Source organism: Roseivirga spongicola (assembly GCF_034376045.1).
Lineage (GTDB): Bacteria > Bacteroidota > Bacteroidia > Cytophagales > Cyclobacteriaceae > Roseivirga > Roseivirga spongicola.
The window spans coordinates 4,119,805-4,350,490 of sequence record NZ_CP139724.1 but is presented as its reverse complement, the minus strand read 5'-3'; the positions used below and the strand labels follow the sequence as shown (position 1 = coordinate 4,350,490).

General features: G+C 39.4%; 202 protein-coding genes, 3 tRNA genes and 1 other RNA gene (2 of these 206 running past the window's edge). 98 read left to right on the top strand and 108 right to left on the bottom strand.

Annotation, left to right across the window (positions count from 1 at the left end; translation table 11 throughout):
- The 8 genes from cyoE to T7867_RS19045 all read left to right on the top strand — a co-directional run.
- Positions 1-746, top strand: partial view of a heme o synthase gene (cyoE, locus tag T7867_RS19080; protein WP_068220836.1) — the 3' portion only. 121 nt of this gene lie to the left of the window's left edge; 746 of the gene's 867 nt are visible here — the last part of the coding sequence; the start codon falls outside the window, past its left edge; its stop codon occupies positions 744-746.
- Positions 747-748: 2 nt separating this feature from the next.
- The gene (locus tag T7867_RS19075; RefSeq protein ID WP_068220842.1) at positions 749-1,333 is read left to right on the top strand and encodes a cytochrome c oxidase subunit 3; all 585 of its coding nucleotides are present in this window, start codon (positions 749-751) and stop codon (positions 1,331-1,333) included.
- Positions 1,334-1,348: 15 nt separating this feature from the next.
- Positions 1,349-2,116, top strand: a complete 768-nt coding sequence (locus T7867_RS19070) for a cytochrome c oxidase subunit 3 (RefSeq protein ID WP_068220459.1) — start codon at positions 1,349-1,351, stop codon at positions 2,114-2,116.
- A 13-nt stretch (positions 2,117-2,129) separates the two neighbouring features.
- Positions 2,130-2,504 carry a cytochrome C oxidase subunit IV family protein gene (locus tag T7867_RS19065; RefSeq protein WP_068220462.1) on the top strand — a complete coding sequence of 125 codons (375 nt, stop codon included), beginning with the start codon at positions 2,130-2,132 and terminating at the stop codon, positions 2,502-2,504.
- Positions 2,505-2,574: 70 nt separating this feature from the next.
- Positions 2,575-3,180, top strand: coding sequence for a hypothetical protein (locus T7867_RS19060; RefSeq protein ID WP_068220465.1), 606 nt, complete (start codon positions 2,575-2,577; stop codon positions 3,178-3,180).
- Complete coding sequence (locus T7867_RS19055) at positions 3,158-3,694, top strand: DUF420 domain-containing protein (protein WP_089082287.1); 537 nt, start codon at positions 3,158-3,160, stop codon at positions 3,692-3,694. Before T7867_RS19060 ends, T7867_RS19055 begins: the two co-directional genes overlap by 23 nt.
- 35 nt (positions 3,695-3,729) lie before the next feature.
- Positions 3,730-3,999, top strand: a complete 270-nt coding sequence (locus T7867_RS19050) for a hypothetical protein (RefSeq protein ID WP_084375653.1) — start codon at positions 3,730-3,732, stop codon at positions 3,997-3,999.
- Complete coding sequence (locus T7867_RS19045) at positions 3,959-4,339, top strand: DUF983 domain-containing protein (protein ID WP_068220471.1); 381 nt, start codon at positions 3,959-3,961, stop codon at positions 4,337-4,339. The genes T7867_RS19050 and T7867_RS19045 overlap by 41 nt, the downstream gene beginning before the upstream one ends.
- Positions 4,340-4,540: 201 nt before the next feature.
- Here T7867_RS19045 and T7867_RS19720 read toward each other — a convergent pair whose 3' ends face one another.
- Together T7867_RS19720 and T7867_RS19040 are read right to left on the bottom strand one after the other, a co-directional pair.
- The gene (locus T7867_RS19720) at positions 4,541-5,035 is read right to left on the bottom strand and encodes a CPBP family intramembrane glutamic endopeptidase (protein WP_068220474.1); all 495 of its coding nucleotides are present in this window, start codon (positions 5,033-5,035) and stop codon (positions 4,541-4,543) included.
- A gap of 561 nt (positions 5,036-5,596) precedes the next feature.
- Complete coding sequence (locus T7867_RS19040) at positions 5,597-5,740, bottom strand: hypothetical protein (protein ID WP_157717609.1); 144 nt, start codon at positions 5,738-5,740, stop codon at positions 5,597-5,599.
- A gap of 235 nt (positions 5,741-5,975) precedes the next feature.
- On the opposite strand from T7867_RS19040, the gene T7867_RS19035 reads away from it, so the two are divergent.
- The gene (locus tag T7867_RS19035; RefSeq protein ID WP_322299663.1) at positions 5,976-9,671 is read left to right on the top strand and encodes an ATP-binding protein; all 3,696 of its coding nucleotides are present in this window, start codon (positions 5,976-5,978) and stop codon (positions 9,669-9,671) included.
- Positions 9,672-9,673: 2 nt separating this feature from the next.
- On the top strand, positions 9,674-13,123 hold the full coding sequence (locus tag T7867_RS19030; RefSeq protein WP_068220487.1) for a hypothetical protein: 3,450 nt from the start codon (positions 9,674-9,676) through the stop codon (positions 13,121-13,123).
- A 34-nt stretch (positions 13,124-13,157) separates the two neighbouring features.
- Here T7867_RS19030 and T7867_RS19025 read toward each other — a convergent pair whose 3' ends face one another.
- The 7 genes from T7867_RS19025 to T7867_RS18995 form a co-directional block, all read right to left on the bottom strand.
- On the bottom strand, positions 13,158-13,913 hold the full coding sequence (locus T7867_RS19025) for an ABC transporter ATP-binding protein (RefSeq protein ID WP_068220489.1): 756 nt from the start codon (positions 13,911-13,913) through the stop codon (positions 13,158-13,160).
- The gene (locus T7867_RS19020; protein WP_068220491.1) at positions 13,910-14,644 is read right to left on the bottom strand and encodes an MlaE family ABC transporter permease; all 735 of its coding nucleotides are present in this window, start codon (positions 14,642-14,644) and stop codon (positions 13,910-13,912) included. The genes T7867_RS19025 and T7867_RS19020 overlap by 4 nt, the downstream gene beginning before the upstream one ends.
- 117 nt (positions 14,645-14,761) lie before the next feature.
- The gene (gene ppgK / locus T7867_RS19015; protein WP_068220493.1) at positions 14,762-15,508 is read right to left on the bottom strand and encodes a polyphosphate--glucose phosphotransferase; all 747 of its coding nucleotides are present in this window, start codon (positions 15,506-15,508) and stop codon (positions 14,762-14,764) included.
- Positions 15,509-15,573: 65 nt separating this feature from the next.
- Positions 15,574-16,065: a VOC family protein gene (locus tag T7867_RS19010; protein ID WP_068220498.1), complete on the bottom strand. Its 492-nt coding sequence runs from the start codon at positions 16,063-16,065 to the stop codon at positions 15,574-15,576.
- Entirely contained in the window at positions 16,062-16,769 is a 708-nt protein-coding gene (locus T7867_RS19005; RefSeq protein ID WP_068220500.1) for a tRNA1(Val) (adenine(37)-N6)-methyltransferase, read from the bottom strand. Before T7867_RS19005 ends, T7867_RS19010 begins: the two co-directional genes overlap by 4 nt.
- Positions 16,770-16,840: 71 nt before the next feature.
- Complete coding sequence (gene rnhA, locus T7867_RS19000) at positions 16,841-17,299, bottom strand: ribonuclease HI (protein WP_068220503.1); 459 nt, start codon at positions 17,297-17,299, stop codon at positions 16,841-16,843.
- Entirely contained in the window at positions 17,296-17,868 is a 573-nt protein-coding gene (locus T7867_RS18995; protein WP_068220507.1) for a MarC family protein, read from the bottom strand. The genes rnhA and T7867_RS18995 overlap by 4 nt, the downstream gene beginning before the upstream one ends.
- A gap of 117 nt (positions 17,869-17,985) precedes the next feature.
- Between T7867_RS18995 and T7867_RS18990 the strand changes: the two genes are divergently transcribed.
- Positions 17,986-18,399, top strand: coding sequence for a hypothetical protein (locus T7867_RS18990; protein ID WP_068220511.1), 414 nt, complete (start codon positions 17,986-17,988; stop codon positions 18,397-18,399).
- Between the two features lie 55 nt (positions 18,400-18,454).
- Here T7867_RS18990 and T7867_RS18985 read toward each other — a convergent pair whose 3' ends face one another.
- Positions 18,455-18,853 (bottom strand): DUF3592 domain-containing protein, encoded by a 399-nt coding sequence (locus tag T7867_RS18985; protein ID WP_068220514.1) that lies wholly within the window; start codon positions 18,851-18,853, stop codon positions 18,455-18,457.
- Complete coding sequence (gene aroQ, locus T7867_RS18980; protein ID WP_068220519.1) at positions 18,850-19,269, bottom strand: type II 3-dehydroquinate dehydratase; 420 nt, start codon at positions 19,267-19,269, stop codon at positions 18,850-18,852. Before aroQ ends, T7867_RS18985 begins: the two co-directional genes overlap by 4 nt.
- A gap of 298 nt (positions 19,270-19,567) precedes the next feature.
- On the opposite strand from aroQ, the gene xerD reads away from it, so the two are divergent.
- On the top strand, positions 19,568-20,467 hold the full coding sequence (gene xerD / locus T7867_RS18975; protein WP_068220522.1) for a site-specific tyrosine recombinase XerD: 900 nt from the start codon (positions 19,568-19,570) through the stop codon (positions 20,465-20,467).
- A 234-nt stretch (positions 20,468-20,701) separates the two neighbouring features.
- Here the strand turns inward: xerD and T7867_RS18970 are convergent, their stop codons facing one another.
- The 4 genes from T7867_RS18970 to T7867_RS18955 form a co-directional block, all read right to left on the bottom strand.
- The gene (locus T7867_RS18970; protein WP_068220526.1) at positions 20,702-21,208 is read right to left on the bottom strand and encodes a hypothetical protein; all 507 of its coding nucleotides are present in this window, start codon (positions 21,206-21,208) and stop codon (positions 20,702-20,704) included.
- A 206-nt stretch (positions 21,209-21,414) separates the two neighbouring features.
- Entirely contained in the window at positions 21,415-22,428 is a 1,014-nt protein-coding gene (gene corA, locus T7867_RS18965; RefSeq protein ID WP_157717611.1) for a magnesium/cobalt transporter CorA, read from the bottom strand.
- Positions 22,429-22,459: 31 nt separating this feature from the next.
- Positions 22,460-23,347, bottom strand: coding sequence for a mechanosensitive ion channel family protein (locus T7867_RS18960; RefSeq protein ID WP_068220532.1), 888 nt, complete (start codon positions 23,345-23,347; stop codon positions 22,460-22,462).
- The gene (locus T7867_RS18955) at positions 23,347-24,201 is read right to left on the bottom strand and encodes a universal stress protein (protein ID WP_068220535.1); all 855 of its coding nucleotides are present in this window, start codon (positions 24,199-24,201) and stop codon (positions 23,347-23,349) included. The genes T7867_RS18960 and T7867_RS18955 overlap by 1 nt, the downstream gene beginning before the upstream one ends.
- Positions 24,202-24,332: 131 nt before the next feature.
- Between T7867_RS18955 and T7867_RS18950 the strand changes: the two genes are divergently transcribed.
- The 8 genes from T7867_RS18950 (at position 24,333) to T7867_RS18915 (ending at position 33,411) form a co-directional block, all read left to right on the top strand.
- A complete protein-coding gene (locus T7867_RS18950) occupies positions 24,333-25,385 on the top strand; it encodes a quinone-dependent dihydroorotate dehydrogenase (RefSeq protein WP_068220539.1) in 1,053 nt (350 codons plus the stop codon).
- 60 nt (positions 25,386-25,445) lie between these two features.
- Positions 25,446-28,001, top strand: coding sequence for an FtsK/SpoIIIE family DNA translocase (locus tag T7867_RS18945; RefSeq protein ID WP_068220542.1), 2,556 nt, complete (start codon positions 25,446-25,448; stop codon positions 27,999-28,001).
- Positions 28,002-28,021: 20 nt separating this feature from the next.
- Positions 28,022-28,660, top strand: coding sequence for a LolA family protein (locus T7867_RS18940; RefSeq protein ID WP_084375654.1), 639 nt, complete (start codon positions 28,022-28,024; stop codon positions 28,658-28,660).
- Entirely contained in the window at positions 28,660-29,475 is an 816-nt protein-coding gene (gene pyrF / locus T7867_RS18935; RefSeq protein ID WP_068220548.1) for an orotidine-5'-phosphate decarboxylase, read from the top strand. The genes T7867_RS18940 and pyrF overlap by 1 nt, the downstream gene beginning before the upstream one ends.
- A 25-nt stretch (positions 29,476-29,500) precedes the next feature.
- A complete protein-coding gene (locus T7867_RS18930; RefSeq protein ID WP_068220551.1) occupies positions 29,501-30,775 on the top strand; it encodes a DUF2851 family protein in 1,275 nt (424 codons plus the stop codon).
- 52 nt (positions 30,776-30,827) lie between these two features.
- Positions 30,828-31,460, top strand: coding sequence for an acetyltransferase (locus T7867_RS18925; RefSeq protein WP_068220554.1), 633 nt, complete (start codon positions 30,828-30,830; stop codon positions 31,458-31,460).
- Positions 31,461-31,573: 113 nt separating this feature from the next.
- Entirely contained in the window at positions 31,574-32,539 is a 966-nt protein-coding gene (gene trhO / locus T7867_RS18920) for an oxygen-dependent tRNA uridine(34) hydroxylase TrhO (protein WP_068220557.1), read from the top strand.
- The gene (locus tag T7867_RS18915; RefSeq protein WP_068220560.1) at positions 32,539-33,411 is read left to right on the top strand and encodes a nucleoside phosphorylase; all 873 of its coding nucleotides are present in this window, start codon (positions 32,539-32,541) and stop codon (positions 33,409-33,411) included. Before trhO ends, T7867_RS18915 begins: the two co-directional genes overlap by 1 nt.
- Here the strand turns inward: T7867_RS18915 and T7867_RS18910 are convergent.
- Positions 33,398-33,979 carry a hypothetical protein gene (locus tag T7867_RS18910; RefSeq protein WP_068220565.1) on the bottom strand — a complete coding sequence of 194 codons (582 nt, stop codon included), beginning with the start codon at positions 33,977-33,979 and terminating at the stop codon, positions 33,398-33,400. The two genes, T7867_RS18915 and T7867_RS18910, sit on opposite strands and share 14 nt — an antisense overlap.
- A 440-nt stretch (positions 33,980-34,419) precedes the next feature.
- Between T7867_RS18910 and T7867_RS18905 the strand changes: the two genes are divergently transcribed.
- Positions 34,420-35,796 (top strand): M28 family peptidase, encoded by a 1,377-nt coding sequence (locus tag T7867_RS18905; protein ID WP_084375655.1) that lies wholly within the window; start codon positions 34,420-34,422, stop codon positions 35,794-35,796.
- 32 nt (positions 35,797-35,828) lie between these two features.
- Here the strand turns inward: T7867_RS18905 and T7867_RS18900 are convergent, their stop codons facing one another.
- Together T7867_RS18900 and T7867_RS18895 are read right to left on the bottom strand one after the other, a co-directional pair.
- Positions 35,829-36,719 carry an SDR family oxidoreductase gene (locus tag T7867_RS18900; protein WP_068220572.1) on the bottom strand — a complete coding sequence of 297 codons (891 nt, stop codon included), beginning with the start codon at positions 36,717-36,719 and terminating at the stop codon, positions 35,829-35,831.
- A gap of 96 nt (positions 36,720-36,815) precedes the next feature.
- Positions 36,816-38,582 (bottom strand): helix-turn-helix domain-containing protein, encoded by a 1,767-nt coding sequence (locus tag T7867_RS18895; RefSeq protein WP_068220575.1) that lies wholly within the window; start codon positions 38,580-38,582, stop codon positions 36,816-36,818.
- Between the two features lie 62 nt (positions 38,583-38,644).
- Here T7867_RS18895 and T7867_RS18890 point away from each other — a divergent pair, with 62 nt between their 5' ends.
- Entirely contained in the window at positions 38,645-39,778 is a 1,134-nt protein-coding gene (locus T7867_RS18890) for an FIST signal transduction protein (RefSeq protein ID WP_068220578.1), read from the top strand.
- Here T7867_RS18890 and T7867_RS18885 read toward each other — a convergent pair.
- The 4 genes from T7867_RS18885 to T7867_RS18870 form a co-directional block, all read right to left on the bottom strand.
- Positions 39,775-41,943, bottom strand: coding sequence for a prolyl oligopeptidase family serine peptidase (locus T7867_RS18885; RefSeq protein WP_068220581.1), 2,169 nt, complete (start codon positions 41,941-41,943; stop codon positions 39,775-39,777). The genes T7867_RS18890 and T7867_RS18885 overlap by 4 nt on opposite strands.
- 154 nt (positions 41,944-42,097) lie before the next feature.
- Complete coding sequence (locus tag T7867_RS18880) at positions 42,098-42,802, bottom strand: carboxypeptidase-like regulatory domain-containing protein (protein WP_068220583.1); 705 nt, start codon at positions 42,800-42,802, stop codon at positions 42,098-42,100.
- Between the two features lie 69 nt (positions 42,803-42,871).
- Positions 42,872-43,900, bottom strand: coding sequence for an MBL fold metallo-hydrolase (locus tag T7867_RS18875; protein ID WP_068220586.1), 1,029 nt, complete (start codon positions 43,898-43,900; stop codon positions 42,872-42,874).
- 58 nt (positions 43,901-43,958) lie between these two features.
- A complete protein-coding gene (locus T7867_RS18870) occupies positions 43,959-45,353 on the bottom strand; it encodes an aldehyde dehydrogenase (protein ID WP_262501403.1) in 1,395 nt (464 codons plus the stop codon).
- 92 nt (positions 45,354-45,445) lie between these two features.
- Here T7867_RS18870 and T7867_RS18865 point away from each other — a divergent pair, with 92 nt between their 5' ends.
- The 3 genes from T7867_RS18865 to T7867_RS18855 all read left to right on the top strand — a co-directional run bounded on the left by T7867_RS18865 (position 45,446) and on the right by T7867_RS18855 (position 48,926).
- Positions 45,446-45,886 (top strand): hypothetical protein, encoded by a 441-nt coding sequence (locus T7867_RS18865; protein ID WP_068220587.1) that lies wholly within the window; start codon positions 45,446-45,448, stop codon positions 45,884-45,886.
- 107 nt (positions 45,887-45,993) lie between these two features.
- Complete coding sequence (locus tag T7867_RS18860; RefSeq protein WP_068220590.1) at positions 45,994-46,338, top strand: PadR family transcriptional regulator; 345 nt, start codon at positions 45,994-45,996, stop codon at positions 46,336-46,338.
- Positions 46,335-48,926: an ABC transporter permease gene (locus T7867_RS18855; protein WP_068220593.1), complete on the top strand. Its 2,592-nt coding sequence runs from the start codon at positions 46,335-46,337 to the stop codon at positions 48,924-48,926. Before T7867_RS18860 ends, T7867_RS18855 begins: the two co-directional genes overlap by 4 nt.
- Positions 48,927-48,960: 34 nt before the next feature.
- Here the strand turns inward: T7867_RS18855 and T7867_RS18850 are convergent, their stop codons facing one another.
- On the bottom strand, positions 48,961-49,872 hold the full coding sequence (locus tag T7867_RS18850) for a DNA-3-methyladenine glycosylase family protein (protein WP_084375656.1): 912 nt from the start codon (positions 49,870-49,872) through the stop codon (positions 48,961-48,963).
- Positions 49,873-49,993: 121 nt separating this feature from the next.
- Between T7867_RS18850 and T7867_RS18845 the strand changes: the two genes are divergently transcribed.
- Positions 49,994-51,862 carry a flavin monoamine oxidase family protein gene (locus tag T7867_RS18845; RefSeq protein ID WP_068220596.1) on the top strand — a complete coding sequence of 623 codons (1,869 nt, stop codon included), beginning with the start codon at positions 49,994-49,996 and terminating at the stop codon, positions 51,860-51,862.
- 60 nt (positions 51,863-51,922) lie between these two features.
- Here T7867_RS18845 and T7867_RS18840 read toward each other — a convergent pair whose 3' ends face one another.
- Positions 51,923-53,269: a DNA recombination protein RmuC gene (locus T7867_RS18840; RefSeq protein ID WP_068220600.1), complete on the bottom strand. Its 1,347-nt coding sequence runs from the start codon at positions 53,267-53,269 to the stop codon at positions 51,923-51,925.
- Positions 53,270-53,433: 164 nt separating this feature from the next.
- Positions 53,434-54,348 (bottom strand): hypothetical protein, encoded by a 915-nt coding sequence (locus tag T7867_RS18835; RefSeq protein WP_068220602.1) that lies wholly within the window; start codon positions 54,346-54,348, stop codon positions 53,434-53,436.
- 94 nt (positions 54,349-54,442) lie between these two features.
- On the opposite strand from T7867_RS18835, the gene T7867_RS18830 reads away from it, so the two are divergent.
- Positions 54,443-55,036: a methyltransferase domain-containing protein gene (locus T7867_RS18830; RefSeq protein ID WP_068220606.1), complete on the top strand. Its 594-nt coding sequence runs from the start codon at positions 54,443-54,445 to the stop codon at positions 55,034-55,036.
- 136 nt (positions 55,037-55,172) lie between these two features.
- Here T7867_RS18830 and T7867_RS18825 read toward each other — a convergent pair whose 3' ends face one another.
- A complete protein-coding gene (locus tag T7867_RS18825; RefSeq protein WP_157717612.1) occupies positions 55,173-55,943 on the bottom strand; it encodes an O-methyltransferase in 771 nt (256 codons plus the stop codon).
- Positions 55,944-56,136: 193 nt separating this feature from the next.
- The gene (gene apaG, locus T7867_RS18820) at positions 56,137-56,526 is read right to left on the bottom strand and encodes a Co2+/Mg2+ efflux protein ApaG (RefSeq protein WP_394364968.1); all 390 of its coding nucleotides are present in this window, start codon (positions 56,524-56,526) and stop codon (positions 56,137-56,139) included.
- Between the two features lie 213 nt (positions 56,527-56,739).
- Between apaG and ung the strand changes: the two genes are divergently transcribed.
- Complete coding sequence (gene ung / locus T7867_RS18815; RefSeq protein ID WP_068220612.1) at positions 56,740-57,402, top strand: uracil-DNA glycosylase; 663 nt, start codon at positions 56,740-56,742, stop codon at positions 57,400-57,402.
- Between the two features lies 1 nt (position 57,403).
- Here the strand turns inward: ung and T7867_RS18810 are convergent, their stop codons facing one another.
- From T7867_RS18810 to T7867_RS18770, 9 genes are all read right to left on the bottom strand, one after another.
- A complete protein-coding gene (locus tag T7867_RS18810) occupies positions 57,404-58,558 on the bottom strand; it encodes a 6-bladed beta-propeller (protein ID WP_068220616.1) in 1,155 nt (384 codons plus the stop codon).
- A 1-nt stretch (position 58,559) separates the two neighbouring features.
- Positions 58,560-59,681, bottom strand: a complete 1,122-nt coding sequence (locus T7867_RS18805) for a 6-bladed beta-propeller (RefSeq protein ID WP_068220625.1) — start codon at positions 59,679-59,681, stop codon at positions 58,560-58,562.
- Between the two features lie 108 nt (positions 59,682-59,789).
- Positions 59,790-60,509, bottom strand: coding sequence for a 4-hydroxy-tetrahydrodipicolinate reductase (gene dapB, locus T7867_RS18800; protein WP_068220628.1), 720 nt, complete (start codon positions 60,507-60,509; stop codon positions 59,790-59,792).
- On the bottom strand, positions 60,506-61,081 hold the full coding sequence (locus T7867_RS18795) for a DUF5683 domain-containing protein (RefSeq protein ID WP_068220632.1): 576 nt from the start codon (positions 61,079-61,081) through the stop codon (positions 60,506-60,508). Before T7867_RS18795 ends, dapB begins: the two co-directional genes overlap by 4 nt.
- On the bottom strand, positions 61,081-61,986 hold the full coding sequence (locus tag T7867_RS18790) for a ParB/RepB/Spo0J family partition protein (RefSeq protein ID WP_068220635.1): 906 nt from the start codon (positions 61,984-61,986) through the stop codon (positions 61,081-61,083). Before T7867_RS18790 ends, T7867_RS18795 begins: the two co-directional genes overlap by 1 nt.
- 2 nt (positions 61,987-61,988) lie before the next feature.
- Positions 61,989-62,756 (bottom strand): ParA family protein, encoded by a 768-nt coding sequence (locus T7867_RS18785; RefSeq protein ID WP_068220641.1) that lies wholly within the window; start codon positions 62,754-62,756, stop codon positions 61,989-61,991.
- Positions 62,757-62,764: 8 nt separating this feature from the next.
- Positions 62,765-63,445 carry a metal-dependent hydrolase gene (locus T7867_RS18780; protein WP_068220644.1) on the bottom strand — a complete coding sequence of 227 codons (681 nt, stop codon included), beginning with the start codon at positions 63,443-63,445 and terminating at the stop codon, positions 62,765-62,767.
- Positions 63,446-63,624: 179 nt separating this feature from the next.
- Positions 63,625-65,460 carry a membrane protein insertase YidC gene (gene yidC / locus T7867_RS18775; protein WP_068220646.1) on the bottom strand — a complete coding sequence of 612 codons (1,836 nt, stop codon included), beginning with the start codon at positions 65,458-65,460 and terminating at the stop codon, positions 63,625-63,627.
- A 4-nt stretch (positions 65,461-65,464) separates the two neighbouring features.
- Positions 65,465-67,087 (bottom strand): CTP synthase, encoded by a 1,623-nt coding sequence (locus T7867_RS18770; RefSeq protein ID WP_068220649.1) that lies wholly within the window; start codon positions 67,085-67,087, stop codon positions 65,465-65,467.
- Between the two features lie 158 nt (positions 67,088-67,245).
- Between T7867_RS18770 and T7867_RS18765 the strand changes: the two genes are divergently transcribed.
- From T7867_RS18765 to T7867_RS18750, 4 genes are all read left to right on the top strand, one after another.
- On the top strand, positions 67,246-68,670 hold the full coding sequence (locus T7867_RS18765) for a CCA tRNA nucleotidyltransferase (RefSeq protein WP_322299662.1): 1,425 nt from the start codon (positions 67,246-67,248) through the stop codon (positions 68,668-68,670).
- A 10-nt stretch (positions 68,671-68,680) separates the two neighbouring features.
- The gene (locus T7867_RS18760) at positions 68,681-69,370 is read left to right on the top strand and encodes a tetratricopeptide repeat protein (protein ID WP_322299661.1); all 690 of its coding nucleotides are present in this window, start codon (positions 68,681-68,683) and stop codon (positions 69,368-69,370) included.
- A 249-nt stretch (positions 69,371-69,619) separates the two neighbouring features.
- Positions 69,620-70,078, top strand: a complete 459-nt coding sequence (locus T7867_RS18755; RefSeq protein WP_407691165.1) for an RNA polymerase sigma factor — start codon at positions 69,620-69,622, stop codon at positions 70,076-70,078.
- The gene (locus tag T7867_RS18750) at positions 70,068-70,622 is read left to right on the top strand and encodes a hypothetical protein (RefSeq protein WP_322299659.1); all 555 of its coding nucleotides are present in this window, start codon (positions 70,068-70,070) and stop codon (positions 70,620-70,622) included. Before T7867_RS18755 ends, T7867_RS18750 begins: the two co-directional genes overlap by 11 nt.
- Here T7867_RS18750 and T7867_RS18745 read toward each other — a convergent pair.
- The 4 genes from T7867_RS18745 to T7867_RS18730 form a co-directional block, all read right to left on the bottom strand.
- Positions 70,615-71,319, bottom strand: coding sequence for a cell division ATP-binding protein FtsE (locus T7867_RS18745; RefSeq protein WP_273272484.1), 705 nt, complete (start codon positions 71,317-71,319; stop codon positions 70,615-70,617). The genes T7867_RS18750 and T7867_RS18745 overlap by 8 nt on opposite strands.
- Positions 71,320-71,523, bottom strand: coding sequence for a fructose-6-phosphate aldolase (locus T7867_RS18740; RefSeq protein WP_068220854.1), 204 nt, complete (start codon positions 71,521-71,523; stop codon positions 71,320-71,322).
- 52 nt (positions 71,524-71,575) lie between these two features.
- Positions 71,576-72,232, bottom strand: coding sequence for a fructose-6-phosphate aldolase (fsa, locus tag T7867_RS18735; protein WP_068220666.1), 657 nt, complete (start codon positions 72,230-72,232; stop codon positions 71,576-71,578).
- A 142-nt stretch (positions 72,233-72,374) separates the two neighbouring features.
- Positions 72,375-72,737, bottom strand: coding sequence for a hypothetical protein (locus T7867_RS18730; protein ID WP_322299658.1), 363 nt, complete (start codon positions 72,735-72,737; stop codon positions 72,375-72,377).
- A gap of 182 nt (positions 72,738-72,919) precedes the next feature.
- On the opposite strand from T7867_RS18730, the gene T7867_RS18725 reads away from it, so the two are divergent.
- Entirely contained in the window at positions 72,920-73,261 is a 342-nt protein-coding gene (locus T7867_RS18725) for a single-stranded DNA-binding protein (protein WP_068220671.1), read from the top strand.
- A 285-nt stretch (positions 73,262-73,546) separates the two neighbouring features.
- Here T7867_RS18725 and T7867_RS18720 read toward each other — a convergent pair whose 3' ends face one another.
- Both T7867_RS18720 and ffs read right to left on the bottom strand, forming a co-directional pair.
- On the bottom strand, positions 73,547-74,353 hold the full coding sequence (locus T7867_RS18720) for an MIP/aquaporin family protein (RefSeq protein WP_322299657.1): 807 nt from the start codon (positions 74,351-74,353) through the stop codon (positions 73,547-73,549).
- Positions 74,354-74,400: 47 nt separating this feature from the next.
- An RNA gene (ffs, locus tag T7867_RS18715) (signal recognition particle sRNA small type) lies at positions 74,401-74,488 on the bottom strand.
- A 210-nt stretch (positions 74,489-74,698) separates the two neighbouring features.
- On the opposite strand from ffs, the gene T7867_RS18710 reads away from it, so the two are divergent.
- Genes T7867_RS18710 through T7867_RS18700 form a run of 3 tightly spaced genes read left to right on the top strand, consistent with a single transcriptional unit; the run spans position 74,699 to position 77,309 of the window.
- Positions 74,699-74,875 carry a hypothetical protein gene (locus T7867_RS18710; RefSeq protein ID WP_157717613.1) on the top strand — a complete coding sequence of 59 codons (177 nt, stop codon included), beginning with the start codon at positions 74,699-74,701 and terminating at the stop codon, positions 74,873-74,875.
- Between the two features lie 18 nt (positions 74,876-74,893).
- On the top strand, positions 74,894-76,687 hold the full coding sequence (locus T7867_RS18705; RefSeq protein ID WP_322299656.1) for a sensor histidine kinase: 1,794 nt from the start codon (positions 74,894-74,896) through the stop codon (positions 76,685-76,687).
- The gene (locus T7867_RS18700; RefSeq protein ID WP_273272485.1) at positions 76,680-77,309 is read left to right on the top strand and encodes a response regulator; all 630 of its coding nucleotides are present in this window, start codon (positions 76,680-76,682) and stop codon (positions 77,307-77,309) included. Before T7867_RS18705 ends, T7867_RS18700 begins: the two co-directional genes overlap by 8 nt.
- Before the next feature lie 47 nt (positions 77,310-77,356).
- Here T7867_RS18700 and T7867_RS18695 read toward each other — a convergent pair whose 3' ends face one another.
- Genes T7867_RS18695 through hemF form a run of 4 tightly spaced genes read right to left on the bottom strand, consistent with a single transcriptional unit; the run spans position 77,357 to position 79,582 of the window.
- Positions 77,357-77,611, bottom strand: coding sequence for a hypothetical protein (locus T7867_RS18695; protein ID WP_322299655.1), 255 nt, complete (start codon positions 77,609-77,611; stop codon positions 77,357-77,359).
- On the bottom strand, positions 77,611-78,135 hold the full coding sequence (locus T7867_RS18690; RefSeq protein WP_322299654.1) for a hypothetical protein: 525 nt from the start codon (positions 78,133-78,135) through the stop codon (positions 77,611-77,613). Before T7867_RS18690 ends, T7867_RS18695 begins: the two co-directional genes overlap by 1 nt.
- Positions 78,132-78,683: a phosphatase PAP2 family protein gene (locus T7867_RS18685; RefSeq protein ID WP_322299653.1), complete on the bottom strand. Its 552-nt coding sequence runs from the start codon at positions 78,681-78,683 to the stop codon at positions 78,132-78,134. The genes T7867_RS18690 and T7867_RS18685 overlap by 4 nt, the downstream gene beginning before the upstream one ends.
- Positions 78,680-79,582 carry an oxygen-dependent coproporphyrinogen oxidase gene (gene hemF, locus T7867_RS18680; RefSeq protein WP_068220695.1) on the bottom strand — a complete coding sequence of 301 codons (903 nt, stop codon included), beginning with the start codon at positions 79,580-79,582 and terminating at the stop codon, positions 78,680-78,682. Before hemF ends, T7867_RS18685 begins: the two co-directional genes overlap by 4 nt.
- A 163-nt stretch (positions 79,583-79,745) precedes the next feature.
- On the opposite strand from hemF, the gene T7867_RS18675 reads away from it, so the two are divergent.
- The gene (locus T7867_RS18675) at positions 79,746-81,851 is read left to right on the top strand and encodes an alpha-ketoacid dehydrogenase subunit alpha/beta (protein ID WP_322299652.1); all 2,106 of its coding nucleotides are present in this window, start codon (positions 79,746-79,748) and stop codon (positions 81,849-81,851) included.
- On the opposite strand, the gene tamL is transcribed toward T7867_RS18675, so the two are convergent.
- Positions 81,848-84,307, bottom strand: coding sequence for a translocation and assembly module lipoprotein TamL (gene tamL / locus T7867_RS18670; RefSeq protein ID WP_456115149.1), 2,460 nt, complete (start codon positions 84,305-84,307; stop codon positions 81,848-81,850). The genes T7867_RS18675 and tamL overlap by 4 nt on opposite strands.
- A 14-nt stretch (positions 84,308-84,321) precedes the next feature.
- Between tamL and T7867_RS18665 the strand changes: the two genes are divergently transcribed.
- Positions 84,322-85,059, top strand: a complete 738-nt coding sequence (locus T7867_RS18665) for a TrmH family RNA methyltransferase (protein ID WP_322299650.1) — start codon at positions 84,322-84,324, stop codon at positions 85,057-85,059.
- Here the strand turns inward: T7867_RS18665 and T7867_RS18660 are convergent.
- The 8 genes from T7867_RS18660 to T7867_RS18625 all read right to left on the bottom strand — a co-directional run bounded on the left by T7867_RS18660 (position 85,056) and on the right by T7867_RS18625 (position 92,773).
- On the bottom strand, positions 85,056-85,844 hold the full coding sequence (locus T7867_RS18660; protein WP_322299649.1) for a queuosine precursor transporter: 789 nt from the start codon (positions 85,842-85,844) through the stop codon (positions 85,056-85,058). The genes T7867_RS18665 and T7867_RS18660 overlap by 4 nt on opposite strands.
- A gap of 5 nt (positions 85,845-85,849) precedes the next feature.
- Complete coding sequence (locus tag T7867_RS18655; protein WP_273272492.1) at positions 85,850-86,767, bottom strand: ribonuclease Z; 918 nt, start codon at positions 86,765-86,767, stop codon at positions 85,850-85,852.
- Positions 86,768-86,777: 10 nt separating this feature from the next.
- Positions 86,778-87,143 carry an STAS domain-containing protein gene (locus T7867_RS18650; protein WP_068220715.1) on the bottom strand — a complete coding sequence of 122 codons (366 nt, stop codon included), beginning with the start codon at positions 87,141-87,143 and terminating at the stop codon, positions 86,778-86,780.
- 1 nt (position 87,144) lies between these two features.
- A complete protein-coding gene (locus tag T7867_RS18645; protein ID WP_322300143.1) occupies positions 87,145-88,086 on the bottom strand; it encodes a phosphoribosylaminoimidazolesuccinocarboxamide synthase in 942 nt (313 codons plus the stop codon).
- 45 nt (positions 88,087-88,131) lie between these two features.
- Positions 88,132-89,451: a toxin-antitoxin system YwqK family antitoxin gene (locus T7867_RS18640; protein ID WP_322299648.1), complete on the bottom strand. Its 1,320-nt coding sequence runs from the start codon at positions 89,449-89,451 to the stop codon at positions 88,132-88,134.
- A gap of 53 nt (positions 89,452-89,504) precedes the next feature.
- On the bottom strand, positions 89,505-90,683 hold the full coding sequence (locus T7867_RS18635; protein ID WP_288343124.1) for an acetyl-CoA C-acyltransferase: 1,179 nt from the start codon (positions 90,681-90,683) through the stop codon (positions 89,505-89,507).
- Positions 90,684-90,854: 171 nt separating this feature from the next.
- A complete protein-coding gene (locus tag T7867_RS18630) occupies positions 90,855-91,808 on the bottom strand; it encodes a tetratricopeptide repeat protein (RefSeq protein WP_322299647.1) in 954 nt (317 codons plus the stop codon).
- Entirely contained in the window at positions 91,805-92,773 is a 969-nt protein-coding gene (locus tag T7867_RS18625) for a vWA domain-containing protein (protein ID WP_068220730.1), read from the bottom strand. Before T7867_RS18625 ends, T7867_RS18630 begins: the two co-directional genes overlap by 4 nt.
- A 202-nt stretch (positions 92,774-92,975) precedes the next feature.
- Here T7867_RS18625 and T7867_RS18620 point away from each other — a divergent pair, with 202 nt between their 5' ends.
- From T7867_RS18620 to T7867_RS18540, 17 genes are all read left to right on the top strand, one after another.
- A complete protein-coding gene (locus T7867_RS18620) occupies positions 92,976-93,497 on the top strand; it encodes a fibrobacter succinogenes major paralogous domain-containing protein (RefSeq protein ID WP_068220731.1) in 522 nt (173 codons plus the stop codon).
- Positions 93,498-93,615: 118 nt separating this feature from the next.
- Complete coding sequence (locus T7867_RS18615; protein ID WP_322299646.1) at positions 93,616-95,988, top strand: PAS domain S-box protein; 2,373 nt, start codon at positions 93,616-93,618, stop codon at positions 95,986-95,988.
- A complete protein-coding gene (locus T7867_RS18610) occupies positions 95,981-96,634 on the top strand; it encodes a response regulator (protein ID WP_273276779.1) in 654 nt (217 codons plus the stop codon). Before T7867_RS18615 ends, T7867_RS18610 begins: the two co-directional genes overlap by 8 nt.
- 79 nt (positions 96,635-96,713) lie before the next feature.
- Positions 96,714-96,971: a hypothetical protein gene (locus tag T7867_RS18605; protein ID WP_322299645.1), complete on the top strand. Its 258-nt coding sequence runs from the start codon at positions 96,714-96,716 to the stop codon at positions 96,969-96,971.
- Between the two features lie 307 nt (positions 96,972-97,278).
- Complete coding sequence (locus T7867_RS18600) at positions 97,279-98,418, top strand: PD-(D/E)XK nuclease family protein (protein WP_157717615.1); 1,140 nt, start codon at positions 97,279-97,281, stop codon at positions 98,416-98,418.
- 72 nt (positions 98,419-98,490) lie between these two features.
- On the top strand, positions 98,491-100,152 hold the full coding sequence (locus tag T7867_RS18595; protein WP_068220749.1) for a type I restriction-modification system subunit M: 1,662 nt from the start codon (positions 98,491-98,493) through the stop codon (positions 100,150-100,152).
- Between the two features lie 119 nt (positions 100,153-100,271).
- On the top strand, positions 100,272-100,664 hold the full coding sequence (locus tag T7867_RS18590; RefSeq protein WP_322299644.1) for a GxxExxY protein: 393 nt from the start codon (positions 100,272-100,274) through the stop codon (positions 100,662-100,664).
- 253 nt (positions 100,665-100,917) lie between these two features.
- Complete coding sequence (locus tag T7867_RS18585; RefSeq protein WP_068219022.1) at positions 100,918-101,190, top strand: GxxExxY protein; 273 nt, start codon at positions 100,918-100,920, stop codon at positions 101,188-101,190.
- Between the two features lie 254 nt (positions 101,191-101,444).
- The gene (locus T7867_RS18580) at positions 101,445-102,680 is read left to right on the top strand and encodes a restriction endonuclease subunit S (RefSeq protein ID WP_068224748.1); all 1,236 of its coding nucleotides are present in this window, start codon (positions 101,445-101,447) and stop codon (positions 102,678-102,680) included.
- 374 nt (positions 102,681-103,054) lie between these two features.
- A complete protein-coding gene (locus tag T7867_RS18575; protein ID WP_068224738.1) occupies positions 103,055-103,459 on the top strand; it encodes a GxxExxY protein in 405 nt (134 codons plus the stop codon).
- 405 nt (positions 103,460-103,864) lie between these two features.
- Complete coding sequence (locus tag T7867_RS18570) at positions 103,865-104,764, top strand: Abi family protein (protein WP_068224735.1); 900 nt, start codon at positions 103,865-103,867, stop codon at positions 104,762-104,764.
- A gap of 260 nt (positions 104,765-105,024) precedes the next feature.
- Entirely contained in the window at positions 105,025-107,877 is a 2,853-nt protein-coding gene (locus tag T7867_RS18565; protein WP_068224732.1) for a type I restriction endonuclease subunit R, read from the top strand.
- Positions 107,877-108,665 carry a hypothetical protein gene (locus tag T7867_RS18560; RefSeq protein ID WP_068224728.1) on the top strand — a complete coding sequence of 263 codons (789 nt, stop codon included), beginning with the start codon at positions 107,877-107,879 and terminating at the stop codon, positions 108,663-108,665. Before T7867_RS18565 ends, T7867_RS18560 begins: the two co-directional genes overlap by 1 nt.
- 218 nt (positions 108,666-108,883) lie before the next feature.
- Entirely contained in the window at positions 108,884-110,152 is a 1,269-nt protein-coding gene (locus T7867_RS18555; RefSeq protein WP_068224725.1) for a phage integrase SAM-like domain-containing protein, read from the top strand.
- 2 nt (positions 110,153-110,154) lie between these two features.
- The gene (locus T7867_RS18550) at positions 110,155-110,769 is read left to right on the top strand and encodes a hypothetical protein (protein ID WP_068224721.1); all 615 of its coding nucleotides are present in this window, start codon (positions 110,155-110,157) and stop codon (positions 110,767-110,769) included.
- 90 nt (positions 110,770-110,859) lie between these two features.
- Positions 110,860-111,123 carry a MerR family transcriptional regulator gene (locus tag T7867_RS18545; RefSeq protein ID WP_068224718.1) on the top strand — a complete coding sequence of 88 codons (264 nt, stop codon included), beginning with the start codon at positions 110,860-110,862 and terminating at the stop codon, positions 111,121-111,123.
- Positions 111,089-112,066 (top strand): hypothetical protein, encoded by a 978-nt coding sequence (locus T7867_RS18540; RefSeq protein WP_068224715.1) that lies wholly within the window; start codon positions 111,089-111,091, stop codon positions 112,064-112,066. Before T7867_RS18545 ends, T7867_RS18540 begins: the two co-directional genes overlap by 35 nt.
- 518 nt (positions 112,067-112,584) lie before the next feature.
- Here T7867_RS18540 and T7867_RS18535 read toward each other — a convergent pair.
- The 11 genes from T7867_RS18535 to T7867_RS18485 form a co-directional block, all read right to left on the bottom strand.
- On the bottom strand, positions 112,585-113,703 hold the full coding sequence (locus T7867_RS18535) for a Card1-like endonuclease domain-containing protein (protein WP_068224700.1): 1,119 nt from the start codon (positions 113,701-113,703) through the stop codon (positions 112,585-112,587).
- Positions 113,700-114,278: a hypothetical protein gene (locus T7867_RS18530; RefSeq protein WP_068224697.1), complete on the bottom strand. Its 579-nt coding sequence runs from the start codon at positions 114,276-114,278 to the stop codon at positions 113,700-113,702. Before T7867_RS18530 ends, T7867_RS18535 begins: the two co-directional genes overlap by 4 nt.
- Positions 114,271-115,689: a phospholipase D-like domain-containing protein gene (locus T7867_RS18525; protein WP_068224695.1), complete on the bottom strand. Its 1,419-nt coding sequence runs from the start codon at positions 115,687-115,689 to the stop codon at positions 114,271-114,273. The genes T7867_RS18530 and T7867_RS18525 overlap by 8 nt, the downstream gene beginning before the upstream one ends.
- Positions 115,686-116,987, bottom strand: a complete 1,302-nt coding sequence (locus T7867_RS18520) for a hypothetical protein (RefSeq protein ID WP_322299643.1) — start codon at positions 116,985-116,987, stop codon at positions 115,686-115,688. The genes T7867_RS18525 and T7867_RS18520 overlap by 4 nt, the downstream gene beginning before the upstream one ends.
- Entirely contained in the window at positions 116,980-121,110 is a 4,131-nt protein-coding gene (locus T7867_RS18515; protein WP_068224689.1) for an AAA domain-containing protein, read from the bottom strand. The genes T7867_RS18520 and T7867_RS18515 overlap by 8 nt, the downstream gene beginning before the upstream one ends.
- Positions 121,111-121,112: 2 nt before the next feature.
- The gene (locus tag T7867_RS18510) at positions 121,113-121,538 is read right to left on the bottom strand and encodes a hypothetical protein (RefSeq protein WP_068224687.1); all 426 of its coding nucleotides are present in this window, start codon (positions 121,536-121,538) and stop codon (positions 121,113-121,115) included.
- Positions 121,531-123,294, bottom strand: coding sequence for a restriction endonuclease subunit S (locus T7867_RS18505; RefSeq protein ID WP_068224677.1), 1,764 nt, complete (start codon positions 123,292-123,294; stop codon positions 121,531-121,533). The genes T7867_RS18510 and T7867_RS18505 overlap by 8 nt, the downstream gene beginning before the upstream one ends.
- The gene (locus tag T7867_RS18500) at positions 123,295-124,734 is read right to left on the bottom strand and encodes a type I restriction-modification system subunit M (RefSeq protein WP_322299642.1); all 1,440 of its coding nucleotides are present in this window, start codon (positions 124,732-124,734) and stop codon (positions 123,295-123,297) included. It lies immediately after the preceding gene.
- On the bottom strand, positions 124,727-125,932 hold the full coding sequence (locus T7867_RS18495) for a PDDEXK-like family protein (protein WP_068224672.1): 1,206 nt from the start codon (positions 125,930-125,932) through the stop codon (positions 124,727-124,729). Before T7867_RS18495 ends, T7867_RS18500 begins: the two co-directional genes overlap by 8 nt.
- 2 nt (positions 125,933-125,934) lie before the next feature.
- Positions 125,935-128,316 carry an EcoAI/FtnUII family type I restriction enzme subunit R gene (hsdR, locus tag T7867_RS18490; protein WP_068224769.1) on the bottom strand — a complete coding sequence of 794 codons (2,382 nt, stop codon included), beginning with the start codon at positions 128,314-128,316 and terminating at the stop codon, positions 125,935-125,937.
- A gap of 373 nt (positions 128,317-128,689) precedes the next feature.
- Positions 128,690-128,766 (bottom strand) — tRNA-Arg (locus tag T7867_RS18485).
- Between the two features lie 135 nt (positions 128,767-128,901).
- Here T7867_RS18485 and T7867_RS18480 point away from each other — a divergent pair.
- The 6 genes from T7867_RS18480 (at position 128,902) to T7867_RS18455 (ending at position 133,260) form a co-directional block, all read left to right on the top strand.
- Positions 128,902-129,984 carry an AI-2E family transporter gene (locus T7867_RS18480; protein ID WP_068224669.1) on the top strand — a complete coding sequence of 361 codons (1,083 nt, stop codon included), beginning with the start codon at positions 128,902-128,904 and terminating at the stop codon, positions 129,982-129,984.
- Complete coding sequence (locus tag T7867_RS18475; RefSeq protein ID WP_068224767.1) at positions 129,974-130,870, top strand: aldo/keto reductase; 897 nt, start codon at positions 129,974-129,976, stop codon at positions 130,868-130,870. Before T7867_RS18480 ends, T7867_RS18475 begins: the two co-directional genes overlap by 11 nt.
- Positions 130,871-131,058: 188 nt before the next feature.
- The gene (locus T7867_RS18470; RefSeq protein ID WP_068224667.1) at positions 131,059-131,751 is read left to right on the top strand and encodes a DUF2461 domain-containing protein; all 693 of its coding nucleotides are present in this window, start codon (positions 131,059-131,061) and stop codon (positions 131,749-131,751) included.
- 32 nt (positions 131,752-131,783) lie between these two features.
- A complete protein-coding gene (locus tag T7867_RS18465) occupies positions 131,784-132,437 on the top strand; it encodes a DUF2461 domain-containing protein (protein WP_068224664.1) in 654 nt (217 codons plus the stop codon).
- A 538-nt stretch (positions 132,438-132,975) separates the two neighbouring features.
- Positions 132,976-133,050, top strand: a tRNA-Pro gene (locus tag T7867_RS18460).
- A 121-nt stretch (positions 133,051-133,171) separates the two neighbouring features.
- Positions 133,172-133,260 (top strand) — tRNA-Ser (locus tag T7867_RS18455).
- A 71-nt stretch (positions 133,261-133,331) separates the two neighbouring features.
- On the opposite strand, the gene T7867_RS18450 is transcribed toward T7867_RS18455, so the two are convergent.
- Positions 133,332-135,812: an ABC transporter permease gene (locus T7867_RS18450; protein ID WP_068224661.1), complete on the bottom strand. Its 2,481-nt coding sequence runs from the start codon at positions 135,810-135,812 to the stop codon at positions 133,332-133,334.
- A gap of 310 nt (positions 135,813-136,122) precedes the next feature.
- On the opposite strand from T7867_RS18450, the gene T7867_RS18445 reads away from it, so the two are divergent.
- Positions 136,123-136,605, top strand: a complete 483-nt coding sequence (locus tag T7867_RS18445; RefSeq protein WP_084375756.1) for a GyrI-like domain-containing protein — start codon at positions 136,123-136,125, stop codon at positions 136,603-136,605.
- A gap of 33 nt (positions 136,606-136,638) precedes the next feature.
- Here the strand turns inward: T7867_RS18445 and T7867_RS18440 are convergent, their stop codons facing one another.
- From T7867_RS18440 to T7867_RS18430, 3 genes are all read right to left on the bottom strand, one after another.
- Entirely contained in the window at positions 136,639-138,213 is a 1,575-nt protein-coding gene (locus T7867_RS18440; RefSeq protein ID WP_068224657.1) for an FMN-binding glutamate synthase family protein, read from the bottom strand.
- Between the two features lie 160 nt (positions 138,214-138,373).
- Complete coding sequence (locus tag T7867_RS18435; RefSeq protein WP_068224653.1) at positions 138,374-138,907, bottom strand: paraquat-inducible protein A; 534 nt, start codon at positions 138,905-138,907, stop codon at positions 138,374-138,376.
- A gap of 124 nt (positions 138,908-139,031) precedes the next feature.
- On the bottom strand, positions 139,032-141,479 hold the full coding sequence (locus T7867_RS18430; protein WP_068224652.1) for a zinc-dependent metalloprotease: 2,448 nt from the start codon (positions 141,477-141,479) through the stop codon (positions 139,032-139,034).
- 100 nt (positions 141,480-141,579) lie between these two features.
- Between T7867_RS18430 and T7867_RS18425 the strand changes: the two genes are divergently transcribed.
- Complete coding sequence (locus T7867_RS18425; protein WP_068224648.1) at positions 141,580-144,543, top strand: S9 family peptidase; 2,964 nt, start codon at positions 141,580-141,582, stop codon at positions 144,541-144,543.
- Positions 144,544-144,750: 207 nt separating this feature from the next.
- On the opposite strand, the gene T7867_RS18420 is transcribed toward T7867_RS18425, so the two are convergent.
- From T7867_RS18420 to T7867_RS18410, 3 genes are read right to left on the bottom strand one after another with little or no spacing between them, the layout of a single operon-like run.
- Positions 144,751-146,100, bottom strand: coding sequence for a Gfo/Idh/MocA family oxidoreductase (locus T7867_RS18420; protein WP_068224645.1), 1,350 nt, complete (start codon positions 146,098-146,100; stop codon positions 144,751-144,753).
- 58 nt (positions 146,101-146,158) lie between these two features.
- Positions 146,159-147,061 (bottom strand): FAD:protein FMN transferase, encoded by a 903-nt coding sequence (locus T7867_RS18415; protein WP_068224642.1) that lies wholly within the window; start codon positions 147,059-147,061, stop codon positions 146,159-146,161.
- 49 nt (positions 147,062-147,110) lie between these two features.
- Entirely contained in the window at positions 147,111-147,677 is a 567-nt protein-coding gene (locus T7867_RS18410; RefSeq protein ID WP_068224639.1) for a pentapeptide repeat-containing protein, read from the bottom strand.
- Between the two features lie 459 nt (positions 147,678-148,136).
- On the opposite strand from T7867_RS18410, the gene T7867_RS18405 reads away from it, so the two are divergent.
- Genes T7867_RS18405 through T7867_RS18395 form a run of 3 tightly spaced genes read left to right on the top strand, consistent with a single transcriptional unit; the run spans position 148,137 to position 149,348 of the window.
- A complete protein-coding gene (locus T7867_RS18405; protein ID WP_068224636.1) occupies positions 148,137-148,775 on the top strand; it encodes a peroxiredoxin in 639 nt (212 codons plus the stop codon).
- A gap of 20 nt (positions 148,776-148,795) precedes the next feature.
- Positions 148,796-149,110: a thioredoxin family protein gene (locus T7867_RS18400; protein ID WP_068224633.1), complete on the top strand. Its 315-nt coding sequence runs from the start codon at positions 148,796-148,798 to the stop codon at positions 149,108-149,110.
- On the top strand, positions 149,091-149,348 hold the full coding sequence (locus T7867_RS18395; protein WP_273276814.1) for a DUF6952 family protein: 258 nt from the start codon (positions 149,091-149,093) through the stop codon (positions 149,346-149,348). Before T7867_RS18400 ends, T7867_RS18395 begins: the two co-directional genes overlap by 20 nt.
- Before the next feature lie 484 nt (positions 149,349-149,832).
- Here the strand turns inward: T7867_RS18395 and T7867_RS18390 are convergent, their stop codons facing one another.
- The 7 genes from T7867_RS18390 to T7867_RS18360 form a co-directional block, all read right to left on the bottom strand.
- Complete coding sequence (locus T7867_RS18390; protein ID WP_068224628.1) at positions 149,833-151,584, bottom strand: M56 family metallopeptidase; 1,752 nt, start codon at positions 151,582-151,584, stop codon at positions 149,833-149,835.
- Positions 151,581-151,952 (bottom strand): BlaI/MecI/CopY family transcriptional regulator, encoded by a 372-nt coding sequence (locus T7867_RS18385; RefSeq protein ID WP_068224625.1) that lies wholly within the window; start codon positions 151,950-151,952, stop codon positions 151,581-151,583. The genes T7867_RS18390 and T7867_RS18385 overlap by 4 nt, the downstream gene beginning before the upstream one ends.
- Before the next feature lie 370 nt (positions 151,953-152,322).
- Positions 152,323-152,793: a heme-binding domain-containing protein gene (locus tag T7867_RS18380; RefSeq protein ID WP_068224621.1), complete on the bottom strand. Its 471-nt coding sequence runs from the start codon at positions 152,791-152,793 to the stop codon at positions 152,323-152,325.
- A gap of 287 nt (positions 152,794-153,080) precedes the next feature.
- Complete coding sequence (locus T7867_RS18375) at positions 153,081-154,409, bottom strand: hypothetical protein (protein ID WP_068224618.1); 1,329 nt, start codon at positions 154,407-154,409, stop codon at positions 153,081-153,083.
- Positions 154,410-154,420: 11 nt separating this feature from the next.
- Positions 154,421-155,023 (bottom strand): hypothetical protein, encoded by a 603-nt coding sequence (locus T7867_RS18370; protein WP_157717718.1) that lies wholly within the window; start codon positions 155,021-155,023, stop codon positions 154,421-154,423.
- Position 155,024: 1 nt separating this feature from the next.
- Complete coding sequence (locus T7867_RS18365) at positions 155,025-155,801, bottom strand: anti-sigma factor family protein (protein ID WP_068224612.1); 777 nt, start codon at positions 155,799-155,801, stop codon at positions 155,025-155,027.
- Positions 155,791-156,411, bottom strand: coding sequence for an RNA polymerase sigma factor (locus T7867_RS18360; protein WP_245660269.1), 621 nt, complete (start codon positions 156,409-156,411; stop codon positions 155,791-155,793). Before T7867_RS18360 ends, T7867_RS18365 begins: the two co-directional genes overlap by 11 nt.
- Before the next feature lie 162 nt (positions 156,412-156,573).
- On the opposite strand from T7867_RS18360, the gene T7867_RS18355 reads away from it, so the two are divergent.
- The 5 genes from T7867_RS18355 (at position 156,574) to T7867_RS18335 (ending at position 160,522) form a co-directional block, all read left to right on the top strand.
- On the top strand, positions 156,574-157,134 hold the full coding sequence (locus tag T7867_RS18355) for a YceI family protein (RefSeq protein WP_084375755.1): 561 nt from the start codon (positions 156,574-156,576) through the stop codon (positions 157,132-157,134).
- Between the two features lie 171 nt (positions 157,135-157,305).
- Positions 157,306-157,887: a YceI family protein gene (locus T7867_RS18350; RefSeq protein WP_068224606.1), complete on the top strand. Its 582-nt coding sequence runs from the start codon at positions 157,306-157,308 to the stop codon at positions 157,885-157,887.
- Positions 157,888-158,081: 194 nt separating this feature from the next.
- Entirely contained in the window at positions 158,082-158,660 is a 579-nt protein-coding gene (locus T7867_RS18345) for a YceI family protein (RefSeq protein WP_322299641.1), read from the top strand.
- A 6-nt stretch (positions 158,661-158,666) separates the two neighbouring features.
- Positions 158,667-159,929: a hypothetical protein gene (locus T7867_RS18340; protein ID WP_288343080.1), complete on the top strand. Its 1,263-nt coding sequence runs from the start codon at positions 158,667-158,669 to the stop codon at positions 159,927-159,929.
- Between the two features lie 38 nt (positions 159,930-159,967).
- Positions 159,968-160,522: a hypothetical protein gene (locus tag T7867_RS18335; RefSeq protein WP_288343078.1), complete on the top strand. Its 555-nt coding sequence runs from the start codon at positions 159,968-159,970 to the stop codon at positions 160,520-160,522.
- Position 160,523: 1 nt separating this feature from the next.
- On the opposite strand, the gene T7867_RS18330 is transcribed toward T7867_RS18335, so the two are convergent.
- The 3 genes from T7867_RS18330 to smc are packed head-to-tail and all read right to left on the bottom strand — an operon-like array spanning position 160,524 to position 165,609.
- Positions 160,524-161,363, bottom strand: a complete 840-nt coding sequence (locus tag T7867_RS18330; RefSeq protein WP_322299640.1) for a cyanophycinase — start codon at positions 161,361-161,363, stop codon at positions 160,524-160,526.
- Positions 161,363-162,070 carry an SGNH/GDSL hydrolase family protein gene (locus T7867_RS18325; protein ID WP_322299639.1) on the bottom strand — a complete coding sequence of 236 codons (708 nt, stop codon included), beginning with the start codon at positions 162,068-162,070 and terminating at the stop codon, positions 161,363-161,365. Before T7867_RS18325 ends, T7867_RS18330 begins: the two co-directional genes overlap by 1 nt.
- Positions 162,071-162,078: 8 nt before the next feature.
- Complete coding sequence (smc, locus tag T7867_RS18320) at positions 162,079-165,609, bottom strand: chromosome segregation protein SMC (protein ID WP_322299638.1); 3,531 nt, start codon at positions 165,607-165,609, stop codon at positions 162,079-162,081.
- 188 nt (positions 165,610-165,797) lie between these two features.
- Here smc and T7867_RS18315 point away from each other — a divergent pair, with 188 nt between their 5' ends.
- A complete protein-coding gene (locus tag T7867_RS18315; RefSeq protein WP_322299637.1) occupies positions 165,798-166,280 on the top strand; it encodes a hypothetical protein in 483 nt (160 codons plus the stop codon).
- Here the strand turns inward: T7867_RS18315 and T7867_RS18310 are convergent.
- The 3 genes from T7867_RS18310 to T7867_RS18300 form a co-directional block, all read right to left on the bottom strand.
- Positions 166,277-167,566, bottom strand: coding sequence for a M56 family metallopeptidase (locus T7867_RS18310; RefSeq protein WP_068224582.1), 1,290 nt, complete (start codon positions 167,564-167,566; stop codon positions 166,277-166,279). The genes T7867_RS18315 and T7867_RS18310 overlap by 4 nt on opposite strands.
- Positions 167,567-167,944 carry a BlaI/MecI/CopY family transcriptional regulator gene (locus tag T7867_RS18305; protein WP_068224579.1) on the bottom strand — a complete coding sequence of 126 codons (378 nt, stop codon included), beginning with the start codon at positions 167,942-167,944 and terminating at the stop codon, positions 167,567-167,569. It lies immediately after the preceding gene.
- Between the two features lie 83 nt (positions 167,945-168,027).
- On the bottom strand, positions 168,028-168,687 hold the full coding sequence (locus T7867_RS18300) for a DUF4159 domain-containing protein (protein ID WP_068224577.1): 660 nt from the start codon (positions 168,685-168,687) through the stop codon (positions 168,028-168,030).
- Positions 168,688-168,704: 17 nt separating this feature from the next.
- Between T7867_RS18300 and T7867_RS18295 the strand changes: the two genes are divergently transcribed.
- Positions 168,705-169,430 carry an NUDIX hydrolase gene (locus T7867_RS18295; protein WP_245660268.1) on the top strand — a complete coding sequence of 242 codons (726 nt, stop codon included), beginning with the start codon at positions 168,705-168,707 and terminating at the stop codon, positions 169,428-169,430.
- Here T7867_RS18295 and T7867_RS18290 read toward each other — a convergent pair.
- The 3 genes from T7867_RS18290 to T7867_RS18280 form a co-directional block, all read right to left on the bottom strand.
- The gene (locus tag T7867_RS18290; RefSeq protein ID WP_068224574.1) at positions 169,414-169,806 is read right to left on the bottom strand and encodes a RidA family protein; all 393 of its coding nucleotides are present in this window, start codon (positions 169,804-169,806) and stop codon (positions 169,414-169,416) included. The two genes, T7867_RS18295 and T7867_RS18290, sit on opposite strands and share 17 nt — an antisense overlap.
- Positions 169,803-172,286: a hybrid sensor histidine kinase/response regulator gene (locus T7867_RS18285; protein WP_322299636.1), complete on the bottom strand. Its 2,484-nt coding sequence runs from the start codon at positions 172,284-172,286 to the stop codon at positions 169,803-169,805. Before T7867_RS18285 ends, T7867_RS18290 begins: the two co-directional genes overlap by 4 nt.
- 80 nt (positions 172,287-172,366) lie before the next feature.
- Complete coding sequence (locus T7867_RS18280; protein ID WP_068224568.1) at positions 172,367-172,954, bottom strand: LOG family protein; 588 nt, start codon at positions 172,952-172,954, stop codon at positions 172,367-172,369.
- Positions 172,955-173,204: 250 nt separating this feature from the next.
- Here T7867_RS18280 and T7867_RS18275 point away from each other — a divergent pair, with 250 nt between their 5' ends.
- The 8 genes from T7867_RS18275 (at position 173,205) to T7867_RS18240 (ending at position 179,748) form a co-directional block, all read left to right on the top strand.
- Positions 173,205-173,666: a hypothetical protein gene (locus T7867_RS18275; protein WP_273512751.1), complete on the top strand. Its 462-nt coding sequence runs from the start codon at positions 173,205-173,207 to the stop codon at positions 173,664-173,666.
- 97 nt (positions 173,667-173,763) lie between these two features.
- Complete coding sequence (locus T7867_RS18270; RefSeq protein ID WP_273512753.1) at positions 173,764-174,141, top strand: Dabb family protein; 378 nt, start codon at positions 173,764-173,766, stop codon at positions 174,139-174,141.
- Positions 174,142-174,247: 106 nt separating this feature from the next.
- Complete coding sequence (locus tag T7867_RS18265; RefSeq protein WP_068224559.1) at positions 174,248-174,955, top strand: TIGR00266 family protein; 708 nt, start codon at positions 174,248-174,250, stop codon at positions 174,953-174,955.
- Between the two features lie 252 nt (positions 174,956-175,207).
- Complete coding sequence (locus T7867_RS18260; RefSeq protein WP_273276449.1) at positions 175,208-176,380, top strand: MFS transporter; 1,173 nt, start codon at positions 175,208-175,210, stop codon at positions 176,378-176,380.
- Positions 176,381-176,545: 165 nt separating this feature from the next.
- Entirely contained in the window at positions 176,546-177,145 is a 600-nt protein-coding gene (locus tag T7867_RS18255) for a hypothetical protein (protein ID WP_068224553.1), read from the top strand.
- Positions 177,146-177,214: 69 nt separating this feature from the next.
- Positions 177,215-178,309: a L,D-transpeptidase family protein gene (locus T7867_RS18250; RefSeq protein ID WP_322299635.1), complete on the top strand. Its 1,095-nt coding sequence runs from the start codon at positions 177,215-177,217 to the stop codon at positions 178,307-178,309.
- A 1-nt stretch (position 178,310) separates the two neighbouring features.
- Positions 178,311-178,958: a L,D-transpeptidase gene (locus T7867_RS18245; RefSeq protein WP_322299634.1), complete on the top strand. Its 648-nt coding sequence runs from the start codon at positions 178,311-178,313 to the stop codon at positions 178,956-178,958.
- A gap of 1 nt (position 178,959) precedes the next feature.
- Complete coding sequence (locus T7867_RS18240; protein WP_322299633.1) at positions 178,960-179,748, top strand: hypothetical protein; 789 nt, start codon at positions 178,960-178,962, stop codon at positions 179,746-179,748.
- 623 nt (positions 179,749-180,371) lie between these two features.
- Here T7867_RS18240 and T7867_RS18235 read toward each other — a convergent pair.
- Both T7867_RS18235 and T7867_RS18230 read right to left on the bottom strand, forming a co-directional pair.
- Positions 180,372-181,610, bottom strand: coding sequence for a cation:proton antiporter (locus tag T7867_RS18235; RefSeq protein ID WP_322299632.1), 1,239 nt, complete (start codon positions 181,608-181,610; stop codon positions 180,372-180,374).
- A gap of 75 nt (positions 181,611-181,685) precedes the next feature.
- Entirely contained in the window at positions 181,686-183,317 is a 1,632-nt protein-coding gene (locus T7867_RS18230; RefSeq protein WP_068224534.1) for an AsmA family protein, read from the bottom strand.
- Between the two features lie 125 nt (positions 183,318-183,442).
- Between T7867_RS18230 and T7867_RS18225 the strand changes: the two genes are divergently transcribed.
- Positions 183,443-184,198 carry an HpcH/HpaI aldolase family protein gene (locus tag T7867_RS18225; protein WP_068224531.1) on the top strand — a complete coding sequence of 252 codons (756 nt, stop codon included), beginning with the start codon at positions 183,443-183,445 and terminating at the stop codon, positions 184,196-184,198.
- Between the two features lie 162 nt (positions 184,199-184,360).
- On the opposite strand, the gene T7867_RS18220 is transcribed toward T7867_RS18225, so the two are convergent.
- From T7867_RS18220 to T7867_RS18155, 14 genes are all read right to left on the bottom strand, one after another.
- Positions 184,361-185,785: a hypothetical protein gene (locus T7867_RS18220; protein ID WP_068224528.1), complete on the bottom strand. Its 1,425-nt coding sequence runs from the start codon at positions 185,783-185,785 to the stop codon at positions 184,361-184,363.
- An 88-nt stretch (positions 185,786-185,873) separates the two neighbouring features.
- Positions 185,874-186,887: a DUF262 domain-containing protein gene (locus T7867_RS18215; protein ID WP_068224525.1), complete on the bottom strand. Its 1,014-nt coding sequence runs from the start codon at positions 186,885-186,887 to the stop codon at positions 185,874-185,876.
- The gene (locus tag T7867_RS18210; protein ID WP_068224522.1) at positions 186,880-187,476 is read right to left on the bottom strand and encodes a hypothetical protein; all 597 of its coding nucleotides are present in this window, start codon (positions 187,474-187,476) and stop codon (positions 186,880-186,882) included. The genes T7867_RS18215 and T7867_RS18210 overlap by 8 nt, the downstream gene beginning before the upstream one ends.
- 547 nt (positions 187,477-188,023) lie before the next feature.
- Complete coding sequence (locus T7867_RS18205) at positions 188,024-188,962, bottom strand: hypothetical protein (RefSeq protein ID WP_068224519.1); 939 nt, start codon at positions 188,960-188,962, stop codon at positions 188,024-188,026.
- A 293-nt stretch (positions 188,963-189,255) separates the two neighbouring features.
- Positions 189,256-190,059 carry an SDR family oxidoreductase gene (locus tag T7867_RS18200; RefSeq protein WP_068224517.1) on the bottom strand — a complete coding sequence of 268 codons (804 nt, stop codon included), beginning with the start codon at positions 190,057-190,059 and terminating at the stop codon, positions 189,256-189,258.
- A gap of 256 nt (positions 190,060-190,315) precedes the next feature.
- Positions 190,316-190,516, bottom strand: coding sequence for a hypothetical protein (locus tag T7867_RS18195; RefSeq protein ID WP_068224514.1), 201 nt, complete (start codon positions 190,514-190,516; stop codon positions 190,316-190,318).
- Positions 190,506-191,345, bottom strand: a complete 840-nt coding sequence (locus T7867_RS18190) for a class I SAM-dependent methyltransferase (RefSeq protein ID WP_068224756.1) — start codon at positions 191,343-191,345, stop codon at positions 190,506-190,508. Before T7867_RS18190 ends, T7867_RS18195 begins: the two co-directional genes overlap by 11 nt.
- Before the next feature lie 323 nt (positions 191,346-191,668).
- Entirely contained in the window at positions 191,669-193,459 is a 1,791-nt protein-coding gene (locus T7867_RS18185; RefSeq protein WP_068224507.1) for a T9SS type A sorting domain-containing protein, read from the bottom strand.
- A gap of 31 nt (positions 193,460-193,490) precedes the next feature.
- The gene (locus tag T7867_RS18180) at positions 193,491-194,042 is read right to left on the bottom strand and encodes a TetR/AcrR family transcriptional regulator (protein WP_245660267.1); all 552 of its coding nucleotides are present in this window, start codon (positions 194,040-194,042) and stop codon (positions 193,491-193,493) included.
- A 354-nt stretch (positions 194,043-194,396) separates the two neighbouring features.
- The gene (locus T7867_RS18175) at positions 194,397-194,864 is read right to left on the bottom strand and encodes a DinB family protein (RefSeq protein ID WP_068224504.1); all 468 of its coding nucleotides are present in this window, start codon (positions 194,862-194,864) and stop codon (positions 194,397-194,399) included.
- Between the two features lie 247 nt (positions 194,865-195,111).
- The gene (locus tag T7867_RS18170; protein ID WP_068224500.1) at positions 195,112-196,185 is read right to left on the bottom strand and encodes a family 16 glycoside hydrolase; all 1,074 of its coding nucleotides are present in this window, start codon (positions 196,183-196,185) and stop codon (positions 195,112-195,114) included.
- Between the two features lie 204 nt (positions 196,186-196,389).
- The gene (locus T7867_RS18165) at positions 196,390-197,742 is read right to left on the bottom strand and encodes a sensor histidine kinase (protein WP_084375753.1); all 1,353 of its coding nucleotides are present in this window, start codon (positions 197,740-197,742) and stop codon (positions 196,390-196,392) included.
- A gap of 15 nt (positions 197,743-197,757) precedes the next feature.
- On the bottom strand, positions 197,758-198,642 hold the full coding sequence (locus T7867_RS18160; protein WP_322299631.1) for a TolB family protein: 885 nt from the start codon (positions 198,640-198,642) through the stop codon (positions 197,758-197,760).
- Positions 198,643-199,223: 581 nt separating this feature from the next.
- Positions 199,224-200,600: a sigma-54-dependent transcriptional regulator gene (locus T7867_RS18155; RefSeq protein ID WP_273512786.1), complete on the bottom strand. Its 1,377-nt coding sequence runs from the start codon at positions 200,598-200,600 to the stop codon at positions 199,224-199,226.
- A 149-nt stretch (positions 200,601-200,749) separates the two neighbouring features.
- On the opposite strand from T7867_RS18155, the gene T7867_RS18150 reads away from it, so the two are divergent.
- The 8 genes from T7867_RS18150 (at position 200,750) to T7867_RS18115 (ending at position 219,972) form a co-directional block, all read left to right on the top strand.
- Positions 200,750-203,176 carry an FtsX-like permease family protein gene (locus T7867_RS18150; RefSeq protein ID WP_322299630.1) on the top strand — a complete coding sequence of 809 codons (2,427 nt, stop codon included), beginning with the start codon at positions 200,750-200,752 and terminating at the stop codon, positions 203,174-203,176.
- Between the two features lie 21 nt (positions 203,177-203,197).
- Complete coding sequence (locus T7867_RS18145) at positions 203,198-205,546, top strand: FtsX-like permease family protein (RefSeq protein WP_068224487.1); 2,349 nt, start codon at positions 203,198-203,200, stop codon at positions 205,544-205,546.
- Positions 205,547-205,556: 10 nt separating this feature from the next.
- A complete protein-coding gene (locus T7867_RS18140) occupies positions 205,557-207,947 on the top strand; it encodes an ABC transporter permease (protein WP_068224485.1) in 2,391 nt (796 codons plus the stop codon).
- 20 nt (positions 207,948-207,967) lie between these two features.
- The gene (locus tag T7867_RS18135; RefSeq protein ID WP_068224482.1) at positions 207,968-210,370 is read left to right on the top strand and encodes an ABC transporter permease; all 2,403 of its coding nucleotides are present in this window, start codon (positions 207,968-207,970) and stop codon (positions 210,368-210,370) included.
- Between the two features lie 10 nt (positions 210,371-210,380).
- Positions 210,381-212,765, top strand: coding sequence for an ABC transporter permease (locus T7867_RS18130; protein WP_068224479.1), 2,385 nt, complete (start codon positions 210,381-210,383; stop codon positions 212,763-212,765).
- Positions 212,766-212,773: 8 nt separating this feature from the next.
- On the top strand, positions 212,774-215,143 hold the full coding sequence (locus T7867_RS18125; RefSeq protein ID WP_068224478.1) for an ABC transporter permease: 2,370 nt from the start codon (positions 212,774-212,776) through the stop codon (positions 215,141-215,143).
- A gap of 12 nt (positions 215,144-215,155) precedes the next feature.
- On the top strand, positions 215,156-217,507 hold the full coding sequence (locus T7867_RS18120) for an ABC transporter permease (protein ID WP_068224477.1): 2,352 nt from the start codon (positions 215,156-215,158) through the stop codon (positions 217,505-217,507).
- 71 nt (positions 217,508-217,578) lie between these two features.
- Entirely contained in the window at positions 217,579-219,972 is a 2,394-nt protein-coding gene (locus T7867_RS18115) for an alpha-L-rhamnosidase-related protein (protein ID WP_322299629.1), read from the top strand.
- A gap of 122 nt (positions 219,973-220,094) precedes the next feature.
- Here T7867_RS18115 and T7867_RS18110 read toward each other — a convergent pair whose 3' ends face one another.
- The 3 genes from T7867_RS18110 to ade form a co-directional block, all read right to left on the bottom strand.
- A complete protein-coding gene (locus tag T7867_RS18110) occupies positions 220,095-220,373 on the bottom strand; it encodes a sll1863 family stress response protein (RefSeq protein ID WP_068224476.1) in 279 nt (92 codons plus the stop codon).
- 1 nt (position 220,374) lies between these two features.
- On the bottom strand, positions 220,375-221,688 hold the full coding sequence (locus T7867_RS18105) for a tetratricopeptide repeat protein (protein WP_068224475.1): 1,314 nt from the start codon (positions 221,686-221,688) through the stop codon (positions 220,375-220,377).
- Positions 221,689-221,808: 120 nt separating this feature from the next.
- Positions 221,809-223,434, bottom strand: a complete 1,626-nt coding sequence (gene ade / locus T7867_RS18100; RefSeq protein WP_068224469.1) for an adenine deaminase — start codon at positions 223,432-223,434, stop codon at positions 221,809-221,811.
- A gap of 84 nt (positions 223,435-223,518) precedes the next feature.
- On the opposite strand from ade, the gene cmk reads away from it, so the two are divergent.
- The 8 genes from cmk to T7867_RS18060 all read left to right on the top strand — a co-directional run.
- Positions 223,519-224,202, top strand: a complete 684-nt coding sequence (gene cmk / locus T7867_RS18095) for a (d)CMP kinase (protein ID WP_068224467.1) — start codon at positions 223,519-223,521, stop codon at positions 224,200-224,202.
- A 9-nt stretch (positions 224,203-224,211) separates the two neighbouring features.
- Positions 224,212-225,105: a 4-hydroxy-3-methylbut-2-enyl diphosphate reductase gene (locus tag T7867_RS18090; protein ID WP_068224465.1), complete on the top strand. Its 894-nt coding sequence runs from the start codon at positions 224,212-224,214 to the stop codon at positions 225,103-225,105.
- A gap of 140 nt (positions 225,106-225,245) precedes the next feature.
- On the top strand, positions 225,246-226,613 hold the full coding sequence (locus T7867_RS18085) for a Na(+)-translocating NADH-quinone reductase subunit A (RefSeq protein ID WP_068224462.1): 1,368 nt from the start codon (positions 225,246-225,248) through the stop codon (positions 226,611-226,613).
- A 5-nt stretch (positions 226,614-226,618) separates the two neighbouring features.
- Positions 226,619-227,839 carry an NADH:ubiquinone reductase (Na(+)-transporting) subunit B gene (locus T7867_RS18080; RefSeq protein WP_068224461.1) on the top strand — a complete coding sequence of 407 codons (1,221 nt, stop codon included), beginning with the start codon at positions 226,619-226,621 and terminating at the stop codon, positions 227,837-227,839.
- Complete coding sequence (nqrC, locus tag T7867_RS18075) at positions 227,826-228,605, top strand: NADH:ubiquinone reductase (Na(+)-transporting) subunit C (RefSeq protein WP_068224458.1); 780 nt, start codon at positions 227,826-227,828, stop codon at positions 228,603-228,605. Before T7867_RS18080 ends, nqrC begins: the two co-directional genes overlap by 14 nt.
- A gap of 5 nt (positions 228,606-228,610) precedes the next feature.
- Complete coding sequence (locus T7867_RS18070) at positions 228,611-229,276, top strand: NADH:ubiquinone reductase (Na(+)-transporting) subunit D (RefSeq protein ID WP_068224455.1); 666 nt, start codon at positions 228,611-228,613, stop codon at positions 229,274-229,276.
- 12 nt (positions 229,277-229,288) lie between these two features.
- Positions 229,289-229,900 (top strand): NADH:ubiquinone reductase (Na(+)-transporting) subunit E, encoded by a 612-nt coding sequence (gene nqrE, locus T7867_RS18065; RefSeq protein ID WP_068224453.1) that lies wholly within the window; start codon positions 229,289-229,291, stop codon positions 229,898-229,900.
- A 342-nt stretch (positions 229,901-230,242) separates the two neighbouring features.
- Positions 230,243-230,686, top strand: the 5' end (the start) of a protein-coding gene (locus T7867_RS18060; protein ID WP_068224451.1) for a pyridoxal phosphate-dependent aminotransferase. 738 nt of this gene lie beyond the right edge of the window; the window shows 444 of its 1,182 coding nt (coding positions 1-444); it begins with the start codon at positions 230,243-230,245; its stop codon lies off the right edge, out of view.

The following is a 230,686-nucleotide window of genomic DNA, read 5'->3' as shown; positions in this document are numbered from 1 at the left end:
TGCAGTTAGCAGCACTCTTTGTTGGAGGTTGGCTCATTAGTGGAGCTTCTTGTACTGTAAACCAAGTGCTCGAAAAAGATTACGATAAGCTGATGAAGAGAACTCAAACCCGTCCGTTACCTACGGAAAGGTTGAATAACTCTGAATCGCTTTGGTTTGCATTGTTTACGGCTATTGCTGGAATCTCATTATTATGGGCTTCCACAAACCTACTAACAGTTGGTTTGTCAGTGCTTTCTATGATATTGTATAGCTTTGTTTATACTCCCTTAAAAAGAGTAGGGCCAATAGCTGTTTTTGTCGGTGCTTTTCCTGGTGCACTGCCTCCTTTATTGGGTTGGACAGCTGCCACGGGTACCATTTCTCATGAAGCATTAATCATCTTCGGTATTCAGTTTGTTTGGCAGTTCCCTCATTTCTGGGCTATTGCATGGGTGGCCGATGAAGATTATAAGAAGGCTGGTTTTAAACTTCTTCCTGTAAAAGGTGAGAAAGATATGAAAACCGCTTTCCAAATAATGACCTATACATTATTCCTCATTCCGCTAGGCTTGTTGCCAACGTATTTCGGATTGACAGGAATAAATTCTGCTGTGATAGCCACGGTATGTGGGGTGCTTTTCTTAGCATCCACTATTAAGTTAATGAAAGATCAGTCTCGTAAGTCAGCCCTAAGAATCATGTTTGGTTCTTTCTTGTACTTACCGATTGTTCAGATTGCGTATTTGTTGGATATGGTAAAGTGATGATGGCAGAAAATTACAAATTGGTAGATGCTCCGGTAGAACAACCGCTTTCAATGCACCCTAAGAAGTTTGCATTGTGGCTGTTCATTGTTACCGTAGTGATGATATTTGCGGCATTTACAAGTGCCCATATTGTAAGACAGGCGGATGGAGATTGGTTGATATATGACCTGCCTTCCATGCTTTGGTACACTTCAGGAATTATCATTTTGAGTAGTGTATTTATGCAGTGGGCTTACATTGCAGCTAAAAAAGATAAGTTGGAGCAGGTAAAGCTTGCTTTAGGAATAACCACCATTCTAGGAATTTTATTCCTGTTTGGTCAATTGAAAGCTTGGGAGCAGATGGTAGACGCTAATGTTTACTTTACTGGAAACCCTGCAGGAAGCTTTTTATACATATTCACAGGTATACACGCTTTGCACCTAATTAGCGGTGTGATATATCTGATATATATGCTAATTTCGTCCTTAAGAAATAAAGTGCATTCTGAAAATATGCTCAATATGGAGATGTCTTCTACGTGGTGGCATTTCTTGGGAGGACTTTGGATTTATTTGTTCATATTTTTATTGCTGAATCATTAATAACTAACCCAAACTATGGCAACTACTGCTACAATGAGTAAAAGATCCCTATGGGGTGGTGGAGCTGTCCAGCCGCTGAAGGCGAGTTACGGAAAACTGATGATGTGGTTTTTCCTCGTGTCTGATGCCTTCACCTTCTCTGGATTATTAATTGCTTATGCTTTCTTAAGATGGAGTGCTCCTGCGTATAATGGAGACCCTGAAGCATTTACTTTCTCTACTGAATACTGGCCTATACCTGAAAAAGTATATGAGGCTTTCCCTGGTTTTCATGGGGTTGAACTTCCTCTAGTATTCGTTGGTCTGATGACCTTTATTCTCATTTTATCTTCTGTAACTATGGTATTGGCTGTAGAAGCAGGTCATAGAATGGATAAAAAAGCGGTAGTAAAGTGGATGCTTTGGACAATTATTGGTGGTTTCGCTTTCTTGAGCTGTCAGGCTTGGGAGTGGTCTCACTTTATTTCAGGTACCGATACTGCAACTATCAGTGATGTGATGGTTAATGGTATCTGGAAAGAAAATTATGAGATTTTCGGAGCTAACTTAACTTTCAATCAATACGGACCGCCAGCATTTGCTGCTTTATTCTTCTTCATTACTGGTTTCCACGGTTTCCACGTATTCTCTGGAGTTGTATTGAACGTAATTATTTTCTTCAATGCTGCTACAGGAGTTTATGAAAGAAGAGGCCATTATGAGATGGTTGAAAAAGTAGGCCTTTACTGGCACTTTGTAGACCTCGTTTGGGTATTCGTATTTACTTTCTTCTACTTGATCTAAAAGACTTTTTATAATGGAACAAGCAACAACTAACGTACAAGTTCAACCTGTTGATAAGGCTAAAATCTGGGGTATCTGGAAAGTTGCTCTTATCTTAGCAGTGGTTACTGGTATAGAATATGTCTTCGCCTTTCAAATGGAGGCAGGCGCATTAAGAAACGTTATCTTCATTGGCTTAACAATTGTTAAAGCATTCTACATTGTAGCTGAGTTTATGCACTTGGGTCATGAGGTAAAGGGTCTTGTGTATTCAATCATTCTTCCAATGATTTTCATTCTATGGCTTATCATGGCCTTGGTGAATTTGGAAGGCGCAGCTATTAAAGACGCTCGTGGTATTGTAGACTACGAAGGCGATGGTATTGAGCATGTAGATGAAGAACACTAAGCGAAATATTAGATTTATATAAATCAAAATCAGGCTGAACACATTGGCCTGATTTTTTAGTTTATACAGTATGCGTAAAAAGTCTGTCTTTCTCTTCTTACTTATTGCCTTGCCGGTTATCATCTTTCTTTTTTTAAAGTCATTCGGCAGAAATGAGTTTACAATACCTGTCTATTACGAACAAGGACTTGGAGACTCACTAAGTACCCCTTGTTTAGATAAGGCTAAAGAGCAGTATGTGGTGAACAACCCGTTAGTTCAAAAAGGAGAGATTAACATAATTCATTTTGAAAGATTGGATGGGCCTGTGTTAAAGACTCGGCTGGAGGAATTAGAACGGGTTCAAGATGTGTTCTTTAATGATGACGAAATTAACCTGAGCACATATCTTAATGGTTCCAGTATTGCGTTAAGCGATATCACGGATTATGACCGGAGAATTCAGTTTCAAGATCAATTCTGGAAGATTAATGAAGTAGACTCCACAGCTTGGGCTAACCTTAAATATTGCTCAGTGGCTATGACCAACCTGGATAATAGAGTTGTTTTGGTAGATAAGCAGAACCGAATAAGGGGATATTACAATATTATTGAGCGTGAAGAAACAGACAGGCTCATACTTGAGTTAAGAATTTTAAAAACCGAAGAAGATAATGTCGGAGCAGTTGGAGAGTAAGAAGTCTATGCTATGGATTAGGGTTTTATCTATAGCTATCCCATTGGCTGTAGCAGTATTGCTATCGTTACCCACCAAGTTAGATTTGGGAGACTGGGTATATAATTTGCCACATGCTATTGGAGCCATTAATACACTAACTTCAATTTGTTTAATAGTGGCTTTTGTGGCTATTAAGAAGAAGAATATCGCACTTCATAAAAAGATGAACAGTGCAGCTTTTATTCTAGGAGCAATCTTCTTGGTGTTATACGTAATTTATCACGCAAGTGCTGAATCAACAGCTTTTGGTGGAGATGATACAACCAAGTACATCTATTATTTCTTCTTAATTACTCATATTCTACTTTCGATAGGAGTTGTACCATTGGTGCTTTTGGCTTTCTTCTATGCTTTAAATGGAATGATTGAAAGGCATAAGCGAATTGTGAAATACACCTTTCCTATTTGGCTTTACGTTTCTGTAACTGGAGTTACAGTATACTTAATGATTAGCCCTTATTATGCACATTAATCGGATTTCAGTGGTTTAAAACTTACCTTTGAGCGATGTTAAAACGGATTAAAAGATACTTGTTGACCTTGACTTTGCTAGTATTAGCAGCAAGTCAAAGCTTTGCACAATGTGCAATGTGTAGAGGCTCTGTAGAGTCTTCAGTGAGTGCTGGAGATACCTCTATGGCGGCCAATCTAAATCTTGGTATACTATATCTATTTTTTGCGCCTTATGTTTTAGCTGCGGTAATCGCTTATATCTGGTACAAAGCGAGTAAGAAAAATGTCAAAAAGACCCAAGCTACTGGCAGTTTTGCAGGGTAGATGCCCTCAATGCAGAGAAGGTAAACTTTTTCCGCATGCTGCTTATAACCTTACCAAATTCACAAAGATTAATGAGCATTGCTCCTCTTGTGGAGTTAAGTTCGAAAGAGAGCCTCGTTTCTTTGATGGAGCTATGTATATAAGCTATGGCTTATCGGTAGGTCTTTTTCTTGTATCTGCATTTATCATATATATGTTCTTTCATCCTGTATCGGAAAACGTTTATATGATAGCCATCATTTCAGAGGTGGTTTTGCTGTACCCAATCATGTTTCGCTCTTCACGTGTTTTCTACCTCTATATTTTTGGAGGATTGAAGTACGGAGGAAAGAAGAAGTAAATTTGTTGTTAACGTCTCCTTCCTTCTTGATCGCCTTCCAGAAAGGCTTGTGCATTGTCGACCCAATTCAATACAGCATCAATAATAAAGATTAATACCCCGCTTTCGTTTATTCTTTACTTTACTCGAATGATAGTAGTTTAAAACTGAGCTTATACGGAGTCATCATAATCTTTTGTGATTATTTAAAGAACCTATCGTTCACATTGTTAATTCATCCACTATAAATCCAATCAGATTACTAATAGCATGTATGAGGGTTACACTCCAGAAGGCACTGCTTATGCCTTTCCATTTCGATATAAACCAGTAAACCCAAGCAAAGTAAACCCCAATCACTATCATTACTAGAACATAATAGATATTGTAATTATGAGTTAAACCGAACAGTATACCTGCGACTAAAATGGAGACATGTTTTATGTATTTGGTTTTATTAAGAGTGAATTGAAAAAACTCTATAAGGAAAAATTGAAAAATAAAGGTTTCAACTATTGGAGCTATAATTACACTAAGAATAAAAATATTCACCAGTGATAGGTTCTGTAGAAAATCAACTTCTGTTAAAGAGTTATCTATTGATTCTAGGATGTAAGAGAATAAAAATATAATTCCAATTTGGAATATTGAAAGAATTGATACTACACGGCTTAAACTAAATGACTGCAGTCTATATTCTACCCTATCTATTTTCATTCTTAATAAGAATTAAGGGCCGTCAGTGTATTTTATTATGGATTTTGAAAAATAAGAAAATACAAATACCACCTATGCAAAAATCTATTATAAAATCTTTAGATACGCCTTGGGTGAAAAAAATACTAATTGAATTGATAAGAAGTATTACTCCAATTATCAAAAGTGTTTTTATCCAAACCTTCATTAAAGTAGTTTTTAAATTTTCAAAAAAATACTGTCTGACAGTAAGCTCTTAATTTCTAAATGAACTATGTGCCCCTCAAAAAAACATCTTCAGCAGCCCTAAGTAATCCAGCAGCTATAGCAATTCTACCTGCAATCGTCCAAAAGTCAACATTGCTGTGCTTCAGATCAGATGAGTTCAGTTCCCTGATTTGATAATTTTCGCTCTTCACGTGTTTTCTACCTCTATATTTTTGGAGAATTGAAATACGGAGGAAAGAAGAAGTAATAAGAAAGATGCTATTAGAAAGTAAGGTAGTTCTCACCGTAACTTCAGAGTTCTAATATTGGCCTCCTACGTGATGATTTAGTCTATATGCTTAGAGCTCTAACCTTTTAATTTCCTAGCATCGGCTCACCTTGTAGACCAGCTAAGAAGCTATCCCATTCTACTATTACACTAACAGTAATCAACAAAAATGCAGCTATACCAATGTATAGTAAAACCTTCTTTGTTTTAAGTCTTTTTAACCTGCTCATATTTAATGTTTATTGGTTTTATATGATTCGTTAAATATATAATTTTATTTAAATAGTAATAAAAAAGAGGGTGATTATGTGAGGGACAAAGTATCAACTCTCGTGTTTGTAGTTTCAATCATTCGCTTTTCTCTCTGAGAACTTCATTTAGGTAGTATTTTTGCTATGAATGTGCTAATTCGCATCAAGCGAGAAATTATTAGTAGATTCCCATATCCCTAAAGGCAAAGCAGACTTGAATCAAATCCGTCAGTTCATTTTTAAGCACAAGGCTTTTTTGCTCAGTATTTTACTGGTGGGGCTCACCCTCATTATAGATGAGGCAATATTTTCAGATCAGAAGAGAAGGGTCAACCCCGACCAAACCATAACTGATAATCTTCATCAACAGCTAGATAAGTTAGAGCAACAACTGCAGCAGATCAGTGATGTGGCTGTGGTAGACCTCAGTAGGTTGTTTAATCGTTTCGCTAGTAATGAAGAGTTCCCTTACTTTATTTTCGAGGATGGAGAGGTGATTTATTGGAGTACTAATCGGTTTGTACCGAAGTATGGTACGCTGGATGGTACCTATATTTATAAATTCCTCGACCTCAAAAGTGGACAATATATTGTAAAAAGGAAGGTGATTAATAGCGCCCAAAATAGGGTGGTAGAGATTTATGCCTTGTTGCCACTGAGTTCAGATGTTCCTCTTAATGATTCTTATCGTGATTATGGACTTAACGGGGAAATATTCGGCAGGTCTACTTTTACCTTTACTCAGGTAGAGTCTCCAGATAAGTCAAAGAATATTTATTCACCCGAGGGTATTTTCCTTTTTTCATTTGAGGGTACGCAACGAATGAAGATTGACTACCCCAATTATGCTATTTTCATCGTGCTGTCGTATATGATAGCCATTTACTTTTTCCTGAAGGGAGGGTATCAATATGCAGGAGAATTAGGCAGTAGAAAGCTTGTTCTTCCATCTATACTACTTTGGGGTACCTTTCTTGGAGTAGCTCGCTATTTCATGTTGAAATATGAATATCCATTGAGTGTTGTAGAATGGAAGTTATTCGAGCCAGATTACTTTGCGGCTAGTATATGGCAACCTTCACTTGGAGATTTCCTCTTGAACCAGCTCGCCATATTGAGCTTTGTTATTTATGCTTTCATTAAGCTTACTGCCTATCAGCAGATGAGAGCTTATACTAAATGGTCTAACCTGATAATATCTGTACTGCTGCTAATATTAGGTATGTACTATTTCACTGAGCAGGTACAATCACTTTACGCCAATTCTCAATGGTCTTTCGATGTAGGGTCTGATATTAATTTTTCCTCCTTCAAGCTAATGGCCTATTTAGGGATCTTTTTAATTGGTGTAATCCCTTTCTTAATAGCGCAATACCTGAGCATAGAATTGAGGAAGCTCAAACAGAAGAAGCCTGCAATCATAGTGTTTATTCTCATTGCGCTGGCCTTGGGCGTAACTATTTACTTGATTAGAAGCGAATACCTTATTGTATTACTGGTGCTGACAATATACCTGTTGGTTGTGTTCAGTTTTCGTTTTGCCGAACAGCTTTATCAAGCCAATTATGCCACTTTTCTTTACTTGTTTACTACAGCCTTATTGGTTGCCACTATTTGTAATGTGCTTCTGGGCGAACATATTAGAAAAGAGCAGTTGCAAGATAAGCGCAGCTTGGCAACAAGGCTTTTATCAGAGAATGATTTTGAGGCGGAATATTTACTGTCTCAGGCTAAAACAAGAATTGAATCTGATGTGCTGATTCAAACGAACATTGCCAATCCGTTCTCATCTAAAGACCTTATTAGGCAGAAAATACAGCGGGTTTTCTTGGGCGATTATTTCGATAAATATGAGATTGAAATTCTCATTTTCAACGGTAGCGGCAATCCTGTAAATAGTTCTACTAGCCTGAACTATGATGTGCTGAAGTCGGAGTACGGAAAACCAGAAAATCAGACGGCTATAGAAGGGTTGTTTTTCTATAGATCTAACTATCCGGTGGCCCTAAACCAGTATTATTTATTCAATGAGATTAGAAGATATGATGCCGTAATTGGCTATGTATTGGTTAGGTTGGATAGAAAGGAAATTCTCAATAATAGTATTTTACCCCAGCTTTTGCTTTCAGATTTTGGCCTTTCCACAAACCTTCAGCATTTAGATTATGCGGTATATGATGGAAGGCAACTGACCAATAGTGTAGGAGATTTCAACTACAGGAGAGATTTTGATGTGAGTCAATTAAGTGAAGAACTCATTTATCAACGGCCTGTGCCACTTTCTGGGTATGATCATTTGGCGGTAAGAAATCAGGGCAATGATCAGGTTTATGTAGTCTCTAGCCCGCATTATCCATTACAATATGTAATCACCAATTTCTCTGTCTTTTTCTTATTTACTGTAGCCATGATAATCCTGATTTTTGGGATTTCTACTGGCTATTTCAACTCCAAAAAACAATCTGTTACACTATCCGCAAAGATTCAGATTCTATTGAATTTTGCCTTCTTCCTGCCTCTTATAATTGTCAGTATAGTGGTACTTAGATTGGTAAACACTACGGTAGAAGAAAATATTGAGAATCAATATTTGACTACAGCAGAAAGTGCAGCTGAGAATCTGGCAAATCAGTTGCAGTTATTTTTAGAAGGAAGAAATGAGAATAACGAGGTGCTCGAAAACCGAATTTCGGAGATAAGTCAGTATGCTCGTGCCGATATAAACCTATTCAATAATAGCGGAAGGCTGATAGCAACCAACCAACGACTGATTTTCGACAATGAGTTGTTGGCACCATTTATTAACCCTAAGGCCATGGCCAACATTGTTGAGTCGGGAGTAAAAGAGGAGCTTTTTACAGAGCGTGTCGGGAATTTAGATCTGAGTTACAAGTCTACTTATTACGGTATTCGATCTAACGAGAATAATGAGCTGCTAGGGGTGCTTAGTATGCCATTTTTCGACTCTGAGGAACAATTGAAGTCTGAACAAAGAGATATACTCTCCAATATTCTCAATTCTTTTACCTTTATTTTTGTCATTTTTGTAGTGCTTTCATTCTTGGCTTCAAGAATACTTACTTACCCGTTCAAATTCTTAACTGAAAAGATAAAGACCACCACTTTATCCAACTTAAATGAGCCATTGGCTTGGCCTGCCGATGACGAAATTGGCCTTATGGTAGGGGAGTATAATAAAATGCTTGCCAACCTTGAGAAGAGTAAGAGAGCATTGGCTTTGAGTGAAAAGGAAAGTGCGTGGAGAGAGATGGCTCAACAGGTGGCTCATGAAATAAAGAATCCGCTTACACCAATGAAACTGAAGCTTCAACACTTAAAGCGTGTTTTAGCAGAAGCACCAAATCTTGGAATAGATTTTAACAGACCCATTGATAACTTGTTAACTCAGGTAGAAACTTTGAGTGATATCGCCACTTCTTTCTCGTCATTCGCGAAAATGCCAATGCCTAAGAGTGAGCGGATTAATCTAGTAGAAGTACTTAAGAAGTCGGTGCGTTTGTTCAATGAAGATAGCATCGAAATTAAGACCAATATTCCGAAACAAGCTGTTTGGGTGATGGCAGATGATCAATTATTGGGAAGGATTTTCAATAACCTTATTTTAAATGCTGCACAGGCCATGCCTGATAATGAGATCTGTATGTTAGAAGTTGAACTTTTGGTGACGCATAACAAGGCCAGAATTACCTTTGCAGATAACGGAGAAGGTATACCAGAAGAAATCAGAGAGAAGATTTTTATACCTAAATTTAGCACCAAAGCAGAAGGGTCAGGAATTGGTCTGGCCATAGCCAAACGTGGGGTAGAACACGCAGGAGGGAGTATATGGTTTGAATCTGCCGCTGAGGAAGGCACAACCTTCTTCTTAGAATTTCCGCTAACTGATTAAGTGTGCAACGTTGGTCACTGGTTCTTTTACTCACACTCATAGGCTCGGCTCTGGCTGCTCAGTCTAGTTCAGAAGCCTGTAAATGGGTGAAGACTGATTCACCGCAAATTCTAGATTCTCTAACTGTTTTCCCTGAGTCAATTCGAATAACCGAACCAGATTCCAGTCAAGCATTTCAGTTCGACCTCAATACCAATACCATCAGTTTTCAGAATAGCCCTTTCGATTCGGTCAGGGTTTGTTACAGAACCTTGCCCTTTGATTTGCATTCTACCAAAGCCAATAAGACACTCGATATTTACGATTCTACCGCTTTGTTTAAAGATGTGGTGCTTTATCAGCAGGCTTTGGCAATACCTAAAAGGGAAGAAGTGATTAGTACAGAAAACATTTATAAGACAGGAAGTATCTCTAGAGGCGTTTCTTTCGGAAACAGGCAAGATGTATTTGTCAATTCGACCCTGAACCTTCAAATGGAAGGGCAACTTACAGAGAATGTAAATCTGAGGGCTGTTATTACGGATAGGAATGTTCCTTTTCAGCCTGAAGGAAACACTCAGCAAATTCAGGACTTTGATAATGTGTTTATTGAGTTATTCAACGAGGATAAATGGAGACTGAAAGGTGGAGATGTGGTACTTCAAAATGGGGAGTCGAATTTTCTAAGGTATTATAAGAATGTTCAGGGAGCTCAATTCACTACAAAGTATAAGATGGCTGGCGGGTTTGAAGCGGAAACAACAGTGGCTGGCTCTGTAGCCAAAGGCCGCTTTGCCTCTGTATCCATCGATCCTATTGAAGGAGTTTTAGGGCCGTACCGAGTAAAAGGGCCAAACAACGAAAGGTTTATCATTATTCTGGCTGGTTCGGAAAAGGTGTTTATTGATGGGGAACAGATGACTCGTGGCTTCGATAATGACTATGTGATAGATTATAATCTCGGAGAAATCACGTTTACTAACGAAGTACTGATTACCAAGTTTACCAGGATTAGAGTTGATTATGAGTATTCTGATCAGAATTATTCACGTTCAATTATTCAGGCAAGTCATTATCAGCGAAACGATAAGTTGAATTTTGCTTTCAATTATTACAATGAAAAGGATAATCGAAATCAGCCGCTCTTATTTGATTTATCGGATGAAGAAAAGGTCATTTTGGCGAATGCTGGTGATGATTTGGACAATGCAGTAACCTCTCGTGTCGATAGTGTAGAGTACAATCCTGACCTAATCCTTTATCGTAAAACAGAGGGGCAAGATGCACTAGGAGTCAATTATGATATCTACCAATATTCGACAAACCCGGATAGTGCCTTCTTTGATGTCAGGTTTACTGAGGTTGGTTTTGGTGGTGGTAATTACGTGCTCAGAAACACAACTGCCAATGGTAGAATTTATGATTGGGTTGCTCCTGTCAATGGGCAGGCACAAGGCAATTACGAACCGATTGCTATTTTAAATGCTCCCAATCAGAGGTCTATGGTGACTTTGGCAGGTGGAGTAAAGCTCAATAAAACGGATGAGCTCCAAGCAGAGGTGGCTTTTTCTAAAAACGATGTTAACCTGTACTCAGAACAAGATAGTGAAGATGATGACGGTTTGGCTTACAAAGTATCCCACGAAACAGAAGGACGCTCAGTTAGCTTTCTGCCTAACTATAAGCTTAACTCCACACTTTCTTATGAGTATAACAGTGAGTCATTCTCCTTTATCGATCGTCTGAGGTACATAGAGTTCGATAGAGATTGGAGCTATAATCCGGAAGATTTCAATCAGAGTTTCACAGAGAACATATTCAATGCTGGCTTCGATTTGAGCAAGGATGCCTCTAATAATCTCTCCTATAAATTGGTTAGGAGAAAAAGGGGCGAGGCAGTAGATGGTTTTCAGCAGTACCTGAATCTATCTAAAAGACTAGGGAGGTTTCAGCTAAAGTCAGATGCTTATCTGATGAATAATGATCAGCAGATTTTGAAGTCAGAATGGAACCGATTCAATCTGGACTTTTCTTATCGGAGTAAGTGGTTGATTCCCGGCTACAAGTACCGAATAGATAGAAATTCTGTAGTCAATTCAACTACAAGTGAAGTGGTGCGTTCTGCCATGAACTTTGAAGAGTATTCATTCTATTTGAGGAATTCTGACACGTTGCGAACTACCTACGGAATTGAGTACCAATTGAGAGAAGACCGATTGCCAATTAATGGAGAGTTGGTGGATAATAACCAGTCTAGGACCTTCAATGCATTCTTCAGAACTAACATCGATAATACCAATCAACTCTATATGCTCTTCACTTACCGTAACCTAGAGAACCTCAACGAAGCTGGAGAGGATAGAAATGATGAAACCATTATGGGAAGAATTGATTGGTCAGGTTCATTTTTCGATGGAATCATACGGTCTGATTTAAACTATAACTTGGCTAACAGTAGAGAGTTGAGAAGGGAGTTTATTTTCATTCAAGTACCTACAGGAGAAGGAACTCATACCTGGAGAGACGATAATGGTGATGGTGTTCAAGATTTGAATGAATTCTACCTTGCTGTGAACCCAGATGAAAAGAACTATGCTAAGATTTTTGTGCCTACCGATACTTTTGAGGAGGCTTTCAATACCATCATCACATATCGTTTTAATCTAAATTTCCCACTTCAATGGTCTTCAGAGAAGGGTATTAGGAAAATGCTTTCACACTTTTCAAACACAACGGCATGGGGTTTAAATGCTAAAATTACGGACGATGACCTAGGCCAAAGACTTTTACCTACCAACGTGCCCGATGCTGAAGTGCTGGGGTATAATGAAAACCTACGTTCTACCTTGTTTTTCAATAAATCTAACGCTGTATTTGGTGCCGATGTAGGCATTGCTCGATTGGAGAATAAGCAACTTCTCGTTAATGGTTTTGAGGACAGGCTTAGCGAAGATTTTCGATATCACTTAAGGTGGAACATTAATAGGGGACTAAACCTGGATTTGAACTTTGTAGATGGTCAGCGAGTCAGTCGTTCTGATGTGCTAACACAGAGAAACTATCGGGTGGTTTCAGAAAACTTTAATCCCTCATTAACACTTCAACCTTCTAGAAATTTGAGATTTACAGCTTCTTATGCTTTTAAAGATAAGGGTAATGTATTTACAGAAACTTCTACAGAAAAAGCAGAATTAACAGAGTTAGGCTTGGGGGCTAGATTTTCAAAGGCAGTTCAAACAAGTATTACCGCCAATTTTAAGTATATCGATATCAAATTTGAAGGAACGGAGACCTCGCCTGTTGGCTATGAATTACTGGAAGCTTTAAGGCCGGGTACTAACTTAACCTGGAACCTCAATTGGCAACAAAAACTTGGTAGTGGGCTGCAACTGTTGGTTCGCTACGATGGTAGAAAGTCTGAAGGAAGCCCAGTTGTTCACTTAGGAAGAGTGCAAGTGACGGCACTTTTTTAGAGACAGTTGTTGATTCTAATGAATAGCTTAGGCATTATCCATTCATTGCCTTCACCTTGCGCATTAGCTTATTGGCGAAAACAAATTCATCTAGTTCCTGAACCCCAGAATGTATAATATCAGAAGAGGTGCCTTCCCAAAGTTTTTTAGAGTTGGAGATAAATAGAATATACTCACCAATCTCCATTACAGAGTTCATATCGTGCGTTACAATGACGGTTGTAATCTGATATTCATCGGTAATTTCTGCAAGCAGCTGATCGATCTTAATCGAGGTCATCGGGTCGAGACCAGAGTTAGGCTCATCGCAGAAAAGATATTTGGAGCTATTCACTAGTGCTCTGGCAATACCTACACGCTTCTGCATACCACCACTAATTTCAGATGGCATTCGCTTATTCGTGTTTTCAAGTTTTACCTTCTTAAGCATGGTGTTTACTCTGTCCAGCTTTTCATCTTCTGGCATTTTAGTCAACACATCTAGCGGGAATTTTACGTTCTGTTCAACATTCATGGAATCGAACAAAGCTCCGCCTTGAAACAGCATACCAATCTCCCTTCGGATATCAGTTTTGGTGTCTCTATCTGCATTCACGAAGTTCCTGCCATTGTAAAGAATCTCACCAGAATCTGGCTTGAACAAGCCTACAATGTTCTTCAGCATTACACTCTTACCAGAGCCACTGGCACCAATAATCAAGTTAGTTTTGCCTTGTTCAAAGGTTCCTGAGATATCTTGAAGAACAGTTTTATCTCCAAATGATTTCGTTAAATTCTTTACTTCGATCATCTTACTAATAGGAGTTGAGCTAAAACAAAATCACTTAAAAGAATAGCAATACAGCTTACCGTTACTGCTTTTGTACTCGATTGGCCAACTTCTAATGCACCACCTTTGGTGTAGAAACCCATATAGGCAGATATAGAAGAAACTAGGAAACCAAATACAACGGATTTAATAAGAGCGAAGGTGACACTGAACTGATTGAAGTTCATTTTCAATCCCATTAGATAGTCTGCAGAACCAACTACGCTTGCTAACTCTGCTGCCAGATAACCACCACTAATGGCCAGGGCTCCAGCAAGAATTACCAAGAACGGATACATTACAACCGATGCGAATATTTTAGGAAGTACCAAATAAGATACAGAGTTGATCCCCATTACTTCTAGAGCGTCAATTTGCTCGGTAATTCTCATGGTACCCAAATTGCCAGCTATACTAGATCCTACTTTCCCTGCAAAAATGATAGCGGTAATAGTAGGTGCCAGCTCCAAAATAGTGAGGTCTCTAACTACTAAACCAATAACACTATCAGGGATAAGTGGGCTAATTAAGTTATAGGCAGTTTGCACTGTTGATACTGCACCCATAAAGACCGATACAATAGCTACTAAAACAATACTATTCAGTCCTATGTAAGCACACTCATCGAAAATGAGTTTTACGTAAGTTCTAAATGACTCAGGATTAGTAAAAAGTTTGCCAAGAAATATAATGTACCTTCCCAGGTTGCTCATAAGGCTCTAATGCTGCGTGAATGCCTGTCTAACAACGGCAAAATAACAAAACTTGTACGAATGGCTTTATGTTCCCTCAAATAAAGCTTTTGTTCATTTTCGTTTTAAAGAAAGAACTTACTTATGATGGTCGGCTGCATTTATTGCCGCTCCGATTATACCAGCATTATTAAGCTTTTCAGAAACCACATAGGGTGTTCTAATCTTAATCTGATCGCGGAACTTGTGAATATGCTTGCTTACTCCACCACCTAGAATAATGTAGTCTGGGGTAATAATGCGCTCTACATGCTTGAGAAACTTATTTACGCGTTTGCCCCAAACTTCAAAGCTGAGATCTTCCCTTTTTCTGGCCGAATCTGCCGCAAAGTACTCTATCAGATCACCGGTTTTATAGTATAAACGACCTAATTCAAAGTTGGGAATAATCTGGCCATCATAGAAAACGCCACTGCCCAGCCCTGTGCCAATAGTAATGACTATTACAAGTCCGGCTTTATGGTGTCTGCCAGCTCCAAAACGCATTTCGGCAATTCCTGCAGCATCGGCATCGTTGATAACGGTTACAGTTTCTCCCGAAAATTCACACAGTAGATCATCTATTTGCGTGCCCTTCCAGCTTTTATGTAAGTTGCTGCTATACATAGCTTTGCCATTGACAATTACCGTAGGAAAAGCCACACCAATATTATCTTTCCAATTGAGTTGGTTTTTGATGTCTCGAATTACTTCTGCAACAGCCTCTGGGGTAGAGGGTTGAGGAGTCGCTATTCTAATTCTGTCTGATATAAGTTTCCCTGTTTCGGTTTCTACAATAGCGCCTTTTATACCGCTGCCACCAACATCTATTCCAAGAATCTCCATACAATTGTTTAAATAAAGGGCATCAAGATATTGTAATTCTCATTAGTCTGCAATCATTGATAGCTCTAATGATCTAACTCTTGTAAAAGGCTGCTTAGGTTCAATGCTTTGGTGAACATATCTATTTCGCCATTCGCCTTTAATGGCCAGTCCTCCTTAGGTCTATCCCAATATAGTTCTACTCCGTTGCCATCGGGGTCGTCTAAATAGAGTGCTTCTGAAACCCCATGATCTGCAAATCCGGTAAAAGGATACTCTTCATCCTGAAGCCTTTTGAAAATTGCTGCTAAGTCTTTTCTGGTAGGGTAAAGAATAGCAGTGTGAAATAAACCAGGGTGATGTTTAGGAGCAGGTGGTTGGCCTTGGCTCTCCCAAGTGTTCAAACCTATGTGATGATGGTAGCCTCCGGCCGAAATGAAAGCCGCCTGATTGCCATATTGCTGTGTCAACTCGAAGCCAAGTAAACCGCAGTAAAAGTCGAGTGACCTTTGTAGGTCAGAAACTTTAAGGTGTACATGTCCTATTCGGGTTTGTTCAGGAACTTGATAGTCTTTCATAAATGTAAATAGAAGTCTTTAAGCAGTGCCGAAAAGGCTTGGCTATAACTTCCGTCTGATTCTTTAATAAAGACATCGGTGGTGTTTATTAGGTTCACTTCTGCTTTTCTAAACTGAGCTATTAGTCTAAAAACCGGACCACCTTCTTTATTTCGAAGCACGTGTTTTTCGGATACTTTGAACCCAATGGATTCAGCTTTTGATATGAATTGCTCCATTTCAGCTGCTGGATACATCACCCAAAACTCTCCATCTTCCTTCAATAATCGGGAAGCGTGAAAGGCCAAGTCTTCCATGCTGAGTGTTTCTGCATGAACTGCTTGGTTCTTATTCTTCGATTGTCCGGCCTGTGAGTTCACAAAGAAAGGCGGATTACAAATGATCTGATCGTAGGTGATCGCTGCTTGAAACTCTTGAAGCGATGTATGAAATATGGAAAGTTGTTCCGGCCAAGGTGAACTGTTGAAATTTGCCTTGGCTTGATTATAAGCGTCAGCATTAAGTTCTAAGGTATCAATATTTACTTCAGTCCTTTGTGCAACCATTAAAGAGAGGAGGCCTGTGCCTGCCCCAATGTCAAGAATTCTGCCTGTAGAGTAGGGCCTAAAAACTGCACCAAAATAACAACCATCAGTAGTCACCTTCATGCCCACATTGCCCTGCTCAATCAGAAACTGCTTAAACTGGAAGTAGGTGTTTGCCATTGGAATGTTGAAGGCTTAATTATGAATGTTGAATCAAGTCTAATTCAACATTCAACATTCAAAATTAATCATTAGGAATAGAGCCCCGACTCGAAGCCTTCATCGACCAAAAGGTTGGAGCCTTCGGCAGCATCTACGGCCAACTGGTCGCAACGCTCGTTTTCAGGAATTCCTGCGTGACCCTTTACCCATTGAAATGTAACTCTGTGCTTGTTGTAGATGTCTACAAACCGAAGCCAAAGATCTTTGTTCTTCTTCCCTTTAAAATCTTTTTTAATCCAGCCCCAAAGCCAGCCCTTGGTTACAGAGTCTATAACGTATTTAGAGTCTGAGTAAATCTTTACTGGTGCATTTGGCACCTTAATGGACTCTAGCCCAACAATAATGGCCAAGAGCTCCATTCTGTTGTTGGTGGTTTTGCGATATCCCTGTGAGATTTCTTTTCGGTGTTCTCTGAACTTCATGACCACTCCATAGCCTCCCGGTCCGGGGTTGCCTCTAGAGGAGCCATCTGTGTAGATGGTAATCATAGGTTCGCAATATTGTCTTTAAACAGCTTGATGGCAATGGAAAGCAGAATAATTCCGAATATTTTCTGAATAATGCCAATACCGCCTTCTCCAATTTTCCTTTCTAGCCAGTTGGTAGACTTCAGTACCAGATACACAAATGCTAGGTTGATGATAATGCCTACCAAAATGTTCAATTCATCATATTCCGCTTTGATGGAAATTAGAGTAGTCAATGTTCCTGCGCCAGCAATAAGGGGGAAAGCAATAGGAACTACAGAGGTATTATTAGAGGCTGTTGGCTCATTTTTAAAGAAGTTGTGGCCCAAAATCATTTCCATACCAATAATGAACATAATAATGGAACCTGCTATGGCAAATGACCCGACATCTATACCGAATAACCCTAGCAAATTATCTCCTGCAAAGAGAAATAGAATCATTAAAACTCCGGCAACCAAAGTGGCTTTACCAGATTGAATATGACCTACTTGTTTCCTCAAGTTGATGATGATGGGAATGGAGCCCAGAATATCAATTACCGAGAATAGAATAAGTGTTACGGATAGAATTTGTGTGAAATTCAGCATAGCCTAAAAATTTTGCGCGAATGTAGGAAAAGCATTGTCTAATATAACATTACAGACAGTATTTGTTAGTTTAGTTCCATTACCGAAAAGTTTTTAGAAAAGGAATGGTGTATAGTAATGATAAAGCGATTTTTTAAGTTCCTTTTACTCGGAGCTTTACATAGGCAAAGGGGAGATCATAGTAATATTTTCTTCTCTAGAGCGGCATTTTGGGTAGCACTTTCTACCAGTTTGTACATTACCAGTTTGGCGCATTGGGTTTTGAAAGATCAGTTTATTGCTTTTAGTAAGTTAGAGGGAGAAGGCCTTTTTTCAATCAAGAATTTTGATGGCAGTTACCTATCTGTTGGCCTACTTACTGTAGGCTTATTTATTACCTATTTCTTTATTTTTTGGCCCAATATAGTGGTGGAGTTTAAAGAGTCTACAAAGAAAGGAATGAGGTATAGTCTTTTTCTGCTCTATTTCTTGCCGAGTTTTCTAGCTTTTGTCTACACTAGAGGGTTTGTAACAGAGGCTAGTGCTTTCTAGAGGCGTTGTTAGTCTTTGTTAGCCTGCTAACACTTTCGAAAAACGAATAAAACAATCAGAGAACTTCTAGGTAGCTCAAGAGACCTAGGATCAGAACACCAACACCGATATAGATAAAAAGCATTGGCCCGAGACTAAGAATGGACTGTTTTGCCTGTGTAACATTTGAGGGGTCGTCTGGGGCGTAGAGAACTTCAAATTTCTCTCCCTTGTGCCAAGGCTTATAAGAAAAGCCAAAGCTCAACTCTTCTTCATATATGTTTTTCTCTTGGTCGTAGTAGCTAATAATTGGATAGAAAATTTTGGTCGAACCACTTTTAGACTCTGTGTAACCTCTAACTCTGGCTTCGGTTCTTACCCCATGCTTTTGTAAGTACTTATAATTTGAGTTGAATTTGATTCCAACGATAATAAAGACAGTACCTATGAAAAAGGTAATGAACAGAACCGTCATTTATCTTGAAGGTAGAAAAGCCCCATTTCATAGCCCTTCAAGCCGAAGCCAGTGATCATGCCTGCACAATTAGCAGTAATAAGACTTAGGTGTCGATACTCCTCTCGGGCATGAATGTTCGAAATATGAACCTCTACAACCGGAGTTTTTATACCTGCCACAGCATCAGAAATGGCCACAGAAGTGTGAGTGTAAGCCCCGGCATTTAGAATGATACCGTCATAGGAGAAGCCAACTTCGTGTAGTTTGTTAATCAACTCACCTTCAATATTGCTTTGGTAGTACTCAAAGTCAACTTCCGGATGTTTCGACTTTAGTCCTTCAAAGTATTCTTCAAAGCTTTGGTCGCCATAAACGCTTTTTTCTCTTACTCCTAGCAGGTTCAGGTTTGGTCCGTTGATGATGATGATTTTCATGAGGCTAAAACTACATGATTATCTCCAATTCTCTGCAATAAACGCAGTATGCCGTTTTCAGGCTGCTAACCTTTGACAAACTTAAACTAGGTAAGACCAGGGAGCTCTTAGGTTTTTGCAGGTTTGGGAGGCTAATGTTTGTCAAAGGTTTGTAATTCGCTTTCGGAGAATGCTATTATACACCTCCATCTTTAAATTACCACTCATAATGGCCATCAGAAGAGGTAGGAGGTGGACGTTCAACAAATAAAATACGGAGTTTGCCATATTAGAATATCCTAATTCACTAAACTTGAAAATGGCTTGGGATATTTACATTCAGGAATATGAGAACTACTTAAGGCTAGAGCGTTCGCTTAGTGCAAACTCGGTGGAGGCCTATGTTCGTGATGTTTCCAAGCTCAAGCAGTTTCTAGAAATTTCTGGTTCTGATATTACGCCTTTGCAAGTAAGCATGGTGGAGCTACAGAACTTCATTGAGTACATCAATGAGTTGGGCATGAGTGCTTTTTCTCAGGCAAGGATCATTTCAGGGCTAAAGTCTTTCTACAAATTCTTGCTTTATGAAGGTGAGTTGGACTCTGACCCAACAGAACTTTTGGAGGCTCCTAAGTTGGGTAGAAAACTCCCAGATACTTTAAGTGTAGAGGAAATAGATCAGATTTTAGCTGCCATTGACCACTCCAAGCCAGAAGGAATGCGAAACAGAGCCATGCTCGAAACCTTGTACAGCTCAGGTCTTCGTGTTTCTGAATTAATTGGACTGAAAATGTCGAATGTGCATTCTGATGTGGGCTTCTTGAGGATCTTCGGAAAGGGGAGTAAGGAGCGTTTGGTGCCTATTGGTAAGGAGGCGCTGAAATACATTAAGATCTACCAAAATGAAGTTAGGGTTCACTTAGATATAAAGTCGGGCAATGAGAGCTTTATGTTTTTGAATCGAAACGGTAGGCAGTTAAGTAGGCAAATGGTTTTTATTGTGATTAAAACTTTGGTTGAAAAAGCCGGAATCAAAAAGACCATCAGTCCGCACACTTTCAGGCATTCATTTGCTACTCATTTAATAGAAGGCGGGGCTGATCTCCGGGCAGTGCAGGAAATGCTAGGTCACGAATCCATCACCACCACAGAAATATACACGCACCTAGATAGAGATTACCTAAGACAAGTGATACAGGAATTCCATCCTAGAAGTTAGTTTAAAGTTCAAGGTTCAATGTTTAATGTGACTCTGACTTGAAACATTAAGCATCAAACTTTCATCTCCATTAGAGTCTCTCACAGAGGACTCTGATGATTCAACATTCTCAGAGTCCCTTTCAGGAGACACTGAGATTGAGGATAGCAAGACCGAACTTCCGAAATCAGATGCAAGAGTGAATTTCGATTCTCAGACCACTAAGGGTTCTTTAAAAAATGCGTTTATAGTAGCTCAAAGCTTTTCCTCGTATGGATGTTTGTCTTCAATCGGCACACCTAAAAGACGTGATATGGATTTTCCTGCTTGAATAACTTCAGAATTCAAACTAGCATCAGTTTTGTCAATTTCAATTCTCTTGCCATCTGATAGTATTAAGTTCAGAGTACATTCTTGTGTATCGAATGTGTTAGGGTAATCGATTACCACTTTTTGCACATCTCCAAAATCAACCTCTTTATGATAAGGTACTTTTATCGTTTTCTGCTTTTTAGAAAAAATGATTTTTATTGGAGAAATGCCTCCTTTTAAATACTTGAAAATTCGAGGAATGACTAGGAGCGGTAGAAGGTAAAACAGATAGATTAGACTGCTTACATCGCTTTTATGGTTGTTAATTAATACGGCATACCAAATGACAAGAATTAAAACTGATATGTAAAAGTTGGTCTTTGCTCTTGTCGGGTTTTTGGTGATTACAAACTCAGTATCAGTGTCAGAGATATTGTAGCGATTTAACATTATATCCTCTCAAATCATCAAATTAACTTATTATCAAATCAGAAATCAAAACCATTTTCAACTCCATCAGAGTCTCTCACAGAGGACTCTGATGATTGAGCTTGCCGTTCTCAGAGTCCCTTTCAGGAGACTCTGAGAGGGTGTAGTTGGTTTATGGTTCTAATGTAACTCCGACTTCGAACATTAAACCTGAAACTTTGAACTGGTTACAGCCAATTCTTCCGTTTGAAATAATAGATCATTCCTAAAGCCACTATAACAATGGCTCCCCAGAAAATAGGGTAAGAGTACTCGTAACTCAGCTCAGGCATATGTTCGAAGTTCATTCCGTAAATCCCAGCCATAAAGGTGAGAGGAATGAAAACCACCGAAAATATGGTCAAAACTTTCAGTACATCATTCAACTTATTGGTCATGTGCGTGTGGTAGGTGTTGAGGTTGTCATTGATGGTCTCCCTATAAACCTCAATGGTTTCAGTCACATTCGTAATGTGGTCGTGGAGGTCTTTGAGGAACGGACGTGTCTTTTTGTCTATAATCGGAAGGTCTGATTTGTTAAAGCCGATTACTGTATCGCGTAAAGGTCTGGCGAAACGTCTCAGGTAATTAACCTCTTTCTTACTTAGGTTCAAATCGCCTAAGATGTCTTTCCTAAAATCACCTAGCAGCCTAGCCTCCTGCTCATTGATTTCGTCTCCATATTCTTCGATAATACCTAGATAATGGTCTACAATTACATCGAGCAGAGCAAAAGCCACATAGTCAGACTTTCGGGTTCTTATTCGGCCCTTCGCGTTTCTGAGTCGCCCGCGCACACCATCGAAAATATCCCCCTCTTTTTCCTGGAAAGTAATGATGTAGCCGTTGCCCACAATCATGCTGAATTGTTCGGAGATAATAGTTTCTTCCGAGGTTCGGAACATTTTTGCTGCTATAAAGAAGTGGTCGTCATACTCATCGAAAGTAGGACGCTGGTTAATATTGAGGATATCTTCTAACGCCAGATTGTGAATATTAAAGCACTCACCAATTTTCTGAACCACGCTAATATCATGCAAGCCAACAACATTCACCCAAGTGGTAAACTCTGGTTTAACCAGTTCAGCCAAATGGTCTAATGTAATGTGCTCATCTCTTAATTCAGTTTGATTAAACTGAATTAACTCTAACCTTACATTCTCTACATGCTGCTCACCAGTATAGATGAGCGCTCCGGGCATTTGGTTAAGCTTTTTAGAGACCTTACTAGGTTCAGCTTTCTTTTTTCTTCGCCTCCTTATAGACAATAGTTCGGTGGGGGAAAGGTATTTCAATTCCTTCACGGTCGAATCTTTCTTTAATTGACTTATTAATATCGCACTTTAATTCGAATCCCTTTCCAGGGTCCTCAGCCCAAACCTGAGCCCTGAGATTGATGCTAGATTCGCCAAAATCTAATAATCTAACAATCACTGCTGGGTTGCCTTTATCTTTTTCTTCATCAGTTCTTTTATCTATGAAGTTAGGGTGAGCCATGGCTTCTTCCTGAATAATTTTCATAGCTAAATCTATGTTAGAGTCATAACTGATGCCATAGAATATATGATTGCAGACCATTTCATCAACTATGTTAAAGTTGTGTATGGTTTCGGCACTTATAACGGAGTTGGGAATGATTAGGCGCTTATTTTCGAAGTCTTTGATAACGGTGTGCCGCAGGGTAATGTCTTCTACTGTTCCAGAATATAGGTTAGATATTCTTACAATGTCTCCAACTCGGAAAGGCTTGAAGATAACAATGAAGATACCACTTACTATGTTGGAGAAAGCAGCTTGAGAAGCAAAACCTATAATGGCTGCTATGATACCAGCAGAAGCAAACAGAGTTACTCCAACTGTTCTGAACTGTGGTATTGAAATGAAGATTAGAATAGTAGCAACAGTGTAAATAATAAAGCCTAAAGCATTGCTTAAAAACTTATACTTGGTTGGGTCTACTCTAATTTCATCAGACGACTTATTGATTGCTTTCTTTAGAATGGCTCTTAAAATTCTTAAGAGTATATGTGCCAGTGCAAGAATGGCGGCAACATAAGTTATCAGATTAAGCGCTTCATAGCGCGTGTAGTGTAAAAAATCAAAAGGCAGATTTACCTCCATTATCCAATATTGAGATTAAAAGTCATTACTGGAATATCTGAACGAGTAATCAGATACTCGGTGATATTTCCTTTAATTAAGTCCTTGATAGACTCCGAATGTTTAGAAAAGAGAGCAATCATATCTGACTCGTAAAAATCGGCTGCATTAAGAATTCCTTTTTGCAATTGTTTGGTGTTAAAAACCTCTATTTCGTACCCTTTTAGACCGTTTCTCTGAAACCATAAATGGCTCTTCTTTCTAATTTGGGGCGAAGTATGGAAAAATGCTGGAGTATTTACATATACGAACTGAAGTTCTGAGTTAAATTTTTCAGCGAGCGCCAAGAGGTCGCTCATTCTCTGACTACAGTCGTCTTCTAGGTTAGTTGGGATAAGAATTTTATTAGGTGCAAAATCTTCCTTGTTCTGGTTTACCGTTATTACAGGGTTCATGGCCAGTTTTGCTATTCTTTCTGGGTGAGTTCTTTTCAAGAATTCATCGAACCTCTGATGTTCATAGTTGCCTACTATGGTTAGGTCAAAACCTTCTTCAGCCACTAATTCGGCAATTTTATCTGGAGAGCTATCAACCTTAAGTTTGTAAGAGATTTTAATGCCTTCATTGGAGAGCTTTTCTACATACCTCTCCATCTTCTTTTCATTTTTCTCAATTACTTCATCTAAAAACTTCTGCCCACCAGGGGCTTTGCTTTTATACAAACCCAATTCATCTAGATAAACTGTAAGGGCCGCTTTAACTACATGAATTAGTGATATTTCTGCTCCGGTAACGGAAGCAATTTGTTTGGCAACATTTAGAGCTTTAGACGTTTTGTCCGTAAAGTCTACAGGAACAAGAATCTTTTCGTACATCTCGTTTTAATTTAATTCAAATTCAGACATATCTCAATAAGTGACAAGTCTAAGCAGATAAATAGTTGAAAGGGCGGTTTAAAATTTCAATTCTTAGAGTTCTGAATTATTTTTGCTCGAAATCTGCACCCTTGTATAAGTTCTTAATCCGTCCGTTCCTTTTTCTAAAAAATCCTGAGCCAGCTCATTATTTTACTTTTGGTCTCATTAGAAAGCTTTTTAAAGTACCAGGTGCTGCATCTGTAGCCAAAGGTTTGTACAACTTTCAACATCCAGAACTAGCAGTAGAGTGTTTTGGTTTGAAGTTTCCAAACCCAGTTGGACTTGCTGCTGGCTTCGATAAAGACGCTAAACTTTTCAATGAGCTATCAGCATTTGGGTTTGGCTTCATTGAAATCGGTACGCTTACACCCAAAGGTCAGGATGGAAACCCAAAGCCTCGTCTATTTAGGTTGCCCGATGATATGAGCCTGATTAACCGCATGGGTTTTAATAATGAAGGGGTGGAAGTGGCTGTAGAGCGACTAAAAAAGAAGCGAACGCAAGTGTTGATTGGTGGAAACATAGGGAAGAATAAAGTCACTCCCAATGAACAGGCCGTTGACGATTATGTGTACTGCTTCCAAGCCTTGGAACCTTACGTAGATTATTTTGTGGTGAATGTGAGTTCACCAAACACGCCTAACTTAAGAGAACTTCAAGATAAAGAGCCGCTAACGGCACTCTTAAATACACTTCAGCAGAAGAAGAAAGAGCTAAATGCCAAACAACCAATTCTATTGAAAATTGCGCCAGATCTAACTGATTCTCAGCTTGACGATATTGTAGACATAGTGAAAGACACAGGAATTGATGGACTTATTGCTACCAATACTACTATTTCTAGAGAAGGCTTAAAGACGCCAAAGCAAACTGTTTCGCAAATTGGGGCTGGAGGCCTAAGTGGTGCAGCTGTAACTGATAGATCTACAGAGGTTATCCGTTACTTACACCAAAAATCTGCAGGGGACTTTCCTATTGTTGGAGTAGGAGGAATACTTACCGCAGAAGATGCTATTGCTAAATTAGAGGCGGGGGCTTCATTGGTTCAGGTATACACAGGGTTTATTTACGAAGGCCCAGCCATGATTAAGAAAATTAACAAGGGAATTCTTCGTTGGAAAAAAGCAAAGCACAAGGCCTAGTTGGCTTATGCGGTTTCTAAAATTCATTTAACTTCGTACAAACTGGTTTAAAATTTTTCAATGGCCCAAAACACCTATAAGTCCAATACCTTTAAAAGTAACCAGGGCAAAAAACCCAAAACCAAAAGAAAACTCTCCTTTAATCTGAGTATGCCTTTTCTAAAGGATAAAAGGGTGCAGCTTTCTGTGGGCTTTTTCCTATTGCTGGCATCGGTGTTTATTTTTCTAGCTTGTTTTAGCTATCTATTCACAGGTAAGGCAGACCAAAGTGTGGTTGAAGCTTTCTTCTCAGATGGTGAAACAGTTCAGTCTCTAGGCAGAGAAGCATCTAACTGGATGAAATTACTAGGTGCCTTAACAGCCCATAAACTTATTTTTTCATGGTTTGGAATTGGGGCATTCCTTATTCCTCCGTTTCTGTTTATTCTAGGGTACAAGATTGTATGGGGCAAAGCTTTGATGAAACTTTCTAGGGCTTTTGCGGCTACCAGCTTTTTTCTGGTGTGGATTAGCCTGCTTATGGGCTCCATGATTAAAGGAGACGACTCAGTTTCCGAATGGAGCTTCTATTCTGGAGGCTTGGGTTATGAGCTTTCTTTGTTCTTCGATAGTCTTTTGGGCTACGGAACTATCCTTTTCTTAGCTTTTACATTACTGGTCTTTGTAATATTCTTCTTTAACATCACTGAAATTTTAAGCCTGAAAAAGGCTACTGTAGAACCATCTGTACTAAAAGAAGATGAGGCTAAAAAACAGCAGGATTCAGAGCCAGTGAACCAACCTGTTGAGTCTACATCAGATGAGAGTGAAGAGGTTGATGAGGAAGAAGAAATTGATGACTCAGATTGGGTGGTAACAGTTAAAAATGAAGAGTCTGAGCCAGAGGAAAGTGAGTTGGAGCCAGAGTTAGCCTCTGCCATTAACTTGAGTACCGCACCATCTACACCTAATAAGGTCGAAGAGAAAAAAGAAGATGATGGTGCTATTGAACTAGAGGTTGAAGAGCCGGTTAATAAGCCAGTAGCACAAGAGCCTGCAAAAGAAAAGGAGCCAGCTTTTGAAGTAGAGATTAAGGAGGCTTCTGAAAAACTTGTTGAACAGGCAGGCCACTATGACCCTACTTTAGATTTGCCAAAATACCAGTTTCCAAAAGTAGATTTGCTGAATGAATACTCTACTGGTAGAGTTCAGGTTACAAAAGAAGAACTTCAGGCCAACAAAGACAAGATCGTTGAAACCCTAACCAATTTCAAGATTGGTATTGCTAGTATTAAAGCAACTATTGGCCCTACGGTTACGCTTTACGAGATTGTGCCAGAAGCAGGGGTGAAGATTTCTAAGATCAAAAACTTGGAAGATGATATAGCCCTGAGTTTAGCTGCTTTAGGAATTCGTATTATCGCTCCAATCCCGGGTAAAGGAACTATTGGTATCGAAGTGCCAAACACCAATAAAGAAATGGTGTCCATGAGGTCGGTAATCTCTACTGATAAATTCATGAATTCCGATATGGCTTTACCAATTGCTCTTGGAAAAACCATCACCAACGATATTTTCGTTACCGACCTAGCAAAAATGCCTCACTTATTGATGGCAGGTGCTACGGGTCAGGGTAAATCGGTTGGACTAAATGTAATACTAACTTCACTTTTATATAAGAAGCATCCTTCCCAGCTGAAGTTTGTATTGGTAGATCCGAAGAAGGTAGAATTAACCCTTTTCAATAAAATTGAGAGACATTACTTGGCTAAGCTTCCTGATAATGAGGAGCCAATTATTACCGATACTAAAAAAGTAATCCATACGCTTAATTCACTCTGTATTGAGATGGATCAGCGTTACGACTTATTGAAAGATGCTGCTTGTAGAAACCTAAAGGAGTACAATAAGAAATTTATGGATAGAAAGCTGAATCCTGAAAAGGGACACAGATACCTTCCATACATTGTATTGGTTATAGATGAGTTAGCTGATTTGATGATGACGGCAGGTAAGGAGGTGGAAACTCCAATTGCTCGTTTAGCTCAGTTAGCACGTGCTATTGGTATTCACTTGGTGGTAGCAACTCAGAGACCATCTGTAAACGTAATTACTGGTATTATAAAGGCTAACTTCCCTGCAAGGCTTTCATTTAGAGTAACTTCTAAAGTAGACTCCCGAACCATTCTAGATGCTGGAGGGGCCGATCAACTGATCGGACAAGGAGATATGCTGCTTTCAATGGGTTCCGATATCATAAGAATTCAGTGTGCATTTGTAGATACGCCAGAAGTAGACGAAATTTGCGAATTCATTGGTAACCAAAAGGGTTATTCAGACGCTTACTTATTACCAGAATATGTTGGTGAAGATGAAGGAGGTAGCCGAGCAGATGTAGATCTTTCTGAAAGAGATGCATTGTTCGATGAAGCTGCTAGGCTCATAGTATCTCATCAGCAGGGAAGTACCAGTTTGATTCAGCGTAAACTCAAATTGGGATACAATAGAGCAGGCCGTTTGATAGATCAATTAGAGGCGGCAGGAATTGTCGGGCCATTCGAAGGAAGTAAGGCAAGAGAGGTGTTGGTGCCCGATGAATATAGTTTGGAACAGTTATTGAATAACCTGGATAACTGATTTCAGTAATTAAGAAAAGAATGAAAAGAATATTAATTGTGATGTTTTGGATGGCTGCCTCGTTGGTGGCTGTAGGGCAAGAACAAAATCCAAAAGCAATTTTGGATAAAATGAGTTCGGTTTATAAGGCAATGCCGGGTTATGAGATCGGATTCGTTCAGAAAATTTTAAGTGAGTCTGAAGTGGTAGATAGGTTAACTGGCGAAGCTTCTGTTTCTAAAGATAAGTTTTTGATCAAGTTTCAGGCACAGCATATTTACTGTAATGGAACGGTGCTTTGGACATATTTAGTAGAATCTCAGGAGTTGACAATCACTAATTTTGAACCAGATGAGGCAGTAATAAACCCATCGAACGTTTATGATATCTACAAAGAGGGTTTTACCTATGCTTATAAAAGGCAGGATAACATTAAAGGAGAATTAGTGCACGTGGTAGAATTAACTTCTACGGATGATGACTCTGATTTTACTAATGTTATAATGTACATAGGCCAGAAAGATTCATATCTAAAGGCTTGGGATTTGATTGATTATGCTGGTGCTAAGACAGCTTTCGAGGTATCTTCATTCAAACCAAATGTTACTTTTCCTCCAGGTTTCTTCGAGTTTGACGAAGAGAAAAACCCTGTTCAATACAAAGAAGACCTCCGTAATTAATGAACAAAAAAGACTTATTCGGTCAAATCAAGGCTAAATCATCTTACCTATGTGTTGGCCTTGATACTGATATTCAGAAAATTCCTGAACACCTCAAAAAAGCGGACGATCCGCTTTTTGAGTTTAATAAGCAAATTATAGACGCTACCATAGATTATGCGGTGGCCTATAAGCCTAATATAGCTTTTTACGAAGCTCATGGTCTCAAAGGTTGGGAGAGCTTAATGAAAACCATTGAGTATATCCCCAAAGAGGCCTTCGTTATTGCAGATGCTAAACGTGGCGATATTGGGAATACCTCAAAAATGTATGCTCGTGCTTTCTTTGAAGAAATGAATTGCGATGCCATTACGGTGGCTCCTTATATGGGTGAAGACTCTGTAAAACCTTTCTTAGATTTCAAGAATAAGTGGGTTATTCTTTTGGCTCTTACTTCTAATGCGGGTGGAAAGGACTTTCAGAATCTCACATTAGATTCTGGGGAGGAAGTTTATGAGCGAGTTCTATCGAAAAGTCAGGAGTGGGGTTCTTCAGAAGAGCTGATGTACGTGGTTGGAGCTACAAAAGCGGAGGCTTTAAAGAATATCAGACAGATTGTGCCAGATCATTTCCTTTTAGTACCTGGTGTAGGAGCTCAAGGCGGTAGCCTTGAAGAGGTTTCTAAGTATGGAATGAATAGTGAGTGTGGACTGCTTGTAAACTCTTCACGCGGAATCATTTATAAAGACTCCTCTGAAGCATTTGCCCAAGTTGCGGGTCAAGAGGCTAATACTCTGCAACAGGAAATGTCTAAATATTTAGAAAAATATTGCTAAATTATTTGGTGTAAACACGCACCAAATGATTCAAGAAGAGTTCCTACATTTCGTCTGGCTACATCAATATTTCAATCCGAAACAGCTAATTACTACCGATGGTAAATCGGTAGAAGTATTGAAGCCTGGATACCATAACCATCTGGCAGGCCCAGACTTTAAGGAGGCTAGTATCAAGCTTGAAGGAATTCTTTGGGCAGGTTCAGTAGAAATTCACGTTAAGTCGTCTGATTGGAGTGCGCATAAACATGATGGAGATAGCAACTATGACAATGTTGTGCTCCATGTGGTGTTTACACATGACCGTGAGATATTGAATGCCGATGGGCAGCCCATTCCAACATTAGAACTCAAAGGTCTTGTTAAACCAGGCCTCCTTTCTAGGTACAAAACTATTGTAGAAAGTCAGACCGATATTCCATGTGGCAATTCATTTCATAAAGTTAAGGCGGTTACCAAGCTCTCTATGTTAGAGTTTACTTTGGTAAGAAGGTTGGAACGTAAGGGAGATCTTTTCAAGGAGATTCTGGAAAGCAATAATCAAGACTGGGAGCAAAGCACCTACCAATGGTTGGCGAGCGGATTTGGCTTTAAAACAAATTCAGAGAACATGCTGCAACTGGCTAATGCTGTGCCCCTCAAAGTTTTGCAAAAGCATGCAGATTTAAAACAATGGGAGGCATTGTTGTTCGGTGCTAGCGGCTTGTTAAATGCTTCTGACAATGATGCCTACGCTAATGAATTACGTAGAGAATACGCTTTTTTAGAACGTAAGTATGAAGTGAAATCAAGTCTTAGCTATAATCAATGGCACTTTTCAGGAGTGCGTCCTTCTAACTTTCCTACAGTAAGAATTGCTCAGTTCGCAGCGTTGGTTCATAGCCATCCAAACTTATTTAGTCTATTTACCCATTTTACAGATTTAGTTAGTCTTCAAAAACTGCTTCAGGTTAGTCCGTCTGAGTATTGGAAATCGCATTTGAATTTTGGGGCGAAAAGCAAGTTTCAGAATAAGGCAATGTCTAAATCTGCTGCTCAAGGACTTATGATAAATACCATTGCCCCATTACTAGTGGCTTATTCGGAATATAAAGATGATGCTGATATGTTAGATCGGGCCATGAATATCTTAATGACCCTTCCTGTAGAGCAAAATCATATAATTCGAAAGTGGCAGACTTTAGGGTGGAACGTAAACTCTAGTTTCGATACTCAGGGACTAATCGAGCTTTATAACGAGTACTGTTTAACTCGTAAATGCATGAAATGTAAGATTGGTATTGAGTTGGTAAAGGCCTGAATACTTATTTTTTGATACGAAAAGGCTTAACTTTGCACCCGCAAAAAGAGCTATGGAGAATCCTGTAATCATATTTGGAGCAAATGCACTCGGTAGAGCTGCAAAAGAGATTTTTGAAAGTAATGATATTATCGTTTATGGTTTCTTAGACGATAATGAAGAACTGCACGGACAAACGCTTGGTGAGCTAAGTATTTTGGGCAGAACTGACGATGATGGCTTTCTTAAACTTATCGGTAAAAAGTGTGAAGCCTTTATTGGAGTTGATGACCGTCAGCTAAGAAAAGGCTTAGTAAAGTTGATAAAGGAGAGAAGAAAGATGATGCCAGTGAATGCTATTCATAGCAATACTGAAATAGCACCGTCTGCCAGTGTAGGTCATGGAGAATTTATAAATAGTGGAGTAATCATTGGCGCAAATGCTAAAATTGGCGATCACTGTATGATCCATACAAACGCTACTATAGACTTCAGCGCCAAACTTGGAGACTTAGTTCAGGTTGGACCTGGTAGTGTTGTGGGAAGCGAGGCAGAAATTGGCGATAACGTATTCATTGGTTCCGGAGTAACCATTGTACCAGGAATAAAAGTTGGTAAAGATGCTAGAATAGGAGCAGGGTCGGTGGTAATTGCCGATGTTGCTGATGGAGAAACAGTATTCGGAAATCCAGCTGCTAAAGTTTAGAATTCAGATTGAGAATGCTCTGATAATCTTCTTTAGGAGGAGGAGCCCGCAGGGCGGAAGAGGTTTCTGATATTCAACTAGAAATTCACCCTACAAGCAATAGGGCAGAACATATGGAAAAGAAGTATTCAATTTTATTGTATTACTGCTACGCGAAAATCGAGGATTATGAAGCGTACAGAGAAGAACATCACCTTTTTTGTGTTGAAAACAACTTAAGAGGTAGAATCATTATTTCACCTGAAGGACTTAACGGAACTGTTTCGGGCTTAAAAGAAGACTGTGAGAAGTACATGGCTTATGTACATTCCGATGCTCGATTTGCCGATACGGAATTCAAGGTTGAGGCACATGAAACCATGGCTTTCGCCAAACTTCATGTGAGAGTAAAACCAGAGATAGTTCACTCAAGCTTGAGGCATATAGATCCAAGGCAAAAAACTGGGACTTACGTTGAACCGCAAGACTTTAGAAAAATCCTTGAAGAACAACCTGAGGATACCGTTATTCTAGATGTTCGGAGCAACTACGAGCACAATGTAGGTCGATTCAAAAATGCCCTAACCTTAGATATAGATAACTTCCGAGACTTTCCCGAAAAGGTGAAGGAGTTAGACCACCTTAAAGGTAAGAAAGTGGTTACCTACTGTACAGGTGGTATTAAGTGTGAAAAGGCCAGTGCCTACTTATTAGAGCAGGGTTTTGATAATGTCTATCAGCTTCATGGTGGGATTATTAAATACGGAATTGAGGCTGAAGGAAAGGATTTTGAAGGTAAATGCTACGTTTTCGATAACCGTATTACTGCCGATGTAAATCATGTAAATCCAAGCATTGTTTCTAAGTGTTTCATCACTGGTGAACCTACGGATAGAATGGTGAATTGCGCCAACCCGGAGTGTAATGCGCATATTCCTATGACTGAAGAAGCTGGATGGTTAATGGATGGATGTTGTTCCGATGAGTGTCGAAAAAATCCTGCAAGAAGACCTTACGATGGTACTGGATACTATCAAAAGAATACCAATCACTATAACCCTTTAAAGGGTGTGAAAAGAGAGCCAGCTAAAATCGACTAATGGCTGCCAGAAGAATTCCAGAATCAGAACTAATTCTGAACGATGGAGATAGAATCTACCATCTCAATCTAACCGCTGAGATGGTAGCGGATACCATTATTGTTGTAGGTGACCCTGATAGAGTATCGAAAATAAGTAGGCACTTCGATAAAATTCATTTCCAAGAGTCTAATAGAGAATTAGTTACTCATACTGGTGAAATTGGAGGAAAACCGCTTTCTATTATTAGTTCTGGAATGGGAACGGATAATGTTGAGCTACTCATGACTGAGCTAGATGCTTTAGTTAATATTGATTTTAAGTCTAGAAAGGTAAACCGAAGGTTAAAGAAGCTCAATATCATTAGAATAGGTACTTCGGGTTGCATGCAAGCTGATATTCCCCTAGATGCGCTGTTGGTTTCAAGAGCAGGTTTAGGACTCGATACGCTCATGAGCTTTTATGATCGTAGTCTGAGTGAAGATTTAGCTGTAGTGGAGAATAAAATTCAGCGATTGTTAGAGTTACCTTTTAAGCCATATTTTGCCAAAGGGTCCGATCAGCTATTCGATCTATTTAAAGATGATATGCACCATGGTGTTACCGTTACTGCTCCTGGTTTTTACGCTCCACAGGGAAGAGAAATAAGGCTTAAACCAAAAATTACAGGCTTTATTGATACTCTAGCCAATACCCCAACCAGTTTCGGAAGGTTTACAAATTTTGAGATGGAAACTGCTGGTTACTATGCAATGGCCGAGCTGTTAGGACATGAAATGATAAGCCTGAATGCGCTAATAGCTAACAGAGCCAATCAGACTTTTTCATCCAATCATGAAAAAACTGTAGAGCGACTTATTCAGCTAGTTTTAGAGAAGCTTACTTATTCTTAGGTTTTAGGTTTCCTTGAATTAACAAATTGAATTCAACACAGGTGAGTACTCCGTTGTGAGAGTATGGACACGTTTTGTAAAGCGTTTCACCGAACCTATTCTTTGTGGTAATTACATCATCGCCCTTGCAGACGGGGCAAGTAATCAAATCATCGCTATCGCACTTTATGGTATTTAGGTAAAAGAATTTAGAGTTAACATCTGCGCTAGATGTGGTGCCTCTGTTGTTTCTAAATGCTTCTTCGGCCAGCTCCAATAAGTTTAGCGTTTCTTTTGAGAACTGTCCACGGCTTCCCTTCAGTTCAAGGTACTTATTCAACCAGTCAATACTCTGAGTATGCTTATTCATGTAATATGAATTCTTACCGAAGTAAAAACAGAAGTCGGCAGAGAGTACGTCTATCTTATCTAGCGCAGCCATAAAATATCCATCGGCCTTGCTATACTGCTCAAGGTCCATGTAATGCACTGCACTATCTATATATCTTCTGGGGTCTTCCTTCTGTTGGGCATTGGCTATAAAAGAGCAAGATGCAAACAGTACTAAGAGGAATGTAAGTCTCTTCATAAGTAAATATCAGCTCAAAAATAATAAACTCTGGAAACTAAAAAGCCTCGGTTTTTCCGAGGCCTAACTACTTAACAGTATTTAACGCTTTTGGTGAAGTAATTTATTTTGTCGCACCTTTCTTCTTAGGTAACGCAATTTTCTTTCCTGCCAGACTATAAATACCGAGACCGGTGGCAACAACTGCAGCTGTGAGTAAAATAGTTTTCGTTTTCATTTTTCTTGTGATCTCCCTGTTTAAGACAATGATTGTACCAAGTTTGTTACAGTCGTCAGATATTATTCTTTTGTCTTAGAAAAGTCTCATCATTTACACACTTAATGAACGTAAAACCCCTATCAAAAGGATTCAGTTTTTGAATAAAAATTTCCACTGGTCATTTAACAGTTTTGACGGCTTAGAATCTTTAGTAAATTCCCAAGAATATAACCTGATGAATATGACTAAACTACTTACAATATCCTTATTCGGCTTCATGTTGCTAGGAGCCATGAGTCTACCAGCGCAACAAGCAGCTCCTCAAGTAGACACTAGAATGTACGAAATTATCAATGGTGTTTCTGCTCAGAGAATTGAAGCAGATATAAGAACATTGGCTGGCTTCGGTACTAGAAATACCTTTTCCGATACGGTTTCTAAGACCAGAGGAATTGGTGCTGCCCGTAGATGGCTGAAAGCGGAGTTCGAGAAAATCTCTGCTGAGTGCGGGGGGTGCTTGAAGGTTTTTTATCAGAAAGATTTGGTAACCAAAGAAATGGGTGGAAGAGTGCCTCATGACGCTTATGTGGTGAATGTAGTGGCTGTACTTAGAGGAACAGACAACCCAAATAATTATGTGATGATGTCTGGAGATATCGACTCCAGAGCATCTAATACAATGGATTTTACAACCGATGCTCCTGGAGCCAATGATAATGCCTCAGGTATGGCTGGTACTATAGAAGCGGCTCGGGTACTCTCTAAATATAAGTTTAAGAATAGCATTGCTTTTGTTGGTCTTTCTGGAGAAGAACAAGGCCTTTTTGGAGGTGCTGGTTTAGCTAAGTACGCCAAAGAGAATAAATGGAATATTCTTGGTGTGTTGAACAACGATATGATTGGAAATATTGAAGGTGTAGATGGTGTAATAGATAACAGAACCTTTAGAATATTTTCTGAACCTACTCCAGCAAATGAGTCAGATAGAGCTAGAGCTTCTAGAAGATTTACTGGCGGTGAGGTTGATGGAAACTCTAGACAACTGGCTAGGTACATTCACAACCAAGTGTTGACCTATATGCCAGAAATGAACCCTATGATGATTTACAGGTTAGACCGATTCGGAAGAGGAGGGCATCATCGACCATTCAATGATTTAGGTTACCCAGGTGTGAGAATAATGGAAGCACATGAAAATTATGTGCGCCAGCACCAAGATATAAGGGAAGAGAATGGTATAAAGTATGGTGACGTAATAGAAGGAGTGAATTTTGAGTACGCTAAGAAACTTACAGCAGTTAACGCTATTTCTTTAGCAGGACTTGCATGGGCTCCTCCTGCTCCAGAATATGTGAGAATTGGTGGAGCTGTTCAGCCGTCTACCACATTGCAATGGCCAGAGTCTAACGATCCTGACATAGCAGGTTATAAGCTATACTGGAGGCTAACTACTTCTCCTACTTGGGATAATTTTATTTACGTAAGCGGAACGAATGAGTATACTTTAGAAGGAATAGTGATAGATAATTATTACTTCGGAGTTGCAGCGGTAGGTAAAGATGGAAATGAATCTACAGTGGTTTTCCCGTATCAGCAGCTAAGAATGGGAAGAAGGTAGATCGAAAGGTTGATTACAAAAACACCAAGGGACTATATCTCCTTTGGTGTTTTTTTATGCGTATTAATTTTATCTGCCTCTTCCTGAAAGAAATCTTTAAGCCGATGTACACCATACCGTGGTGCAATATTGTCTTGAGCCATCATACTCAGAAAAAACTCGTAAGGTCCGTAGGTTTTGGAGGTGGTAAAGGCTCTAAGTAAGGCTAATATGCTCTTCCTAACCCAGTCGGGTATATGGCTTATTTTTATTTCAAACTTGAATGCTTTTAGTGCTAACTCAGCTATTTCTTCTTGAGTTAAAATATCCGGACCTCCTACTTCAATTTCATTTGTAGAAGTTTCGATAGAGTCAACCACAACCCTAGCTAAATCCGCTCCATGAATTGGGTTTAGCATAAACTGACCTTTCCCGAATAAGAATACTTTACCTTTTCTAGCCATTTGTAGAAAGTCTTTCATGTCAGAGAAAAATCCATTAGGTCGAATGACAGTGTAGTTGAGAGTTGACGTTTTTAAGTAATCAACAAAAGCCTCTTTTGCTTCAACTAGCTTTAGGTGGCGCATCAATTCTCCATTCAAAACGGAGATGTAAACCACTTTAACAGCTCCAGATGCTTTCGCCTCATTTAGTAAGTTGACATTAGCTTGAAAGTCTACATCTTTATAAGTTAAGCCATCCTTTTGACGGGTAATACCTACACAGCTGATCAGTACGTCTCCATTATTTATGATGCCGCTTAGCGTGTTGGGCTTTGTTACTTCTGCTTCAATCAGCTGTTTGTCGGTTAGGTTTAGTTCATAAACGCTTTCCTTCTTTCTCACAATTGCCCCGAACTCTATCTTTCTAATTTGTAACTCCCTTATTATATGCTTTCCTAAATACCCAGAGGCTCCAGCTACAATTACTCTTCTTCCTTCCATTGTTTTTTCTGTAAAGATGAGCTACTGACAGTAGGCTTTCGTCCGGCTGTGTAATTCAGAACTGCAAAGTGAGTTTCCGGACTTTTTTCGGAGCTTTTAAAAGGCTTGTTTGCTGGTCTGTAGTTTAACCCAGGCCTTTGGGGTGGTGCCAGTGTTTTTCTTGAAAAACTCATTGAAAACTGACTTGGAGTTGAAGCCACTTTCATAAGCAATGCCCAATATAGAGAGGTGTTGTACTTCAGGTTTTAACGCTATTTTTTTGAAGTGGGCTAAACGATGTTGATTAATGAATTCATTAAATCCCTTGCCAATTCTGTTGTTTAGCAGCCAAGAGAGTTTATTTGGGTGTAGGTTTAGTTTTATGGCTAACTCACGTAAGCTTAAGTGAGAGTCTAAATAAAGCAAGTCTTTACTCATAGAGCTATTTAGCAATTCTAAATAGTCGGTTACTTCTTCTTCCGATAATGTCTCACTTTTACTTTCCTTTATCTCTTCATGTAAAGAGTTTACAGAATCAAGGGAATAGGTAAACTTTAGTTTTTTCACCTCGTCTGTTTGCCTTAAAGGGGCAAGGAGTGGATCGAATCTGAAATTAATATGCTGACCAGATTTGTCGTAGAAGGCATTTATGAGAAGCTCAATTGCTTTGTCTTTTGTACCGCCATACCAGGCTAAATAGGTACAAACGGGTAGGTGAAACGTGGAACTTTCGTTCAAACTTAGGCCTGATTGTTCTCCTTGTTTTATCGTCTTCCATAGGTGGAGTAGCGTTTCTCTTTTATCGGAAGCGAATTGCTTTGTTGTATTTATGAACTCATTTTCTTCATTCTGTTGTATTTGGCAAATAGCTTTTAACTCTAGTGCCATTTCCCAACCTTCATTGATGCTTAAGCCCTTGTCTATACTTGTAATAGCCTCTTTGTATTGCTCTTGTAGATAATGATTCCAGGCAAGGATGTAAAAGTGATTGGGAGAATTTGGGTTCAATTCAATAGCTCTATCTATGCTTTGTTTGGCTTCGTCAAAATGTCCATTGGCATTAAGTAGTTCTGCTTTAAATTCTAAAGCATCTGAGAAATTTGGGTTAATCCTCAATGCCTGATTGAGGTGTGATTGGGCTTTCTCAAAGTCCCAATTACCAATGAAGTGATACAGCCCCTTGGTGTAATGATACTCAGCGAGTTCTGTTTGTTTATCTCCTAATTTCTTAATGAAGTGGTGGGCCATGTAAAGCGCTTTCATTCTATCGGCCAAATTCCAAGCCGCCTGATGGACAAAGCTCTGACTTAAACCTAGATATGGTAAAGGATATTCTGGGTCTAAAGAGATGCTCTCTTTAAAACTCTCTTGCGCTTTCTGAATGCTCTCAACGGTCCATTGTAAAAGAAAGAACCTTCCCTTGAGATAGGCTTGGTATGCTCTAGTTTCTGAAGTTTTAGGAGTTTCAAAATCGTCCTGTATATCAAAGTGGCCAAACTGCTCTCGAATTCTGTCTGCGATTAGTCGGCTTATTTCGTCTTGAAGATTGAAGATGTCTGTCAGTTCTCTATCAAAACTCTCAGACCAAATATGAAAACCAGTGTCTGTTCTTATCAGCTGGGTAGATATCCTTACTCTATTGGCTGCTCGCCTTATACTTCCTTCTAAAACTGTGCTTACTCCCAAATCATTTCCGATATGTCTAACATCTACCTGTCTGTCTCTATAGCTAAAAGAAGAGGTCCGGGCTGTCACTTTAAGCCCTTTAATTTTGCAGAGGGTGTTGATTATTTCTTCCGAAATGCCATCGGCAAAGTATTGATTGTCAGGGTCTCCACTTATATTGTTGAAGGGTAATACGGCTATAGATTTTTGATTGATCACAATTAATTAGTAGAGAAGTGTAATTACATGCTTATTATTGAAGTAGCGCTAAACACAAACCAATGAAAGTCGACCAGTTCCTGTTTAAGGACGATGAATTTAAATACTCTCATGAAAATATAGAAGATAAGAATTCGGTTTCTTTTGTTCTTGTTTTTGCCCCTAGGCAGGAGATGGAATCTCAAGGTTGGTTAAAAGGTATTAGTGAAAAGTATCCGCAGGCAGATATTGTTAGTTGCTCTAGCTCTGGAGAGGTTTACTTATCTGAAGTTTTAGATAATTCAGTTACAGGAATGGCCGTAGCATTACAGAAGTCTTCGGTAGAAATCCACTCTATGAAACTTGAAGATGGAGATAGCAGTAAAGCACTAGGGGAGAGGCTTTCTGCTGGTTTTACTTCGACCGACCTCAGGCATGTTTTGGTCTTTAGTGATGGCTGGCTCATTAATGGAGTAGAATTGCTTGAGGGAATGTATGGGGCTTTAGGTAGAGATGTTCTAATCAGTGGAGGTTTGGCTGGAGATGGAGCCAATTTCTCAAAAACATTGGTTGGGCTAAATGGAGAAATTGATGAAGGACAAGTTGTGGCAATTGGCTTTTATGGTCAGCAGATTGAAATAGGCTTTGGCTCGCACGGAGGCTGGGATGTTTTTGGAGATTCTCATATTGTGACGGCCACAGAAGGGAGGGTGATAAAGACTTTAGATGGAAAGTCTCCATTAAGCTTATACAAACAGTTTATGGGAGATGATGCGGATGGATTGCCAGGGGCTGCATTGTTATATCCATTATCTGTTGTTATTCCTGAATCAGAATCGCCCTTGGTAAGGACGGTTTATTCAGTAGACGAAGTTTTAGGTCATTTAATTGTTGGGCAAGAAATTCCTGTTGGTACAGAAATTCGCTTTATGAAGGCTGAGTTCGATGACTTACTAAACGGCTCATCTCAGGCAGTACAAAAGGCGCTGAGCACCCTTAATGGAGTACCAGAGTTTTGTCTAGTAATAAGCTGCATTGGGAGAAAACTTTTATTCGATAGAAAGATAGAGGAGGAAATAGCATCGACTCAATCCGTATTAGGAAATGAAGTGCCTATTGGTGGTTTTTATAGCTACGGAGAAATATGTCCGGCCAAACGTGGTTTAGCCGAACTTCATCATCAAATGTTAGCTGTTACTTTGTTTCGGGAGAACTAGAGCTTAATGCCTAGCTGGTCAAAAATAAAGTAGTATTTAAACAGTATTTTATCTGTAAAGTCATTTCGAGTTAATTCTCCTCCGTGTCCAGACTTTGGCGTTACATACACATGATATAGAGATTCGTTACTTGCCTTTTCTTGAATGGTCGCAAGAAACTTGTAAGTATGCTGAGGTACGACTCTATCATCAGTTTCGCCCGTCATCAATAATAGGTTAGGATATTCAACACCCTCTTTAATATTATGAAGTGGAGAATAGGAAATCAGATTTTCGAAATCTTCCACGTACTCTGCTGAGCCATATTCTAACAAATTGATACTTGTGCCAGCTGTTGTGAACAGGCTTTTTCTAAGCATATCGGTTGGTGCTGCTTCTGCTATTACTGCTTTGAATAATTCAGGTCTTTGAACCATAGCAGCCAAGACCAACATTCCTCCATGAGAACCTCCATTGATAGCCATTCTACCACTTGTTGTGTACCCTTTTTCTATAAGGTATTCTGAGGCTGAAATAAAGTCGTCTATAGCATTTTGCTTTTTCAATCGCCTTCCCTCTAAAGCCCACGAGTCACCTTCTGCTCCTCCACCCCTTATATTAGGCATTGCTAAAACACCTCCATGGGCTAAAAATAATGCTAAGCTCTCATCATAGCCAGGTTCTACAGTTATTCCATAACCTCCGTAACCGTATACTAGAGTAGGGTTTTTACCATCCAGTTTCGTCTCTTTAGAGCAGGTGATATACATTGGTACTTCGGTGCCATCTTTAGAATGAAACTTTACATACCTAGTTTCAATGTCATTTACTTTGTAAGGAACCGTTATTTCTTCTATGGGGACAAACTCCAGAGTTTCTAAATCTAATTTGTACCAAAGGTCTGGGTGGTAAAAAGAGCTGATATTGAATAGCGTATAATTGGTGTCAGTCTTTGGTTTAAACGGGCCGTTAATCCTTTTACCCTTAGGAACATTGATAGTCTTCAGTAGCTCTCCCTTTAGGTTATAAATTAGTGCAAGAAACTGATCGTCTTGTCTGTAAATACAGGCTATTTTATCGGTGTCTATTTGATTAATTTCTCGAAGGTTTGCATCGAATTGAGGTACTAACTCCCCCAATTGATTCACTTGGTTAATATCTGCCACTAAGACCTTACCATTGGGAGCACCTAGTGTAGTTCTGATGATGGCCTGACTTCCTATAACCTCTTCAATTGTAAAAGTAGATTGGTCGTTAGGGATAGCTAAAAAGTTGTTTAAAGAAAATCCTGAGTTGCTTCTTTTTCGGATGTATGAAATGGCTTTAAAAGCTTTTCCAGATCTATACCCAAAATGATTCATAATCAGCACATCATCATTGGCTTCAAAAAAGTTGAAAGAATTAGTACCTGTTCTATCTGGGTTTAGATAGATTAATTCGTCTTTTTCCTGACTTTGATTAATATGATGAACGTAGAGTGCTTGTCCTGTAGCTTTGTCTAATAACTCTCTACCTTCAGCTGGTGCTGAATAACGATCGTAGAAGAAAGATCGGCCATTCCATACTATATTGCTGCTCATCCTTAAGAACTGTAAATTTTCTGGAAGCATCTCTCCTGTGAGCAGGTTGAAGACATACGCTTTTCGCCAGTCAGAGCCATTTACAGAAACTGTTACAGCAACAAGGCTTTCTTCTTCATTGAGGTAATAATCATCTACAGATACAAATTCACCTTTTGTTTCCTGCTGATCTCTTGCTTTAATTAGATACTTCCAGTTGGTTTCATTTCCTCTTTTGTACAAGAGATCAGCAGACCTGAACGACTCTTTAGCTTCAAATTTGAATTGAAACTTCTCAACGCGTTCCTTTTCAATCAATTGTTTGAAAGACTCTGTAGACTCTTCTTTTACATCATAGTAAATGCTTCCAATCTGAGCCTGAAGAGTTCTTTTGTAAGTTTGCTGCCTGCCTTCCTTATCAGTTATTTTCTTTTGTTCACTTAGCCATTCTGACAACCTAGGATCATTAGGATTTTCCATCCATTGATAAGGATCGTAGATTAGAGTATCAAAGTATTTATCGAAAATGCTGTCTTTTGGTGCAACCGGATAGCTATAAGTCTGTGATCTAAGGTTTGCAGAAAAACAGATTAGGAAAGCGAAAAAAGTGAATGTTTGCTTAAGCATTGTGGAGTTAGAGGATTTGCGCGTGAATTAGGGGAAATCAAAGTAGGGAAACAAAGATTTTTTTGATAGCGGTTAGCTATTTCTTTATGGGGTAGATCAAAACAAAAGCCATTCAATTTGAATGGCTTGCTATATTCTTAAAATCTACGGCTGTTTAATTTTCTAAACCATTGGGCCGGGTTTTTCCAGCCTCAACCATGGTTGTAATAATTACCACTCCATTTACTGCTCTAAAGCCTAATGGAGCACCATCCTTCATTACATTGACTGAAACTATTTCTTCTGGGGCTAGAACAGATATGTCTTGCCAAATTTGCCCATCTACCATGTAAAGAGCAGTGTTGTCTTTACCACTGAGGTATCCTATGTCTCGTATTACAACTCTTTTTTGACCTAGCTCGGTGTAAACTTTAACACCAGGAAATTTACCCTGTAAAAGAGTGAAAATGTCTGGGTAGGTATGATAGTCATTGTTATACTCTAAAAAGTTAGACTTAGAATAGAATAAAGATTCTTCGGTAAGATGCCCTGATCCGATGGCTATTTTTTCATTGTTTTCGCCCTCTAAGAATAACATTTTTACATCGAGCTTTTGGCCTTCTACCACTTTTCGAACTTCTTTTCGAAATCCATTTCCTTCAAAGACCAGTTTGTCTTTTGCATTGATTTCAATGGAGAAATTCCCCATTTCATCGGTGGTGACGGTTTGCTTAGACTTCTTCGAAATAATTTCGATGTTGGCAATAGGAGTATCCTTAAATGCAAAGACTTTCCCGGTAACTCGTTTGGTTTGAGCAAAGGTTGATGTAGCCAAAAGTAGAATTACCAGCGCGAATAATGAGGTTTTGAGCTTGTTCATAGTCTTACAAGATAGGTATAAAATTTATGTAATGAAATTAAAGTGCTGTAAGACAAGGGGTTGTTGAGGCTAAGACCACCAACGCTCTGTAAAGTTTTCCGAATAGTTACAAAGTTCACCTACTTGTGGGGTGAGGTTTGTTAACTTGATTTGAGCAGCTTCTGAAAACCGTTCTATTGGTTCTTGCCAAGTATGTTGGGCCAGTTTAAAGCCAGCCCAATGTACCGCCATTACTTTTTCAACCTTGGCGTCTTGTGCAGCCTGAATAGCTTCTTCTGGGTACATGTGAATCTGATGCCACTGTTCATTGTATTGGCCGCATTCCATGAATCCAAAGTCGAATGGTCCGAGTCTTTCTCCCACTTCTTTAAAGTGTTTGCCATAGCCGCCATCTCCACTGAAGTAGATGTTTTCACTTTCTGTTTTGAATGCCCATCCACCCCAAAGTGATTTAAACCTATCTGTTAGTCCTCTGCCAGAAAAGTGCCTAGAAGGGGTAAAGGTGATTTCAATTCCCTCAAATTCGCTCGTGTCCCACCAATCGAATTCTTCGATTATACTTGGGTCAATTCCCCAATGCTCTAAATGTCTACCACAGCCAAGGGCAGTATAATATTGCTTTACTTTTGGTCTCAGCCTTTCAATGCTTGCTAAATCAAGATGGTCGTAGTGATCGTGTGAGAGTAAGAGTAGGTCTATCTCAGGGAAGTCATCGATTAAGTTGAGCGTGTTTTTCGAAAACCTTGCGGTTTTGAAAGGAGCGATTGGTGCAGCATCTGGCCCGAGCATCGGATCAATAAGAATGGTTTTGTTATTCATTCTCATCAGTATCGCAGAGTGACCATACCAGATAAATTTAGCTTTGTCTGAAGGTTTTAAAAATTCCTGTTTATTGAAGGGAATGACGGAAATTGGTGTTTCTGGCATTCTACCCTTATTCTCGAAAAACTGCTTGTAGAGTAGCTTAGGCATAGATGCCAAGCTGATGCTCATGTTAGTATCTTCTAGGTTTTCGAATTTTCCGTTTTTCCAGTTGGGTGACTGGCTATACCTTTCAATCAGCTCTTTTGTGAGCTTACCACCAAATTGCTTTATCATACACTAATTTCTCAAGCCGAAACAGAAGTTTCAGGTCAGTCGTTCAATTCGATCAAAATTAAGTGAGCAGCTTCTTAACTATGCTGAAGTGCTTGAAAGGAGCATACCTGAAGGGCAGATCTATCCAAGTTGGCGATTTTACAATCGAACGTTGATGTGAGAAAACCTCAAAGCTATACTTGCCATGATAATGCCCCATTCCGCTATTGCCAACTCCTCCAAACGGTAGTTTGTGGTTAGAAATATGCATAATAGTATCATTGATACATGCCCCACCAGAGGTGTTAGCATTTAGCATTTGCTTGGCTTTTGAACTCGCCCCGAAAAAGTAATAGGCCAATGGTTTTTCTTTAGCATTGACTAAATCAATCGCCTCCTGAATATCTGTGAATGATAAAATGGGCAAAATAGGTCCGAATATTTCATCCTCCATTATCGGTGCTGAAATATCAATATTGTCCAACAATGTTGGGCTAATGAACTTGTCTTCTCTGTCCGTTTTTCCGCCATAAACAACTCTGCCTTGGTTGAGATACCCTGAAACTCTATCGAAAGCCTCTTGAGTAACCATTCGTGGCAGCCAGTCACTTTCTTGTGGGGTTTTTCCAAATGTTTCTTCCCAATAATGAATTATTCTGTTTTGCAATTCTTCTTTTACATCGGTATGAACTAGTAAATAGTCTGGGGCTATGCAGGTTTGCCCGAGGTTAATGGTTTTTCCCCAAGCAATGCGTTTTGCCGCAATGTCTATATTGGCATCTTTGTCTACAATACAAGGGCTTTTTCCTCCAAGCTCTAGCACAACAGGAGTAAGATGTTCTGAAGCAGCTTTCATGACTATTTTGCCAAGCCTCGGACTGCCAGTGAAGAAGATTTTATCGAACTTATGAGAGAGTAACTCTTGGTTGGCTTCTTTCCCGCCATGAACCATAGTTACATGCTCCGTATCGAATGCCTCCTCAATTATTTTCTCCATCACCGCATTGGTATGAATACAGAATTCGGAAGGTTTAAGCATAACGCAGTTGCCAGCTGATATTGCACCAACCAAAGGATTCATCAAAAGCTGAAAAGGATAGTTCCAGGGGGCAATAATCATGACCACACCCAGAGGCTCATGTTTTAAATGACTAGAGGATGGGAGTAAGTATAAAGGTGTCGAAACTCTTTTGGTTTTCGACCACTTTCTTAGGTACTTAATGTGGTGATCAATCTCCTTAATGACGAGGCCAATTTCAGTAAGCAGTGTTTCTTCTTCAGACTTTCTTAGGTCTTTGTAGAGGGCTTCATAGATACTAGACTCATTCGAAAGAATGGCTTTTTTGAATCGTTTTAAGTTCGATATTCTAGAGTCAACCGACTTGGCTGATCCTGTTTTATAATGTTTCTGAAGCTTTGAAACCTTACGGTCGATTAGCTCTTTTGAAGTTGCTTCCATACGAACAGTTTTCACCACTTGGCTTAAGTTAATAATATTTGTGAGAGCTGTCTTTCCTGATACTCCCTGAATTATTACTACCTTCTGATTTAATTTCAATTCGTTACATGCAAAGGAACAGACTTTTCGTATCTGGAGTTTTTATTGTTTTGGCTCTCTTTGTTATTATTCACTTTCTACTCAATACTGAAATTAAGGTAGAGTTCGAAACTTATTTTAAGCCGGAATACTATCTGAAATTTTCTGCCATTCTAATTGCATTTACATTACTTAATGCCGGTATTTTGCTTCTGAAAGGTTTACCTAAGGCTAATTTAATGTTGGCAATCTTCGGCTACATGCTGGTTTTAGAAATTCTCTTCGACCTCATAGGAATCACCTTGCCGAATATCTCAACCATAGCTACGGTGGTTTTGCTCACTGCTGCAATCCCTGCCTTGTGGATTGCCCATTCTAATTTATTCGACACACAGAAGTTGTCTTATAAGGGCTTGGTTATAAGTCTATTAATTGGAGCTGTTGAAAGCCTAATTCCTATTTGGCTTTAATCTTTTGCCCGTCTTTTTTGACCTATCTTCAAAGACTCTATTAAAATATTTATTTGTTCTACAAGAATAGAGATAATATATTTGTTCTATGTTTGTAGATATTAATTATGAAAGGAAAAGGTAATTATATCGGTGAGTTAGAAGAGCTGGTGCTTCTGCTGGTGGGTATTTTGAATGATGATGCCTATGCTGTTTCTGTTCTTCAAGAAATGAAAGATCAAACTGGAAGGGAGCTGAATATTAGTGCCATACATGCCGTGCTTAATCGCTTGGAAGAAAAAGGATGGCTGTCTTCTAATATGGGAGGAGCAACAGAAGAAAGAGGAGGAAGAAGGAAACGATTTTACCAACTCACGGCATCAGGTAAGCAAATGCTCGATGAGGTGAAATCTCAAAGAGATCAATTGTACGGTCAGCTTCCGGTAGGTGTGTCTTATTCTTTTTCATCATGAAAAAGAAGCCTGTAAAATCTCCACCCAAATGGGCAGATAGGTTTTTGGCTTGGTACTGCAACCCTAAACTGTTAGAGCAGATTCAGGGCGATGTTCACGAGCTCTATCATTGGAGAATCAAAGAAAAAGGAGAGAGCAAAGCCAGGCGGTCATTTATCTGGGATGTTCTTCGCCTCTTCAAATGGTCAAATATTAAACGGTCAAATAAATCTCAAAATCGAAACAACATGGGAATCTTTAAAAACTATTTCAAAATAGGGCTGCGCAATTTATGGAAGCAGCGCATGCCTAGTGCTATCAATATTATCGGACTTTCACTGGCCATAGGTTGCTCTATTGTAGCTTTTAAGTTTGTAGAGTACAACTACGTGAAAGACGATTTTCACGAAAATAAAGACGATCTCTTTCTGGTAACTCACTGGGAAGAATTAGAATCTAACAAGGGTCGAAATGGTGGGACAGATAACCAGTTAGTCGGAGAAATTCTTAAGTCTGTTCCGGGAATCAAGGCGTCAACCAGATACAATTATCGACAACCTGAAGTACGCTACGGGAATAAGACCAAGTATGAAGCAGCACTCTTTGTGGATGAAGCCTTTATGGACATGTTTTCCTTCGATTTACTCTATGGAAACCCCAACACGCTTTATAATGAGGGTGAGATAATCATAGATGAAAGCACTTCAATTAGTCTATTTGGTGATGCCAACCCGGTTGGTGAAAAAGTGGATCTAAAGATTCGTGAAAATTGGAAGACCTTTACCATTGGTGCGGTTTATCGCGATAAGCCAAACAACTCTAGTATTCAGATTAATATGCTTGTCAACTATGTTCACTACGAGCAAGAATTTAGAGACCGAGCTACATGGAATACGAATTTCTTTATTCAGCGTGAAGATGGCGTTGAGCCCGCCAGTCTGCTTAGTGCAATGGATCAGCTTTTGCCAGTCTATAACAAGAATAACGAAGAGTATGCCATCACATACTTTGAGCTAGAGCCATTATCTACTATGGCCAATAATTCATATGAAATGATGAATGGTGTTGGTTCTGGGCCAAATATGGCTCCAATTATTACACTTTCAGCTATTGGAGTTTTTATGCTTATTCTTTCCACCCTCAACTACGTTAATATTTCTCTAGCCATGATTATGAAAAGGCTGAAGGAGATCGGGATCAGAAAGGTAATTGGTAGCAAGAGAAAGCAGTTGGTCACTCAGTTTTTGATTGAAAATTTTCTGCTTTGCAGCTTTTCCATGTTTCTAGGTGCCTTGCTGGCTCATTCATTTTTCTTACCAGGCTTTAATGAAATAGCAGGTGGAGACTTTAAGCTAGACTTATGGAGCCATCTAAATTTTTGGTATTTTCTCATTGGATTGCTCTTGTTTATCACTCTGGCGTCAGGCCTGTATCCAGCTGTGGTAGCTTCTTCTTACAAGCCGATTTCCATTCTTAGAAAAGCCACTCAAAAGAGTGGTAGAAGGTGGCTTAGTAATATTTTCCTCACCTTCCAGATGATTCTGGCCATGATTACCGTGGTAACGGCCATCATGTTTGTGCACACCAATAGAGTCAATGAAAGCATGGACTGGGGCTACGATCAGTACAATAAACTTGTGATGGGAATTCCGGGTGAGGTGTATCTTGATGCATATAGAGATGTGCTAGAGGCTGAGCCAAATATTGCGAGATATGCGGGCACCAGGTCGAATATTGGTCAAGATTTGAACGGAGTTCAGTTTAAAAATGGTGAAGTAAAATCTTATGCTGAGCTTTTTCAGGTTGGGAGAAATTACCCAGAGCTTTTAGGCTTGAGTTTGGTGGCCGGCAGAATGTTCGATCCAAGTTTGGAAAGCGACTTGGATAGGAAACTGGTGGTGAACGAATCTTTTTTAGAGCAGTATCAGCTTGAGTTTAATGCCGATGGAATTCAGATTCTTCAAGATTCTGTGGAGTATACCATTATTGGGGTGGTTGAAGATTATCATTATATGGACCCAGGGCAGAAAATTAGAGGGGCCGCTTTGAAAGCGATTCCTGCCAACGAGTTTACTTCTTATCTGGTGGAAATGAATGAGGGTAATATTTTCGATCAAAGAGATAAGCTACAATCACAGCTTCAAGAATTGGTTGAAGAAAAAACAGTTTACGTGGGAATCCAGGAGTTGATTTTTGAAGGCTTTTATGAAGAAATGAAGGGCATTAGAAACATAATGTTGTTTACGGCATCAGTTTCAATTCTTCTGGCAGCAATGGGACTTTATGGGTTGGTAAGCATCAACGTATCGAGTCAAATCAAAGACTTTGGTATTCGAAAAGTATTGGGCGCTTCAGGTATGAATTTGACATCTACCGTAGTGAAGAAATTCAGGTTTGTGTTGCTCTTTGCTATACTCATCGGCTGTCCTGTCGCAGTACTATTGGTCGATATGCTGATTAACGACATCTATGCTTATGCTCCAAATATAGGGGCGGGGCCTTTGAGTATTGCGGTACTAATTTTATTGCTGGTGACCTTCTTTACACTGAACCTGCAAATCCGAAGAGTGAAGAGAATGAATCCTGCTCAGACCTTACGCACAGAATAATTGAATAAAGCCTTCTCTTTTATTGAAGAGGAGGCTATAAACTGCTCCAAAGGTAGAATACCAGATAGGCTTCCCAACCGGAAAAATCTTCGAAAAACCTTTCCATCGATTTGATGTCTTTTCTGTCGTCAATGATGCCTAGGTTAAAGAGCGCCTGACTCAACCCAGTATCTCCATAGGGGACTGCCTCTGGCTGATTCAAGGCTTTCATTAGCGTATAATTGGCCGACCAAACCCCAATGCCTTTTATTGAGGTGAGCAGATTTTGTCTTTCTTCGAAGGTCGGGAGTGAAAGTAGTTTCTTCCTGCTGATTTCTCCTGAGCTAAAAGCCTCAGCTACATTTTTAAGGTACTTGAGTTTGCTGCGCGAAAATTGTTGAGTGCTATGCAAATATACTTCATCAATTTCCATCATGGCTTCAGGGCTAGGGAAGTGGTGAAGTTCTATTCCATTCCACTGCACCTTGGTTCCGTAATGCTCGACAAGCCGCCTTTTTAGTTTGTGTGCAAAAGTGAGATTAATCTGTTGGCCAATAATGCTCCAGCAAATGGCTTCAAAAACATCAGGGATTCCAACAATTCGCAAACCATGCAATTGCTCAGGCAGATGAGCTAAACGATTATCCTTTTGAAGAAGCTGATAGAACGGAGTGAGGTCTTTATTTAGATCGAACCAGTTTTGAACGTAATGAGTCAGATAGGAAATCTCTGTCTCTTTCATTTCATGTTCTGTTTCCACAAGAATATGATCAGCACTTTCTGATATTACTAAAGTAATGTAATTTCCGCCAACATTGATCAGCCTGTAGATTCTTTGATGCTCTAGTCTGTAAAGAATTTCATCTTCCGACCGGTAGAGCGCATTAAAGCACTTTTCATAACTGAAAGGCTCGGTGTAGCTAATTTGGAATGATTTGGCCATTGCCCTGATTGTATGAAGTTTCATTAGCAATGTACAAAACAGGTGTAAATACGGTGTCTTCCAGTATACGAAACCTGTAACTTTTGGAATCTTTTAGAGGGGCAAAGGCCTCTCATCAAATCAATTTCCAACTAAACAAAAACACATGCCTTGGTTAATTCCCAATCGATCGATTAAAAAAGACACGCTTGCTGGTAAGGCGGCAAAGCTCATGTTGGCTGCTGATACTTCAGCAGAAGAAAAAATCTATTACAAATATGTAGATACTCCCGACTTCTCATACGGACTATGGAAACATAAAGCGGGTGGTAGTATAGCCACTTTTGACACTAAGCCAACCGAGAAAGTAGCAATTATAGGTGCTGGTTTGGCTGGTCTTTCTTCGGCTTATGAGTTACTGAAATGCGGAGTGGAAGTTTCGCTTTTTGAAGCTAGTGATAGAATTGGCGGTCGCTTGTATAGCAAGAAATTCTCCAAATCAGATCCTGAAATAGCGGAGCTCGGTGCCATGAGATTTCCTCCTTCCGAAGAGCTATTGTTCGATTATTTCAATCAGTTCAAGATTGCCACTACTCCTGATTTTCCAGATCCGCTAACGGTCAATACGCTCATTAGCTACAAGAACAATACTTACAATGTGCCTGCTAATGGAGATATTCCGGCTGAGTTCGATACGGTTCATGCAGGGTGGAATGACTTCGCTGAAAACGGAGCCACCATTGAGTATACCGACCATACAGGAACTCAAAAAAAGGTGACTTTAGCGGCTCCTAATGATATTGCAGATGCCTTAATGATTGATGCAGATGGAAATCCGAAAAGCACCAAAGTTGATCCAGTGGAGGCTTGGAAAAGCTACATGGAGGTATTTCTGAATAAGAGTCTGTTTGATGGATTAGTAACCATTTTCAACGGATCAAATCCTCCAGGAGGTAAAGCTTGGAATTATCCTGAAGACTACGAGCGATTCGCGTCTTTGGGAACCGGTTTTGGTGGCTTCGGTCCATTGTATCAGGTAGGTTTCTTAGAGATCATGAGGTTGATCACTAACGGGCTTGAAGTAGGTCAGGTTTTCGTTCCGAAAGGCATTGAAACGGTGGCGCATAGACTTTATAGTGAAGAAGTGGTATTGCCAGATGGCACAACAGCTAAGGTGTCAGATAATACAACCAGAAACTGTCCAATTGGAGGGGTATATAAGTCTGGTGATAAGATTGTGGTGTTAGACAAATCGGGCAAACAAGTACCTGGTTCTCCTTTCGATAGAGTTATTGTGGCCACTACTCAACGCTCTATGGAGATCGATTCGAATCTCGGTTTATTCGATCCATTTACTTTGCCGGAGGTTGGTAACGTAGAACCGACTATGCCGACAGAAGTGGCTCAGTCAATTCGAGATATTCATATTATGAATTCATCGAAGGTATTTATTCGAACCAAAGACAAGTTCTGGACCAGTTTGAAAGAAGGTACGAGATGTATTTTGAGCGACTCGCTTTCTGCTAACCTTTATACGCTGGATTATGGCGGGGACTATGGTGTAGTGTTGGTAAGCTATGTTTGGGGCGATCAGTCTATCAAGCAGATTTCTTTCCAGAACCCAAAAGAGAGATTGGCCATGTTGAAGGAGGCTTTGGCGCCTTTCGCTCCTGATTTTATCGAGCATTTGAATCCTTTGAATGACGATTACGATCAGAATGTACAGTTTATAGACTGGGAATTGAAGCCACATTACTATGGTGCTTTCAAGTTGACAAGACCAGGGCAAGACCATTATGTGCAGTCGGCCTTCTTCCATTATTTGGAGAAATCAGACTCAAATGCTGGTCAGGTGTATTTGGCTGGAGATTCTATTTCCTGGACAGGAGGCTGGACAGAAGGAGCCTTGCAGACAGGAATGAATGCAGCTTGCTCACTGATTCAATCAATAGGAGGGACATTGAATTCCCCAGGTTATAACCCTATGGTCAGCATCAAGCCAGATTTATATGATTATAATCAAGCGAATGGCTAAAGTCATTCGAGACATATAGTATATGAATTAGCACCTGACCGCCTTTGTGGTCAGGTGTTTTTATTCTTCTGATTCGAAGTTGTTTTGGGTTGAAGGAAGTTCCAGTACCTCACTAGCTTCTATAGCCTCAATAGTACCCACATCTTTTAGCTTTCTACTCATCATATTGGTTCTGGTTAAACGGAGATCATTCAAAGATTTTGAAGCCGTATTGAGCTGCTTATCAACCTTGTCCAGTTGCTCAGAGAATTTGTTGAACTCAGTTTTAACCGCCTCTAGAATCTTCCAGACTTCACTGCTTCTCTTTTGAACAGCCAAGGTTCGAAAGCCCATCTGTAAACTATTGAGTAGTGCAGAAAGTGTGGTTGGCCCAGTAATGGTAATTCTATACTGACGTTGAAGCTTCTCAAATAAGCCAGGATGGCGCAATACTTCAGCATAGAGGCTTTCCACAGGCAAGAACATAATAGCAAAATCTGTGGTATGCGGAGGGTCTAGATATTTGTCGCTTATGTCTTTCGCAAAACTCTCCACAGATTTTAAAAGTAGTTTTTGAGATCCCTCAACTTTGGTTTTGTCTCCCTCTTCATAGGCGTCTAGTAGCAACTGATAGTTCTCTATTGGGAACTTGGAATCCACTGGCATCCATACGTCTTCATCGCTTTCTTTGCCTGGTAATTTGATGGCGAACTCAACATGAGCCTGACTCCCTTTTTTGGTTGGTACATTCTTAGCATACTGGTCAATGGTGAGCAACTGTTCGAGAATGTTCTCAAGTTGATATTCTCCCAAAACACCTCTAGTCTTTACATTAGAAAGTACCTTTTTTAGATCACCAACTCCGGTAGCCAATGTCTGCATTTCTCCCAAGCCTTTATGAACTTGTTCCAATCGTTCACTTACCTGTTTGAATGATTCTCCCAATCGTTTTTCAAGGGTGGTTTGCAGCTTCTCATCAACAGTTTTCCTCATTTCTGTCAACTGCTGTGAATTATCTTCTCGAATGGCTTTTAACTGTTTTTCAATTGTTTCTTTGACTTCCTTTATGCTCTCGGTCGACTGTCTATTGAGCTCTGTCTGTTGCTTGCTGAAATCGCTGAATTTCTGACGAATCAACTCATTCAGCTCTTTATTATTGGTGCTATTGATTTCGGAAAACGACCTAAGATTTCTACTTAGTTCTTCTCTATTTTCTTTAGCGGCCTGACCACTTTCGAGCCTATTCCTTTGAAGTTCGTCTTTAACGGACTTCTCATTTTTATCTAGAGATGCATCGAACTTAATGATGGCGTTTTCAATGCTTTTTAGTCTTTCATTTTGACCACTTTTATCCGACTTCTTTCTGAAGTGCAGGGCTATATTGATAATAGAAAGAACGATTAGGCCGATCAGTAATTCTTCAGTCATTGCTTAGTGTTTAGGGGGATCTATATTATTGAGATTTATCTCAATGTAAACATTCGACTCCTAGTTCATTGTCAAACTAATGAAGAAGATTGTTTTTTGAAGTTGGAAGCTTCAACCTTAAAGCAAAAGACTAGAAATCTGAATTCTGAAACCTGTAGTCTTTCTTACCTCACATTAAAGCTCGCCTGCCCAATTTCATAGTTGTCGGCCCAGATAATGATTTTATGATCTCCAACCTCAAAGTCAGAACCTTTATCGTATACGAAGCTCAGTTCTTGTTTTGAGTTATCGAACACAATTTGTTGCATAGAGGTGTAGAATTGCTCGCGACCATCAATCTTGAAAGAGCCAGAGCCACGAGCCACATCGAACACTACATTGCCAGCAGGGTCAACTACTTGAATCATTATTTTGTGTCCTCCAGCAGGAGCTACTTCGTTTTCAGCAAGGTTGAAAGTCACTTTCACTTTCTGCGCTTGGCGTTGTCTAAAGTCACCTTCACGTTCTCTACCTCTGCTATTTACATTGAACACCTGAATGTTTTCAGCCTGTAACTTTGCAGCAAGATTAATGCGTTGTTGAAGTTGCTCTTGTTTTTGTTCGGCCTCATTGATTGTCTTATTCAGAACGTTTTGCTCTTCTTTTAGCGTATTGTTTTCGTCCAACAGTTGCGTATTGAGCTCTTTCAGTTCGGCAATCTCATCGTCTTTAGCAATTAGCAATTCTTCATAGCCAGTTACTTTTCTATCTAGTCTCTGAATCAAGGCTTTATTGGCCATTCTAGTTCTTTGGAGCTGGTCTCTTTCAGAGGTGATAGAGTCTTTCAGGGTAACTAAAGAGTCAATGTTTCCTCCTAGTCGGGCAATTTCTGAGATACGGTCACTTAATTGACCTGAAATACTGTCGAGTTTGGTTGTCAGCTGAGTTCTGGTTGCATCATATTCAGCTTGTAAGGCTTCTTTGGCTTGATGATCAGTGTAAATTTTGTAAGCAGAACCTAATACAATAATTGCTATTGCAGCGATTAGTATAATTCTAATCTGATCTCTTTTGCTTTTTCCCGATGATGCCTCACTCATGCTTTCCCTAAATTTGAATCAACTTTTTAACGACCTTGCGGTTAATTATTGGGCGAATTAGCTAAACTTTTTTAAAATATTCAATTTGAGCGGGATGGATGATCAAATAGTGTTAGAAGAAAACTACTGGACGGAACGTTATGGAAAGGGAGAAACTGGCTGGGATATTGGCCATGTTTCTACACCGATTAAGGAATATGTCGATCAATTGGAGGATAAAGAACTTAAGATTCTTATTCCAGGGGCTGGAAATGCCCATGAAGCGGAATACTTATGGAATAATGGCTTCAAAAATGTATGGGTGCTCGATATCTCCAAACCTCCATTGAAGCACTTGCAAGAAAGGGTTCCTGAGTTTCCATCTTCTCAACTAATTCATGCAGACTTTTTCGACCATAAGGGAGAATATGATCTTATTATTGAACAGACTTTCTTTTGTGCTTTACCACCAAGGCTGAGGAACGATTATTTGAACAAAATTGCTGAACTCTTAAAACCTGAAGGTAAGTTGGTTGGTCTGCTATTTCAAATTCCTTTAAATGATAATAAGCCACCTTTTGGAGGAAGTAGAGAAGAATACCTCAACCTGTTTGAGAAATCATTTCAGAACATCAATATGGAGACAGCTTATAATAGTATTCCTCCAAGGCAAGGGAGTGAGTTGTTCATAAAAATGTTCAAAGTTTAAAGTTCTAGGTTCAATGTGATTTGACACCCTTAGATCCCCTAAAGGGGACTTAAAATATCAACGTTAGTTGTTTTTAGCACACTCTTGATAATGCGGATAAGGCAGTCACCCTTCTCAACCTCTCAACCTCACAACTTCAAAACCTCAGGACATAATCTCCACGGGTGAGCTTAGGGTCGAAAAATAGCAGGCCACCTTCAAAAAGGTCGATAGAAACAATGACCTCTGGTCGGCTTTTAATCTCAGTCCAGGCTTGGTTCATTTCTTTCGACCAATGAATGTCGTCCAGAACAATTAGGCTGCTCTCATTACATTTGACTAGAATGGTTTCGTAATAGCGTAGAGTTGGCTCATATCTGTGGTTGGCATCAATATATGCCATGTCAATTCGGTCGATAGAATTAATCTCAGAAGCTAGAGTCTTATCAATATCGCCTTCGATTAGTCGGATATTGTGTTTTCCTAAATCTGAAAAGGTTTTTCTAGCCTTAGTTGATAAGGATGGGTCGCCTTCAAAAGTTGTGATTTTAGAATTTTCCACTTCACTTAAATAGAGCGTATTCAGACCTAGTGAAGTGCCAAGCTCCACTATATTCTTCAACTCTAAGTGTTCGGCAAGTGACTTTAGTAAGGCGGAGAATTTAGGTGGAGTGCTTGAGTTTTTTGCGATCTCTGAGACCGTTCGTTGATTGCCTGATTTAACTCTTGAACCTGCACCAAAGTCGACTAATTCAATAGGGGTTTGGTCAGTCAAGAAGTTATTTCTTAGTTCTTCTATTTTCGGATTTACTGATCGAGAGGCAGTTTTAATGACATTGTTGTATAGGTCAAAAACAAACGGAGAATGAAGCGAGTGCTCATCTGCCTGAAGCAACCAATATTTTAGAAATGCTAGAACCTGAAACAAAATGGAGTAAAAATTAGCTCGAAATTAATGAATTGGCACCTGAATGGCTATTAAGCAAACGCTCAATAAATCAACTTTTGACCCCTGAACTTCCCGAGACATCGGGAGGGTGACCGAAAGAGATCCGTTTCTGAATGACAAAAGTCCCCTTCAAGAGATTTAGGGGTAGAAAATATTAATAGGCTGTGAAAACTTAATTAAGTAAGAATGGAACCACCATGTTGAATTCAGGAATCTTGACTTCGAACTCACGTCCGTCAGCTATTTTCTCCATTAAATAGGTACCATACATTTTGCCAAAGCCAGATCGAAGGTTGCAACCCGAGACATATTCATGTTTTTCACCAGGTTCTAATATTGGCTGTTGACCTACAACGCCTTCACCTTCTACTTCGCGAACGGTGTTGTTCGCATCGTGAATAAACCAGTGCCTACGATGAAGTTTGATGGTAAAGTCACCGTTGTTTTCTATGGTGATGCGGTAAGTAAAGACAAAGTGCAACTGCCCAGGACTGGAGTACTCCGGTTGATAGGTGGTTTCTACACAAACCTTTATGCCTTTTGTTGTTGCAGTTACAATCATTGCTTATAAAGCTCTCAAGTAAGAATATAGCTTGTTACCTCTAACTCTAAAGGGAGCAAGCGAATTTTCAATTCCACCCTCTCGATGTCTCGGGAAGAGTTGGGAAAGAATTGAAAACCATATTTGATTGAATATCTCTTTCAAATCTCTTACTATCGTGTTTCAAAGTAAAGGATTCGTTTTAAAATTGCTAATACCAAAATTGAATTTTAGATGGCTATAAAGATTGAGGAGAGTTGGAGTAATGTACTTAGTGAAGAGTTTGAAAAGCCTTATTTTCAAGAACTTATAGCTTTTGTAAAAGCCGAATATGCAAGCCAAACTGTTTTTCCGAAAGGGAAAGATATTTTTAGAGCTTTCGATGAATGCCCATTCGATGAGGTTAAAGTGGTGATACTAGGGCAAGATCCATATCATGGCCCTGGGCAAGCAAACGGACTTTGTTTTTCGGTACATGAAGGCATTACTTTTCCTCCTTCATTAGTAAATATATTCAAGGAGATAAAGAACGATTTAGGCAAGGACATTCCACCTCATGGCTCGTTAGATCGTTGGGCAAAACAAGGGGTGCTTCTGTTGAATGCAACACTTACTGTTAGAGCACATCAAGCAGGTTCTCACCAGAAGAAAGGCTGGGAGACATTCACGGATGCAGTGGTGCAGGCCTTGGCTTCTCAGAAGAAGAATTTGGTCTATATGCTTTGGGGGAGCTATGCCCAAAAGAAAGCTGCCATAGTTGACCCTAAGGAGAATTTAGTGCTCAAATCACCACACCCGAGTCCGCTTTCTGCACATAGAGGCTTCTTTGGTAATGGTCATTTCAGCAAAGCCAACCAGTATTTGGCTGAGAAGGGGGTGGGAGAAATTGTTTGGTAGACTATCTAAGCGATTCTTTGAATTTGATTTTGAGCAAGACAGGGTTTTCAGAGTACAGTATTTCTCTAAGTTTAAAGCCGCCTCTTACTGTCCACTGGTCTTCATCTAAGTTTTCTATAAACTCTTCAAAGTCGTAGGCGGCCAGTGAAGCCGCCAAACGTTCTCCGTCCCGCTTAAGAAATTCTAATTCGAAGTTAGACTTGTCTTTTTTTCGCAAATCGAAACGAAAGAACTCGCTTGATTTTCTGTTGATGTATCCCTTTGAAAATTTTCCAATTCTATCTTCGTAGTGGATGTAGGTGAGAAATATATATTGTTCACTTATTGTTGAAAGAACCTCAATTACCTTTTCTGTATCGAGCATCAATTTGATTCCCTTGTTCAGGTTTTCAGTGCTATTAGGTTCGTTCCATACCCATTTATCTCCAAAATCAAATTTGAAGCGAGGGTAAAGCTTTTGACCAATAATTTGGTAGACTGTGTCTCTTAATGGTTTCCTGTAGAATATTTCTTCTCCCAAAGAGCTAAAGTTCCAGCCAAGATTAAAAGGGTTGGGGTTGATTTTTGACCTGGGTGCAGCCCATTTTTTGACTCCTAGATTTTTATCCATAAATGCCAATTCATGATAGAATGATTCTTTGCCTAATTGAGCAGAATTTCTTTGATGGAACAGATAACCATTTTGATATGGAGTCATTGATTTGCCAAAAACCTTTTCTTTGAACCGTTTTGTTTCTATGTATTGGCCTTGAGGAGTATATCTCTGAAGATTCCGAGAAAAACTGCTATAAAGCTCTATGACACCCTCATGAAACCATGCGTCAGTGATGTTTTTATATTCTTCCGGTCCTGGGCCTTCCTTTTCAATCACACCCAGATAGTTGCCTTTAGGATCAAATAGTGGGATGGAATTCGGTTTATTGATTTCTGCAATTGGAACAGCAATACCCAGAGGTGTTTCAAAGTACCACTCTATTTTTGGTAAAAGTGAGTGGTCGGTTTCTTCAAACCGAATAATTTCAACATGCTCAATGGCATCAAAAAAGCTGATTCTTGGAGCGTCAACATCAATTTTAAAGTGCTCAAATTTGGGTGGAGTTTGTCCTTTGAGACTAACTGAGAGAAGAAGGAATAAGAGTGTGTGTGCTAGCCTCATGTTATTTAAATTTGATTTTAAGTAAGACAGGGTTTTCAGAGTATTTAAAGTCACTCGGGGTCAGATTACCTCTAATGATGTATTGATTAGGATTGAGGTTAGATAATATGTTTTCAAGCTCCGATGTATGCATAGAGGCAACCAGACGATGGTTCTCCCATTTAATGAAATTCATCTCTAAAACTGACCTGTCACTCTTTCGTACCCTTAAATTGAAATATTCTTTTGTACTTCTGTCGAGAATTCCTTTGGTGGTAGTCCGGTTAGAGTGATAAAAAGTAAAGGTTATGAATGATTCTGAAAAGTTAGGAATTACTTCGAAAAACCCCTTCTCACCGAAAATGGCTTTTGATGCAACTTTAATAGAGCTAGTGTTCTTTGGGTTTTTCCAAATCCAGTCGTTTCCATAATCGAAATTAAGGTAGGGGGTTAAGTGGTTTAGGTCAACTAAGAATGCCCCTTCTGATAATACGCGCCTATAAATTAACTCACCGGTATTAAGTAAGGTGAAGCGTTTGCCCAAATTAAGAGGAAAGGGGTGTGGTGGTGATTTTAGACCTATATCGCCTATTTGATTTAGCTCTAAATCTGTGAACACGAGGGACAGCTCTGCTTTATTATTTGGGGATGGATCTAGTGGTTGAAATACATATCCATTTTCAAACGGATGCATCGAGCCGCCAATAATATTTTTTGAATATTTAGCTGTTATAGTTTCTTTCAATTCTCCATTTAGTGTGTATTTCTGGAGTTTTCGAGATAAGCCACTGAATAATTCAATATGACCATCTTTATACCAAGATGAACTTATGTTGGCGTATTCATTTGGACCATTGCCAGAATTATCAATTACCCGATGAAATTCGCCATTTTCATGAAACAGAAATATCTTTTTTGTTTGAGGAATAGCAAACCCAAGAGGGGTTTTAAAGTAGTTGTCCGCTAACTTAAGTAAAGAGTTTTCAGTTTCTTCTAGTGGAATGATTTCCACATGTTCAATAATATCGAACAAGTTGGTTCTTTCACCATGAATGTCTATTTGGTAGTGCTCAAAATCAGGGTCAGTTTGAGGCCAAAGTTGATGGCAGAACAGAAGAGCGAATAGAAAAAGGGAGACTTTCAAAGTGTGTCGTTTACCCTATACTACTCAGAAAATATTATATAATTAAATTAATTTTTCTTAAGGTAAAACTAAGAAAGGGAGAGGGTTGGTTAAGTAACTCCGTTGAGCTTAAAACCTACTCTCCAAAAAATCATCCATGGTTTTTACGCCTTTTTGGTTTTTGAGCCATTCGGCTACAGCGATGGCACCTTTGGCGAAGCCTTCACGGGAGTGCGCTGTGTGACAGATTTCAATAGTGTCGACAGGAGAGGAGTAAGTGATTTCGTGTGTTCCTGGTGCAGGATCAATTCTTTCGGAGATAATCTCTAGTTCTTCAGCATTGTCGGTTTTCTGATTTACCCAACTCTTTTTAGAGGTAACATGCTTTAAAATGCCTTCGGCTAAAGTGATGGAAGTGCCGCTTGGGGCATCCTTTTTAGATGTATGGTGAATTTCTTTGGTGGTTATAGAGTAGTCCTGATCGGCCATCATTTGAGCCAAATATTCATTCAGCTTAAAGAAGATGTTTACCCCAATACTAAAATTGGAGGCAAAAAGGTAGGTGCCGTTGTTCGCTTTACAGAAACTGTTGATTTCGGCTCTTTTGTCTAACCAACCTGTGGTGCCTACTGCAACCGGAATTTGTCTTTCCAAGCACCATTTAATATTCTCCACCGCAGCTTCTGGTTGAGAGAATTCAATGGCAGCATCTACATTAGATGAGTTGAATTGGTCAAGTTCATTTCGGTTGTCGATATTGATTTTACCAACAATCTCATGTCCTTTTGCTGTGGCCAGTTTATCAATAAGCTGGCCCATTTTGCCGTAGCCTAGTAGTAATATTTTCATTGCCCTATGGGTAAGGTTAGTTTGAAGCCAATAAATGGCGTTCCGTTAGAAATGACACCAAACTTGGGTTTTAGGTTCAATGCCAAATCTTCATCTACATTAAATCCTTTAAGGTGTGCATCTACTGTGGCATCAATAATCTGGAGACCGTAAATGCCAACCATGGTAAGTACCACCAAGTCTCTGTTATTTCGCCAGGTATCAGCTTTTCTGCTATAAGTCCTAATTAGATTTTCATTCCTGTCCTGCGGAGCTTTACTATTTTCTTGTGCCAGTAGAGTTTTGAACTCATGGAAGTACTGATCGTTCAGGAATACAAAGTAAACTGCCACACCAAAACCTCCATAGAGCACTGGTACTTTCCACCAACTGTCATTATAAATTTGTCCCCAACCAGGAATTATGGCAGATCTTCTGGCTGCTTTTCTAGGGTCGTAATACTTGCCAGTGTTTCTTTTTATTTTAACAGTATCGCCAAGAATTACATCGTCTTGAACTGCGATTACTCTGTTCTGAGCGTTAGCAGAAAAAACTAAAACAAGAAATAAAAAAGCAAAGAGCGCAGAACGCATTATAGGTCTATGATTTCTAAAATTCTATTCAGGTCTTCGGTAGAAACAAAAGGTATTTTTATTTCTCCTCTGAACTGGTTGTCAGCCTTTAGACTCACCCTTGTGCCAAAGTGCGAAGAAAGTTTTGTTTGAACCTGCTGCACTTCATAATTCTTATGTTGTGAGCTGCCTTTCTTCTCTGGTTTCGGATCGTCAACGCTTTTCGACATCAAATCACGTACCAGCTGTTCTACTTTTCTAACAGAAAGTCCTTCTTCTACAATCTTTTTAAACAGATAAAGCTGCTTAGCAACATCTTCTATGTTAATCAGCGCTCTGGCATGACCCATAGAAATTTGCTGGTCTCTAATTCCTGCTTGAATATCTGGCGGCAGGCGAAGCAAACGCAAGTAGTTGTTGACTGTAGTTCTGTTTTTGCCAACACGCTCTCCGAGCTGGTCTTGTTTAAGATCACACTCTTCTAATAGTCTTTGGTAGCTGAGGGCAATCTCTATGGCATTCAGGTTTTCGCGCTGAATATTTTCTATTAGGGCCATTTCCAGCATTTGCTGGTCATCAGCAGTTCTTACATAAGCTGGAACAGACTCTAGGCCGGCAATCTTAGAGGCCTGAAAACGCCTTTCACCCGAAATGAGCTGGTATTCATTTTCACTCAGTTTACGAACAGTAATAGGCTGAATGATTCCCTGAACCTTTATACTTTCAGCTAGCTCTTCAAGTGCTTCTCTATCAAAATGCGTTCTAGGCTGGTATGGGTTTACCTGAATTTGACTCAAAAGAATCTCATTCATATTGCCACCTGTGCTCTGAACATCTGATGAAATGTTATCTGAAGAATCCTCCAAAAGTGCTCCAAGCCCTCTTCCTAATGCATTCTTCCTTTTTGGAGATTTAGCTGCTGCCATTCTTATTTATTATATCTGTCTGCTATTTCCTTTGCTAGGCTTAAATAAGCCAAAGAGCCCTTACTTTCGGCATCGTGCACAATGGCAGGAACACCAAAGCTAGGCGACTCACTCAATTTTACATTTCTTGGAATGATGGTATCAAAAACCATATTCTTAAAATGTGTCTGAACTTCTTCTACTACCTGATTAGACAGCCTTAGCCTTACATCGTACATGGTGAGTAGAATACCTTCAATTTCTAATTTAGAATTCAAACGCTTTTGAATAATGGTAATTGTATTCAAGAGCTTACCAAGCCCTTCTAAGGCAAAGTATTCGCATTGAACCGGAATTACTATAGAGTTAGAAGCGGTTAGGGCATTTACGGTAATTAAACCTAGAGAAGGGGCGCAGTCTATCAGTATAAAATCATACTCATCTTGCACCTCCTTGAGTACCTCACGCATTTTTTCTTCGCGGTTACTCAAGTTTACCATCTCTACTTCTGCACCTACTAGGTTAATATGAGAGGGTACCAAGTGTAGAAATGATACTTCGCTTTCTATAATGCACTCACGAATGTCGGCTTTGCCCACCATGCATTCATAAATACTTTTTTCTATTTCTCTTGGATTATGCCCTAAACCCGATGTTGTGTTTGCCTGTGGATCGGCATCGATCACTAGCGTTTTATACTCCAACACAGCCATACTGGCTGCTAGGTTCATGGCTGTTGTAGTTTTGCCTACACCACCTTTTTGGTTTGCTATGGCTATAATCTTGCCCATGTAAAAATTTAGAGTGAAAGGATTTCTTCTATTTCGGGTAACGTTAAGTCAACGCCATTTTCTTTGGCTATTGCATATGCCTCTTCATGGTTAATGGCAACATATGGGAAAGTGTCGAAATGTACGCCTATTAGCTTATTACATTGCACCATTTTGCAGGCTTTCATGGCGTCTGCTACTCCCATAGTAAAGTTGTCTCCAACGGGCATAATTGAAAAATCGAGATCAAATTCTTCACCAATCAGTTCCATGTCTTTGGTTAAGGCCGTGTCGCCAGCAAAATAGAAGCAACCTTCTTCATTTTTAATGACAATTCCTGCTGGGTTACCGCCATAACTGCCATCGGGCATTGAGCTAGAGTGAACAGCATTGACCAGTTTTAATGTGCCAAAGTCGAAAGTATTGGCGCCTCCATGGTTCATAGGATGGTTTCTTTCTAAGCCCTTATTACCAAACCAGCCAACTACTTCAAAAGTAGAAATAAGCGTAGCGTTAGACTGATTATATATGGTTTCAACATCGGCTACATGGTCTCCATGGCCATGACTCAGAATAATGTAGTCTGGTTTAATTTTGCTGATATTCACTCCTTTAGCTAGCTCATTCGGAGAAATAAAAGGATCGAAAAGCAATTGCTTGCCCATGGTTTCGATCATAAATGCCGAGTGTCCGTAATAAGTAAATTTCATATTTCGCCTGACTTTTGATCTTCTAATTAGAGGCTACAAATATATAAGAATAGGTGAAAGATTAATCCAAAGGTTATTAACACAAAAAGAACCTTAATCGTTGATAACTTTATAAGGTATTGATAACCTTCAACTTAATGAGCTATAATAAAAAAGCCCTCGGTTGAGGGCTTTAATATTTACTTTTTCTTCTTGTTCTGTTTTTGTCGTTGAGCCTCTTGGCTGGCCTTCATGGCGTCTTCCAATCGTTGCTGGAATTTAGACTTGCCTTTAGTGCCAGCTTTCTTTTTGTTTTCCATCAGTTGCTCTCTGATTTTATCTTCATCAACAAACCTTCTAATCAATGTTTGCTGACCGAAAGTCACTAGGTTGGAAACAAAGTAGTAGAAACTTAAACCTGCTGAGTAGCTGTTCAACACAAACATGAAGATAACTGGCATGAAATAACCAATATTCTTCATTGGGCCTTGAACTGAGCTTACTTGGTTGTTAGACCAGGTAATAGCCAAAGTTGAAAGCGTCATCAATAGAGTGAAACCACTCACGTGAGAGCCATAGAATGGAATGGTGAATGGAAGGTTAATCAATACATCATAAGTTGATAGATCGTGAGCCCATAAGAAAGATTCTCCTCTTAACTCAATGCTATTCGGGAAGAAGAAGAACATGGCAAAAAGGAAAGGCATCTGAAGTAGGAGAGGTACACAACCACTGATAGGGTTAACGCCCATCTCTCTGTATAGCTTCATTTGCTCTTGTTGCTGAGCTTGCATGTCTCCACCAGTCTTTTCTTTTAAGGCATCTAACTCAGGCTTTAAAACCTTCATTTTCGCCATAGAGAGGTAAGACTTTCTAGAAAGCGGGAATAGCGCTAGCTTAATGATCAACACAATAATGATGATGATTACACCATAGTTGGCAATGTGCTGCTCCAAGAAGCTAAACAATGGAACAATAATGAGCTTATTTACCCAGCTCACTAGCTTGTAGCCCATGTATACGTTGTCCTCGTATCCGTCAGTAACTTTCTTAAGTACCTTGTAGCTGTTCGGTCCGAAGTAATAAGTAAAATCAGCGCCAGAATATAGGTCGCTCATCGGAACTATCAGTTCCATTTTACCAATTTCTACATGGCTGCTATCTGCAACAGGAATGGTGGCGAAAGTAGCACTGCTAAAGCCTTTATCAGCTATAATACCTGCGTTGAAGAACTTTTGAGAAAACGATGCCCATTTAACGCCTTCACCAACGGTTTCAGATTGCGGATCGTTGGCAATTTCCTTTAGGTTATCAGAGTCTTCTTCTAAAGTATAGTAACGAACAGTGGTCTTGTTTCTAGCATCTTCTAGGTTGTGCTCAAAGCGCTTCATATTGTCTTCCCATACAATAGTCATGTCATTGGTTAGCACCTTATTCTCTAGTCCGTTTAGCTTAATGCTGTAGTCTAGATCATACTTATCGTTAAAGATGGTGTAAGACTGTTCAACACTAGAGCCATCGGCTAATGTGGCCACAAAAGCTATGGTAGTAGAATCTCCTTCGCTAATGCTAAGGGTCCCTTTATTAGCTTTGTAGTTTAGTGAAGCTAAATCTACAATGCCATTGGTAGTACCAATCTGTAATTGTTGACTGTTGCTAGATTCATCGAAGAGAATTAGAGGCTCCTTTAAATGAGTTTTGTATTCCTTTAATTCTACTGATTTAATAGCTCCACCCTTAGTGCTGAAGTTATACTTAGCTTTCTCGGTTTCTACAGTAAAGGTCTCTTCGTTTCCAGACATTGCTGAAGCAAAAGCACCATACTTAGAGTTTAAAAGAGAGTCTTGATTGGCTGGTTGAGTGGTTTCTGCCTGAGTGTTATCAACCAATTGCTGATTCTCTTCAGGGGTAACTACAGCCGTAGTGTCAGCTCCTGAAACAATTGCTTCTTCAGGGCTTGGTGGCCTGAATACCAATGAATATACTATCAGTATTCCGGCAATTAAGACAAGGCCAATGGCCTGATTTCTGTCCATATTTCTAATTCAATTTATTTTTCTTCGATTTAACTACCGCATCTATAAAGCTTATGAATAGAGGATGCGGGGTCATAACTGTACTTTTTAACTCTGGGTGGAACTGAACACCTACAAAATAAGGGTGTTTCGGAATTTCCATTATTTCTACAAGTCCGGAGTCAGGGTTTGTACCAGCAGCCTTCATACCAGCAGCTTCGTAATCTTTCAGGTACTTGTTGTTGAACTCGTATCTATGGCGGTGTCTTTCTTTAATTTCTGTATCACCATAAGCCGAATAACTTCTAGAGTTCTTTTTCAACTTACAGTCATAAGCACCAAGTCGCATAGTACCGCCATAATCTTGAATGTTCTTCTGCTCTTCCATGAGGTCTATAACCGGATGAGCAGTTTCTTTATCCATCTCAGAAGAGGTGGCGCCTTCAAGACCCAATACATTTCTAGCAAACTCTACCACAGCACACTGCATTCCCAAACAAATGCCAAAGAAAGGTATATCGTTCTCTCTTACATAGCGAATGGCCTCAATTTTTCCTTCAAAGCCTCTTTCTCCAAAGCCTGGAGCCACTAAAACACCATCCATGTCTTTCAGTGTTCTATTTACGGTTTTAGAGGTGATAGTTTCTGAAGATATCCAGTGAACGTTCACTCTACATTCTAAATGGGCACCTGCATGGATGAAAGCCTCTGCAATTGATTTATAAGCATCTGGTAGCTCCACGTATTTACCCACAAGGCCAATATTTACCTCATTGGTTGGGTTTTTTACCTTGCTTAAGAATCTTCTCCACTCATCTATTTGAGGTTGTTCTTTGTGTGGAAGCCTGAACTTCGCTAGTACACGCTCATCGAGTTTTTCTTTTCTCATAAGCATTGGCACATCATAAATGGTGTCTGCGTCTAATGCTTCAATAACAGAATTGAGCTGCACGTTGCAGAAGAGTGCCAATTTCTTTCTAATGTCATTAGGAAGAGACTTCTCAGATCTACACACCAATATATCTGGCTGAATACCTGCTTCAAGGAGTTGCTTTACAGAGTGCTGTGTTGGCTTAGTTTTAAGCTCTTTGGCTGCACTTAGGTAAGGAATTAGAGTAAGGTGAATTACCATGCAGTTAGATTCGCCAACATCCCATCGGGCCTGTCTAACAGCCTCAATAAATGGAAGCGATTCAATGTCGCCTACACAACCACCAATTTCAGTAATAACAATATCGTAGTCGCCAGTTTCTCCAAGCTTGAAGAAGTTGCGCTTTATTTCGTCAGTAATATGAGGAATTACCTGAACAGTTTTCCCGAGGTAATCGCCTCTTCTTTCTTTGGTAATTACATTATAGTAGATTCTACCTGTAGTTACATTGTTGGCCTGAGAGGTCGGGGTATTCAAAAATCTCTCATAATGACCAAGGTCAAGGTCGGTCTCGGCACCATCATCCGTTACGTAGCACTCACCGTGCTCATAAGGGTTTAAGGTTCCAGGATCTACATTGAGATACGGGTCGAATTTTTGGATGGTCACACGGTAACCTCTGGCTTGCAATAAATTAGCCAGCGATGCCGCAATGATGCCTTTTCCTAAGGAAGATGTTACCCCACCGGTAACAAAGATGTATTTAGCTGATGCCATAAGTTTGGATAAACAGAAATTAACTTATGGGATACAAAGGTAAGACTTTTGTGCTTAAACCTGCCCGACAAATATATTCTTTCTAGGCATGCCCTAAATTACTTTTTGAATAGGCCTGAAGAAAGCCCTAACTTTGCAGCCTTTTGGCAGAAAGTACCATGAATTTATCTAAGCATTTAACGGAACCCGTATTTAAAACCGTAGGAAAGGTAGCCGACCAGCTTGACCTCGAAACCTATGTTGTTGGAGGTTTCGTGCGCGACATTCTGTTGGAAAGATCTAGCAAGGATATTGACTTTGTCTGTGTAGGCAGTGGAGTTGAGTTGGCTAAGGCGGTGCACAAAGAATTGGGAGGTAATTTACCTTTTAACGTCTTTAAGAACTTCGGTACTGCCAACATTAAGCAAGATGACTGGGAACTAGAATTTGTTGGCGCCAGAAAAGAGTCGTACCAAAGAAATTCAAGGAAGCCCATTGTAGAAGATGGCAGCCTTCAAGACGATCAGAATAGAAGGGACTTCACCATCAATGCTTTTGCTATTTGTTTGAATAAAGATCGCTTCGGGGAGTTGGTAGATCCATTCAATGGAATGGAAGACCTAAAGGAGAAAATCATTAAAACTCCATTGGCGCCTGAAACTACTTTTTCGGACGATCCTCTTAGAATGATGCGTGCTATTCGTTTCGCCTCTCAGCTGAATTTTGATATTGATGGGGATACCTTTGAAGGTATTCAGCAGATGAAAGATCGAATTTCTATAGTTTCTGCCGAACGTATTATAGTAGAGCTGAATAAGATCATCATGTCTGAAAAACCCTCTTATGGGTTTAAGCTCCTTTACTATACGGGGCTTTTGAAGGAGATTTTCCCAGAAATGGTTGAGCTTCAAGGGGTGCAAACTATAGAAGATAAGTCACATAAGGATAACTTCTACCATACGCTTCAGGTGCTAGATAACATCAGTGAAAATACGGATGATTTATACCTGAGATGGGCTGCAATATTGCATGATATTGCCAAACCTGCCACTAAGCGTTTCAACAAAAAGGTAGGCTGGACATTCCATGGCCATGAAGACAAAGGAGCCAGAATGGTTCCGGGTATTTTCAGGAGAATGAAGCTACCAATGGGCGAGCCAATGCGCTATGTGAAAAAGCTAGTGCGACTTCATTTAAGACCCATAGCATTGGTTAAAGATGAAATTACTGATTCAGCTATTCGCAGGCTGCTTTATGAGGCAGGCGATGATATTGATGACTTAATGATGCTTTGCAGGGCAGACATTACTTCCAAAAACAATCAAAAGGTTCAGCGTTTTTTGAACAACTTTGATAAGGTTGAAGAAAAAATGCGGGAAGTAGAGGAGAAGGATAAAATTCGTAACTTCCAGCCAGTTATCACCGGAGAAATCATCATGCAGACTTTCGGCTTAAAGCCAGGAAAAGAAGTTGGTGAATTAAAAGAGGCGTTGAAAGAGGCGGTATTAGAAGGTGAAATTCAAAACGAATATGAGGATGCCTTTAAATTCTTACTTAAGCTAGGTGAGGAGCGGGGCTTAATTGTTGAAAATACTAAGAATTAATAACCATAAAATGAAAAAGATAAAACTGTTGTTTCTGGCTTTGTTTCTAGGTTTTGTAGGTCAGGAAGCTATGGCTCAGGATAGTGCTTATGTAAATAATGAATATGCTAAGGCTATGGCCTTGTATAACCGAGCCCAACGTTACAACGATGTGACCGTTAGTAAGCAGGCCTTGTTAGAAATGACTTTGCTTAACCCTGGCGATACCTCTGTTTTAAAGTCTTTGGCTGAGATTTACTTCGGAAATGGTCAGTTCGTTTCTAGTGCCATGGTAGCCATGGATATGATCAACCTACATCCAAATAATCTATTTGCCTTAGAGGTTGCAGCGGTTAGCTATGAAAATTTAAGGCTTTACGATAAGGCCATTGAGCAGTATGAGGCCATGTGGTTAGCTACTGATAATTCAACCATTTTGTATCAGGTTTCTTACTTACAGTATTTACTAGATAGGTATGAGCAGGCAAATTCTAACCTTGGTATTCTTACTGGAAAGGTGGCAGCAGATGAGGTTATCGGTTTGGCTAAAGAAGATGGTTCAACTCAGGAAGTAAAGTTTTCAGCAGCTGTAGAGAACCTTAAAGGCCTAATTGCTTTAGATCAAGGAAATAAAGAAAAGGCTAGAGGACACTTTACCAAAGCTTTGGAAATAAGCCCTGAATTTGAAGCTGCGCAAAATAGCCTTAACGGCCTCAAGTAGGTTTCAATAAGATTCTAAGTGAAAGCACCTGAAACGGTGCTTTTTTTATGCCTTTTAGTTGAGTGTTCTCGCTTTGATTTTTAATAATTATCTTTCTACATGCAACCCACTTAAATGAGTGTTGTCTTTAGCATGATCTTATAAGATTTGAATACTAGTTACCATAATATTCATCAACCCATAATTGACCGCTGTCTACAAGGAGACCGTACGGCTCATTATGAAATCTACAAGCTTTATTCTAAAGCAATGTATAACACGTGCCTTAGGATTACCGGTAATGAAATGGATGCTGAAGATGTGCTTCAAGAGTCTTTTGTGAGTGCATTTAAGAACCTCTCTAGTTTTAAGGGCTCGGCCTCATTTGGCAGTTGGTTAAAGAGAATTGTGGTCAATAATGCTATCAATGCGGTCAAAAAAAGGAGAATGAGTTTTGAGTCTGTTGATGGTAAAGAAGATGAGAGTGCAATAGCAGAACCCGTAGAAGAAGCCAATCTCTCTTACGATGTAGGCTTGGTGAAGGAAGGTATAAGTAAGTTGCCAGAGGGGTATCGATTGGTACTGACACTTTATCTAATAGAGGGATATGACCATAAAGAGATTGGGCAGATACTAGATATTACTGAATCTACTTCTAAATCTCAGTTCAATAGATCGAAAAAGAAGTTGAGGGAAATACTGAAGGAGGAATTGAAATATGCAGGGTAAGGATAAACTAGAGAAATTTATTATAGAGAACAGAGAGGCTTTTGATGCTTCAGAACCAAAAGAAGACAATTGGACTCGCATTGAGTCTCGGTTGAATTTTGAAGCTCAGCCTGTTTCTAAACCTAATGTAGGTTGGTATTGGAAAGCAGCCGTGTTTTTGCTGTTAGGGGTAGTAGGATATTTGCTTGTCGACAGATATGAAGTTCAGCCTACGAATGACCTAGAAGCTTCTAATGTTGAGAAGTTTCAGGAGTTAGAGACTTTCTATACCTCACTTATTGCTAATAAAAAGGAGAGGTTGGAGTCAGAGTTAGATTCTGAAGTGGCCACGGTAAACCTGAAAGTAGAGATGCAGGAGCTCGATGATATTTATGCAGACCTCAAAGAGTTGTTCTTAGAAAGTCAGCCTTCTGAGCAAGTCATGGAAAGGTTAATACATCTATTACGACAGAAATTGCGAGTGATGGATGGGCAGTTAGAGATAATAGAAAGAGAGAAGCTTCCTGAAAGCATGCAAGAAGAACTAATGGATTCTTCTATATAGTAGGCTCTACTTTTTGTGCTGCAGAATCTATTACCTTTCCGTTCTCACAGCGTAAAGTTCTCTTTGGGTAATTCTCGATCAGCTTGAAGTCGTGAGTGGCCATTAATACTGCTGTTCCACTTTTATTGATCTCTAAGAAAGTTTTAAAGATTCCATCGGAAACCTCGGGGTCCAAATTTCCTGTAGGTTCGTCAGCAATTAAAAGGCTTGGTTCGTTTATGAGAGCTCTGGCAATTACAACTCTTTGTTGTTCTCCGCCAGATAGCTGATGCGGCATTTTGTTAGATACTGCGCCTAAACCCACTCTCATCAATACTTCCGCTAAACGACTTTTCATTTTTGCTTTGTCTTTCCAGCCAGTAGCACGCATTACAAAGTATATGTTCTCTGCCACGTTTCGGTCAGGTAGAAGCTGAAAATCCTGAAATATGATGCCTAGCTTTCTTCTTAATAGAGGAATCTGATTTCGCTTAATGCTCTCAATGTCGAAACCTGCAATTCTAATACTTCCCATATAAAGGGGGAGGTCGCAGTATAAAGTTTTCAACAGCGAACTTTTGCCACTTCCAGTTCTGCCCACCAAATAGACGAATTCACCTTTTTCAATTTTAAGGTCAATATTATTTAGTACGGTAGTGTCTTCTTGAAAAATACTGGCGTCAACAATGCGTACAATGGGTTCTCCGGAAAAAGTCATTTAGATTTCTAGTTTTTGAAGTTTACCAAAAGGTAAATCGGTAATCAACTGCTTTAACGCAGATTCCTTGCCATCAAGTCCATATTTATCCAGATTTTTTAATGGACGATCTGCTCTAAAGTAGGCAATGAGCACAAAGTTCTCATCGCGCAGTTGTATGTAATCTGGAATTTTGGCCTTGCCTTTAACCTTGATGATATACATTTTTGAAGTTAGCTCCGGGGTATTTGAATAACCCGGAGCAGTAGTTAATGTTTTATCCATTGGCTTTCTTGTGGTCTGCCAAGAATTGAGCTAATCCTTTGTCTGTTAATGGGTGATTCAAAAGACTAGTAATTACATTCAGAGGACAAGTAACTACATCGGCACCAATTTCTGCACATTGAATAAGGTGCATGGTATGTCTAACAGATGCAGCTAATACTTCTGTGATGTAGCCGTAGTTGTCATAAATGTCTACAATGTCTTGAATTAATTGAAGGCCATCTGCTCCAACGTCATCTAGTCTTCCAATAAATGGAGATACGTAAGATGCTCCTGCTTTTGCAGCTAGCAAAGCTTGGCCAGAAGAGAATACCAAGGTACAGTTAGTTCTAATTCCTTCAGAAGTAAAATACTTAATTGCTTTCACTCCATCTTTGATCATAGGAACTTTAACAACAATCTTGTCGTCAATTTTCGCTAACTCCTTACCTTCTTTAATTATCCCGTCAAAATCGGTAGCAATTACCTCTGCACTTACATTGTCATCAACAATGTCGCATATTGCCTTATAGTGTGCCATTACTTTGTCGTGTCCGGCAATTCCTTCCTTAGCCATAAGTGAAGGATTGGTAGTTACCCCATCCAAAACGCCAAGGTCGTAAGCCTCTTGAATGTCACTTAAATTCGCAGTATCAATAAAGAACTTCATTTTCGATTTTTTTGGGTTTATGATTGTTTACAAAGCTAGTGTTTTTTGAGAAGCGTTAAATAGCAATTGAAAGTTTCTGATAGTCCATCCGGCCTTCAGTGCTAATGAAGCTTTTCGTTCCAGAAGAAGATATGGTTGAAGCTCAATTCTCGTACTCTTTTTTCTTAACCAAAACCATCATATCACCTTCAATGGGTAAGTATCCGTACTCATAACAAAATAAATATGTCGCTCCTGCTTTGGTGGTGTACATGCTGGTGTGGTAATCAAAGTCAAAGCCTTTCTCTGCCAGTTTCGAGCGGTGGGCTTTTGTGGTTCCTTCTGGGTTGAGCTCTTCCAGAATCCGCCTGTTTTTTCGGAGCACATAATGCACATTGCGAACGTAATTGTTGGCATCTGAATTTTGCCGATTGTTATAGGAATTGCGGCAGGCATCGTCACAAAACTTCTTGTCTGCTCTGCCTTTTAGTGGCTCACCACATTCTAAACAAGTTCTTTCTTTCATAATGTGTGTTTTAACAATTCTCTCAAAATAGCGAAAAACAGGGATTATCCGTTTGTAAACGACTACAAATGGTTACAACTGTTTAACAACCGACTCTCTTTTTGAGCTTGCTTTTACTTTGCCATTGTCAATTCGATAACCGAATGACAGCAAAGAATTTTCAACATATAAATTTTATAATCATGCAAAATTTAAGAAACCGCGTACAGTTAATTGGAAGATTGGGTCAGGATCCTGAAGTCAAAACATTAACAAGTGGAAAGAAACTAACTACCTTTTCTATTGCCACTTCAGACTCTTATAGAAACTCTAGTGGAGACAAAGTTGAGGAAACACAGTGGCATAATATTGTGGCTTGGGGTAAAGTAGGGGAGATTGCCGGAGAGTATCTTACTAAAGGACAGGAGGTGGCCTTAGAAGGGAAATTGACACATAGAAGCTATGAAACTAATTCAGGTGAGAGAAGATTCATTACCGAAATAAACTTGAATGAGTTGCTCATGATTGGGGGCAAAAAGGAATAGTTGTTTCAATGAGGAAGAGACGTCTATCCAATGAATAGATTGGTAATGGTTTGGTAGCTCATAAATAAGGCCATCATACCAAAGACAAGTATGAATGTTTTATTGACGCTGGTCATTTTCTTATAAGTTTTCATCAAATCAGTGTTTTGCCTATTTCTTAGGCAAAACACCTACCATATCGAAATTTGTCCAAAAACAGCGATTTTAAGGAATGGGTAGTCCCGTTATGGGAATAACTATAGTATTTGGGAATACTCCAAGTGGCTTTCGAGAGATTTGTTGGTGCTATGCTGTTGTTCTATCAGCTTTCAGTTCAACGGCTACAGCATAAGCAATTGCCAAAAGTGTTCCAGCTATGGCGATCCAACCTAGAGTGTTTGTGCCATCTTTAAATATTAAGTAGTAAAGAGCTGCTCCTGAGCCTCCTCCAATGATTGGGCCTAAGATTGGAATCCACGAATAACTCCAGTTTGAACTACCTTTTCCACTGATTGGTAACAAGAAATGCGCAAGTCTAGGGCCAAAATCTCTAGCTGGATTGATGGCGTAGCCTGTTGTTCCTCCCTGAGCCATTCCTATTAAAGTAATCAATCCGCCAACTACAAGAGGGTTGAGGCCCTCAGTAAACTCGTTGGCGCCTATCATTAATAAGCCCATCATAAGGATCATAGTGCCCATTATTTCACTCACTAGGTTAGCGCTTTTTTGGTCTACCGCTCCCGCAGTACAGAATACACCTAGCTTCGCTGCCTTATCTTCTGTTTTTCTCCAGTGGGGTAAATATTGAAGCCAAGTAAGTGTGGCGCCAAAAATGCCACCTAAAACTTGAGCTATAATATATCCTGGTACTAAGGTCCACTCTAATTCACCGGCTATTGCTAAAGATGTGGTAACCGCTGGGTTTATGTGCGCGCCACTAATACTGCCCACAGCGTAAATTCCAAAAGTAACAGAGAGGCCCCAGCCAATAGCGGTTACAATCCAGCCCGAACCTTTTGCATAAGAGAAATTAAGGGTGGTGGCTGCATTTACACTATTGCCAAAATAAAGGAGAATTGCGGTGCCAATAAACTCAGCTAGGTAAACAGACATAGGAAAAAGTTTACCTTGATATTACGATAAAGAGGGGAATAAAAAAAGGCATCAGGATGTCGCACCGCTACAACCGCCTACCCTTGCTCTGTTCCCAGCCTGGGGGAGTTCAGCAGGAGCTGGTCGCATCCCTCTGCCATTGGGGGGCAAAGGTATTAAGAATTTATTAATGAGAAAACGGTTATTGAAAAAAGAATAAAATACCGAGAATTAGGTATTTTCATGAATCGGAAATAAAGGTTTTTTTGTCATAAACCTCACACGATACTCAACCAAAGAGCATAGACGGTACTTTTGGATTGGCAACCTCCTTTGAAGGATTTCTTTAACTAAAACAACAGTCCGATGTTAAAACAACTCAACACTTCAGAAAGAGTGCTTTTTAAGAGTCTTAATTTCAATTTTGTAAGTAGAATGCCAAATCCAGATGATCCTGTTGATCCAGACGACCCAGGAAATCCTGATCCTGATGAAGATGGAGCAGTAGAAACAAATACCCCTCCTCCTGGCAGTGGTACTTAGTTCTGTTATTTTTGAGCCATGAATTCAAGAAACTATTTCCTCTTTTTAGTGCTGCTTTTGTTTTCTGTTGATGCACATGCTTGGCAGGATGATGAACGTACTGCACAAGAAGAGGAATGGCTAAGACTTATAAGGAAAGCGGATGAATATAGTACCGCAGCTAAGTACGATTCGGCACTTATTATTTCCCAAAATATTGCCCTAGCAGCAGAAAGAGAATCGAATTATGAGTTTATAACTCGCGCCTATTTTACTATGGCTGGTGTTCATTATAGAATTAATAAAATGGATTTGGCCTCTGAGGTATATCAAAAAGCAAGAAGAACAGCAGAACTATGGGGGAATAAGAGTTTTGTGGCTCGTGCAGATTTAGCAAAAGGGATTGTTTATGACAACCTTGCCGGATCAGCTTTAGATAGAAATAGTGAAAATTATGACAGCATAAAGGCCTTTGCCTTTCTAGATTCGGCTCTCATTTTTTACGATAAATCAAGAAAATATTATCAAGAAAACACACCAGATAACTACTTAATGTTGGCTACAGTAGCTAATAATTACGCGGCCAATTATGATTTTAGGAAGGAGTATTTAAAGTCTATTGAAGAGCGAAGACAAACGATTAAATTATACAGACAAGCAGGCTATGCCACTTATGAAATAGATAATATTAAGGCCTTAGGGGAAACCTATCTGTTTCAGTATGAAGCAAACCTGAGTTATCTAGATAGTGCTCAGAAATATCTAACGGAAGCGCTTGTTCTCGGTACAGAAAAGGAAATGACCGAGGTTGCTTTGGCGGCAAGTGAGAAGTTAGCGAGAATCAATCAGTATGTTGGTGATGAGAAGAATTCTAACCTTTATAGGATAAATGTTGATTCTCTATTAGAAGAAATTTACTCCCGAAACTATGACGATAAGGTGTTAGAGTTAAGGGCGCAGTATCAAACAGCTTCGGCAGAGCTAGAAGCAGAACAAGCGAAAAGTAGAGCGTTATCTTTAGAGAGGGATAGAAGAGTCACATTTATTGTTGCGGCTGCAATTCTGGTCATTCTTTTTATTTGGCTTTACTTGCTAGATCAGAAAAGGAAGAACATTAAAGCTATTGCAGCTAAAAACGATGAGCTTAATAAACAGCGCATAGATGAATTGCTCCAAGAACAAGAGATCGCTTCACTTCAGGGTGTTTTAGAAGGACAGGAACAGGAAAGAAAGCGTGTGGCTATAGACTTGCACGACAGATTAGGGGGAATTCTTTCTATGGTAAAACTCCATTTTAGTGCTGTAGAAGAGAAACTGCCAGAAGATAATCCTGAAAAGAAGAAATTTCTTACCGCTAGTGAACTCCTCGATTTAGCGGCAGGGGAGGTTAGAAACATCTCCCACAACCTACTTTCTGGAGTTTTAGCAAAGTTTGGACTTTTACCAGCTTTAAAGGATTTAACTGACCGAATTAATGAGTCTGGTGAGATTAAACTCAACCTAATTCACCATAATGTTGAGAATGCACTAGACGGTGAGCAAGAGTTACAGCTGTACCGAATAGTTCAAGAGTTGATCAGCAATATTCTAAAGCACGCTGATGCTAAAGAGGCTACTATTCAATTGATCCGAAATAAGGATGAGAAGATAGTTAATTTAATTGTAGAGGATGATGGCAAAGGCTTCGACCCTTCAACGCCTTCACCCTCTAGCGGAATTGGGCTTAGCAACCTAAAGGTTAGAGTAAATAAACTCCAGGGAAGCTTTCATGTAGACTCAGGAAAAGGCGTGGGAACATCGGTTTCAGTAAACATACCAGTAGAAAATGATTAGGATTTTTATAGTTGATGATCATCAAGTTGTGATTGATGGTATTTCTTCTATTCTCTCAGAGGTTGAAGAAATAAAGATTATTGGCAGTGCTCTGAATGGTTTAGAGGCGCTTAGAAAGTTGGAAACAGAGTCTCCAGATGTACTTCTTTTAGATATCAATATGCCAGAAATGGACGGTATTCAGTTGGTTCGAGCGCTTAAGGAAAAAGGGAGGACGCTAAACACGCTAGTTCTCACCATGCACAACAACCCTCAGTTTACTAAAGAACTAATTGCCGAAGGAGTTCAGGGTTGTGTGTTAAAAAATGCAGGTAAGAAGGATCTTATCTTGGCGATTACTGAAGTGAACAATGGAGGAACCTTCTATTCAGAAGCCGTAACAGATTCACTAAAAGAGAGCTTAGATAAAACTCAAGAGGCAATTGATGAAGTGCAATTAACTAAGCGAGAAGTAGAAATAGTAAAGCTCATAGCCCTTGAAAACACTACCAATGAAATAGCAGAAAAACTTTCAATTAGTGCTTATACTGTAGATACACACCGAAAGAATATCATCAATAAGTTGGGGGTAAAGAACCTTGCTGGCCTAGTGCGTTTCGCTTTTGAAAAGAACCTTTTATAATCGTCTGACCACTCGCTGTGGTCAGATAATTTAGAATAGGAGTAGCGCTAATCTTCTCTAGTGAAGAAGTCTTTTTTCATGTAAAGCTGAAACTCCAGCGGGCTGCTTTCTTTGAACTCATCTACTTCTAGATCTTCATAGATGTCTTCGTCAAACTGAATGTCAGTTTTTTCAATTCTTCCGTCAGGGTGAATGATTAACTCTATCCCTGAAAAGTCAATAGGGTTAACAGAAACAAGTACCTGATAATCGTCAAATACGCGTTTGAAATATTTAAATACAATAGCGTCTTTCTTTCCCATTAGTTTTTAATTAGCGTGGCCTTTTGAACAACCCGCACTGGTTGAGTAACTACTGATGACGTGTTTTCGTTCGAACCTCCGCTTTCTAGTAGTTTATTATTCTGTGAGCTAATAGCCGAAAATTGAATTTGGTTATCGCTAAGCTCATAGCTCAGTAGTAGCTCCGAATTGTTCAGCCCAAACCAGCTATATAACCCTTCATTTATGTAGCTCAAGTAAAGTCTAATACCGTTAAGCTCATCTAAAATTAGTTGATTTCGATCTTCGGGGTTGCTAAGAACTCTGTAATCTCTTATGTCTGCATTGGCTCCTTCACCGTAGGTAATCTTCCATTGATAGGTGCTGTCAGAAAGTGGTTTTATTTCTAACCGCATATGCACTTTTTGAGATAGACCTTTTTCGTTGTAAATACTCACTTCTCCAGAAAAATTGCCGTGCCAATCCTCAGATAATTGAGCAAGCGCTGAGTTAGTGCTTATAATACATAGTATGGCAGTAAAGACTAGTGGTTTTATAAACCTCATGACTTCAGTCTTTTTAGCACAAAATGAACAACATAGCCACTGAAGATACCAATCAATGCTCCAGTCAAAATGTCTCCAGGAAAATGCACGCCTAAATAGACCCGAGAGTAGGCAACTAAAGAAGCCCAGACAAAAAGCAACCAGACATGCTTCAAGCTATCTTTTAATAATAGCCAGCAAAACATAGCCACTGCAAAAGAGTTACTAGCGTGGCTCGATGCAAATCCGAATCTGCCACCGCACCCTTTGAGAAGGTGAACTGTGCCTTCCAGTTCGGGGTCGTAACAAGGTCTCAGCCTTTCCACCCATGGCTTTAATAAACCAGAGGCTATTTGGTCGCTAATAAGAATCAGAATTACTATACCTATTATAATTTGCCACCATCTGAATCCAGACTTTTTAATCATCAGGTATAATAGCAATGCATAGAAAGGTATCCATACATATTTATCGCTGATCCATGGCATGAGCCAATCAAAAAAACTGTTATGCTGACCGTTAAGGAATTGAAAAAGCGCCTTGTCCCAAATTTCAAGTTGTTCTATCATTCCACCCAGTTAATACCTTTTTTTAGCATACTTAAAGTTTTGGCTTCTAGGGAGTTTGCTGTTGGTTGGTAGTTGTACTCCCAGCCAGCCATTGGAGGTAAGCTCATAAGAATGGATTCAGTTCGGCCATCTGTTTCTAAGCCAAACTTAGTTCCTCTGTCTAGCACTAGGTTAAATTCCACATACCTTCCACGCCTGTTCATTTGCCAATCTTTTTCGCGTTTACCGTATGTCTTCACTGAGTTCTTGGTCATGAAATGAGTGTATATAGGTGCGAATATTAATCCTACATCTTTGACAAAATTGAAAATGTCTTCTTTGCTTTTGTTCTTGTCTTCTGAAAGGTGGTCGAAGAATATGCCGCCAATACCTCGAGTTTCTTTTCTATGCTTAATGTAGAAGTAATTGTCTGCCCACGGTTTGAACTCCTTATAGTAGTCGGTATCGTGCTTGTCGCAGACCGCTTTTAGTTTTTGGTGGAAGGTTCTAGCATCATCAGTATCTACATAATGTGGAGTCAGGTCAATTCCACCACCAAACCAATAGGTTCCATTAGACATTTCGAAGTATCTGATGTTCATATGTATAATGGGCACCCAAGGGTTTTCTGGGTGCAGTACTATAGATACACCAGTGGCAAAGAAGTCGCCTTCAGTCAATCCGAAAGAACTCAAGATTTTCTCCGGAGTTTTGCCGTGTACTTCCGAGAAGTTTACTCCACCTTTTTCTATGATATTACCAGCCCGAATAACTCTGCTTCGTCCACCGCCACCGCCAGGTCTTTGCCATTTATCTTCGATAAATTTTCCCTGACCATCTACTCTTTCGAGCTCTTTACAAATGTGGTCTTGAATGTTTTTAAAAACTGCAGATATGTCTTCTTTGTTGACTTGTGGCATGCTGCAAAATTAGCTTTTTAACTCTAAGTATAAAGCAACAATAGGGATTGTATGATGTAACCACGTGAGCAAAATACCAGTTAAACTAAAAAAAACTAATGGTTGTTAGTTTTTTCTGATTTGGTTTGAATTATTGACTAACTTTGAATAGAAATAAAGACTAATGGATTTGACGCGAGAAGAGATTAAGAAAGAACAACAGTCCAAAAACATACAAGTCCCAAAAAATATTCTTGAAAAGGCATATCGCCTCATGCAAACAGCTTATAATATGGCTGTTTTGTATGATGAAAACCGTGCGGTATGTAGTAAATATGTTCACAGTACATCTCGTGGACATGAAGCTATTCAGTTAGCCGCTGCCTTTCAACTTCAAGAGTTCGATTTTGCTGCACCATACTATCGCGATGAATCTATTTTGCTCGGTATAGGCATGAAGCCTTACGAGTTAATGCTGCAGTTAATGGGTAAAAAGGACGATCCTTTCTCTGGAGGGAGAACCTATTACGGACACCCTTCTCTTAAGCGTGAGGGTTTCCCGACTATACCCCATCAAAGTTCGGCCACAGGTATGCAAGCCATTCCTGCCACTGGTATGGCACATGGAATTCACTACCTAGAGGGGCAAGGCCTTTTAGGTGGAAATAATAACCCCGTTGTCTTGTGCTCACTAGGAGACGGTTCTGTTACTGAGGGTGAAGTATCTGAAGCCATGCAGATGGCTGTCTTGCATAAATTGCCAATTGTATACCTTATTCAGGATAACGATTGGGGAATTAGTGCTACGGGGAAAGAGATGAGGGCTATGGATGCGTATGAATTTGTAGCCGGATTTAAAGGAATGGAACGTATGCGAGTCGATGGTTCTGATTTTGTAGACTCTTACAAAGGAATGAGCCAAGCTTTTGAATACGTAAGAAAAAATAGAGGTCCAATTTTGGTGCATGCTAAAACGCCATTGCTTGGACACCACACATCAGGTGTAAGGAAAGAATGGTACCGAGGAGATCATGATTTAGATGAGCATCAGGTCAATGATCCGATACCGAAATTGAGAAAAGCATTGAAGTCGGCTAAGTTCAAAGAGGCCGATTTAGTTAAGCTTGAAGACGAAGCGAAGGCATTTGTACAGTCTGAATATGCCAGAGCATTGAATGCTGATGATCCAGACCCTTCAACGGTATTAAATCACGAATTCGCTCCAACTCCTATAACTGAAGAAAAAGGTGAGAGAAAGCCTAGGGGTGCGGAAAAAGTGGTAATGGTTGATGCAGCTCTTCATGCAGTAGACGATATTTTAAAGAACTATCCAGAAGCTCTATTCTATGGTCAAGATGTAGGAGGTACGCTTGGAGGTGTTTTCCGAGAAGCGGCCACACTTGCGCAGAAATATGGAGATGGTAGGGTATTTAACACACCTATTCAGGAAGCATATATTGTTGGGTCAACAGCAGGAATGTCGGCAGTTGGTGCTAAGCCAATTGTTGAAATTCAGTTTGCAGATTATATCTGGCCTGGTATCAATCAGCTGGTAGAAGAGCTTTCCAAAAGCTGTTATTTGAGTGAAGGTAAGTTCCCAATTCAATCGTTAATTAGAGTGCCAATTGGTGCTTATGGCGGAGGAGGTCCTTATCACTCTGGTAGTGTGGAATCCACTTTGTTAAATATCAGAGGTATTAAAGTGGTATACCCTTCAAATGCTGCTGATATGAAAGGCCTAATTAAGGCAGCTTTTCACGACCCTAATCCGGTAGTGATGTTAGAGCATAAGGGGCTCTATTGGTCGAAAGTGCCTGGTACTGAATTGGCAAAAACGTTTGAGCCAGATTCTGAATACATTGTGCCTTTGGGTAGGGCTAGGGTAGATCAGGAGGCTAATCAAGAAGCTATCGAAAATGGAGAGTCTTGCTTGGTGATTACTTATGGTATGGGAGTTTACTGGGCGAAAGCAGCTAGTAAGAAGTTTGAAGGTAGAGTAGAAATACTAGATCTGAGAACATTGAACCCTATAGATTGGGATGCCATAAAAGAGGCAGTATCAAGACATAATAAAGCGTTAGTTCTAACCGAAGAACCATTGTTGAATTCATTTGCAGAGTCATTGGCTGGTAGAATATCTCAACACTGTTTCGAAATATTAGATGCCCCCGTAATGGCTTATGGAGCAGAGAACCTTCCTGCAATTGCACTCAATGTAGACTTGGAAAAGGCAATGCTTCCAACTCCTGAGAAGGTGGAGCAGCAGATAGAGACTTTATTGAATTACTAGAAAGGCAGCCCTACAGCAATATTCCAAACGGTTTGTGAGCTCTTGAAAAAAGGTCTTCTCCAACGTTGACCTTCAGGATATCTTGGGTCTTTTATTTTATGGCCTACATCGAATCGGAATACTAAGAAACTGAAGTCGAAGCGCAAGCCAAGGCCTGCGCCAACGGCAATTTCTTTGTAGAAGTCATTGAATTCGAATGCTCCACCACTAGATAACCTTAAGCGTGTGCTAGAAGATGGTGAGGAATCATCTATAAATTCTTTAAACCTCCAGACATTGCCAGCATCAATAAAAAAGGCCCAGTCTAAAAAGCCAGTAATGTTAGCTCGGTATTCCAAACTCAATTCTAGCAAAATCTCTCCTGGTTGTTCGAACCTATAGCTATCGGCTCCAGCAATAAGCGATACATATTCGCCATTTTCAATTATGTTGAACCCGTCTTCATCTAAGGCTAGAGGGTGCGCAGAACCGGGGCCTAATCTTCGAGGTAACCAAGCACGATTGCTGCTGCTACCACCGCTGAAGAAGTATCTTTCGTAAGGAAGTGCTTCGTTGTCACCATAAGGCCTGGCATAGCCTATGTTTGCCCGCATAGATAAAGACTTTTCTTCCGACAGAGGGATGTGTCTTCTGAAGTCTAACTGTGCCTTTGCGTATTTATAAAAAGTTAGGTCATTGTTTTCCAGCAAACCTGTGCCCACAAAGTTGTAGATATTTCCACCAGCTTCTAGATAGACCCTAAAGTAGTTGGAAGGCTCTACTAGCGTTCCATAATTGGAGTTGAATACAGCATTGAACGAGGTGTTAGACACAAAAGACCTATCGAAAGCTAGGGCTAGAGTGTTTCCCTGAAGGGCTAAGTCTTGCAGTTGGCGGTTAAATGCAGAATCTATTTTAGTAGTGTTGATCAGGTTTATTTCTGATATAGTGAGTCTGTAAGAGTTGGTTCCTTGTTCGTTTTGCCAAGAGTAAGCATAAGAGCCGTTGAGGTTACTTCTTGAATACTCTCTTCTAGAAGTAAAAGAATATCCCATAGTGAGCGCACTCTTTGCGTTAAAAGACTGTCTACTGAGTTCTCTAGAGTTGAAAGGAGTTACAAAACGAGGAAAGGTTAGACTCACTGAGCCACCATATTGAAGGTTACTCAATGCACCACTCTGGTCTGTTGCAGCAGAGACACCGTCTGAACCAACAAAGCCTGTAAATTGCATTATTTCAGCTCCTTTAAATGTGTTTCTATTTCTAAGCGAAAGATTGTAAAAAGGACCTGGTCTACCTTCGGTAAAGTTAATTCCTAGCTCTTGTGTGAGCTGAAACTTCTGGAGAGGAGCAGTGTAAACATTGGCGATGAATTTTCCCTCTACTAAGGTTGTGTCGAAGTTAATATTGGCGAACCTGAACATATCCATGTTCAGAAGCTGTCTTTGAGTATTTACTACGTCAGAGTATCTGTAGTTTTCGTAAGGCTCTAATTTTAAGCGAGTGTCTAACACTAATGGTTTGTAATAAGTGCTTCCATAGTTGTATGTAACGTCTAAGAATTGTTCTTGTGTAGCAACGGGCTCGGAACCATTGGCGCTTACAATAATGGAGTCTAGTTCGAACTGTTCATGGAAATCTCTTTCTGCAGGTTTATTTACAATGGTGGTTAACCACATATCTTCAGAGTCTGGAGCATATTCTACCACAAATTCCACATAGCGTTTGCTAAAGGCGAAGTAGCCATTATTTCTTAAGAGTAAGTCTATTCGGTTTTGTTCGGCAGCTAAGTTCTCCCTGTCATAGTATTCTCCTTTTTTGAGGAAAGATTCACTTCTAGATTCATTGATTATTCTCGTGATGGTGGTATCACCTGTCCTTAGATTTAAGCTATCTAGAAAACTTCTTTCCCCTTCAGTAATGATAAAGGTTTGGATTACTTTACGTCCTTTCTCCTCCTTTTCTATTTCTACTTCGGCTTTTCTGAAGCCTTTGCTAAGTAAGTAGTTTTTAATTCTTGTAGCTGACTGAGTAATCAGTGTGCTATCATAAATGGCTAGAGGGTCTCCAGTGCGCATTCTGCCATTACCTAACCTTAATTGCTTGTCGTAGCGTTCTAGGCGCCTTTGTTTGCGCCATTCTAATCGGTCAATGCGTTTTCCTTCAGCTTCTTTCTCTTCGATTTTTGCATCTATTTTTTCAATGAACTCAGCTCGGCTTTTAGCTACTTTGGCAGAATCGAATGCTCGTTCACCAGTTTCGTAGATGTGGGCACCAACGGGACCAAGAATAGGGAATCTTGTATTTGGTTCTAAAAGAATCTGATCTGCGATGTCATTTTTATTTGCTTTTTTTACACCTTCAATACGCTGTTTATATAGCAACTTTTCACCAGGTTGTAGGTATTTAACTCCGGTGCAATTTGCAAGAAAAAGGGTAATGAAAAACAGTAAGAATAATCGGATTCCTAGCTTCACGAACAACAATCAATATGCTCTCTAAACGACAATCAAAGTACTTTAAATCTCTGCAATTAAAAAAATATCGTCAGCTAGAAGCTAAGTTTTTAGTTGAAGGAGCCAAAGGAGTGGAAGAAGTGCTTCGATCTAGCTACCAAGTTGAGAGCTTATTGGGTACTGCCGAGTTTCTAAACAGGTTGTCTGAAAGGGTAAAAGCCAGAGCTAATGAGGTAATAGAAGCAAAGGAGGCCGATTTATTACAAGTTGGTACCTTCAAGACGAACAAGGCCGGTTTGGCTGTGGTGAAAATCCCTATTCAGTCTCAACTAAGTGCTGATAAAAATGAACTGATTTTAGCCTTAGATGGCATCAACGACCCTGGAAACTTAGGAACAATCATCAGAATTGCAGATTGGTACGGTATCAATAATATTATTTGTAGTGAAGATACAGCAGACGTTTATAACCCTAAAGTGATCAATTCTACCATGGGATCATTTACAAGAGTAAAGGTATCATATGGGAAACTAAAGGAGTTTATAGCTGAGTCAGATTGTAGGGTTTATGGTGCTTTACTAGAGGGACAATCTATCTATAAAAGTGATTTGAAACCAGGGATAGTACTGATGGGTAGTGAGTCTCACGGCATATCAGAAGAATTAAGGAAGTTAATTACCGACCCTATTAAAATACCTGGGCGAGGAGGGGCTGAGTCTCTAAATGTAGGAGTTGCTACTGCTGTTGTTCTAGATAACTTCTTTCGAAATTAGGTGTCTTGTGAGCTTGCTTCGGCCATCATAGCTTCTGCTGTTTCTTTACCCAAGTAATTATCAATTAGGTAATGAGCTACATAAAGAATTGGCGTAAGCAAAATGGCAATAAGAAACTTATAAGTGTAATTAGTAAGACCAACGGCTAATACCTGAGTAATACTCCAAGGTCCAAGAAAGTAAAATGCCACAAAAAGCACTACGAAACTATCTATCAGCTGAGAGATGAGCGTAGAACCCGTTGCACGTAGCCAGATTCTTTTAGGTCCTGTCATTTTTCTTAATCGATGAAAAACAGATACATCTACCAGTTGACCAATAACAAAGGCTACAAGCGATGCAAAAATGATGTTGAGTCCTTGGGATAACACCTTTTCAAAGGCGTAATTAATATCGAAAGCTTCGCCTTGCTCATTGGTGGCATTTACAGATAACCAGAAGTCGGCTGGAGCTAATTTCATTGCTAAGTAAATCACCAAAAAGGCGTAGGTAATGAGGCCAACCGTAATAAAGGTTATTCTCCGAACTCCCTTTTTGCCGAAATATTCATTGATAATATCTGTGGTAATAAAAACTACTGGCCAAAGCACTACTCCAGCAGTGAGGTTGAACTGAAGCAAGAAATCTCCAAATAAGGGAATGTCTAAAGGTTGGAAGCCTAATGACTTTTCTGCTGAAAATATTTTCCCGCCAATAAGTTCAGCAATAAGGGCATTGGTAATAAATATGCCGCTCAGGATAATGAATAAACTGTTCTTTTTGTCCTTAAGAATAGAGGTGACCATAACGCCTAGCTATCTAAGATATACTCTTCGCCCTCTATAGCCAAATGAGATTCTGGGAACACAAGCCTTGCCTCTTCTTGAATAGGTTCTAGCTCTTTGTACCTAGCAGAAAAATGTCCGAGTAACAGTTTACCAACCTTTGCTTTTTCAGCAATGGTTGCAGCTTCTTTGGCTGTGCTGTGGAAGGTGTTATGTGCTCTATCTCTGTGCTCTTCCAGAAAAGTTGATTCGTGGTAAAGCATGTCTGAGCCTTCTATAATCGGGATTATAGACTCGTTATATTTAGTGTCGGAGCAATAGGCATATTTGAAAGATTGCCTTGGCGGAAGAGTCATGTCCTCATTTTTGAAGAGGAGCTTGCCTTCTTCATCGAATATATCTTCTCCTTTTTTGAGCCTAATGATATTCCTTACAGATAAGTCTTCCGGAATAGTTTCTCTAATTAGGCGTCTATTCTTAGGCTTTTCTTCAAATAGAAAACCACAACAAGGTATTCTATGGTCTAGAGGAATGGAATGAACAGAAATTAACTCGTCTTCATGAATCAATTGAAACTTTTGTGTGTCAACTTCATGAAAAGCTACATCATAATTAAAAGCAGTATCTGAATACTTAAGTTGTAGCGTAATTATTTCTGAAAGACCTCTTGGGCCATACAGGTTGAGAGGCTTGTTTCTGCCCATTAAGTGCATGGAAGAAAGAAGCCCCATCAGACCTAGGTAATGGTCACCATGGAGGTGAGAAATGAAAATATTGTTAATTCTTTGAGCTCTAAGTTTGTAGCGTTTCAGCTGCAATTGGGTAGCCTCACCACAGTCAATCATGTAGTATTTGCCTTCTACATTTACTAGTTGAGAGGTGTGATGTCTCCTGTGTGCAGGAGTGGCTGAATTGGAGCCTAATATTTTTACTCTGATGCTCAAAATTGGAGAATTACTCTTCTTCCTCTTCTGGGCTGTTAGCCAAAATTAAGTCTTTGGCTGCTTCGTCAGTAGCTAATACTGTCAGCACGTTGTTGAGCTGAGATATAGTCAATAGCTTATCTACAAATGCAGTAACCTCGCTAAGAATAAATGCACCACCGTTCTCGGTGTAAGCTCTGTTACCTACCAAAAGTGCGCTTAGGCCAGAAGAGTCTGCGTACTTAGTTGCAGAAAGGTTTAAAATAAGGTTGTTAACTCCTTGTGCCTGCAGGGCCACCAATTCAGATTTTAGTTCAGGAGAAAGGGTTGAATCAAGCTTTTCTTCTTCTAGTTTGAAGACGGTGTAAAGAGATTCTTTTTCTATAGAAAACTTCATATTAATGCTTTGCTAAATAGTTCTTAATATTTTTTTGGATGCGTTCTGCAACGTTCGTTCCACTTTGTTTTTCGAAAGGTTCGCCTGTCACTTTTTCATACAATTCAATGTATCTGTCAGATATTGACTGCACCACTTCGTCTGTCATGGTCGGAATTTGTTGGCCTTCTTTTCCTTGAAATCCATTTTCAATAAGCCATTGTCTTACAAACTCTTTCGATAGTTGCTTTTGTTTTTCTCCGGCAGCTTGTCTGTCTTCGTAGCCTTCTTTGTAGAAGTATCTAGATGAGTCTGGCGTATGAATTTCATCGATAAGATAGATTTCATTGTTGAAGCGACCAAACTCATACTTGGTATCTACTAAAATGAGGCCTTGTTCTGCGGCTATTTCAGTCCCTCTTTGAAAGAGAGCTCTTGTATATTTTTCAAGCTGAATATATTCAGACTCTGGAACTATACCTTGGGCAAGAATTTCTTCTCTGGAAATGTCTTCATCGTGCCCCTCCATAGCTTTAGTAGTAGGAGTGATAATAGGTTCTGGAAGCTTATCGTTTTCTTTCAGTCCTTCTGGTAGCGCTACTCCGCAGAGCACCCTTTTTCCTTCTTTATATTCTCTCCAAGCGTGACCAGCCAAATAGCCTCTTATCACCATTTCAACCGCATAAGTATCACACTTAAGCCCTATACTCACATTTGGGTCTGGAGCATCGCTTATCCAGTTTGGTGCTATATCGCTTGTTGCTTTCAGAAATTTCTGTGCAATTTGGTTAAGTACCTGACCTTTGTAAGGAATAGGGCGTGGGAGAATGACATCGAATGCCGAAATTCTATCTGTGGCCACCATGGCCAGCTTGTCTTCAAAAAAGTAAATGTCTCTTACTTTTCCGCTGTAAAAACCAGTTTGATTAGGAAAATGAAAATTCGTTTCCTTGATACCTTCGATCATCGGGTAAAAATAGTCAAAAATCGATTCTCGATATAAGGCTTGTTAATTTTCTGTTGAGCTAATTAGTTTGCCTCTGTTGTAAACCTCTCCTTTGATCGCTTTTTGTGCCTTATTGTAATAAGTCCAGTTGCCTTGCTTTACATCATAGAGGTGGTTGCCTTTCACTTTTACCTCTCCAGATTCAAAGTATTCATAGTAGACTCCAGATTTTTGACCATTTAAGTAGGTAGTGGTTGTATGCTTTTTGCCGTTAGGAAAATATGCCGTCTCTACACCAGTGTTTCTCCCGAATTTGTAGGGAATGGTCTTAGTGAGTTTGCCTTCTTCAGTATAAAGCTCAATAAACCCATTGATTGCTCCTGATTCATAAGGAGTTTTAGACTCTACTTGTCCGTTAGGGTAAAAGGTACGCCAGACTTTACTCTTTCTTCCCTCTATATAGATTTCTTCAGATTTAAGCTGACCAGATTTATAGTATTCTCTGATGGTGCCATCTTTGGTTACTTTGGTGTAGTTCTCTACCCACATTTCTTCACCTGTCTCAAAATAGGTGATGTTTTTACCAATTTTGGCTCCTCTTTGATAGTTGTGGATCTCTTTAGGTTTTCCGCTGTCGTAATAGGTTTTTCTTAGTCCATTGAAAATTCCATCTAGGTAAGTTCCTTCATCAATGAGTTTGCCTTCTGGGTTGTACTTTTTGTAGGGCCCATTTTTATATCCTCCAACATAGTTATAGACCCATTCTTTTTCTCCATTACTATAATAGGTGAGGTATGCTCCTTCAATAATTCCATTGCTATAAGTGAATTCTGAAGAGAGTTCTCCATTGTTGTAATAGATTTTTGCAACGCCATGTTGCTTGCCGTTGAGGTAAGTGAATTCTTGCTTCTTTATTTCTCCTGGAAAGTATTCTACAGCTTTTCCATTGGGCACACCTGCATCAAAGTTGATGTTGTTTTTAAGGTCACCATTTTCGTAGTAAGTCTTTACTTGTCCATTAAGCTCGCCATCTACATACTCACCTTTTTGAATTGGTTTTCCGCTTTTTGAGAATACCTCAAAAGGGCCAGTTTTTTTACCGTTTTCGTATGTGGTTTTGGAGAGCAATTTTCCATCTTCGTAATACTCCACAAAAAGGCCATCTGGTTTACCAGAAACGAATTTGCCCTTCATTGCAACTTCTCCTTCTTCAAAATACTTGGTGTATTCACCATGAATCATGGTAGAGTCGCCATCTAAAATGGTATACCTCTCTTTTACAGTTTTGAATTCTGGTGGGTAGAACTTAGTAACCGTGTCTTGAGCAAGTGTGTTGAATGCTAAAACACCTAGTGATGCAATGGTGTAGATTGTTCTTTTCATAAAAAAAGCCTTACGTAAAATTACGTAAGGCTCTCACAATTAGTATAATAATCTTACATTTTCTCAATAACCAAGGCAGAAGCACCACCGCCACCATTACAGATGCCAGCAACACCAATTTTGCCATTGTTTTGCTCTAGTACACTGCAAAGCGTAGTAACGATTCTGTTTCCTGAAGCCCCCAGAGGGTGACCAAGAGCAACAGCACCACCATTAACATTTACTTTTTCAGGGTCTAGGCCTAGTTCTTTATTATTAGCTAAAGCTACTACAGAAAAAGCTTCGTTGATTTCGTAGAAGTCTACATCTTCTTTGCTAATTCCTGCTACGCTCATAGCCTTAGGAATAGCCTTTGATGGAGCTGTAGTAAACCAAAGCGGTTCTTGAGCAGCATCGGCAAAGCCTAAGATTTTAGCAATTGGCTTAACGCCTAGTTCTTCTGCCTTTTCCTTACTCATTAATACCATGGCAGAAGCACCATCATTAATAGTAGAGGCGTTAGCCGCTGTAACTGTTCCTTCTTTGCTGAAAACTGGTCTCAGTGCAGGAATTTTATCGAAGAAGACGTTCTTGTACTCTTCGTCTTCATCCATAATAATTGGGTCGCCTTTTCTTTGAGGAATAGCCACCGGAATTATCTCACTTTTGAACTTACCTGCTTCAGTAGCTGCGGCTGCTCTTTTGTAAGAGTTAATAGCATATTCATCTTGCTCCTCTCTAGAGATGTTCATCTCTTTGGCGGTATTGTCGGCACAGTTACCCATTGGGAACTCGTGATAAGCTTCCCAAAGACCGTCTTTAAGTAGTCCGTCTACTAGTTCGCCATTACCATATTTGTAACCATATCTGGCTTTAGGAATGTAATAAGGAATATTAGACATGCTTTCCATTCCACCTGCAACCACAACATCTTGAAGCCCCAACATAATAGATTGGGCACCTAGCATTACGGACTTCATACCTGAGGCACAAACCTTGTTAATAGTTGTACAAGGGGTTTCATTACTAATACCTGCGGCTAATGCTGCCTGACGAGCAGGGGCTTGGCCTAAACCAGCAGAAACTACATTGCCCATAAATACCTCTTGAACTTCTGAAGCGCTAACTCCAGCTTTTTCTAAGGCTCCTTTAATAGCAAAAGTACCTAATTGAACAGCAGAGAAACCTGCTAATTTACCTCCGAAACTACCGATTGGGGTTCGCCCAGCCGATACTATATATACTTCCTTCATAATCAAATTATAGTTTTCCTAACGATCGTTAGCAAATATAAGAAATGAGGTGGAGAATGAAAGGGGAGAGTTGCAATAGTAGATGTCAGACCTCAGCCAATAGACTCAAGAGAAATTTTTGCTCTCTTGCCTTGAGTTTCCGTATCCATCTTCCAACCTTTTGCTAATAAATCACCAATCTGGTTTGCTAGAATCTTTCTTCTGTGATGCCTTGCGCTTTTTCTGCTGAACGTACTGCACCTCGTTATTTTTCATAGCCTCAAGAATCATTTGCGCTTTCTCAAGCGGAATGTTCATTTCTTTGAGCTTCTCCATCAGCTTTTCCATAGGGTCTTCCTTTTGTTCGCCCTCTTGCTGCTCTTGTTCCTGCTGTTGCTGCTCGTTTTTCTGCTCTTGATCTTGCTGCTGTTCTTGATCGTTTTGTTGCTGCTGCTCCTGATCTTGTTGTTGTTCTTGATCCTTTTGCTTCTGCTGTTGATCTTGCTGTTGCTGGTCTTCGTTCTGTTGATCTTGTTGTTGCTGCTGATCTTGATTCTGATCCTGATTTTGCTGCTCTTGCTCTTGTTGTTGCTGAATCAGTTTTTTTAGCAATTCATAATTATATCTGGCTTGTTCGTTGGTAGGGTTTTTCAAGAGCGCCTTTTTAAAGTTGCCCAGTGCACCCTGCATAAACGATTCCTTTTCATCTGGCGATTGCTCACTCATTTTATAGGAGATAATTCCTAACTGATTATGTGCGGAAGAAGCCAGGCTGTTGTTGTTAGATGCACTTACCGCTTTATAGTTCTTCTCGGCAATGTCAAAATATCGAAGATCATCACTGATGGCATTTAGCTGAGAGCTATCCTGTACTTTAGTCTTTCCGCTGCTAATGTCGCTTAGTAAGCCCATGTTTTCACCACCGTACGATATAATGTAGGCAGCATTCGCTAAGTTGAGTCTAGCTTTGTCATCCTCAACCTGCATAGAGTCTAACAAGAGTTGGTAAGCCTGAACAGCGTCTGCATAGTTTTCTGCTTCATACGCAGCTTCTGCGGTTCTCTTTAGCTTGTTGGACTTGGCAATTTTAGTTACCGGGTCTGTGATACTCGCTATTAAGATTAATACACCAATTAGGTACTTCATATTCTTAAAGTCTTTCTTCTTATTAAAGCATCTAACGCTAGTAGCACAATGGCACCTAGCAGAAAGAAGTAAAATTTATTGGCCGAAGCGTCTATTGTTCTGGCGTCTCTTACTTCGCCTTCTACTTCGTTTATGGCTCTTATTAGGCGCTCAACATCATTTTGATTTTCATTAATCTCAAAGTATTTACCGCCTGTATCTACTGCCAGTTTCCTTAACGATTTGCTATTGAGCTTTGTTACTACCTCTTGACCTTCTCTGTCTCTTTTAAACCCATTGGCTTGTCTTATTTTAGAACCTGTTTCGGTACCAACACCCAAAGCAAACAACTGAATACCACTTTTTACAATTTGTTCTGCGGCCTCTTGAGTTTCGTCTCCAAAATCTTCACCATCACTAATCATTAATACAATTTTGGCTTTTTGCTGAGTAATGGGAGATTCAGTTTCATCTAGTTTATCGAAAGCCATGCTTAGCGGAGCACCAAAGTCGGTTCCCGCATTCGGTACAAGGCTTGTGTTAAGTGTGCTTATAAAAAGGCTCAGGGCGCTTTGGTCGTAGGTAAGAGGGCACTGAACGAATGCCTCTGAGCTAAAAATGATGAGTCCGATACGGTCTGAGCTAAAAGCTTCGACTATGTTCTTTAGTTCAAACTTGATCTTTTCTAATCGAGTAGGTTGAATGTCGAAGGCATTCATAGATTGCGAAAGGTCTACTGCTATGTAAATGTCCTTGCCCTCAGATTTAACTTCTTTGGTAGTTTCTCCGAATGAAGGGCCAAGAAGTGCTACAATTAGAAAGGCAAGAGCTAAGCTTCTTATTAGTATTTTAAAAATTAAAGGCCTAAAAGTGGTGTTCATTCTTTTGGCCACTACCAATAAACGCGAAATGTAAATGGCGTAGGCCACCAAAAACACTCCTATAATAACTAACTCTGTTGTACCTATACTTTTAAACCAAGTCATTTTCTATCGCAAAGTTCAAATATAATTAAGTAATGGAAGTATGTAATGCCATTCATCAACTGCTACGGAAAATCAAGCGTTAAAGATTGTTAAGCTCCATGACAGTATTCGTCTAAGAGAATTACCTATTTCTATCGGTGCAGAGAATTACCAATAGTCAGACAGTATTGAAGTCACATCTTTGAAATGTAAATCAAGAACGATGAAAACTCTCAAGTCACTATTCGCTTTTATTCTTTCGGTACCATTGCTCTATATGCCTATTGAGCTGGCACTATCTAATAAGAGTTCGAATGCTGATGTATTGGCAGAAGAAGCTGAGTTTACTACAGCTACTTTTGGGACTGCCGAGTGGATGACTAGCAACTTAGCTAATGTTACAGAGCTCACTGCTGATGAGTTGTTGACTTATGAAGAAGTTGAATCGCTAAAGCCAGAAGGCTGGAATTTACCAACAAGCTCAGATATGAAAGCATTGCTTTCAAATATGGGTTTTGAAGCTGCACCAGGAGTAATACCTTCTAGTTACTATGATTTTAACTGGGAATATGATGGGTATGTAGATCCGATTATTGGAGAATCTTCAATGGGAGAGAAAATGTTCCTCTGGTTGAAAGATGACGGTGCTCACAATTATGTAGTAATAGACAAAGATCAGCTGAGTTATAGAATGGGTAAAACATTGGCCAGTTCACAATTATCAGCAAGACTTATAAGAAAGTAGTATACACATCTAGTGTTTAGGTCAAAAAAGGCTTTCCAGACGGGAAAGCCTTTTTGTTTGCCTCTCATTTAGATGGGCATTTTGAAATTCTTATATTGGTAATAGCAGTACTATCAATATGAAGAACCAAAAAGGAATAGATAACTTCCTTTTAGGCATAGCCGAAGCAACCAACGCACTAGTCTCCCTTAATTTGGAAGAGGGTACTGCTATTGCCTTAAAAACTCTCTGCGACAACCTTGAAGTCACTTCTACAGGACTTTATAAAACATTTAAAGACAGCAATGGAGCTCTAGTGGCTTCTCTAATGTCTTTCTCTTCTCAAGCCAGCAAACCAGAACGCTTTGCTAATAATCAAAAGATTTCATTTACCGAGTTTGGTCAGCTATATCAGTTGTTGCTTTCAGGGAAGCCTTTTATTATAACCTACTCTAATGCCACAGGGCTTTTAAAAAATCATATGGCAGCCGATGGTACTAAGGCTGTTGGCTTATTTCCAATCTTGGTAGAACAAGAGTTATGGGGAGCGCTTTCTCTTTCTAATATGGAGAAAGAAAATATTTGGACCGAATCAGAAACCAAGCTACTTCTTTCGTTAGCAAATTCTATTGGTGCTGCAGTAGAGAGAGAAAATTTGGAGATGGGGTTAGAAGAAAAGGTGAAGCAGCGAACTGCCGAACTAGAGGATAGCAAGCTGCGGTTTCAATTGGCGGTTGAGGGTACTCAGAATGGAATATGGGATTGGGAGCCTCAAAGCGATAAAATTTTCTGGTCGGAAAAGATGTATGCCAATTTAGGCTACGAGCAGGGCGAACTCTCTGACTTGATTGACGGATTTTATGATCTCATTCATCCTGACGAGCGAGAAGAGGCTAGGAGAAGGTTCGATGATTACCTAAATAATCGAGTGCCATACATTATGGAGTTTAGACTCCTTAAAAAGAATGGAGATTATCATTGGTTCAAAGCTACTTGCAAAGCTGTTTGGGATGAGCACGGAAGGCCACTTAGAGTGGTTGGGAGCCATGCAGATATTCATGAAAGAAAAATTTACTCCCAGCAATTGGCTCAGCAAGAAGAGCGGTTTAGGGCGGTGGTCAGGGACGATCCAAATGCTCTATTTCTGATCAACCAGCAAGATGAAATACTGCTGCACAGCAATAAGTCTATAGAAGTGTTTGGGTATTCTCATACTGAGTTGAAGGGTATGAAGCTGGAAAAGCTCATCCCTCTAGATAAGCGTAAGGAGTACAATGACTTTATGCAGATATTTTTTGAGAAACCTTATACATATTCTCCAGAAAGAGACTTGAACTTAAAGGGGAGGCGAAAAGATGGGCGATTATTTTTTATTGATGTAGGTCTGAGCCCTGTGAGTCTAGAAGGAGAGACACTTATAATGGCTATTGTTTCAGACATTACGGAGCAAAAGGAGGCAGAAATTAGATTGCAGCAGAGTTATAGGCAAATCAATAATCTGATTAGCAATATGCCCGGAATTGTTTATCAGTGCCGCAATGACCTACATTGGACAATGGATTATATAAGCCGGGCCTGTGAGCAAATTACTGGGTTTAAACAGGCCGAGTTTTATGGTTCTCCGAGTGATGTTAGGTATGGAGAGCTGATAGTGCCAGAAGAGCGAGACGAGGTTTGGAATCAGGTACAAGAGAGTGTTTCAAGAAAGGCGCCATTTAGAATAACATATAGAATAAAAACCAAAGACGGAACCCAAAAATGGATGTGGGAGCAAGGTGTTGGTGTTTTTGATGCCGAAGGAGAAAATATAGGCTTAGAAGGCTGTGTTTTTGATATCAGTCCGATTATACGAAACCAAGAAAAGCTCAGTCAGGCTATTTATGCTGCAGAAAATAGAGAGAGGGCACGTATTGCTTCAGATTTACACGATAGTGTTCAGCAAATACTTGGGGCTAGTTCTCTCAATCTCAAGAATATAGAAGAAGAGGTAAAGAAGTTGTCTAAGTCGGCACAAGAACATTATCGAAAGAGTTTGCAATATTTGCAGCAAGGTATTCAAGAGAGTAGAAATATTGCACATCAAATAATGCCTTATGAAGTAGACCAACTAGGCCTTAACCAAGCCATTCAACAGTTGCTAGATGAGTTAAAAGAAAATTTAGGAATTGAGATCAGTTATTATGACAACCTCAGAGAAAAGCCAAGTAAGGAGATAGAACTGAGTTTCTACAGAATTATTCAAGAAGCATTCAATAACATTTCAAAATACTCAAAAGCCACTAAGGTGAGTGTGCAATTAATCTCTAACGAAAATGAATTTCAAATGATGATTGAAGACAATGGAGTTGGCTTTGACAAGAATAAAATTGATCTTTATAGACAAGGTTTTGGACTTACTGTCATGAAAAATAGAATTGTTGCGTTATCCGGTCAATTAACTGTCGACTCACGTCCGGGTCGAGGAACATGTTTAGTGGTTTGGTTGCCAAGGGAGGCAGGTGCACATGAATAAGCCAGTAAGCCTATTTATTGTAGATGACCATCCGCTAATTGTAGATGGGTTGAATGCCTACATCAATAAATCGTCTGATTTTGAAATTGTTGGTACTGCTTCTTCTGGCAAAGAGGCATTAACCAAGCTTAAAGAGGTGTCTGCCGATATTGTAATGACTGACATTCAAATGCCAGGTATTTCTGGTATAGAGCTTACCGAGCAGCTCAAGAAGCAAAGGTCAGATCAGAAGATTATTGTGTTGACAATGTTTGGCGATGCGCCTTACATTAAGAAGCTGTTGCAGCTCGGGGTAGATGGTTACGTGCTTAAAGATATTGACAGGACAGAGCTATATAATGCCCTGAACACCGTTGCCAATGGAGGGCATTTTTACTCAAAAGAGATTACAGAGGTCATGATGAATAAGTTGCGCGGGGTAGACCAGAAGTTGCCTGTTGGTGCAGCAGACCTTACCGATAGGGAAAAGGAAATACTCGCTTTAATTCTAGCTCAGAAAAGCAATCAAGAGATTGCAGAAGAGCTGTTTATTAGTGGTCGAACAGTCGAAGCCCATAAAAGGAATATGCTTTCCAAGACAGGAAGTAAGAATGTTGCCGGCCTGGTAATATTTGCATTAGAGAATCAGATTTTCACCCATTTGTAAGAATATAGGTGTAACACCTAATTTTTAGATTACGTGTTTCTCGAATGTTTACTGAAATTCACTCTGCTAATTTTGCTGCGTGATTGAGGAGGGGGGACGCGTGAAGTTGAGTCATAATGATGATCGGGCTGAAGGTGATAATGCTCTACCAGAGATTACAAAGTTAACAGAGCAACTCCTTTTCACCTGGGGGCAATTAAAAGAGCATGCTCAAGCTATGGGCTCAGCTCCTTTTAAAATTGCAAAGCATCAGGACGTATTAGACGAAATGATGAGCGATGCTAAAAAGATGGATTTGGTTTTACTAGATCTTAAAAAAGCAATTGAAGCACTTTAATAAGCGTGATGTTGTGTGTTGAATGAGAAGTTGGTTGAGGAGTTTTAAAAAGTGCGTAAGGCTGTCCGAAAGGGCGGCCTTTTTGTTGTTTTAGAGTTAGTGTCTTATTTAAATACTTCTGAAAAATCTTTATTGCTTAGTATTCTGCAAAGCCGTAGTTTCAAATCTTTTCAAAACTACCCATGTCAGAAGACCAGAAAAAACAGATACAACAACAGCTTTGGAACAGTACCAATGAACTAAGAGGCAAGATGGATGCCGAGGATTTTCGGTAAAAGAACAAGTTGCCAAAGAACAAATGAAGCTAATGATTGAGAGTGATTTAAAATCTTTAGAGCAATTCCTTAAAAAGCCACTTCCTGAAATTCCTGAAGAGGTTTGGACCTTCTTAGATATCGCAGGATTCCCACATTATGAAAATGTCATTTCAAACATTTACGCCTATTACTTTGATAAAGAACGCTCTCATGGATTCAAAGATTTATACTTGAGAGCACTTTTTTCTGCAATCGAAAAGAAGGCAAGAAATACCAGTTTTAAACCTAAGTTGAAGTATCTCGCAGATTGGAATGAATGGGAGGTTTATCGAGAAGAGCCAGTCAAGAAACAGCGCATTGACATATTATTAAAAGAGATCGGTGGTAATGAAGAGTCTTATGTGATTGTAGAAAACAAGATGTTTCATTACTTGAATAATGATTTAGATACATACTGGTCAATAGATAAGACAAATAGAAAAGTTGGTGTCGTTTTAAGTCTATTTGAAGAAAAGCCAAAGCACAACGGTTTTATAAATATCACGCATTCTGAGTTTTTCGAAGAAGTAAAGAACCTTCAGGGTCAATATTTAGAATTTTCACAGAGCAGAGATGTTTTCATTTTAAAAGACTTGCTCCTCAATATAAACTATCAAATTATGAATCAACGTCATGAACCTGGGTTACTGAAGTTTTACGCTGAGCATAAGGAAAAGATAAATGAAGTTGTCGAGCTTCATTTTAGGGTAAAAGAAGCCTTTATGAACGAGGTCAATAATATAGGTGAATCTAGAGGCTTTGAGATACTCTCAAAAAGGTCAAAAGATTATAGAGAGTATAGCATTGGTACATCAAAAAGGTCGAAAATTAAAAATATAGGTCTTCAAATCTATTTCAATGAAGAATTAGAAAATGAGCATTTTTCAATTTACATCTTCTTATATGGTAAATTAAAGACTGAGTACAAATCAATTCTTTCGAAAAGAAAAACCGCAAAATTGAAGTCTTTTGAATCGTTTTTGAGTAAGAAAAAAATATCACTGTATTCTGAGGAAGGGAGAAATTGGATTGGAGTCGCAACTAAAAATTATGACTTGAACCATATTGACTTTGACCTTGATAAACTAGATGGTCTAGTAGAACAATGGCTTGAAGTTATTGAAGAACTAAAAGAGCTTTTGTCTTCCTAGAAACGAATGTTGATTTCAAGTAATCATTAAAGAAGTACTAGTTATACCATAAATATTAACCTGTCATCACAAATGTCAGAAGACCAGAAAAAACAGATACAACAACATCTTTGGAATATTGCCAATGAACTACGAGGCAAGATGGATGCCGATGAGTTCAAAGACTATATGTTGGGCTTTATCTTCTATAAGTACCTCTCTGAAAAGATGTACCTCTTTGCCAATGAGCAACTCAAAGAAGATGGGCTCCAATATGAGCAACTCATTGAAGGAACAACAGATGGCGATGAAATGCTTGAGTTCCTGCAAGAGGAGGCTTTGGAAGGCATTGGTTACTTCCTCAAGCCTTCACAGTTGTTCAGCACCATTGCCAATAAAGGAGCAAGCAAAGCCGAGGAGGGCGATAGCAGCTTTATCCTCGAAGAGCTCACACAGATCCTCAACTACATTGAGCAGAGTACCATGGGTACAGAGTCTGAGGACGACTTTAATAAGCTTTTTGAAGACCTCGACTTGACCTCCACCAAATTAGGTAGAACAGAGAAAGCCAAGAACGACTTGATCGTAAAGGTACTTGGCCATTTAGATAGAATAGACTTTAAGTTGGAAGACAGCGAGTCTGACGTATTGGGTGATGCCTATGAATACCTCATTGGGCAGTTTGCTTCTGGAGCAGGGAAGAAGGCAGGGGAGTTCTATACCCCTCAAGAGGTTTCTACCATCTTGGCCCGACTGGTGACTACCGGAAAGAAAAGACTCAAATCTGTATATGATCCTACTTGTGGTAGCGGTTCGCTTCTATTGCGTGTAGCCAAAGAGGTGGAGGAAGTAGGCCACTTCTATGGTCAGGAGATGAACCGCACCACTTATAATTTGGCGAGGATGAACATGATCCTCCACGATGTACACTTTGCGCATTTTGATATCAGGCAAGAAGACACTTTAGAACATCCGCAACACACCGACCTTCAGTTTGAGGCGGTAGTGGCTAATCCGCCCTTCTCTGCTAAGTGGTCTGCGAGTAGCTTGCACATGACGGACGACCGCTTTAGTCAATATGGTAAGCTAGCACCGAGCTCTAAGGCCGATTTTGCCTTTGTACAGCACATGCTCTATCAACTGCATGAAAATGGCACCATGGCCTGTGTATTGCCTCATGGTGTATTGTTTAGAGGGGCGGCCGAAGGACATATCAGAAAGTATTTGATAGAAGACCGCAATTGGTTGGATGCCGTGATCGGCTTACCCGCCAATATCTTTTATGGTACCTCTATCCCCACGAGTATTCTGGTGTTTAAGAAGTGCAAGGAACATCCTGAGCAGGTCTTGTTTATAGATGCTAGCCAACACTTTGAAAAGGCCAAGAACCAGAACTACCTCCGCCCGCAAGACATCGATAAGATCATTAATACCTACCGCAATTATAACGCTGGCACCTACTCTCCCCCTGATTCAGGGGGAGTGGCCGAAGGCCGAGGGGGTCAAGGGGGTCAAGGTTACGTAGTTGAAGACAAGTATGCTTACATCGCCACACTAGACGAGATCAAAGAGAATGACTACAACCTCAATATCCCACGCTATGTGGACACCTTTGAAGAGGAAGAACCCATTGACTTACAAGCCGTAAGCAAAGAGTTAAGCGACTTAGAAGAGCAGATGGGTGCTCTTGACCAAAAAATAGCGAACTACTGTGCTGAATTAGGAATTGACTCGCCAGTATCGTCAGAATCATGATTCACAAGATGTTAGGATGAACAGGATAAAGTTATGAAGATGATAGAATCAATTGCGTGGTATGAATTAAATCAAGTAAATCTGGTAATCCAGTAAATCAAGATCCAGACAATAATAAGATGAACAAGATTAATCTCGATAAACTCACTTATGCCATCAACGGCTGTGCCATGAAGGTGCATAACACTTTGGGCAACGGTTTTCAAGAGGTTATCTACCAAAGATGTCTGGCCATAGAATTAGAAAGAGCAGGTTTGGGCTATAAAAGAGAAGAAGATCATGTGATTTTTTATGAGGGCATAGAGGTAGGCACAAGAAGGGCCGATTTTGTGGTAGAAGATGTGGTAATTGTAGAAATAAAAGCATTGATCAACCTTGAAGATGTTCACTTAGCTCAGGCTAAAAACTACGTAGTTGCCTATGATAAGCCCATAGGCTTGCTTATTAATTTTGGAGCCAGAAGCTTACAGTTTAAGAAAGTATTCAACCCGAAATATTCATCAGGATCATGATTTACAGGATAAAAGTATGAACAGGGATAAAAGAACAAGCAACAGGGAAAGTATAATGAAGCACAACCCAAATCCAGAAAATCAAGTAATCCTGCGAATCCTGATGCAGACAATTAACCCTGTCAGGACTAAGATTCACAAGATGTTAGGATGAACAGGATAAAGTTATGAAGATGATAGAATCAATTGCGTGGTATGAATTAAATCAAGTAAATCTGGTAATCCAGTAAATCAAGATCCAGACAATAATAAGATGAACAAGATTAATCTCGATAAACTCACTTATGCCATCAACGGCTGTGCCATGAAGGTGCATAACACTTTGGGCAACGGTTTTCAAGAGGTTATCTACCAAAGATGTCTGGCCATAGAATTAGAAAGAGCAGGTTTGGGCTATAAAAGAGAAGAAGATCATGTGATTTTTTATGAGGGCATAGAGGTAGGCACAAGAAGGGCCGATTTTGTGGTAGAAGATGTGGTAATTGTAGAAATAAAAGCATTGATCAACCTTGAAGATGTTCACTGAGCTCAGGCTAAAAACTACGTAGTTGCCTATGATAAGCCCATTGGCTTGCTTATTAATTTTGGAGCCAGAAGCTTACAGTTTAAGAAAGTATTCAACCCGAAATATCCATCAGGATCAGGATTAACAAGATGATAGGATAAAAAGGATAAAATGGAAGAGATGATAGAATCAATTAGAGGGCACAAACTAAATCAGGTAAATCAAGTAATCCTGCGAATCCTGATGCAGACAAATTCACCCGTAAAGTTTTGAGTATGGCGGTTCCGAGTTTAAGGTTTAGGGGTTTTGTTGGAGAGTGGGAAGATATTGAAGCTCGCAAGCTATTTCCAACAGTTACTAATGGATTTGTTGGAGTGGCGACACCTTTCTATGCTGAGAGAGGGACAATGTACTTACAGGGTAAAAATGTAAAGAGTAATAGCATTGATCCCGAAGGCTTAATTTATGTCAATAGTACTTTTCACAATAAGCAAAAGAAGTCTCAATTAAAAGAGGGAGATATTGTGATGGTACAGTCTGGTCATGTCGGGGAATGTGCTGTAATAACAAAAGAATATGCTGGATCAAATTGTCATGCACTTCTAATATTGAAGCCTAATGGTGAGGGTGATAGTAGTTTTTATTCTCAATATTTCTATACAGACTTTGGTAAAAGACTAATCTACAAGATTACGACTGGTAATACGATTAAACATATTTTGGCTAGTGATGTAAAGGTGTTGAGACTTCCTTACCCCTCCCTCCCCGAACAGCGCAAGATCGCTGACTTTTTGAGTGCGGTAGATGAGAAGATCCGACTGCTTACTGAGAAAAAAGACAAGCTCGAAACCTACAAAAAAGGGGTGATGCAAAAGCTCTTCCCCAAACAAGGTCAAACCAACCCCGAGCTTCGCTTTAAACGTCCTGATGGTACCGCCTTTCCGGATTGGGAGGAGAAAAGGTTGGGGGAGATAGGTTCATTTCTAAAAGGGAAAGGAGTTTCCAAATCTGATATTGATGAAGAGGGAATGAATGAATGTATTCGTTATGGCGAGCTTTATACCTCATATGGAGAGGTAATTGAAAAAGTGTATTCAAAATCGAATCAAAGTATTGAGGAGTCTATCTTGAGTGAGCCTAATGATGTGCTTATTCCTGCTTCAGGAGAAACTCAAATTGATATAGCTACTGCTTCTAGCATAAATAAGAAAGGTGTGATCTTGGGCGGAGATGTCAATGTTTTCAGGACAAAACAGAATGGTAGTTTTATTGCGTATCAACTGTGTTCTGCTCGAAAAATTGAAGTCGCTCGATTGTCGCAGGGTATCTCTGTAATTCACTTGTATTCGAGTCAGCTCAAAGGGCTTTTAATTGGACTTTCTAGTAAGGAAGAGCAAGAAAGAATAGTTGATTTTCTATTATCAATAGACCATCGAATTAAAGGTTGCTTAGAAGAAATCGATCATATGAAGGACTTTAAAAAAGGGCTATTGCAGCAGATGTTTGTTTAGTCTGCACTGTGATTTTTATGATTATGGGATTACTGTGATTTTTGTTGGAGGTTAAATCATATTCATCATGTAAATCAAATTAATCACAGTCAAGACAATTTTGGTTGTAGGCGTTAGGGCTGTGGTGGTTTAATTATGGACATTATAGTTGTAAATAAATCATGGTTAATACAGTCTGCACTGTGATTTTTATGATTATGGGATTTATGTGATTTCTGTTGGAGGTTAAATCATGTTCATCATGTAAATCAAATTAATCACAGTCAAGACAATTTTGGTTGTAGGCGTTAGGGCTGTGGTGGTCTAATCATGGTTATCGCAATAGTCAAATAAATCATGGTTAAGACAGTCAAGACAATTAATTAAATTACATAATGAACACGGCAGTAAACACACAGTACAAGTACTCAGATCTTACTAGTAAAATCATCGGCTGTGCTATGGAAGTCCATAAAGTTTTAGGCAATGGTTTTCAAGAGGTAATCTACCAGAGAGCACTAGCCATAGAGATGTATGAGAATAAGCTGGCTTTCAATAGAGAATTTGAAATGCCCATATTCTATCGAGAGGAGCAGATAGGAACAAGAAGAGTTGATTTTTTGGTAGAGGATGCCATTTCAGTGGAACTTAAGGCGATCACTAGACTAGAGGATGTTCACTACGCTCAGGCAATTAACTATCTTGAAGCCTATAATTTAGAAATCGGGTTGTTGGTCAACTTTGGCGAGCGAAGCCTTCAATTCAAGAGATTCAAGAATAAAAAGTTCAAGAAAAAATAAGTAAACGGGAAAGTGTCTGTACTGTGATTATTGTGATTTTGAGATTAATGTGATTTTGTATGGAGGTGCTAAGGCTTTGCAGCATTTAATCATGCTCATCACGTAAATCAAATCAATCACAGTCTAGACAATGACTATTGCAGCAGATGTTTGTGTGAGGGCCTGCGGCCGCTTGAAGCTTGAAGTCGGGGGCTTGAAGAAAGAAGAAAATGAGTGACAAAAAATCATATATAAGTATCTGTTAATCAATGATTAATAAATTAAAAGATGTCGTTACTAGTCATAAAGCGTTAACATTTGTTGGCGTTTTATGCATCAATTATGCTTCGGGTCCGTATATTTGTATTAACAGAACCCGGATAGCATACCATAAGAACTGCTTCTGGGTCATTTTTTTTATAGGCTATGGCTCCTAAACCCTTCCTTACCATAGCGCAACAAATTCAGCGTCTCGAAGACCGAGGGATGTCTTTTCAAGACAAAGATCTCGCAAGTCATTTTCTTCAGAACATTAGTTATTATCGACTAAAAGGCTATTGGTGGGATTTACAAGCTGATTTTCAAAATCATACTTTTCAGGAAGGTGTATCTTTCGAGGATGTTATTGATAAGTACAATTTTGATAGACAATTGAGACTGATCATTCTAGACGCTATCGAAAGAATTGAGATAGCCCTTAGAACCAAGATGATATACTTCATGTGGGAAGATCATGGTCCATTCTGGTACCGAGAGTCACAGTATTTTAGACGAGATAATTGGTTCAGATCATCACTTGATAAACTTGAAAAGGAATTTTCTTGGAGTACAGAAATATTCGTAGTTGATCACAAAAATAGATTTCCTAATGAACATCCAGAAGCGATGAAAATACTTGAAGTCGCCTCAATGGGTACATTATCTAAGATCTATAAGAATATAAAAACACAACTTCCGGCTAAATCCAAAATTGCCAATAGTATGGATCTCAATTTGCATACTGAATTGGAAAGTTGGTTAGAGGCTATTGTTTACGTTCGAAATATAGCGGCTCATCATTCTAGATTATGGAGTAGAGATTTAGTCAAGCGCCCTATCCATGAGTTAAGAAACCCAAGAAGTACTTGGTTATCAATGCCTCTTCAAGAGGTACAACAAAAACGTATTTTTTTGTCTCTTACTTGTATGCTCTATCTCTGTAATAGAGTTACACCTGGTCATCAGATTAAAACAAAGATCAAATCACTTTTCGCAACTTATCCGGACATTCCGATCTATAAGATTGGTTTTTTGGAAGGATGGGAAGAACAAGAAATATGGGTTTGAAAAACAGTTTGATAGATTAGAACCTATATTATTGAAAAAGGCAAGTAAAGAGGAAGAATTGGATATTTTTAGGAAATAAAAAAACCTCGGTTGAAAAACCGAGGATTTCTATGCGGCCCGATAAAAGCAAACGGCTTTTACCAAGTCGACTTATTATCTTTTGTAACACAATGTTACAGAATGAATTAGATTCTTCAAAGAATAATTTTTTAATCAATTGATTTATAGTGGTTTACGCAAAAAGTAAAATAAAGTTTTAAATGACCATACAACCAGAGCAGGCATTAGAAAACAAGCTTATTGAGCAGTTAGAGGGGCTCAAGTATCAGCGAGTCAACATTAAGGATGAAGCTGATCTCTTAGCTAATATGAAAGCTCAACTAGAGAAGCACAATGGAGTGTCTCTGTCTCAGAAAGAGTTTGCCAAGGTGGTCAATCATTTGAGTAAAGGGTCTGTCTTTGATAAGGCCAAGACACTAAGAGATAAGTATGCTTTAGAGAAAGAGGATGGTACCGTTGCCTATATCGAGTTCCTCAATATAGATCACTGGTGCCAGAACCTCTTCCAAGTCACTAACCAAGTGACTATGGAGGGCAAGTATAAGAATCGCTACGATGTCACCTTGCTCATGAATGGTATTCCGGTAGTGCAGATAGAACTCAAGCGGAGGGGGATAGAACTCAAAGAAGCCTTTAATCAAGTCAAGCGTTATCAAAAGCATTCCTTTGGTGCCTCTGCAGGACTCTTTCAATACATCCAGTTCTATGTCATCAGCAATGGAGTTAATACAAAGTACTTCTCAAATCAGAAGCGAGAGAGCTTTAAGAACACCTTCTATTGGTCAGATAAAGAGAATAAGGTCATCACTAACCTAGAGCAATTCGCCAATGAGTTCCTAGAACCTTGCCACATGAGCAAGATGATATGCAAGTATGTGGTCATCAATGAAACGATGAAAGGACTGATGATCCTTAGGCCTTATCAATTCTATGCGGTAGAGGCCATCATCGAAAGAGTAAAGAACTCCACCAAGAATGGCTACATCTGGCATACTACAGGTTCGGGTAAAACGCTTACTTCATTTAAGGCTGCACAGATCCTCACTAAGCTTCCACAGATTCATAAGGTAGTTTTTGTAGTAGATAGAAAAGACCTCGACTTCCAGACAGCCAAAGAGTACAATAGCTTCCAGAAGGATAGTGTGAGTTCTACGGACAATACCAATATTCTGGTCAAGCAGTTCTCTGATGATACGCCATTGATCGTTACTACCATACAGAAGCTGAATACTGCGATTTCTAAGAAGCGCTACACGTCCAGAATGGAGCATCAGAAGGATAAGAAGATCGTCTTCATCTTTGATGAGTGTCACCGCTCACAGTTTGGCGAAACACATGAACGGATCAAAGATTGGTTTCAGGAAGCGCAGATGTTTGGCTTTACGGGCACACCCATTTTTGCTGACAATGCCACTAAGAATGAGCTAGGCAAGCGCACCACAAAAGATCTATTTGAAGAGTGTCTTCACAAGTATGTGATCACTGATGCTATTAAGGATGAAAACGTACTTAAGTTCTCAATAGAATATGTCGGTCGTTATCGAGAGAAGGAAGGAAGTAATAATGAAATCGATATTGAGGTAGAAGATATCGATACCAAAGAGCTTCTAGAGAGCCCGGAACGGCTACGTAAGATAGTTGATTACATAGCAGTCAACCATGACAGAAAAACTCATGGTAAGCGATTTACAGCAGCCTTCTGTGTGAGTAGTGTTAAGTCCTTAATCTTTTACTACGAGTTGCTTAAAGCCGCTAAAAATGAGGGTAAGCACAACCTTAAGGTTGCAACCATTTTTAGCTATAATCCGAACGAAGATGACAATGCTTCAGATGGAATGATTGGAGAGGAGGTTTCAGTTGTTGAAGAAGCTGCAGCAGTCTATGGTTTAGATAAACACAGTAGGGAGAAGCTAGACGAGTTTATAGACGACTACAATCAAATGTTTGGGTCCAAGTACTCTACCAAAGACTCAAAATCTTTCTATGACTACTATAATGACATCTCTAAGCGAGTAAAGGCAGGGCAGGTAGATATCCTACTAGTTGTGAATATGTTCTTAACGGGTTTCGACTCAAAGAAACTCAATACACTCTATGTCGATAAGAATTTAAAGTACCATGGTCTAATTCAAGCCTTCTCACGAACGAATAGAACGTTAGATGAGACTAAGTCTCAAGGGAACATAGTTTGCTTCAGAAACCTCAAGAAAGCAACTGACGATGCTATAGCGCTCTTTTCGAATAAGGATGCCAAAGAGGTAATCTTGATGGAGCCTTATGAGAACTATGTCGAGAAGTTCAGAGAGGCATTGGAGAAGATGAAGCAGATCGCCCCTACGGTTGATAGTGTAAATGATCTGCGTTCAGAAGAAGAGGAGTTCGAGTTTGTAAAAGCATTTAGGGAGCTGCTGAGATTGAAGAATGTTTTAAGTGGCTTTGCAGATTTTGATGAAAATGAAATTGGCATTGATCCACAAGAGTTCGAGGACTACAAAAGCAAGTACCTAGATATTCATGACAAGGTCAGAAATGACAGAGAAAAGGAGAAGGTTTCAATTCTCAACGATGTGGACTTTGAGCTGGAGTTAATCCATAGAGATGAGGTCAATGTAGCCTATATACTAAAGTTGCTGGCCAAGCTGAAAGAAGAAAAGCCTGAAGATCAAGAGAAGCGCAAGAAGGAGATCATTGATGCCATTTCCGGTGACGCCCAACTTAGAAGCAAGAAGGAACTCATTGAGAAGTTCATTCAAGAGAACTTACCAGAAATTGAAGATGTAGAGCAGATAGATGATGCCTTTGAGAGTTTTTGGAATGCTGAGCGCTCCAAAGCACTTGAGTTGTTGGCTAAAGAAGAAAGCCTTAATGAAGGGCTTTTACACAGTGCTATAGATAACTATCTCTTTACCGAGCGAAAGCCTATCAATACCGAAGTAATGGAAATGATAGAAGGAGAGAAGCCAAAGCTTAAGGAGCGTAGAACCACCATTAACCGCATTATCGACAGAATGGTCGATTTCGTGGATACATTCATAGGAGGGATGGGGGAGTGATGGATTACATAGAACAATTAGGGCAGTCTGAGTGGAATAGTAAACGAGATAAGATTCTTTTAAGAGATTGTAACACTTGCCAACACTGTAACAACAACAAGGTTATCCAGGGGGCACAGGTTGGTATTTGTTTATCTGAAGATTTAGTCAAATATGTTCTCAATGAGAAAATACGCTACGATTTGTTTGTGGCTTTTTTTCAGGAAGCGATAGTTGAAATTCATACACTTTACAAGTCCACTCCGATTTCCAATATGAATTATTTGGCGTATATAAAAAGTGGGTCAACTTCTATTGAATATACGAGGATGGATGAGTCTACTGGTATTAGTACATCTATGAAGGGAAAAAGAGTTGTTGGACTCAGGAGAATTAACTTAGGCTCTTTGTATGAGAGTCATTGGGAGTCTTACAGAAGAGGATTTTTAAATAAAATGGAAGTTAAACCAAAAGAGCTAGATGAACTTGAGAAAGAACTATTGAAGTGTAGTATTGAGGTAAATAATTCGTACTTCTGGGAATATGTTTACAAGTTGTCTGTTCACCACAAATATTACCAAGAAGGATTAATGGCATGGGAATATCCTGATGAAGCTTTATTAACCCTTTGCTGGGATTGTCATACAGAATTACATGAAACCACCCAAATAGATCATTATGACCAATTTGGAAATTTAATTGGCCAATTAACTCCTTGTGCAAGGTGTTTTGGTGCTGGTTATTTTCCAGAGTACACTCATGTTGAAAATGGTGTTTGTTTCAGGTGTGATGGTAGAAGATTTGACTAGACCTTTTGGTAATAGATTGCTATGCAATAAAAAAGCCTCAGCGTTTAAACTGAGGCTTTTTTCTCTGGTGATCCGCTCAGGACTCGAACCTAATTTTTGACTTTGCTCTAAAAAGCCTTTAAATGAGATTTAAATCAGGTTTTTGAAAAATGGATGGTGCGCATTGAGTATGATTTACACGTATTTTACTACATTTCGCTTGCCAATAGCTTGCCAAAATGACAATTAAAGTAATAGTTAAGAAGGACTCGAACGGTAATCCTAGGTTGAGTAGAAAGGGAGAAACTACCATTTATGTTAGGTACCAGCATAACAGTAAGGTAGCCGATTTTCAAGCATGCAAAATTGCTCCGAAATCAATAGAGTTTGTTGAGGTGAGAGGTAAACTAGAGATAATGGAACCTTACATTAAACAACGTGTGAAAGGTAGGTTAGATGCTATTGAGAATATTGACCTGGTTAAAAGAGATATAAAAGCCGCTGTTAACCGGCTTATTGCTAAAGGTATTGAACCTATGCCTAAAATCGTCAAGCGAGAATTTGAGGCTGGTTTTGTACAGGATTCTGAGGAAGAGCTTCGTCCGATGATTAAAGAGGTATTCAGAGACTATATCAATGCGCAGTCGCATGCGGGTGTAGCTAAAGGCACTCTTAAACAATATAATAGCACTTTAAATCATATCGAGTCATTTCATAAATCGGAGGGTTTTGAATACGCAATAGATCAAGCAGACTTAAACTACTATGATGCTCTTGTCTCTTATTTGAAAGTAACTCATAAGGGTATAACTAAGGAGAGTACTGTTGGGAAGAATATTAAGACCTTAAAGTCAATGCTCAGATGGGCCAGAAGTAGAGGTTATGAGGTTCACCCAGACGTTGACCTTAAGGCTTTTAAAGTAGCTAAGTCAACTAAGAAGGTGTATTATTTGACAGAGGAGGAGGTTAGTAGATTGCTAGATGCTGAACTTTCTGATAATCATAAGCTATCTAGGGTCAGGGATAGGTTTGTATTTAACTGCTATGTGGGTCTACGAGTGGGTGACTTGAATAGACTTAACATCAAACATATTCAGACTATAGAAAGGGAAGGGAAGAAGGTGAAGCTTATAGAAGCTATTACTGAGAAGCAGAAAAAGAGGGGCTTCATACCGTTGAAACCAATTCCGCTTAGCATCCTTGAAAAATATGATTACTCTTTACCTAATATTTCTGATCAGAAGTATAACATGTACCTGAAAGAGCTATTAAAAAAGGTTGAAATTGATAGGGCTATAGAAATTGCTCCTGGAGAGTTTGAACCCTTGTATAGTTTGGTGACATCTCATTTGGCAGTTAAAACCTTTATTACCCTTTGTCATAAATGGGGTATTCCAACCAAGCATGTTGCCTCTATTACTGGAAAAACAGAAAAAGTGATTAACGAGTATTATTATGCCGTTAGTGATGAGGACTTAATCGATGTTATGTTATTTAATAATCAGTAAACATGGGCTATAGAGAAGATAGAATGAACGAGAGACAATTTCTTTCTGAGTGGTCAGAAAGCCAACTCGTTGAGTTAATTCAAGGTGTTTTAACCCAATTCAAGAACGGAGAACTCTTGGATGATTTTATACTGCCAATAAGGTCAGAGTTAGATAAGCTTAAGCAAGATAGTTTTAGGCTAAGGGATGATTTAGATTCCCTAAATGATAGGTTTGAGAATGTAGATTATTACAATACCCGAAAGTTCGATGAAATATATGAGTTTGAGAATGAGAGGGCACATAACGCTGTGAACGAAGGGATTAATTCATGCTTCAACTTTAGTCAGTTGGCAATATTCTTTAGCATGATGAAAAAAATGAAGGTTTTGTCAGCGAGTGACTCCATAATAGCGGAAAATGCAAATGATCTAACGGGCGTTGGTAAGGAATCATTTAGAAAAGGGCTAGGAATGAACAAGCCGAACAGTAGTTTTAAAGAGGACTATCCAAATGAGAAACACTATGAGAATTTGAATAAAGTAAGGGGAGTCTTGGGTGAAATGATAGAGTCTTTAAATGTGAGTATGAAGGAAATTCAGGATAGTGTACCCCTTGAAAAAAGGGCTAATATTTAGATTTTCCTCCCTTGCCCCTCCCGATGTATAGTGAGGGGTTCCGGTTCTTATTACCCCATATGATTCACTATTTGCTTCAAAACTAAAATCATGAAGCAGATCAATGCTATGTTACTCGTAGAAATCAGAAAGCAGGTTGAAGATGTAGTAGACCAAAAGCTTTCAAATCAAAAAGAACCTCAGCACTTTCTTACTCGTGAAGAGGCTGCAGAATTTTGCAGAACATCACAGACTAATTTCGATCGTTGGGTAGCAGCCGGTGATATACGTTCAATAAGAATGTATGGCCGGGTGCTATTCTCAAGAAATTGGTTAATCGATGATTTACAAAAGATGCGAAGCACAACCGTTTAAGGATAGTAAGAAAATGCCGGTTGACTTTGTGAAATTACAAGCGCCTACAGATTTATGGGCCTTTCAAACTATGGACAGAAAGCCTATTCAGTATATGAATAGGCTTTTTAGACCGTCACTCACTACTACTGAGGTAGGCTTTCCTAAATATTGGACTAGTAAGGTTTCTGATAATGAGAAGGGGTTTTACCATAAAATTGACTTGGTAAGAGGAAGGCATGAGCTCTGTAATTCCTTATGGAAATATTATCACGGCCATAACGCCTGTTCTTTTACTTTAAATGAGTGTTTTGATGCACTTGAAAAGTTGTGCTTAGATGTAGGGGAGGATGCTTTTCAATTTGTGGTCAATCACCTTGAGATTGGCGTGTTTTTTCAAGTAAACTTTGACTTGATACAAAAGGTGCGAATGACTTACAAGAACAGTGCTTTCGATGCCATGAAAAAAAGTAAGTCTAGAGAAGTGTATGGTTGGCGTTTGCAATTAACTCAGTTTGAAATAAAGCTTTATGACGTAAGAGCTAAGCAGCGTTTAGCGAAAGAAGTGATAGACGCACCCGTAGGATCATATAGGTTTGAGATAAAGTATTACGATAAAAAAATACTCCGAAAAATGGGAGTAAAAGTTACCGAGGACCTTTTTATTGGAGAATGCCCTTTATTTATTCATTGGCAAAATGTCGTTCAAACCATCGTTTTTAAGCTATTCCCAGATATTCCTTCAGGATTAAAAACTAGTGATATCAAAAATCTTTGCCTTTACCTTTCTGATGGGTTTGAGGAGTTTCAAAGAATTGTAAAACAGAAGCCTAGTGGTAAAACAGATCTTGCAAGGGTTAGGGATTCAGTCGAAAGAAATAGAATGTTACTCGATGGGAAAATAAACCTGAAAGAGCTATTGCTTGAGACCTTTAATTCGAACTTGTTATTATGTGGAAAATAGTATACATAATGTGTCTATCTAAAGGTCATTAAAAAAGGTGTTAAGTAAAATTCTAAGAGAATAAAGCATATTAAATCTTCATCTCTTAAGAACGTTTGTTTTAGCTCATTTCAGGCACTACTCAATTTTTAATTGCTATCAAAAGCTAACCTTTTAATTAAGAAACATTCGTTAAGTGTTATTGTCAAGAGGTGACATTTTGCCCTTCATAAACTTAACAAAACTTCACATTTTATTATTCTTTATTCTGTTTCGAAAACTGTTGTTTTGCGGTTCGACTACATGAAATGAATTCTAGGTATCGTTGTATTTACGATTTCTGCTGTGCATTCAAATCTTCTATGATATTTTGAATTGATTGAGAAACCAATATGGACAGCTGTTATGGATATTTTACCTGTGCCCGCTGCTTCATACAAATTGACCTTCCTTAGAAACAAATCCTTCAAGACTTCCACTTGCTCATTTGAAGAGGTATTAAAGTGTGAATGTTTTAAAATGCTCGTAGTGTCTAAAAACTAAACTTCAATTTTATGCACTAATTCGGTAAGCTTGCTATTAAGTGTTGTAATGCTTGATAAAGGAATAAAATCTCCTTGATTTTTTGACTTAGTAGATTTTTGAAGGGCAAAAACCTCTATATCAAGATCTTTACATTTTTCAAGTATATCTTTTCTTGGCTGTCTGTAACAGACGAGAATGGACTTAGTGGAAATGCCACCATATAACTTCTTTACAGCTCTAATCTTATTTACTGATTCCTGTTTTACATCACCGGCTTTACATTCTAAGAATATCATACTTTTACCAGTACTCAAGATTATATCAATCTCATTCTTTGCCTTTTCTTGATCAGAGTTGACCAAAAGTTCTACTCCCAAAAATAATTGTTTTTTTGCACTCCAGCTTCGAACCGTTTTGGCAACCACTAATTCCCACCAAAGACCGGAAAAACATATTTCGAAAGCTTTTTTATGGTTCAAGTGTTCATTGAACTCAGGTGATTTAATTTTCAGGAGCTCATTTCTCCACGTTAATTCTACTCCATTATCCAAATTGATATTGTAGGGTTTCGAGTAATCCTTTATTCTAGAGGCAACCCTGCTAAACAACCTACTAATGCCTTTCTTTTTGATCAAATCCAACATTCGGAAAGCAATATCAAACTCACTTTCAGTAATTGAAGATAATGAAGTCTTGTTGATCTTTGAATGACCCGATAATCGAAGAAAAGTTTCAATCTTGATATCACTCTTCAATGGTATATATTCTTTCTTCTTAAAGAAGAAAAACTCCTTTTTCTGATCGAGATAAAAAGATTCCAATCCTAAATCCTTGAAAACATTATGAGCTGCTAATGTCATAATTTTAGTACCTCCCGTCAGATTTAGTTCAAATTCATCTTTCTCGTTTTCAAACACAATTTTCTCTATAACCGATGAAATATTATCAAAGTCGTAGGGGTCTACTTTGTGTAAATCAAAAGAGATAAAACTAAAGCTTTCCTGAATTAACTTCAGCTTTTCTTTGAGTTGTTCGGTGTAAATTAAATGGACGTGGTCAGGGTTTCTTTCTTTAATCCCCCAATAGATAGGTATAACTTGACCTCCTAGTAAAGCTATTTGAGTGTTTTTCATTCCGATAATTTGATCTCTGGCTGATCTGTATTCGGGTTGTAAACGATATTCAACACTTCAGTTCCTGGTTTTGGTTTTCGTAACTCCTGTAGGTATTCGGTAAAGTCTACATAAACAATTTTACAGGCATAATCTTTTGCAAAAATTGATGCTGAGGCAACCATTGACTTTTTGCCACCGGTAATATCTACCACAATCTTAGAGTGATTATTTAAGATTAATTGTTCCTTTAGCGCCTTGTACATTTCTAAAAATGACTCGTCATTCAGTCTAATTATGCTATATCCGTCTTCTAAATACTTTTGAAGAACTTCTTCCACGGCTTTGTTTTCACCTGTGGTGACAATTACATGTTTTGAAGGCTTCATAGCCTTGGCGGTAAGGATTATCGGTTCAGGAGAGAAGCCTAGAATGGAAATCAACATATCTTCGTTATTAAAGGAATCTTGAAATCTATTTTGAAAAGACTCTATTATTTCGGGCAGAAGTTTGGAGAAATACAACTCTTGTGCCTCTTCGAACTCACCTGATCTTGACAGTTGGATCCAGTTTTCGGTATATCTTATCTCATTCATAATGAAAACTCATTTCTTCGTATCTAATCAAGTATTTTTCAAAACCTTTGTAAGAACTTTGTGCCTGATTCAATTTAATCATTCCATTTTCAAAGTTTGTTTCAAAAGCACCTCCGTTAATATCGAGGGCCATTAAGTTTCCGCCTTTATAAAAGCCATAGAAAGGTTTTTCTGCTAAATGATCGCTCTGGGACTTATTTAAGTTTTTGCAGTCAAAGCTTATTTTTTTCAATGGAGGAGGGCATTTTAATCCCTTTTCCTTTACATACCACTCATAAGAAGCAAAGTAGTGCTTCCTGATAGTTCCTTTTTCTAATTGATAAGGCGCATTCGCAACCTGCCATTTCATAAAGGATCTTAGCGCATCATTTTGAGGTCCGTTCAATTTTGCACCGACTTCAAAACCACTTTTTAATCCATGTCTACCGTCTATATTGGCAGTAAAAATCATCCCACTTTGTTCGTTAGAAAGTCCTTTAGAATGGTTAAAAACGTCACCATAAATTTTGCACCCTAATTCAGCAAATTCAATACAACCAAGCATGTGCAATGGTCTATAGTTCATGCCTCTGCAGAAGATTTGTATATCGACTCCTCGATTAATGGCTCTCTTTATTGAGTCCATAAATTCAGTTAAATTTTCTAATCCAATGATGCAATAAGAGGACATAATTATTTCTTTCTGAGCCTCTTCAATTAATTCTATTAGACTAGAATAAATCGAATTGTTTAAGTTCCCAAGTGTATATAAAAAGTCTTTCGGGTCATTGGGAAGCCATTCTGATGAGAGTGAAAAGTTCGAATGCTTAATAAACTTTCTTCCAGTTCCTGACTTTACAAATTGATTATAGGTTGTTCCATAGCGATATATGGAGTCAAAAAGTTTTGATGCTACATCCGAAGAGTTTTGCTGCAAATAAACACCTGACTCAGGATTTTTATTTAATGAGGGAGTTGTAATATTGGCTGAGGTGACTAAAGTTTTTTTATTATCAACAATGATGAATTTAGCATGGACATTCTCAGCTGCCCTTATATGAGCCCCTTCATTGAATAGTGAGTTGATAGCGTTTAAATGAGTTTCATTTGTGTTTTCTTGAAGTTCTTCTTCTGTTAAGAGGCTCGCAGAGAATTTGGAGGAGTCAAGCTGTGTGAGGATGAAAATACAACAGTCTGTTGTTCTTAATTTATTGAGTAGAGCATTAATGATTTCTGAATCTGTTAGTATGAAGGAACAAAGTTTTATGCATACCTCTGCTATCTCAATGAGATCAAGTATAATATTCTTTAATTCAGTTTGTCCTTCTAGCGTAATAGGTAGTTCATTGTTTGACGTCCAAGCTTGGAAGGATTTGTTTTTCTTGACAAAAAGCCAATCATTAAAAGTATCGGTGTCTTTTTTAATCTTCATGCCTCGCTTGGATCATTCATAAAAAGCTTCATATCAATTTTTTCTAGAATGCCATTCAGTTCTAGATCTATTAGATTTTTCCTGAAGTTCCCTTTCATGTTGTTTTTCATAGTTAATACCTCTTCCAACGGTGGGGAGAAATCATATTCTTTGCATAGTGCATATAATTCACAAATTTCTTGAACAAGCACATCAGTAGTTTTGAAGGTTATAAATAACTTCCAAACACCATGAAGAGGATTTCTACTTATATAGTCTCGACCTCGAAGTAGGTTTATGATTATAGACTTTTTGTCTCTCGTGCGATCCAGTAGTTTTTTAGTAATGACTAATACAAGCTCATTTTTATCGCATATTATATTTTCATTCTCTAAGCCAGTTAGACTATATTCAATCTCAATAAATTCTTTAAACTCATCTTCTGTGATATAGAAAAGTCTGTTATTCCCAAAGTCATTGTTATCAGCTTCAAACCAATTTGTACCGATCGTGGGGCCGTGATTTTTTGAAGGGTTTAGTTGTACAAGCAAACCTTGAATCTTTGCCTCTAAAATCTTCTTTATTTCAGTTATTGGTTCGTTTTCACCAGAAAGACTTAGGCCATTAGTGATCTGTTTAACTGGTTTTCCATCGTCAGAAAGAGATACCAATAACGGTAACGTCAATAATGTGTAAGACATTGATTCTATCTTTTCAAGCCCTATAGGTATACCAAATCTAGACTTTTGATCTTCATTCAGTGATTCAATGGAGGTTTTGATTTTTTCTTCAGAAATAGGTTCATGTACAAGGTCAGGGGCAAAAGGTCTTTGAATAATCACCTGTCCGTCATCCTTAGTGAAAAAATTATAATATTCTTCACTTATAAAATGAGAACTATAGTACCACGCTAAATTCTTGGAAACCGGCCGATTATTGGTTCCGTCTAGGTAAATATCAATATCTTTTCTACTATACCGTTTTTCAGAGCCTTCGGTAATAAATAGCCTGCCTTTGGTAGTTATACTTTTTCCATTTTCTACTAACTCTTCATTCTCTAACTTTATTATTCTATTTTCTATAGCTCTTTTTGAAACGCCCAGAATAGTTGAGATTGAATTAGCATCGGTTGGATTATCTTTGACTAGGTCAAGGATGGCTTTGTCTAGTATTTCAAGTTCATCCGGTGTAGAGTCTAAAATTGTAGCATGAATACAATAGATTGGGTATTGAAGGAAAGCCAATGCACGCAAATAACCTTGATTATTTTCTAGCAAAGTGTTGTAATGCTGCTCTATGTCTAAAGTTATTCTAAACATGCCTGCCTTTGTTCTTTAATAATGCCATAGTTTCAGATAGCTCTATTTGTCTTTTTTGATCTTTGTAGCTGAGAATCATGACGTCTAAAGGGTCTCCTTTAGAATAGTGCTTTTTGATTTCATTCCGCTTTTTGGGATTCAATTGGGAAATGTGCACTAAGCCTGAAAAGCCTGAATCAAATGTTACAAATATTCCAAAAGGTGCAACATCTTTAATGGTGGTTTTAATGATTGTTTGAGCAGGGTTTGCTTCTTTAAAGACCTCCCATTTTTCAATTTCTTTAATTTGCTTTAGCCCGAGTTGGAATTTCTTTAGCTCATCATTATAATCTAGAAGGACAACTTGAATTTCATCCTTTACCTTGAAATCTTGAGACAAGTCTAGGTTCTTGTCATCGCCTATATTTGAAATATGCAAGAGTCCGTCAAGACCATGGGAGGTTATAAACATACCGTAGTCTTTAATTATCTTAATTTTTCCCCTAACCTTAGAACCCACTGGAAATTTCTTTTTGAACTCCTCGTATAACAAGTAATCTCCGGCTGCTCTTGATTCTGAAGTTCGTGCCTTGACATTTTCTTTTGTTTGTTTGATTCCCAAACTTATTTGTTTATTCTCAATATTGATTTTGAGAACCTTAACGTCAACTTCTTGATCAACTTCTAGATGATCATTCACATCAGCCACAAAGTGTTGTGAAATGTCTGTTTTATGAACTAAGCCATCCAATCCATCTATAGTGACAAAGGCTCCATAAGGCACAATCGCTTTTACAACACCCTTTACATTGGACCCTACGGGATATTTTTCTTGGAATCTCTCATGTGGGCTTTTAAAGTCATAATCATCATCATTAGTTTCATAAAAAGCCCCAATATTCTCATCATTGCTTAGTTCTACGAGCTTTTGAAATAATTTTGTGAAAGGGAATAAGCCATCATAATGGCTTGACTGTTGAGTAAGTGTTCGACTATTTCCTATTAAAATAAGTTTCTTTTTGGCTCTACTGAACGCAACATTTAATCTTCTTGCATCATCAAGGAAACCTACTTTCTTTTTTTCTTGATCTGGGCTAGCACTTCGTGTAAAACTAAATACAATGATATCGAACTCCATACCCTGAAAAGAGTCCAATGTAGCCACTTCAATATTGGATAAAGAGTGCTTAGCGGAGGCCTCCAATTCTGTTTTAATCAGAGCTACTTGAGATTTGTAAGGGGCTATGACCGCAACTTCTCTATCCTTTACGCCAAATTCTAGGAGTTTAGGAAGTATATCTTGTACAAGAATTTGAGCTTCGGTCTGATTGATAATGGAAAATCCTTTCTGCCTCTCATAAGGATTTTCAAAAGCTCCCGTACTGAAAAATATGATTTCTTTATTAAAAGGCGCAGGTAAGGCTAATTCATTCAAATGTGTACTCGAACCCATTTTAACATCTCCGTCATAAAAGGATTCACTAACAAATCTACCAATGTTCGGGTGCATGCGATGTTGATAGTTTAACATCTCTTTATTAGTCAATGGAAATTGACCAGCGTCTATTCTTTTCGTTAGAAATTCAAAGAATGAAGTTTTTAGTGCATACTCAATTTCTTCTTTTCCATACCTGAAACCATACTTAGATTTTGGGAAACTATTCTCTTCTTTTGGGTCTAAGAGGTCACTTTCTATATATGGCGGTAACTGTTTTTGATCACCCACTAGAATGATCTTCTTGGCCATAGAAATAGCGACCAAAGACTCAGCAAGATTGGCCTTACCTGCTTCATCTATTATAACAGTATCAAATTGAAACTGTATTTCATTGAATACTTGATCGAGTTTAATACCAATACATGTCGCAAAAACAACATCTACACTGCTATAAAGGATTGGTGCTATTATTATTTCAAGTCCTGATTCAACACTAGTTTTCCATTTGTTTAGTGTATCGAAAATACTCTTTGTTTTTATTAGTGAATTTGACTTCAATAAATCAACTAGGTCAAAATTGAACCCTGCCAATTTATCCCGTACTACTGGTGAGTACTCTTCTCTTAGGACTTTAACGGTACCCCTAATTTCTTCATCACTTTTCTTTAATTCCCATAATTCAATAATTGCAATTTGGGTGTCGATGAATCTAAGAAAGTCTTTAGTATAGGCTTTGATTTGCTCGTTAGGATGATGTTGTTGTAGGCTCTCTCTTATCTTGTTTTTAACTCCAAGTCTTAATAAAGACAGTGACTTTTCTTCAGTCAATTTTTCAAGTACATTGTCTACCGCAATATGGGTTTGACTTGTCACCAAGACCTTCTCTCCTTGACTCACAAGTTGCCTAACAACTTCTGTAATGACGGTTGTTTTACCAGTACCAGGTGGTCCCTGTATTAAGAAAATGTCTTTGTTACCAATCGCTTTTCTAACAGCTTTTACTTGTCGATTATCAGTTTTTTGGTCTTCTGTTTTCCGCAGGTTTTCATTGAATAATTCAGCTTGCGATTCAAAAGGAGTTTTAATTCTTTTTGGGTTTACCAATAAGTTTTCGACATGATCAAGTTTTAATTTTTTATCGAAGAAATCTCTAATAATTTCTCTTTGTACTTGGTACTGCCTGAGTGAAGCTTTTTTCTGGATATATAACTCTTTAACCTCTTTTAGAGGCAAAGAGTCTTCAATTTCTAATAACCAAACTTCGCCAAATTGTCTAGCTTTTGCAGAGCCGAACTTTTTATACTCATAAGTCCTATCCTTTTTGTTGGACTTTATTCTTTCACGGAGGTCAAGGTAAATTTCTCCCTCTTCATCTTTTCCGAAATAATCATCAACCTCTGGGGGAAGAATCCATGATATTTTTTCACCACCTTGTGTTCTTTGAATGTCAGATAATGGGAATGGAGGAGGCAGATTCTTTTTGGCATGGTCTATCTGGTATTCTAAAAATTTATCAAATATTTGAAGAGACTTTCCCTCACTTCGTATGATCTCTCCAGTCTTCATTTTTAACTCAGTAAAAATTATTGAAGCCTGACTTTTTAATTGTAACCGTCTAAGAATAGAGACCTGTTTCTTTGATTCACCGATTGGAACATTGTCTGTTGGACTTAGTAAAGAAATTCCGTCAACAAGTACGTATGACCCGATTTTTGAACTTATTTGTTTACCTCTAGAGGCATTTGTATCCTTTCTTCCAAATGATGCATTGAAAATGAAAAATTGACATGATTCTTCATCAAATTCATTAATAACTCCATGAAAGTTGAGCTGGTCATTATAAATTGTAAAGAACTCTTTGTCATTACGCTTGGAAAGATTTATCCAAAAAGATTGTTTCTCAATATGTTCGAAGGCTTCTTTAATTATTTTTTCCTCATCATTCGCCTTGTTGAGAATACTGGGAATTACTTGTGCCTGAAAGTTGTCCCAAGCAGAGTGGTTTAATCCGAATGAAAGGTATAACCTTGAATTAGTGACTAACTCTTTTGAAAACAATTGTGGTTCTGCTTCAAAAGCTGATTCTAGAAATTCTAACTCATCTGGGCCTGCAAAATCATTGTAAATGGATTTAGTGAAACTTTCAAAAGACCTGAAATCTTCATCTTTGATTACAATACTACTTTGTGGTAAATTGCTTCCTTCAAGGTCATTTTCTTGACTAGTCTGTACTGGCTTTGAAAGAATGAGTAGATTAGTTTCTCGGTCTTTTGTAACTAATTGAAAATCATCACCTTGATAAGAGTGATCGAAAATTATACCAGTTAAATCATTTTGGAGTTCAACTACTTGCCCCGTTGAAAGGACATCAACGGATTTGCCAGAAATTATATCACCAAGTTTAAGATTCTTCCAATAGTCTGTCTCAATTGGCTTATCAAGGAGATGGCGGACACTAAACCTAATATGATTATCATTAGGGGTAATTTCATATACAGCTGCCTTAATTCTATCTCCTTCCTTTATAGACTTAAATTGAATTTCAGCTCTTGTGAGGTTCCAGTCAAGGTCGAGAATTGAGATTGTAGAAGTGAAATTTTTGCTTACATCTAACTCTAAAACACCCGGTTCTATCTTCCTTTTTACTTCTGTTTCAATAAGTGTCCCAGGACTAAATTGCTCTATGGAATAATTATCAACTGCCATTACTAGAAAGATTTATTCCATAGTGGTAATTGACCGCTCGCTTCATGAAACTTGGTAAGTAAATCATGTTCAATTTCTCGAGGGAAGTCTATATCAACTTCACCGTGGGTGACATACCATTTGATATAAATTCTGTCGAAGCCAGCTAGTCTCATTTGTTTTTGCCATGAGTTTCTTCTTGCCTCACCGAATTGTTTTCCCTTAACTATTCTTCCTCCAATACCATCCGAACGGTGAATGATTTTACCATTTGGGCCTTTTCTTCCTGATATGCCAATGTAAATGAGGTGGTTCAACTGAATCTTTTTTGCAAATACTAAATAGATTCCGCTCCACTTTCTAGGTGCGTTACACTGATCATTGAGATTTTCGTTCAAGCCTAAGCTGAACTCACCTTTTACTTGATATCTTTCTAAGAATTCAAGCATTTGAATTGTATTTAACTTCTGGCTCAGCAGCTATCAATAACTCTTCTCTTTCCTCTTCTGCCCCCTCAAAAACCTCTTTCAAACAACTCTGCATTAATTGCTGAATTTGTACTTCTCCTTCTTCAATGGCTTGCTCTAGCTGGTCACAAAGGGCCATTAGGGTATTGACCTTTTGGATTATAGCTAGCTGCTCCTCTAAACCTGGAAGTGGGAGCCTCATATTAAGAACCGTTTTTCTATCAATTCCAGGGATTAAACCATTAGCAGCATTTTTGAAAAAACTCAGATTAATATCGAGGAACAGCTTAATGTAAATTAGCTCTGAGGAGATTGTGTTGATTGCCATAATTTGTCTAGCAATGTGTGCCTCAGGTTCTTCGAGCCATCCCATTTTACCAACACCAGATCCTTTGCATGTCAGAAGCAAATCTCCTTTATTCGCAATTGATCTAGGAGCATTCGTCCAGCGACTTATCAAGACTCTTTCATTCTGAAGATTGCTTGCTCCTGTTATGTAAGGAAGACCAATGACTTCCGAGTCGGAGTATTCATGTGGTTTTAAGTCTTGTCCAGACTTTAGAGTTATTATTTCACCCAACCTACTCCAAACCCATCCCTCAGGCAATTCATAAGGAATCTCCTCCTCAGTGATCTCAGGAAGTGGTTTTTCCTTTTTGATCTTTTTGGCTTTGATCAGCTCTTCTTTCTCAGCTTTGATCTTGGCTAATAGGGTGGAGGCAGAGTTAGGTCCTGAAACAAGTTCAGGATGACGTTTCCTCCAATGCTTGGTGAGCTTGCCTTGAACAGCTAATTGCAGAATGCTTTCTCTTAACTTCTTGACTCCACTTTTCTCCGTAAAGAACTCATTGAAATGTGGTCGTAAGAAACTCCAGCTTTTGCTAGTGTCCTCATTGGTTAATTGGACTAGGGCAGAGGTGACAAAATCTTCTTTAAGTTGTACTCTGGATTTGGTCTGCTCTTCTAAGGCCTCCACTTCTTTAAAGAGTTGCTCAACAATTTCGACTATGGCTTTTTGTTCTTCTAGGGGTGGGATGGGGATATATAAGGCGGCAAATGAGTTTCTTGAAATGCCACCAATTATTCCGGTCATATTATCTCTAAAAGCAATTTGGAAAGATTCTGAACCATATAAACTTTGAACATAAACTGACTCTATATTTCCGAATTGTTCTAAAGCAAAAAGTTTATTTCCAAAACAAACATCTTCTTCTACAATCCCCATTTTCTTGCCGGCACTGCCACCTTCAGAGCAGATCAGAACGGTACCTTTTCTTGCCACTTTAAACTTTGGTTCATCAAATGGAATCCTAACCCCATTGTTATAGTCAATTGTGTCATTCAAATAGCCTACATCTTTCGTTGCTATATAAGGATAGCCTTCACTAAGTCCAGAATACTTCGATTCTTTTATGCTCTTGTTAACGCTATTACCATTAAACAAAAAACCAATTTGACCAATGCGATCCCACTCCCAGGTTTCAGGGACTTCGAAGTAAACCTCATCAAGATCAACTGGCTCTAGCTTTTCCTTCTTTATTTTCTTTTCCCTAATGAGTTGAGCTTTTTCCTTTTGTATTTTCTTCAATAAGGTAGAAGCGGGCTCTACATTTGGATTTTGCTTTCTCCAGTTCCTAGTCAGTCTACCTTGAATGGCTAATTGCAAAATCAAGCCCTTGAGCTCCTCAGCATTCTTAGGACGTATGGTTAACTCCTGAAATAGGTCTAGTAGCTTCATTTATTTCAGGGCTTCGGTTAATACTTGGGTAATCTCGTTTTGCAGATTAGTAATCTTCTCAGACGTAGCTCTGTATTGCGTCAATAGTTCTTCAGGGCTAGCTAGGTCATCACTTTCTTGGTGAGGGTTCTTGATATCGAGGTTATAGCCTCTTTTCTTGATTTCGTCTATACCTACCTTCCAAGCATACTTATTCTCCTCTCTATTGTCCCACCAAGCTTTTTCAAGGTCAAACTCTTTGATGTCAATCGGCTTGCCTTTGTTATAGCTTTTGACTCCCTCAGGGTACGGATGCTCAAAGTACCAGGTCTCTTTGGTAGGCGCTCCCTTTTCAAAGAAAAGTAAGTTGGTTTTGATGCCTGTGTAAGGGTTGAATACACCATTAGGTAGCCTAACAATGGTGTGGAGGTTACATTTCTCCATTAGCTCCTCTTTGATACGGGTCTTCACACCCTCACCAAATAGAGTGCCGTCAGGTAGTACTACGGCACATCTTCCACCATCCTTCAATAAACGTATGATCAAGGCCAAGAAGAGGTCAGCCGTTTCCTTGGTTCTAAAGCGAGAAGGGAAATTAGTGTCGGTTCCTTCTTCCTCCGTACCTCCGAAAGGAGGGTTGGTCAAGATGATATCTACCCGGTCTTTCTTTTCCCAATCGTTATAAGGTCTTCCAAGGTAGTTGTCATGCTTAATGATAGGCTGCTCAATATCATGTAAGATCAGGTTGGTAGCGGCCAGCATATGAGGCATAGGTTTTTTCTCAACCCCTTGAATGCTGTTTTGCAAGGTCTGTCTATGCTCGGCAGTCTGTACATCGTTTTTTCGGATATGCTCCAAAGCACAAATGAGGAAGCCGCCAGTTCCGCAAGCGGGGTCAAGCACGGTTTCGCCCAAACGAGGATTGGTCATGTCTACCATAAACTGGGTTACAGCCCTTGGCGTGTAGTATTCGCCCGCATTGCCTGCGCTTTGCAGGTCTTTTAAGATCTTCTCATAAATGTCGTTAAAGAGGTGTCGGTCTTCTTGATCATTGAAGTCGATCAGGTTGATCTTATTGACGATCTGGCGAATCAAAGTACCCGACTTCATGTAGTTGTAAGAGTCCTCAAAAATAGACTTCACTAACCATCCTTTAGGATCTTCAGTAGGAGAGACGTTCAGTTCTTTAAGGGTTTTGAATAAGTCGTTGTTAACGAACTCTAACAGCTCATCACCGGTTAAACCTTCTTCATCACTTGCCCATTGTTGCCAACGGAGTCTTTCCGGGACAGGGCTTTGATAGTTGTCTTCAAGCAATTCCCATTCCTGCTCCTTGTCGTCAAATATTTTCAAGAAGATCATCCATACCAGTTGAGAGATGCGCTGTGCATCGCCATCCACTCCGGCATCTTGCCGCATAATGTCTTGTATAGATTTTAAAGTACTGGTTACGTTAGTCATACTGCTCTATTCCTTCTTTCAGTTTTATTAATTCGTCTCTATGTTCTAGCATTTTAGCCTCAACCTTATTTACAATTGGGGTAATTTTATCAAGAAAAGCCTCGACCTCTTTTTCACTGTCCTCATCCCATTTTTCCATTTTCTCTTCTAAAGGCCATTTTAAACTTGTTTTGAAATGTGCTTTCCATTTTTGACCCAATTTTTTCCTTGAATCGGGTATTTCAGAAAGTATTTCTGTGAGTCTTTCGGCATAGTCAAAGTATTGAACAGGCGGAGATACATAAGAATTGAATGAAATATTCTTTCCGTAATAAAATCCCAATTCGAATAAGAATGCTTCTTTATCAGGCCATCCATTGGCTTTCTTATATTTCATGATCATCTCCTCCATAGCGGGTGTGTAGAACTTTACATAATACCTGTTTTTTGAACCAATTTTCCAACCCTTACTTTTGACCATTTGATCTAGTTTCTCTTGAAATTCATCAAAGGGATCTGGTATGTTATCATAAATGAAATCGAGTAACTCTTTATGATTGTTGTAAAGCTGCTTTGCGATTAAGTTTACTTGATCATTTGACATGATATTTTGCTTTAAAATGGTAGAATAGTCTTTCAAATAGTTGGTTATAGACTCTCCAAATTGGTGGCCTCTAATAGCTAATATGTTTTCGATTATTTCATTTATTCTTTCGTAAGAATAGTTGACATAGAACTCATCCTCGCTTGACTCAATGCCATAAGGACTCAAATAGACAAAAGCCTTTCTGTGTTTGGGAAACTCCTTTTCTATGGTGTCTTTATATCTTTTCAGTTGTTCACTATGCTCTCCCGACCAAACTTTGTTTTCAATGGCAATCGCAATTTTTTCAGTTAAAATTAGAATATCGATTTTCTTCCATTCTCTACGGATTTCGACATTTGTTAAATCAATTTTAGCTAATTCAATAAGTGAGAACGAAGAGGATCTATTGTCAACAAACACATCCTGTAAAAAACGAGAAAGGAAAACTTCGTTCATGCCATGTGTCTCTGCGGGGTCAAGAAGCCAACTGATGAAATTTGAGTGATTGAGTTCTTTGTGCTCAACTCTAAGTACTCTGAAGATATTAGGCTCTTTCAGAAGTAAGCCAAGTTGGTCAAATGAAGGATCTTTTAATAATTCAGCATATTTCTGCTCAACTTCATTTCTTTCCATTTTTAGGCTGATTTATAGAGTTCGGTTTCCAATTCTTTTAAGGCTTCCAAGTATTGGTTCTTACCTCCAAAAGACTTCACTAACTGAGGTAACGAGCCCATAGTATTAAAAGGTTGAACCTTTAATACTTCCATGTCTTCAATGGAAAGGATGCCTTCATTCTCATACTTTTCTAATAGTGCTTTGATTACGCTTTGAGCTTTTTCAGAATACTTCCCAAAGTAATTGCGTTTACGCACATTGTTAGCTCGTTCTTGTCTAGTCAGTGCAGGTTGGTCAAATGCCACATGAGCGATCAAGTCAAAGGTATCCATGTCTTTACCAACTTCCTTTTTTAACTCGTCAAGAAATACGCCTTCTTCTAATAGCTCTTTAATGATTGCCTCTTTCTTTTCTTCCGATGTCCATCGATTGATAAAGGTGTTCAGGTCGGCATAGCATTCTTTAATGTTTTTACGAGAATAGTCAGTTAAACTTTCGGTGATGAGCTGGCCTTGGCCATCGAGGTATTGAACCCTTTCATTTACGATGCTAACCGGCACATCTTTGATGTAGTACTTTCTAGGTTCATCATCACCTTTTCCAGGTCCAAAAGGAGGTAAGCCTCCAGAGCCTGTGTCTACTCCGGTAGGCACATCTGTTTCTGTGCCTTCAGGGCCACCTTCTCCATCTATTATGACGTTGTCAGGCGGAAGAACAGGTCCGTTTTCGTCAGTAGTGTAAATCTGTACAGGATCACCATCAAAGTCAGGGTCTGCAAAAAGGTTGGTTGCCTTTCTGAAGTCCATAATGGTAAAGAATACCTTGTTGTCTTGTTCTCTTATTCGAGTACCTCTACCAACAATTTGCTTGAACTCAGTCATTGAACCGATATTGGCTTCAAGAACAATGAGCTTGACCATTTTGGTATCTACTCCAGTTGTAAGGAGCTTCGAAGTAGTAGCAATGACAGGGAAACGTTCTTCAACGTCCGTGAAACGCTCAATTTCATGCTTGCCAACTTCATCATTACCCGTTATTCGAACGACATAATTAGGATGCTTTTTGACTAATTCTACATTGGCATTTATCAATGCTTGTCTCATGCGCTCGGCATGCTCTGTATCAATACAGAAGACAATCGTTTTGGCGAAAGGGTCGGTTTGTTGAAGGAACTCAGTTATCTTATTGGCAACTGTCTGTGTGCGTTCATCAATGACTAAGCTCTTGTCATAGTCTTTAGTGTTATAAACCCTATCCTTGACTTGGTGGCCGTATTTATCAGTTTTTCCAGTTTCAGGTCTGTAACCATCATCTATATTTAAGGCTAACCTAATCACTTTATAAGGAGCAAGGAAACCATCGTCAATACCTTGCTTAAGTGAGTAGGTGTAAAGAGGTTCACCGAAGTAAGCAATGTTGGATACATCCTCTGTTTCTTTTGGCGTGGCTGTCAAACCAATGTGTGTTGCACTATCAAAGTATCTTAAAATCTCTCTCCATGCAGAAGCTTCAGAGGCACTTCCTCTGTGGCACTCATCAATAATAATACAGTCAAAGAAGTCAGAGGAGAACTCTTTAAAGGCCTTCTTCGCTTCTTCTGGGCTAGTCAAACCCTGGTAAATGCCAAAATAGACTTGATAAGCCTTGTCTATCTTGCGGCCAGTAATTTTGGTCATGATGTCCTGACCAAAGGGTTTGAAATCCCCACTCTTGGTTTGGTCGGTCAGGATGTTTCTATCAGCCAAAAAGAGTATCCTCTTCACTGCCCCTGCTTTGTGCAATCTCCAGGCAATTTGAAAGGCTGTATAAGTCTTTCCAGTTCCAGTGGCCATTACTAATAGGATACGTTGTTGTCCTTTGGCTACTGCTTCTACCGTTCTGTTGACGGCAATAGATTGATAGTATCTTGGTTCTTTGCCCGACTCGTCCTTATGAAATTCTTGATTAACTATTTTTTCAGCCTCGGGAGATTCAATTCCTTTATAAAGCCTATATCTGTTCCATAGTGCTTCCGGGGAGGGGAACTCATCCAAAGCAAGCTCTTTCTCCGTCATGCCATCAGTAGCACTCTTGTCATGGAATAAGAAACCTTTTCCATTTGAGCTAAACACAAAAGGAATATCGAGCATTTCAGAGTATTCCAATCCCTGTTGCATTCCTGAGCCCACGGAATGCTTAGCATCCTTCGCTTCAATGATTGCAATGGGGTGGCCAGTAATGTGGTAAAGGATGTAGTCCGCTCGTTTGCGTTTACCTCTAGTGTATGAATTACCTCTAACGTTGATTCGGCCATCAGTGAACGTGACCTCTCTGCGAACTTGCTTTTTAGTATCCCATCCAGCTTTGGCAATTGCCGGAGTGATGTAATTCATACAGATATCAGTTTCAGAGAGGTGTTTCATTAGATTTTCAAGAAATAAGCCTTTCAAACTAAAGGGAGAAAAGCAAAAAGCAAAGCTTGACTGTGTGGAATGGTTAAAAAAAGAGAATAAAAGGAATAGTAATTAGTGTTTTATTAGGTTCTCTATTTTGTTCTTTGATTTTGTCTTAATGTAAGTTCATTAGAGTGAAAAAAAATACTAGCTGAGATAATGCTCTGTCATCAAGACGATTTTTAAGGTGAAGGAGATATTTTACTTATTTAATAATAGAGGATCTTCAGTTGGCCAAGAATGAAGATTGAATAGCCTAAAAAACACTTCAAAAGGGGTAGTAGCTTGCCAATAACTTGCCAAAAAAGAAAAAACCCCACTGAGACTATCAGATGGGGTTTTTTGGTGATCCGCTCAGGACTCGAACCTGAAACCTACTGCTTAGAAGGCAGTTGCTCTATCCAGTTGAGCTAGCAGACCAACGGGCTTTTTCAAAAGCGAGTGCAAATATAGTGAAATGCTTTTTTCTTATGCAAAGGGTATGGCCAAAAATCTTTAGAAAAATTTAAGTGTTCACTTTAAAGCGAATTGGCTAATTTCAGCTAACTATTTTTTATGAACACTGATCTTTCTAGCGAAAACCTTAAAAAGGCAGCCTATTGGATAATTATCCTGACCGGCTTTGTTGTTGCCCTTATTTACTTCCGTTCGTTCCTTGAGCCTATTGTATTGGCCCTACTAGTATGGTATCTCATTCGTACCACTAGAAAGTACATAGCTAAGCTCTCAATTAACGGTAGGGCATTGCCTCACTGGCTTCAGCGCGTTGTAGCTTTTGTTCTAACAATCTCATTTATCTACGGCATTTATCAGATCATATCTGTCAATATCGCGCTGATTATAGAGAATGCAGATACTTATGATGATAACCTACAACTGTTTCTAGAGCGTATGCATGTATTCTCTGAACGGTACGACTTTCTGCCCAATGTAGAAGAAGCTATTGAGAGAATAGATTATCAGGCTATTCTGGGTACTACATTTAGTTCGCTTAGCGTGGTGTTGGGTAATTTTACGCTTGTCATAGTCTATGTCATCTTTTTTCTAATAGAAGAAAATTACCTCGATAAGAAGCTGATGAATATGTTTCAGAAGGAGGGAAGTAGAAAGAGTGTAGCCGACATTTTCGATCGCATCAGTAGGTCGGTAAATAAGTACTTCACGGTAAAGACGGAGGTGAGTCTTTTGACAGGAATTGTCAGTTATATTCTGCTGAGAATTCTTGGGGTAGACTTCCCGGTTTTGTGGGCCTTTATCATCTTTGTTTTAAACTATATTCCTTACGTTGGATCGTTGGTAGCGACCCTGCTTCCAGCCATATTTTCCATCTTTCAATTTGCCTCTTTCTGGCCCTTTGTTTACGTGCTTGTAACGGTAGAGGTAGTACAGATAATTATAGGTAATTATGTGGAGCCAAAGCTTATGGGGCGCACCTTAAATCTGAGCCCTCTGGTAGTGATTATTGCACTCTCATTTTGGGGTAGTATTTGGGGTATTTTAGGGATGATTTTATCCGTGCCTCTCATTTCAATTTTAGTCATTATTTCAGCTCAGTTCCCTTCTACTAGAGGCATAGCAATTATGCTTAGTGAGAATGGTAGTTTGAGAGATATTGAGCACGATGAAGATGAAATATAGGTTGCTTAAAAAGGCTAATGTTCAGCTTTCCGAAATAGGCTTTGGGTGCATGTCTTTGGGTATGAATAATGCCGAAAACGAACGGTTGATTCGTGCTGCTTTTGACAGTGGGGTCAACTATTTTGATACAGCAGATATCTACCAAAACGGCTTCAATGAAGAGACAGTCGGAAGGGCGTTAAGACCAATTCGAAGTAAAGTGTTCTTGGCTACTAAGGTTAGTAATAGGCCTAGGTCAAATGCTGAAGGCTGGGATTGGGTGCCTAGAAAAAGTTATATTTTAGAAGCTGTAGATAAAAGCTTGAGTAGGTTAGATACGGATTACATAGATCTTTATCAACTACATGGAGGAACGATAGAGGATGATAGGGAAGAGGTAGTGGAGGCTTTCGAGTTTTTGAAGCATCAGGGTAAGATTCTCCATTGGGGGATCTCGTCTATTAGACCTAATGTTGTTCGTGAATACGTTAAGTTTTCTGGTTTTGTTTCCGATATGTTGCAGTATAGTCTTTTGGATAGAAGGCCAGAAGAAGAGTTGCTGGATTTATTAGAGAATCACGAAGTTGGAGTAGTGGTTAGGGGTGTACTGGCAAAAGGATTTTTAGCTAATAAAGATTTAAGTGATTACTTAGATTATAGTATTGAAGATATTGATTTACTGAGAAATAAGATGAGTTTATTCTCAATTGAGAAAATGACAAAATCTCAGGTTGCTCTCAAGTGGTTGTTGGCGCACTCAGCAGTCACCTCTGTTGTGGTGGGGATAAGAACTATGGCCCAGTTGAATGATGTTCTAGGATTGTATAGCAGTAGGGAATTGAGCACAGAAGAAGTTAGGGAGCTGTCGGAAGTTCTAAGTCCTAACTTCTATAAAAGTCATAGATGAACTTCTGCTCGAGTAATGAGGTTGAACATATTCTGAGGCAGAACCTTTAGTTCTAAAGTTTTCAGGGGCTCTAGTTTTTTATGCTTTAAGGTATTCTGAATAGCTAACGGAAATCTACAATTGCATGAGCTGAGTGTAATGGGTGTAAATTACTTAAAAGTTGAAGCGTATTTTTAGTTTGAATCGAAATGAAAAGAACCTCTATTCCGAAATCTACTTATGAATTTTTAAGCCAGCTTAACGTCAATAATAATCGAGATTGGTTCAATGAAAATAAGAAGAGATATCAGCAAGAGCATGACTACGTGATTGAGTTTGTAGATGAGCTTTTGGCTAAAATGAGAGAGGTAGATCAGCTCTCAAATGAGTCAGGGAAAAAGAGCTTAATGCGGATATATAGGGATGTAAGATTCTCAAAAGATAAGCGGCCTTATGACCCTCGTTTTGCAGGGAGTTTTTCGCGCATAAAGCCTGCATTGAGAGGTGGTTATTTTTTTAGATTTAAGCCGGGTGAAACGGTGGTTGGCGGAGGCTTTTATGGGCCTAATTCTGACGACCTGAAATTGATCAGAGAACACATTGCTCAAGACGATGAGCCGTTGAGAGAAGTGCTAGAAAATGAGTCGTTCAAATCGGTGTTTGGAGCGCTGATGGGAGAGCAATTAAAGACGGCTCCCAAGGGCTTCGAAAAGGACCATCCTGCCATAGATTTGTTACGCTATAAATCCATGTATGTCTTTAGGTCTTTTAGTGATGAAGAGGCTCAATCTTCAGCCTTTCTTGAGGAGGCTATGAATACCTTTTTGGCCATCCGTCCCTTCTTCGATGTAATGACAGAATACCTCACTACAGACCTCAATGGGATGTCGTTAATTGACTAAAACCATTTCTCATTTTACACTGTTGAACCATCATGAACAGAAAAGTGGTTTTCGATTTTCTAGAAGACTTGAGTAGGAATAACTCAAAGGAATGGATGGATAAAAATCGAGCTAGATATGAAGAATCTAAATCGATATTAATCGAGGTTTTCGATCCTATTTTGGAGGAGCTTAAGTTGATCGATCCTCGAATTGTTCAGCCAAATGCTCGAAAGTCTCTTAGTAGAATCAACAATAACCTGATGTTTCACCCAGATAGGCCTACCTATAAAGACCATATGGGGCTAGGGTTTGGTTATGGGAAGGGTTTGGCAGATTTCTATATTCATCTTGGGGTACATGAGCAATTGATAGCTGGGGGCTTGTGGCATCCTTCAAGTGAAAAGCTCAAGCTGCTTAGGCAGGAAATAGACTATGAGGGAGAAAGGCTAAACTCCATCTTAAACCAGCCGTTCTTTGCTAAGCATTTTACACTTTATGAGGAAGATATGTTGAAAGGAAGCCCGAAGGGATATGCTTCGGATCATCCTCATATTCACTTACTAAAGATGAAGAGCTTGGCTGCTTTTAGGCCAATTACTAGAGAAGACTTTTACAGTAGCTCTTTCGATAGTATGGTTATAGAATCTTATAAGGCTATTGTTCCTTTGTTAGATTTTGCCAATGTAGCCATACAAGAGCATTGACTTTCATAAGTGCTCCGTTCAGCTCAAATTGAATTAAATAAACATATTGACCTGAAAGATTAATGCTTGCTATGTTTCTTTTGTGTAGGGTTTATTTGCTCAATGCACAACAAGAACCGCTCATAGAAGCAGTGCCATAGTAGGATTTGCATAGAAGCACTACAACGCCAAAATATTCTCGAGAAGAGCATCTGCGCCAGATGCTAAAGGAGGGGAGAGCGTGCACTTTTTAATTGCAGCCAAAATGGGGGCAGGATAAAACCGCCACCCTAGTAACTAATAATTCAGATGGTAAGTCAATTACTCTAATTTTTAGAAGGATTAGTGTGGTGGGAATAGAAGGTGGAGAATATTGATTATCAAATACTTAAATGCATGGCAACATCGGTAGTGATATTTTTATGCATAAAAACCTGAAAAATTCATGGTGTAGGCTATTGCAAAAAGAATTTTCCCTCTATATTTGCACTCCCATTAGGGAAGAGGGTAACAGCTCAAACGATAATTATCAGAGAGTTTTTACTCAAACCAATGGTCTCGGGGTGTAGCGTAGCCCGGTCATCGCGCCTGCTTTGGGAGCAGGAGGTCGCAGGTTCGAATCCTGCCACCCCGACAAAAGCCAACCAAATGAGGTTGGTTTTTTTGTGTAGATCACAGCCCATTTTATTGGTTTGAAAACATTGAATTATCGGTTGATAGTTTATATTTGCAAACCTTTAGCAAAACAACCACACGGAGGGGTGGGTGAGTGGCTGAAACCAGCAGTTTGCTAAACTGTCGTACTGGGAAACTGGTACCGGGGGTTCGAATCCCCCTCCCTCCGCACAAACAAAAAAGGCTTCCATTTGGAGGCCTTTTTCGTTTGTCTAAAGTCTGACTTCTAATCTCTAAAGTCTATTCATACCTCAATGCCTTAACAGGGTTTTGCTGAGCGGCCTTAAGCGAATGAAAACTCACGGTTAAGAATGCTACTAACAGAGCTAGAATGCCAGCTATTGCTGCAGCACTAATAATGGCGGTTGGTAGGTCCATAGTGTACTGAAATACCTGTAGCCACTCTTCTATCAATAAATATGCTATTGGAGCTGCAATGGCAAAGCCTACAATTACAAGCAGCATAATATCTCTAAAAATCAAATAGACTAATTGTGGTATGGTGGCTCCCAAAACCTTTCTTACCCCAATTTCTTTTATTCTGGTGGCTGTGGTATAACTAGAAAGCCCAAGAAGCCCTAGACAGCTAATAATTATACAGATGTAGGAGAGTGAGGCTGTTAACCTACTCTGGCGTTTGTCTGACTTGTAAAGGTTTTCTGCTTGAGTATCTAGTAATCCATATTCAAAAGGGTGACTTGGGTCTAGCTCGTCATACTTGTTCTCTAGGTAATTTAAGGTCTGTTGTAAAGTGCCAGCCTTAGCGTGAACTACAACAGACGGATTAACCTGAGTAAGAGTTCCAAATCGTTCATACCTCAAAATAAGGGTAGGTTCAACTTTAACATGAAGAGAGAAAGCGTTGAAGTCTTTAACCACTCCTATTACCCTACTAGGATTGCCTTGTTGTCCTGCAGGTTGGACTTTTTTGCCTAAGGCGCTTTCTGGATCAGCCCAACCTTGATAAGCCACCATAGCCTCATTTACCAGCACCCCTTGGGTAGGATCGGTTGGTATGTTTTCATCAAAGTCTCGTCCGGCTATTAACTCCATTTCCATAGCGTTCACGAAGTTTTCACCAATAAACATCAGATTGTAAGTGTCAGTTTTCATGGTGGTATCGGCTTCTTCTACCATCATTACTTGTCGGCCACCTCCAATTAATCGGTTGCCAACGGAGTTAGCATTACTGGCGCTTAATCCGGTAGTCGTGGTTACATCTATAATATTAGGGTTCTCTCTTAATTCGTTTTGAATTACTTCTAATCTGCGGCTTACCAGTGTGTCTCTAGTAGGAATAATAATTACGTTGTCTTTATTGAAGCCAAGGTCTTTGTTTCGCATGTAGCTAATCTGGTTGCTCATTAAAAGTGTGGCAATCACTACACCAATAGATACAAAGAACTGAAAGGCAACTAAGCCCTTTCTCATAAAGGTGCTACCAGGACCAGTTTTTACAGAGCCCTTCATGGCATTAATAACAGAGATGGCGGATAGGTAAAATGCCGGATATAGGCCAGAAAGAACACCTAGAATAATGGTTATACCTAGTGACCCAAATAGTAATAGTGGGTTGTTGAACCAGTCTAAGCTGAGTTGTTTACCTAGTAATTCGTTGATGTTAACTCCATAAATAAGAAGGTATACCAAGCCGACAGCTAAGAGTAAAGAACAGAATGTAATAAGTATAGATTCACTAAGAAACTGAGAAACTAACTTGCCTTTGGTAGAGCCAAGAACTTTTTTAATACCTACCTCTTTAGATCTTTTTGTGGCTCTTGCAGTAGCTAAGTTCATGTAATTGATGCTGGCCAAGATCAATACAAAAATGCCAATTGCCATAAATGACTGAGTATATGCTTTATTTCCAGTGGCTAAATCGTACTGAACTTTCGAATTGAAATGTATCTCATTCAAAGGAACTAGCCTAGGTTCAAAGCTGGCTTCACGCAGTGATGGAGCAAACTGTCTGATAGGTGCCATATACTGATCAAATACCTCATGGAACCTATTGTAAATATTATTGACATCGTAATTCTTAGGTAAGAGCACATAAGAGTAGGTGCCTATATTCCATAGCTGACTCATGCGCTGTTGCGCATTCATAGGAGGTTGGCCAGAGGTTAAGGTGGAATAAGAAATCAGTCCATTAAAGGTCAGGTGAACGTTGTCAGGAAGGTCTTTAATTACACCTTTTACGGTAAAAGTATTCTGATCAGTTTTTACAAGTTGATTAAGAGGTGGTTGGTTTCCAAAAAGTCTTTTGGCTGTACTTTCAGTTAGTACTAAGCTTCTAGGTTCCACTAAAGCTGTCCTTGGGTCGCCCTGAATAAACTCATGAGTAAATATGTTGAACATGGCAGAATCAGCGAAGTACATATCATCTACATAGAAATTTTTGTCTTCAATTCTGAATAGTAATTGTCCTGCACTTTGTACACGCGTGAAAGATTGTATCTCAGGGAACTCCATTTGCATGGTTTCTGGCAATGCAACAGAGGTAAGAGCAAACTCATCATTTTTAGGTGGAATGTAGAATTTAGATTCAATCCGGTAAACTTGATCCCACTTATCATGATGCTTATCGAATGTTAAATCGCTCTGCACATATAGAAGAATTATAATGCTTACAGCTAAGCCTAGTGCTAAACCAAAAATGTTGAGGAAGGCATAGAACTTGTTTTTGAGGAGTACACGCAATGCGTAAATGAGGTTTTTCATAGTGTTGGGTTTGAGTATGACCGATGGTATCTTTCAGGAGGACGGTGCTGCCTTTTCTTTTGTTGACAAAAGAAAGTCCTCACCAATCTCTTGCTGGTAAATATTCTACAAAAACAGTCTTATTGAACTTTAAAAATGAAGAGTGATTCATTTTTCTAGCTGTGCGGCACATGAACCTATTGACGCCTAGGGTTTTAGTGAAGGAGTGGAGGTTGGTTAATTAAAAAAATCATCCAAGACCAGTTCTGCCTCCTGAGCAATTCTTAGTTCTTAGAGCTGCCTACTTATTTTAGTTTTATAACTTGGGTTTATGAAGGAACCGAAAATTGAAAAGCTTCAAAAAATGCAGCTTGTGGGTAAACACATCACCATGTCTCTTTCGAATAATAGAACTGCTGAATTATGGGGCGCTTTTATGCCTGTGAGGGACAGTGTTTTGAATAGGGCGAATGACAATTACTATTCTGTTGAGGTTTATCCAGAAGGTTACTTCGAGCACTTCAATCCAAACACTGAATTTGAGAAGTGGGCTGCGGTAAAAGTTGAAGAAGTTACCGATCTGCCTGAAGCCATGGAAAGCCTAACGGTTCCTGAAGGGTTGTATGCGGTATTTCCATTCAAAGGCACTCCTGCCAATGTTCCTCAGTTTATGCAGCATATTTTTGGTGTTTGGTTACCGCACTCTAAATATCAGCTAGATAATCGCCCTCACTTTGCTTTAATGGGAGAGAAGTACAAAAACAACGATCCAGAATCTGAAGAAGACTTCTGGGTGCCAGTTAGGTTGAAGTAAGGTTTACCGTCCCTTAAAGGAAAGTACAAAAGCTTAGCTCACCTGATCTTCTATCTTTTGAATATTTCCAATGTGTGGGCATTCAATCAAGCTTTTCATGTCTGTAAAAGAAACTGCTTCTTTCTCGTACTTGTAAGCTTGTTTTAGAGTAGTGGTGTAGTTGTTGTCGCCCATGCCAACATCAACATCATCCATAGTCATTTGGCAAGGGTGTTCGTAGCCTGCAGCATGAGTGATCTCTAGAATTTCCTTTCTGAGTGTCTTCAAATACTGACCTGAACGTTCAGATTTATCTTTTACGTTAATACCCATTTCTAACCATTTATTCTGAGTGGCAACTCCAGCTGGACAAGTGTTTGTATGGCAAGATTGTGCCTGAATACAACCCACGGACATCATGGCTTCACGTGCTACGTTGATTAGATCGGCCCCCATGGCAAAGGCCATAAGCGAGCTAGATGGAAAGCCTAATTTCCCTGAGGCAATGAATACAACCCTATTAGCGAGTCCTTTTTTCTGAAAAATCTTATAAACTGCTGCAAAACCAAATACAAAAGGAAGGGCCACATGGTTAGCAAAAGATGGGGGAGCGGCACCAGTTCCGCCTTCTCCACCGTCAATAGCAATAAAGTCAGGGCCAATGTTTCGTTCTAGCATTAAGTCGGTGAGCTCTTCCCAAAGCTCCATTTTACCTACGGCCGACTTAAAACCGACAGGTAGTCCAGTTTTGTCTGCAATATTTTCAATGAAATCTAACAGCTCATTTGGGGTAGTAAAAGCTGAGTGGTTGGAGGGAGAAATTACATCTTGCCCCATTGGGATGTGTCTGATTTCAGCAATCTCTTTAGTGATTTTAGAGGCTGGTAAAACACCGCCCTTTCCTGGTTTCGCTCCTTGGGAGAGCTTAATTTCTATGGCTCTTATTTGAGGATAGTCAGTTGTAAGTTTTATCAGTTTATCAATATCGAAATTACCATCGTCATCTCTTACTCCAAAGTATCCAGTACCAATCTGAAGCATAGTATCTGCCCCTTTTTTGTGGTATGGAGAATAGCCTCCTTCGCCAGTGTTGTGGAATGCACCAGCTGCGTAGGCACCTCTGTTCAAAGATTCTATGGCTCTAGCTGAAAGCGAACCGAAGCTCATTGCGGAAATATTGACGATAGATCTTGGTCGGAAAGGCCTTCTACGCTGATGATACTCACCCATTAACTTGGCGCAAGGAACAAGGTCTTTTTCCTTAAGGTTAGGATGGTCAGGCTTGAGTTTGTATGGAAATAGAGCGGGGTTTATGAAAACGTAGCCAGCTGCGCTTTGATCTTGATCTGTACCAAAGCCTTGATAATTATTTTGCTTTTTAGAGCTGGCGTAAATCCATGATCGCTGACTTCTGTTAAAAGGAAGCTCTTCTCGGTTGTTGGCTACAATGTATTGTCGAAGTTCTGGACCAATGGTTTCTAGTAGATACCTAAGGTGTCCTACTACTGGAAAGTTATGACTAATGGTGTGTTTCTTCTGGAGGATGTCTCGCAGAAATACTATAAAAAGGAATACAAGAACATAAGCCCACCAAGGTGTAGAGGCAAGAAAGTCTTTAAGCTGATCCATATAGAGTGATTTGAGAAGAAGAGGTCTTCAACTTTTATACAAGATAAATGAAAGGTTCAGAAGGTTTAACCTTCGTAGAAACTATTCGGTTCGAACCACTTTGATTTTAATGCATAAACGCCTGATAAGGCCTCAAAACAGCACTATTTAGCCTTAGAAATTACTGAATAGGATCGGCAGATTTCACTACGCCAGGCTGAGAGGTGATCTCCTTCAAGGTCATTACTTGTATAGCGGCTACGGAAATAATACAATAGGCAGCAAAGTAATAGAAACCTTCTAGAATACTTGAGGTGATGTTTTCTTCTGATGCAGTAGCTAAATACATCAAGAAAACGCCTACCACAAATACATCGGCCATAGACCACTTGCCTATGAGTGCTACAAACTGATAGACTCTGGTTCTATATCTCCAGTTTTTGAAGGCCAAAACAAGACACAGTAATACAGCTTTAAGAACAGGTACAATTACCGAGAATAAAAGAATGAGCGAGGCTACCAAGGTGTTGTCGAACTCGTAAAGCTGCTGAATCCCACTAATTACACTTTGAGTTCTGTCATACAATTCAAATTCGCCTAAAAGAGGTATTTGAGCTCCAATATGAATATTCAGAATAGGTAAGGTTAGCCCTGGATAAAGACAAATGAGTGAGATGATTATTAAGATTAGGGCAACTATGTTTCTCTTGTTCATAAGCTAGCTTTCAGCAGGTAGACGTGTATGTAATGTAAAAGTAACAGCGAATATTGTCTAGACTTAAAAAACTTTGTGCCTTCTTTCAGTCATAGCCGACAAAGAAGGCACAAAGTGTAATCTGTTAATGGTTGTCATGCAAAGTGCACCAGTGCATCATTCCCATTCCAATAGGAGAGCCGTCTGGTGGAGTAAGCGCATCTTGCAATTGTAGCTCTTGCGGATTTTCCATGAATTGCTCAATAGTCAGACGCAAGAAAGCATGGTGTGCAGCGGTACTAGAGTCGCCACTTGTGCCACCTCTACTTACTTTAGTTTGAATTTTCTCTAAGCCAAGTAAAGCCTCAGACCTCGCTTGTGCCGATGCTCCTCTGTTTTTGAATAGATCCATTAAGGCATAAACCAATTGGTTTTCTGTTGCAAAGTTGAGCTGACGGTGATAATCATTCGTATATGTTTTACCAAAAGTGTTTTCTATGGCTGTATTGATTACATCAGTCAAGCCGATTTGGTTAGAATCCATTGCTTTTTGTTGTACCAAACGAGTAGCTCTTTGGCCATTGAATATAAAGCTCATTACGGCACCAGCAATGGTTTCGCCTGGTGCAACAGCATCAAAGTCAATTCCTGTTCTCACTTTAAAAGTTTCACGAGAACGTCCAAAACCAGGAACACGCGGAGGGATCATTTTTAAAATATGCTCTGGAAAAGCCAAGTTGCTCGGATGAACGGTGTGCAACAACGCGTTCAGAGCTGCTTCTTGCTCTGCCTTTGGAGCAGTTCTAGGGAGTGGCTGGCTATCACCTCTTAGTTTATAATTGTAGTAAGTTCCACCAATAACTTTAGCAGCACCTTCTAACTGATACCTGTGAAGCATATACATAGGAACTAAAACCTCTTCTAAAGTAGTCATTGGAGCTCCAACCGGAATCTGCTTTTCTGAGAAGTTGTTCATTACCAGCTTTCTTACCTGCATCAACCTGTTCAATTCTTCAGTAGCACTTTTGCCATTGTCCCATAAGTGTGACTGAGGGTGGCTGCTACCAATTGGTCTCGAATCTGAATCGGTAATGAAGCCTAGGCCATCTTTAAATTGCTTTTCGATTAATTCGTCTAAGGCCTTATCCTCGTCAACGTTATCTGGGAAGTCTTGATAACCCCAAGTAATGGCTGCTTTGTCCCAAGCTCCTATACCAACATCATACGCATCGGCTAGTGAGATTTTGCCATTAACCAGGTCAATTTTCGGATGCGGATAGTCCATAACTGATGCACGGTCGTTGGTGCTAGAGATATAATTGTGCATTAGACCAATGGTGTGGCCAACCTCGTGTGCAGAAAGTTGTCTTAGTCTGGCTAGTGCCATTTCTAACATTCTTGGATCAGGCGTAGTGCCGTTTTCATACGGAGTTAATAAACCTTGGGCAATTAAGAAGTCTTGTCTTACTCTTAATGATCCTAAGCTTACGTGACCTTTAATGATTTCTCCAGTTCTTGGGTCGGTAACAGAAGAACCGTAAGACCAACCTCTAGTAGAGCGGTGAACCCATTGTATGACGTTATAACGAATATCCAGCGGGTCGGCTCCTTCTGGCATTTCCTCAACTAGGAACGCATTTCTATAGCCGGCAGCTTCAAAAGCCTGATTCCACCATCTCGCACCTTCAATAAGGGCTGATTTAATTGGCTCTGGGGCTCCTCTATCTACATAGTATCTAATTGGCTCTACTGGCTCACTTACGCGTGCTTTTGGGTTTTTCTTTTCAAGGCGATGTCTTCTGGTAAACCTTTTTTGAATGTCTTCCTGAATAGGAGTAGCGTAGTCTAAATAGCTTATAGTTCCGTAGCCAGATCTCGGATCAGCTTTTCTTCTTTCGTATCCATTGTCTGGCAATTCTATAAAAGAATGGTGCATTCTTACGGTAACGGCATCCGATGAAGGCGTTACGCTTCTCAGGTAACCACCAGCTCCACTACCAGTAAAGGTAATTGTAGCTTCAAATTCTGAATTTTTAGGAAAGTTTTTCAGCATAGGAGGGTAGATGGCCGATCGGCTTGCGTCTACTCTAAAATTACCTTGTCTAGATCTGCTCAAAGTATTGCTTACGCCATGAGCATCGGAAAGCAACATGGAAGTAAGGTCAACCAAAACTCTTCCATCTGTTTCTGCTTCTACCTTAAAGCCTTGAAGTACCGATTCGGCAAAAGCTTCTTTCACGGCCTTTACTTCATCCATATTGTCAGAAACCGCGCGGTATCTGTAATTGGGCTGAACCATCAGGATTTTTGGACCAACTCTTCTGAACTCTACTATTTGAGTTCCGCCAAGTTGCCCTCTGTCTAGGCCTATATCGTTAGAGCCTACACCTGCGGTTAATGAATTTACATAGAGAAACTCGGTGTCGAATTTATCTATCTCTAACCATACTTTTCCGGACTTTTCGTCCCAGTAATAAGTGAAGTAACCCTCTTTCTTCTCAGCTCCAGAGGTTACGTCTTCTATTGACTTTTGTGCCTGTACCAAACCAAAAATAAAAAGCATGGCCAGGGTTAGTGAAAATCTAAGTTTCATTGAAGTTTATTATTTGGATTGAATCCATCAATATAAGAAGTCTTTGTCAACACAGCCAGTCAATTATATTTGTGGGGTATCAATATTAAACAACTAGAATATGTCAACTCAAAAAGTAAGGCTCATCTTGTTTTTTACAGTTTTGGCGACTGTATGCTGGGCTCAGAAAAAGCCACTAACTCACGATGTTTATGACGACTGGAAAGGACTTCAGTCTGTGAGTATTAGTAATAATGGTCAATGGGCCGGATGGAGAATAAGCCCTCAGGTGGGCGATGCTCAATTAGAAATCCGCAACCTAAACACCAATGAGACCATTATGATAGACCGTGTGTCTAGGTATTCATTCTCAAATAACAGTCAGTACGTAGTAGGAGAAATTAAGCCTGCTTATGAGGAAGAAAGAGAATTGAAGCTGAAGAAAACAGCGGCTAGCAAGATGCCAAAAGACTCTCTTTTTGTCTTGAATTTGGGCAACGGAGAAGTTCAAAAGTTCGCTAGAGTTAAGAACTATCAACTGCCAGAAGAGTCTAATGAATGGATAGCTTGGTTGCACGAAAAGCCGCTTCCAGAGAAGAAAAAGCCTGAACCTAAGAAGGAGGAGGTAAAGGAAGAGGAGACTTCTAAGAAAAAGAAAAGAAAGAAAAAGAAGGAAGAAGAGGTTGAAGCTGCGGCAGAAGAGCCAAGCGAGCCAGAAGATCCTAGAGCTAAATCTAAGGGTACTGAGCTTGTTCTTTATAATATGTCTACAGGCGCTATGACTAGCGTAACTGGTGTTATGGATTATACCATGTCTAAGAAGGGAGATTACCTATACTATGAGTTAGACAAAGTAGACTCTTTAAATCCGGCTGGTCTGTTTGCAATGAACACTGCAACTGGAACTCCAATGGAGCTGAGCTCTGGAATGACCGATTATAAAAAAATGTCGGTAAGTGAGGCTGGAAATCAGTTAGCATTTTTCGCTACTAGTAGTGAGAAAGATGAAGACGACAAAGTTTGGAGCGTAATGTACTGGTCTGGAAATGGGGCAGCCAATATTTTAGCAGATTCTATGACTGCCGGAATTCCTGAAGGTTGGAGAGTAAGTGATAACAGTAGCCTCAGATTTTCGGAAAGTGGAAAGAGACTTTTCTTCGGAACTGCTCCTGACCCAATGGAATACGCTTACGAGAGCGACACTACCATTCTTAAAGAAGAAAGACCTCAAGTAGATGTTTGGTCTTACAATGATCCATACATTCAGCCAATGCAGAAGTTGCAGGCTACAAGAGAGAAAAATAGAACTTATCAGGTGCTATATGATCTTACCAATCGTTCGTTGGTACAATTAGAAGGTTCTGATCTTGAGTCGGTTTACATTGATACAGAAAATGATCGCGACTTCTTCATTGCCATGGATGATAAGCGATTCAGAACACAATACACTTGGGATACTCAATTGCCAAGAGATTACTATAAAGTAGACGCTAGAACAGGTGAGGTAGAATTGCTTTTAGAAGGCACAATAGGTTTTGCATCACTTTCTCCTGGAGGTGAATATATCTATTGGTTCAATCAGCAAGATGGCGACTACTATACAATGAATGTGGCTAGTGGCAAAATCACCAACCTAACTGCTGGTATGGACGTGAGTTTTGCTAATGAACTTCACGATTCTCCTTCATTAGCTGGGAGCTACGGAATTGCTGGATGGGCACCTTCAGACGAGGCTATTTACATCAACGATCGTTACGATATCTGGAAGTTTGAACCAGAAGGTCAAAGAGCTGCTGTGAACTTAACCAATGGTAATGGCAGAGCTAACAAGCTAACTTATAGATATCAAAGACTAGATAGAGACGAGGACTTCATCAACTTCAGAGAAAAGGCAGTTCTAAGCGTTTTCAATGAGTGGACCAAAGCTTCAGGTTATGCTTATGGAAGCATGGACGACCCAATGACTCCTGCAGAAATTGTAATGAAAGACATGAGTGTTTATGGCCTAAACAAGGCTAAAGACGCTGATCGTGTATTAGTGAGAATGTCTACTTACGAGGAATATCCTGAGGTTTATGCTGCTAATAGCGTAGAGATGGATGGCCTTAAGAAGTTAACAGATATGGACGCTCAGGAAGATCCTTACAACTGGGGTACTGCTGAGTTAGTAGAGTTTGAGTCTGGTTACGATGGTGAGATTATGCAGGCTATTCTTTACAAGCCTGAGAACTTCGACCCAACAAAGAAATACCCTCTAATTGCTTATTTCTATGAAAGAAGGTCTAATTCTCTTCATAGTCACCCAAGCCCTGCACCAAGTGCCAGTACTGTGAACATTCCTTATTTTGTAAGTAATGATTATTTGGTGCTTGTGCCAGACATTAAGTATGAAGATGGCCGACCAGGAAAGTCTGCAATGGACCACGTAGTTCCTGCAACTAAAGCCGTGGTAGCTAAAGGTTTTGTAGACGAAAGTAAAATGGCTATTCAAGGTCAGAGCTGGGGTGGATACCAAGTTGCGCATATTGTTACGCAAACTGATATGTATGCTGCAGCAGGTGCAGGTGCTCCAGTTTCTAACATGACTTCAGCTTATGGTGGTGTACGTTGGGGTTCTGGTATGAGCCGTATGTTCCAGTATGAAAAAACTCAGTCTAGAATTGGTGGAACGTTATGGGACAAGTTCGATCTATACATTGAAAACTCGCCATTGTTTGGTGTGCCGAATATCAAAACGCCTCTATTCATTATGCACAACGATGCTGATGGTGCTGTGCCTTGGTATCAGGGAATTGAGTTTTATATGGCTTTGAGAAGACTACAGAAGCCTTCTTGGATGGTAGTTTATAATGATGAAGCGCACAACTTGCGTCAAAGAAAGAACAGAAAAGACCTCTCTGTTAGAATGGGACAATTCTTTGATCACTACTTGAAAGGGGCTCCAATGCCTGAGTGGATGGCCTATGGTTTGCCAGCTACTCTTAAAGGCAGAACACTTCGTTATGATCTGGTTGATGAACAAACTGAAGAGAAAATCAAAGAAGGCGAGAGCTTGAAGCTAGAAAATTCTGGCAGAGGGAATTAATATGTGTTTATGCCAGTCTTAAAACAGAATTACCATATCTGATTAGATAGGGAATCTCCCATTAGTTTTTCTAAGCTAGGGGAGGTTCTTGTTTTACAGGCTCCACAAGGTTTTTAGCTTCTAAGACTGATTTTATTTAGATAATGTACCAAAAAGGCCATCCAAGATATCTTGGATGGCCTTTTGTATGTTGGAGTAGTATGGTGATTATATATCGTACTCTTTCGGGTCGATTTTGATTCTACCACCACCGGCATTGATGGCCTCATGAATTTTATAAATACATACTTCAGATTTATAAGATTCAATGGCATCATAGTTCAGCGTTTCTTTCTCACGAACTGATTCTACGAAGTTGTATAAGTGAGCCGTATGCGCTTGCAGGTTGTACACCTTCTTCATTCCGCTCATGTCTTTAATGTCGTAGCTAATTTGCGGAGCGGTTTCTTTAATTCCAGAATCACCAAGCTCTTTCTCTTTGTATTCTTTCATATCGGCAAGGTTAGCTATGTAGCCTTTGTCAACAAACTTTTGCCATTTCTCTTCAGGAATACTCGCTTCTCTGAAAATCTTGTTTTCGGTGCTTTCTGAAATGTTCATAGAACCTTCGTCTCCAATAAATCGCTCATAAACACCTATGGCTCTAGAGTTCGAAATGTTCTCATATATACCTATGGCAGGTCCGCCAGGAGTGTCATACTCCAAAATGGTAGCCATGGTATCGGCTTGCTCTAGGCCAAAATATGAGTTGTTACCTGTGGCATAAACCGTATGCGGATATGCACCTAAGAACCAGTTGAAGATATCTATTTGGTGAGAACCCAAATCTGAAACAACTCCACCACCAAGCTTTTTGTAGTTTCTCCAGTTGTACACTTGGTCTATAGTGTCGAAACCGTACTTGTTCAACTGCTTAATGTCGATATTATCGTTCTTGTTAGGTTGCTGAGTCCAAATTTCAGAACGGTTCCACTGCCCCATAGCATGTGTTAAGCGGCCAAGAACTTTTTCTTGTTCAAGCAAAACTTGGTGAGTAAAACGATACCTATCGTTAGACCTTCTTTGGCGTCCTATTTGAAGTAAGTTGCCAGTTTTCTTCATGGCTAAAGCCATTTTCTTAGCATCTTCAATGTTGTTAGACATGGCTTTTTCGCAATACACATGGATGCCAGCGTTTAGAGCATCTACGGTATGTTGCATGTGCCAGAAATCTGGAGTAGCAAAAGCTACTGCATCGAGGTTTTCCTTTTCTATCATTTCATAGAAATCCTCATAAGCCTTTACATTGGCATCGTATTGAGCATTGTAGCGCTCTTTAGCACGCTCTCTTCTGCTTTCAATAATATCGCAAACAGCCACTAGGTTGGCACTAGGGATTTTTGGAATGTTGCTAAAAATCATTCCGCTTCCTCTACCACCACAACCAACAATAGCAATGTTTACTTTGTCGGCAGCCTTTAAAGGGTTAGCTGTAATGTTGAAGGGATTGGCCAGTAAAAGACCAGTACCGAAGAGGGACGACCTTTTTAGGAAGTCTCTTCTGTTAGTTTTTTCCATAACAATCTGAATTTTCGCGTTTCAAAAAATAGTAAAGTGGACAATTGAAATCCAGCCTTTAAGATAGCTGATTTTTCCTAAGTGTAGTTAGCTTTCCATCGATTGCATAGGTGACCCACTCAATTTGATCATTCGTTTGCACTATATCTTCTATTTCTGGCAAAGAGAGTATAAAGCAAGCAGTAGAAAAGGCATCGGAATAGGAAGAGGTTTTGGCAGCCACCCAAACTCTGTCAAATTCTGGTTTGAAGTCGTTTTTTCCTGTTCTCGGATCAAAAATGTGATTTCCTTGGTGGAAAGTACCGCTGGCACTTACACTGATATTGCTTAGCTCTACTATTTTTCGGTCTTGTTTGGCAGCAATAGGGTATGTGAAATGCGGTTTGATGGCTAGGTTATTTTTGATGTGAAGTGTGCTGTCGCCAGCACTTAATGTATAGGTCTCAATACCCAAGTCCTTCATTAAAGCATCAATTTTATCTAAAGCATAGCCTTTGCCAATTCCACCTAAATCGAAGAACATACCAGGGTTGACACAGTAAACTCTAGGTTGGTCAGGGTCTACAAATAGGCTTGATTCTTCTTTAGAATTTTGAGCTTTTTCTAATGCCTTGAAGGTTTCATACTCATTTAGGATGCCTTCTTTGGCCGCTCTAAATATTTTCATGTGTTCAGCTACGCCAACATCAAATGCACCATTGCTTTCAATATGGCAGGATATGGCCAGTTTTAGCACCTCCCACGTTTCAAAATCTAGTGGCAGTTGCTCATCTTTTTTAAGCTTGTTTACTCTAGAAATATCACTGTCTGGTCTGAACCGGCTAAGCTTGCCTTCTAAATCATCAATTAAAGCAAATGCTTGTTGGGCTGCGTTTTTGGCATATTTGGCTTCTTCATTATAAATGTTCAGTTTAAAATATGTGGCCATTGCCTGATGCTCGAAAAGATGAGAGTCGTTCATGGTTTAAATCAAGTAATTCTGTTTGATGGAAAAATAAAGGTAGCCCAGTTTACCGGATTATGAGGTTGTACTTTGCTAAAAGCCCAGGGAGTTGGTCTCTATCTATAATAGCACCACTAATGAAATTCTTCTCTGGGTCGAGCAAGAGGTTTTGGCAATCGCTAAAATCTACTTTTTCCAAGTGGGTTCTATCGAAAGTAGCTTCGCTGAGATCGGTATTTTTAAAGCTTCCTTCGGAGAATTTTGCCTCTACAAAGTCACACTGCAAACAGGAGCAGTTTATCACTTGGGCACCTTGTAGATTAAGCTGGTAGAAGCTAGAAAAGTCGAGTTTGCAATCTTCAAAGTTCATAGCAAGGAGAAACTTACTACATTGATCGAAACGCAAACCCATGAGTTTGCAGCTTTTGAACTTTACCTCCTTAAACCCAGTGTCTACCAGTTCCACCCCCGATAGGTCACAGTCTACAAAAGTGCACTCTAGAAAAGTAATACCAGATGGGTTTTTCTGCGTGAAATCGCAGTTCTTAAAAGTACAGTACTCAAACTGCATGCTTTGTCTTAAGAACTTGTCTAAATCTTGTCCCTTAATTATCTCGTCTTCAGTAATCTTCATGTCGAAAAGTGAAGGTAAAGATAAGTTGTCGGAGTCAGTAATTATATTGATTGAATCTATAGAATTAGTGATTTGTTGTGTTTGGGTTGGTCTTAGCTTATGTTATGTTTTGTGTGAAGTTATTTGAGTAAAATATAATTGTGCTCTCGTTGGTTTTTGGAAAACGGTTTATTATGTGAGGATGTAAAAAGGGCAATCGTTTTCTGTTTTCGGACTTTTTCGTTTAAGACTTGTTTAGCGAAAACCTTTAGGAAAGGTTGAAATGTCTAAGTGTCTGACATTGAGTGTTCTGTGTTAAGTTGTTGTTGAAGGTGGATATAAAGTTCAGATTTATATAGATAGAATCTATAAGTAATACCTAAAACTAATAGGAAGTAGACCAACATTTTGAAGGCTGTCAATTACCTTCGTAGCATCATTAAGAATTGATTTTTACATTATAAAAACTAAAGGAACATTATGAGCTACGTTGGTAGAAAATTTCCAAACATTGCAGTTGATGCCATGAACGAAATGGGTGATACTTTCAAGTTGAATGTGCTTGAGGAGGCCATCAAAAACAAGAAGAAAGTAGTGCTTTTCTGGTACCCAAAAGATTTCACTTTTGTTTGCCCTACTGAGCTTCACGCTTTCCAAGAAGCACTTCCAGAATTCGAGAAAAGAAACACGGTAGTAATTGGTGCTTCATGCGATACTGCTGAGGTTCACTTTGCATGGTTGAATACTTCTAAAGACGATGGTGGAATTGAAGGAGTAAGCTACAGCCTACTTGCAGATAGCAACAGAAACCTTTCAAGAGCCTTAGATATTCTTGATATCACAGGTGTTTCTTACGATGAAGAAACTGGTGTTGATATGATTGAAGGTGATAACGTGACTTACAGAGCTACTTACCTTATTGATGAGGAAGGTACTGTATTCCACGAAGGAATTAACCACATGCCTGTAGGTAGAAATGTGAATGAGTACTTGAGACTAATCGATGCTTATGCTCACGTTCAGCAGCACGGTGAGGTTTGCCCTGCAAACTGGGAAGAAGGTAAAGAAGCAATGTCTGCAAACAGACAAGGCGTTTCAGCTTATTTAAGCAATAACTAAGAAAAAACGAGGAGGTAATTATGGTAACTGAATTGAGTCAAGATAACCTTCAAGAGGTTTTAAACGAGAATAAAAAAGTGTTTGTGCAATTTTCAGCATCGTGGTGCGGCAACTGCCGAATCATGAAGCCGAAATTCAAAAAGTTGTCTAACGAGAGAGAAGATGCAGCATTTGTAATTGTAGATGCTGAAAAATTCCCTGAGTCTAGAAAACTAGCAAACGTAGACAACTTGCCAACTTTTGCTGCATATGAAGGTGGTGAGCTGGTGAATCAAGTGCAAACTAACAAGTTCGAATCTCTAAAAGCTTTAGTCGATGAGGTTGCCGCTAATTAAGCACATTACAGATTTTATTGAGCAAAACGACCAGGACTTTGTGCTGGAAACAATCGAAACACTTGAGAATCTGACTGAATGTGAAAACCTCAAAGACGAAGAGTTGGACGTGCTAGGAGAGTTAATATCCAATTTCTACGGAGCAGTAGAAGTTAGCAAGTCCATCAAAGACGGTAAGCCTAAGAAAGAAGCCCTAAACGAGTTTATGAAACGCGTTGTAGGTTCAATCGATAAGTAGGTTTACCTGACTAAAATATAAAACCCCGGCCACTGGTCGGGGTTTTTTTGTTTTATGACTGTTTAGGCCAGTAGCTGCTATTTCAATATTTATTAATCATGTTACAGTGTGAAGGTCTGTGGTATTACTGGTCAGACCAGTTTCTTTGAGCATTCAAGGCTTGATTTAAGCTTAAGCAAAAAAAGCTGGCAGCTCTTTGAGAGTTGTTGTGTTTACTTTCCAATCAGTTGGAGAAAATATCCTGTGTATGATGGATTCGGTCTGCTGATATTTCTAAATCACTTTTATCAAGAACCGGCTCATTGTTTAACCATAAATAGTAATTATGACTGGAAATGTATTCCTGAAGAGTCTCTTCCGATACAGAGCTGGCTTTGACTGGAGGTACATAAAATTGGAAGTCTTCTGTTCCTTTTCTCTCCCAATCTTTAACGACTTGCCCATTTTCGTCTACCCATCTTGTCTTTATGTCGTCATGGAATACTTAACCTGGAAATGGGTGATTCCCTGATTTGTTACCACTCTTCTTTTGTTCTTTGAGCTCTTCTATTCCACCTTTTGGAATAGTCAAAAGGTTGATCCATGTGCCATTGTTTAGGCGTTCTTCAAAGTATTTGTTAGTGTACATATTGAGTTGGAAGGTATGAACCCCATAGTTTTTGGCATTCCTATGAAGCACACTTTTCCAGTAATGATGAATCTGATCTGCAGAGTATTTTTTGAGTTCTGAATTACGAATCCTCTTTCCATCAAGCCAGACACCGTATTCTCTTTCATCTGAGAATTGTTCGGCAAAGTTGTCGGGTACAATTCCTCTTGGAGGAGGTGGAGCGAGATATGCAGGTTCAGCCTCGTTTTGTTTGAACCGCTCGAGTTCTGAATCGCTTAGGTTCTTATATAGTTTTTTAATGGTATCTCCTTCTGTAGAAATAAACCTTACCATCCGATTTGGGCTAGGAGCAAAGAAGTTGGACTTATTTGGCAAAGTGTCTTGTGGAGACTGTATTCCATTTTCTCCTCCAAAAAAGTTTGGGATTTTATTTTGCTTGGCTCTTTTGGCCCAATTCAATAATTCCATATAGCTTCTCCATTTAATGGTCGAATCAAAAAATGAATTTGTCCAAACTTCACCCTTGCATTCAGGTGAAGTGAATAAGACTTTCTGTTCCCTTGAAAGTTTGCCGAATTCAGACTCAATTACCTTTCCATTTTCATTCTTGTAACGAACCTTAGTATCTGGCGAGAGTGAAACCAGAGGGATTACTTTCTTTCCTATTAAAGTCGAGTCTTCATGAACAAAGTTTGTCAAAGCTTCAGGACCTTCTGAAATTTCTTTGGCAATAGTTTCATGCTTTCCCAATAGAAATATTGCTAGTAGAATGGATGCAATTCCAATAGTTTGCTTCACCCATAATGTAGGTTGGTGTGTTGCTTTGACCATCATTTTTAACCGTTTTTTGGTTTCGCCAAAGGTTAGCCTACTGGCCAGCAATGGCTCGTTGTTTGAATTAAGTTTGGTATAATTTATTAATGTCTTTTGATAATCGGGTAGGGAAGTAGAGGTCTGATATACAGCCTCATCGGCCAGAAACTCATGATTGAGTTTTATCGAGTACTTAATGAGATAGATGACCGGATTAAACCATAATGCGGTGTTTAGCAATTGCATCAGAATGATGTCATAACTGTGCTTTTGAAGTACATGAGCCTTTTCATGTTCTAAAATGGTGGAAGGGAGTAGGTTGGCTAAGTACTTCGGTTTATTGGTGTAAATAGTATTAAGGAAGGTGAAAGAGCTTTTCAAGTCATCTCGCAAACAGAGCTGATAGTTCTGCTTTTGGATCAAATGACCTTGTTTTTTGAAGTTATTCAACCTGTAGAGGTTGAGCGTAAACCTGATCAATAGCACTATGCAGATGGAAAAGTAGGAGTAGAGTAATATTTGATTCCAATCTACTTTGGAGATAACAGGTTCTTCTTCAGTAGCGTAAGATTGCATAGGGATTGAAAATAGAACCTCTTCTTGTGGTGTTTCTATAGAAGTCTGAGGTGTGACTATCGGAACTTCCACATAACTTGTTTGAACCGTTATTAATGGAATTGTCAGGGACATTGGAATAATCAAAAGCAAATAGAATCTATTGAAGCGAAAGGCTTTTTCGTTTCTCAAAAGCAGGTAGTAAATGCTGTAGAGCATAAGACTTCCAAGCATGAATTTCTGGAGGTATTCGATCATTTCTTTCGTGCGTTAATTTGTTGCTGAACAATATCTTGGAGCTCTTTTAGTTGTTCGTCAGTAAGGTTTTCTTTCGATGTGAAGAAGGAGGCAAACTGAGAAACAGAATCATTGAAGAAGTTTTTTATGACTCCATTCATTTGGTTCGAGAAGTATGCTTCTTTACTGATAAGAGGAAAATATTCTCTTACACTGCCATATTTCTTAAAGCCAATAGCCTTCTTGTCGAGTAAACGTTTCAAGAGTGTGGCAATAGTAGTAGATGCAGGTTTCGGTTCTGGGTATTTTTCGATTAGGTCTTTCATAAAGGCCTTCTCCATTTCCCAGAGGTATTGCATCAATTGTTCTTCTGATTTGGGTAGGTTCATTCTACTTTTGTCAATTCTATTCTACAAATGTAGAATAATAAAGTTGTGAACCAAGAATTTAGTTATCAAAATGAGGTGCAGATGTGATTTCAGCAATAATCAGTTCAATGTTTACTATCCATTGGTTGTCCCAGAGGGGCAAAACTTAGGTAGTAAATTATTGACAGGTAGTGAGTTATGTACCTTTAGGTGCATTATATCGTATTCAGTACCTAAAGGCACTGTCAAATATTTCCAGTTATCTGAACTACAGATGTTTCGTCCCTCTGGGACGGTATTATGCTCTGCGGTTTTGATTAGATATAAAAAAGTAAGGCAGAGAGCTCTCTAAGAGCTCTCTGCCTTACTAATCCTCATTTCTTAACTTCAGCTAGTTGCTTTCTTGAGCTATTTTGGTTCTCTCTTGTTCAACCCAAGCTTTGAGCATTTCAAACTGATCTGCACTTAGGTTAGCATCTTTGTGTAGAGCAACATAGCCAGGCATGGGCATGTTACCCACCTCAACTTCTTCTACCATTTCTTCTAATTTGTGGTCTCTTTTTCTAGCAGAATAGGTAGCCCATTCTGAAAAGTTGAGCTCACTACGACCATGCTCTATGTGCTCGGCAATAGACCAACTCACTGGTGCTATTGAAGCGTACCAAGGATAGCGCGGTTGGTTGCTGTGACAGTCGTAACATGCCGCTTTTAAAAGTCCAGCAACATCTGCATTTACTTGTAAACTTTCAATCATGTCGTTTTCAGAAACTGGTTCGCTTATTCTTTCAGGTTTGTTAATAAACTGAATAATTACTAAGCCAATAAAGAGTAGCAGGAGAATGTATTTTAAGACCTTTATCATAATTAAAAAGTTGACTAAAAATAATGAATTATTCAGTTGCAGCAATCCTCATTCATCTTGCATAGGGTAGTGTTGGTCAGATTTATATTCAAAGCTTTTCCGTTTGGAGAGCGTCCTTAGATTTGATGGGTTTCCGTGACGATTATAATACGGCAGGCGTAGGTTGTATTAAGCTTTAATAGCTGAGCTTCTTATCTCTATACACGGGGTGTCAGAATACTATTAATCTAATACCCTAAAAAAAGAAGCCCGGTGACCAACCGAGCTTCATTTTTATCAGTTCTTTCTTATCTATTCGATCTAGACCTAGATCGGCTTGTGCCCTTAATAACAGGGGCGGCTGGTGGCTCTGGAACTGTCTCGTATACTGCAGGAAAGAAGTTGCTAGATCCATTATAGATGAAGGTACTACTACTGCCAACGCTTCCTTGCAACTTTTTAATGTCTATTTCTTTCTTCACTTGTTCTAAAGACTTTTGCCCTTTTGCATAAGCGTCAATACTGCTCTTAGGTATAATCATTCTGATGCTTCTTGGCATTTTAGAGTCTCTTATAATTGAGCCAAAGTCCACATTCACAATTACGCTTTCTCCCGCACCTAAGCTTCTCAATGTTCTGCCATATTGAATGATGTTCTCCTTTAACATGTTTTCAAATTCAGGATAGGCTTCTTCTAGCTCTTTCGCCAAATCTGCTCTTTCTTTTTCTTTATCAGATTCATCTACTCTTGAAATAACTCTCGAACCTTGGCTGTATACAAGAACATCAGTCCCTCTCATGCTGGTAGACATTTGGATATTGAGCATAAGCCCGAAACCATCGAAGTACGTCCAGTTGGTTTTAGATCTTCTTCTGAATTTACCATCCATTGAAGATTGCATTAGGTCGTCTAGAATTCCAGCCAAGATTTTAGCGTCTGTCATATCCTTTTCAGCATCTTCAATTATGCTGGTTTCTACGGCACTCATCGCTTGCTGAAGGTTGATTTTACCCGTGCTGAAATCATTTAAGGTTTTGTAAGAAATGCTACTCTGCATGCGCTTTTGATTAGACCGAGAAACAAAAGTGATTCTATTACCGCTACTTCTTTGACCATCTCTGTCTTGACGAACTGAGTAGTCTACATTCAGCATAAGCTTTTCGCCAGACTTGAGCTCCGATAGCAGACTGCCATAGTTCGTCAGAAATTCTTTAGACTTTTCGCGAATGGCATCTTCTGTCTTCTTGTTGAACTCTTCAACATCCACTTCCTCTTCTGCGTCACCACTTTGTCCGCTTGAGACTCTGGCTACATCGACATATTCAACCAGAAGTGCTCCATAGCTACTTCTACTAGACATGCTGAAGATTACTCCACCACCAGGAATGTACATTCCTTTTGCGCTTCTGCTGGAAGAAAAATAACTATCTCCATTACCGAAGAGGTCGCCTAGAACGTTCTGCAGTATTACAATGTCTTTCTCCATTTTGGGAAGTTTGGAGAGGTCTTGTTCTTCTCTGCCCCAACCGTCAACAACCACTGTCTCTGCTAAAGTAGCTTGCTGTGCCTGTGCTATAGAGCCTGAGAACATCAGAGCCATAGCTAATAGGCCGGTTTTCATTGTTGCTTTTTTCATAATTCAGATATTTATCTTGTTGCTGTTTTTATTCTGTTTTCAATTTCATTCTGACTCAAGTCGTTCGAGTTGAGCGTATTAAGGTCTGCTCCGCTAATGCTAAAAGCAATTTGGTAGGTTCTAAGATTTTGCTTTGGCGATGTGCCTGGTTGTTCTTCAGACTTATTTACTGGGTCTTTTACACTGAATACAAAACTGATGCTTTCATTGGCCTCTACTTTGGGTAAGTAACTGCTGAAGTCTTCTAAGAATCTGGCAACGCTTACTTTGAGTCTGTCTTTTTGAAGGCGAATGATTTCTTCATCATAAAACGTGTCCATCAACGCTTTGTCTTGGTTTTTGCTCCAGGTAATTCTTCCATCTAAGAAGATCATCGCATTTGGAGCATCAATGTGAAATTCAACACCTTTTCCTTTAGTGTAGGAGCTGGTTGTTTCATGGACTCTGTTCAATAGCGGGTCGCCATCCCATTTCTTTAAGAAATTTTCTAAGGTGACTCTGCTTATTTCAGTGTCTCGTTGAATAGGGCTGAACTTGCTCCCTGTTTGAGCCCAAAGCCCAGATGTAACCAGCATCAGGCAAAAAGCGATTAGATATTTTGAGTTTTTGACCATTTTAATTTCTGTTTGAAAGACTTGCTGCGATGGTTTTTACTTTTTCTGATAGAGTGAAAAGAGCATCTTCTACATCTAGCTGTCTGTTGACTGTTGCGTTTTCAAAAGCATCGAACGCAGCTTGAATGTTTCTTAAATCTTCGATGCGCTGGGTTTCAATATTGTTTGAAAAGTTCACTACAATTTCTCTAAGAATGCCTTTGTAGTCGTCTCCGAGCTTGTCTGTGAGTAAAGTTATCTCTTGAAGAAAAGCGGCCTTTTCGTTCTCAAAGGTTTGCCTAACCAAGTCTTCATTAGTAAGGCTCGCTTGTAGTGTATTGAACTTATAGTCTATGCTATCATTGCGAGCTTCTAAGGTGTTGTTTACATAATCCAAGAGGTTTACACGGTCTTGATAGATGAGGTCGGCCACCTGTTCTTCAGTTAAACCAAGGGTCGCTTCACCAAAACCAATTTGCATGCCTTGGTCAGTGTTCACTACTTTAAACCCGCTTAAAGTTCCAAAAGTGATGATGAGTAGGAGAGTAGCTGCAATGGCGACATATTTTCTCCAGTAAAGCCATTCTTCGTTTTTGGTTGGATTCATAAAAGCCATAGGTTCCAGCATTTCTTCGTCCTCAAAGTCTCCCATGAGCATGCGGGTTTCTTGCAGCTCTTCTAATTCTTGTTTGGCCTCAGGGTGTTCTTTAAGATACCCATCAACCTTTTCCATTTCTTCTGCGGATAGCTCATCGTACAAATAGGAGATAAGCTCTTCCTGTGTCGGTTTATATTTCATAATGCACCGTTTCTTTTGTAATGTTCCATTGGTCGAGCAGCTTTTTCAGGCTGCCCAATGCGTAGTAAAGCCTCGACTTTACAGTATTCTCAGAGATGTCCATTGCTTCGGCAATCTCTCTGATTTTTAAACCTTCATATTCTTTCATAATTACCACCATGCGCTGTTCTTCTGGCAGGGTAGCTAATGCTTTTTTCAGGAGGTATTTGAGCTCTTCATTACCCAATACTTTTTCTGGGTCTTCACTTCTATGATTAGATGAGGTATTGCTGATGTCTTTTTGGTCGTCTTTAGAACTTACCTTCATAAATGGAAGTACCCAGCGCTTGCTTTGCCTTCTCACTTCTTCATGGCAGTAATTGGAAGCAATTCTGTAAAGCCAAGGCTTAAAGCTGCTTTCGTCTTTTAGGCCTCCCAAGTTTTTACTCATGGAGATGAATGTTTTTTGCGTTACATCCATGGCCATGTCGTAGTCGCCAAAGTATTTATAAGCAAAATTATAGATGCGTTTTTGCCATTGCTTTACCAGTTGGTTAAGAGCAATTACATCACCTTGCTTAGCAGCTCTGACGAGAAAGTTGGTTTGTGGCATCAGGTTGATTTCCCTCATTTCATCGTGTTTCCATGTTTAGGATGAATGCTCCCAGAGAAAAGTTTGAATGAATTTAAAAATTCTTTTCCCAATGCTTAAATGGTCTTCTGTTTGATAAGAGTTAAAAACCGATGGAAATTATCAAGAAGGTATTAATTTCAGCAATTAAATTTTTTGCATATGAAACGCCATAATAAGATTCTCACAATTTTAGTCCTTGTCCTTTTTAGTACAATGGCTCAAGCACAATCTAGTTACTCAATTGCTGAAACAGGAAGTAAAATAACGGTTAGCGGTACCTCAAATTTGCACGATTTCACCCTGGTGTCGGAAGAGATTAAGGGTAGTGCCGATCTTTATATGGAGGGTAGTGAAATAACCGGAATCAAAAAAGTGGTGGTTACTCTAAAAACAGAGAGCTTGGAGAGTTCTAAGTCTGGCCTTAAAAGAAATGCCATGAAAACTCTTCAGCCGGAGGCTAACCCAATTATTTCATATATCGCCTTCGATATGGCAGATGACGGAAAAGTATCTGGTATTCTTAATGTAGCGGGCTATGACAGTGATCAGGACTTTAGCTTTACGAGTAAGGTTGAGAACGGGAAGCTAGTTGTAACTGCACAAGGAGATGTGAAATTCACTGATTTCGATTTGGATCCTCCTTCAGCTTTGGCAGGAACCATTAAAGCTAAAGATGATCTTCAACTCGAAATCATTCTTGTTTTAGAAGAAGAGAAATAAGATAAGTCTATAAATTATTTTCAAAGCCTTGGTACTCCAGGGCTTTTTTGTTGACTATACTTTTTTTTCATAAAGTGTTCAAAATCTGATAATTATCATACTTGGTTATGACACTGGTTAGCCAAGTTTTTTTGACATGGCAATAGCTTTACTTAAGTAAATTCTAAGGCCATGAGAACTTTAAGAATCATAACTTCAGCACTGTTTCTCGTGTTTGTAGTTCAAGCTGAGGCACAAGAGAAATACGAGATAGTAGATGGCTCAGGCTATCTAGTGATTAGTGGCAAATCCAATACTTCGGAATGGATGCTCAAGTCCAACCAGTTGAAAGGAGATGCCCAAATACTGATGAATGGAGATCAGTTGCAGCATTTGTCTAGGGTTATTGTAAACATAGATGCAAAGACCATAAAGAATGCTGAGAATAAGAGAATGACCAAGAAAGCTCAATCTGTTTTACTTACGGAAGACAACCCACTGGTTACTTTTTTTGCCTATGGTTTTTCCCAGTTAAATGATGAACCCATGCAAATGCATGGCAATTTGTATATGGCTGGAAAGAATGTAGATCTGTTGTTTACATTCTCTACCAGAATGCAGGATGAAATTGTTTGGATAGTTGCTACTGCGGAGTCAAAATTCAGTGCATTTGGTCTGGAGCCTCCAACAGATTTTGGTGGTGCAGTACAATGTGAAGATGATTTAAAAATTGAAGTGCAATTGCCATTGGTTAAAGCTAACGATATCAAATAGATAGAAGTGTTTAACAGGCAACGCACCCAAAAGAGGCTTTGAGAGCCTCTTTTTTTATGCTTTCCGCAGCAACGAAAATCATGATCTAAGTCAGGTTTTTGTGTAATAAAGATCACAAAAAGACTTGATTCCCGTCACGCTCCAGCGAATACCGGCTAAATACCTTTGAGTACATCAAATAAGGAACCGGAATCATGAAAAGTGGAGCTAAAAATAGAGTGAAAATTCTGAGCCTGGTAATACTCATGTTTGCAGCTTTCAGTTTGCAAGCCCAGCAGAAAGTAAATCTAAAACCTAATTCTCAAGAATATGTAGTTAAGGGAACTTCAACCCTACACGATTGGCACATGACCTCCGAGGAGGCCGTGGGTTTTATAACTGTTAAGAAGGACGCCAATGGAGTGCCCAGCTTTACAGGGTCGGAAATAACTCTTAAGGCCGAAAGCCTAAAGAGTGGAAAAAAGGGCATGGACAAAAATGCATACAAGGCACTCAAAACAGAAGAGTATCCCAGCATTGAGTTTGTGCTTAACCATTGTACCATGGAGTCTGCAGTTCTAGGTAAAGCAACGGCTGAACTTACTATTGCTGGCTTCAGTAGAGACGTGACCTTCGACATACAGGTGGAGCAATCGGGTAATGCTTTTACGGTGAAGGGAACCACGGATTTTCGCCTAACAGACTTTCAAATAGACCCGCCAACGGCCCTAATGGGTACAATTAAAACTGGTGACGAAGTTACCATCGAATTCAAAGCAACTTTCCAAAACTAAATAGTTATGAAAAACCTAAAACTAACATTTGTAGTGCTGTTTTTACTTAGCAGCATCATGGGGTTTGCCCAAGTAGACCCAAGCAGATCGCTTCAGTATTATAGACCAGTAGGTAAAGCAGGTATCAACGTTTTTGAAACCTCTAAAAATGATACCATCGGGTACGATGGCTTTAGAGTAAGGGTAGGAGGAGATTTTGCCCTTCAGTTTCAAGGCTTGAGTCATGAAAACTCAATAATAGGAGATCCACTCGTAGATCTTGGATCTAACTTCAACTTACCTACAGCCAATTTAAATATCGATGCTCAATTGGCAGACGGTATGCGCATGCACTTGAGAACTTACCTGTCTTCTCGTCACCATACAGAAGCCTATGTGAAGGGTGGGTACTTGCAATTCGATAAGTTAGATTTTATAGAGGAGGGATTCTTGTCTGGTTTAATGGAAATAGCAACCATTCGTGTTGGTATGGATCAAATAAACTATGGAGATGCTCAGTTTAGAAGATCTGATAATGCCATGGCAATTTACAACCCGTTCGTTGGCAATTACATAATGGATGCTTTTACTACTGAACCTTTCTTAGAAGTAACCTTACAACCTGCCGATTGGATATTGGTGGCTGGTGTAACCAATGGTAGACTAAACCAAAGCCCAATAAAAGGTGACGATGGCTTTGTTTTCTTCAGTAAAGTAGGTTGGGACAAACAAATGAATGATGACCTTAGATTGAGGCTAACAGGCTCATTGTACTCTAGTTCAGAAAAGGGCACAAGAGACTACATCTATAATGGAGACCGAGCTGGTGCCAGATACTATAATATTTTGGCTACTGAAGCAGCAGGTGGAAGTGATTTCGACCCAAGATTTAACCCTCGTTTTGCATACCACACAGCGGTACAAATTAACCCATTTGTGAAATTTAAAGGGCTTGAATTCTTTGGAGTGTATGAAGTGAGTTCTAACGGAGATGACGCTGTAGGAGGTAGTTTTACTCAAGTTGGTCTTGAAGGTTTGTACAGATTTGGTGTGAGTGAGCAGTGGTACCTAGGGGCTAGATACAACTCTGTTGAGGGAGAAGTGAGCGATGTGGCAGCTACTCAGGAGATTAGTAGATTTAACCTTGGTGGGGGTTGGTTCATGACCGACAATGTGCTTATGAAACTCGAATATGTGAACCAAGAGTATTCTGGGGCTGGCTACACCAACACTAAGTATCAAGATGGTAAGTTCAACGGTATTGTCATTGAGGCAGTAATTGGTTTCTAAAAAATGTGATTGAGTTATATGAGTTAGCCTAAATTGGCATGATCAGAAGAACAATCATATTCATAATCTGCAGTATTTCCCTGTTATCCGTAAAGGCGCAAGACTTTCATGTGGTAACAGGGAAGACTGTTATTATAGACGGGGTAACCTCTTTTGGACGTTTTGCCTGTGATTATCAACAGAGCAATGAAAAGGATACTTTATTATTTGATGCAAAGTATGTAAGAGATAGTCCGTTGATGGATATATACCTACCCGTAAATGGCTTTGGTTGTGGCAATAAAATGCTCAATAGAGACTTTAATAAAACGCTTCAGTCTGATGACTATCCGTTTATTCATGTTTTGGTAGAGCAGTTCTTTCAGGAGGAAAACGCCTACTTCAGTTCATTAAGGCTTAAGCTGGTAGGCAAGGAGCTATACATGGAGAAGCTTCCTTTTATTCTGGTGGAAGAAAACGGAATACAGCTTCTAAAAGCAGAATTTGAACTCAACTTAAGCTACTTTGACCTAGAGCCTCCCAAAAAGTTTTTAGGGTTGCTAAAAGTGAAAGAAGAGCTGAATGTTCGTTTAGAGTTGAGCTTGGAGCAATAACCTATCTTATTACCTTTCGCTCTTTCATATTATACTTTCCACCTTTCCTAAGAACATGAAATCGTTCTTGATGCGCTTCGTTTTTTACGAATTCCCCCTTGGTTTGATCCCAGTGAGTGCCATCATAAACCATGACATAACTCTGACCTAAAACCTCAAATTCGTTCCCTGAAACAAGTATAGCAGTGTTTTCATCTATTGAAATGCCTAATAATTGGGGATGCTTATTCAGAATTTCAAACATATCGAATTGTCTATTTCTAGCCAGTGTGTGTTGGTCTATGGCGATATTGCTTATAAAACTGAGTCCTTCTTCATGATCGCCCATCATTATGGTGTTGGTTTTAGAGTCACCGCGGGCTAAGTATGAACCTTGAGTGGTGGCTCCGGCAGAAGAGCCAGCTATAATTCCTCCTCGGTTCAAAAGCTGGTTGAGCTTCTTATGAACCAAAGTGTTCAAATAGGAATCGGCCAATCTCCATTGTCTACCACCCGGAAAGAAAACACCCGTAGCCTCATCTAAAACATTAGCAAATTCTTTTTGATTTGATTCATCAGGGTTTATGGTATGTAAGATGCTCACCTTGCTAGCGCCTCTATTTAGCCATTCTTGAGTGAGTCTTTCTATTGCCTCTTCGGTAACTTCATAACCACCGGCTGTAGGTATTATCACAATGTGAGAATCACTTCCTCCAGCCAGTTCGATAAACTTGTCGAAAACAGCCTTGTCTTTTAAGCCGCCTCCAGCAATAATCAGATGGCCTTTTTCAGGGCCAGTGGTTTGCGCAAAAACTAAAGACTGCCCAAGAACTATAGTGAAAAGAAGGAAGAAGGCTCTCATTACTTCGCAATTTTCTTAACCTCTTTGTAAAAAGACTCTACCCATTGGCGATACTGCTCACCAGAAGGGTGGAGGTTGTCTTCGGCAACAAGTTTTGCATCAGGATCGGCCTGTCTAGAAATAGGGGTTATGTTGAAATACTCAACCTTATACTTTTCACAAATCTCTTTAGAAACTCGGTTGTATTCATTTAGTTCTTTAGCGATTTTTTCTGCTTTGGAAGCACCAAATGGGGTTTTTCCATAATCTGGAATGGATACCACAAAAACTTTATTTGTATTGCTACCTGCTAATTCAATAGATTTTTGAAGTAGTTCTTCAAACTCAGGAGCAAAGCTCTCTACCGATCGGTTCTGGTATTGATTGTTTACACCAATAAGTAATGAAACTAGGTCATACGTTTCGAGTAATTCATCATCTTTTTCAATAGCTGCTTTGAGTTGGTCCGTTCTCCAACCTGTTGTGGCGATAATCTTTGGGTCATTAATAGCTATACCGTCAGCTCGAAGCCTTTCAGCCAATTGCACAGGCCATCTTTTACTTTCGGCCACACTTTCACCAATTGTGTAAGAATCGCCCAAGGCTAAATAGTTGAGCGGGGAATTGTTGTTTGTCCTGTTCATAGATGATGAATTTGAAACAGATGAGCATGCCATGGTGCAGAAAATAAGACCTATGGCAATGAGTTTTAAGGTGATTGTTTTCATGAGTTAAGTTAATCGGCTAGTTCTCTTAGATCTACGGGTACAACCCTTGAGACACCTTGTTCAATCATGGTAATACCATAGATAATGTCTGTAGAAGCCATGGTTCTCTTGTTATGCGTTACGATGATAAACTGTGAATCGTTGGAGAATTTCTTAATGATGTTGTTGAACTTGTCAATATTGGCGTCATCCAAAGGCGCATCAACCTCATCGAATATACAGAATGGAGCCGGTTTAAGCAGATATATGGCAAAAAGCAAAGAGGTGGCTGTTAGTGTTTTTTCGCCACCAGAAAGCTGATTGATTGTTAAAGGTCGCTTTCCTTTTGGCTTAGCCATAATGTCAATTGCTGAATCCAATGGATTACTTGGGTCTGTAAGTCGCAGGTCACAATCGTCTTCTTCTGTAAATAAAGACCTGAACACTTTGATGAAGTTTTCCTTAATCAAAGCAAATGCTTCGAGGAAGGTGTCTTTAGCTACGGTGTCAATTTCATCTATGGTTTGAAGCAAAGAGTCTTTGGCCTCTACTAGGTCGTTTTTCTGCTCAGTAATAAAGGTGTGGCGCTCTTTAATTTCATCATAAGCTTCCATGGCCATTGGGTTGATTGGCCCCATTTTTTCAAGCTTATCCCTAAGCTTTAATACTCTTTCCTCTATTTCGTCTGCAGGTCTTTCGTCAGGTTCGGCTTCTTCTTTTAGAATGGCATCTAGGTCTACCTTAAACTCAACAGAAAGTCGTTCTTTTACAGCACTTAACTCTAACCTGGTGTCGTTTAGCTTGTTCTGCTGCTCCATTATGAGTGCATCGCTAGATTCTCTTTTATGGCGAAGCTCTCTGAGTGTTTTTTCGGCTACGTCAATATCGCCTCGGTGAGCATAATATTCTTTTTCAGCCTCATTGACTCCTTTTTCAATAGCATCTTTTTCATCGTACATTTCAATGAGTTCGTCCTCATTGTTTTCCGAAGAATCTATGAGTTTTCTGATCTCTAGTTCGTTGCGCTCTAGCTCTTCTTGATTTTTACTTATGCGCTGTTTACTACTTTCAAAAGCAGTTTCTTTATAACCTATCTCTTGCTTGATAGACTCAACCCTGTTCTGCTTTTGATGGAACAGAATGTTCTTATCGTTAAAAACCTGAGATCTTTCAGAGAGCGCATTGGCTGCTGTTTTGGCTTTCTCCTCTAGCTCTACAATTCCAGCTTCCAATTCTTCAAATACTGCCTCCTCTTCTTCAACTTGAGGTTTTAGCTTTTCAAGTTCTCCAGTTAGTCTTTCTATGCCCTTAACCATTTCTTCCTTTTTATTGGCGTGGTTAGAAAGCATTTGAGAAAGCTGCTCTTTTCTAGTTTTTACAGAGATGTACTCTTCGTTAATTTGGTTGAAGTCTCTTTGTAGTTCTTCAATATCAGATTTGAAGGAGTTTGATTTGAGTCGCGCCAGTTCTTGTTGTTTCTGATCTAGGCGATCTTTAATGTTTACGCTTTTTGCCTCAAGATCCTTGATAATCTTTTGCAGTTTTTCAAGGTTTTTGGCTCGCCCAATCCTTTTGCCTTCAAAGAGGCCTACTGAACCGCCAGAAACACTGAATCTTCTCTTAGTGTACTTGCCACTCTCAGTAATAAATACTGCATCGGTATCCATTGGAATATCCCCAGGGCCACCTTTAACAATGAATACATTCTCTAGAATGTAGCCAATAAGTCTTTTGTATTTAGGGTCGAATTCTACAATCTCGGTGGCTGGGATAGCATTGTCATATAACTTAGAAGGTTGTGGGCTAAACTTGTCGAAAGCATCGAGCACAAAGAAGTTGGCCTTGCCTTTAGATGCATCGCTGAGGATGTTGACAGCTTCAAAAGCTTGCCTTTCGGTGTCAACAATGTAGTAATTCATGTAACTTTCTAAGTAGTTTTCAATAGTTACACGATACTTGTCGTCACAGGCGATAATGTCAGAAAGGAGTGGGGCGTTTTTGTTCCAGTTGGCTTTCTTCTTCAAGAATTTAATTGCTTCCGGAAAGCCCTCGAGGTTCTCTACTAGTGATTTGGTGAGATTGTATTCGTTATTCTTGCTGTCGAGCTTACGACTAACCTGAGTCATTTCCTCCCGGATAATATCAATGGTTTCAGTCGTGTCCTGAATGGCTTTTGTGTGTCGTTCTTCTTCAGTTTTTCTCTTGGTTAGCAGCGCTTCTGTTTCTTCTTTCTGCTCTTCCAGCATGGCCAACTTGTCATCGAAGCGCTCAAGGGTTTCCGATTGTTCGGTTGAGTCTGTTTCTGTTTTTTCAAACTCAGACTTTAGTGTTTGTAATTGAATCTCCTTGATTTCTATTTCCTTCCGAAGGTTGAATAAACGCTCTCGTTTTGAGGTGAACGTTTTTCTATGCTCTTCATAGGCCAACTGAGCTTCCTGACTTATCTGCTTCTGTTCAGCATAAATTTTTTCGAGAGATTTTACCTCTTGTTCAACAACTTGTAGTTGTTTGGCAGCATCTTCTAACTCGTTTCTAAGGCTCTCTAAGCTGAAAGACGCTCTATCATTACTCTTCTTATCAGCTTCTAATTGTTCTCTAAGGCTATCACTTTTGTCTTCCAAGAATGTGAGACGCTCATTTTTAATTTTACGCTCACTCTCATATTGCCTTATTTTATTGACGTGCTCATTGAGTGTTCTTTGCCTTGAAGCAAGAAGCTTCTCTTTGTTTATGAGTTCTGTCTTTCCCTTTTCAATAATGGCTTCTTGACTCGCCATCATTTGATTGATTTCGAGCTTGCGATCGGTTTCTTGCTGAATGCCTTTTTCTAAAGACTTAAATCTATTGGATTTTTCAGCTACCGATTTTCTTGCAAGGGCTACACTTTCAACCTTATATTCTTCTTTGAGCTTGTAGTATTTCTCGGCCTGCCTGGCTTGTTTCTCTAACGATTTTAGGTTTTTCTCAATTTCAAAGAGAAGATCTTCAACCCTGTCGAGGTCATCGTCAGTATCTTTAAGCTTCTTAAGTGTTTCCTTCTTTCTAGTCTTGAATTTTGATATGCCTGCTGCTTCTTCGAAGAGCGCTCTTCTAGAATTATCCTTATCATTAAGGATGTCATCCACCATTTTTAGTTCAATAATGGCGTAGCTATTAGATGCAATACCTGTATCCATAAACAGGTTGGTAATGTCTTTTAGCCTGCAACTAACACCATTGAGCAGGTATTCGCTTTCTCCAGATCTGTAGTATCTTCTGGTAATAGTAACTTCGGTATACTCAGTAGGAAGTAAGTTTTTAGTGTTTTTAAAAGTTAGAGAAACCTCTGCAAGCTGAGTTGGCTTTCGCTTTTTCGTTCCGTTGAAGATGATGTTTTCCATCTTCTCAGATCTGAGCATTCTTGTTTTCTGCTCACCTAGTACCCAGCGAATAGAATCTACTACATTGGATTTTCCGCAGCCATTGGGTCCAACAATGCCAGTAATGCCTTTATCAAAGTTGATAACGACTTTATCACCAAAACTCTTGAATCCTTTTATTTCTAGCTTGGTTAGCTGCATGAATGGGCTACCTAAAAAATGGGTGTATCTAGCAAAATTAAAATTAAGACTGACAATTCACGGTTTATGCTTTAAAAAATAGTGGTGGAATAGCCTGTTTTCTGCGAATGCTCTTATGAGATTGATGTTCGGTACAAGACGAACTAAAAAACGAATTATGTCGCCCAAATTGTTAGCTTTGTTATTCTATGGATATTGACTTTGGAACGGTTATTTATATAGTTCTCGGAATCATCTACTTCATCTTTCAGGCTAATTCAAAGAATAAGAAGAGACAGCAGCAAGATGAGAGATATGAGGAAAAAGAACCTAGAAAGACTACTTCAACTGGAAGAAGACCAACATTTGAAGAGTTACTAGAAGAATTTACTGGGCAAAAAACTGTCCGTCCAGAACCTGTATTGGAGCCAGTGGCTGAAGCTAAACCCATAAAAGAGGAGAGGCCTTATAGATCTACTTACGAAGTTGCCAAGGAGAATACTGCTAAACGTAAAAGAGAGGCAGAAGCCGAAGCAGCTAGAATTCGCTCAAAATTCAATGATCATTTAGAGCCTTATGAAATAGAAGAGCAGGTTGACTCTGAGAATGACTATGCCGATATGTTTGCTGACTTAGACTCCGCAAAGAAGGCATTTGTCGCATCCGAAATTTTCAATAGAAAATTCAATTAAGACTTTTTGAAAACAATAGGTACTTCTACTCTAGAAGGTACGTTATTCCCATCTTTTGTGGCAGGTTTCCACTTACTAGATTTAGAAAGAGCTTCTAAAACAGCTTTTTCAGTTTCATAACCTAACTTCTTACTGAAAACCAACTCCTGAATATTGCCATACTGGTTTACATTAAAGGAGATTAGCATTTCACCCTCTAGGTTTGCCTCTTTTGCTGCTTCAGGATAAACAATATTACTTTCGAGGAAAGATTTCCAGTCTTCGATACCAATAGTAGGTTCAGGGAACGACTCAAAGTTTTCGTTGGCTTCTACCTTATAATTTTCAATGATCACTTTTTCGATAGGTAATGCATCGAAAGAGAAAATGAAGAATAACAAGGCGATGAATGGTACAGGCAATAGAAGTTTAAAGTAGTTAGTTGAGGCTACTTTTTTCATCATATTAAGCCTTTTTACTGTTTTGTTTTTGCCAAAATAGCTACCGTATTCCAGTCCCATTTTTTTGAAAACTGTTCTTACTAACAGCTGAGAATAAATAGCAGGGTTGGCATTGCCAATTGCTGCTTTGTCTGCTGCGTATTCGTGAACCTCTTCTAGCAAAGCCTTGTAAAGGTACATTAGTGGGTTGAACCAAAAGATTACCTTAAGAATTTCAATAAAGAGGATGTCATAAGAGTGTTTTTGGTCTATGTGAGCCCTTTCGTGAGCAATTACTTGCTCTTTTTCTTCTTCTGAATACTCTTGAGAGTTATCCCAGAAAAGGTAATTGAAGAAAGAGAATGTAGGCATCATTCCTTCAGTCTGAACTAAGAAAAAATTCTTCTTAAAACGAGTTGCATGCCTTCTATACCATATAACTTCTTTGAATTGGCGAATTCTTACTAAAAGCTTTAAAAGGCCGAAAGTTACACCCGTTACATAGAGCAGAAGTAATGCCTCCCACCATAGTAAAAATGGTCTTTCAGACTTGGCGGTAATGGTATAGGAGTAAGCTCTTTCCGCTTCAATAATCGGATCGTCTCCTACACCATTGCCCAATTGATGAAGTGAGTTAAAGAAGCCCGGTGTATTGGCCGGGTTGTAAGAAAACTCCATCATTGGGAAAGAAACAGAGATAAATAAAGCAACCAACAAATAGGCTCTGTTGTAATGGAAGCTCTTCTCATTTCTTAAAAAGAAATGATAAAGCAAATAGAGCACTGCTAAACAAGTAGCAGACTCAATTAGGTAAATCACAGTAATGTTGAGTGATTCTAGGAGCTCTATGGTTGGATGCTGCTTCATTTATTTTTCTTCTTCCGAATCTAAATCAGTTTTTACATGGTCCATTAATGACTGGAAGTCGCGAATGTCCATTTCGTTTTCTTTGGCAAAAAAGGAAACTAACTTTTGGAAAGACCCTCCAAAATAGCCGCCAATGAAATTCTTCAAGTAAAAATTGCTGTAGGTTTTTTTATCAACCAGTGGGAAGTACTCATGCGTTTTACCATAAGCTTTGTAGCCCACAAAACCCTTTTTCTCGAGTATTCTGATAATGGTAGAAACAGTATTGTAAGCAGGTTTTGGCTCAGGCATTTTTGCCAATACATCTTTGACAAAGCCTTGTTCAATATCCCACAATATCTGCATTACCTGTTCTTCAGCCTTTGTTAATTCCTTCATATCAATCGAGTTGTTGCGTAATTATCAATTATACAACTATCGCGCTAGTTTTCAAACTAACCTGTTAGTTTATTTAAATAATTTTAAAGTTCGGTAAAAATATATGTAATGAGATTGGCTCCCATCTGCAGTGCCTTGAGTCTTACTTCTTCAGGATCATTGTGAATTCTTTGGTCTTCCCAGCCATTTCCTAAATCAGATTCATAAGAAAAATAGCACACTAGTTTACCTTCATAAATCAGGCCAAAACCTTGTGCGGGTTTGTTGTCGTGTTCATGAATTTTGGGTATACCATTTGGGAAATTGAATTTCTGATGATAGATCGGATGATCATGAGGTAACTCTATGAACTCAAGTTCAGGAAACACCTTCTTCATTTCTAAGCGTATGTAATCATTTAGCCCATAGTTATCATCAATGTGTAAGAAGCCACCAGAAGTAAGGTACTTTCTTAGGTTCTCTGCTTCCGAGGGACTAAACACCACATTTCCATGGCCTGTCATGTATACAAATGCATAATTGAAAAGTTCTGGGCTCCCCACTGTTACTACGGCATTTTCTTCATCTATTGTTGTACCTAGCTGCTCATTACAAAATTTTGCCAAGTTGGGCAGTGCGGTTTTATTGGCATACCAGTCTCCACCACCACTATATTGAAGTTTTGCGATTTTAATTTTTTCGGACTGCGCACTCACTCCAGAGAAGAAGGCCAGCAGCAGTATGGTTAAACCAAATTTTTTCATGAAAATCAATTCTCGTTTTGAAGGAACGATTAATTAGTGTCTTAGTTTATTACTTTAAGATTGAAAAGCCAACATTAATTCCAGCAGTGAGCAATCAGTATTTTGAATCTTTTGTATCTGAACTTAGAGATAGGTTGAAAGAGCCTTTGCCAGGAAGGACAGCGCAAATAAGGATGGCGCCAAAGCCAATAGATGAAAATAGGTTCAGAGAAAACCCAATGCGGCCAGCCAGGTTGGGAGGGGTTATGATTTTACTTTATCCAGACAGGGGAGGGGTGCACATTCCGTTAATGAAGAGGCCTGAATATGATGGGGCTCATAGCGGACAGGTTAGTTTTCCTGGTGGTAAGCTGGAAGATGTAGATACCGATTTGGTTGATACGGCATTGAGAGAAACCCATGAGGAGATTGGTGTGCCTAAAGATAATGTTGAGGTATTAGGAAGCCTATCTGAGTTATTCATAATTGCCAGCAACTTCAAAGTACTTCCCACTATCGGTGTAGTAAGAAACAAGCCGAACTTTATACCAGACCCTATTGAGGTGGCAGATGTATTGCCAATGCCTTTGGCTGCTCTAAAAGACCCAGCTTTGCGGAAGGTGAAAGAGATGAAGTTTCCTCCTTACACCATACAATCTCCTTACTTTGATATTCATGGAGAAGTGGTTTGGGGAGCAACAGCCATGATGCTCAGCGAATTCTCTTATGTGGTAGATGAGATTGAAGCTAAGCTTCAGTTATAATGGCACTAGCTTCAATTTCAACCAAATACTTGTCATCTATAAATCGGGAAACTTGAACCATGGTGGTACAGGGCTTAATTTCACCAAAAGCTTCTTGGTGAGCTTTTCCAATTGCCTCCCATTGGGTGATATCGGTGACGAATATTCTAGTGCGAATTACATCTTCTAAAGAAGCACCAGCCTGTGCTAATACGCCTTTAATTTTCTGAATGGCAAATTTAGTCTGAAGATAAGGGTCGTTTCCGCCTACTAATTCACCTTCATTATCTGCTACTGTTCCAGTAACTTCAACAACATTTCCTATTCTAACTGCTCGGGAATAACCCACAACATCTTCCCACGGACTACCACTGCTTATGTTATTTCGTTTGCTCATTGTGTATACTTCAATATTTGACGGTATAGCTCATTAGGTTCAAATGGCTTAAGCACTAAGGTAGAAAAATGCTTTTTATCCATCTCTTTGTCAAACTCCGAAGTTAGGTAGCCACTCATGGCTATGATTGTAGTTTCCTTATTGTTTATGCACTCTTCACGAATGGTGGCTGCTACCTCAAACCCAGATAATGGTTTCATTTCAATATCCATCAAAATGAGATCGTACTGATGCTCTCCGCATTTTTTTAAGGCTGTTTCTCCACCATTAGCTTCATCGAACTGAGCATTCCAACTGGTGAGAAGTCTTTTGAGAACCAAACGGTTCATGTCATTATCATCAACCACTAAAATATGCTTGCCATGAAGATCTTTATCTCTCATCTGATCTTGGAGACTTACCATATCAAAGGCCTGATTAATCATAAACGAAATATCGAACGAGAGGCTAGTGCCCTCTTCTTCGGCAGATTCTATTCTAACTTTACTACCCATCAGGTTAAGTAGCTTTTGGGTAATTGATAAGCCTAAACCAGTACCGCCATATTCACGGGTAGTTTCTTTGCCGGCCTGTTCGTAAGCTTCAAAAATCGTTTCTAGTTTCTCCCTTGGTATTCCTATACCGGTGTCTTTAACCTCAAAGGTTACAGTGGCTATATCATCTTTAAGGCCTAAGAGGGTAGCTTTTATATGAACGTGGCCTTCATGAGTGAACTTAATTGCATTACCAATGAGGTTATTAAATATTTGAGTAAGTCTGGTTGGGTCGCCAATGACTCTATCTGGCATGTGTTCGCCAACTTCTACCAATAACTCAATACCTTGATTTTTAGCTTTGTACTTAAAGCTATCTCTAATGTTTCTCAGTAAGTCTATCACAGAGAATTCAATAGTCTCTAAAACAAGCTTATCGGCTTCAATTTTATTGTAATCAAGTACATCATTAATGAGTGAGTGTAGATTTTCTGCAGAGAACTTCAGTGCATCAATGTATTCTTGCATCTCCTCATTCTCATTGTCCATTTCCATTATATGAGACAGACTAATGATAGCGTTTAGAGGAGTTCTAATTTCATGACTCATCACAGAAAGGAATTCAGATTTGGCTTGAGTGGCCTTTTCAGCTTCGTTTCTGGCTTCTTCCAATTCCTTATTCTGCTTTTTGATAAGCTGTGTTCTTGCCGCAACTAGTTCAGTAAGGTCTTGATTGATGTTTAGCTGTAATTTCTCATTATTCTGAAGTTGAATAATCAGCGATTTTTGGGTGATTTCATGGTTCTCCAAATTGCGTTTGAGCTTATGGCTCATTCCTATGGAGAATACTATCAATTCAATGATTAAACCTACTTGAATAAATATGTGAATATCGAACGAATGGTCTAATGACTTGGCAATTGCAGAAACTAATACGGTAATAATCAACAAGGTGGTACCCATTGAAAAGTACCTAACCAAAAGGTTGGGTTTTAGATTAATGGAGATTAGAAATACAATAGCAGTAAAAGATGCTACAGCCATATAGCCTTCAAAGATTCTGAAAGAGGTATAATGATTACCAGAAATAATGTTGAAGCCTGCTACCAATACAAAGAAGACAAAAGAGAAATAGGCAATGGTTTTTACAGTCCTATTCCAAAAAGGAAAGCCTTTATACAGTTCAAGAAACTCTTTGGCAAAAAGACAATAGAAGGCTACGGATAGAATAGGTCCAAACTTTAAAAATGAGACTAGATTTGCTGTTTCTGGATACAGCCAAACCTCGAGTATTCCGTATTCTTCAAGAAAATATGATAGGTTGAATAAACAGTAAAGCGCAAAAAAGAGGAAAGCCTTTTGTTTAGTGAAGCCGAACAAAAAGAAGTTGAGCATAGCAACTACTATAATTAACCCGGTAAAAAAGCCTTGGAATAGGTTTACTCGCTCTTTATTATCATACCATTCTTGGTAGGGCTCTAGCCTTGCCTTTAAATCTATTGGTGTGCCATCCGTATTCTGAACTCTTACATAAACATGAGCTTCTCCTTTAGGTGGGTGGTCAATCCGTATTTTAGTATCGTGCCCTTGAGGTATACTTCTTTCCGAAGCAGGGAAAAGATAGCCCGTTTTGTGTTCTGATATTTGGTCATTAATAACTACGTAGTAAGTCTCTTTCGCATTTGTTCCACCTCTGAGAATATGAGAAAGGGGTTCATCTCCTGAGTCATTAATTCTATAATACATCCAATATGTATTACTCTCATCGAACCGAGTTAGGTAGTTGGCTTCTATGTAATCGTTTTGTTCAAGCTTAAGAATGTCTTCTATTTCCAGCTCATTGGACTCATCTATATAAACGAGAATTCTATTTTGGTCTAACTCTCTGTTGGTATGCCCACTTATGATGTGGAGGTTTTTGGAAAAACGCTGCTGGGCAAAACCTATTTGGGTTAAGCTTGGGAGTAGTATACCGGATAGAAGAAAAAATAGCCTTAAGAACCTCATCAATTACCGCTGAAAGATTCTAGATTCTTACGGATTTTACAAATTATGTATAAGAATTCTTCCAGCCTATATGCGAAATTTTATACTTGAGCAAACTTAATTGCATCATTAGACCAAGGTTTGCTGTTGTGAATAGCTTCAAGAACTTTAGAAGGGTCTGTGAATACAGTCCAGATATCTCGGTGGGCATCAGCAAGAAAGTTCTCTGATATTGCCTTTTCTAACATGTTAAGGAGGTCGTCATAATATCCGTCTAGGTTTAGGATAACTATTGGCTTGGTAAAAATGCCAAGTCTTTTTAAGGTGATGGCCTCCATTAGCTCTTCGAATGTGCCACAGCCGCCTGGTAAGGTAATGAGTGCATCTACACCCACCATGAACTGCTTTTTCCTTTCATGCATATCTGCCGTAAAAATGAATTCGTTAACATCTTTATGATGAAACTCAACTTCCTTCATAAAGTGTGGCATAATACCAATTATTCGTCCTTTCTCCTCTAGAACAGTGTCTGCCAACTGTCCCATTAACCCTCTGGCACCACCACCATACACTACGGTAGTATTATTCTTGGTTAATGCCTTAGCAAGAGTTTTGGTTGCTTCGAAATACTTTGAGTCTATTTTATCGCTCGAAGCGCAATAGACACAAACCTTCTTAATTTTTTGCATACGCTAATTTATACCCAAAGGCAAAGTAAACAATGGAATAGTACATTTAATACATGATACGGTTCACAGGAGCTCACGGGGTTGTGATTGATCTGATTCCCTTTGAGTTTGGAGTGAGTACTCCGGTAACTTAAAATCAGAGAGTATTAAAATGTTTTTGGGTATTGAGAAGGAAACTTGACTTCCGATCTATCTCGTACCCTAATTAGGGTATATACAGGGAGAATATTAGTGGTAACTTTATGCCTTAATGATCTCCTCAATCATAACCATTGCCTGTGCCTTTGCCGCACTATTATTGGTAAGCTTTGCCCGTAAGCCTCTAACCAAAAATCTGGCGATATTTCTGGCTTTGTCTAGTCTTATATATTTAGATCCCTTTTTCGGTATTGGTAGATTTGGAGATTATGTTTTTGCCTTCGCTTCTATATTAGCTTCAGTAGAGCCATCTAACTCACTGAACTTAAAACCTCGTCATAAATCCTTCTTTATTGTTACAGCAGTGGTCATTGTATTGATCACAGTTTCGGAGGTGTTGGGCTTCAGTCAATTAATGCCAAAGTACATTTTTGGTATGTTGTATTGCATAGTCGGAGGTGCTTTGTTTTTCCGAAATCCCAAGAAGCTGAGGTCACGTTCGGCCATTTTGGTAGTTTGGTTAGGAGAAGCTTTAAAGTGGTCTGCCACAATTGTAGGTGTCTTTTATTCTTAAATCTCCAAGGCACCTTTGGTGACGAGAGGATTCCGTTACTCAGGTTTCTTACTTGGTCTTTCCATAGATTTATTAGATTAAACTTTAGAAATCAGATATGAAGAAATTAGTTGCTTTACTAGTACTTATATTAACGATTCCAGCATGTTCAACTTTAGAACACAACGAGGGTAAGTTGAGGCATGTAGTGTCGTTCAAATTCAAGCCAGATGCTACAGAACAGCAAGTAGCTGCTCTGATTGAAGGATTTGAAGGACTTCAAAATGAAATTCCACAAATTTTATCTTTCGAATGGGGTCTGAATAATAGTCCAGAGGGATTTGATAGAGGTATGACTCATGTGTTTTTGCTAACTTTTGAAAATGAGAGAGCTAGAGACGAGTATTTACCGCACCCTGCTCATAAAGCTTTTGGAGATACACATGGCGGAATTATAGAAGCCCTTGTGGTAGTAGATTATACAATTAACCAATAACGAATAACGAATAACGAATAACGAATAACGAATAACGAATAACGAATAACGAATAACGAATAACGAATAACGAATAACGAATAACGAATAACGAATAAATCAAACTATGGCGCACGAAATAGATTACAAGCTCATTGGAGACGATATGCAATTGGTGGAAATTACCTTAGATCCTCAAGAAACTGTAAGAGCAGAGGCAGGAACCATGATGTATATGGATCAGAGCATTCAAATGGAAACAGGTACTGGTGGAGGTCTTATGAAAGGCTTGAAGCGTATGTTTACAGGTGAGAGTTTCTTTATTACCTCATTTACCAACATGGGTAGAGACAGGGAAGTGGTAGGCTTTGCCTCTCCTTATCCGGGAAAAATTGTACCCCTAGATTTAGCAGCTAAAGGAGGAGAGTTCATCTGCCAGAAAGATGCTTTTTTATGTGCTGCTCACGGAATTGAGATAGAGGTGACTTTCACTAAACGTTTTGGAGCGGGGCTTTTTGGCGGTGAAGGATTCATTCTCCAAAAACTGACTGGCGATGGATTGGCATTCATCCATGCAGGTGGTACAATCATTGAAAGGGAGCTTAAGCCTGGCGAGACTTTGAAAGTGGATACTGGCTGCGTGGTAGGTTTCAGCCCTTCGGTAAATTATGATGTTCAGTTTATTGGCGGATTCAAAAATGCCTTATTTGGTGGGGAAGGACTTTTCTTGGTTAACCTTACTGGGCCTGGGAAAGTGTATTTGCAAAGTCTTCCGTTTAGCAAATTGGTAGATAGAATTCATAGAGCACTGCCGCCTGCAAGAACTAATGATTAAATACTAATCTGTTGAGGGTGAGGTTGAATTTCATACTTCACTCTCAACTCTTTTACCTTTTTACTCCTTTCCCTAGCACATTTAATCACCTTTGAATTAAGTGCTGTTACTACTTGAGATTCCTCACTTCTGTTCTCATTTATCCATTATTACCACTCATTTAATCAATTTGCACTATTGGGAAACTTTTAATGGCTTTCAAAGCTTATCCCACTCTCAGGTGAATGAGTGCCTGATTTGAAACGCGCTATTATGAAAAAATCATTGTTGGCTCTAGCTATTGGCGGCTTTGGTATTGGTATGACCGAGTTTGTAATTATGGGGATTTTACCCGATGTAGCTCTAGCTTTAGATATATCTATTCCACAAGCTGGACACTTTATTTCGGCCTATGCATTAGGTGTGGTTGTTGGGGCTCCAATACTTACAGGACTAGGAGGTAAGTATCCTGCTCATAAGGTATTACTGCTACTGATGTTATGGTTCACAATTTTCAATACAGCTTCTGCTTTAGCAAATGATTACTGGACACTACTGGTGGCACGTTTTCTTTCTGGGTTACAACACGGTGCCTTTTTTGGTATAGGTGCTGTGGTGGCCGGAACACTAGCCAAAAAAGGGAAAGAAGCTCAGGCAATTGCCGTAATGTTCAGCGGCTTGACTTTCGCCAATGTATTGGGAGTTCCTCTTGGTACATATTTAGGTCACAATTTTAGCTGGAAGCTGGCCTTTTTAATAGTTGGTGTAATTGGTGTTCTGGCTATGCTGAGCATCTATTTCTGGATGCCAGAGCTTCCGAAAGCATCGAAAAGAGGTATTCTCAAAGATTTTGGTTTACTCAAAAGAACAGAACCATGGTTAGTCATTATTCTCACAACCATTGGTACGGGTGGCTTTTTTGCGTGGTATAGCTACATAGCACCGTTGATTACCGATGTGGCTGGCTTTCAGGAAAACCACGTGGGCTACATCTTAGTGCTAGCAGGCGTAGGCATGACTGTAGGTAACGTTATAGGCGCAAAAGTAGCCGATAGAGTTTCACCAATTAAGGCTGTGATTTTCTTCCTGATTCTAATGGTAATTGCACTTGTGGTCAACACAATGGTTGCAGAAAATAAGACAGCCCTACTTATAATGACTTTCATTATTGGTGCTTTAGCTTTCAGTTTAGCATCACCTATTCAAATGACGATGATTCGCTCTGCTAAAGGATCAGAGATGTTGGGCTCATCGCTCAATCAAAGTGCCTTCAATATGGGCAATGCTTCTGGTGCTTATTTGGCAGGGTTGCCAATTGCCATGGGCTACGGCTTTACCTCTGCCGATTTAGTTGGTGCGGCTATGGCAGCCATGGGAATAATAGTTGCAGTTTCTATTGTGAGGTTAAGGAAACAGAAAAAGAATCTGGCAACCGAAATGGGTTGAAGCAGGTAGAATAGGTCTATAACAGGCTTTGTTCAAGCAATATTGTGGGGAAGAAAAATATTTTTCGTACTAACATGTGACCTTTTATCAGGTCTTCGTCAAATGATCGATTTAAAAAAATGGCCTTAATAAAGGCTACTAAAAACGAAAGACGAAAGACTAATTATGAAAGCTAAAAACACATTTATCGGTGCATTGTTCATTGGTATTATTGGCTTAACCTCATGTGCTGGTGTTCCACAAGCAGAAGTTGATGCAGCAAACGCAGCCATCAGCGGAGCGCAGGTTGCTGGTGCAGACATTTACTTGGAAGATGAATTTCAGGCATTGAACGATTCTATGGCTGTAGCAATGGCTAGCCTAGAAGAGCAGAAATCTAAATTCTTCAAGAAGTACGATGTTACTATCGAAAAATTAAATGCTGTAACTGAGCAAGCTACAGAGCTTACTGCTAACACCAACGAGGTGATTATGTCATTAAGATCTGAAATTACAGCTACCATCAGTGAAGTATCTGAATTAGTAGCAGAAGCTAGAACGCTTATTTCTGAAGCCCCAAGAGGTAAAGAAGGTTCAACTGCTTTAGTGGCTATCAAAGCAGAGCTAGATGCTATCGAAACATCAATGAACGAGTCTAACGAGATGTTCCAGAGCGGTCAGTTGAAACCAACAATGGAGAAATTATCTGTTGCCAGAGAAAAGGCTAGCTCTATCAACACTGAGTTAACAGAGGTGATCAGCAAATACAAAACTGCAAGAAAGTAATAGTATTTGAATCATGTGAAAAGTCCCCGAAAGCTTAGGCTCTAGGGGATTTTCTATTTATGAAAGCCTATGAGATTTAAATGGTTGGTTTTGGGATTGTCGGCATTAGTTGTGCTGTTGGTTTTGTCGGGTTATGCGCTATATCCCAAACCGCCTTTAGATGAACTGGCGCTGGCTAGAGAAAAACTAGCCTTGGCCGATAAACAAAAGGCTTCGGTTTATGCTAAAAGTAGCTGGAAGAAAGCCAAGACGTTTTACGATTCTGCCATGAATTCGTGGAGCGCTGAAAACGAAAGGCTCTTTTTTCTGAGAACTTATAGCGAGAGCAGAGACTTCGCTAAGAAGTCAATTGAGTATGCCGAAATGGCCGCTCAAGAGGCAAAAGCAGGAAGTAAAAAGCTGACGAACAGTTTTGCCAATAGGCTTAAAAATATTGGTGGACAGCTAACACTATTCGATGATAGCTATAAGCGCTTGCCAATGAGTAAAAGGCAATTGAGTTTGCTGGCGAGTAGTAGGCTTAAACATCAGGAGTTGACTAACTCATTAGCGAAAGGAAATACTGGAAAGATGGAGCAAAAGCTCAAAGTCTTGGAGTCTGGTGTGGGGGAGTTGGTTGTTTACGCAAAAAATACACTCGAAGAATTTTCAAGAGAGGTTCCAACTTGGAAAAAGTGGGTGAATTCAGCCATTGAAAATTCTAGAAGAACAGGTTCGGCATTGGTAGTGGTGAACAAGTACAATAGGGAGCTTAAAATCTATAGTAGAGGCAAACTGCTAAGTACTTATTCAGTGGAGTTGGGTGCGAATTGGATTGGCGATAAGCAGCGGTCGGGAGATAAAACTACTCCAGAAGGTCATTACAAGGTATTGAAGCGAAAGGCTAATGGCCAAACTAAGTATTACAAGGCCTTTCTTTTGGACTACCCGAATGAGGAGGATAAAAAGAGATTTAAACAGAATAAAGCTGAAGGAATAATTCCCCAAAGCGCAAGCATTGGTAATCTGATCGAAATACATGGAGATGGTGGAAAAGGCATCGATTGGACAGACGGATGTATTGCCTTAGAAAATTCAGACATGGACAAAATATGGAAACTGGTTCCAGAAAACACGCCAGTCCTCATTGTCGGTGCACTAAACATGCCCAAAACGGGTAATTGAAATGAATAAGAGAATAGTAAAAACCTTAATGATTGTAAGCCTGAGCATTTCAGGGCTGTTGCTTGTACTCAACCTACAGTCGGTTACAATTGCTTTGGCTACCATTGGCAACGAGCCTAAGGTGAACGATTCAACCTTTCAGGTAATGAAGTCCAATGCCGAAAAGGAATTGACTTCGCTAGATAAAAAACTGAAGGCTAATATGCCCGAAACAAATTACCTAGTGGTGAATAGCACCATGAACGAGTTCTACCTATACAAGGGTGATGAACTGATTAAAAAAGACATGTGCTCAACGGGTAGCTATGTGCTTCTTAAAAAGAGCGAGAAAGAAAAGTGGATGTTTAAAACGCCTAAAGGCGAATTCAGAATATTAAATAAAACCAAAGACCCGGTATGGAAAAAACCAGACTGGGCCTTTGTAGAAGAAGGTTTGCCTGTACCATCGTACAATCACCCCTCAAGGTTTGAGTATGGTGTGCTTGGAGATTATTCTCTAAGCCTAGGCGATGGCTATTTGATTCACGGTACGCTTTTCCAGCGGTTTTTAGGGCTTCCGGTTACGCATGGTTGTATTCGCCTAAATGACGAAAACCTTGAGCTTGTTTATAAGTCTATGCCAATGGGTGCCAAAGTTTATATCTTCTAAGATGGAAATATTTGCCTATTTAAAATCGTTTTTTCAGCGATATAGAAAGCCGGTTATTGCTGTAGCTTGTGTGTTCGGGATATTGCTTTTGTTGAGTTTGTTTCACTTAATTTCAGCTCCAATCTCAAAGCTGAAGGAGTGGAGAAACGAGGGTGCTGAAATGGAATCACCAGAGTTTGTAAACGGACTCGACTCCCTTCAAAGACAGATTGCTTTTAAAAAGGCATTACTCGCTTTGCCGAAGAAAGACTCGATCAGCCTAGTGCTCAATGTTCCAGATAGCTCCTTGAGTTTGTTTATCAATGGTATGTCCATTTACAAGGTTCAGCTTGCTGAAATGCAAATAGATCCTTTGCTGAAACGACTAGGAGAGAAGGAGTACTGGACACAGTTTTCAAAACCATTACAAGTCGACTCTAGTAGAGCGACCATTGTGAAGGAACCGATTATTGAGAAGACTGCTCCAAAAACGCAGGAAGAGTTTTTAGCATCTGTATCACAACCTGATTCGTTGGTTTATGAGCCAACTCATATTCAGCTGATTTTGGAGAATGGCCTTGAGCTATTTTTGAGTCAAGAAGAGAATTCCGAAAAGCTAGATAGAAGAGTAAAAAGACAGTTTTTTGGTTCCCAAAGAATCAAAGCTTTGAGCTCACTTGTGACTTCGGTATTTACTTTTGAAACAATGGAGTATCGGCCTCAAATCTATTTGGCTGCTCCAAGTGCTGAACTAACTTCTATCTACCGAGCTTTACCAGAGCGGCCCAAAGTAGTGATTTACTATAATTGAGAAGAGATTAGTCGTCCGACCACTTTAAGTGGTCTGACGACTCTAACCTAATCAATAAACTCCCTGAAGGGGGCTTTATCATGTGTGGAAACAAGATCGCTCATCCTCCCGATGTTTCGGAAGAGCTGGGGGAATCTAAGTTTGTAGTGTCAGTTGCAAACTGACCATTCTGGCACAATCGATACAATCGATGATGAGTTAGAAGAAGGTGGTTTTAAATTTTCCATCCCGACTTTGGGAGGGATCTGCCAAAACTTATCCTTGTCTTTGTTTAGGGTTGTTTTTCTAGACTTCCTTTTCTTTTGATTCTCTAAAAGAAAAAGCGACCAACATCAAAACCATCGAATTGGCCAAGTCTTTCATAGGCGTAGTATCTGTCGATGGTCACGCTGATGTTGGATCTCAGCCCTCCTGTGGGTAGAAGAAGTACTCACCGAATCCATTTCCTAAGTCTCAGCGGGACGATATGTTATAAAACCTCAAAGTATTGACAGAACTCAGCTTCGTAGAAGCGGCATAAAGTATCCAGTTTTTGTTTAGAATTTTTCCAATAGTCAGTTACAAACTGACTGTTCCAGCATCATCGATGCAATCCATGATGAGTTGGATGAGTTGGTTTGTTTCTACCTCCCCAAAACTCTCTTCACCAAAGGTCCAATAGTTAAGCCCTGGCCAATAATAGAGAATACCACAATTACATAAGTTACTGTAAGGAAGAGTTCTCTTTCCATTTCAGGTTGAAGGGAGAGGGCAAGGGCAATGGATATACCACCACGGATTCCACCCCAAGTCATAATCATATCAGTTTTAGGAATGAACTCCAGCTTTTTATTGAAAAGCATAATCGGCCCTTTTAATGCTAGGTATCGGGCAATGAGCGTAATAGGAATAGCCAAAACTCCGAGTAAAATATATTCGCCATTGATGGTAACAATGAGTAGTTCAAAACCAATCAGAACAAAAAGTATGGCGTTCAAGAATACATCAATCAGTTCCCAAAACTTATCTACATAGTTTTGAGTGGTTTTAGACCAAGCTATTTCTGGCGACTTATTGCCAATGAAAATACCGGCAACTACAACCGCCAAAGGCCCAGAGAAATGCACCGCATGAGCAATAGAATAAATTCCCATTACCATCGCTAAAGTAATCATCACTTCAGTTTCGTAATGGTCTATAGTCTTCATGATTTTGAATCCAACCCAACCCATTAATAGGCCCAGAGCAATTCCGCCAAATACTTCCTCAAAGAAAAGTAGACCTACTTCTTCGGCTTCTACAGAGGCAATTCCACGCTGAGCAATTGAGAAAATAACCAAGAATACTACTACGCCAACACCATCGTTGAAGAGTGATTCACCCACAATTTTGATCTCTAATTTCTTAGGAGCTTTCGCATCTTTTAGAATTCCTAACACCGCAATTGGGTCGGTAGGAGAGATCAAAGCCCCGAAAAGCAGACAGTAAATAAAGTCAATATGGTGGCCAATGGCTTCGGCCACAAAATAGAAAATGCCACCCACTAAAAAGGTTGAAACCATTACTCCGAAGGTGGCAAAGAGCATAATTGGAGCTCTGTGTTTAGCCAAGTCGTCCAGTTTAGTGTGTAGAGCTCCCGCAAAAAGCAAGAAGCTCAGCATCACTTCGAGCAATACAGTTTTAAAGTCAATGGATTGAATGAGTTCTTTAGACTGCTCTAAAATGCTGCTATTGAATTGCCCCACTATTACAATAAGTAGGGTAAAACACATGGCTATTATCATCAAACCAATAGTGAATGGCAGCTTCAAGAATTTGGTGTTGATGAAGGCAAAAGCCGCAGATAAAATGGTGAGGATGGTAATGATGGCAAAAATGTCCATTGTGCTGATTAAAAGGTTAAGGCTTCAAAATAATTGGTTTATACAGACTCATCAAAGTTTGAGAGCCAATTGACACTAATTATTCATAACTAGGTTATAGATGGGCTTGGGCAGTATACCCAAAGCAAAACCATTAATGAGTCCACCGCCATACATATCTAAATGGTCTTTATAGTGTGGTCGTTCATACGAATACTCCAGTTGGTCTGCTGTTTCAGATTCATCTGTGCGGTTATTGTTTCGGGTTATTAGGTTGCCAAGCCCCGATTGAATCCACTTTTTCTTGTTGTTATCGTTGGTAACTGAAAGCTTCAAGTCATGGAAAGCAATTTTCATAACACCCTGATTGAGGTATTCGCTTCCTTTTCCATCAAAATCTATGCGTTCAATCCAGCCTTCTTCCATTCTCACTTTTGTGAGGTTAGCAATAAGTGGGTTGATAGAAGTGAAGTCAGTTTTACCTATAAAACCATTGTAGCTGTGGTTATGTGGTGTTGCCAGTGGAAGCTGAATATTTAGGTTGAAAGGGCCATCTTCCATAAAGATGCCATTGAATTTGGCTTCAATCTGGCTCAAGTCTTTGGTGTTGATGTTGGTAATATTCCCATCGACCGAGCTAAGCAAAAGGTTGCCCGGTTCAGCACTAGAAGCATTATGTACTCTATAGTCTATTCGTGCATTAGAAACGTTTATAGAGTCCAGATTTACTGCAATGGGTAACTCTAAGAGAGATTCGTGAAAGAGTTTTTTATACACTGTCTGATCCAGTGGCAGGCGTTTATCTCTATCAATAATCAGGTCAATTCCCATAATATTGAGCGCTTGACCATTGATGGAAGTAAGGTTTTTAAGTGATTTGAAATCATCCGATTGATAAGCTAACGAATCTACTTTAATCCGTAGAATTGACTTTCTGTATTGATTATTGGCCGCCATTTCTGCTGGGTTGCCAACGGGTTCTAGGGAGAACTCAGAGCACTGAAATAATTGATCTTTATAATTGAATTTCAGCGCTTCTATACCATAGTTGTAGTCGGATCTTTTAGGTGACATTCGGAGCTCTTTAATAGAAAAGGCAAGTTGGTCTAGTGTGCCTGTTCGTACAATGTTTTCCTCAGATCTTAAGTCCAAGCCAAGGTTTTCAATTTCTAAGGAAAGGTCTTTCCCTGAAAATAGTGTGTCGGTTCGGCTTTTTTCGAAGATGAAGGAAGCACTGCCTTTATCGATCGAGATATGCCCCACTTTAATGCTTTCAATAAGGTTGTCTGATTGCGTATTAGACTCGGTAGAGTCTGAGGCTTCGCCCGAACCTGTGATATAGAAGAGCAGCTTAGGATCATCAATTTCAATGTTTTTTACGGCTACTTTAGAGTTAAGCAATAGCCCAATAACATTGATGTCGGTAATTTCTAGCAGGTCTGTATTAAAGAAAATAGCAGGGTATTTCCTCATCATCAGCTGGTTGCTGGTATCAGCTTCAAACAAAACCTTTTCAAAGTTAATGCTAAAACCAGAGGTAGATAGTGCAGTAGAGCTGCGCTCGTATGAGAGCTGGTAAAAATCACCAAAAGTGCTTTTTATCTGCTTTTGAAGCTGGTTGTTGACGATGTCTTTTAAAAAGAAGGTAGCAAATACGCCAAGCAAGGCAACGAATATAAGCAGGCCCACTGCTATTCGTTTTATTACTCTTTTCCAGGACTTATTCATAAAAAAATATCAAATGTAAGGTAGATAAAAGTGTTAGGTCCTACATTTTCGATGGCTTCGATTTTCTGTCAGTCTTTTGATAGGCAGTGTGTTCGTTGCATCTTGAGGCTTTAAACTCTTAGTGTATGAACTTCCAATTGCGTAAAAAGTTAGATCAGGGTGAAAAGTTGATAGGAACGTTACTCTCATTGCCTTCTCCGGAAATTGCTGAAATTATGAGTATGGTAGGTTTCGATTGGCTTTTTATCGATTTAGAGCATGGCCCGCATGGCTTTATGGAACTCCAGCGAATGCTGCAAGCTATGAAGCCTGGTTGTGGTGCTTTGGTGCGAGTGCCAGAAGTCAGTGAAGCGAATATCAAAAAGGTATTAGATATTGGTGCTGAAGGAATTATTGTACCGAAAGTGAATACTGCTGAAGAGGCCAAGCAGATTGTTTCTTATGCCAAGTACCCGACTCAGGGAGTACGTGGGGTAGGAGCTGCCCGTGCTCATGGCTATGGACTGAGCTTTAAAGAATATGTGGAAAGAGCGAATAAAGAAACCCTTGTGGTGATTCAGATTGAACACTTTGAAGGAGTCAATAACATCAATGAAATAGTGGAGGTAGAAGGAGTGGATGTAGTCTTTATTGGGCCGTATGATCTTTCTGCCAGTTTTGGTGTGGCAGGTCAGGTGGAGCATCCACTGGTGAAGGTGGCCATTGAAAAAGTAGAAACGGCTTGCGCTAAAGCTAGAATTCCGATGGGTTATTTCGGCACAAACCCAGAAGCTGTAAAACCATACCTACAAAATGAAAGCTACCAGCTGATTACCTGCGGAACAGATTCAGGCTTTTTAATAGAGAAAGGGAAGAGTGTTTTGGGGGAGTTGGGTAAGTAGCCCCCATCTCCTGTCTTCCCCCGTAGGAGGAAGATGATACCAAGTGCTAGAGTGTTGTGGGGTTGTTAGATTTTTGCTGTTTTTTGCTGTCCCTCTCTCGAGGTATCGGGAGGCGCACCGGGGGCTTATGGCTCAGGGCAGTCTACGTAATTAGCAAATGTTTTAGTTTCTACGAATCAATCGACCATCCGATTCTTTTATTTTAAGAATTTCTTTTTCCACAACGGTTTTGTATTTTTCTTTACTATAGCTGAAGTCGTCTCTTAATTTTTCACTTAATCTCTCTTCGATAGCTGGAATCACATGTTTGTAGGACTCTCTTACGTATTTCGTAATGTCTGAACCCCTTCTCGGTTGTATGATGCATAAAATAGTTTTAACGCGATTGTATTCTTCATTATAAAATTCCTTTATGGGCCAATTATCATCACCCCATATAGTTCCTTGCAGAAATTCTGTTTTGTAACTTCTATCGATTTTCATTACTTCTGAATCTGAGTAGTCTAATCCTGTAAATAGTATAAGACCGTCAACGGGTGAGATTATAGAGGCTATAGCTTTACCGTAAGAATTAAATTCACCAATTGAGTCTCCCTGGTTTACTCTGGATTGTCTCTTAACTGAATAGGATGTTCCAAAATTCCCAAAAAGAGCTTCACATAGGTAATAGGATGGATATGGTATTTGAACCGCAAATTCTTCCAAATCATCGTCATCGCTTAATGTTACTTTCCAATCTTCTTTTATAGTTACAGGTTCTGACCTATTGACAATTTTATACAAGGCCTCAAGTGGTTCAAAGTAACTACTATTTCTATCAGCAAATTTAAAAAAACAGTAATCTGCCAGGGGTTTGGTGAACGGATTACCAGCAAATTTCTCTGATGCTAATGGCTGAATTATAAGCATATGCTTGAAAAAGCGATACTTTTGAAGTGAGTCAGTTGGTAGTCGGGTTTCAAAAATTGATGTGGATTCATCAGAGGTGATTTCTATTATCTTACCAGAAATAGGCGCTCTTATAATTGCGATATTTTTGTATCTTATATCGTCATATTTATATTTTTTTACCGGGACATTTAGCTGTCCTATTACTTGGTTTGCCTTTACGAATTCACCTGTTGTAACTTCCCAACTTATTAGCTTATCACGCCCCCCTGTCTGTATAGATTTTAAAAGATTATAAATTACATCTGGTATGGCGGGTACATATACATATTCTGGAGCTAATTCTCCTTCGGTATCCTTGTTTGGCTCTACGTTTTCTTTAGCAGTTTTTAGTCCAAGAATATAAGAACGAATTTTGTCGGGATTGGAAATGCTCTCTAACTCCATATTCGTTGTTGACGTTTTTACTATCAAGGTTCGTATGCCATTGAGGCTTTTAAAGTTCCATTTGCCTTTCTCAACACTTTGAATTTCTTTAATCACCACGGTTTCCTGAACTCCACCATGTGGCCAAACTTTCTTATGGATAAATTTCCCGTCTTCAATAACATAAGTCACTCGAATTTTAGTCGAAAGAGCAGGGCTGAAACTTAGCATCTCAATACCGTTTTCTACAGTTTTTTTGAAGAGTCCTTCCATTTCAATTCTCTTACTGGGTTCAGTTTAATAACCGTTGCTAACGGTTAGGCTAAAAAGCTTTGCCATCCCGTAGGGTGGCTATGATTTTTTAGCCATTGTTAGCAACTGCCTTTTTTATTTCATTTTCGACTAAAGTCCCTCTGGCAATTCGTCCAGCACGACCACTAGTGCCTTGGAATACGTATTTATAGAATTTTGCATATCCATTCGTTTCCGGGTCAGTTGATTTGTTTTCTAAGATTTGATTTTCTAAGTCGGTCAAAACAGCTTTCAAATTAATCTTACTAAAGTCAGTTCCACTTCTTTTTAATTTAACCAATTCAACAAGCAATGTGAAAAAACTGGTCTTTCTAAACCAAAGAGAATCAGGTTCTAAATTCAAATCAATAATCATTTGGCAGGTCTCAGTAATATCTGATTTAATCTTTTCTGAATCTGCATACTCATCATTATGAAGCTTGATATATCTCTCTATTTCCGAATTTCCGGTGAAATAACCGCCTTCCTCTATTGTTGCCATTATTAACAGAATATATTCAGTGTCTTTCATCCTTGCATATTGATTTTGGCTGAAGATATCCAATGCTTCAAATTCTTTTGACTCTTGAATTGTCTGTGCCGTAGAAATAAATGCTCCCTCATACAACGCATTATTGATTTCCATTGCGTTCAAAGCGTAACTTACAGAATTGATTCTTTGAAAAATTTCAATTATTTGATTCTCGTCTAATCTCCCTAAGTCGCGAACTACAATCTTGTAATCATAAAAATCAGTTTGTTGCTTAGCAGATAATTCTTTAAATAATGGTATTCCCCGAGTAGCAATCTCCCCGTTGATATAAGAAAATATAGTATCTAATCGCTGTTGCCCGTCAACTACCAAGCGAGTTGAAGTTTGAGTTTCTAAGTCTATATCTCCATCAGCAAGGTAGATTTCCGGAAAAGGAAAACCTCTAAGAATGGTGTCAATAAATTTTTCTTTATGTGAATTATTCCAAACCAAATTTCTCTGAAAAGTAGGACGTAAAACGAGAGTCCCATTTTTCAAATCGTTGTATAAATCGAGTAATTTCTCGTTGTCCGCTGTTCCTATATTATTCATAGTTTTCTAGTCTTAATCTGCTGATATTTCGAGAATGGTATTGTTCGAAAAAGTATTCATTTCGAAAAATGGCACCTGCTATTTTATAATTCCCATACTTTCCGTACGAAATACCTTTAAAAAATTCAAACCATTCATTTTTCTTCGGATAATTAAAAGGGAATAAATCTGGTCTAATCCATCCTTTTAAGAAGTATTCCAGGAATTCTCTATAATTTTTGTCTTCTTGTTCACTCCTTGCTTTAACGTTAATATTAAAGTTGAGAAGTTCCTGCCAATATTCATCAAATATGGTTTCACTGATAACTACAATATCAATGTCAGATTCTTCATTAAAGTCATTCCATATTTTTTTGGGAGCTATGCTAAATCCTAGCTTAGCCGAGCCTACCATAACTACTTTTGTAGTACTTACATTGAAGAAGTTGGCAACTTTTTGTTTCAAGAAGAAGTATTTGTCTTCGTCATCATGATAAATTATCGGGTTTCCATGTAGCAGGTTCTTTCTGATAATTACCGTATCTGATATGAGGTCATTATTGAGTTCTGCCTTAAATACAGATTTTCTATTTTCAATAATTTCTTTCATTTCATTTTTTCGGTTGTTTTGAACGTTAGCTATGCGCCACTGTAGTGGCGGTTATATTTAATATAGGTTGGTGAAACTTCCTTATAGCATACCATATTGTAGTGCTATAAGGAAGTTTCATTAGTCTAGAAAAGCACAGAGATTCTAAAAGAGATTGTGCGTTTTCTCCTATGAAGAACGTGCTTTGAAAGGAGTTTTGCAAGGGAGCCCCCATCTCCTGTCCCTGCCTTTGCCGGCAGGCAGGTTCCCCCGAAGGAGGAAGATGATACCAAGTGCTAGAGTGTTGTGTGGTTGTTAGATTTTTGCGGTGGTGTACTGCCCCTCTCTCCCAAGGCTTCGGGAGGGGAAAGGTAAAAGCCTGCCTGCAGCAGGCAGGGGTGGGGCTATTCTCAACAAACCATTTTTTACGCTTCGACTTTTTTTGAAGAAAAAGGTTAAGGTCTCAGCGAAATCTAAGACCAAAAAAAGCTAATGAATTTCGAAGAGAAAGTCTTTCTGACTGCGTTGAGCCTTGTTTCACGTTTATACTTATTGTTGGCCGTTGTTTTTAGTAAAGTCGATTCCAAAATTTTGTTAGGTTCCGGACCCGATTTAGCTTATCAATTTCCGTGAATCCTAAAATTCCAATTTCCCCTCGTTTTAAGTTCAAGGTGTGTAAATCCAACTTTCTGGGTCTATGTCTCAGTCCATAGTAACCAAAATTCTCATATTTAGCTTTACCAAATTGGGCTTCAAAGTCACAGATTGTCGCAAAATGTTCGTTGTATAGATAACCCTCCTTTACTTCTTCCAAAAGTAGACTATCATAAGACAAATTTGGCTGACTGAAATGATGTATTAAAATCACTATAGGCATCCCCGCTGAATAGTTGTTTGTTCTAATCTTAGAGTGCATTTCGCTTCTGTCGATTCCAATCAAATTCTCACCAGGAAAACCGTATTGTTCTGTGATTTCTATTAATCTTTCGATTTGTTTCCTGTTCAATACTTCCCATTCTTTTCCTATTTTCCTCTTTTTAAAGAAGCTCGAATTATAATATAATTCTCGCATTTTCTGATCTTCCAAAAACATTTGATTAACCTCATTCCTTAATTCCCAATTGATTTTAGAAGAATAAATAGTCAATAAACTATCTTCTTTTTCTTTGATTTTTTTGTAGAAATTACTTTTCAGATAATTGGTTGTAAGCCCCGAAGATTCTAGGTCTTTTATTCTGATTCCTCTTGTTAAACCCTTTTGCAAAAAGAAATCAAGGTTAATAGTGTCTTTTGCTGATATGGATAATTCTATTGCATTGTAGCAATCTCGTGCAAATGGATGGTCATATTTTTCAAAAGCAGAGCGATAAGAGTTTAAGGCAGAAGATAAATCTCTATCAATGACAAACTTTCTGCCCTCATTAATTTTTTCATAGTAATCATAGACATCTTGAGCATTTGTTGTTAAAGCCGCTATGCCAAATAAACAAACTAGTATCTTTTTCATTCTTATGTCAAATTGTGGCTCAGGTTAATGATGTGACATTATGGTGCTGCTATAATGAGTTATCAATACTTCTGAGAAGCATAGAGACTCTAAATGAATTGGTGTGTTTTCTTCAATGAAGAACGTGTATTGAAAGGAGTTTTGCAAGGGAGCCCCCATCTCCTGTCTTCCCCCGTAGGAGGAAGATGATATCATGTGCTAGCGTGTTGTGTGGTTTTTGATTTTTGCTGTGGTGTAACTCTCTCCAAAAGCATCGTGAGGGGAGGGATAAAAGCGTGCAGATTATGTTAAACTTACTTTTTCCTACCTTTGAACTGTTCCATAGTCTTGTAAATTCCAAGAATGTCTCCTGCAAACCAATCAAACATATTGATGGACATAATAGCTTGGCCTAGTCGAGTGACTCTATAAATATACCCCGGTATACTAATGAGCTTTTTGTTCTTTTCAATAGCCTTAACAATGGTTAATGCTGTGGCCTCTGGTTCTAGGATGGGGATTTTTGACTTAACACCATCGAACATTCCAGTGTTGATGTAATAGGGCATTATGGTAGTCACATTCACTTTCTTTTTCATCTGCTTCATCTCTAAGCGCAATGTGTCCGACCAGCCGTTCAGAGCCCATTTACTGGCTGCGTAAACCGACATTTTAGGGTTAGAAACTAAGCCGCCAGAAGAGGCAATATTGCAAATGTGACCCGAGTTTTGTTTCAGCATATCATCAAGAAACTCCCTAGTAATAAACATTGGCGCATTGGTGTTGATGTCTATTGTCTTTGAAATATCTGATGGCGTATGCTCATTAAAGTACTTGCCAACCACTATGCCAGCATTGTTAATCAGTATATCTACCACGCCTATTTCTGCCTTCACTTTTTTAGCAGTTTCCTGAATCTGCTCAAGGCTAGAGACATCTACTTTGTAACCAAATACCTTTCCCTTGCCTGAAAATTCGGCAATGGTTCGATCGATACCTTCTTGGTGGATGTCCCAGATAATTACTTTGGCTTTTCGTTCTAACATTAAACGAACCATGATTTTGCCTATTCCAGATGCACCACCTGTTATTAAAACGATTTTGTCTCTTATTTCCATTTTTCCAATGTGACTGCCGTGTTAAGTATTCGAAACAAAAGTGCGAATATTTACGCTAGAATTTCATTTGCTTCTTACTGAGCCAGAATAAGAACTACTAGTAGTTCAGAAGGTTATCACTCCCTTTAGTGAAAGGGAGTGGGTTATATCAATCGAGAAAAGGCTTTAAAAGGCTTTTAGAATACGTTTAGATTTTAAAATCGGTAGTGGGCTCCGCTATAAATACTGAGGTTATAAAACCTACATTGGTTACATTCTACTTAGTTTTTGGAGGTTTGAATAGGCTGTAATCACAAGCCTTGTTTGTCTTGTGTTCGATTTTATATTCAGAGAGCAACTGGGAGATTATTCGTTGCGTTTCGTTTTCATTGAGTCCTAACTTTTCTCCAAGTTCTATCTCGCTTAAGCAGCCATTGTTGGCTATTAACAGGTTGTAGTAGTCTTCTTTAATATTCATTACTAGATTGTTTTTGTGTTGCGATCATCATATGTGGACTGAAGGGTAGGAGGTAGCTGTCATTTTCCGTTACTTCAATCAATTCGAGTAGAGTCTTTTTTCTATTACAGTTCAGCATACTGGCAAAGTAATCCTTGTCTAGCCAAGCCATTCCTTCAATGGCATAAGTGTTAAGGTAGATCAGCTCTTGCTCAAGAAACTCGCTTTTTAATTGCTCTGGCCTATGATAATAGGCTTCAGCTAACAACCAGGGGAAATCATCAGGAGGGTTGTGAACCCCAGTGGTCAACTCTTCTTTGCACATTTGGAAAAAGGGCTTTTTATGGATCAGACCATTTAAGAGTCCAACTAAGGTGGAGGCAGTATAATTAATGGCAAAGCCAAGAATGATACCGTCAGGTTTTACTACTCTTTTGGCTTCGCGAATGCTCGTACTTCGGTCTTCTTTATTCTGAAGATGATACAATGGTCCGTGCAAAATGACCAAGTCAGCACAGTTACTGGGGAAGTCGAGATTTCTAGATTCTCCTGAGTGAACAGAGAACTTGTTCTTTAATTTATTGGACCTGCCTTTTGCCAGTTTTAGGTGTTTGCGAACGGGTTCTACTAAGTGGACTTGATGCCCTTTTTGAGCAAGCCATTCCGAATACTTTCCGGTACCGCCACCCACATCAATAATTTTTGATGGTTGATTGGGAATATACTTTTCAATGAGGGTTTTAATTCTTTCGAACTCGAATACTCCCATTCCTTTATTGAGTCTGGTTTCTTCTGAGGCCTGATTATAGAAAGCTTCTATATTTTTACTTATAAGATTATTACTAGTCATTTTAAAGATTAGATGAATATCAAGCCTGAAGTCTGAAATTGACTTTAAGATGATATTGCGACCAATGGTTGATCGATCTTGAATAAAAATTTGAATGAAAGAGACAGCCAACAGATCTGGGCGTTGGTTGCTCGTTTAATTGAATATCCTTAGGTCAAGGATATGCGATATGTAATGCTAGTAAAACAGGCTGTAAAGATAGAAAAACTAAAACTAGCCTTGGCTTCTCAGTAGCATAATTCTGTTAAACCAAGGTCTCGGAGAGGCGTTAAGATCTGAGAAAGGTGAAGCGCGAGCTTTATTGACACGTTCGTAGCCAGTTTTTATTTAACTAAAATGCGTTTCATACAACTCTCACTATTCTTTAAATACATTTTTAGCAGATATACTCCGTCTGGCAACGTTGTTACATCAATCAATCTAGAGTCTTTTTCAGATAATAGTAATCTTCCACTTAAACTATAAACATCTATTTGGTCAATATCTTTCTTTGTCTGAATGTTCAGGAAATCTGTAGCCGGGTTAGGATAGACAATAATGTTATTATTCTCTAATATATCGGGAATTGCTGTGACCAATGATTCGCTTTGAGCAATACCATAAAAAATAGATTCTATATTGTATCCCTCAGTGTATATCACTGCCTCGAAACCTACAAATTGAAAATCATTATTGGGAGTTGCTTCAATGCTTGCAATAGAAGCGTAACCATTTTTTTCGATCTTTTTAACATTGCTCCAATTTCCCTCAGAATCGATTATGGCAATAAACGGATTGGAATTTGAAGAGGAAGTATTCAGAGAGATATCGCCAAATGAAACATCACCTTTAAAATCCCCACCTACAGCTATAGTACCATTATTATTTATGGCTAAAGAGTGAATTCTGGTGCGAGTACCTCCATCAATGGTTTTTAGCATGGTAAGGTTTCCCTCTGAATTATATTTAGCTACAAGCCCTGAACCATTGGATACTGAAGTTTTGGTATCGTATGATAAGTCATTATCTATATCGAAATCCACATTGTTACCTGAAAAAAAACCGGAAATATAAATATGTTCATTGTCATCAAAGGTAATGTCGGTAACAGAATTGAATGAATTTGAACTAATCGTTTTTACCCACTCTACATTTCCTGAAGCATTACATTTTAAAATAAATATGTCTGTATTTTGTGGAGCAAATTCAAAGAATCCTTGACTTTCCACATAAACAGGTGTTTCATTATTTTTAAATAAGGATAATCCTTTAGCGTTAGTGCCTTTAAGAGCATTAAATGCACCGGCCAAGTACATATTTCCACTCGGGGCTACACAAACATGTAAGCTTGAAAGTGTACCACCTCCAATACCCTTTACATCTACAAAATCGCCATCACTATTGTAATGTGCGACAAATCCTAAACGAAGAAATTCACCCTGGATAATATCGCGATTATCCGAGTACTCATTGTTAGTGTCAAAATCAATATTAGCACCTGTAAAACCTCCTAGATAGCCAGTAGCCCACACATCATTATTGGTATCAATATAGAGACTAAAGCTTCGATCTGTAAAGTCATCTTTTATTTCTCTATACCAGAGCATTTTTCCTTCTGGAGAGTATTTTATTATGAAAGCATTATGGTTGTTGTCAGAAAAATCATTCCCGTAAGAAGTAGAAATAATCGAGTTGCTCTCTGGGTGTTCCGAGTCTAAGTCCACCTTTTGCAATGTACCAACGTCAATGGTCGCCAAAACATAAATGTTGTTTTCGCTATCTACTTTTACATCACTTGCATAATCATTACTATATCTGCTTTCTTGAAAAAAACTTCCTCCGATACCCTTCAAGAAGACTAAATTGTCGTTAGTGTCATATTTGGCGATAAAAATATTGGAATTTTCATCAGATGATAGAGTATCGTCTGTCCCAAAATCTACACTCAATCCATCAAATCCACCCACCACAATTTTATTCCCATCGCTATCAGTTACCAAGGCAGATTGAAGAAATCCATAAAACTTAGTGTAATCTTTGTTCCAGTTGATTGATTGAGTAGTGTTTACTATTAAATCTTGTGCGTTTAGGCTTATGGATATAAATAATATTGCGAGTAGTAATGTTGTTTTCATGAGTAGCTTTTAAGGGGAGAATAGTTTTTCCTTAAAGAAATCTATGGAGATAGCGGGTTTCAATTTTTTGTAATGTCTGACTGAAAATGTTTTTGTCTCTCATGGTTCGAGATACAACTAAGGCTCCTTGAATTTCGATCAAAGTTTGCAGCGCAAGATCGAGTGCCTCGTCTTCTTCAAAATTCAATTCAATTCCGATTTCTTTGAAATTGATAATCCACAATTGCATTCCGCTGTTGATTTGTTCTTCAAAAAGCTCTAAGCCTACTCGCATCGATAAAGCTCTAAAAATGCAAGTTTCTTCTCCAGCAGAATAAAGTACGCTTATTTGACTCAACGCATTCTTTAACCTTTCCTCGGGGGTCAAAATTTCATTTTGTAAAACAGAAAATATGTTTTCCTGAACCCACTTATTTACATTCTGTAACACAGCTTCAGCCATTGCTTGCTTACCTTTCGGGAAACGATGGTATAAGCTGGCTTTTTTTAAATTAGTTGCTTCAGCTAAATCCGAGAGGCTAGCACCTTCGTAGCCCTTCTCACGAAATACTTTTGTTAAGCTTTCCAGTACATCTTCTTCCAATACTTTCGGTGGTCTCATAAAGCAAATGTATATAATGAATAAATATTTACCGAACGTTTGGTAAAATATAAAGCCATAAGCTTTTGAATATTTTTGCAGTCTCTCATAATACCTTGTAAAACATTGCCTCGCTTATTTCAGACTATATTTAGATGGCTTGCTGAGATTATTTACGGAGATTATATTTGGCCTACCCACCGCATACGTCTTAGCGAGACGCTCAAGACCAGATAGAGATTTTTATGCTAAACAGCTTCAATGCTGTATAGCTTATTCATTTGTTTGCTCATGACCTTTTCAGATACATTGATTCAGACAAATGAAGACTAGGTGCCATTGTTGGCCATTGTGTTTTTAGTCCCATACACTTGGACGATCAATTCCCATCGCTCTCAAGTATGTTAGGAATTGACCTGCGTGAACGGATTCATGATACCCAATGCGCAATAAGTATTTTCCGAGATTCTTTTTCTCGCCATTGCCAGGGTGCACGATTTCTGTTTCGTTTAATTCTCTATCAGAAAACTGACGGACGCTTTCTATAAATGTGTTTCTGTAAGGTTGAGCAAATTCAAGTTCGTCAGCAACGCTAATCAATGGTTGATTTTCCCAAGGAGTATGATAATTAGTCATGCTCTCGTTATTGATAATCATATTCCATCCATAATCGGCTTCCAAAACGTGCCGAATCATGCCCATAGAAGTCATCGCTTTTTCGTCAGGTTTCCAATTATACCGGCTTTCAGGAAGCGCTTTCCAAAGTTTTATACTTCTTCTTCTAATCTCTGTGAAGTTTAAGACTATCAGTTCGGATTGAGTCATATGATTTGCTTTCGCGAATGTGGTTTTTCAGAACAGGTAACATTATGCATGTGCCAGCCGAGTTCATTAGCCGTGGCCTCTCGGTAAGATAACTCTATTTCTATTAAGCTAAGGTCTCTGGGGTTATTATGAGTAGACATAGAAATAAGCCAGAAATATAGATTTATCACTTATATAGATCCATATTTTCTGACTAATTGTAATAAACTGTTTTACAAAACAGTGTGGCGTTTAGAAACGCTGCTTGCTATTCTATTTTACCAATTAAGCCCCAGCCATTGGCCTGGTCAATTACTACGCAGTGAATTAGGTTGTCTCCTTTTTTTAGAGGAAGATAAAGCGTGTTGGCATCAATATTTAAGTGCCCCATAAATTGCACTCCCTTCAGTCGGAAGCTGTTATCACCAGAGAAAATCGCTTCACCATTTAGGTAAATGATGATTTTGTCGCTGTAGTCGAAAGAGAAAAGCTTGTTAGCAGCCTCTTCTGAATGAATCGTGGTCTTCGCAACAATAAAATCTTCTTTGTTTTGCTCGAACCCGCCAGAAGACGTCTTTTTAACATATTTAGAAATAGGTAGTAAGCCTGATTCTTCTGTGGTAACAGACGTGTATTCGGTCTTAGCGAGCAGCTCATAATCTAACTTTTCTTTATGGAAAGACTGAGCTGATGTTATTTGCCAACTAGAAATAATTGTAGGGTCTGTTGGTGTCTTCGGTTTTTCTTGAGTCGATTTATCTACTGCGGAATGAGTAACCTTGAAATTAGAGAATCGGTTGCCAAATAAGGCCCATAAGCCAATTTTTCCCTCTTTTTGACTGGTTTTCATTTGCTCCACAGTCATTGCGTAGCTTCCGTTAATAAAGACTTCTACCCGCTGATTCTGAACTTCTAACCTTAGTTTATTCCAGCCATTAGCTTTGAATGTCACGTTGGCCTGATGCTCGCGATACAATTGCCAGTTAGACTCATTATTGAACATGGGCGTGTATTGAACAGCGTCTGCCTGACCAGATTTGTGTAACCTCATATACACTTCTTCCAAGTTGTTGTTCTCTTCGCGAAAACTGATGCCAGCAAAGCTTCTGCTAGCCTTGGCGTAAACCTCTACCTCTATGATTCCATTGGTGAAGTGTTGACCTTTTACTGTGGCCCTGCCAGTAGTTAAAACTAGTGTTTCTCTGTTGTCGAATTGTTCAAATTGAGCATCGGCCGGAATATTCCAATGCGTTGATTTCATAGGAATTGAAATGCTTTTGCTTTGTGCATGGGCTAGCTCTACCGTTAATATGCCCAATAATATGTTGAGTAATATTTTCATGACCTTTGGTTTGTGGATGAAAGCTCATTACGTTTTGGTATGGCTTAAAGTTGCCGTGTGCTTTTCACCTTGTTGAAAAACCATTTAAGGATTTTATGTTGAGTTAGGTTCAGCGAGAAGGAGGGTGTTTGCTTTTGGAATGTCAGTTTAATGACTGAAACCGACTACCTTATTTAAATTGGTAAAGTGTGTTTTACTAAACTGTTATTTCCTGAATATCAGGCTGAATGTAGCTCCTTGGCCATGTTGGGATTTCACTGTCAAGTCGCCTTTATGCTTTTTCATTATCTGTTTGGAGAGGCTCAACCCAATGCCAGAACCATCTTCTTTGGTGGAAAAGAATGGAATAAAAATTTGATCCATTTTGGTCTCGTCTATACCGATTCCGTTGTCTTTTATTTCTATGACTGACTGGTGACTACTAGAATAAGCATGAATTTCTACTAAGCCATTTTCGTGGTTTTCTGTAGCGTGTCGAGCATTGGTTAATAGGTTAATCAGAACCTGATCTATAAGCTTTCTATCCATTGCTACCGACATGCGGGCTTCAGATTTTGTCTGGAGTTTTACACCAGCTTTTTCGAACTCCTTACTTAAGAGGTTGGCGTTTTCTTCTAACAGCTCCCTGACGTTGACTTCTTTCAGCTCTAAGGTCTTAATTCTGGTCAGCTTACGGTAGTCTTCTACAAAGTGGAGTAGGCCTTCACTACGCCTTTGAATGGTTTTAAGTGAGAAACGAAGGTCTTCCAACGTTTCTTCGGAAAGGTTCTCCAATGGCTTCGGCTGACCATTTTCTTCCAGTAGCATAATCATGGTCTCAGAAAGAGAGGTGACAGGCGTTACCGAGTTCATAATTTCGTGCGTGAGAATGCGAATAAGCTTATGCCAAGCCTCAATTTCCTTCTGTTCAATCTCACTTTTGATATCCTGAAAGGTGACTATAGTGTATCGATAATTCAGAATTTTAAGTCGGTTGATCTGAACCGAAACTTGCTGTTTTTCGCCCTTGATGGAAAGTTCAATCAGCTTACGTTCATTGTCTTCCATGGCATCCAATTCGTTGGCAAAAGTGGGCTGTAGCTGCTGAAATTGCTTCCAGTAATTTGGAGTGGCAATTTTTAGTAGATCTTGAGCGGCCTTGTTCATTAGCTCAATTCCATGATCTTCTTTCACTGCTAACACACCTACCTTAATGTTATCTACAATGACTTGAAGGAACTTAAATTGGGCTTCCTTTTCAACGCTTACTTTTTTGAATGCTTCTATGATTTCTACAAAGGCATCTTGCAGTTCTTGAAACGACTTGCCATGCTTTTTGCCTTTGAAGGAGATGGAGAAGTCGGAGTAACGAATGGCCATCAGTAGTTTGGCAATCTCTCGATTCGTGTGTGTGATAAACCTGATGAGTTCAGAGACCTGAATAATGATTATGCCTAGCAGTATAATTTGGTTGAAGAAGAGCTCTGTTCTGGCGAAAATAAAGGCCAGTGCCGTCATGGTGAGCATGAGCAACACGATGCGGATAACTACCAGTAAAGCGAATCTTTTTGATACCATTGTACCTAGTGTCTCTTAGTTCTTTGGCCTGAATTCAGCTATTTCATCTCTTTTAGGAGACGTGATTAATGGTGTAATTTCTTTAGTAGAAGAATTCCAAATATAGATTTCCGAATTACCATCTAGGGTTTTGGTAAAGGCTAATACTCTTCCATCGGGAGACCATCTTGGCCATCGGTTATCATCAATGCCTTGGGTAATATTGACTTGATTACTTCCATCAGCATTCATTACGTAAATGTCGCAGTTACCTGTGTCGCAATGATGGAAGGCAATTTGTTCTCCATTGGGGGAGTAATCTGGCAGAGCATTGAAGTGCTTTAGACTGGTGAGCTGTTTTTGATTGATTGGGTTTGGTACGTTTATCTGAAATATTTCAGCTATTCCAGATCTATAAATTGAGTCGCCTGCTTGAGTTTGTATGCTGGCAATTACCTGAGATTCATCTGGAGAAAACTTTGCTCCAGACTCATAGAGCTCGTTTTTGGTAAGTCTGAACCATTCTTTTGTTGGTTGATGGTAACTGTAAATTTCACCTTTAACCTGATCTCGGCCAGAACTTACTAATAATGTTTTTCCATCTTTTGAAACATCGTTGAGGGTAAGCGTAAGGGTGTCGCTAAGTAATTCTTCGTTCTCCTTGCTCGCGAGATTATAGCGCAGTATGGAGCGGCTGCCCTGCTTGTATTCAGTATAGTAGAGGCTTTTTCCATCACTACTCCAAACCATGTTATACTTAGTGTTTTCTGAGCTTATAAGGAGAGTGTCAGTTATGTTTTTAGAGTCAAATAGAAAAATATCTAGCTTTCCGTTTTCGTCATTAACGTATGCCAGTTCATAGTTTTGACTGGTACAAGCTGCTAAGAGCAATGCAAGTGTTAGCGCTAGGTTGGTTTTCATATTTGAGTTGTTTAGTATTCTTAATATTAATGCTTCTAAGGTCGATTCTTACTCTTACTCTTCCGAAATTCCTTCCTCGCGTAAAACTTTTCTTTCTCTCTACCCCTAACCTCTAAAGGGGCATTACTTCATCAGTACTCGAGCAAAAGATGGCAAAGTTGCTTCCTACTTCCAACTTCTGACTTCCGTCTCAATCTACCCCTAACCCCTAAAGGGGCAGCACTTCATCAGTAATCGAGCAAAAGATGGCTAAGTTACTTCCGACTCCTATCTTCCGACTTCGGTCTTCTGACTTCCGTCTTATTCTACCCTAACCCCTAAAGGGGAAGTACTTTATCAGTACTTGTGCGGAAGATCGCTAAGTTGCTTCCGTCTTCCGTCTTCCGTCTTACTCTATAACCCTAAAGGGGCAGTATTTTATCAGTACTTGTGCGGAAGTAGGTTAAGTTGCTTCCGACTTCCGTCTTCGGTCTTCTGACTTCTGTCTCAATCTACCCCTAACCCCTAAAGGGGCATTACTTCATCAGTAATCGAGCAAAAGATGGCTAAGTTGCTTCCGACTTCCGACCTCGTGCTTCTCGCTACAATCCATACTTCTGCATTCTTCTGTAAAGGGCTAGTCTGTCAAGGCCGAGTTCTTTAGCGGCTCGGGTTACGTTGCCATTATGTTTGTCTAGCGCTTTTAATATTAGTCTTTTTTCGTTTTCCGTAATGTTTAGGTTTTCATCTTCTTGTGCTTTGGCCGAGGCTTTTGTGTTTCCCAACATGAAATCATTTGGGCCTAGCTTATTGCCATCGGCCAGAATAATGGCTCGCTCTACGGAGTGTTCCAACTCTCGAATATTTCCAGGCCAATGATGCTTCTTTAACTTATTCATGGTGCCCGTATCAATGCGCATATTGGTCTTTTTGTACTTCTTGCCAAATACGTTTAAGAAGTGTTCAACCAGAATGTCCATGTCTTCAGTTCGCTCTGAAAGTGAGGGCATTTTAAGCTCAACGGTGTTGATTCTATAGAGCAAGTCTTGCCTGAATTCACCTTTATCTACCATTTCATAAAGGGGCATATTGGTGGCACAAACCAGACGTATATCGATCGGAATTTCTTTGCCTGAACCCACTCTGCTTACTTTTCGCTGCTGAAGCACCGAAAGCAATTTTGCCTGAAGTGGGAGAGAGAGGTTGCCAATTTCGTCCAGAAAGAGAGTGCCGCCTTGCGCCAGTTCGAAGCGGCCAGGCTTGTCTTCTTTGGCATCGGTAAAAGCCCCTTTTACATGACCGAAAAGCTCCGACTCAAAAAGCGTTTCGCTAATAGAGCCCAAATCGACCTTAATGAAAACCTGATTAGCTCGGTCTGATTTTTTGTGCAGTGCTCTGGCTGCCAATTCTTTACCAGTTCCGTTTTCTCCGAGAATCAGCACGTTCGCATCGGTTGGTCCTACCTTTTCAATGAGTGAGAAAACTCTTTGCATGGGAGCTGAATTACCCAGAAAGTTAGAGTACTTCTGATCTACATCATCGGTGATGCTTTTGGTGGTGTTTTTAAGTCTGTCTACCTCTAATTTGCTGTGCCGAAGTTGTAAGGCTGAAGTAATGGTGGCATAGAGTTTTTCATTTTTCCATGGTTTGGTAATGAAGTCGGTGCCGCCCGATTTGATGGCTTGAACCGCCAAGTCGAACTCACCATAGGCGGTGACTAAGATGACGATGGCATTCGGATCGATATCCAGAATTTGGTTGAGCCAATGAAGCCCGTCAGATCCATCATTTTCTCCTTTCTTAAAGTTCATGTCGAGCAATACCACATCAAATGATTCTCGCTCAAAGTGGAGGGGGATCAGTTCCGGATTACTTTCAATCTGCACTAAGGTAAACTGCTGTTTCAGATACATTCGTGCCGTGTTGAGCACATCAATATCATCGTCAACAATCAGTATTTTAGCCTCTATCTTCGCCATAAAACTGTATCAAAAACAAACACTTAAATGTATTGAAAACAAACGGATAAAAACTATCAATGACTGAAATATATTTACAACGTTCTGATATTCAGTATGTAGTGTTTTTGGCACTCCTTTTGGCTAGATTGTGACATCAAAGGTCAACTATGTTAAAAAATTATTTCATCACCGCGCTTAGAAACCTGTCGAGAAACAGGTCTTTTACCATCATCAATATTTTCGGTTTAGCATTAGGTATCAGTGCTGCCTTGGTTCTCTTCAAGATTGTAATTTTTGAAAAGAGCTTCGATACTTACCTAACCAATTACGACAACCTTTATCGCTTCACTAAAAAGGTAATCAGCCCGAATTTGGTTGAGCAGGAAGCTGGAATGCAGAATCCATTTGCCGAGGCTTTCAAAACTGACTATCCAGACTTGGGTACGCCAGTTAGAACGTTCTACATAGGGGAGAATCAGCTCAGCGTTCAGAATGTAACGGGTGATTGGACCCACTATGAACAAAGAGATGGTATTTCTTTCGTTGACGAGGAGTTCTTTAAGCTCTTCGATTATGAGTGGAAGGTGGGTGACCCTGAAACTGCTTTGTCTAAGCCTAAGTCGGCTGTAATCTCAATTTCCCTAGCAGAAAAATATTTCGGTGTGACCGATGGAGGATACGATAGAGTATTGGGTAAGGAAATGAAGCTCAATAATGACCTAACGATTTTCATTACGGGGGTGGTTACAGATCCTCCAAAGAATGCCTCTCTTCCTTTTAAGTTATTGATAGAGTATGAATCTGTAGCTGAGATTTTCGATTTCTTCCAGCCAGATTCTTGGGGTTCAACTTCTTCAAATGCACATGTTTACTTCCTAGCTAATGATAATGTTACGGCACAACAAATTAGAGATGTGCTTCCGGCCATGTCTGAGAAATATATGCCTGAAACGGAGAATGAAACTGTTTTTCAGCTCCAAGCACTTGCTGATATGCACTTTCAACCAGAGTATAATGTATATGGAAACTCGGCCAAGTCGCCCGACTTTTTAACCGTTCCGATTGCTATTGGGGTATTCTTAATTCTCACCGCTTGTATCAACTTTGTGAATTTATCTACCGCTTTGGCCATTAAGCGGTCTAAGGAGGTTGGAATTAGAAAGGTTTTAGGCGGTGTAAGAAACCAGCTGGTTTTCCAGTTTATGGGCGAAACCTTCCTCATAACAGTGATAGCCACTCTTATTTCTTTGGGAGTAGCCGAATTGGCCATGACTAATATGGAAGAGTTGATTGGTTATAGCTTATCGTTAGAGCTAATGAAAGACACTTCCCTCTTGCTAGTGGCTTTAGGCGTAGTGGTGGGGGTAACGCTCTTGGCTGGACTTTATCCATCATTTATACTTTCCAGACTAAAGCCTGTAGCAGTACTTAGAAGCAAGGGGCAGAGTTCTCTTTCAGGAAATATCAATACAAGAAGAGGTTTGGTAGTCTTCCAGTTTCTTATTTCTCAAGTGCTGGTTATTTGTACGCTGGTGGTTATTTCTCAGATGAAATTCTTCGAGAATAAGGATTTAGGCTTCAGAAAATCTTCCATCATCACTTTTCCTCTGCCTTCCAACGAAGAAGCGAAGCTAAACTTTATGGGGAATGAATTGCAGACTTTTCCAGGAGTTGAAAAGGTTAGCTTTTCATTCGCAAGTCCACTTTCTGATAACAACATTGGTTCTACTTTCGGTTATGCTCCGTTGGAAACCACAGGAGAGTTCGATGCTGCATTCAAGGTGATTGATGAAAACTATTTGGATTTATATGACATCAAACTTTTGGCGGGAAGCGATATCAGCAAGTTCGATACAACACTTTCTGAAGCAATCATTTCTGAACAAGCATTGAAACTGATGGGGCTTGAAAACCCTGAAGACGCTATTGGAGAAACCATCCGCTCAGGTTTTAATGGCGATAAAAGAGTAGTTGGGGTCTTCAAGGATTTCCACAATAAGGATTTGAGAGATAAAGTTGACCCGATAATTATGGTCAAATACGCTGGCTACTACTACGAAGGAGCGGTAAGGTTTGAGGGTTCGGAAAGTCAGACTTCAAACCTAGTAAAGAAGCTTGAAGAGACCTGGACTGCGCAGTACCCTCATACTATTTTCGATTACACTTTACTTTCTGAGAAGATCATGGAGAACTATGAAGAAGAAGCCCGAGTGCTCACACTCTTTCAGATATTTTCAGGTTTGGCCATCTTTATTGGTTGTTTAGGCTTGTATGGCTTAGTGTCATTCATGGCCAACCAAAAGACCAAAGAGATCGGTATTCGCAAAGTACTGGGTGCTTCTGTCAATCAGATCTTGAATCTGTTTTCTAAAGAACTGTTGGTACTCATTGGCATCGCTTTCTTATTGGCTGCTCCACTTGGTTATTACCTCATGAACGACTGGCTAAGCGGATTCGAATTTAGAATCGGATTGTCAGTTTGGGTGTTTGCTGCGGCTATCGGCTTCACCCTATTAATTGGAGCCATTACTACTGGGTTGCGCTCCTTCCGTGCAGCTACTTCAAACCCTGTAGATTCACTTAGAAGCGAATAAGAACTCAAAAACAACGGTCAAATGCTCAAAACTTACATCAATACATTCCTTAGAAAATTCAGAAAGGAAAAGCTCTTTTCACTACTTAACCTTGGCGGGCTCACTGTTGGATTGACCACCGTTTTGTTAATCGGTCTCTATATTCAAGATGAACTGAGTTTTGATAAGTTTCATACAAGGAAGGACGATATATACCTGAGCTATCATTTGATGGGTAATAATAAGGTAACCAGCGACAGATTGGCTTATGGGCTAGCCAAGCAAATTGCGGAAGAAGTACCAGAAGTACAGAAACTTGCTAGTTACCAATCGAGAAATAGGCTGATTACTGCTGGAAACAAAACCTTTCTAGATAATGAAATGGCTTATGTAAATAATGAGTTTCTTACAGTCTTCGACTTTCCTTTGGCCTTTGGTGTGGCAGAAGAAGACAAGGGTTCATTGCTTATCAGTCGTTCTGCGGCAGAGAAGTACTTTGGTGAAGCTACGCTTGCTCTAGGTAAGAAGATTACTGTAGATGAAGATGATGAATACATTATTTCTGGTGTGTTGGAAGATGTACCGGCCAACTCCACCTTACAATTTGATTTTCTATCTGTTGAGAATGAGCTTTTTGAAAAGCGAAGTCAATTAATGGATAATGAAAATGGCTATTTCCCTGCTCAAAACTGGTTCTTAATGCAAAGAGGTTTCAGCAAAGAGGCTGTTCAAGAAAAGATGCAGGCTATAGCTATGAGCATGCCTTATAGTCATAGATACACTAATACACAGGCCAACCAAAACATTTTCTTACTTCCTTTAACCGACTACCATTTAAAAGCAGAACTAGATTTTACGAGCAGCAATACAAGTGATATTAGATACATCTACTTGTTTGGTGCCATTGGCTTCTTGGTGCTATTTATTGCTGTTATTAATTATACTAATCTTGTCACATCTCAGTCTATAAAAAGAGGAAAGGAAGTAGGGCTCAGAAAGGTAGTTGGAGCTTCTAGGTTTCAGGTGCTTTCGTACTATCTGCTCGAATCATTTTCTCTGGTGTTTATAGGTGCCATATTGGCTTTTGCACTAACAGAGAGACTTCTGCCTTGGGTAAATGATATGCTCCAAAAGGAGATTGAATTGAACTACTTCTCTACCGAATTTTTCGTGTTGGTTTTCGGAACTGCGGTTTTGGTTGGTTTTCTTTCAGGAATTTATCCAGCACTATTTCTTTCTAAATCCAAGCCCTTACAAGCTCTTGGGCAGGGAAAGGTTGGTTCAAAAACTAGACTTCGAAAAGGCTTAACCGTTGTACAGTTCTTCATTGCGCAATTACTGATTATCGCTACAGTAATTATTCAGCAGCAACTCAATTTCATTCAGACTAAGAACCTTGGTTACGAACGTGAATTACTTCTTGAGATTGATTTACATGATAAAATAGGAGATAAAGCTCAGGTTTTTAAGAATGAGTTGCTGAGCGTTTCTGGTGTTGAAAAGGTATCGATGGCTAACTCATCTATCTCTTATTCCAGTTTTGGTGTTTTAAATAAAGATGAGCTCGGTGTAGACGAAGAAAAAGAAGTTCTTACCGATTTCTTTAGTGGCGATGAAGACTTTATTGAGACCTTGGGTATAGAATTGGTTTCAGGCCAAACGCCTTCCAAGGAACTACGAGGTATTCTTGTCAATGAGTCAGCCTTGCCGGCTTTTAGCTGGGAGGCTGAAGGTGATCATGTATTGAGCTTAGTCAATGGAGATATTCCTTTAGTTGGAGTGATTAAAGACTTCCATAATGAATCATTGAAATCGGAAATCAGACCATCAGTAATTTCCTTCAATCCTAATGCTTCTAAATTTGCTCTAGTTCGCTTAACAGGGACTGAAGTGAAGGAGACTTTAGCTCAGATTACCGAGAAATGGGATGCTATGGCCACTGGTCGGCCTATGCAATACAAGTTTTTAGACGAGGCCTATAACGGACAGTATATTGTTGAGCAAAGGCTAGGAGAGATGTTTTTGTTCTTCTCAGGGTTGGCGATTTTCATTGCCATTTTGGGTATTGTTGGCCTCTCTACCTTCACCATTGAACAAAGAATCAAAGAGATCAGTCTGAGGAGGGTTTTGGGTGCAAATTACAGGGAGATCTTCCAGCTCTTTGCCAGAAGTTATGTAGGGATGATATTGCTTGGGTTTATGGTGGCCGCACCTGTGGTTTACTATTTCACCAGCGACTGGTTATCACAGTTTGTCTACAGAATACAGCCAGGTATTTTCTCCTTTTCATCGGCCGTAATGGGTACACTGATTATATCGCTTAGTGTTATTGTACTTCAAATCGCGCGTACCAAACGAATTAATCCTGCAGAAATCCTCAGAAACGAATAAACCCTAAACTATGCTCAAAAGCTATTTCATAAGCACATTTCGAAGATTGAAAAGAGATAAATTCTTTTCTATACTCAACCTTGTTGGTTTAACAGTTGGGGTTACTTCTTTCATTCTTCTGGCACTTTATGTCAAGAATGAACTATCTGTAGATCAATTTCACAGCAAGAAGGATCAGATATACATCATTGCAGAAAATGTAAATGGAGGAAAAGATAAATGGGCTCGTTATCGAACGAGTCATGCGGCAAGAATGCAAGATCGTATTCCTGAGCTCAGCCAGATGGCAATGCTTAGTCAATTGGGATTTGACGATTTAATAAAAGCCAACGATAGGAGTTTTTATGTTGAAAATGTCTACATGTCGAATAACGACTTCTTCGAGATTTTCGATTTCCCAATTAAGCAAGGAAATGTGGAGCTGAACCAGGAAAATAAGGCAGTAATTACCGAGAGCTTGGCAAGGCAGTATTTCAACGATGAGAGTCCTATAGGCAAGGTAATTGAAGTGGATGGTACAGGTAGTTTTGAAATTACAGCCATTGCTGTTGATCCTCCTGCCAATTCAAGAATCCAATTTAAGCTATTGCTTTCCAACTTATCTGAGTTGAAAGAGGCAGCTGCAGATTTTGCAGAAAGCGGAGGCTCAATTGTCTCGGCTTATATTCTGTTGCCTGAGAATGTGAGCATCGAGTCTGTTCAGGCCAAGGTAGACAAACTGATGTTAGATGAGTGGCCGAAGAGTGCTCTTAAATTCGATGAAGAAGGAAATTTTGAACAAAAGATGTATTTCTTTCCCTTTAGCGACATCCATCTTAAATCAGGTTTTACTTTTTCGCTTTTTCCGGTTAATGATATCCGCTACATCTACCTGTTTGGTAGTATAGCTTGTCTTATTCTAATGATCGCCTGCCTGAATTATGTGAACCTGATCACGGCCAGATCAATTAAAAAGATGAAGGAGATTGGGCTTCGAAAGGTATTTGGGGCAAATAGAAAGCAGATTCTCAGACAGAATATCTTCGAGTCGTGTGTCTATACCTTCATCAGTGTATTGCTTGCCTTTGCTTTGGCCGAAAGGCTCTTACCATATTATAATAATTTAATAGACAGACAGCTTTCTCTTAGTTATTTCAGTCTAGAGTTTTTCGTCTTTGTGATAGGCCTAACCTTGATTGTTGGTTTGGCTTCTGGCATTTATCCGGCTCTGAGGCTTAGCGGTTTCAAAACCATAAATGCACTACATGGCAATAGCAAAGTAAAAGAGCGGTCAGGGGTGAGAAGGGGACTTGTCTTCACTCAGTTTTTGGTGGCACAAAGTCTGATTGTAGCCACTGTAATCATTCAGTCTCAGTTAAGCTATCTGCAAAATAAGGATCTCGGATACGATAGAGAAAATGCTCTGTTCATCAAAACTTATGGAGAATTAGGAGATAGGACGAGTGTCTTTAAGGATGAAGTTGCCAGAATTTCTGGAGTTAAGGAAGTATCACTTACCACCAATATTATTGATCACAACGGCATCACATTTGGAAAAGTGAGTGAATTTAATGGAGAGGAAGAATCGTCTGAAGAAGACTTTTTCTTTAGCAATTCTTTCGAGGTAGATTTCAATTACCTCAAGACAATTGGTATGAGGTCGGTTTTGGGAATGACTGTCGATGAGATTGCAGAAATAACCTCGGAGGATAAAATTGTTATTACAAAAGCGGCTCAGGAAAAGCTGAGGATGGAGAATCCTATTGGAATGAGAATGAAGTTTTGGGGTAAAGAAAGAGAAGTTGTGGCAGTGATTGATGACTTTCATAATGAGTCATTGAAAAGTGAAATTATGCCAAGCGCACTGATACTCACGGGGAATCATCGAGATTTTCTCAATATAAGATTCGAATCAGGACAAACCAGAGAAGCATTGTCTCAAATTGAGGATATCTGGAATTCTATGGTTAAGGATAGACCCTTCCTGTTTCAATTCTATGATGATTATTATGATGCCAACTACAGAAAGGAAACAAGGTTGGGCAATGTTTTCAATGTCTTCTCAGGCATAGCCATTTCCATATCAATTATCGGACTCATTGGTTTAACAACATTTGCGGCAGAACAGCGCCTGAAGGAATTCGGAATTAGAAAGGTATTGGGAGCATCGGCTAGTCAATTGGTAGGATTACTTTCTAAAGAGTTCGTTTTCCTGATTCTAATATCATTCCTGGTAGCCTGTCCAATTATTTATATCGCATCGGCTGATTGGCTGGACACCTTCAAGTATAAAATCACTTTGTCGCCATTCACATTTGCGATTGGTCTGGTTATAACCTTGGTGGTCGCATTTGCTTCAGTATGGCATCAATCCCGTAGAGTTTCCAGAGTAAATCCAACGGAAATTCTCAGAAACGAATAAAACTCAAAAACAACAGTAAAATGCTCAAAAATTATCTCAACGTACTTAGAAGGAATTTCGCCAGAAATAAGGCCTTCACACTCATCAACATTCTAGGTCTCACTATGGGTATTACCTGTAGTCTGATCATGTTTTTGGTGGTGAAACAAGAATTCAGTTTCAACAGATATCACTCAAACTTAGACTCACTGTATCGCATTGGTCATCGCGATGTGGTTGATGGAAGAGAGTATACTCAAGGTGGTTTGCCATTGGTAATGCCGCCTTCTATCAAGGAAGAAATTGTTGGCTTAAAAGATATTACGCTGGTTGCTCATGAGGCTTACGGCCTTATCTCCGCTACCGACAATACAGGAAAAGTAAATCACTATGAGGAAGATCCGGAATTGGTTTATGTAGAACCGAACTTCTTCAGAATGTTTGACTGGAAGGTGCTAGAAGGCGTAGTGGAAGGAGAAGCTCTGGCGGAACCAAATGTGGTAGCGCTAAGCAAGACTTTGGCAGAGAAGTATTTTCCGGGCGAATCGGCCATGGGTAAAACCATACGGTTGAATAAAACACTAGATTTAAAAGTGATTGCCATTTTGGAAGACGCTAGAAAGGACTCCGATTTTCCTTTCGGCATTTTCATTTCTATGGAAACCAAGCGTACCCAAAACCCAGACGATTTCAATGAGTGGGGAAGCATTTCAAGCGATAATGTAGCTTTTGTGCAGTTGGAAAATAATGTTACTCCAGAACAAATCGATGCTCAGTTTCCAGATTTCGTAGAAAAGCATTGGAACAAAGACCGAAGAGAACAGACTACGTTCTTACTCACTCCAATGACAGAATATCACTTCGATGAGCGCTTTAGCAATTTCTCACAGCGTATCATTCCGAAAACCATGCTCATTACCTATATCATCATCGGAGCATTTCTAATAGTTACTGCCTGTGTAAACTTCATCAATATGTCTACTGCAATGTCTGTGAAGCGCAGCAAAGAAGTAGGCATGAGAAAAGTATTGGGTAGCGATAGAAAGCAGTTAGTGATGCGCTTTTTGGGTGAAACATTTGTGATCACGCTTATAGCTACATTACTATCAATGGCCATTACAGAGCGACTGCTGCCAATGGTTATCAATGATTTTATGGGTATTGAAATTCCATTTAGCCCAATCTCAGACCCTGCTTTGCTGCTGTATCTTTTAGGAGTCTTAGTTACGGTTTCACTTTTCGCAGGGCTTTACCCAGCCTTCGTGCTTTCTAGTGCTAAACCGATAACCGCACTTAAAGGAGGTTCGGCTCAAACAAAAGGAGGGATGGGTTTCAGACGTTTCTTGGTTTTCTTTCAATTCTTCATTTGTCAGGTATTGATTTTCGGAACCGTGGTGGCGGTAACCCAAATGAACTACTTCCTCAACGTAGACATGGGTTATGATCAGGAGTGGATTCTAAATATTGGCTTGGCTAAGAGAGACAAACAAGCGCTCGATCTATGGGATTCGGAAATACAGAATATACCTGGAGTGAATAACTACTCTTTTAATTACAGACCTCCTTTTTCAGGCTCAATTTCGGCTACAGATGCATATGTATATTCGAATGACACTACCCGAGATGCACTTACAACCCATGTCAAAATGGCTGATGCCAATTATCTTGAGACCTATGGTCTTACGCTCTTGGCTGGAAAATGGCTCAACGATAGCGACACTACCAACCAGTATGTGGTGAATGAGACTTTCCTTAAAAAAGTAGGCCTAGAACCTGAGGAAGCCATTTTTAAAACCATTCAGGTTTGGGGCAAAAAAGCGCCTATTGTTGGTGTGGTGAAAGACTACCATGTTTCTACACTGAGTCAGGCAATAGAACCAGTGACTATGTTTAACGATGCAAGGAGCTATAGAACACTAGGTGTTAGGGTAAACCCTGCAAATGCTGAAAGTGTGGTTGCCGCTTTAGAGGAGATTTGGTATCAGGTGAATGAAGAGTATGAGTTCAGCTATCAGTACGTAGACGATCAACTGGTAGACTACTATGAAATGGAGCAAAAAATGTCGCAAATGCTCACGGTTTTTGCTGGTATTGCCATCTTCATTGGCTGTCTTGGACTATACGGCTTAGTCTCTTTTATGGCGAACCAAAAAGCTAAAGAGATTGGAATCCGCAAGGTGCTGGGTGCTTCTGTTGCCAATATCATGCAGAAATTCTCGCTAGAGTTTATCCTATTGGTAGGTGTAGCCTTTTTGCTTGCCGCACCATTGGCTTACTACTTTATGAATGTGTGGCTCAATCAATACGAATACAGAATCAGCATTGGCCCAGTTGTCTTTGCCGTTAGCATTTTGGCATCATTGATTATTGCCATGCTCACTACAGGCTATAGATCAATGAGGGCAGCTACGGCCAATCCAGTTCAATCACTTAGAGACGAGTAAAAGCTAAATCATGATCAGCCATTATCTTAAAATATCGCTTAGAGCCATTGGTAAGAACCCATTACTTTCATTACTGAATATACTTGGCCTAAGTGTTGGGTTTGGCTGTTTTTTGGTGATCACGCTCTATCTCTATCAGGAGAATACCTACGAAAAGGGCTTCACCGACTATGATAAGATTTACAGGATAGAAGAAGAGTTTTTGGGTATGGGCCGAGGTGCTTCTTCAACCTCTAATTTGCAATATAAGCTCGATGAAGTACCTGGGGTAGCAAGCTATGTGCGCTTAGATGTGGCCTCAAATCGGTCATCATGGGCAGAGTTTGGCGATAAGAAGCTAAGGTCACCGCGTGTACTGAAAACCACTGAAGGCCTTTTCGATGTTTTCGACTTTAAACTTGCCCAAGGCGATCCGGCTACTGCCCTAGAAGGGCCAGACAAGGTAGTGCTTACAAAAAAGTATGCTCAAAAGCTTTTTGGCACAGAGCAAGTAGTTGGTAAAACTTTTCAGTACGAGAATAAGGAGCTTATTGTAACCGGTTTGCTAGATGAGTTTGCTTATAGGAGTCATTTAGATTTCGACTTTATCTCTACCAATATTTTCAATCCGTCTTATGCTGATGGCAGGTGGTGGATGATTGCAGGCTATATCTACGTTAAGATGGATGGGCAAGCAGAGCCACAATTGATTAATGAGCGGCTTGATGAAATAGCCAAAACTTATGCCTACCCAGTGGTTAACAACAGCCCATTGTCAAGAGATGAATGGCTGCAATCTGCTAATAAGATTCAGTTTTTTGCCAAACCAGTTCGCGACATTCATTTGAAGGAGGGTGTAGAGTTTGAATTCAGCACCAATGGAGATCCACAGTCTCGTGCCACACTTACCATCATCGGTGTTTTTATTCTCATCATAGCGATTATCAACTTCATGAATCTATCGACCGCTAAATCATCTTTGCGCACTAAAGAGATTGGTGTGCGCAAGGTAATGGGTACAGGGAAAAAAGAGTTGATAGCTCAATTTCTATTAGAGTCAGTACTGGTAACCTTGTTTGCAGCTACCATAGGAGCCGGTTTATCTGAGCTGTTTATATTTTTACTCAATCAGTCACTAGGAGAGGTAATTGGTATTTCTATAGTTAGCTACCCCAGCCTTGGAGGCCTCATTTTATTAGGGGTGCTGCTTATTGGCTGCTTAGCAGGTGTTTACCCAGCTTTTTATCTTTCTTCTGTAAAGATGATTCCGCTTTTGAAAGGGATGAAGCTTGGGCATATACTCAATATGGGCAATGCTCGGGTACTTAGAAATACTTTAGTAGTGGTTCAGTTTGCAGCTTCTTCAACCCTCATAATCGGTGCCTACTTTGTATATCATCAGTTACAGCACATTAAGCAGATGGATATTGGGTTTGATAAGGAACAGGTTTTGGTAGTTCCATATACGGCCAAAAAGGGTGATGACAGATCTGCCATTCGCAATGAACTGCTCAAAATACCTGGTGTAGAAGCTGCTAGTTTTACTAGCCGTATGCCAGCAGAACAATCAGCCAACTTACTTTCAATAATGTTGAGTGCTGAGGAAACCTTATTACTTGATGTCTTTCAGGCAGACCCACACTTTGCCGATGTTCTTAACCTGAATGTAATGGAAGGAGATTGGTTTGCCGAAAATCAAACACAAACCGATTCTCTTGTGGTGCTCAATGAGTCGGCTGTTAATGCCCTAGGTTTGGAAGGCAACCCCATAGGGCAAGTATTTGGAAATTACTGGCGCGTAGTTGGAGTGGTGGAGAACTTTTTCATTGATAACTACAGAACTAATGTGGGGCCAGCAATCATGGCTTACGATCCTAAAACGCCCGACCAACTGGCTATTAAATTAAACGCTCCATCATTGGCAGATGCCCTGCCAAGGTTAGAAGCTACTTGGAGTAAGCTAAGGGGCGAAGTCATTGAGTTTAAATATCTAGATGAAAATTTTGCTTCGGTTTTTGCCAAGGAAAAACAAAACGGGGATGCTATTATGGTATTTACCGTGCTGGCTATTTTTATTAGCTGTTTGGGCTTATTTGGTTTAGCAGCCTTTGCAGCCGACCAAAGGCAACATGAGTTTGGAATACGAAAAGTGCTGGGCGCTAATGTGAGAGATATTGTTCATGTTTTCAGTCTTGATTTTATTAAACTGGTACTACTCGCCTTTATTGTTTCCGTACCAGTAGCCATTTATGGAGTCAACCTATGGCTCGATACTTACGCCAATAGAATTGATTTGAGCGTTATAGGCTTTGTTGTAGCCGGAATATGTGCCCTTGCCATAGCTTTTGCTACTATCCTTTTCCAGTCCCTAAAAGCTGGCCGCCTTAACCCTGTTGAAACCTTACGTAACGAGTAAACCATATCATGATAAAAAACAACCTCATTCTTGTATTTAGAAGACTTCGTAAGGAGAAGGTCTTTTCTCTCGTTAATATTTTGGGTTTAACGGTTGGCTTAACCGCATTTTTGATGATTGGCCTGTACATAAAGCATGAACTCAGCTTTGACCAATTCCACCAGGATAAGGAGAACATTTACAGAGTAACATCTAAGTATAGAGATAGAGAATGGAGGGGAGTAATTGCAAGCGATTACGTTCAGTTTTTCAAAGATGATGTTGTTGGGTTAAATAGCTTCTCTCGAATAAGCGTTAAGGACGAGACGACCTTAGCTTCAGGAGGAGGGAAGGAGTTGAACTTTAAAGGTATGTTATCAGCTGATAGCAACTTCTTCGAGTTTTTCTCTTTCGATCTAATTGATGGTGTGCCTTCATCTGTTTTGGCTACTTCAGGAAGTGCTGTTATTACCGAAACCTTAAGCAAAAAGTTGTTCGGAGAAAAATGCCCGATTGGAGAAGAACTGCTGATTGAAAAAGGAAAAGAGGTGTACACTATTACCGGTTTGGTGAAAGATCCGCCATCAAATAGCACCATTCAGTTTGAGTTGGTTACTTATCAGGAAGGAAGATTTAAGAATAATTTCGAGCAGACCTCTGGTTTAAGAAATGTTATCACCTATCTCAAGTTACAACCAGATGTGTCACTAGATAGTGTGCTGGATAAAATAGATGCAGCCAAAAACAAGACTCCTTATACCATAATGACTAGGGATCAGGTGTATGGATTGTCCCCAATCACAGATCAAAGACTTTATGCTGATTATGTCGTAACATTTTTTGAGAAAAATGACATTCGTTATCTACAGTTGTTTGGGGGTATAGCTATAGTGGTACTTCTATTGGCCATTATTAACTACATCAACCTTGTCACTGCGCAAGCTGCTAAAAAGGCTAAGGAAATAGGGCTTCGAAAAGTGATTGGAGCAGGGAGGTTCCAGTTGATGATCTATCAGTTTGCAGAGTCAATTGTGGTGGTTGTGTTTTCTTTTGTTTTGGCATTTGCTATTACGGAAAGGTTACTGCCACAATTCAATTCGCTACTCAATAAAGATGTAACCCTTCAATACTTTGGCTCAACATTTTTTCTATGGGTAATTGTCGCAGGGGTTGTCATTGGTCTACTTTCTGGCTTATATCCTGCGATTCAAATAATGAAGATAAAGCCTCTCGCCATTATTAAGTCATCATCTAGCGGTAGTAGGCAAAATACAAGTTTCAGAAAGTTTTTGGTGCTTTTCCAATTTACCGTTACGGCTATCCTGATTTGTTGTCTATCCATTATGATTGGCCAAATGGATTACCTGAAAGAAAAAGATCTTGGGTTTGCTCCCGAAGCGCTTATTAGCGTCACGTTAGATAGTGATTCTACACAGTCATATTTTCCTTTGCAGCAAGAATTTTTGAAGATACCCGGAGTTCAAAAAGCAAGTTTAGGTGGTTTTAAGCCAGGTGGATACGCATACATATCGGCTATGGATGCACCGAATGTTCAAGGAGAGGATGCCAACGGACTTGGAGGAGACGCCATAATTGGAGATGCTTCTTTTATAGATGTGATGGAGATGGAGGTTTATTGGGAAGAACACGATAAGGCCATTGAAGAATTCAAGGAAGGACAAGTGATTATCAATAAATCTATGGCGGAAAGCATTGGAGCGCTTGATAATCCAGAAGACAAACGCATCTATGGATGGAATGATAAGGTGGGGAAAAAGGTGGTTGCTATTGTTGAAGATTTCCACATGAAATCTTTAAAAGACGGGATTGAGCCCATATCTATCTACTACTTGAATGATTGGGGAGTACATAACATTCTTGTTAAGGTAGATATGAATAACCTTTCAGCCACTCTGGCGGGGTTGGGTGATCGATATGAATCATTTTTTGGAAGGCCTTTTGAATTTAGTTTTCTAGACGATGAGATTGCCGAGTTCTACAAGAAGGAAGAAGGTCAGTTTAAACTGTTTCAGCTGTTTTCTACAATCGCATTGATTATTTCCCTTCTTGGGTTGGTGGCATTGACTATCTATAGCCTTGAACAGCGCAGAAAAGAAGTCAGCATCAGAAAGGTTTTAGGAGCATCAGTCCAAAGGCTTATTCTTATGCTGAATAAGGAATATTCCATTCTAGTACTGATAGCTTTTATCATAGCCTCTCCAATAGCCTATTACGCCATGCAAGACTGGCTGCAGGAATTTAAATACAGAATAAGCTTGAGCCCCTTGATTTTCATTTTGGCCTTTTTAGGATTTCTAGCATTAAGTTGGCTGGTCACGATTGCCCAATCATTGAGAGTATCCCAAGAAAATCCCGCAGATGTCTTAAGAGACGAATAAACCACACTAACTATGTTCAGAAACAACCTTAAACTAATCCTCAGAAAACTCAAAAGAGAGAAGCTTTACACCTTTGTAAATATTTTAGGTCTCACCGTTGGTCTAACAGCCTTTTTACTGATTGGTCTTTATGTGAGGGATGAGTTGAGCTTTGATAGGTTTCATGATAATCATGAAAACATCTATAGGGTTATTAGCCAAAGCGAGGAGGGAGGATATTCTAGCTTGGTCGTGAGTGACTATGTGGACTATTTTGAAGAGGACTCACCCCAGATAGAAAGTTATACCAGACTTGCTATCAAGGAGTTTTACTCACTTGTTGAATCTGAAGACAAAGCATTAAATGTGGAGAAAGTTTTATATACCGACCGGAATTTCTTTGAGTTCTTCTCCTTCGCTTTGGATGAAGAGAATCTTAGTTCGGTGTTTAATCAGAGCGGGTCTGCGGTTATAACTACTGAGTTAAGCGAAAAGCTTTTTGGCAGTGATGATCCCATTGGAAAGTCACTGAAAATCAATAAGGATGAATCCGTCATTATTACTGGGCTAGCTGAAACGGTTCCTTCTAATAGCCATATCCAATTTGAAATGGTTGTATATGATCAAGGCTATTTCAAGAATGACTATACCAATAAGCATTTTGTGAAATCAGCTATTACTTACCTGACTCTTTCTCCAGGCTCTTCAGCCGGGCAGGTGGCAGAAGAAATAGATGCTGCAAAACCAAAACCAGACTATGCTCGATTTCTAGAAAATGAGAGTTTTTCACTGTTGCCAATGACAGATCAGAGACTAAAAGCCCCTTTTGAGTTTGATTATTACGAGAATAATGATATTCGATATGTTAAGTTATTTTCAGGAATAGGTCTGGTTGTACTGCTTCTGGCAGTTGTCAATTATATCAATCTGGTTACTTCCCAGTCATTAAAGAGGCAAAAAGAAGTAGGATTGAGAAAGGTGATAGGAGCTCAAAAGTTGCATCTCGTTTTCTATCACCTCTTTGAGTCTACAGTTGTTGCTCTGATTTCTTTTGCTTTGGCCTTTGCAATTGCGGAGCGACTAATGCCACTGTACAATGGTTGGCTAGAGAAAGATATCATTTTGCAATATGATAGTTGGGAGTTTGTAAGCTGGGTTTTTATCGCTGGAATAGCTTTGGGCTTTGTTTCAGGGGCATACCCGGCTTTTTACATATCTCGCTTTAAGCCTTTAATGCTTATAAATAATAAATCACTAGGTCTAAGCAATAAGGAGGGGTTAAGAAAGTTTCTAGTTCTTTTTCAATTCATTATTTCAGGACTGTTGTTGGTTGTGGCTGTTCTAATGCACAATCAAATGAGATACTTGAAGACCAAAGATTTGGGCTTTAATCCTGAATTTGTAGTTCAAGTCCCACTTTATAGAAGCTCTGAATATTCACACGAGAGTTTAAAGAATGAAATCCAAAATATCAGCGGGGTGGAATTTGCCAGTGTCAGTGGTTGGCAAGTTGGAGGAGGGGCAAAAACGGGAATAACTGACGACCCAAAAAATATACAGGAGTCTCGGGAAGCGGCTGTTATATCTGCTGATAAAGATTATGCCAAAACGTTAGGATTGAGCTTTATTATGAAAGCGGATCACTTTGAGTTTGATAAGCTCAATAGTAATGAAGTGGTGGTAAATGAAGCTTTGGTTCAGGACTTCGGTTGGGAAAACCCATTAGGACAGAAGATTTACAATTTTGATACTAGGCCACTCGAAGTAGTAGCTGTTGTAGCAGACTTCCACACCTACTCTTTAAAGCAAGAAGTTGAACCACTCTTTATTCAACCCTTGACAGAAAGATCTGCTCGAAACGCTTTATTAAAGATCAATGGTGAACAAGCACAGCAAACATTGGCAAATGTTGGTGAAGTTTATGAATCAATGGTTCAAAGGCCATTTGAGTTTTATTACCTGAATGACCAGATAAGAGATTTTTATAAAAAGGAGCAGGGTCAGTTTCTTCTTTTCCAGATTTTTTCATCACTGGCCATTTTTGTGTCGTTGTTGGGTTTAGTTGGTTTAACGATCTACACAGTTCAACAAAGAAGAAAAGAGGTTAGTGTTCGTAAAGTACTGGGAGCTTCCGTTCAAAGACTCATCCTGATGCTCAATAAGGAATATTCTATTCTAGTACTGATAGCCTTTATCATAGCCTCTCCAATAGCCTATTACGCCATGCAAGGTTGGCTTGAAGAGTTTAAGTATAGAATAACAATTAGTCCCCTGATTTTTGTAATTGCATGCTTGGCCTTCTTGTCATTGAGTTGGCTTGTTACAATTGCACAATCATTGAAAGTTTCTAAAGAAAACCCTGCAGATGTATTGAGAGAAGAGTAGCTTTTATTCCCTAAATCGACTTTGCTAAACAGACGGCATTACTTAAGTTTAGCGCAAATCAAGTTGATTATATGAAAAAGCCTGCCCTCTTATTGCTCGGTACTTTACTTATTTCTGCCTGCACCAAAGCTCCGGAAGAATCAGTTTTCAATACTGTATTAACTGATTCTGAAAGCATCGCAGGTAAGCCAGAGTATTTGGCTTCGCCTTATCTAACTCCAGGTGATAAAACCTATATGGTAGGGCATCAGAATGGTACTTTCCCAGATTTGGGCTGGCACGTTACTGGAGAAATGGGAGGAATCTGGAATCACCCTATCAAACTAATGGATGGTTTTTCGGTACAAATCAGTAAAGATGGAGTAGACTATTGCTTGGATAGTGCTAAGCAGTTTGTGAATTATCCTTTTGCAAATACTCACGAGTTCGAAGTAAAAGATTTGATGCTTACCGCTACCCGTAAGCAGTTTGTTCCCGATGGAGAAGAAGCGGTTTATGTAGAGTATGAACTCACCAATAACAGTGAGACCCTGCAAGAGCTAATATTTACCTTCAATGGTATGGTAGACCTTAGACCCGTTTGGTTAGGTGAGAGGTCGGAAATGATTGATGGGGAAGATAAAGTGAGCTGGAATGAATCTATTCAGGGCATTGAAGGAAAGGATGTAAATAACGATTGGTATGTGGTTTATGCCTCGACATTAAGGCCAATTGCTCATGAGTTAAATGCTAGCACCTGCGACTATCAAAGAGCAGGAGTGGGTGCCAACGGATCGCTAAGTTACTCGGTGGAAGTTCCACCTTTTAGTCATGCGGTTCTTCCATTTGTCATTGCGGGCTCTGATGAGTCTAATGCAGAGGCTATCACCACTCTGAATAAGGTGCAGGCTAATGCCGAACAAATGCTTCAATCGAAAGCCAATAGGTATCAGGCCATTGCTGATCAGGCCAAGCTTACTATTCCTGATAAGAAGCTCGAAGAAGCTTTCCGTTGGGTGAAGTACAATACCGATTGGCTCATCAATGATGTCGATGGTTTGGGTAGAGGAATTACTGCCGGAAACCCTGATTATCCATGGTTCTTTGGTGCAGACTCTGAATATGCCTTGCAAGGTGCTATGGCTATCGGAATGAAGGATGTTGTTTATTCAACCATAGAAATGATCGATAGTGTCTCCAATGCTGTGAATAATGGTTCGGGTAAAATCATTCACGAAATGAGTACCAACGGGGTAGTTTTCAACCCGGGTAACCTGAATGAAACACCGCAATACGCCACGCTGATATGGGAGGTGTTTAAATGGTCGGGCGATATGGACTTCCTAAGAAGGTACTATCCAACCGTGGAGGCTGGACTCGACTGGCTATTGAAAGAAAACGATGAAGACGGAAACCTTTTGGCCGATGGTTACGGCATGATGGAAATTCATGGGTTGGAATCGGAAATGATTGATGTAGCGGCCTACACTTACAAAGCCTTTCTAGATGCTGCAGAAATGGCCGAAGTGCTCGGGAAAACTGAGCAAGCAGAAGATTATAAAGGCAAAGCAGAAAAGCTCTCAGAAATCATCAATAATGACTTTTGGGTAGATGAGTTTAACTCTTATGCCGATTTTATAGGAACGGCCAAAGAAGCAAAGCATCTAATAGAAGGAGCTATTGTTCGGGCAGATACATTGAATAAACCTTGGGCTGTAGAAGAGTTAAAAGCTACGCAAAGAAGGGTAAGTCAATACCCTGCCAATAAGAAGCAAGGCTTTGTACTTTATCATAATTGGGTGGTAAACACGCCAATGGAAGTAGGAGTGGCTGACCCTGAGAAAGCCATAGAAGGATTGAACACAGGAAGCAAATATGTAAATCCGTTTGGGATGTTTGTTACTGGAATAGATAGAGATGAGTCTGCTGGCACAGATGATAGTGGCTTTGCCAAAAAGATGAAGGTTTTCTCTTACACAGGAGCTGTTATGACCTTGCCTACGGGTGTTCAGGCTATTGCGGAGAATAACTATGGCAGGCCAGATAATGCCTTGGAGTATCTTCAAAGAATGACCAATTCATTCAGTTATGCTTTGCCAGGCTCTATGTATGAAGTAAGTCCAGACTTTGGAATGCACGCACAGGCTTGGAATATTTATTCTTATGCTGTTCCAATAGTAAAACAGTTCTTTGGAATAGAGCCGATGGCGCATTTAAACCAAGTGAAAATATCCCCTAAAATGCCATTGGCTTGGAATGAGGCTGAACTTGAGAATATTAGAATAGGTACTAATAACATCAGTATTCGTTTTGAGCGAATTTCAGATAATGAAAGCCAGCTGAGTATAGAACAATCAGATGCAAACTTCAATGTAGTATTACCAAATAATGCGGAGATGGTAGAAGGGGAACAGGTAGAGTCAGAAGAGTTCGGAAAACTCTTAAAAGGCAGCAAAATAGTGGTGAAAATTTCTGAGAAGTCTTAGAGGTAAATGGATCACCTGATAATACTATGCTCAATAAATTTCTTTTTGGGAATTAAAACTGCCTGAAATAAAAAGAGGAACCGTCAATGACAGTTCCTCTTCTTGTTAAATTCCTCTGGAACTTAAACCTCTTCGGCACCAGGGCCTTTCCTAAATAGCTTTCTGACAGCCTGTTCTAATTCTTCAGCAGCTTTTCTAATATGGAATTTGGCTTCCTCGAATTTAGGCTCATTTTTGCTTTTGAAGTCCTGAAGCTTGTCTTCTAGCTTGTCTCGCTGCTCTTTCAGGTCTTCAATTACATCTTCCATTTCTTCACGAGCTTCTGCACCAGCATCTTTCGCCTTGTCAATAAGCTCGTCAATTCTATCGCGAATGTCTTTTAAGAGTTTTTCAGTATCCATCTTAGTTCGAAGGTCTAGTTTTAATAGTTGTTGAAACGTTTATCCAACAGCCAACTCTAATTGGGTCGCCTTCCTTTTTGTTTGCTGTAAATACATCAGAAATAGTAGGGAATTGCTTTTTAGCTTCGGCCATACCCTCTTGGTTGCCTACTTTCTGGTATAAATCATAAGCTGCCATATAAATGGCTCTATCATCTATCTGAGATATTTTTCTCGAACACTCATCCCAGCTATTCATATACATGTTAGCCACTAAAGTAAGAGCTTGCTTTTCTGCAGATTTGTCTAAATCGGCAGCCTGAAGCGCAATTTTTCTAGCCTCTGGCTTGTTACCCATTCTAATGTAAACAGAAGTTAGGCTTAATAATAGGTCGGCTTTTTTCTCACTATCAGTAGATAACTCAATAGCCTGAGTATAGTATTGAATGGCTTTTTCATACTCTCCCGCAACTGCAGCTCTCTGACCAATAACCTTGGCTATTCCTTCAGTAGGCTCTTCTGACTGAATAATTTCTGCTGCTTTAATAAAGTATGGACTATCGCTACACTGTTGGTTTAACAGCAAACGGAAAACATTCTTTGCTAGTTTAATATCATTGGACTCGTCTAATTGTGGTGCAAGATTGTTGTTGATGAAGTCGCAGTTAAGCTCATCGCCCATTGTCATGGTAAGCAAGCTATTCACAGCATCTCTATATTTTGCTAATCTCTCAGCATTTTCACCTTGAGCTTCCTTCATGTCTATATTCTCCATCACTTGAGTATAAACATCAAATACCTGATCGCTAGGAATATCTTCGCCATAGGCTTTAGCTCTTCTAATAATGTCCATGTAAGAAACCAAGTTGTTGTTGATTACTTCAGATGGCTTTTCGTAAGCCTTTTCATAGGCAGTAATGGCTTCACCCATTTTCTCCTTATTAGACTTCCAATATTTGTAGTAACGATATGCCTTGTTGTTTACTTCCAAGTCGGTAAGTTCAAAGTATTTTGCTTTAAGGTCGAAGCTCAAGAACATTGAATCTAGTAATACATTCTTTTTTGCTTCATCGCTCTCCGCTTCGGCTAGTGCTTCATAAGCCTTGTAACCGTTAATGTATAATCCGTCATATAATTCAGGAGCATTTTTCATTAACCAGTGTAATGCGTTGGCTGCTTCTCTGTATCTATCGGCCGACATTGCATCTACGGAAATGGCAAACCTTCTCTTAGCTTCAGCCTGTAATTGAGGGTCTTCTGGAAGCTTCAGGTCAGCCTGCGCAAAGGCTGAATTGAGTGTGAGTATTGATAATAGTAGAAAGAATATCTTTTTCATAGTCTCAAATTTACGAATAGATAATAGCAAAGTTGTAGCCAAAATTTATTTAAGGCGCAAAAGTAACGCTTACTTATAAAGTAAGAATGTACTAAAGGATTATCAAATTGTTGCGAATTGCTATTTTTTGAAGAGGCTCTTGAACTCAAACTTTTCTCCATCGAATAGACCTAAGTCGCTGAGCTTGAGCTTAGGTATTACAAGCAGTGCCATAAAAGATAATGTCATGAATGGCGAGTTTAAGGTGCTGCCTAAACTCTTCGACATTTTGTCAATTAAAGTGTACTTTTTGGCTACTTCATAGCCATTTTCAGCAGACATTATACCAGCAACAGGTAATGGTAAAACCATTTCAGAAGTAGGAGAAACAGCACTAACTCCACCGCTTGCTTCAATCACCAAGTTTACGGCCTTTACAATAGATTCATCATCCGCTCCCACTGCAATAATATTATGAGAATCGTGGCCTACAGAAGAAGCGATAGCCCCTTCTTTTAGGTTGAAATTTTTAATGAATGCAATGGCTGGAGGGGCAGGGTTGTATCGATTGACCACTACCATTTTGAGCACATCATTCTCAATATCAGAAATAGCATTGCCTTCGCTATCAGTTTTTGTTGGATACTCTAAACAGTTCGTAATCAGCTGACCATCCAGTGCTTCGATAACATGAACCGAGCTCGACTCAGCTCTTACCTGGATGTCTGTAAGGCTGATTGGGTTGCAATTGAACTGATTAATAATGTCATTCTCTACTCGCTCAATTAGGGTTTTACCGTTGTCGGCAACATGTATTCCATTTATATAGGTGTGACTTACTTTAAAGTCTTTGAGATTGTTCACTACAATAAAGTCGGCAAAGTCTCCTTTTTGCAAAGAGCCAACATCTAATTTATAATGATCGATAGGTGTGACGCAAGCAGCGGTAAGCACATCGAATAAATCATGGCCTTTGGCTAAAGCTCTTTTCACTAATTGGTCAACATGGCCTTCAACCAAATTATCAGGGTGTTTATCGTCAGAGCAGAACATGAGCATTTCTGGTGCTTCGGCAAAGAGTTCTACCAGAGCCTCAAAGTTCTTAGCCGCAGAGCCTTCACGAATGGCTATTTTCATTCCGTGCTTGAGCTTGTCTCTGGCTTCATCGGCTGTAAAGCATTCATGGTCGGTGCTCATGCCCGCTTTAATATATTGCTCGGCTTGTTCGCCTCGCAAGCCTGGTGCATGGCCATCTATAGGTTTTCCTAATTCCTTGGCAATATTTAGTTTTTTATAAACCGTTTCATCTTTAAAGAGAACCCCTGGCCAATTCATCATTTCAGCCAGATATTTTACTTCAGGTTTCTTAAGCAAATACTCAACTTCTTCGGGAGTTATTTCTGCACCGGCAGTTTCAAAAGTGGTTGCAGGAACGCAAGAAGGAGCACCAAAATTGAACTTGAAGTTCGCCTTCTTTCCATTTTCAATCATGTATTCTACCCCTTCAACTCCCAATACATTTCCAATCTCATGAGGGTCGGAAACGGTTGAAACGGTGCCGTGAACAACTGCTAGTCGGGCAAACTCAGACGGCACTAACATGGAACTTTCCACATGAACATGAGAATCTATGAATCCAGGTAGTATGTATTGATCGTCAACTTTTTCAGTTTCTTCAATAGAGATAATTCGATCGTTTTGTACGGTTATTTCACCATCAAACATCCTTCTATTTCTTACGTCAACTATATGGCCTGATATTTTCATGTTTCTGCTTTAGAGGTGCTAAGTTCCCACAAAAGGTTTAGAACATAAAACTTTGAACTGTACCTTTGCGACCAAATTTCTGTGATGGCGAAAATCAATATTGCGATAGATGGGCTTTCGGGCTGTGGAAAAAGTAGTACAGCTAAGGCCGTTGCCAAAACTCTAGGCTATAAGTTTATAGATACAGGAGCCATGTATCGCGCTGTAACGCTTTATGTGTTGAATGAAGCTGTTGATTTAACTTCTAAAGAATCTGTTATTCAAGCACTTGAACAGATTACAATAGACTTTCGATATAATCAGGAATCTCAGAAAAACGAAACCTTTTTGAATGGACAAAATGTTGAAGAGGAGATACGTTCAATGAGAGTTGCGGGGAGTGTTAGTCAAGTAGCAGCTATCAAAGAAGTGAGAGTGGCTATGGTGGCACAGCAGCAACAAATGGGAAAAGACAAAGGAGTAGTAATGGACGGTAGAGATATTGGTTCCGTTGTTTTTCCAGAAGCAGAGCTGAAGCTCTTTATGACAGCCTCTACCGAAGTGAGAGCTAAGAGGAGACAGGCAGAGTTGAGAGAAAAAGGAGAGGAAGTTGCGCTTGATGAGATAATGAAAAACCTTGAGGAGCGAGATAGAATTGACTCCACTAGAGATGAAAGCCCATTAATAAAAGTAGAAGATGCTATAGAGGTAGATACTTCTAATTTATTGTTTGAAGAGCAAGTGCAAAAAGTATTAGATTTGGCATTGCAACGTATTGAGGCAGAATAGAATAAGTGTATGCAAGTAACGATAGATCAAAATTCGGGGTATTGTTTTGGCGTAGAATTCGCCATTCAAATGGCAGAGGACGAAATGCAGGAGGGCTCTCTTTACTGCTTGGGAGATATCGTGCATAACAGCATGGAGGTGAAACGCCTCAATGATAAAGGCCTCAAGATAATTGAAAGAGACGACCTTAAGAATATCAAGGATTCCAAGGTGTTAATTCGTGCTCATGGCGAACCGCCAGAAACCTATCAGTTAGCATTAGAGAATAATATAGAGTTGGTAGATGCTTCTTGTCCTGTGGTGCTCAAGCTTCAGAATAGAGTGAAAATTGCCTACGATAAGATAAAGAAAGCAGGAGGCCAGATTGTTATTTATGGAAAAACTGGTCATGCCGAAGTAATAGGTCTAACAGGTCAAACTAATAATGAAGCCATTATTGTAATGGAAGAAGCTGATCTGGATAAAATCGATTTCAGCAAGCCAGTCACTCTTTTCTCTCAAACCACCAAAAGCACCAAAGGCTTTTACCATATCCGCGAGCTGATTGAAGAAAGAATAAAGGCTCATAAAGGTGAACTAGAAGAAATTGACTTTACAGCAAACGATAGTATTTGCAGGCAAGTGTCTAACAGAGAACCTCAGTTGCTCAAGTTTTCTGAAGAAGTAGATGTAATAATCTTTGTAAGTGGAAAGAAGAGCTCTAACGGAAAGGCGCTCTATTCAGTATGTAAACAACAGAACGAAAGAAGCTATTTTGTGGAGAACGAAGAGGAGGTAGATTTCGACTGGATAAGACCCTCCGACCATGTTGGAATTTGCGGAGCAACCTCTACACCAATGTGGCTAATGCAAAATGTGGCCCAATACATCGAAAATCACTTTGCGGAAACCGTTGAAATATAAATTTCGATCTACTTTTTTATAGCAAGTTTTTTGGACTAAATTGCGCACCGAAAAGGGAAGATTAACCTTTCTTTTGAGTGCAAAAGTGTTAATTTTGCCTCGATTTTGATCAACCTTAGTGATTCGCAACTCAATACAGTATGTCTAAAATTGTAAAGCTTAAAAAAGGCTTTGACATCAACCTTGCCGGGAAGGCGCAGAAGAAAATCGCGAATACTCCTCCTTCGGATACATTTGCTATTAAGCCCACAGATTTTGTCGGAATGACAAGACCAAAACTATTGGTGGCTGAAGGCGATGTAGTGAAGGCTGGAACTCCTGTTTTGTATGACAAAATGCAGGAAAACGTGATGGTCTGCTCTCCAGTTAGCGGTGAAGTAGTCGAAGTGAAGAGGGGAGCCAAGAGAAAACTACTCGAAATTAAAATTCTGGCCGACAAAGAAATTCAATACGAAACCTTCCAAACCTATAACGTGTCTGACATCAAGAGCCTTTCTAGAGAAGAGGCTACTGCTCAGATGGTTAAAGGTGGGGTTTGGCCGAACATCATCCAAAGGCCTTACGGTGTAATTGCTAAGGAAGAAGAGACTCCAAAGTCTATCTTCATTTCTGCATTTGATACCCATCCTTTGGCTGCTGATGTCGCCTTTACCTTAAAAGGTGAAGAAGAGGCTTTCAAAACCGGTATAGAAATTCTTAAGAAATTTACTGAAGGAACTATTCATATCAATCACGATTTGAACGGTGAAGTATCTTCTGTTTTCTCCGGTGTTGAAGGTGTTCAGCATAATAAGTTCAGTGGCCCGCACCCAGCAGGTAATGTTGGTGTTCAAATCCATCACGTAGATCCTATCGGAAAAGGTGATTTAGTTTGGACAGTAACTCCATATGGTGTCGCTCAAATCGGTAAACTATTCAATAAAGGTGTTTACGATGCTTCTAGAGTAGTAGCAGTAGCAGGTTCTGAAGTTTCTGAGCCGCAATACTACAAAACCTACACAGGAGCATGTGTTAATAAAATTGTTGAAGGCAATCTGAAGAGCGAGAATGTGAGATTCATCTCTGGCAATGCTTTAACTGGAGAGAAGATAGAGAAAGATGGCGCTTTAGGTTACTATAGCAATCTGCTTTCTGTTCTTCCTGAAGGAGACCATGCAGACTTCCTAGGATGGATAATGCCTAAAAAAGAGGTGCTTAGTTTCCACAGAGCATGGGGACTATTCTCATTCCTAAATGGAAAGAACAAAGAGTACGTTTTAGATACTAATACCAACGGAGAACCAAGAGCATTTGTAGAGACAGGTGTTTTTGAGAAAGTTACTCCAATGGATATATATCCTGTATATCTACTAAAAGCTATTTTGGCCGAAGATTATGATAACATGGAAGCGCTTGGTATCTACGAGGTAATTGAAGAAGATCTGGCACTGTGTGAATATGTAGATGTTTCTAAACATGACGTTCAACAGATGGTTAGAAACGGGATTGAATTGATGCAAAACGGTTAATTGGAATGAAGTTTTTACATAATATCTTAGAAAAGCAGAAGCCAATGTTCGAGAAGGGTGGTAAACTGGAGAAGTTTTACTACCTGTTTGAGGCTGGTGAAACTTTTATGTTTTCTCCTGCTAGTACTGCAGGGAACAAAGGTGCCCAGATTAGAGATGCAGTAGACTTGAAGAGAATGATGATGACAGTTGTCATCGCCATGATCCCTTGTTTGATTTGGGGTATATTCAATGTTGGTTATCAGCATCATGTAGCTATTGGAGAGCAAACTTCTTTCTTCTCCGTAGATAATTTGCTGTTTGGTGCAAGATGGGTATTGCCAATTGTATTGGTGGCCTATGCTGCTGGTGGTATCATTGAGGCAGTATTCGCTGTAGTTAGAAAACACCCAATTAACGAAGGTTTCCTTGTTACGGGTATGCTTATTCCATTAATTGTCCCTCCAACTATTCCATTATGGCAAGTTGCTTTGGCTACAATTTTTGGTGTTGTAGTAGGTAAAGAAATCTTTGGTGGTACAGGTATGAACGTATTGAACGTTGCCATGACAGCCAGAGCATTCTTATACTTTGCTTATCCTTCACAAATTTCTGGTGAAGTTTGGACTCAATTAGCTGGAGAAACCCCAATCGATGCTTACAGTGGTGCAACTGCACTTTCTGTAGCTTATGATTCTTCTAATGTTGGTAACGCAGTTACGGCAGGTTTAGCTAATGTCAATAGTGCTTTAGCTGCCCCATTTGGAGACTTTAGCTTCTTTAGCTTTGAGAATATGTTAATAGGAGGTATCCCTGGTTCAATCGGAGAAACTTCTACTTTAATGGCTCTTTTGGGAGCTATCATTCTAGTGGTAACCGGTGTAGGTAGCTGGAAGATTATTGTAAGTGCATTTGCAGGTGCTTTCCTTATGGGTACTGTTTTCAACATGGTTGGAGCAAATGAATTTATGAATGTGCCTGCTCAATACCACTTGGTAATGGGTGGTTTAGCATTTGGAGCCGTGTTTATGGCCACAGATCCAGTATCTGCTTCGCAAACGGAAACAGGAAAATGGATTTACGGTCTTTTGATTGGAGCCTTAACAGTATTGATTAGAGTAGTAAACCCAGCATATCCAGAAGGTATTATGTTGGCGGTACTTCTAATGAACGTATTCGCTCCACTTATTGATTTCTATGTAGTACAAGCAAACAAGAAAAGGAGGTTAGCCCGTGCGACAGTCTAATGGTTATATAATTGTATTCTCCCTTATACTAACAGTGGTATTGGGAGGGTTGCTATCTGGAGTATCTCAGGTTTTAGGGCCTGCTCAAAAGAAAGCGCAAGATTTAGATACTAAGAAGCAAATTCTTGGTGCTATTCCTGCTGAAAAAGAAAAGCTTTCAGCAATGACTCCAGAAGAGATTCTTAGCAGATACAGCGAGGTGATCAGCTCTGAAGTAACAAATTACCAAGGTGAAATTGTTACTACCAATGAGAAAGGTGAGCCAGTTGTAGCAGAGAATGTAAACATTGAGAAGAATTATAAGAAAACTCCTGAGAACAGATTGTTCCCAGTATTCAAATACAATGGCGGTAGTGAGCAGGCATTTATTCTGCCTACTTTCGGTGCTGGTCTTTGGGATGCTATCTGGGGTTACGTTGCTATTACGCCAAACATGGAAACTGTAATTGGAGTAAGCTTCGACCACAAAGGAGAAACTCCAGGTCTAGGTGCTAGAATTACATCAGACGATGTTCAAGCTAGATACAGAGGCAAGGAATTGTATGACAATCAAGGAGATTTGGTTTCAGTAACAATGGTAAAGGGAGAGAATACTCCTGAGTCTGCATTGGGTCCAAATAAGGTTGATGGTATGGCTGGTGCTACTCTAACAGCAAATGGTGTTAACGCCATGTTGGAGAACTACCTTGGTTACTACCAAAACTACTTCGAGAAGAATGTCAGAAACGAGAGTATGACAATGAATGTTGAAAACAATAACCAGTAATTATAATGAGTACTGAAACTGTTGAAGCACCGGTAGTAAAGGAAAAAGAAGCCTTACTATCGAAGAGAAGAAAGAAATTCGTTACTGACCCTCTGAATGATGATAACCCTATTACCATTCAGGTATTAGGTATCTGTTCTGCACTTGCGGTTACCACTCAAATGAAGCCTACTTTGGTAATGGCTTTGTCGGTAATCTTTGTATTGATATTTTCAAACCTCATCATTTCATTGATGAGAACAGCTATTCCTTCAAGGGTACGTATTATCGTACAGCTGGCGGTAGTAGCAACCTTGGTAACCTTGGTTAATGAGGTGTTGAAAGCGTATGCTTTTGATATGTACAAAGAGCTTTCCGTATTTATCGGACTGATTATTACCAACTGTATTGTAATGGGTAGACTTGAAGCTTTTGCTTTAGGTAATAAGCCTTATGATTCAGTATTAGATGGTTTAGGTTCAGGCTTGGGTTACTCGTGGATTATCCTAGCAGTTGCCTTCTTTAGAGAAATCTGGGGTTCTGGTAATGTATTCGGATACCCTGTATTCGAGGCAATCGGAATTGAGAACTTTGCGACTAATGGTTTGATGGTGTCACCAGTTGGAGCATTCGTTGTTCTTGGTTTCATTATCTGGGTTCAGAGAACTAAAACTGGTTACGTAGAACACTAAAATTAGAAAATCATGGATTTATTGAATTTAGGTATTAAGTCGATCTTTATTGAGAACATGGTTTTCGCCTACTTCTTAGGTATGTGTTCTTTTCTAGCGGTATCGAAAAAGGTATCAACTGCTTTCGGTCTTGGTTTAGCTGTAGTATTCGTATTGGGTATGACAGTACCGATGAACTGGTTGCTAAATGAGTTTGTATTGAAAGAAGGTGCTTTAGCTTGGTTAGGTGCTGACTTCGCAACTATCGATCTTTCGTTCTTACGCTTTATCATGTTTATCGCAATTATTGCGGCTATGGTACAGCTAGTAGAGATGACTATCGAGAAGTTTTCTCCTTCACTTTACGGTTCACTAGGTATCTTCCTTCCGCTAATCGCTGTAAACTGTGCTATTTTAGGATCATCCCTTTTCATGGCTCAAAGAGACTATAGCATTGGTGAAGCTACTGTGTTTGGATTCGGTTCAGGTATTGGTTTCTTCTTGGCTATTGTTGCTCTTGCTGCAATTAGAGAAAAGCTTAAGTACTCGAATGTTCCTGATGGACTCAAAGGTCTAGGTATTACAATGTTTATTACCGGACTTATGGGTATTGCCTTTATGAGTTTTATGGGTATCTCTATCTAATAGATTTACACCTTATAGATATTGAAAGCCTCGCATTTGCGGGGCTTTTTTTATGTCCATAAGTTTTGCCGGATAGTGCGGGGGTATTTGTGTCGAGATGAGCTTAATAATTTTTGAAATTGATGTTTGGTAAGGTCTTCTGTTGGTTGATAACTGTTTTATAAGGAGAATTGGTTTAAAATTGAACCATTATTTACCCAATAATCATAAATGCATACGTTTTCAGTTTAAATTTTAACCAAATATGTATATAAGTACAGAAATGTATTGAAATGAGGTGTTTACTAGTTAACTTGAGTTTAATATAAGCCTTGAATCAACTCAAACTAAAACTAGTACATCATGTCACATTCATTAAACAGAAGAAAATGGTTAAAAACCGGTTTGCTATCCATAGGTGGTGCTACCATACTACCTCAACTTAGCTGGGGAGAATCAAGAAACTCATTGTTGATTGATAATGCTGAGAGAATAGTATATACACCTCTGTTTAAAGAACATACCGTACCATTAGCGACAGAAATTGTGGCAAAGCTGAATGCCAATGAGAACCCTTATGGCCCTTCGCCCAAGGCTGTAGAGGCTCTCAAAGCTGCTGCTGTCGGAGGTAATAGGTACGGCTGGGGTCAACTTTCCGTTTTGATGGACAAAATATCAGAAAAAGAAGGTGTTCCTAAAGAGTACCTCATGATGGGGCCTGGTTCTTCTGACTTGCTAGAGAAATTTGCACTGGTCCTTTTTATGAATGGAGGTACTGTTCTATCTGCAGACCCTTCTTATATGTCG

What these genes read in the sequence shown, in the direction of transcription:
- T7867_RS19720 (WP_068220474.1), bottom strand. Translation starts at nt 5,035, where the DNA reads ATGAAAATAGATAGGGTAGAATATAGACTGCAGTCATTTAGTTTAAGC.
- T7867_RS18395 (WP_273276814.1), top strand. Translation starts at nt 149,091, where the DNA reads ATGAGGTTGCCGCTAATTAAGCACATTACAGATTTTATTGAGCAAAAC.
- nqrE (WP_068224453.1), top strand. Translation starts at nt 229,289, where the DNA reads ATGGATTTATTGAATTTAGGTATTAAGTCGATCTTTATTGAGAACATG.
- T7867_RS18560 (WP_068224728.1), top strand. Translation starts at nt 107,877, where the DNA reads ATGGATTACATAGAACAATTAGGGCAGTCTGAGTGGAATAGTAAACGA.
- T7867_RS18160 (WP_322299631.1), bottom strand. Translation starts at nt 198,642, where the DNA reads ATGAAAACCAACCTAGCGCTAACACTTGCATTGCTCTTAGCAGCTTGT.
- T7867_RS18080 (WP_068224461.1), top strand. Translation starts at nt 226,619, where the DNA reads ATGAAGTTTTTACATAATATCTTAGAAAAGCAGAAGCCAATGTTCGAG.
- T7867_RS18335 (WP_288343078.1), top strand. Translation starts at nt 159,968, where the DNA reads ATGATCAGAAGAACAATCATATTCATAATCTGCAGTATTTCCCTGTTA.
- T7867_RS18515 (WP_068224689.1), bottom strand. Translation starts at nt 121,110, where the DNA reads ATGGCAGTTGATAATTATTCCATAGAGCAATTTAGTCCTGGGACACTT.
- T7867_RS18085 (WP_068224462.1), top strand. Translation starts at nt 225,246, where the DNA reads ATGTCTAAAATTGTAAAGCTTAAAAAAGGCTTTGACATCAACCTTGCC.
- T7867_RS18530 (WP_068224697.1), bottom strand. Translation starts at nt 114,278, where the DNA reads ATGAATGAGATAAGATATACCGAAAACTGGATCCAACTGTCAAGATCA.
- yidC (WP_068220646.1), bottom strand. Translation starts at nt 65,460, where the DNA reads ATGGACAGAAATCAGGCCATTGGCCTTGTCTTAATTGCCGGAATACTG.
- T7867_RS18565 (WP_068224732.1), top strand. Translation starts at nt 105,025, where the DNA reads ATGACCATACAACCAGAGCAGGCATTAGAAAACAAGCTTATTGAGCAG.
- rnhA (WP_068220503.1), bottom strand. Translation starts at nt 17,299, where the DNA reads ATGATTACCATCTACACAGATGGCTCCTCTAGAGGCAACCCCGGACCG.
- T7867_RS18635 (WP_288343124.1), bottom strand. Translation starts at nt 90,683, where the DNA reads ATGAAGGAAGTATATATAGTATCGGCTGGGCGAACCCCAATCGGTAGT.
- ade (WP_068224469.1), bottom strand. Translation starts at nt 223,434, where the DNA reads ATGAAAATATCAGGCCATATAGTTGACGTAAGAAATAGAAGGATGTTT.
- T7867_RS18585 (WP_068219022.1), top strand. Translation starts at nt 100,918, where the DNA reads ATGAACAAGATTAATCTCGATAAACTCACTTATGCCATCAACGGCTGT.
- T7867_RS18765 (WP_322299662.1), top strand. Translation starts at nt 67,246, where the DNA reads ATGAATTTATCTAAGCATTTAACGGAACCCGTATTTAAAACCGTAGGA.
- T7867_RS19025 (WP_068220489.1), bottom strand. Translation starts at nt 13,913, where the DNA reads ATGATCGAAGTAAAGAATTTAACGAAATCATTTGGAGATAAAACTGTT.
- T7867_RS18495 (WP_068224672.1), bottom strand. Translation starts at nt 125,932, where the DNA reads ATGGAAAGAAATGAAGTTGAGCAGAAATATGCTGAATTATTAAAAGAT.
- ung (WP_068220612.1), top strand. Translation starts at nt 56,740, where the DNA reads ATGGCTATAAAGATTGAGGAGAGTTGGAGTAATGTACTTAGTGAAGAG.
- aroQ (WP_068220519.1), bottom strand. Translation starts at nt 19,269, where the DNA reads ATGAAAATCATCATCATCAACGGACCAAACCTGAACCTGCTAGGAGTA.
- T7867_RS18345 (WP_322299641.1), top strand. Translation starts at nt 158,082, where the DNA reads ATGAAAAGTGGAGCTAAAAATAGAGTGAAAATTCTGAGCCTGGTAATA.
- T7867_RS18305 (WP_068224579.1), bottom strand. Translation starts at nt 167,944, where the DNA reads ATGAAGGAATTAACAAAGGCTGAAGAACAGGTAATGCAGATATTGTGG.
- T7867_RS18665 (WP_322299650.1), top strand. Translation starts at nt 84,322, where the DNA reads ATGCTCTCTAAACGACAATCAAAGTACTTTAAATCTCTGCAATTAAAA.
- T7867_RS18435 (WP_068224653.1), bottom strand. Translation starts at nt 138,907, where the DNA reads ATGAACAAGAGAAACATAGTTGCCCTAATCTTAATAATCATCTCACTC.
- T7867_RS18750 (WP_322299659.1), top strand. Translation starts at nt 70,068, where the DNA reads ATGCAGGGTAAGGATAAACTAGAGAAATTTATTATAGAGAACAGAGAG.
- T7867_RS18255 (WP_068224553.1), top strand. Translation starts at nt 176,546, where the DNA reads ATGAAAGCTAAAAACACATTTATCGGTGCATTGTTCATTGGTATTATT.
- T7867_RS18260 (WP_273276449.1), top strand. Translation starts at nt 175,208, where the DNA reads ATGAAAAAATCATTGTTGGCTCTAGCTATTGGCGGCTTTGGTATTGGT.
- T7867_RS18955 (WP_068220535.1), bottom strand. Translation starts at nt 24,201, where the DNA reads ATGTACGAAAAGATTCTTGTTCCTGTAGACTTTACGGACAAAACGTCT.
- T7867_RS18420 (WP_068224645.1), bottom strand. Translation starts at nt 146,100, where the DNA reads ATGGAAAAAACTAACAGAAGAGACTTCCTAAAAAGGTCGTCCCTCTTC.
- T7867_RS18235 (WP_322299632.1), bottom strand. Translation starts at nt 181,610, where the DNA reads ATGGACATTTTTGCCATCATTACCATCCTCACCATTTTATCTGCGGCT.
- T7867_RS18425 (WP_068224648.1), top strand. Translation starts at nt 141,580, where the DNA reads ATGTCAACTCAAAAAGTAAGGCTCATCTTGTTTTTTACAGTTTTGGCG.
- T7867_RS18190 (WP_068224756.1), bottom strand. Translation starts at nt 191,345, where the DNA reads ATGACTAGTAATAATCTTATAAGTAAAAATATAGAAGCTTTCTATAAT.
- T7867_RS18440 (WP_068224657.1), bottom strand. Translation starts at nt 138,213, where the DNA reads ATGGATCAGCTTAAAGACTTTCTTGCCTCTACACCTTGGTGGGCTTAT.
- T7867_RS18240 (WP_322299633.1), top strand. Translation starts at nt 178,960, where the DNA reads ATGGAAATATTTGCCTATTTAAAATCGTTTTTTCAGCGATATAGAAAG.
- T7867_RS18730 (WP_322299658.1), bottom strand. Translation starts at nt 72,737, where the DNA reads ATGAAAGAAAGAACTTGTTTAGAATGTGGTGAGCCACTAAAAGGCAGA.
- T7867_RS18860 (WP_068220590.1), top strand. Translation starts at nt 45,994, where the DNA reads ATGAAAGGAAAAGGTAATTATATCGGTGAGTTAGAAGAGCTGGTGCTT.
- T7867_RS18915 (WP_068220560.1), top strand. Translation starts at nt 32,539, where the DNA reads ATGGCTGCCAGAAGAATTCCAGAATCAGAACTAATTCTGAACGATGGA.
- T7867_RS18245 (WP_322299634.1), top strand. Translation starts at nt 178,311, where the DNA reads ATGAATAAGAGAATAGTAAAAACCTTAATGATTGTAAGCCTGAGCATT.
- T7867_RS18310 (WP_068224582.1), bottom strand. Translation starts at nt 167,566, where the DNA reads ATGAAGCAGCATCCAACCATAGAGCTCCTAGAATCACTCAACATTACT.
- T7867_RS19055 (WP_089082287.1), top strand. Translation starts at nt 3,158, where the DNA reads ATGTCGGAGCAGTTGGAGAGTAAGAAGTCTATGCTATGGATTAGGGTT.
- trhO (WP_068220557.1), top strand. Translation starts at nt 31,574, where the DNA reads ATGGAAAAGAAGTATTCAATTTTATTGTATTACTGCTACGCGAAAATC.
- T7867_RS18220 (WP_068224528.1), bottom strand. Translation starts at nt 185,785, where the DNA reads ATGGAAGGACTCTTCAAAAAAACTGTAGAAAACGGTATTGAGATGCTA.
- corA (WP_157717611.1), bottom strand. Translation starts at nt 22,428, where the DNA reads ATGCCCGGAGCGCTCATCTATACTGGTGAGCAGCATGTAGAGAATGTA.
- T7867_RS18170 (WP_068224500.1), bottom strand. Translation starts at nt 196,185, where the DNA reads ATGAAAATATTACTCAACATATTATTGGGCATATTAACGGTAGAGCTA.
- T7867_RS18225 (WP_068224531.1), top strand. Translation starts at nt 183,443, where the DNA reads ATGAACTTCCAATTGCGTAAAAAGTTAGATCAGGGTGAAAAGTTGATA.
- T7867_RS18835 (WP_068220602.1), bottom strand. Translation starts at nt 54,348, where the DNA reads ATGAGTGAGGCATCATCGGGAAAAAGCAAAAGAGATCAGATTAGAATT.
- T7867_RS18785 (WP_068220641.1), bottom strand. Translation starts at nt 62,756, where the DNA reads ATGGGCAAGATTATAGCCATAGCAAACCAAAAAGGTGGTGTAGGCAAA.
- T7867_RS18355 (WP_084375755.1), top strand. Translation starts at nt 156,574, where the DNA reads ATGAAACGCCATAATAAGATTCTCACAATTTTAGTCCTTGTCCTTTTT.
- T7867_RS18945 (WP_068220542.1), top strand. Translation starts at nt 25,446, where the DNA reads ATGGCCCAAAACACCTATAAGTCCAATACCTTTAAAAGTAACCAGGGC.
- T7867_RS18705 (WP_322299656.1), top strand. Translation starts at nt 74,894, where the DNA reads ATGAATTCAAGAAACTATTTCCTCTTTTTAGTGCTGCTTTTGTTTTCT.
- T7867_RS18250 (WP_322299635.1), top strand. Translation starts at nt 177,215, where the DNA reads ATGAGATTTAAATGGTTGGTTTTGGGATTGTCGGCATTAGTTGTGCTG.
- T7867_RS18550 (WP_068224721.1), top strand. Translation starts at nt 110,155, where the DNA reads ATGGGCTATAGAGAAGATAGAATGAACGAGAGACAATTTCTTTCTGAG.
- dapB (WP_068220628.1), bottom strand. Translation starts at nt 60,509, where the DNA reads ATGAAAATATTACTACTAGGCTACGGCAAAATGGGCCAGCTTATTGAT.
- T7867_RS18135 (WP_068224482.1), top strand. Translation starts at nt 207,968, where the DNA reads ATGCTCAAAAATTATCTCAACGTACTTAGAAGGAATTTCGCCAGAAAT.
- T7867_RS18155 (WP_273512786.1), bottom strand. Translation starts at nt 200,600, where the DNA reads ATGGCGAAGATAGAGGCTAAAATACTGATTGTTGACGATGATATTGAT.
- T7867_RS18985 (WP_068220514.1), bottom strand. Translation starts at nt 18,853, where the DNA reads ATGACGGTTCTGTTCATTACCTTTTTCATAGGTACTGTCTTTATTATC.
- T7867_RS18450 (WP_068224661.1), bottom strand. Translation starts at nt 135,812, where the DNA reads ATGAAAAACCTCATTTACGCATTGCGTGTACTCCTCAAAAACAAGTTC.
- T7867_RS18285 (WP_322299636.1), bottom strand. Translation starts at nt 172,286, where the DNA reads ATGAGGTTCTTAAGGCTATTTTTTCTTCTATCCGGTATACTACTCCCA.
- T7867_RS18130 (WP_068224479.1), top strand. Translation starts at nt 210,381, where the DNA reads ATGATCAGCCATTATCTTAAAATATCGCTTAGAGCCATTGGTAAGAAC.
- hemF (WP_068220695.1), bottom strand. Translation starts at nt 79,582, where the DNA reads ATGCCACAAGTCAACAAAGAAGACATATCTGCAGTTTTTAAAAACATT.
- T7867_RS18625 (WP_068220730.1), bottom strand. Translation starts at nt 92,773, where the DNA reads ATGACTTGGTTTAAAAGTATAGGTACAACAGAGTTAGTTATTATAGGA.
- T7867_RS18925 (WP_068220554.1), top strand. Translation starts at nt 30,828, where the DNA reads ATGGAGAATCCTGTAATCATATTTGGAGCAAATGCACTCGGTAGAGCT.
- T7867_RS18465 (WP_068224664.1), top strand. Translation starts at nt 131,784, where the DNA reads ATGAACAGAAAAGTGGTTTTCGATTTTCTAGAAGACTTGAGTAGGAAT.
- T7867_RS18845 (WP_068220596.1), top strand. Translation starts at nt 49,994, where the DNA reads ATGCCTTGGTTAATTCCCAATCGATCGATTAAAAAAGACACGCTTGCT.
- T7867_RS18940 (WP_084375654.1), top strand. Translation starts at nt 28,022, where the DNA reads ATGAAAAGAATATTAATTGTGATGTTTTGGATGGCTGCCTCGTTGGTG.
- T7867_RS18105 (WP_068224475.1), bottom strand. Translation starts at nt 221,688, where the DNA reads ATGAAAAAGATATTCTTTCTACTATTATCAATACTCACACTCAATTCA.
- T7867_RS18290 (WP_068224574.1), bottom strand. Translation starts at nt 169,806, where the DNA reads ATGAGCAAACGAAATAACATAAGCAGTGGTAGTCCGTGGGAAGATGTT.
- T7867_RS18370 (WP_157717718.1), bottom strand. Translation starts at nt 155,023, where the DNA reads ATGGTCAAAAACTCAAAATATCTAATCGCTTTTTGCCTGATGCTGGTT.
- T7867_RS18230 (WP_068224534.1), bottom strand. Translation starts at nt 183,317, where the DNA reads ATGAATAAGTCCTGGAAAAGAGTAATAAAACGAATAGCAGTGGGCCTG.
- T7867_RS19010 (WP_068220498.1), bottom strand. Translation starts at nt 16,065, where the DNA reads ATGAAAGACTATCAAGTTCCTGAACAAACCCGAATAGGACATGTACAC.
- T7867_RS18380 (WP_068224621.1), bottom strand. Translation starts at nt 152,793, where the DNA reads ATGATAAAGGTCTTAAAATACATTCTCCTGCTACTCTTTATTGGCTTA.
- T7867_RS18905 (WP_084375655.1), top strand. Translation starts at nt 34,420, where the DNA reads ATGACTAAACTACTTACAATATCCTTATTCGGCTTCATGTTGCTAGGA.
- T7867_RS18700 (WP_273272485.1), top strand. Translation starts at nt 76,680, where the DNA reads ATGATTAGGATTTTTATAGTTGATGATCATCAAGTTGTGATTGATGGT.
- T7867_RS18275 (WP_273512751.1), top strand. Translation starts at nt 173,205, where the DNA reads ATGATCTCCTCAATCATAACCATTGCCTGTGCCTTTGCCGCACTATTA.
- T7867_RS18740 (WP_068220854.1), bottom strand. Translation starts at nt 71,523, where the DNA reads ATGTATATCATCAAGGTTAAAGGCAAGGCCAAAATTCCAGATTACATA.
- T7867_RS18150 (WP_322299630.1), top strand. Translation starts at nt 200,750, where the DNA reads ATGTTAAAAAATTATTTCATCACCGCGCTTAGAAACCTGTCGAGAAAC.
- T7867_RS18790 (WP_068220635.1), bottom strand. Translation starts at nt 61,986, where the DNA reads ATGGCAGCAGCTAAATCTCCAAAAAGGAAGAATGCATTAGGAAGAGGG.
- T7867_RS18795 (WP_068220632.1), bottom strand. Translation starts at nt 61,081, where the DNA reads ATGCGTTCTGCGCTCTTTGCTTTTTTATTTCTTGTTTTAGTTTTTTCT.
- T7867_RS18115 (WP_322299629.1), top strand. Translation starts at nt 217,579, where the DNA reads ATGAAAAAGCCTGCCCTCTTATTGCTCGGTACTTTACTTATTTCTGCC.
- T7867_RS18770 (WP_068220649.1), bottom strand. Translation starts at nt 67,087, where the DNA reads ATGGCATCAGCTAAATACATCTTTGTTACCGGTGGGGTAACATCTTCC.
- T7867_RS18650 (WP_068220715.1), bottom strand. Translation starts at nt 87,143, where the DNA reads ATGAAGTTTTCTATAGAAAAAGAATCTCTTTACACCGTCTTCAAACTA.
- T7867_RS18580 (WP_068224748.1), top strand. Translation starts at nt 101,445, where the DNA reads ATGGCGGTTCCGAGTTTAAGGTTTAGGGGTTTTGTTGGAGAGTGGGAA.
- T7867_RS18090 (WP_068224465.1), top strand. Translation starts at nt 224,212, where the DNA reads ATGCAAGTAACGATAGATCAAAATTCGGGGTATTGTTTTGGCGTAGAA.
- T7867_RS18390 (WP_068224628.1), bottom strand. Translation starts at nt 151,584, where the DNA reads ATGATCGAATACCTCCAGAAATTCATGCTTGGAAGTCTTATGCTCTAC.
- T7867_RS18330 (WP_322299640.1), bottom strand. Translation starts at nt 161,363, where the DNA reads ATGAGAGCCTTCTTCCTTCTTTTCACTATAGTTCTTGGGCAGTCTTTA.
- T7867_RS18600 (WP_157717615.1), top strand. Translation starts at nt 97,279, where the DNA reads ATGATTGAGAGTGATTTAAAATCTTTAGAGCAATTCCTTAAAAAGCCA.
- T7867_RS18350 (WP_068224606.1), top strand. Translation starts at nt 157,306, where the DNA reads ATGAGAACTTTAAGAATCATAACTTCAGCACTGTTTCTCGTGTTTGTA.
- T7867_RS18475 (WP_068224767.1), top strand. Translation starts at nt 129,974, where the DNA reads ATGAAATATAGGTTGCTTAAAAAGGCTAATGTTCAGCTTTCCGAAATA.
- apaG (WP_394364968.1), bottom strand. Translation starts at nt 56,526, where the DNA reads ATGATTGTAACTGCAACAACAAAAGGCATAAAGGTTTGTGTAGAAACC.
- T7867_RS18610 (WP_273276779.1), top strand. Translation starts at nt 95,981, where the DNA reads ATGAATAAGCCAGTAAGCCTATTTATTGTAGATGACCATCCGCTAATT.
- T7867_RS18615 (WP_322299646.1), top strand. Translation starts at nt 93,616, where the DNA reads ATGAAGAACCAAAAAGGAATAGATAACTTCCTTTTAGGCATAGCCGAA.
- T7867_RS18385 (WP_068224625.1), bottom strand. Translation starts at nt 151,952, where the DNA reads ATGAACCTACCCAAATCAGAAGAACAATTGATGCAATACCTCTGGGAA.
- T7867_RS18140 (WP_068224485.1), top strand. Translation starts at nt 205,557, where the DNA reads ATGCTCAAAAGCTATTTCATAAGCACATTTCGAAGATTGAAAAGAGAT.
- T7867_RS18520 (WP_322299643.1), bottom strand. Translation starts at nt 116,987, where the DNA reads ATGTTTAGAATAACTTTAGACATAGAGCAGCATTACAACACTTTGCTA.
- T7867_RS18525 (WP_068224695.1), bottom strand. Translation starts at nt 115,689, where the DNA reads ATGAAGATTAAAAAAGACACCGATACTTTTAATGATTGGCTTTTTGTC.
- T7867_RS18505 (WP_068224677.1), bottom strand. Translation starts at nt 123,294, where the DNA reads ATGAAGCTACTAGACCTATTTCAGGAGTTAACCATACGTCCTAAGAAT.
- T7867_RS18315 (WP_322299637.1), top strand. Translation starts at nt 165,798, where the DNA reads ATGGATATTGACTTTGGAACGGTTATTTATATAGTTCTCGGAATCATC.
- smc (WP_322299638.1), bottom strand. Translation starts at nt 165,609, where the DNA reads ATGCAGCTAACCAAGCTAGAAATAAAAGGATTCAAGAGTTTTGGTGAT.
- pyrF (WP_068220548.1), top strand. Translation starts at nt 28,660, where the DNA reads ATGAACAAAAAAGACTTATTCGGTCAAATCAAGGCTAAATCATCTTAC.
- T7867_RS18570 (WP_068224735.1), top strand. Translation starts at nt 103,865, where the DNA reads ATGGCTCCTAAACCCTTCCTTACCATAGCGCAACAAATTCAGCGTCTC.
- T7867_RS18480 (WP_068224669.1), top strand. Translation starts at nt 128,902, where the DNA reads ATGAACACTGATCTTTCTAGCGAAAACCTTAAAAAGGCAGCCTATTGG.
- T7867_RS18300 (WP_068224577.1), bottom strand. Translation starts at nt 168,687, where the DNA reads ATGAAAAAATTTGGTTTAACCATACTGCTGCTGGCCTTCTTCTCTGGA.
- T7867_RS18175 (WP_068224504.1), bottom strand. Translation starts at nt 194,864, where the DNA reads ATGACTCAATCCGAACTGATAGTCTTAAACTTCACAGAGATTAGAAGA.
- T7867_RS18995 (WP_068220507.1), bottom strand. Translation starts at nt 17,868, where the DNA reads ATGCTGAATTTCACACAAATTCTATCCGTAACACTTATTCTATTCTCG.
- T7867_RS19075 (WP_068220842.1), top strand. Translation starts at nt 749, where the DNA reads ATGGCAGAAAATTACAAATTGGTAGATGCTCCGGTAGAACAACCGCTT.
- T7867_RS18725 (WP_068220671.1), top strand. Translation starts at nt 72,920, where the DNA reads ATGCAAAATTTAAGAAACCGCGTACAGTTAATTGGAAGATTGGGTCAG.
- T7867_RS18510 (WP_068224687.1), bottom strand. Translation starts at nt 121,538, where the DNA reads ATGCTTGAATTCTTAGAAAGATATCAAGTAAAAGGTGAGTTCAGCTTA.
- T7867_RS18885 (WP_068220581.1), bottom strand. Translation starts at nt 41,943, where the DNA reads ATGCTTAAGCAAACATTCACTTTTTTCGCTTTCCTAATCTGTTTTTCT.
- T7867_RS18400 (WP_068224633.1), top strand. Translation starts at nt 148,796, where the DNA reads ATGGTAACTGAATTGAGTCAAGATAACCTTCAAGAGGTTTTAAACGAG.
- cmk (WP_068224467.1), top strand. Translation starts at nt 223,519, where the DNA reads ATGGCGAAAATCAATATTGCGATAGATGGGCTTTCGGGCTGTGGAAAA.
- T7867_RS18675 (WP_322299652.1), top strand. Translation starts at nt 79,746, where the DNA reads ATGGATTTGACGCGAGAAGAGATTAAGAAAGAACAACAGTCCAAAAAC.
- T7867_RS18865 (WP_068220587.1), top strand. Translation starts at nt 45,446, where the DNA reads ATGCAAAGGAACAGACTTTTCGTATCTGGAGTTTTTATTGTTTTGGCT.
- T7867_RS18960 (WP_068220532.1), bottom strand. Translation starts at nt 23,347, where the DNA reads ATGGAGGTAAATCTGCCTTTTGATTTTTTACACTACACGCGCTATGAA.
- T7867_RS18910 (WP_068220565.1), bottom strand. Translation starts at nt 33,979, where the DNA reads ATGAAGAGACTTACATTCCTCTTAGTACTGTTTGCATCTTGCTCTTTT.
- T7867_RS18555 (WP_068224725.1), top strand. Translation starts at nt 108,884, where the DNA reads ATGACAATTAAAGTAATAGTTAAGAAGGACTCGAACGGTAATCCTAGG.
- T7867_RS18265 (WP_068224559.1), top strand. Translation starts at nt 174,248, where the DNA reads ATGGCGCACGAAATAGATTACAAGCTCATTGGAGACGATATGCAATTG.
- T7867_RS18930 (WP_068220551.1), top strand. Translation starts at nt 29,501, where the DNA reads ATGATTCAAGAAGAGTTCCTACATTTCGTCTGGCTACATCAATATTTC.
- T7867_RS18185 (WP_068224507.1), bottom strand. Translation starts at nt 193,459, where the DNA reads ATGAAAACAACATTACTACTCGCAATATTATTTATATCCATAAGCCTA.
- T7867_RS18720 (WP_322299657.1), bottom strand. Translation starts at nt 74,353, where the DNA reads ATGTCTGTTTACCTAGCTGAGTTTATTGGCACCGCAATTCTCCTTTAT.
- T7867_RS18210 (WP_068224522.1), bottom strand. Translation starts at nt 187,476, where the DNA reads ATGAAAGAAATTATTGAAAATAGAAAATCTGTATTTAAGGCAGAACTC.
- T7867_RS18360 (WP_245660269.1), bottom strand. Translation starts at nt 156,411, where the DNA reads ATGAGGGAAATCAACCTGATGCCACAAACCAACTTTCTCGTCAGAGCT.
- T7867_RS18840 (WP_068220600.1), bottom strand. Translation starts at nt 53,269, where the DNA reads ATGACTGAAGAATTACTGATCGGCCTAATCGTTCTTTCTATTATCAAT.
- T7867_RS18125 (WP_068224478.1), top strand. Translation starts at nt 212,774, where the DNA reads ATGATAAAAAACAACCTCATTCTTGTATTTAGAAGACTTCGTAAGGAG.
- T7867_RS18200 (WP_068224517.1), bottom strand. Translation starts at nt 190,059, where the DNA reads ATGGAAATAAGAGACAAAATCGTTTTAATAACAGGTGGTGCATCTGGA.
- T7867_RS18900 (WP_068220572.1), bottom strand. Translation starts at nt 36,719, where the DNA reads ATGGAAGGAAGAAGAGTAATTGTAGCTGGAGCCTCTGGGTATTTAGGA.
- T7867_RS18405 (WP_068224636.1), top strand. Translation starts at nt 148,137, where the DNA reads ATGAGCTACGTTGGTAGAAAATTTCCAAACATTGCAGTTGATGCCATG.
- T7867_RS18270 (WP_273512753.1), top strand. Translation starts at nt 173,764, where the DNA reads ATGAAGAAATTAGTTGCTTTACTAGTACTTATATTAACGATTCCAGCA.
- T7867_RS18195 (WP_068224514.1), bottom strand. Translation starts at nt 190,516, where the DNA reads ATGAATATTAAAGAAGACTACTACAACCTGTTAATAGCCAACAATGGC.
- T7867_RS18990 (WP_068220511.1), top strand. Translation starts at nt 17,986, where the DNA reads ATGATAAAGCGATTTTTTAAGTTCCTTTTACTCGGAGCTTTACATAGG.
- T7867_RS18780 (WP_068220644.1), bottom strand. Translation starts at nt 63,445, where the DNA reads ATGAAATTTACTTATTACGGACACTCGGCATTTATGATCGAAACCATG.
- hsdR (WP_068224769.1), bottom strand. Translation starts at nt 128,316, where the DNA reads ATGAAACACCTCTCTGAAACTGATATCTGTATGAATTACATCACTCCG.
- T7867_RS19020 (WP_068220491.1), bottom strand. Translation starts at nt 14,644, where the DNA reads ATGAGCAACCTGGGAAGGTACATTATATTTCTTGGCAAACTTTTTACT.
- T7867_RS18540 (WP_068224715.1), top strand. Translation starts at nt 111,089, where the DNA reads ATGATTTACAAAAGATGCGAAGCACAACCGTTTAAGGATAGTAAGAAA.
- T7867_RS18710 (WP_157717613.1), top strand. Translation starts at nt 74,699, where the DNA reads ATGTTAAAACAACTCAACACTTCAGAAAGAGTGCTTTTTAAGAGTCTT.
- T7867_RS18640 (WP_322299648.1), bottom strand. Translation starts at nt 89,451, where the DNA reads ATGAAAAGAACAATCTACACCATTGCATCACTAGGTGTTTTAGCATTC.
- T7867_RS18375 (WP_068224618.1), bottom strand. Translation starts at nt 154,409, where the DNA reads ATGAAAAAAGCAACAATGAAAACCGGCCTATTAGCTATGGCTCTGATG.
- T7867_RS18205 (WP_068224519.1), bottom strand. Translation starts at nt 188,962, where the DNA reads ATGAAAAAGATACTAGTTTGTTTATTTGGCATAGCGGCTTTAACAACA.
- T7867_RS18760 (WP_322299661.1), top strand. Translation starts at nt 68,681, where the DNA reads ATGAAAAAGATAAAACTGTTGTTTCTGGCTTTGTTTCTAGGTTTTGTA.
- T7867_RS18535 (WP_068224700.1), bottom strand. Translation starts at nt 113,703, where the DNA reads ATGAAAAACACTCAAATAGCTTTACTAGGAGGTCAAGTTATACCTATC.
- T7867_RS18595 (WP_068220749.1), top strand. Translation starts at nt 98,491, where the DNA reads ATGTCAGAAGACCAGAAAAAACAGATACAACAACATCTTTGGAATATT.
- T7867_RS18215 (WP_068224525.1), bottom strand. Translation starts at nt 186,887, where the DNA reads ATGAATAATATAGGAACAGCGGACAACGAGAAATTACTCGATTTATAC.
- T7867_RS18690 (WP_322299654.1), bottom strand. Translation starts at nt 78,135, where the DNA reads ATGAGGTTTATAAAACCACTAGTCTTTACTGCCATACTATGTATTATA.
- T7867_RS19070 (WP_068220459.1), top strand. Translation starts at nt 1,349, where the DNA reads ATGGCAACTACTGCTACAATGAGTAAAAGATCCCTATGGGGTGGTGGA.
- fsa (WP_068220666.1), bottom strand. Translation starts at nt 72,232, where the DNA reads ATGAAGTTCTTTATTGATACTGCGAATTTAAGTGACATTCAAGAGGCT.
- T7867_RS18415 (WP_068224642.1), bottom strand. Translation starts at nt 147,061, where the DNA reads ATGAACGACTCTCATCTTTTCGAGCATCAGGCAATGGCCACATATTTT.
- T7867_RS18695 (WP_322299655.1), bottom strand. Translation starts at nt 77,611, where the DNA reads ATGGGAAAGAAAGACGCTATTGTATTTAAATATTTCAAACGCGTATTT.
- T7867_RS19060 (WP_068220465.1), top strand. Translation starts at nt 2,575, where the DNA reads ATGCGTAAAAAGTCTGTCTTTCTCTTCTTACTTATTGCCTTGCCGGTT.
- T7867_RS19040 (WP_157717609.1), bottom strand. Translation starts at nt 5,740, where the DNA reads ATGAGCAGGTTAAAAAGACTTAAAACAAAGAAGGTTTTACTATACATT.
- T7867_RS19045 (WP_068220471.1), top strand. Translation starts at nt 3,959, where the DNA reads ATGTCAAAAAGACCCAAGCTACTGGCAGTTTTGCAGGGTAGATGCCCT.
- T7867_RS18755 (WP_407691165.1), top strand. Translation starts at nt 69,620, where the DNA reads ATGTATAACACGTGCCTTAGGATTACCGGTAATGAAATGGATGCTGAA.
- T7867_RS18430 (WP_068224652.1), bottom strand. Translation starts at nt 141,479, where the DNA reads ATGAAACTTAGATTTTCACTAACCCTGGCCATGCTTTTTATTTTTGGT.
- T7867_RS19065 (WP_068220462.1), top strand. Translation starts at nt 2,130, where the DNA reads ATGGAACAAGCAACAACTAACGTACAAGTTCAACCTGTTGATAAGGCT.
- T7867_RS18165 (WP_084375753.1), bottom strand. Translation starts at nt 197,742, where the DNA reads ATGGTATCAAAAAGATTCGCTTTACTGGTAGTTATCCGCATCGTGTTG.
- T7867_RS18660 (WP_322299649.1), bottom strand. Translation starts at nt 85,844, where the DNA reads ATGGTCACCTCTATTCTTAAGGACAAAAAGAACAGTTTATTCATTATC.
- T7867_RS18620 (WP_068220731.1), top strand. Translation starts at nt 92,976, where the DNA reads ATGAAAACTCTCAAGTCACTATTCGCTTTTATTCTTTCGGTACCATTG.
- T7867_RS19005 (WP_068220500.1), bottom strand. Translation starts at nt 16,769, where the DNA reads ATGGCAAACACCTACTTCCAGTTTAAGCAGTTTCTGATTGAGCAGGGC.
- T7867_RS18325 (WP_322299639.1), bottom strand. Translation starts at nt 162,070, where the DNA reads ATGAAAACAATCACCTTAAAACTCATTGCCATAGGTCTTATTTTCTGC.
- T7867_RS18850 (WP_084375656.1), bottom strand. Translation starts at nt 49,872, where the DNA reads ATGAAACTTCATACAATCAGGGCAATGGCCAAATCATTCCAAATTAGC.
- T7867_RS18280 (WP_068224568.1), bottom strand. Translation starts at nt 172,954, where the DNA reads ATGCAAAAAATTAAGAAGGTTTGTGTCTATTGCGCTTCGAGCGATAAA.
- T7867_RS18880 (WP_068220583.1), bottom strand. Translation starts at nt 42,802, where the DNA reads ATGAACAAGCTCAAAACCTCATTATTCGCGCTGGTAATTCTACTTTTG.
- T7867_RS18890 (WP_068220578.1), top strand. Translation starts at nt 38,645, where the DNA reads ATGAAAGTCGACCAGTTCCTGTTTAAGGACGATGAATTTAAATACTCT.
- T7867_RS18970 (WP_068220526.1), bottom strand. Translation starts at nt 21,208, where the DNA reads ATGTTAAATCGCTACAATATCTCTGACACTGATACTGAGTTTGTAATC.
- T7867_RS18575 (WP_068224738.1), top strand. Translation starts at nt 103,055, where the DNA reads ATGAACACGGCAGTAAACACACAGTACAAGTACTCAGATCTTACTAGT.
- T7867_RS18685 (WP_322299653.1), bottom strand. Translation starts at nt 78,683, where the DNA reads ATGATAGAACAACTTGAAATTTGGGACAAGGCGCTTTTTCAATTCCTT.
- ppgK (WP_068220493.1), bottom strand. Translation starts at nt 15,508, where the DNA reads ATGGAGATTCTTGGAATAGATGTTGGTGGCAGCGGTATAAAAGGCGCT.
- T7867_RS18830 (WP_068220606.1), top strand. Translation starts at nt 54,443, where the DNA reads ATGGATGATCAAATAGTGTTAGAAGAAAACTACTGGACGGAACGTTAT.
- T7867_RS18365 (WP_068224612.1), bottom strand. Translation starts at nt 155,801, where the DNA reads ATGAAATATAAACCGACACAGGAAGAGCTTATCTCCTATTTGTACGAT.
- T7867_RS18120 (WP_068224477.1), top strand. Translation starts at nt 215,156, where the DNA reads ATGTTCAGAAACAACCTTAAACTAATCCTCAGAAAACTCAAAAGAGAG.
- T7867_RS18810 (WP_068220616.1), bottom strand. Translation starts at nt 58,558, where the DNA reads ATGAGGCTAGCACACACACTCTTATTCCTTCTTCTCTCAGTTAGTCTC.
- T7867_RS18445 (WP_084375756.1), top strand. Translation starts at nt 136,123, where the DNA reads ATGAAGGAACCGAAAATTGAAAAGCTTCAAAAAATGCAGCTTGTGGGT.
- T7867_RS18340 (WP_288343080.1), top strand. Translation starts at nt 158,667, where the DNA reads ATGAAAAACCTAAAACTAACATTTGTAGTGCTGTTTTTACTTAGCAGC.
- T7867_RS18410 (WP_068224639.1), bottom strand. Translation starts at nt 147,677, where the DNA reads ATGAAGATTACTGAAGACGAGATAATTAAGGGACAAGATTTAGACAAG.
- T7867_RS18875 (WP_068220586.1), bottom strand. Translation starts at nt 43,900, where the DNA reads ATGATAAAGCAATTTGGTGGTAAGCTCACAAAAGAGCTGATTGAAAGG.
- T7867_RS18855 (WP_068220593.1), top strand. Translation starts at nt 46,335, where the DNA reads ATGAAAAAGAAGCCTGTAAAATCTCCACCCAAATGGGCAGATAGGTTT.
- xerD (WP_068220522.1), top strand. Translation starts at nt 19,568, where the DNA reads ATGGCTTGGGATATTTACATTCAGGAATATGAGAACTACTTAAGGCTA.
- T7867_RS18145 (WP_068224487.1), top strand. Translation starts at nt 203,198, where the DNA reads ATGCTCAAAACTTACATCAATACATTCCTTAGAAAATTCAGAAAGGAA.
- T7867_RS18470 (WP_068224667.1), top strand. Translation starts at nt 131,059, where the DNA reads ATGAAAAGAACCTCTATTCCGAAATCTACTTATGAATTTTTAAGCCAG.
- T7867_RS18745 (WP_273272484.1), bottom strand. Translation starts at nt 71,319, where the DNA reads ATGACTTTTTCCGGAGAACCCATTGTACGCATTGTTGACGCCAGTATT.
- T7867_RS18630 (WP_322299647.1), bottom strand. Translation starts at nt 91,808, where the DNA reads ATGAAGTACCTAATTGGTGTATTAATCTTAATAGCGAGTATCACAGAC.
- T7867_RS19050 (WP_084375653.1), top strand. Translation starts at nt 3,730, where the DNA reads ATGTTAAAACGGATTAAAAGATACTTGTTGACCTTGACTTTGCTAGTA.
- T7867_RS18545 (WP_068224718.1), top strand. Translation starts at nt 110,860, where the DNA reads ATGAAGCAGATCAATGCTATGTTACTCGTAGAAATCAGAAAGCAGGTT.
- T7867_RS18590 (WP_322299644.1), top strand. Translation starts at nt 100,272, where the DNA reads ATGAACAAGATTAATCTCGATAAACTCACTTATGCCATCAACGGCTGT.
- T7867_RS18500 (WP_322299642.1), bottom strand. Translation starts at nt 124,734, where the DNA reads ATGACTAACGTAACCAGTACTTTAAAATCTATACAAGACATTATGCGG.
- T7867_RS18070 (WP_068224455.1), top strand. Translation starts at nt 228,611, where the DNA reads ATGAGTACTGAAACTGTTGAAGCACCGGTAGTAAAGGAAAAAGAAGCC.
- T7867_RS18110 (WP_068224476.1), bottom strand. Translation starts at nt 220,373, where the DNA reads ATGGATACTGAAAAACTCTTAAAAGACATTCGCGATAGAATTGACGAG.